Origin of the sequence: Flavobacterium sp. NRK1 (assembly GCF_024054175.1) — a bacterium.
Classification (GTDB): domain Bacteria; phylum Bacteroidota; class Bacteroidia; order Flavobacteriales; family Flavobacteriaceae; genus Flavobacterium.
Window position 1 is genome coordinate 2,735,166 of sequence record NZ_JAMXLA010000001.1, and the last position, 206,158, is coordinate 2,941,323.

Here is a 206,158-nt window from a genome sequence, read left to right on the forward strand (position 1 = left end):
GAAACGGAGAGTATGTGTACCAGCTTGATGAAGGCCCTACACAGACCAGCCCTGTATTTACCAATGTATCCCCAGGCCCTCACACGGTAAGGGTATATGATGTGAAGACCGAGTTCAGCTGTGGAGTACTTCCGATAGAAGGTGTTAGTGTTGTAGACTATCCTAACTTCTTTACCCCTAACGGTGACGGCTTCCACGATACGTGGAACATCATCGGGCTTCAGAACACAGGATCTGTAATTTACATCTTTGACCGCTACGGCAAGCTTATCAAACAGATCAGCCCTGACCTTGAGAGTGACGGATGGGACGGTACCTTCAACGGTACACCGCTTCCTGCCGATGACTACTGGTTCAGTGTAACCTACCCTGAGTTTGATGGCACCACAACGGTAACAAGGGAGTTTAAAGCGCATTTCTCACTTAAAAGATAAGAACCCACATACCGAAGGCAGTTTTTAGTTGAAAGCCCTGTTCGCTCTTAGAGCGGCAGGGCTTATTGGTATACTTGCGGTGGGGCATCAGTAAAGGTCTTAGTAGGGATCTGATTATACAACACATCTGGAATTATGTGTCTGTAAAAAGTATTTTACAAATAGCTATTAGGATAATAAAATTCTATAGGTAGCCCGATTGCCTTGTTTGTTTACATGAAGAAAGTAAGGCGTGGAACGAAGGTACCCTATAGATAAGTACCGTACCAATCCCGGAAACCTTAAATTTTGTAAATTAAGATCTAAGTCAGTGGTGGCCCTTAACCCTGATTAATGAAATGTTAGTATGAAGGAGTGGACGGAATACTATTAAGTAATTATTAAGTTTCCCAAATCCGCATTTTTGTAATTTTGTAAATCACTTACAGAGCATACTATGCAGACCAATCATGAGACCGCAGTCAAAGCAACTTATTTCAGTATCATCAGCAATATAGCTTTGGCAATTACTAAGGGTACCGCAGGTTATTTCGGAAATTCCTATGCATTAATAGCTGATGCTATCGAATCTACTGCTGATATCTTTTCCTCGTCCCTGGTATTGTTGGGATTGAAATACACCAACAGGCCGGCCGACAAAAATCATCCTTACGGACACGGACGAGCAGAACCGCTAGTTACCTTTATTGTAGTGGGCTTCTTAATTACTTCAGCCACAGTTATTGCATATGAAAGTATTCAAAATATAGGAACACCCCATAAAGGGCCGAAGGCATGGACACTACTGTTTTTAATTGCTCTTATCGCATGGAAGGAAATATCGTTCAGAAAAGTAATGAAGAAAGCGGTTGAGACCAAAAGCTCTTCCCTTAAAGCAGATGCCTGGCATCACCGAAGTGATGCTGTTACCTCTGTAGCCGCTTTTCTGGGAATAAGTATTGCTTTAATTTTTGGAGAAGGATATGAAAATGCCGATGACTGGGCCGCACTGTTCGCAGCGGGATTCATATTGTATAATTCCTATAAAATCTTCAGGCCGGCACTAGGGGAAATTATGGATGAAGACACGCACTACGAATTAGTGGCTGAAATCAGGCATGAATCCCTCAAGGTCGCTAGTGTTTTAGGTACAGAAAAGTGTCTCATCAGGAAAACCGGCATGCAATACCATGTTGATCTGCATATAATCGTAGACGGCAGTCTCACTGTTTATGAGGGACATAAAATATCTCATTTGCTAAAGGATGCCCTTGTAGAGAAAATGCCTGATTTGGGCAATGTGTTAATTCATGTAGAACCTGAAAGGCAAGATAATCAAAAAGAGAGCCATCACCGATCATAGCTGTATTGGATAATAAAGTGCGAAATAAAAATTCTTTATGGAATAGCTATGCTCGGTGGTCACTACAGGCTTTTTAAAGACCTGAAATGGAAGAAAAAATAATAGCTGCTAATTACATTGTAGTAAAATGCTGGTGATAAGAGCAGTCCGGCGCCCGAAGAAATCCTTAATAAAGTTCTCTGTGCACCCCTAGTCTAAAGTTTTAACGGCATAGCCCTGAAATCCCCTAAATTAACAAACACACCCCGCTGCTCGGTATAACCTTTCCGGAACAGCTGCCACAACAGGCTGCAGCCCATCTGCGCCAAAACCGAATTCACAAACAAGTCCTGTTTTTCGAGTGCCTCTGCAAGGGAGCAGCTTGGCGTATCATCATTGTTCGATTGGCGAAGCAGTTTCCCAAATTCCTCCGTTACAAACGGCAGGCTTTCCACAGTATCAAACTTCTCCGATTTCGGTTGCTTGATTTTTCTTATAGAGGAAAGGATAACCTGCCCTGTGTCTTTGCTGTTGCCAAAATCCATCCAATATCGGGGCGTATCGGCTCGGTGGGAGCTTAAATCCAAATCATTTAATACTTCGGCTATCACGAACCGTGCTGCTGCACTGTCCACGCAGGAAATATAAATCGCATTCCTTCCCGTTGCCATATCAACGGTAAAAGCCTTTTCAACGGCTCTCCACGCTGTGCCGAAAAAACGGTTGGTACGGGTAATGAGGGCGGTTGCTTTGGATAACCCGACTTCACACTCTGCAAATAACTGCCTGCCACGGTTGGCATCAGTGATAATATCATCATCCCACAGGCTGACCTGAAAGCCTGCGTGTCCCAATTGTTGCAGGCTGTGCGACATCCGTGCCAAGCCTGTCAGCACCTGCGAGCCTGTACCGCCTGCACCAATCAGGCATACGCTTATCGGGTTGGTCGGGTTCAATAGTTCGGGGGCTATAAAGTGGGCTTTTTTCGTTTCCATTACAATAGGTTTTTAAGGGTTATCGGAGTGGTTCTAAGGGTGTCGGTCGGGAATGGCTTTTCAGGGTCTGCCATCAGTTCTTTGTAAAGGTTAAACAGGTTTACGCCTACAGGGTTGTGTTCGTTGATGTGGTGGGAGAAATAACTCCCGAAAAAATACCCCTGCCATGCCGTAATGAATTCCTCCAAGGTGGCAGCCGATTTAATGGCAACATTTACCGTTCCCATACATACATTGCCTTTTTGGTAGAGGTTAAAAAACGGGGCGTGGAATAAAGGGGTTTCTGCTTTGGGCTTGGTCTTGCTTTTAAGCGCAAAGATTTGCAGTTCCTTTTTTGTGGCTTTCCAAACGAGCGCAGGCAGGGCAATCCTGCCGTTTTCCAAACCCAGGCTTTCGGCAAAGTAGAGTTTTTGGCGTTGGGGCTTGGTGTACCATATTACGCTGCCATTGTCGGACGGGTCAAGGTGCAGCACACTCGTAGGCAGTATGCCCTCGGGGCGCAGGAACGCCTTTCCCGCCTGCTCACGGGTGTCAAGGGCTTTGGCAAGGCTTTGTGCTTCCCGTACCGTTAACGGGTGCGGGTTTACGGGGCTGCCCGTTTCGTCCATATCGTAATACTCAATATAGGGTGCTGTAAAGCCGCTTGCGGTAAACACGACAAGGGCTGCTTTAGGTTGGTAGAGTTGTACGTTTGATGTCATAATCGTAATTATTTAAGAGATAACACAGTTCATTCAGGAGTGGGAACAAACGGCATTCGAAATCAAGGGTATCGTTGTCCTGCGACTGCCCGTCAAAGAAACGTTTTAATACAGGCTCTTGTTTTGAAAGGCTTTCATTAAAACAGGCGTTTACCGATTGTTGTACGTTTTCATACAGCCACCCATCGGTAGCTGCCACAAAGCCGACGTATTTTTCCATCGTAATGCATTCGTAATCATCGTAATCATCGTTTTCATAGTCGGGCAGGCAGGTTGTATCAGCGTGTTTGTGGAAGGAAGTTTCAGGATAGTCGTGCCACAGGGTGAAAAATTTTTGGGCTATGCGGTGGCATTCCCTGTCCAAATCATCACAGGGTGTAAAGGCTTTGAGCCATTCCCCGAAGTGGTCAAAGTGTATTGTATTCCAAATCCTGCGCAGCATGGTTTCCCCGTAATGCTGCGCAGCCCGTAACTGGCTTACATAGTCGTAATAGTCTTTATACTCCCAATCATCGGGGTCATTTTGTACCCATTCCGATACCATTTCGTAGTGCCAGTACAGGAAGCTGTCTTCGGTGTAGTACGGGATATTTACCGTATGAAACAGGTAGCTGAAAACACAAAGCAAGAGCCGTGCGCCTTTACGGTGTTTTTTGTCCTGCATTATATAATGCAGGGGCAGCACAGGGATATAAAACAGCGTGTTACCTGTGTAGCAGGTTTCTGTTGCCTGAATTACAAAGCTGCCATTATGCTCCAACAGTTCTAAGCCAATATGTTGGGAATACTTGTCGTTGAGCAGCCTGCCTGTTTCGTAGAGGGCAACCTCCCTGCCGTAGGGATAGGCAAACCCTTTGGTTTCTACAGTTTTTACCTTATAATGTTTACATAGCAATTTTAAGCTGCGGTAAAAATCATCCTTTTCTGTACCGCCTGCAATTGCCTGTCCCGTATAGTGGGGCAGGAAGCGGGTTTTTAGAAAACCATAGGCAGCAGCCCCGCAGGGGCTGACCTCGGGCGGTCGGCAAGTACTTCGGCGGTGTCTTTCCTGCGCTGCAAGCCCATCAGGAATTCGCCTGCGTTTTTGTGCAGCAGCTTTTGCCTTTTGTTTAGGGGCAGCCGTAACTGCCCCGTTAGTATACTTTGCATAGTTCATAGCATTAGGTTTTTACCATTATCCTTTAGTCCCCATAGTGGTTTCAAAACGGTACTGTACGGTATCGTTTGTAATTTCAGGGCCGACTGTCTTGGCAGTCGTTAGTGTCGGGTAGGTATTCGCATAGAAATTCATCACGGCTTCCACGCTCCATTTCGGGTCGGGGTCGGTAAGGGTAAACTCATTCCCCTTGTCTTTCATCAGGAATACCCTCGGCATCAATAAGGTCTGTAGCATCTTCTTTAGTTTTAGGTTCAACATTCGTTATAGCTGTAGCAGGCTGTCCTGCGTCAAACAGGTCGGGGCTGAATTGAGCCGACAGGCTTGACCTGCGGTTGCGCATTTCCTCGGATTTTTCAGGGAACTCCAAAGTTTTGGGAACTTTTAACCACGCTTCCCTGTATTTGCCTGCTGCTTCGAGTTTATCGACCTCCGCCATAATGCCCCTGTATTTCATTTCCTTGATTTCTTCGGGCGTGGTGGGCTTGTCTGATTTATCAGCTTTGTCCGCTTTTTCGGTTTTCTTCTTTTCCATTGCTGCATTTTTCCTGGCGGTTTCCTGCCCTTTAAGGTAGGCTTCCATATTCACGAGCAGTTTAGAAGTTTCAGTTAGCGGTGCGCTGACAGCATCAAAAAAGCCCTCACACAATTCCCTTGCGCTGCCTTTAAGTATCAGGGGTGGTATATGGTTTTTGGCTGCATCCCCACAGCCGTCATTTTGCAGCAGAATGGAGGTGGTCAGTTGCTCCCCGTCCTTTTTGACGGTAATGTTCAGGCAGCCCTCAAAAGGGATGGCTGCGATATGGGCAAAAAAATTGGTAACTGGCATAGCGTTTTATTTTTTGGGTTTACGTTTCGGTTCGGGGTTGCTCTCTATTACACGCCTGATCAGGTTCAGGGCGGTTGCGGTGTCAAAGGCATCGGCTGCGGTCATGGCAACGTGGTCAAGCCTTTCAAAATAGGGCAGTACTTTTTTTAGTGTTGTTACTGCCTTGCGTTCTGTGGTTTTTGCTAATATGCTCATAACTATAAATTTTATGCTGCACCGCTAAGCGGTGCAGCGGTTAACTATCAGTTGCATTGCAGGGCAACCGCCCCGTTTTTAGAGAAATCTCCGCACAGGTCAAAAGCTTTTTGCCCCCGTGCCTGTGCCGTACCGCCCAAACAAATGGATTTTAGTTTATCCTCACTCGTCTTAAAGCTGCGTACATTTTGGTAGTAGCCCGTCACGGCATTGTAGGCACCAAACAAAGTGCCTTTGGTGGTAACAAGGCTTTGCGTATCGTCTACCATAGCATATTCAAAGGCAGCATCACAGGCATTCTTGTACATCGTTGAAAGTTCCTCGGTAGCCCCTTTCTTTAAAAGGTTGTAGGTTTCTTTGTTCGGGCAAAGTGCCAACTGTATTAATTGCTTTACCTGTTTATCTTCAATACGCACGTTAGCCCACTCGTTGAAAATACCCTCTAACTGTAACGACAGTTTGTCGGCAACGCCCATTACTTTGTGCGCCTGTTCCAAACGTTCTTTTGCTCCTGCGGTGTGGCGTATGCGTACCACATTGGTGGCGGTTTTCAGGGCTGCATTAAGGGTGTTTTGGCAGACGATGCGCACGGGCGTAAAGGCTGCGGTTATTGACCCGCTACCATCGTGGGAGGTGGTTAGGAAAATGTACTTTTCGGTCACGTCATCCCCATTGCCCACACGGATATACCCAGGCAGCTTGGCGGTAATAAAAATGCGTTCCCCGTTGCCGAGTGCACCTGCGGTTTCATAGAGTACGCCCTCGCCACCGCCAACAATGGCATCGAAGAAAGCGAACGCATCCGTATTTTGTACAATTTGGTAATCCTTGCCTACCACGCCAAAAACGGCTTTGGTATCGGTTCGCATCGTGGCGTATTGGTCGGGTACGGGATAGGTATCGAAAAGCCCTGCGCCCCTCGCAAAAATTGGGGCTTTGGCTACCTCGTAGTCCAAGCCAGCAAAAGCTATGGCTTCACGGCTTGTCGGGTAGTTCTCTACTACCTGTCCAAGCCCGTGCCATGCGGGCTGCTTTACACTCATAAAGGCGTGTTGCCCTGTTGCTTCATTGAAATTTATATTATGTGCCATAATGTTAAAAATTAAAGGTTAAACGGTTTTAGAATGGGAGGTCATCGTCAGGGGCTGCACCATTAGGTACTACTTCGGCTTCGTACACGGGTGCTGCGCCTGCTGCGGTCTGGTTTACAGGCTGCCCTTTATCTGTGGCTGCCCCGCCACCGTGCAGGGTAATTTTGGAGGTGTGGAAGTTCAGCCCCGCCTTAGCGTTGCCTTCGCTGTCCACCCAAGCCCGTGCACTTACACGCCCTGCGAGTTCTACAATAGTTCCTTTGGTGAGGTACTGCGCTATGCCTGTGGCTATCCAGTAGGAACAGTCAAAGAATTCGGTCTGTGTGATACGTTCCCCGCTGCGCGCCTTATAGCTGTCACTGACCGCCACCGAGAAGTTCACTACCTGCCTGTTGTCGGACAGCGTACGCACCTGGGCATCCGCTGTCAGTCGTCCTGTAATTTCCATAATCAAAAGATGTTAAGTTTGACAAAATGTTCAATTGCTTTCCCCAATCCCGCATACATTTTCCAAAAGAAAAAACGGAAAAAAAGAAAGCCAGCCCAAAGCGGGCGGTAAGGGCGCGGCGTGCTATAAGTCCCGCAGGGTGGCCCGCGCGGCAGGCGGAGCCATTATGCGCACGGAGCAACCGCCGCCTGCTAGCTTAGCTGCCCTTTTTGGCCGTTTTCGCATTGGAAATGTTCGCTTAACAAAATCGTACACTGATGAACATATCAGTAGAAAAAAAAATGGGCTAATTCTAAAGGGCTATTTGATTTTTTCAGTTAATTCAAATGCTATTATACTTGCTGACCAATTAAGATTATAGCACAAAATGAGCAGGCTTAAAAGTATAGAAGAGGAGTTAACTGCAATAAATGTTACGGTATCCCAGGAACTCTGCAACAGTTTATGATGATTCGTATCCTGGATAAACTGCTTTAGCCGAAGTGGTAGCCAGGGGGCAAGCAGAAGACCACCATGGGGCCGCCGGATTCTTTCTTTCTCAAGCAGGATGGTAAATACTTTATGGCAGCGCATTCCACTAACAGCTATACGATTCCTTGTTGCTAAAGCATTTGATGCTAAAGCATGACATAGAGGTGTTTACGAGTATCTTGTGGCGCCTAAATGGCGCCGGGGGAAGAATGGGAGAAATAATTTCTGGGTACTATTGAAAGCAGCTGATTAGGGGAATAACCACTTTACAATATCCGGATAGGATATGGGCTATCACTGCTTCCAATCCGAAGACATACGATGCAGATACAGAGCGTGAATGGCGCTTTGCTGAAAGGAAATAGGAATGACGCGATCAGCCTAAAGGAGCAGTAGGAGTTAGGAGAATTACGATCTTTTTAGCAGGAATTCTTTATAGTTTACGTTTGCTATCAATGAGGAATAAGGTTTTCCTGTCCAATTGCCCATTATAATACTTTTCAAGAATATTTTTAAAAACGGGATTGGCACCATTGAAACGGCTAAAAAGTGTCATGCTTGATTGCAGTTTAAGATCGTCCGGATAGCCAAAGATGGCATTGGCATCAGCCCCTTCCAATTCCAGCAGCGCTTTACTGATCTCAACAAGCCTCTTACCCAACACAGGATGTTCCAGATAATGACGGGCTTCGTCTAAATCAGTAATCCCATAATACTCTGCGGTGGCACTATGTCCCAGCCCCTTAAGCTGAGGAAATATGAACCACATCCAATGGGACTGCTTTCTCCCTTGTTTGATTTCAGAAATTGCCTCCGCGTAAATGCCCTCCTGGGCTGATAAAAATCGTTCCAGTCCCATAGCCTCAATTTTAGTAAAAGACACTTTGCGCTTTCTCCAGCGCTTTTTCCATATCAATGCCTTTACCCAACGTCCCTTTAAAAAGGTCACCTTCGCTTTTTATTCGTGCAATGGCATTATTAATGGTAAAGTCTTTCATCTTCAAACCCTTCTTAACCTCTTCCCAATGCAGTGGCATGGATACGGTAGCCCCCGGCTTTGGACGAAGGGAGTAGGCGCAGGCGATGGTCGCACCGGGCCTGTTCTGTAGAAAGTCCAGATACATTTTACCCTCACGATCTTTTATCTTGCGCTCCAGCGAGGTGAATTCAGGAAGGTTATTGTGGACTATCGATACCAAAAGCCTTGCAAACATCTGTGACTGGTTATAATCATATTTGGCGCCCAGAGGGATGTAAATATGAATCCCGGTAGAGCCTGAGGTCTTCACATAGCTTGGCACATCGATGGCATCGAGTACCTTCTTGACTTCCTGTGCTGCCAGTATTACCTGCTCGAAAGTAGTCTTCTCTGCAGGGTCAAGGTCAATAACGCAATAATCGGGATTATCAGGATGCTGTATACGGCTGAACCATGGATTCATCTCAATACAGCCCAGCGATGCCATCCACAGCAATGTAGCCTTATTGTCACCGACAAGAAATTCCTTATCTTCATCATCACTTGTGGTGTAGGGGAACGTCTTTGCCCAGTCCGGCGCCTTTCTCTTGACATCCTTCTGATAAAAGCTCTTTCCATGGATACCGTTCGGGAACCGGTTCAGGGAGAGGGGACGGTCCTTAAGGTAGGGAAGGATGTAATCGGCAACCTGGAAATAATAGTTGAACATATCACGCTTGGTATATCCATCTTCAGGCCAGTATACCTTACTCAGGTTGGTGAACTTGAGGTTGTGGGCGTTTACGCTTTTTACCTGCGTTTCTTCCTTAGGGTTCAGCAGTGTCCTGGCACCCGCACGCTTCGGGGCTGATATAAGCGCCTTTTCACCTTTTGCCGGAGCTGGTGCCGCCGTAACTGATGAAGTATCGGCCGCGGTTTCCCTTACGACCTCTTTTGCCTTTTTATCAGAGCGCATTCCCTCGAACGAAGGGTGGCGGAAGACACCATCGCTGGTCACCTCGATAAAGCTTACTTCGCATACCAGTTCCGGCTTTAGCCATGTGGCTGTGGCTCGGGGCGGGTTAGGGCGGAAGCGGGAGGGCTTGTTGACATCAGGCTCTGCGCTAAAAGGTATCTTATCGGTAATAAGGGGCTTAAACAATTCCATCATCTCCTTTTGTTTCTTATCGGAGAACCCTGTGCCTACCTTCCCGACATATACGAATTTACCTTTGTCATAGACGCCTAAAAGGAGCGAGCTGAACTGTTTCGGGGAACCTTCATTCTTGGTAAAGCCTCCTATAACAACCTCCTGGCGCTGATTGACCTTGATCTTCAGCCATTTCTTAGACCGGCTGTCGATGGCATAGGTACTATCGGACTTCTTAGCCATGATGCCTTCCAGGCCCATTTTCCTTGCCGCCTTGAAAAATTCAAGGCCGCTGGCCTCGAATACCTGGCTCAGGCGGATATGGTCGTCATCGGTCGGCAGTATTTCCTTTAGGATAGCATGCCGCTCCGATAGGGGAAGGCCTGTAACGTCCTTGCCCTCATACCATAGTAAATCAAAGGCATAATAGACCAGCTCGCCATCAGCCTCGCTGCGCCAGTTCTGCAGGGCGCTGAAGTTGGCCTTGCCCTCCGGCCCTATAACGAGGATCTCCCCATCCAGCACGGCATTGATGCTCCACTTGTCCATTACCGCTGCAATAGGATAGTATTTTTCGGTAAAGGATTTGTTGTTGCGGGATGAGAGTTCGGATTTGCCCTTGTTTATGTAAGCAAGGGCGCGATAGCCATCCCACTTCACCTCGTATTGCCATCCCGGGTCATCGAAGGGCTCATTGACAAGGGTTGCCAGCATAGGCTTTACATCAGCGGGCATCCTGCTTTTCTTTCCTTTTTTCAGCAGGGCGTCAGGCTGGATCGCCGGTTTACCTTCGTCAGTGGAAGGAACTTTCTTTGAAAGGCTTTCCTGCTCTGATTCTTCTTTTTTCTGCCCATAGCTATTTTTGCTGGTCTTTGCCACCTGTTCCAGGGTTTTGCCTGAGAGGACCGATTTTTCCTTAAGGGTGATATCCTTGTCACTTGCGTACTTGTCCTCCAGCTTCATCAGCAGCCATCCATTCTCACCGCGGCCATGTGCCCTGACAAGCGCGAATGCCCCCTTGAGCTTTTTTCCCTTCAGGACGAATTTGATCTTGCCGCTGTGCAGCCCGGCACGCAATTCCTTATCCTGTTCTTTTTTTGCACCGGCATTGGATTCAAAAGGCTCATAATAGCCTTCATCCCAAACGATCACAGTACCCCCGCCATATTCTCCCTGAGGGATGATGCCTTCAAAATCCCTGTAATCATAGGGGTGGTCTTCAACCATCATTGCCAGGCGCTTCACCTCAGGATCCAGGGAAGGCCCTTTAGGTACTGCCCAGCTCTTGAGCACGCCATCCATTTCCAGGCGGAAATCATAATGAAGGTGGGAGGCCGCGTGCTTTTGTACTACGAACCTCAGTTTGTTTTCTGTGCTTTTTCCTCCAAAGGGCTCAGGTGTTTTACAGGCGTCACGCTTTTGTTTATATTTCTCTAATGCCATAGTGTTACTTCTTTACTGTACTTAAAGTTAGCTTAATAAATGCAGAACAGAATCCGATTTATCATAACTTTAGCTTCAAAACGACCTATATGACACTTGCCGGCCAAATCACGACACTTTTTATCCTGGCGATACCTATTGCCTGCATAGCATGGACTGTTACACACGAAGAGGTTTTCCGCGAACCCAGGGAGTACTGCGTCCGCTGCAGTAAAGATTCAAAGAAGCTGCTCAGGAGAAAATTTTTTTATCTCTTTACCTGTGAATACTGCTTTAGCCATTATGTGACGCTGGTTTTTCTGGCCTTATCACAGTTCCAACTGCTGCTAAACGGCTGGAGGGGCTATGTGATCGCGTGCTTTGCGCTAGTATATGTAGCCAATTTTTACATGAGTATCTTTGCGCTATTACGCCAGGCAATCAAAAAGGAAAAAGTGGAGATAGAGGTACTGGAGAAGGAAGGCGAACAGCCTAAAAACTGAATGTACCGCTTATGGATACCCCCAGCTATTTAGACTTCAATGCCGATGATTATCCCTGGAAAAAGGAGATTGATTACCGAAGCCATCCTGAACTGTATAGAGTAGGTAAAGGGGAGCAGGGCGTGCTGATATGTGAACCCTATAAATCTGAGATCGGTCAGTATTGGCGTTTCAGGGATACTGCCATTGCCAGGGAGAGCAGTGAAAAGATCTTTGACCTATTTTCAGGTTATCTCGAAAAGGGGGATTTTGTCGGTGCCGATATGGCGCGAAAATACCTGCAAATGGGATATACTAGGGCAAGGCGGTATGCCAATTATAAAGGCGGTAAGAAATATGATAAGGAAAAAGGCTATCTTCAGTTGGAAAGGGGAACAGGTGATCCCCGCAAAGCTGCTGCCGCGGCCCTGTTTTATCAGAAATGGAAACAGGCTGAAGCCAATGTTAAGTATGCTGACCTGAAGAAAGCGTGGAAATTGAAATACGGCTAATCACCTCTTCTAATTGAATGTAAGTGGATTTAAGCAACCCTTTCCCGGTTTTCCGCATCCTGTGCTGTGGAAAGGCGAAGCATATCCTGATAAAATTCCTTCAGATGCCACCACGCAGGGCATATCTCAATATTGCCTTTGTAATTTGCAATAGCGAGATAACAGCTGTTTAGCCCACGGCTTCCATCCCACCTGCTGCGGGGGAGGATTTTTCTTAAAATATCTTTTAATCTCATCGGGATTCATGCTGTAAATATAAGGGTGTATTTTGGAATAAAACTATGGCACAAACACATGCTGCCGCAACAGCTATCGATCGATGAACGGCAGCAATTGTTTAAGGAAATCATTAAATAAGTACTACGGCGATATTATTGAAAAGCGGAAACTGATTCTTCTCACCTGTTCAGAAATCTGCGACCTCTTAAAGGCTTTCAGCAGCACTTTGATGGCACCGGATCAAAAAGGCGAGCTGAAAACGTATGGCATCGGGCGCAGAGGTATTATAAAAAACAGGAAATAATAAATAGCCTGGTACTTTAAAGCCTTAGGATCTTCGTAGCTGCCGGAACGTAAGGTTGATCCTTGGCAGCATTTCTTTTGCCGACTTCGGTATATGGTGTTCCCAAAAGGTATTGGTCGTCCCATGCATCAGGAGCAATGTGCCGTGATGCAGTGGTATCTCCAGTTGCTGTATTGACTTATCAACCTTGTGCCGCAGCCGGAATGGCCTTGTCTGCCCAAAGGTTACCGAAGCGATATTGGGATTCTGCCCGATGAGGTGCTCCTTGTCCGAGTGCCAGGACACACTGTCGTTACCGTTGCGATACAGGTTAAGCAGCACAGCATTGAATTGCAGCCCTGTTTCCTTTTCAACCCTATCCCTTAGCACTTGCAATTCAGGTGTCCACGGTACTGCATTTTCCCCCGCCTCGTCGGTCATGCCATACCAGGCTACCATCCGTGGAGCGGTAACGATTTTATCATACATCGGCATCCGGTATTCCCGCCAGGGTGTATTACGCAGTAACGTTTCATAATAACTATCGGCTTCCGGTTTCGGAATAAAACCGTCATACTGCATTAGCCCCATATCCGGCAGGTCGTAATAGCGCCTGGGTGAGTTGCCTGAGGTAAACAATTCCGTATCATCAAATAGTGTCATCATAATCTGCTTTTCTTTCCTTCTCTTTCCTTGCTTTATCTTCGAGAGGTACTTCCGCCCGCAAAACTTTTCCGGGATATTTCTCCGCATAGCCCGTAATAAGCTGCATGATATAGCGGTTGCTGTGGTAGGGCGTTACATAGTCTTTTATCTGTAAAGCTGTAGTGATCCCCACATCCGATGGTATATAGCCCATACCGTAGAAATGCCCGTTTTCCACCCAGATACAGCTGCGTTCCTCACCAGAGCGCCCCTTGTCCACAATTCCGAAACTCAGCCTGCTATCAGCAATATAGTTCAGTGCCTGTTCGACTTTGCTGTTGTGCAGCTTTATATCGGGAAAGCCCTCATTGTCTTTTTTTAGGATAAAATCGCCTTCACCCTTAATCCCGTAGTGGCAGAACCGGGGGTCGATACCGAACTCCCCCGCCAGGGAAAGCAATAGGTTCACCCCCTCATAGAGGGAAAAGAAGTGTTCTTCGCAAACCTGTCCTTTGGCCAGTCTTCCGATGCCAAGGTACTTATACCCGCTACGCGCCTCGTAGTGGTACAGCCCGAACTTCGGCTCGAACTTTTTCAGTGCCCTGTTATGCTCCGGCCATAGCTTTTTGATCTCGCAGCATTCCAATAGCAGTGCCATAAACTCGGTGCCGCAGACCTCGTGGGAGATGGAGTGGATATCGCGCATAAAGTTCTGGCGCTGGGGTGTGATCTTATGCCCGGAAAAATGCTGTGCTACCCGTTTCTTGATATTCTTGGCCTTCCCGACATAGACCACTTTCCCCACCTGGTTATAGAAATAGTACACTCCGGGCTTTTCGGGCAGCTGCTCAACTTCGGACTGGGGCAGGTTTGGGGGCAGGTTCTGGTCGTGGGAATTACGCTTGATCATCCTGGCAATCTCGCCTTCCTCATCCCAAAGCAACAGGCGGGAGAGCAGTATGGCCGTGGCATCGGCATCCCCGCCGGCGCGGTGGGCGCGGGTAAGAGGTATATCCAGTGTGCGGCACAGGTTGCCAAGGCTGTAGGAAGGGAGTCCCGGCCGTACCTTACGGGCAGCGCGTACGGTACAAAGCTTCCGGGTGGTCCACTTCAGCCCGGCATGCTCCAGTTCATGCTTTACAAAGGAGTGGTCGAAATTCACGTTGTGCGCTACAAATATCCGGCCTTCCAGCAGCTCCAATACCTTTTCGGCTATGTCGTCAAAAATCGGCGCTCCGGCTACCATCCCGTTATTAATCCCGGTCAGGGCAAAAATCGGCAGGGGTATCTCCTTCTGAGGATTCACCAGGGTTTCCCAGCGGTCGATCACCTTTATCCCGTCATGGATAATGATGCAGATTTCCGTAATGCGGCTCCCTGAGGCATTACCGCCTGTGGTCTCGATATCAACTATGGCATACTCGTTCTTTCTCATCCTGCTTATCCTGTCGTTTTCTGATATGTTGCTGTATTCATCTTATGCCTTGGCAGGCCGATCTCCTGTTCCTGCGGATAGGGCGCACGATGGGTCATCGAAACATCCTCGCGTAATCGCGCTGCAGTTCGTGTACTTTCCTCTTCGGTTTCCCTGTAGCGCGGATCGGCAATGAAAGGCAGCTTCTCCATTTTGGATATGGTAATGGTAGGGAAGTGGTAATCCACCTCCACCGTACCGAGTAGCAGGTAACAGCCACCACCCTTAAAGGGGTACTGCTTCAGGCTGCCGGTAAAATGGGCGGTATCAAAGAATTCCCCGTTAGCATCGATCCATGTCCCGAAATACATCGCCCCCATTTTGGTGGGTACGTGCTTGCGCGAGACCAGGTAGGCCAGCATCCTTACCTGCCTTTTATGGTACTGTACCAAATCCCGTGCCATGACATCCCCACGGTAGCCGGTTTTCAAAAGGTTGAACGGGGTTACCGATACCGGGAACCCCAAAAGCTCAATTTCATCAAAAGCGTCCTCAAAAGGGGAGCGTTTGAGTTCGGGGAGCCTGTACTGCTGCACCGGTTCAGGAAGCAATTGGGGCTGGCGCTGTACCGGCTTAAAATGCATCATGATACGGCGGGCGGTAACGAGCAATTCGTTCTTGTTCTTTCCCGTGCAACGGAAGGCCCCGATATAGATCAAAAGCTGCAGGCCTTCAATCCCTATAGGCACCCTGTTGATGAAATCCTCCAGCGAACTATATTCTCCATTGTCACTACGTTCGGATACAATACAACGGGCAATTTCTCCCTGCAGCCCCTGCAGGTGCATAAAGCCCAGATAAATGTCTTTTCCGTAAAGGGTCGTCTCTACTTCGCTTTTGTTGATGCAGGGTGTATGGATAACAGCCCCTGACATCCTGGCCTCATGCACATAGACCTCGGTACGGTAGAAACCACCCTGGTTGTTGATGACCGCCACCATGAACTCAATGGGGTAGTGTACTTTCAGGTACAGGCTCTGGTAACTTTCCACGGCATAAGAAGCCGAATGCGCCTTACAGAAGGAATACCCTGCAAAGGACTCGATCTGGCGGTAAATCTCCGCGCTCAGCTCCTCAGGATGCCCTTTGGCGGCACAGGAGGCAAAAAAGTTGTCCTTTACTCTTTGTAATGCCGCTTTTGAACGCCCCTTGCCGCTCATGGCACGGCGCAGTATATCCCCGTCGGCAGCGGCCAGCCCCCCGTAATGCAGGGCAATCTTGATCACATCCTCCTGGTAGACCATAATGCCGTAGGTTTCCCCGAGCTGCTGCTCAAAGACCGGATGGAAGTACTCGAACCTGTCAGGATGGTTGTGACGGAAGATGTATTCCTTCATCATCCCACTCTGGGCTACTCCCGGGCGTATGATGGAAGAGGCCGCCACCAGCGTTTTATAGTTATCACACTTCAGCCTACGCAAGAGCCCCCGCATGGCCGGGCTTTCGATATAAAAGCAGCCGATGGTCTTTCCCTGGCCCAAATACGTATTGCATGCCTTTTCATCCTTGGAAAGTGAGGTATCGCGTATCTCCACGGTAATCCCGAGGTTCTTTTTGATCAGCCGTACCGATTCATCAATATGCCCTATACCCCTTTGGGAGAGAATATCGAACTTATCAAAACCGATATCCTCGGCCACATGCATATCGAACTGCACTATCGGAAAGCCTTTGGGTGGCAGCTCCAGCGCCGTAAAATCGGTAATGGGGTCTTCCGATATCAGTATCCCGCAGGAGTGCATCGAGCGCTGGTTGGGGTATTTCTCCAGCAGCATACCGTAGCGGTGTACCAGCTGTACCACCTCATTTTTATCATGCCGGTCCATGGATGTACCGGCCAAGTTATCCAGTTCCTCTTTGGGTAGCCCAAAGACCTTGCCGACTTCACGAAAGATGGATTTGTATTTGAACTCCACATTGGTCCCGCAGAAGGCGACATGGTCCGCCCCGTAACGTCGGAAGATATATTCCAGTATTATATCGCGCTCCTTCCAGGACCAGTCGATGTCAAAATCCGGCGGGCTTTTACGGTTCAGGTTCAAAAACCGTTCAAAATACAAATCCAGCTCGAGCGGGCAGATATCGGTAATGCCCAGGCAGTAGGCAATGATACTGTTGGCCCCGCTGCCGCGCCCGATGTGCAGAAAGCCCATGGAATTACTATAGCGGACAATATCCCAGGTAATCAGGAAATACCCGCTGAAGCCCAGTTCATCAATAACCTTCAGCTCTTTTTCCACGCGCAGCCGGGCAGCCTCATTACCACTCCCATACCGGCGCAGAAGTCCCTGCTCGGCCAAACTGGTAAGGAGTTTAAGATCCGTCTCCCGAGTTCCGGTATAGTGCTTTTTGTTGCGGGGCACCCCAAATTCATAGTGAAAATCACATTGCCCGATCAGGGCAAAGGTGTTCTCCAGCAATTTAGGATAGGAGCTAAAGCGCACCATAATCTCTTCGGATGGCAGCATCCGCTCATCCGGCCCGCAATAATCCGAAGGCGTAAGCTTACTGCCCAGGGTATTCAGGTCAATGGCCCGCAATATACGATGCAGGTTGTACTCAGTTTTGTCTCGGAAGGTTACCGGCTGCAGTACGACCATACTGTCTATCCTGTTTTTCCAACGCGGGTGTATCAATTGGGACAGTTCTGTGCTGCGCACCCCGATGTATTCGAACTCCCGCAGGGTATCGGGCGCCTTATCCATTGGATAGATGACCATTACCTTCTTAAAATCGGGAGCCAGAGCAGGCACGGGAGTACCTTCCAGATTGTGATTGGTACGGTGACGGTTGATCTCCGCTATACCCGCACGGCTTTTAGCCAGCGCGATATACAGTAACTGATTCCCTTCACGGAATTCCATTCCCACAAGGGGTTTGATATTCACTTCCCTGCAAAGCCTGTAAAACTCATAAATGCCTGTTACCGTATTAACATCGGTTAAAGCCATAGCCGTTACCCCCAGGCTTTTGCCAAGAGCGACCAGTTCGGTTACCGGGATGGTTCCGTAGCGCAACGAGTGAAAGGAATGACAATTCAGGTACATACTACTACTGGCAAATAAATTAATTAATTCATCTTAGGTTTAACAAACGCCCCGCTGCAACGCATCACGGCGTTGGCCCCGAAGCGGTTCTTGATCTTATCCATAGCCTGATACAGGGACATCATTTCCTGGGTATCCTCAAAGAGGTTGATCTGGTAGGAGCCCCTTACCAGCCTGCCGAAACGCACCCCCACAAGGCGCAGGCTCATGCGGCGCTGATAGAGCTTCTCAAAAGCCTCCAGTACGGCACGGGTCAGGGTATGGTCGGCCGAGGTATAGGCGAGGGTCACCTGACGGGTTTCGGTATCAAAATTGGAATAGCGGATCTTCACCGTCACATTGGAGGTCAGCCAGCCCTCGCTGCGCAGCTGGTAGGCCAGCTTTTCCACCATACCCGAGAGTACCGCGCGCAGGAACACCATATCGGTGGTATCCTGATGAAAGGTATCCTCGGTGGAAAGGGATTTACGCTCCCGGTAGGGTTCCACCGGGGTATTGTCGATACCGTTGGCCTTTTTCCAAAGCTCCAGCCCGTTGAGCCCGATCATTTCCTGCAGCACCTTTGCGGGCATTTCGGCAAGGGTGCCGATACTGCGGATACCGATACGGGAGAGCAGGGTAAAGGTGGCATTGCCCACCATGGGGATCTTCCGTATGGATAAAGGGTTCAGGAATGGTTGTACCATCGCCTGGGGTATTTCCAGGTTGCCCTTGGGCTTGCCTTCCCCGGTACCGATCTTGGAAACGGTCTTGTTGACCGACAGGGCAAAACTGATGGGCAGCCCCGTCTCACGGGTGACCAATGAGGAGAGTTCATGGGTCCATTTGTAGGAACCGTGAAATCGGTCCATACCGGTAATATCGAGGTAGAATTCATCGATGGAAGCCTTTTCCATCACGGGCGCCTTTTCCTCAATAATCTGGGAAACGGTATGGGAATAACGCGAGAAGAGTTCCATATCCCCCTTGACAATACGCGCCTCAGGGCAGAGGCGGAGTGCCATTTTTATCGGCATGGCCGAGTGCACGCCAAAGCGGCGGGCTTCATAGGAGCATGACGCCACCACACCGCGGTCACCGCCGCCCACAATCAGGGGAATACCCTCTAAATCACTGTTCTGCAGCCGCACACAGGAGACAAAAAAAGTATCGAGATCCATATGTACAATCGATCGCACCATAATTATTCATATTTGTACTGAACAAAATTAGGATAGATATTCTCAAAAATATTTATATTTGTTGCGATAAATAATCCCAAAAGCACTATGTCTTTATTTTCCGACAACATCAGGCATCTCAGGATGAAAAAAGAAGTTTCCCAGGCGATCGTGGCAGAAAACCTTGCCATAACGCGCGACAGGCTTGCCAAATACGAGGAAGGCAAGTCTCAGCCGCCCTTCGAGATACTTATCAAAATCTCGCACTATTACCATGTGAGCATTGACCTGATTTTGACAGCCGATATTCGAAAAATAGATATTGATGGTTTGATGCAGCTGGAGGACAATCGTATACTTTTACCGATAAAGGTAGACAGGGAAGGGGAGAACACTATTGAGATCATTCCCCATAAGGCCAGGGCCGGTTACCTGAACGGCTACAGCGACCCGGAGTTCATCGAAGGCCTGCAGCAGGTCTCCCTGCCGTTCCTAACCAATGGCAAGTTCCGTGCATTCCCAGTATCGGGGGATTCCATGCCGCCCCACAGGGACGGATCGTTTATCGTAGGAAGGTATGTGGAGAACCTGGGCGAGGTCCGGGACGGAAAGACCTATATCCTGCTGACCAAGGAGGACGGTATCGTCTACAAGCGGCTGAACAAAAATGGCAAAAACAGCCTTACGCTTATCTCGGATAATACGTTTTATGCACCTTACACTATCAAGCTTTCTGAGGTATTGGAAATCTGGGAATATGCCTGCAGCATTGCTACCAAAGAATACGAACCGGAAAACCTCGGCCCGCAGAGTATCCGCGAACTGCTCTACGGCATCCGTGAAGAAGTAAAAGCCCTGAAGCCCTACAGGCAATAATCAAACTGTTATCCAAATTAGCACTCCATGAACACGACCATCCGCCTGAGGATAAGGAAAGAACTTGACCCTGCCACCGAAAAGAAAATAATCCGGCTGAAGGGCGGCCTTATTGCCCGAAACTTTACCGACATCATTTATTTTGATGATGACGGGGAGGATTTTTATATCCATTATTTCACTACCGAGACCAGCCGGAAATCAGAGGTTTCGGAGTATATCACAGCCTGTATTGCCAACGCTATGCTTTCTGATGTGGTAATGGTTTTAGGGTAAAATAGATATTAAAGTCCTGTTAAGCTGTTGGTTTTTTACTATAAAGTACTGTAATTTTAAATAAAAAATTAAATTATTATGAGCGATAATAAAAACAAAAAAGGCGAACCGGACCGTTCAATGATCAATACCAGTGAGCCCTATGAAATGCAATACTGGAGAGAAAAATTCGGGGTTTCTTCCCAACAGCTAACCGGTGCGGTGCGCGCAGTTGGCAACAAAGCCGAAGCGGTATCGAAATACCTTAAAGACAAAAAAAGTAAATAGCCCTTAAACCAATCACCATGAGCAAAATGAAAAACCTTTTGGCAGGACTTGGTGGAGCTATTGCCCTGAACCTGCTGCACGAATCCTTAAAAAAACAACATCCCGATATGCCGCGCATTGATCTTTTAGGAGAGGAGGCGCTTCACAAGGGCCTGCAATGCTGTGGTTATACTATAGCGGATCCGGCTACGCTGTACAGGGCGACCCTTGCCGGAGATATTATCAGCAACACCGCTTATTATAGTATGATTGGAAGGGGTAATAACAGTAACCTATGGACAAAGGCTGTAACCTTAGGCCTGGCCGCCGGGGTGGGGGCCGTTACCCTGCCTGAGCCATTGGGGCTGGACCCGCAACCGGTAGCCCGTAATGCAAGGGTAAAGGCACTGACTGTTGGCTATTACCTTGCCGGTGCTCTGGTAACGGCAGGCCTTTTACAGGTATTCGGTAACGATAAGCCCTAAAGTTTCCTGTCCGGGCTTTCCAATGCCCGCAGGATATCCTCTTTAATGAGTTCCCAGTAATAGCCTTTGAGGCTTACCGGGTCAAAATCATCATCGGCGAGTGTCAAATCTTTAAAATTAGCAACAATACGTTCTCTGTCATGCGTGTAGGGATAGCGCTTTTCATGGAGCGCTATCATATGGGAAACCGTATACGAACCCAAAAGCTCGTGCAGGTCCCAGAAGTCTTTTTTCCTGCCGCCGCGCTGCACGATGTCTACCTTCATAGCGATGATCTCTTCGAGCGTGGCCATACGCAACCCCTGAGAATCAAGCATAGGTGTAATAAAAGGATCGGTATAATACAGGTCCAGTTTTACAGCATCGTCCTTATCAGTTCCGATAAGATAGGATTTTCCCATACCGATGGCCCTACCAAAGCCTTTGTCCAGATAGGGGAATGTGGATTCCAGGAACGCCTCTATCACTCCAAAATCGACCGAACCGTAGTCCGCATCGGTAAAAAGGTCGATGTCCACTGATATGCGATGCCCCAGTTGGAGGCTGAGTGCCGTTCCGCCTACCAGACGGAACTCCTTAAGCGCATCGGCCTGCATCAGCAGGAGCAGTGCCTCACGCAATGATCCGCTTACCGTATTCCAGTGTATCATACTGCCTTATCCCATTGGACTGCTGCTGCAGTGTTAGTATTATCCGTGAGTACCTTCCGGATTTTCTCCGGCCCGTAGAACCTGAGGATTTCCTTTTTCTCGGTAAGATTACCTCTTTCGAACACGCGAAGGATCACCGCGCGGGACTGCCTTATCCAGTCGATAGCCTCACTGTCGGTATCCCAGAAAAGGCTTTTGCGCAGCAGCTGCATATCCGGCCTGTTATTCTGCAACAGTTTCTTTTTCTCTTTTTCGATTTCATAGTGTGTCTGCAACAGGGCCAGGGTACCTTCTTCAATACCGAGTTGTCGGTCAATTTTGAGTGCGGCAGAAAGGGGCAGGCTCCTCTTTCCCTTGATAATCTGGTTGAACGACTGACGGGCAAGCCCTACCGATAAGGCAAAGGGGCGTTGGGCAAGGTTCTTCTTGTTGAGTTCCCGCTCCAGTATAATGCCCGGATGAATGCCCCGGTATTTTTCAAATCGCTTTTCCATAATACAAATGTAAGCATTTTTGCTTACAAATACAATTTTTTCCGTTGTTATGCTTCGTAGTGATAAAATAATTAATAAATTAAATGTATATATATAAACTATTTGCGGATGACCAGGTAGGAGAGGGCAGGGTCGGCTAATAAGCGTTCCATTTCCGATTGGATGATCTCCTGCACATCCTGCTTTACCTGCACATAGTTTCGTTGCACCATCACGGAATCTATTTTGCGTACCGGTTTAATCTCCTCATAACCCGCTTCCTCTTTTTTAATGGCCTCATGGTCGTTAAGTATCTCGCAATGAAAGGCCTTGAGTACAATTTTATTTAAAGGGTCATCGGCCACCATCCCTACAAATTCCCCGGAGCTGAGTGCTGCAATCTTTGAGGCCGGTATGGCTGCCTCCAATTGTTTGGAACGGCTGATGGAGGTATCGCTGCTATTGATGGACAGGCTTTCCCGGTCCTGCATGATCTTGCCAAAGCGCTCGGAGAGCTGCTTGGCCGTATCCCCGGTGACCTGCCCTGAGATGATATTCCCGGTAATGTTCATGATCACATCCGCCTGTTCGCGCCCATAGTCCTTTCTAAGCTGGCTGAAATCCTGTATCCCCAGGCAGGTCGCCACTTTATTACTCCGCGCGGTGGCAATCAGGCTGTCCATGTTATTAAGGTAGATGGTAGGAAACTCATCGAATACCAGGCTGCTTTTGAGTTTCCCTTTTTTATTGACCTGTTTTACCAGCCGTGTTACGTACAGGGAAAGCACCGCCCCGTAGATCTGTATCTTCTGCGGGTTATTGCCCATGCAGACAATCTTAGGATCTTCGGGATTGTTGATATCCAGCAAAAAATCATTACCGGACAGCACATAATACAGCTGTGGCGAGGATAGCCTGGCCAAGGCTATCTTAGCCGAGGCAATCTGGCCCTCCAGCTGCTCCATAACATCCGAAAGATACGCATTGACAAAGGGATTGATCAGCACCTCAATTTCCTTTTCGCTGCGCAGCAGGGTAAAAAGGCTGTCGTAGTCCACCTGCATCAGTTCGATGACATGGGGCAGGGTACAGAACTGCCCGTCCTTGTATTTGCGCAGGAACCAGATGACGGCGGTAAGGAAATTGATAGGTGATTCCACAAAGAAATCCCCCTGCTTCTTGATCCACTCCCTATTCAGCCCCATTAGTATGGTACGCGCCGATTCTGCTGCATCGGTAATGTCGGTCATAGAAGAAGGCTCCAGCGGATTGCAGCGGTGGGAGCGGCTCAGGTCATCAAAATTGATCACGTAAAACCGTGCGGGTACCGGGTATTTGTCCCTGTTCCTGAGCCAGGCATTATAAGCGATTCGCGAGAGATCGTCAAATTTAAAATCATATACGAACATCGTAAACCCCTTGGCGATATGCTGCGTGATCACATGGCGTATGACAAAGTAAGATTTGCCCGATCCGGGCGTCCCGAGCACCATCAGGGCGCGGAAGGGATTGATGATGTTGATCCAGCTTTCCCGTACCTTATCCTTAAGTCGGTAGCGGGCGGGAAGGTTAACCGAATATTCGTTTTCCAATAGCCGCTCTTCCTGCGGGAAGGTCTCGTTTAGGGCATTGAAGATATCCCTGCCATCCAGCCTGCGGGTGATGATGCGCGAGAGCCGTATGCCCCCCGATAATACCAGCAGAAAACCAAGGGTACAGAGCGCCATATATAACATTGCCTTAGCAACGATTCCCAAATTCAAAACCATCACCGCTACTGCACCGAAATACAGCCCCAACCCGATACCGATACGCCAAAGTGCCGGCCTGGCTTTCAGCTTCTCGTTCTTACGGCCTTTCGCCCCCAAAAGGGATATGCATATAAAGCCCAGGGCAATGAGTTTGGGCTTGTGAAACCACCCATATAATCCTGTAGCACAAATATTGCCCAGTATCCTGTCAGTGAATCCACTATGGAGCCCGAAGTGGCTGAAAAAACCATAACACTCATAATAAAAATGCAAAAAAAGCAGTACCAAACTGATCAGCCGGGTCATGTCCAGAATCTTCCGTAATGCCTGTTCATTCTCTCCTGTACCCATTTCTAAAGCCTTTAAAATTGATTCAAAGTTAAATGTACAAACCCAGCGCGGCAATCATAGGTAAATTTAACCTATGGCTTTATTACATAAGAAATAAAACTGTTGATCTAACGGGTAGGTATGCAGGTAAAGGTTAACTGTAAATCCCATTAAGGATTTTGAAAATAGAGTGTGTATTCAGGATCGAGAGTAAGCTGTACGGCAAATGGGGCAGAAGGCCGATTCCTATAATTATGATAATCTCAACTTCAAAAAAAGTACTATTAATTTCAAAAAGCATATGATCTTGCTTTTGTTGCTTGGCGGTAGTATATTTCGTAGTCTCTATTACTATATTTTGTGTTGAAAACAACGCCATTGAAAGACAATAGCGTTGTTTGTCTATTCATAGACGATGGGGATTGCAGCCGAATGCTTACTACCTATCCTTACTTTTTATCTAATTTATTATTGAAGGCAGAATAAAATCTTTAACGATAATATCAGTTTGTGAATGTCCGTAAGGTCTATTATATGCTTTCGACGTTATAATAATCACAAGCGGAAAGTCGTTAAAAATTATGAATTCATTTCCGCCATTTCCGGCACAATAAAAAGTATCATAATTTTTACCTTTGTATAAAACTGTTCTATTCCAAAACAAATAACCGTAAAATTGTTGATCTCTCCCGGGAATTTGAATCTGACGGGTTAAAGTTTTTCGCACCCATGAAGCCGGTACTATCTGTCTGCCATTCCATGTTCCTTTATTTTTATACAATTGTGCGTACTTGGCATATTCTAAAGATGTCATCTGTAAACTGCCCGCCGTGTTGACGACCTTTTGCGGAGTATACTGCCATTCGTATTTGGTGATACCCAAAGGTGCAAAAAGTTTTTTCTCGGCGTATATTTCAAGACCATCAGGAACTTTTTTATCTAAAATATCACCTAAAAGCACCACACCCGCAGTAAAATAATCCCATTGGCCGCCATTTGTTTTTAATTTATCCATTTCAAGGTCCAGGGTAAATTTCACCCAATTATCTGTAGGGTACATATTCTCTTCATTGCCCGGAGATTCACTGTATGCATCAGAACCATTGAATGCCGCACTCATGGTGAGTAAATCTCTTATTTTTACACTATCTTTTTTAACTTCATAGTTTTCAAAAGTTCTTAAGTTGTAAAATTTATTCAGTGTTTGGTTTTCATCTTTAATATACCCGTCATTTATCGCAATTCCCATTAGGGTTGATACAAAAGATTTTCCTGCAGATCGCGTATCATGCAATGTGTTTCTGTCAGCACCATTAAAATACTCTTCAATGAGCAACTTTCCATCATGAATTACCACTATGCTGGTGATTTCTTTTAAAGTGTAATTGGCTATTTGTGTATTAAGCTGCTCAATTTTCTTTTTGTCAAATGCCAGATTAGAAATTTCCCAACCACTGTTGGGTTTAATACCTTGAATTTTTATCTGTTCGGTATTTATTTCTTGCTTTTTAATTACGAGTTCAACAGTTCCGTTGGCAATAAGGTTACCAACCTCAACATCGCTGTTTGCACTTATCTTTATATAGGGGCGAATCTCTACCCTGAGCCTGTGGGTACCTGTCTTTAATGCTTTTTCACCTCCATTAAGTTTAAACCTGTCCCAAAGGTATATCGCCCACCAATCTTCACCTTTAGTACTGGTAAACGGAACCCTGAATGTAGTAGAGGTTTTTTTATTACCGCCTGAACCAAAATTACAGCCCGGGTCAATGTTCTCTTTATAAATAAATTTATCGTCGACATAAAATGCGAACTGCAGGTTACCTTTTTTAAGTAATTCTACGGGCGATAGAGTGGGTGCTAGCTGATGAAGATAGTTGATTACCGAGTTATCCATAAAAACCCTGATATTTAAATCCGAGCGTGGAGTCAAAGGGAAGGATTTAAGAAAATCAGAGGTCGTATATTCACCTAACGAAATATTACCATTCATAAATGTTACCTTGCCAATATTGGATTTATGCACAACGTTGGTTATGCCCTCTGTTGTTACGAGATCTTTCGTTTGCCCAGAGGAAACCTGGTAATAAAGAAGCACTAAAAGTGTAATTGTAATTGCTTTCATCGTTATCTAAATACTTTGCTTCAAAAGTATAGCCAAATAAATTATGAAAATAGAACAGGATTAACATCCGGAAATTATTTATCGAGAAAGAATTTTTCGATGCAAGGATGGGTTAATTCCGTTTACTGCCTTAAAACAACGCGTAAAATGGCTTTGGTCTGAAAAGCCGCACTCATGCGCTATTGCTGTCAAATCAAGCTTTTTTTCTGAGATAAGCTGCAATGCTTTTTCCACCTTTAATTTCCGGATGTATTCTCCAAGACCTGAATTGAAGTATTTTGAAAAATCCCTTGACAGGTGGACAGGGTGAATATTCAGCGATTGTGATAAATATTCTAAAGTAAGATTATCTGAAAACTGGTCGTTTAATATCATTTTTACTTCAGACACCCAAGCAGGTTTTTTAATGGATTTGATTTTATCATGTTGCTGCATTTGTGCCAAACTTTCGAGCAATAATACCTGTATTGATAGTGGGGTTGTACTATCATGAAGTTTGGTTTCCCAAAAGATTTTATACATTAAAAATTTCAAATTCAGACTATCCAAATAATTACTGCCTTCTAAATCAGCTGCGTTGAATTCAAGTTTGTGAAACCAATTTTTTTCTATCTCTATATGAAAACCTCTTGTCAATCCTTCTGGTTTGATATTATAATGAGGTTCCTCCCAGTTATGGAATAGTAAACTACCGGCAGAGCAATTATACGTCTCTTTTTTGTTGCCCTCAATCACGCTGCCTTCAAGTATAAAGGTAAAATAGGCATTTTCGTGATAATGCCAATCTACCTTATCATGCGTATAGACAGTATCAGTCAGGATAATTCCTTCTAAGTTAATGATCTTATTGGTCTGCCCGTAAAATTCTCCTCTCCTTGATTGTATCATTTAATTACGATTGCCTGTTAGAAGAAAGTTTTTTCGCTAGTTATTTCATTTAATGATAATAAATATAGTGCTAAATTATTTATTTAATTTTAGATATGGATCGGTATAATAATACAATTTTTTAAATTGAAAATAAATACTTTATTTTGAGACGATGGAAATTTCGCTAAGCGATTTGTGAAGTATATCTGAAAAGAAAGGCATTGGATTCCTATGGTATTTATGTCTTTCTTTTGGGCGACAAGGGTACGAGTTATCAACTCCAATTGCGCAAGCAATATTCAATATTGCATTAATGAAATTTTAATGTGCCATTAATGTACATCAGATATATGCTCGCAATTTGAAAATATCAGAAGCGACTAAATAGATTATTGCGAAAATAAATGGCAGATTTAGGGTGGTTTATAATTGAAAAAGATAAATCTAATGGGAGGATGAGGGATTCGAACTTTTGCGCCAAACCCAGCTTCATTGCTATGTTTTCTAAAGTTCATTTTGGCTGTGCCACGAACTTTCTACACTATTTTTAAATCGTCTTTAAACCTGCTTTTTTCACAGAGCTAATTTCTGCTGTAAAGATACATATTTTGCACATTAAATTTCAGGTTTTATATACTTACCTGTTAAACCTGTCAAGACCATTATAATTTTTCAATATTTGCTTTTATACGTTCCAATAAATCATCAAAATCAGGTTGACCATTATAGTACAATGAAGCAGTTGCAGTATAACGTTTTCTAAAAGCTTCCCTGATTTCAGGATTATTTAAAAGAAAGGCCTCATTTTCTATGATCGGGATTTCAAAGTCGGCTTTGGGAAAGCGGGTTTTCTTATGTTCAAAATATTCTGGTGTACCGATGAATTCCTGAACCTCTTTATTGGCTAACAAAGAATATACATCATAATACTGTCGCATCAGGTTCGGACGAACTTCAGCACCGTTTTGTTCCTGCCTATACTTCGTTGCAATCGTCTGTAATTTTTCAACAAAAGTATAACCAGGATGATAACAGGCGACATCAAATGCTCTATTGTCGAGGATAGAAACTTTTGGATTGTTTTCAGCCTTGTCGTATGCCCAAGAACTTATTGAGATTCTTGAATTAGGGGTTACCGTATCAAAGCCCGCTTCCAGCAAAATACCATCTTTTAAGCCTTTTACATAACCTGTTTTTGATTCATAGTATAACCTGATGCCGCCGCTACGATAATAAGACTCGTCATCAAAATCATAGTCCCGCTCTACAGAAATAATACCATCAATTTTAATATTATTTGCAAGCCAATCATAATATTCTTTCCGGGACTGAACACTTTTGTCTTTAATCTTCTTTGGATTCTCATCTACTACTAAATCAGTAGGTGGTTTGATGTGTATATCGATGTCCTCCGAAAACCTGTCTATTATTTTATACGCTTTTGATAATGATGTACCTCCTTTTAATTCAAAATCTAAACCTTGCTTTTGCAGCCCATAAAGCACGTGCATGATCCAGTAATCTTTTTCGATTAGCTGAAGCTGAATTCCTGTGTCTTTTTCTATAATTTCCAAAAGGCTTACAAAATCAGGATGTTCATGCAGATACTTCTTAGGCATAGCTTTGATTATGTTGTGTGTTTAGCATCGGTAGAAATAGCTTTTTAGCTTTCACACTACCATAGGCTTTCACGTTTTGGCGAAGTTTTTCCATATCTAATGTCTTAACCTTACTTTGAACTTTTGATAAAACCAGGTTAGTGTCTTCGGCAAGCGCATCAAGATTATTAACCAAATCCACAAGTAAAAATTCCTGAGTTACTTCTTTCGGAAAACGGGGTTTTATATGAAAGAAAAACTTTCGACCTCCCAATTCAAGTTCGCCATGTCGTTTCTTGTTATAAACAACCCTTTTGTTGTAAAGCTGAGTTGTACCAACTCCAAGCCTGTTATAGTCGTTCGGCGATGTGAGGAGAAATTTACTATCCTTTAGAAAACTACGAACCAAAACTTTCTCATCAGGGGGGACTATTCCAAAAGCTGTTTCTTTTGGGTAATAATATAGGCCTTGCGAAAGCTTTTGTAACGTTCCTTCACTTACAAGTTCAGTGAGGTGTCTATCAACCGAATTAGACCATTTTTCAAGATCATTCCGTCTATATACGTTCCCTCGCCTAAGATGTTTTTTGAGTTCTGTTGATTTTTTCATCGTGTTATTCTTTAAATAAAGATATTGCAAATCACATACCGATGCAAGAAATTTAAATTAAAAATTCATGCAAATATAGATATAATAACTTTATATCAGCATATGAGTCAGGCGGTTTTATAGGATTACACTTCAAAAATACTCTCTAAAAGAAACGCAACAGGTTACTTTACATCGATTAGCCCTGCACACCTACCATTCGTTTCATAGTATCAATAAAAGCTTGCTTAAAGGCATTGTCTTTTGCTATTAAGCGGTATAAATCCAATTCGTTTTTACGCTGTTTAGCCATTACATCATCAAATATTTTATAAAAGGCTAATTCTTGAGTGGAAGCATCTTTATTGTCTGCCACTTTTGTCTGAAAATCGGGATGAGCCATCATCATTTTACTTAGGGAAATAAATTTTACCCTCTGATCTTCAGGAGTAGCTTCCCAGCCCTGGAACCAGCGTTCGTTGAAACTTTTGACGATTAGATCCAAAGGGTCTTCTTCCTCGTCTTTGTCGTGTGCTCCACGCGGATTTGGATTTTGAGGGTCTAACAAGGTTTCCGAATCGTCCAAACTAATTGATGAATTTAGAGTTACACGTTCTAAACCATAAGTAGCTAAGTCTATAGTGTCTAATAAACCATCCATGTCAGCATCTGGATCAGCTACGATAAGTTTTGGTATTAAAAATTTTAAAAACCAGTACAGCTTTTCCCAAGAAAGTATTTCAAAAGATAAAATGGAAGCCATTTGCCCGTAAATTTTAACAAACTGCTTTGCTTTAATTTTAAAATCGGCTTTTTGGGCATCTTCTAATCCCAAATCGTGATTAAAACGTTGAGCAGCGGTATCTATGATTGGACTCAAAAGCTGGGCATCTGCCTTATCGAAATATTTTAGGACAAAATCCTCTACTTCATAGCTTTCGTAAACACCAACATCATCCAACGAAGCCTTGAGTTCGTGTAGGACGTTTACATCGGTAGCACCGCTTAGTGTTGTTGAAGTGTAAAAAGGGTCAAACGCGTCTTTAATTTCTTCTGTAGAATTGAAAAAATCTAATACAAATAAATCTTCCGTTCGTTTACCTAATTTATTAGCCGAACGATTTAGGCGTGATAATGCTTGAACCGCTAATACTCCTTGTAGTTTTTTGTCTACATACATTGCAGTGAGTTTGGGTTGGTCAAAGCCTGTAAGGTATTTATTGGCAACCACCAATAAGCGGTAATGATCCTCATCAAATTTATCTTTGGTATCTTTTTCGGCAAAACCATTTAGTCCATCTTCGGTGTATTCGATGCCGTTGATTTTTTTTGTGCCCGAAAATGCGATGACTACATCAAATGGATTGCCTTTAGCTTTAAGAATATCTTTGATGGCCAGATAATAGTTAATAGCTGATTCGATACTTTGTGTAACCACCATTGCTTTTGCTTTCGCTTTTAGCAATTTTTTACTTACTACATGTGTAGTAAAATGGTCGAGCATGATTTCAGCTTTGGTAGAAATGGTTCTGGGATCACGTTCAACAAAGGCTCTTAGTTTTTTTTGGGCTTTAGTAGTATCAAAAAGCGGATTGTCTTCAATAGATTTAGAAATTTCATAATAACTACGGTACGTAGTGTAATTGGCCAGCACATCTAAGATAAACCCCTCTTCAATGGCTTGTTTCATTGAATAAAGGTGAAATGGCTGATAACTACCATCAGTTTGTTTGCTTCCAAACTTTTCTAAGGTGCTGTTTTTCGGTGTAGCCGTAAATGCAAAATATGAGGCATTACCTCTCATCTTTCGCGATTGCATCGCAGCTAGTATTTTATCTTGAGCGTCTTCTGTATCTTCTTCTGAAGGCAGATTCCCCATAGCCTGATTCATTTTGTCAGATGTGGTTCCGCCTTGGCTGCTGTGCGCTTCATCAATGATGACCGCAAAATTCTTATCACTTAAATCGGAGATACCGTCAATGATAAAAGGAAATCGTTGCAGAGTTGTAATAATGATTTTTTTACCACTCTCTAAAGCTGTTTTTAAATCTCTAGAATTGAAAGTTGCGGCGATAATGTTTTTAACTTCTGAAAAGTCTTTGATATTGTCGCGCAGCTGTTTGTCTAAGATACGACGGTCGGTTACAACAATTACCGAATCAAATAAAGGATTTGCGATTCCTTTGCTTCCCTGCGTATTTTCATTTACCGGATAAGTTTCGATTAGTTGATATGCCAACCAAGTAATAGAATTGGATTTACCGGATCCTGCTGAATGCTGAATCAAATAGGTTTGTCCTGTTCCATTTATACTGACATGACGGACTAATTTGCGTACAACATCCATTTGATGATAACGCGGAAAATAAAGCGTTTTCTTGCTTAGAGGATCATTCTCTTTACCATCAAGACGTACAAAATGCTGTATAATATTAGCAATACTGTCTCGCGTAAATACTTCGTCCCATAAGTAGGCTGTCTTATGCCCAAATGGATTAGGTGGATTTCCTTTGCCGTTATTGTTACCTAAATTGAATGGAAGGAAAAAAGTATTAGCCCCATCGAGTTTAGTGGTCATGTAAGCTTCATCAGTATCTACTGCAAAGTGTACAATACATCGCCCAAAATTCAACAAAGGCTGGGTTATATCTCTTTTAAATTTGTATTGATTTATCCCATGGACTTTTGCATTCTGACCCGTCCAATGGTTTTTGAGTTCCATAGTAGCAAAAGGAATACCGTTGATGAAGAACACCATATCGATTTCCTCTAATGGGTTTGCATTTGAGTACCTCAATTGACGCGTTACAGAAAACTCGTTTTTTTCAAAGTTATCTTTGATTGCCTGGCTGCTACTTGCTAGAGGTGCCACATAGAACAACGTAAAATGTGCATCGTCTACTTCCAATCCTTTTTTAAGCAAACGAAGGACACCATATTTTTTAATCAAACGGTCAAAACGCTCCAGGATTTTTAACTTCCAGTCCGATTGTTTTTGCAGCTTCGCTAACTCTTCTGCTTGCGTACTTTCCAGAAAGTGCCAAAAACGTTCTTCATCCAATGCGTATTTTGCATTGAAATCAGAGGGATAACCTATATAATAACCTTTGCCCGAACGGTATACTTCTTTTCGTTCGTTGAGGCTCCCTTCTTGTTTAAGGTCTTCTAAAGAAGTTCCGGCAAGTATTTTTTCTATTGAGGCTTCTAATGCTAGTTCGTTGGTTTGGCTAGGCATAATTTAATTGTTTAATGGAGATAGAAAGAATTGCATACCTCTGAAATCACCAGAACGGTCGCCTGCATTTCTATCATATGTATGTTGTTTAATCTGATATACTAACAAGTAACCATTCTTTTCTATGTATTCAATTAATAAATCTGTTCTAAAGTATTCAAAATTTTGAGCATAATAATTTTCCTCAAATTCAAATGATTTATGTGCAAGAGTATTATTATTATCAAGTACCTGCAACCTTGTCACATCTGCTCTCAAATCTAATTGTTTTCCAATATTTATATTAGGTATAGTAGAACTTATTGTTGGAATAATTTTCGAATTACTTTCCCACAAATAATCTATTAATGTTGGCTCATACTCAAAAGAAATCCTTTTTTTCTTTATCTTTTTCACGAATTTATTTAAGTCTTCTTCCTTGTATTTTTCAGGATAATGGAATATATCCATTGGGGTAACCATGTGATCAATTTCCACATCCTCTTCGGTAGGCAAATCACTATGATTTAGAACAATAGGTGGTATATTGTCTGCCCAATATAATTCCCCAAAATAAACTTTTGATAGAGAACTATTTGAAGTAATAACATCTTCTCTCCAGTCATATTCTCTATTAAATATATTTTTAATATCCCCTAAGATAGTGTCTTTTTTAACAAAGAAAGAATTAATTAATAGAAATGATCTACTGTCGTAGGATTCAGTTTCTCGTTGATTAATAAACCCTGATAATAATGTAAAGTCTCCATTCTCTAGCAAATCAAAGACTGAATCATACATTGGTTTGTAAACCCAATCTTGAGTTCTATCTTTATGAGAAAATAAATCGGTATCAGTTAGTTTTACATTATAGATGAGAGGTTTCGGATTAGTAATTTCGATTTCAATATCACCTAATCTATCATATGATTTTTCAAACTCAGAATCATCTTCTCTCCAAACGTTTAACCTACCCTGATTTAGTAAATAACCTGCATAATCAAAAAACGAAATCCAAGAATATTTTTTTCCTAATCTATCAATTTTGTCTTCAACCCCATAAAGGGAATCCCCTCTCCTAAATTTAAGGTCTTCTTGGCTTAAGCCTTCTACATTTGAATGATATCCTAAATTGATGATGTGCTTGTAAATATGAGCAGTATTCGCTAACCTGTTTTCGTTATCTCGCTCCTCCAATCTTGGGATTGTATAATGAACAAAATCACCTCTTAGTGGATCAGGATTGTCGTCCATTGTCCAATGCAAGTAAATATCCCTGACTTTGTCTTCATCTTGCTCATCAACGTCAAACCAACTGTCTAATTCAAACCTGTAATTATTGAAATTGTCAAATTCGTCTTCGTTAACTGTAAAAACTCCCTTGAAAATTGCCAAATCAACTATATGTTTTATACAGTCAATTACAATGTAATTATAAACTGGGCTTTTAGGATTTTTACCAAACTGTAATTCGTAGATTTTACTAATATTATCCTTTAAAGTAGTTTGTATAAATTCAACATTGTTTTGATTTATTAAACATATACCATAACAGAGAGACATTAAACGCTCATATATATATGGCCTTTCAAAATTAGAGTACTCGATAACTTTTTCAAAAATCTGATTAGGGTGTCGTTCAAAAAAATTAAGTAAAACAACATATATTTTATCTCTTAATTGTCTAACTGTAGTTTCGAAATTCCAAATTAAAAAATCAATATATAGCTCTTTATTTAGTAATTGTTCAAATACAAGTATGTCTTCCACAATATCGGACGCTATACTATCTATTTCATAATAATTATCATATATAAATTTTGACCATGTGTATTCAAAAACACTGCTTTCTAGTAGTATTAGCTGTGATTTTATGAAATCGAAGTTCAAAGGTGAATCAAGATCGAAAAATGTGCTGTATAATCCATTTAGTAGTTCATTAATTTCTTCTTTAGTTTTTAATCCACCACTAAGTTTCTGTCTTAATACTGATGTTTTGGAATTTAATTTTTCAGTTTCCAATGTAATTAAAGTAAAATTCTTTACTGTTGGATTATCAATGTATTTTTCAAAAACAATTGAATTTTCATTTGATTCGATTAGTAGAAATTTTAAAATATCATCTTTTAATTGATGTAATAAATCATGATCACCAATAATACTATCCTTGAAAAAATCTGAGTTAATTACATTATCAATAGAACTATGTTTCCTTACTAATTCCTTGGCAAGTAAATACCCACCAACTTCTTGCTGTGTATGAACTATAACATCTTTGCCTTTATGATTTTCATCAAGATAAATTAAATATTCAGATAATATCTCATCACCTATTGTCCCCCCAATTTTGACAACATTCTGGTTTTGCATTAAGGAATAAAAACTCATTTTTGGAATATTTGCTTCCAAATTACCCAACATTGCATCAGAGCATCTATCAATTCCTTCTATAATTTGGTCAGATGTTCCTAAAGTAAGTTTTCTTTTTACATTGTCTGAAAGATTTGAAATGTATCTCTCAAAAACATCTTTAAAACCATTTAATCCAAAAACTGCTATTACTCCAATATCTTTTTGGGGGTTCAACATTTGACAATATAAATCAATTAATAAAGGAGTTTTAAAATAAAAAATATCCCCTTTAACTAATTGATCGTAACCAATATTATAATAATCAAAGTATTTTTTTATTACTGTTTCTAAATTATTGTCATTAAACCCCGTTAATTCAAAATTTGAATAAGGAATTTGATTGTTATCCCAAATTCTGGAAATATATGAAGTCCTTAAAGTTGAAACGAAATAAATAAATCTATAGTTTTTTAATATCTCTATAAAAGTATCTAAGCTCTTTTCCCAAATTTTGCTAAAGCCCTCGTTAGCATACGTGGTTTCATTTAATCCATCAAATATGATTACTACTCTCTTGTTTAGAACTTTTCCGTAATTATTGATTTTTTTTAAAACTTCTTCAATTGTATAATTGTTTGGCACGAGTAATTGTTCCATAAGAATTCTATTAAATTCATCTGGATTTCCATCAAATGATTTTGCTTTTACTATGATAACCGGGTGGTTTTCATTTTTTAATGATGTAGTTAGATATGCCGAAATATTTGATTTTCCCATCCCTGCTTTACCGTGGATTATTTTTAATGTATTAAAAAAATCACTATCTAAAGAATTCAAGGTTTGAATTTGATTTATAATTTCTGATTGCCTTCTAAAAACTATTGCGACTGGGTATATTTCAGATGGGATTTCCTTTATGAATTTTAAATCTTCTCCATATTCATCAATTCTTCTAACATCAAATCCAATACTATAGTCATGATCAAAAGTTATTTTAGGTAATGATGTTTCCTCACTTTTAGTTCCATTACCAAGTATGTTTTTTTGTTCTTGTATTTTTGCCTTAATTGAAGGAATTCTTTGTAGTAACAATTCTAATTGTTCATATTGTTTTGAATTTGCATTAATTGTAATATTTTCACCACGCAAAAAATCTTTTAACTCCTTATAAACTTTAGGGAAGTCATCTAACCAATCAGATAATATTCTAAGTTCATTTCGATATTGTGAAATTTGGGAGGAGTTAAATTTAATTTCGTTTAATAGCTCTTCTGCTTTTCCTCTATCCTGATCTACAAATAGGTCAGGATTAAACTTTACTTGAAGATCTTTTGTGTAGTGTTTATCATATAGTTTAGCAAACCAATTCTCTTTAATTTTGAAAGGTCTTCTGAAAATCTTATAGTTTTTAATTAAATTAATCTGAAACCAACCTGAAAAAATATTACTCATCCTTATCGTAGTAATTAGTTTGATTATTTACTTGAAACCAACCTGAAAAAATATTTTTAATAGATTTTCCTTTTGGTTTTTCAGGCATATTAATTTTTATTTCAGCATAAATACAAAATAATATAAGAGTTGTCAATACTAAAATTGCAATGTAATTTGGACCACCACCAAATACATCAACAACATAACCTGTTAGTAACTTCATAGTTTCACCCTGTTCGTTAGCTATTTTTGAGTAATCCGGACTTGCTTCATCGGGGATTTTGGGTTTGTTTAATTCCAGATATAATATTGACGATGCGCTTAAACCAATGACATAATGAAGCCATCTTTTTTTCATTAAGTACTGAAAAAATAAATCAACATATTTCATATTCCTACATTTTAAAAACTAACAAACTTTTACCTTACCTGTTACCACCGAATCTATCAAACTCATTTTATACTCTTTTAATTTTTCTATTTCCTGTTCTTTTATGGAAACCACTTCGTCAATTTTTGAAGATTGAGTTTCAATATGGGAAACAATTGCTTGTTGCTCGACTATTGTAGGATACGGTAAAAAAATATTCCCAATCCACTCAGCATTAGCTCGAGGCATCTTCGCACCGTATGTTGATGAATCAACAAAATTTATGAAATCATTACTTAATAATACTTTCTGATAAAAGTTATTAAAAGGTGAATAATAAACAATGAATTCAGTAGAGCATATTCCTTCAAATTTTGCCAAATATACTTTAGCAAGGTATGGTCTCAATTTCCCAAATAGTATATCTCCTTTTTCAAAATAATTTGATAGTCCTTCGACGTCAGATAAAGTTTCAATATATTTTCCACTTTGAGACTGAATGTTTTCCATGCCAACATATTTAAAATCGGAATTTTTGCTTAAAATTTTAGTGTTTCTGATTTTCAAGATATACTTCAACCTCTTAACTTCCCAATGCTCCGGAATTTCTCCTATCCATTCCACACGCGAGTCTTTGTATTTAACCTTCTTATCCAAACCTTTGGTTACCGCATCCCGAATAATAATTTGTTTGCGTTCTTTCAGTAAAGCGATTTGTTGCTCTTTAATAGCAATGGCCTGGTTTATTTTCGCGGTTTTTTCGTCTAAGAAGTTAGCAATAGCGGTTTGTTCTTCTAAAACTGGGACTGGCAAAAAAGAATATGATAATTCGGGATAGCTAATATTTTTCCCTTCCCTAATTCCAACAATACTAGTTTGTAATTCCGAAATAAAGGAAAAAGATTTAAATAGGTATTTGTAATAATTATCAGCTATCTTTCTTTTAGTTTTGAGTACAGTATACGCCGGACTAATTATCCCATCGTGATAACAGTATTCTAGGCCCCCTTCAAAAGATCTTAGACTAATAGCAAAATCTCCTTTTTTAATGAATTTAAAGGACTCTAAAGCACCGGACGGCATAACCATTCTGTTTTCTACCCAACTTCTTGGAACTACACCTTGATTTTGAGTTACAGACAACAATTCTTCGTTAGGTTTATTTTTTTCCGAATGATCTTTAAATAAGTGTTTCATCCTAATGCACTCCCAATGCTCCGGAATTTCTCCTAACCATTCTACTCCCGAATCTTTGTAGCCACTATAAGCTTTCATAATACATTTTTATTTTAGTAGCTATTAATTCCTTTCTTCTTCGCAGAAACTCTTCATAATTATGATGCTCTCCATCATTTAATAGTAGAGGTATATCATTTAATCGGAAATTTTCCAACAAGCTGCTTTGGTCGTCTATGGAACTAAAGTCGTTTTTCCCTGCATTTATTTGGTCAAAGACCAACTTCATATAATCAACCGGTGCTTTAGCTCCAATCTTAATATTGGTAGCCTGTTCAGTAAATACAAAATTGGCAACCTGGTTGTATTCTTTAGGCGCTTTTCCGAATTTGGTCAAATATTGTTTAGGATATAAATGATGTATGTCTCCTCGTTGAGTTATTAGACTATTAATCGTCATGCTTTTTGAAAGAAATGCCGTTGTATTAAAATAACATTGGGCTGATAGGTAAACATTAAAAGAATTGTTATTTGTGCTTGAGGATTCTAAATTATCTACTAAACCATATTTCCAATAGCCATCACTTAGATGTGTTTGCTCCATCAGACTTAGATAAGCTGCAATTCCTTTTTCGTTAATTTGTTTTATGTCATCATCTAAAACAGATTCTACCGAACCTGAATAACGTGCAGTGAGTAGAGAAAATACCAGCCAACGTTTGATGTATTTTTGTATTTCTGTTTCTGGCATACGAAGAAAACGGAGATGCAGATACAGAGCATAGGCAAAATTTAAGCTGTTTCTTGAAGCAATAAGTTTTGAATCAATAAACCCGGCAGATTGCACAATCATAATAAACCTCTGATAGTTGGTTTGGCTTACAAAAGCTAACAATCCTTCCTCTAAATCAGAAAAACTTTTTGTTGCAATTTCTTCTTCAAAATCTCTTGTAATAAAATTTCTACCAGAAAGTAACGCGACCAAATCACTAAATTTACCTCTTTGAAACTTATAAGTAAAAGCAACGCGTAACATGTCTACATAATCGGGTTTATAAAGATTGTCTTGTTCACGCGCCATCCATTTTATAGCATTGTAATAAGCGTGCTCTGAAAATATCTTATCGTTATCGACAATGTGTTTATTAAAATCTTTGTCAACGATTAATCTACAGAAGTAGTCAATCATTTTTCGCATACGGTTACCTCCATGTTCTTCGTCTGCAGCAATTTTACTCATCACAAAGTCGGCGTTGCTTAATACAACTCCTTTTTGATTGATACGAATAAAAATTTCAGTCACTGTATTAATATCAAGTGAATGGTCAAGTTCTATAATACCCACCATTTTATTTTTGATACGTTTCAGATTTTCTAATCTTTCTTCTATTAGTTCTTCGGTGACAGCTGGATTATCTTCGTTCGCTTTTAAATATTCACGTATCGCTCTGGAAATCGTTATTTCGTCATTAATAATAGGATTGATGGAATTAATCCATTTAGAATCATTTTCATGCACTTTGTTTAAAACGTCAAATTCTTCATCAATTGGATTAAAAGCGATTTTAATATTAATTTCTTTATAATTGTCATTTAAAACTCTTAGCCCAACAATTGCAGCGGTTAAAGCTGTAATACGTTGCTGACCGTCAATCAACACTTTTTTGTTTCTTGATACGGAACCATCCTTAAGTTTTACGGTTGGGTTTTGCCAGGTAATAATATAACCCACCGGGTAGCCCTTATACAAAGAATCTATCAAATCTCTTACTTTTGTGGCTTTCCATACAAATGGGCGTTGTATTTCAGGAATTGCAATTTCACCTGACTTGATCCATGATAACAATGTTTCCACAGGATGTTGTAATACACTATATTTTGCCATAGTTAAAAGTTTAATATTTCATGAATTAAACCATCGCTTTGTTTTTCAAGTTCTAAAATATCGGCAGTTACTTCTTCTAAAGAACGTAATGCCTTGTGCTGGTAGAAGTATTTATTAAATGAGATTTCGTAACCTATTTTGGTAGCTTCAAGGTTAATCCAGGCTTCGGCTACATGGGGTTGCACTTCTTTTAAGAAATATTCATAGATGTTTTCTTTAAGCGGTACGTTTTCAGTATCGCGTAAATCGCTGTCGGTCTCATAGGTAATAAATTCACCTTTTTTAGCAGTTGGGTAATAGCCATAATTTGGCAAGTCCTCTACAGCACAGTCTAATTGGTAAAGCAATTGATCAAGCTTTTCACCCGAAAATTTAATGGTAGATTTTATTACTTTCTCGGCGATCTCATCGTACCAGCTTACAACATTTAAAATTTGGTTTTTCTCTGTAGCACTTAGTTTAATTTTCTCTTTCTTTAAAACGTCATCAACCTCAGTCTTAAATATATTAAAATCATTGTACTCTTGGTCTCCCAGCTTATTAAGCAATACGGTAGCAGTTTCTAATATAGCTAATTGTTTGGTCCAGGTATCTTTCTTTAAAAGCGTTTCTTCCTGTTTTTTATTCAGCTCAAAACCTTCTTTTTCAGCCCAGTCTAAAATTTCTTTTTTGTTAGCTTTTAAATCCTCATATACTCTCTCACCATATTTAGTGTAGACTTGTTGCATTACGTCTTTTAGACCTTTATCAAAACGCAAATCGGCAATTCGTTCCGCTGTAAATTGGGCTTTTAAACGTTTCGGTCGTTCTATAGTAACTTTGTAATACCCAAAATCGGCATTATCAAATACTTTTGAAGCGATGCTATCTTCGGTAGTTCTTTCTACCGCAGCCAGCGCTGTGTAGTTTTTTACAATGTCAGTAATATGCTCTGGCGCTAGCTCACAGTTTTTGTTTCCTAAGTTCTTGCGCAGTTTCCGGTACATTTGTCCGGCATCTATAAGTTGCACTTTCCCTTTACGGTTAGCGGCTTTGTTATTTGATAAGATCCAGATATAGGTAGTAATACCGGTATTGTAAAACAAGTTGTTCGGCAACTGCACAATGGCTTCTAACCAATCGTTTTCAATAATATGTCGACGGATGTTACTTTCGCCACCTCCGGCATCACCTGTAAATAACGAACTTCCGTTATGAACAGAAGCTATACGAGAACCTAGGTTGTTCTTTGAAAGGGGTTTCATTTTGTTTACCATTTCCATTAAGAATAACAACTGCCCATCCGAAGAACGGGGAGTAGCATCAGCCTCTTCCTCAATGCCCCAATAGTTTTTTAATCTTACTTTAAAACGGGAATCAATAACCTCTTTTCCGTCTTTAATATATTTCTGCTCACTTGCCCATGACTTACCATAAGGCGGGTTAGACAGCATAAAATCGAAATACTGCCCGGCAAATTCATCGGTCGATAAAGTAGAGCCTACGCGGATGTTCTCAGGATTGTTTCCTTTAATCATCATATCTGATTTACAGATAGCGTAGGTTTCATCGTTAATCTCCTTTCCAAACAAATACACATCAGAATTAACGGCTTTAATTTCTCCGTCCGGATCTACAATGAAGTTTTGCGACTCGGTTAACATACCACCACTACCACAGGCCGGATCATAAATAGTCATCACCGGTGGTAAATTGTTTTTTATGGGATCGAAAATAATGTGCGTCATCAAGTCGATTACCTCACGTGGGGTAAAGTGTTCTCCGGCCTCTTCGTTGTTTTCTTCGTTGAACTTACGAATCAATTCTTCGAAAACATATCCCATTCCTAAGTTGGTCAGTGCCGGTAACTTTTTACCATTAGAATCTAATTTTTCGAAAGGCGTAAGGTTTATATCTGGAGAAGTAAATTTGCCCAGCACATCATATAACACATCTTTCCCAGCCATGTGGCGGATTTGGGATTTTAAATTAAACTTCTCAATGATTTCTTTTACATTAAAACTAAACCCATTCAGGTAGTCTTCGAAATTAGCTAATAACAGCTGCTGGCTATTCGTGGTAGTATTGTGTAATCTTTGTAAAGTCCACTCGCTGGAATTGTAAAACACATAACCCGTTACATCAGTAAAACCTTTGTCATCCCACTCGGTAAATCCTGCTTCATCACGCTGAAAGGCTAATTCTTCTAATACGGCTTCTTTAGTATGTTCCAATAAAGCATCCAAGCGACGCAAAACTATCATAGGTAAAATAACATCGCGATATTTACCTCGGTTGTAAACATCTCGCAAACAGTCGTCTGCAATTGACCAAATGAAAGAAACTAATTTATTGTGTACGGTATGATCCATTATCGTGTAAAATCTATTAAGATTCCAAATATAAGGTTTTGCGGATGATTAAATTATAGGTGTTTTTAGGGATGAAAGTTGTATTTTTAATAACACCGATTTATTATGTTTAGCAAGACTATCTCTTCTTAGTATTGTAGGTTTTACTTTTTTTGTAAAATTAAAAATGTAGAAATACCGAATTTCAACAAGACACTCCTTTTATAGCAAAGAGGTTTAACCTAATATTTTTTTAATTCTTATTCGTTCCTTTTTATTATCCTTCCCTGGTAAAATTTCAAATAGCACTTTTATTCCAACTTGGATTTGGGAAATTGACTGATAACTTGGATTTACCGAAAAATAATGTTCTCTTCCTTTACATTTTATGAAGCCAACTTTTCCGCGTTCGTTGTCGTGTAAAATTTTCACTATTTCGCCTTCAGCTTGGCCTGTTTGTGAATGCTGATTTTCAGAGTCATTTTTTTGCGGAATATTCAATATTTCTATATGTTCAGCAATGTCTTTACCGTCAAAATTTTTCATTGAATAAAACGCAACGCTTACTCCTTTTAGATTGTCTATTGATTTAAGTTTTTTTACTAATCCCTTTTTAAGAAAACCTATAACACTTCCGGTTGAATCTTTTATTCTACCACCTTTACCATTTGGATAAATTGAAATTACGATACCGTTGGATTTTTGTTTATTACCGTATCTCTCATTTTGCCAAAATATTCTTGCTCGTTTTATTACTTCACCGACAGGCAATATAGTTGTTTTGTCAATTTTATAATATGCAAACAACTTGTTGTATTCAGCTTTTTCATTCCATTCCTGTTCCTTTAAAATGGACGCAATGAGTTCTGCAAGTATTTTCCCCTCGCTTGCTCGATCAAGTTTAAAAAGAATACGTGCTTGAAGAAGATATAATCCAATTAAAAAATGGGGTTCATTTCCATGGAATGCGGAATCAACAGCATACTTCCATGCTTTCTCAAAATTTCCTTGTTCATAATATACTTCGGATATATCTCGATACAAAAACCACTTGTCGTTACCTGCTTTACTCTCTAAAAGTTCTTTAAATAATTCCTCACTTTTTTCATGATTTCCAAGTCCATCCTCCGACAGAGCTATTCTCATCTTAAACCATAAGTCATTATTATAATGAAACTTCTCTATTAGTTCAAGACCTTTATTACAATACTCTATGCAAGCTTCAAATTCTGTAAGTTTTAAGAGAGCCTTGGTTTTGAGTGCAAAAAATTTTTCGAGGTCGGACGACAATTCAACATCTCCCCGTTCCTGTGTTTCTATAATTTTAGGCTTATTAGACAAAATGTTGTAGTCTAATCCTGAAAGCAACTCATTAATTTTTTTAGCGTTAAAAATATTTTCTGCATGTGCATCGCACAGCTTTAATGTTGAAATTGTGGTGGGACAGGGAAAAGTGTCATCCCCTCTCAAATTCTTTTGAGGAGCAAGATTTGTAAGACCTTCAATGAGCTTTTCGTTTTCCAATATTTCAGTTCTGCTTTTCCCTTTTATACATCGATCAAAAATTAGCCATCCGTATAGGTTACCAACCTTATCGCCGGCGAACTTTTCGGCGAGCTCATTTGCCCAACCTAAATTTGGAGAATTTGCAGCTCTCATTGCTTTCATGGAATAGAAAGCATCCCAAGCATTAAATTGATCAGAATAGGTTTCCCAAAGTTCTAGATAAAGCTTCAAAGCCTCATCAGGATTTGTGCCTAGCATTGCCTTCGCTTTTGCTTCAAAGTCACGTTTAGTTTCCATCGATGAGCCATTTTTTAAGATTTTGTCCTAATTTTTCATTGGACTTTTCTAAAATATTGAATTGACTTATAAAGCCATCATTGCGATACCACACTCGGAACTTAGCCTTTGCTTCACCTGATATTGCTTTGAATATATCTTGATTATTATGAGTTTCAACTATGGTCAAATTAAATCCTTTTTCGGTTAGTATTCTTTTCCATTTTTCATAAACCTTTCCTCTGAAGTCGGTTGGGAAACTCGACTGTTTCTCACTTTTAATTTCACTTGCTGAATGAAATAATACATCTATACATTCGTTGATCTTAGTCTCATTTTCACCTTCGCTTCTCTCAATTCTAATTGATGAAACTACCCAATTGTCTTTAGCACCTTTGTTGTTGATCGCAATAGTTAAATGCTTATTTATACTTGTTGGAGTTGAAAAATTTACCTTAGTCAGGTAATCACCGCTTACATTCACAGATTCTAGAAGATATCCTAATGATTCTAGTAGTTTTGTTAATTCGCAGATACTACCTATAATATTGTAGTTTAATAATGTTTCTGGTATCTTTTCTACAAATCTTTCTTCTACTTTGTAATCCTTAAATGACAAATGTTTCTTTTTGGTATTTGATGTTTCAATATCAGTTACGGTCGTATCTTCGAAATGAACTTCAATTAATGGGTGAAGGATTTGAGGATTAGCAAGTCGCAAATTACCTGATGTTGTTGTAATGGCTGAATATAACCAGCGATAATATTCTGCATTACTAGTTCCCCTGTTTTCACCTTGATATGCATTAAGAATAGAATTTGTAAAAGTTGAACCAATACATTTGTGAACAGTAAGCGACCATCCGTAATTTGCGTGAACAGCATTGACAAAAGGGTCTGTCTGTGTAATGTTAGATAGTATTCTATTTTTGAATTTATTTTTGAATTTACTTTCTATTTTTTTTACTTCTCTTTGCTTTTGGTCCAATTTTGTTTTAACTTTTTCTCCGGATTCATATTTAGCCTTTAAATCTTTCTCTTCAGAAAGTAGAAATTTATATTCTTTGTCTTGTGTAAGCAGGATATGTTCGTATGAACCTTCAAAGGTATGCTCCTTCATTTTGGTTGCAACAAGCATATTTACAAAAACACGAAAAGCAATTTGTTCTTCTTTTGAAAGCTTGTCTTCACTTTGAAAATAATTGTTCAATAACCAAACTTCGGCCGTTAATTTGTTTTGAATGCTAAGGCATTTTACCTTAACCTTTGTAAAATTTAATAATATCGGTGATATACTTTGTCTAAGCGGAATAGTTTTGGTCAAAGACTGTCCAACTTCTTCAACGAGTAGAAACATGCCGTTGTATAATTTGGTTGGCTGTCCAAAGCCAGTTTCATCTGGTATGTTTATGTTATTATTTACTAATAGTAAATCATTCTTGGCTAATTCCTTTCCATTTTTAATACAATTGGTTTTGATCCAATGATTAATTTTCTTAGCATCTTTATTTGAATATACCATAACAGTATTAGTTGGCTCAGAGTCAAATGGAGCAGAAAACCATTCTGTTAAGTAATGAGGTATATCATCTTTGTTTATCTGCAGAAGGTCATCAGCTTTCCATGTATATTCAAGTTCATTAAATAGTTTATTCTCAATGCTAGTCGCAAGATGACTTCTTAAACCTACTTTTCCGTCAATCTCATTTAACAATGGTTGTTGTCTATAACAACTTATTTGTCCGTCGTGCAATTCTGCCAATGCCCTCAAATTAATTGCAGATTCAGTATCTTTACCATATGTCAATGAATATGGGTCGCCAACGCAAATAAGTTTTCTTTTAGTTGTGCCAAGACTCAAAAACTTTAACAAATCTTCAAGCAATCTTCCAGAACCAAACCGCAACAATTCCGATTGATGCAGGCTTCTTGACACCAAATGTGCTTCGTGCAATATGATTACTGCCGACTGATCTACTGAATCATCGGAACGAATAGGAATCACTTCTTGCAATTGTTCTTCGTACAGTTTATCTTGTTGCTCAACATTTTCGGTTTCAAGTGTCTTTGGAGCACCACCATAAATGGTATTGAACAAACTTTGAAGTTCAACCCCTAACCGTAAAGAACATTTCCTTCCAATACGGGCGGAGTGGATCCATGTTTCAGTTTGTGGAATATTGAAATCTAAAGCCTCCGATAAAATATATTGTACCCAACTATCTCGATCCTTAACTGACATAGACTCAAGAACTAAAATATTACTTGTATCAGTTCTTAGAAAATCAGAAATTGCCGCTTCTACATTTTCATCTATCTTGACTGTTCGTTCTACAAGTGATTTAGCCCTTGGAAACTCGATATGCTCTAACCATTCTTCTGCATTGAAAATCCTTGATAAAGCATCTGCTGTTTCTTTCGAAAAAGTATTGTCGCTGGAATAGTCATAAAGAAATGTTCCTAAGTCCGATTCCTGTGTTACTTTGTAAAACGGAATTTCTTTAGGAACACTATTTTCGATTACTAAAGGTCCAGAAAATATATTTAATGCACATGTCTTGTTTTCCTGTATCAGGTTCAATAGTTGAATTTCGGAACGGGCGATCTCTTTAAATGCTTCACGATAGGAATTAAGCTGTTTGAATGGATTGATGAATTTGTTGCCGGCTTTTACAAGAGTTCGCTTTTTGTCATCATCAGATTCAGTATACCATTGCGATATTTCAAAATTATCTTTATCACTAGGCAGTTTAAGTGTCCCACCATAAACTTTAAAGTCAATAATGATAAAACCGTGATTATAAAGTAGAATTGCATCAGCACGAAAGCGAGAATAAATATCATTAAATGGATTTCCAATTAAAAGACCAGTCCAGCCTTTCTGCTTGAATAGTATTTTCAATGAAGAAGCTACTCGGCGAAACTGTTCGTTTTCGTGAGTGTGGTTTGCTCTGTTATGTCTTACAATTAATGCCATATTTTTTTAGTGCGTTGTGTTAATTTGGCTTTTTTGATTCGCGTATGACTCACTTACGAATTGTCCAAACATCAAAACTTTAAATATGTGAGAGGCTTTTCTAATTGGCTTATTTCTATTCGTTCTTTCTGTCACTTGTCAGAGCTGCTGGTCACCATCGGATGAGATAAATTGTTATATTTTACTCAACGCTTAATCAACTAAATTAACAAAATTTTTAGTTATTGCCGTAGGTAAAAATACTTGATTTTATTTTTTAAAAAAATACCTAAAAACGAATGTATTTATATAATCCAAATCAATTATAAACCTCTACGCAGACGTCTCTTCTTTATAAACTCCTTGGCTACATACTCATAATCATTTTCAGCTTTCATCAATAAATCCAGAAACTTAGGCAGTTCATTAAAATGGAGCATGCTCTTATTTTCTTCAAGGATTTCAATTAATTCCTGTTTTGAGAAAGCTATTTTTTCACCTTCAGCGGTGGTTTTAATTTGGTTTGCATTGCACTTTTCCTGAAGTCCTTTTACGCTGTATTCCTTGCCAATACTGCTACCATTAAAAACACAATGATTTTTGTGGTCTACGAAGGTTATACCATACACTAATCCGTCCGTATTCTTTCTAATTACCGTATCAATACCTTCTTTTTCAATTGCTTTTATAAGTTGTGGCAGCATAATAATATTAGACCTGAAAAATGCTTGGTCAATAGCCCTTTTTATATGGATTTTATAATCTGGTCGTACAGTTTCATTCCGCTTAAATAGCGTTTCAAGCCGCTTTAAATTTGGATTTGCGTATAACCTGCTGGCCTTAATCGGCACACCAACCGGATTTCCTTTAGCATCAAGAATATGATAAAGCAATCCGTTATGTTTGGCGAGCCTTGAATTTTCCGTTCCTCTATCAGCGGTTATGTTATACAATTTTAGTACTGCATTTAACTCCGGCAGGCTGGTGTAACGGTAATTGTTTATCACATACATCAAGGTACTCTCAATAGCTTTTTTAGTTTCTGCTTTGCCGTATTGTACTTTGGCTGAAACAGGATCAGGTCTGTAGAATATTTTTTTATGGTCTTCGGCTTTCACCAGGTTAAAACGTTGCTCGATTTCCTTACGTGCCGGTTCTGACTTATCCTTACCGATATTGTTCATGGAGATACGCTTACCTGTAGCCTGGACGTTAATGGTAGCAATATGCAAATGAGGATGCCCTGCATCATGATGTTGGTAGATTAAGTAAGGCTGCTGACCAAAACCTATTTTACCCATATAAGTTTCTGCAATCTCCAATAGCTTTTCTTTGGGCAGGTTTGCTTCGCTCGGGTCAAAGTTCAGGGAGATGTGAACGGTGTTGCGTTTCACGTTTTCATTAAGCTGCACCTGGCGTTGCATGAGGTTCAATTTGATCGCATAGGATAGCCTGTCGGCATCCAGTGGGTAATTGTGCTGGCCGATGCATTGGGCTTTGCCTTCTTTGACCTTGTTTTCGTTGTAATTGAGCATCCCTCTTATTGAATGTCCGGTCTTGATTACCGCAACCATTTTTCTGCCAGTTTTTGAAGTTCGTTTTTTATTTCTTCCATCTTTCTTGTAACAGCATCACGTTGCATCATAATAAGTCCTAATGTTTCTGAAAAACGGGCATATTGAAAAGATGTATTAATCCTTTTCACCAGCTGGTTAAAATTGCTTCCAATAGCATTCAATTCAAAGTTCATCTCGCTCATTTTGACAATCAAATCATCGGTAGCGGCATCCCTTGTAACGGTAGTTATTGGCTTGTCAAAAAGACAACGCCTTACATAGTCGCTCAGTTTGTTGCAAGTAGTGTTTTTTAGTCGGTTCTCAAGGGTCGTAAATTCCTTGTCGGTCAAGCGCACATAGATGCGCTTTTTGCGGTTGTTGTTTTCAGTCTCCATAGTATCCTCTTCATTATCATTTCAGCTTTGCAAACATTGTAGCAGTCCACCGCCCACGACTTCGGAGTAAGGGCGCAAGATAGACCGTTGTCCGACAACGGGACATCTTGCCATTGCCGCAGACAAGGCAATCACCTCTAAATACATTTAACGCTATCAACGAAAATAAGCCGATACAGAAAATAAAACAATCATGGGCAAATTTTGATTATGTTAGTTCAATACCCTCTTTCTAAATTTGTTTTTTCAGATGTCTAATTAAAAACCAAAAACGTATGCTGACAACAAATGAAGTGGGGCAGGTATTTGATACCATCTTAAGCAGCCCCGGAATGAATGATGCGGTACGAATCGACATGCGCATTTCAAGAAAAAATGTATTACTAATGACGCATGTCATTGAGTATGGACTTACTGAAAAAGGGGAGGGCAGTACCAGTCTTTTTGCCACAGCTTCCAAGGAAGCCCGTCAGGAGCTCATAGACATTTCCAATGAATTCCTTGAGAAGGCCGCACTGAGCGAACTCAGCGAAAAACTAAAGGCCCTTGCCACCTCAAAATGACTTTAGAACAGCTGCATTAGGCAGCTGTTCTGTATTTTATAATTGCCTGTTTTTTACAATTTTTGGACAGCTTTCTGCAATTAATCTTTATCAGGGCGTGAGTAATTTAGTCGGACAGTTTAATGTATATGTAACCAAATTCAAAATAAGCATGATACCCTGCAGAAAACTAAGCCTTACCATAATCACTACCTTATATATTTTATTATTTGTATATGCAGCGGTTAGTAAACTGCTGGATTTTCAAGATTTCCGTATACAGTTAGGACAATCCCCACTGCTCAGTGCATTCGCAGGATGGCTCTGGTGGCTCGTACCGCTTCTGGAACTTACAATTTCGTTCCTGTTGGCAACCGGTCTTGCCAGGACAATTGCACTGTTTGCAGCTTACACTTTAATGGTGATGTTCACCGCCTATATTTATATAATGATTAACTACAGCTCCTATACACCCTGTTCTTGCGGAGGTGTCCTCGAAAAATTAAGCTGGAAGTCCCATCTTATATTCAACCTTTGTTTTACCGCCTTAGGTCTGGTTGGTATCGCTCTTATACCAAAATCCATAGAATCTAAATCAACCTTATGAAATCAAAAACTAAATTTATGGCCGTGCTGCTGTGTTCCCTATTCGCAATCGGATCAGTACTTTTTCTCTTCCAATGGTCCGAAACAATCATGCATGCGGACAATCCTTTTATCCGTCGTTATGTTATGGGATGCATGAAGCTTCATCAGATTGACCTTAAGTATAATTCCTATTACTTTGCCGGTTCTTCAAAAAATAAGGTCTTCCTGGGCAACAGTGTCGGTCCACTTCATGTTACAACTGTGGATTCGGCATTATTGAAAAAGTCCAGTTTCAAACTTGAGCCTGATCGTATGGATCTTCCCTTTACTTCACCCGTACTGTCTGTTAAACCTCCACATCTCTACTTTATTGACGGCGGTATTCCCGCTGTTTTTAAAGGCAGGCTGGACTCGCCAAAAGTTACACTATGCTGGAAGGGTACAAATCGTTTTTCCCAGCCACAGGTGCTAAATCAAAATACCCTGGCATGCAGGACTATCGATCCCGAGAGCAGGAACAGTGAACTGGCCTTGGTTCACTTCGGAGCCCGACCGCGATTCGAGGTACACCGAGACCTGCTGCAGAAACAGGTGGATGGGCTCTTTGATTCCGATGGCAGCCTAAATTTCAGCAGCCAATCGGCAAATGTGATTTATACTTATCTCTACCGTAACATATTTATTGTTGCTGATACCGCTCTGAAACTTCGCTACAGAGGAAGGACTATTGATACGACGACACATGCAAAAATAGAAGTTGCCCATCTTCCCGGCAGGGGTGAGTTGAAGCTATCCAGCCCTCCGAGGATTGTCAATCGTATGAGCGCCGTGGACCGTAACCTTTTATTTGTAGCTTCTTCCCTTATAGGAAGGTTTGAAGATCCGATGCTATGGAAGCAGGCTACTATAATTGATGTTTACGATACAGCAAATGACGACTATGTAGCGAGTTTTTATATTTATAATATTGATGGCAAAAGAGCCCGGGCCATAGCCGTGGACGAAGGCAGATTATATGCGCTGATCGGCACACAGCTTGTGTATTACCGGCTGGATGAGCTGATACGTAAACACTACCGGTCCCGTTAAATTTTACTGCAGTAGCAGGGGATGTCGAAAACCTGTAAATAGAGTAGACGCAATTATTAAATTATTAAATCATGAAAATTTTTTTAATGAAACAGATTATCCCGCTGGCTGCGTTCGGCGCAGCCGTGGCGGGTGCTTTTGGTACCGTAACAACTGAAGGTAAAGGTATGTTGCCTACACCGGTGGCGTCCTTTACAAAACTTAATCCTGCCGGTGCCTGTGGTTCCACTGAATATACCTGTGACCTGGATAATATCGGGCCTGTATGCCGTATCGGTGGAACGGGTGCACAGCTGTGGGGTAAAGATGCGAACGGTAATTGTCTTGTAGAGGTTCATATGGAGCCCAGATAGACTGTAGCCCATTACGAAAGAAGGCAGCTCCAGGGAGCTGCCTTTTTAATGTATTATCGGGGCCTGTTCGGTTTTATCCAAGATGGCTGCTGTTCATTTTTCAGGTAATAACCGAACCACTGTTCAACCTTTTCGGAAAGATCCTCTTGTTGTGCTGTGCCTGAAAGTGCGTGCCCCTGCTCAGGATAGACCAGGAGGATATGTTCTTTACCCACTCGCCTTAATGCCAGAAAAAATTCCATACTTTGGAAACGGTGCACCTGAGCGTCATTTTCTCCTGTCCAGGACAATAATGGAGTAGAGACCTTCTGCGCGTGATACACGGGTGAATTGGCTAAATAGCCGGGAAAATTATCAAAGAGGCTGCTACCCATCCGAAGTTGGCTGTATTCGTAGTGAAAGAAGTTTGGCTTCAGATAATTAGCAGAAGCATATAGGTAACTGCTCGGCAGGTCGGCTATGGCGGCACCAGCCACTGCAGCAGCAAACATGTCCGTTTGTGTAATTATAAAATCGGTTTCATAACCGCCAAAGGAGTGCCCGAGCAGGCCGACTGCCTTACTGTCCGCATATCCCAAATCGATTACATGCCGCGCTGCGGAGGTCACGCAATCGGCAGCTGAATACCCGGGACTTCCGATCTGATAAGCAATATCGGGCACCAGTACCAGATAGCCCTTGGTGGTAAAATTTGTGATATTGAATCCATTGCTGTTGCCGTACCCCGGATTAACGTAATCATGAACCCTACCAGACTGGTCTTCATAGATATAGACAATCATAGGGTAGCGGGTACCTTTCTTAAAACCGGCAGGATAGTACAGCGCTGCATCCATGGCTTTGCCTGTTGTATTACGGTACTCGATCAGCTCACTTTTGCCCCATAAAAAGTTGCAATGCTGGGGATTGCTCTTGAAAATATCCGTTTTCCTGGCCCCATCGGTGATAATCAATTTGGCAGGGGTATTGTAATCCTCCTCTGTGTATGCAATACAATTGCTCTCCTTCGCTTTTTGCATCCTGCCTATCCGGCGAGCTTTACTTATTTCAAAGAGGCATCCGGTTTTCAAACTGTATAAGCAGTATCCCGACCTTCCTCTTGAAGTGGTCCGCAACAAAAGTTCCCCGGCGCTTAACAGTGGGGCAGTGGCACCGTCGTAATTTCTTGTTATACCGGTTCCGTGACCATCATTTTCAACGCGATAGACCCTTTGCTGTTCCCTCCCGCGGGTAAGCCGTGCAACATGACGTAGTTTCGGGTCATACATCCACACATCGTAGCGGTCATAAAATAAAAAAGCCTTGTCGTCAGGCAGCCAACCGGCCATTCCCCAGGCTATCGGACCCGAGGTCAGGGCGGTATCGTCGCGCGTAAAATCCGTATTGATGGCGTCAGTAATAGTGCTTGTCGTGCCGCTATGGATATCGTAAAGCCACCAACGACCTTTCTGAAAGTAAGTGACATACCATGAACCCGGTGAGACCGTGATATTATTTCTTTCCGGGGAAAGTGCCGTGGTCATGATTTTTCTCTGCCCCGACTCTAAATTTAATATATAGTAGTCCCTTGGAGCAGTATATTTCCACTGCGGCTCATACTGCTCAGGATCGGACAGCAGTGCATAGCGACCTCCGCCGGCAAGCGCCACCTCAGAAAAAATAGTGTCGGTAACCCATTTAAAATCATTTTTTTCCGGCCGCCATACCGCAAGCCGCGAGAATTTAATACCACTGTCCGGCCTGCGCCGAACCGGATAAAGGTAGCTGTCTGCAGCATTCCATACCTGCACCTGTTTGGGATCATGGGCAGGGTTTTCTTTTGGAATAATACTGAAAAAAATGCGTTCTCCGTCCGGGGATACCTTCAGGCCTTGTCCCTTGGCTACCTGCCAGCCCTGCGGAAAGCCTGAGACTTCGTCGGGGTCAAAAGTGTCAAGGCGCCTCGTCTGTATATTGTACCGCTTCAGCTGCACCGAACCCCTGCCGTTTGCAGGCTGACAGGTAAAAGCCAGCGAACTTCCACCGGGTTGCCAGCTGATGTCATCATAGTCTGCCGGATTTCCCTCCGTAATACTATTTTCATAGCGATCGCTGCCAAGGTGTATGTACACCAATTTATTCTTTTTACCATCAGCCTTACTATATACTACACTATTCGATTCCCTATTGAAATTATAAGAAAATGCATCCCAGATTTTATGTACCCTGCCATTTCTAATATTTCTTATTCCCAAATAGTAACGATCACCTTCACTGGCGCTGTAAATCAAAAGGGCTGCCTTAGGGCTGTAGTCATATTTTACCACATCTGAAATTTCGAACCAGCCCTCGTCATGAAGGGAGGTTATCTTTAGCCTACCACCAGGGGAAAGGCAGCTAAAATAGTAGTTGCTAAGAAAACGGCCGTCCGATCCCCCTGGATAGGAGAGAAGTAAATTTTTTTTACTGTCTTTTACAAACAATGTGTCTCTTCCATTGGGATACTCCATGCTGAAAATTACATAACGCCCGTTATCGGATAAGGAACCAAGGCGAAGACTTCCCCAAAGTGCAAAGTCTTCTGTTTTCAGGATTTTTCCCGTTTCATGCTGCGCCAGTACAAAACAGGTTGCTGCCATCTCTATAAGTACAGCAAGCACTATTTTACAAATATATTTTCCAGATCTCATCATCAGTAACCGGGGTTTTGCGGTGCAAGATTCGGATTAAGGAGTAGCTCGGTCTCCGGCAATGGCAAGTTGGCATCTTCCGGATTCCAACCAGGCTTGGCAGCGCCGAGGACTTCATCGAGCCTGCCTGATCGTTTCAGGTCGTAAAACCGATGTCCTGCTTCGGCAAAAAGTTCGATGCGGCGCTCCCTGTAAATGGCCTCCAGCAGTGCATCCTTTGATACAGCATCCGAGGGCGGCAGCCCGGCCCTGTTGCGTATCCTGTCAAGATCTTCTTTTGCACCTACCAGTTCACCCTGCCTGGCCCTGGCTTCAGCCCGTATCAGGTAGAGCTCCGCCAATCGCAGCTGTACTGAATATTCGACACTGCTGGAAGTACTTGTCCTTTCCTTATACTTATAAGGGTAGTACCACGTCTGCCCGCCATCGCTAACTGATCCGACCCAATACTCTTTCCTGAGGTCACCCGGTTCAAAGGCATTCAGGAGTGACGCACTCAGGGCAACATCTGCAGGTGGGCCCGTGAGCAGGATAAAGGATGCCGCTTCGTTAGTGTTCCTCCCCGGCAGGGGCGGATAGTATTGCCAGATCGTAGCGGGGCTGTCCTTTTTAAAGACCTGGTCGATAGCTTCGACCCAAGTATAGAGAGCGGTAGCATTAATGACCTGTGAGGCCATATCTGAAGCCTCCGCCCAGTCCTTTTGGTATAGGTACATCCGCGCCATAATAGCCTGTATGGCAAAGCGGTTTGGGCGGGTACGGCCTGGGTCAGTGTATTCTGCAGGAACCCTTATGACAGCTGCCTGCAGGTCTTCAAGGGCTCTTGAGATAACCTGTGCCGCATCGGAGCGCCCTATGGCACTGTTTGCCTGATAATCGGTCGTGGTAACATAGGGTATGTTACCAAACGTTAAGGATAACTGGAAATGGAGATAACCCCTGATAAAAAGTGCCTCGCCGGCAATCCTGTCTTTTGCCTCCTTGGCTATGCTGCCGGAAGCTGACAGACCTTCCAGGATAGCATTGGCGGCATAGATCTGGTTGTATGCCTCTTTCCACCAGCTTGCCAAAACAGGATCGGCAGGCAAAAGGGCATTATTGTAGAAGTTTGCGGTAGAACTGACAGCGGGCCCGTAAAAAGCAAACTCATCAGCGTAGGCTCCCAGTTTCGTCGTTACTGACTGGCTGGTGCCGGTAAGCATCCCCCAGTCCCTCATACGAACATAAATATGCAGCAATGCCGCCTCTGCTGTGGCTGCATCTTCAAACACCGCATCCCTTGTCAGCTGGCCGGAAGGACGCTCCACTTCGGTAAAGTCATCACAAGCCGCTAATACTAACAATAATGCAGTACAACGGGTGATAAACAAAATTTTTTTTAGCAATTGTTTCATAGTATATGATTAAAAGGTTAGATTAACTCCACCGCTGATTACACGCAGGGGAGGAAGATAACCCGAAAAGCGAAATTCGGGGTCGGCGCCCTCGTAGGCCGTGAAGGTCAATAGATTTTGCGCCTCGATATGCAGCCTGCAGCCTACGCCTTTAAGAAACTTCCCGGGCAGTGTATAGGAAAGCGCGATATTTTTCAGGCGAATAAATGAGGCATCGTCCAGTATGGCATCACTACCAATATAGCGGTCATACGCACTGAGCACACCGGGATCGCTTCCAGCGGAAAAGCGTTGAAATGCAGCTTTATCGCCCGACTCTTGCCAACGGTTCAGCACACTTTCCGGCTGATTGGCCATTGTACCGGGAAGCCCTGAGTTATAATCAGCTGCGTAGTTGCGTTGGCGCACGAACTGGAACAGGAAATCCAGCTGCCAGTTTTTATACTTTAAATGGTTGGTAAGGCCTCCGAAAAAATCGGGGTTCAGATCAACTACCGCCCTGCGGTCTTCCGCAGCGGTAATCTGCCCGTCACCGTTAAAATCCCTGAAGGTATAAAGGCCTGTTTGCGGATCAACGCCAGTACATTGGTATACTTTGCGGATGTTTAGAGCCTGGCCTACCATGAGCTGGTTCCGATAGGTAGAACCGTCAAGGTCAGGGAAGGATAGCAGTTCATTGCGGGAAAATGCGATATTGAAATCGGTACGCCATGAAAAATTTTCTTTTTCGATGTTAACGGTGTTTAGGGAGAATTCTACACCCCGGTTTTCTACTTCTGCCTTCAGGTTGGCCTGTACCGAACTAAATCCTGTTGTTGCCGGCAGGGGTATTCCCACCAGCTGGCTTGAAGAGCGGTTGCGGTATCCTGCAACGGTCAGCATTATCCTGTCCCTTAAGAAACCCAGTTCAAGAGCGGCTTCGAGTTTACGGTTGGTCTCCCAGCTGAAATCAGGGTTGAGCAGCCTGTTGGGACCCAGGCCTATCGTTCCCCCGTAATTGGCTCCTGTGGCACCATAGGTGTCCATATACTGATAATCTCCTATCTGATCATTGCCACTGCTGCCATAGCTCCCACGCAGTTTCCCGAAACTCACTACGCTATTCTCACCCCAGAAACCTTCGTTGCTAAATAGCCATGCCGCTCCAACCGCACCAAAAGCCGCATACTGTTTGCCGGGGCCGAACCGGCTCGATCCGTCACGCCTGCCGGTCAGGTTAATGATGTACTTTTTATTCCAGTTATAGTTGATGCGCCCAAAGAACGCCTGGTAGCGGTAGTGGAGGTCGCTGTCCTGCAGCACGGCAATAATCCGTGCCGATGCTAGGTTATAGATGAGCGCATTGCTGCTAAATCCGGCAACTTCCTGCGATATCGTCCTGCCGCTTCTTTCCTGAAATGTAGCCCCGGCAAGCGCTTCAATTACACCCCGTCCTAAAGTATGGTTCCAGATGAGTTGCGGTTCGATAATCCATGACTGCCTCGCCGTGGTTGTCATTACCATCGTGGAAAAGTCGCTGGTCAGCTCATACACGGGATCGAACATGGTAGAGGGCTGTGTGCGTGTTTCCTGATAGCGCGTATCGGTATAACCAATACTTGCCTTTGCCGTTAACCCTGTTGTCAGTTCGTACGAAAGCACACCGTTGGCCAGCAGATCCCGAGTAGTGGAGCGCTGTTTGCCTTCGAGGGCACCCAGTGGATTGTCCCATGTACTGCCTTCATAGTTGAGGCTGCCGTCCGGATTATAGAGTTTCGGTGCATTGGGCGCCAGTGTCAGCGCTGTACTTGTGAGGTCCACTCCGGGCTGGTCATTTTTCTGTGCGGTGTAACCTGCCGAGAGGTTCATGTTAAATTTTTTATCGTCGGAGGTATGATTGATGTTCAGTCGGACGTTTGCTTTAGAGTAACCAAAATCACCCGGAAATACCGTTGTTTCTTTTCGCACTCCAGCAGTTGCCATAAACTGACTGTTCTCACTCCCGCCGGAGGCTGAAGCCTGAAGATCGGTGTATTCCATGGTTCCGCCCAAAAGTTCCTTCTGCCAGTCGGTATAGCGGTTGGGATCCCAGGTGCCATTGACATCATAGTCACCCTCACCGGGCTGGGTGCCGTCATTGGCAAAAGCCTCGCTACGCATGGCAAGGTACTGCGAAGTATCCATCAGGTCTGCGAAACGGGTCACACGCCCAAAACCTGTGGTGGCTCCTGCATTGTAGCGCGTTTTTCCCGCCCTGCCTTTTTTGGTGGTGATCAGCACTACACCATTGGCACCACGGGAACCGTATATTGCCGTAGCGTCAGCGTCCTTCAGCACTTCAATGCTTTCTATTTCGGAGGGGTTGAAACTGTTAAGCGGGCTTGCCGTATAGGGCTGTACCACATTACTGCGGGAATAACCCGTAGTCTCGGAGGCGTAGGGCACTCCATCAATTATGTAGAGCGGGCTGTTGCCATCGGTACGGATGCTGTTCTGACCGCGGATGCGAATATCAAAACTCCCTCCGGACACCCCGCTGGCCTGTACGATCTCAACGCCCGCCATGCGCCCCTGCATGGTAGCCAGCGCATTGGTAACCGGCTGGGTTTCGATATCTTTTGCCGTAATAGATGCGATGCTTCCGGTGCTTTCTTTTTTCTTCACGGAATAATAGCCCGCGTTAATGGTAAGCCCGCCGAGCTGGGCAACATCCTCCTTTAGGGTGACGTTTACAGTACTTTGCGTACCAACAGCCACTTCAACGGTTTTGAAGCCCGTAAAGGAAAAAACCAGCACATCACCGCTTGTGGCAGCAATAGAGAATTTACCTCCTGCATCTGAAATTGTGGATAGGGGCGTTCCCCTGACGGAAATTATTACTCCCGGCAGTGGCCCCGAAGCATCCGATACCGTTCCTTTAATGGCTTGCTGAAAAAATATGCTACCTATGGGTGAAGCATGTGCCCGGGCCAGGGCAGTGGTTGGCAGGGCAGCTAAAACTAATGAATAGAAAAGCACCCTTAGCCCTTTGTAATGAGAAATAAAATTCATAACATTGGTTAAGATTAAATGAAACTTGGGTTTTATTGGTCTGTAGCCCTCAGGTTAGTTTGCCGACGTCTGAGGGTTATTTTTATGTATGCCGGTAAAATACAACCCGGCCTTTCCTTAACTAACTCTGATAAAGGAATAATAAGAGAGGCCGGGACAATTTAACTATGAAAAAACTAAACCATACGCAAAACGGGTTAAAGGTTACACTACAACGTTTGCGAAAACCGCTAAAAAAATAAGAAGTGCGCTAAGAATACAAGCTGAGAGTGAAGTAATAACTCCTAAAAAGGAGGCGTGGGTTTAAACTCATCTTATTGCCATTGAGGTACTGGTATACCGTGCAACAATAAGTGAGCCCACGCCGTATGGCGTGAGCATTTGCACTTATCTTCCCGTTGCAAAAATTACCAGTTTTCAATGGCGGGATTCAAAGCGAATGCTTCTTATAATTATAGAAGTATCGCAAAATTAGTAAAAGGATACTGTTTTTCCAGTTTTCCGAATCAAATATATTAAAAATAATCGGTACGCCAAACCGTACCGATTATTTTTTCTACTTATTGTTAATTGCATTTGTGAAAAAAGAGTTAGAAGAAAATATTAAATTTAGAATTGCTGCAAGTTTACGTAAGCTTATCAATTGTGAAGACACTGAGCTTCTTTCTGATAGTTACAATAAAATTGCTTTAGCTATCGACATGCGTAAAGGAACAGTATCTGATACATTTAATGCAAACTCAAAACCTACTTCTTCCACATTATTAATGATAATTACTGCAATGGGCTACTCACTTTCAGACTTTGCAAAAATCTACGAATCAATAACAGAAATTGAAATAAGAGAATTCAAGAAAATCAGACAAAAGAAGTAGTTGTTACATTAAAGATGCGAAAGCATCTTTTTTTATGAATAAAGGAAAAATACTCACCCAAATAAAACAGGTATTTTTACTTATCTGTGTTATGTTCTTTTGACGTACTTTTTCAGAAAAATTATATAATATATGGATTTTTCAAAACAATATGATTTAGTTAATAATTCAGTAGTCCGTATCATATCTTTAATAAGTGATGGGGGGAAACCAAAAGCAGTAGGATCGGGGTCAGGAATACTAATAGGAGATGGTAGTTATATTTTGACTTGTTCTCATTGCATCATACAAGGAACTCAAACTGTGATATATTTAGAAGGAGATGAACATGGTCATGTTCCTGATGTTATATTTGATGATACAGATTTAGATATTACCTTATTAAAAACCAGAGTTATAATCGGCAAGGGTGCTAAGCTCAAAAATCTTGAAGACGTAAAAATTGGCTCCGAATGTTTTGTTTTAGGATACCCAGCATATAGTAACACAATTACTGCACTTGGAGCAAATATAGCAGGATATGAGTGGAAAAATAAAATTTTTAGTTTAAAGATTGATGCTTCTGTAAACCACGGCAATTCGGGCGGTCCCTTGTTTGATGCAGCTGGAAATTTAATTGGAATTGTTAATGCTAAAGCGGGTAAGATCGATACTTTGTTAAAACAGTTTCAAGATAGTAACACTAATAACATTGTGATGCAAATGAATGGGATGGATCACATTAAGGTTTTAAAGACTTTAGTAAATCAAATGTATAAAAATTTAAATTTAGGAATTGGTACTGCAATATCAATCGCCCAAATAGCTAAATTACATATGGAAGTTAGTGTATTAATGAGCCAATAAACAAATGTTTAGATATGAATGATCCTCTACATACAATTGCTATAAAATTAATTCGATAAATGACATCATCAAATGATGAAAAAATTAAAATGCATAAACATCTTTTTCTTGTTTAGCTAAATAACTAGTTATAGGTGTTTTAATAATTTTTTAAACTGGTATTTTTACTTAATTGAATGATTTATTTTTAATCTACATTACATGCTCAATAAAACAATCAAATAATTAAACAAGAAATTTTTTATTATGCTTACAATATACATAATCGCTGGTATACTAATTTTTATAATAGGATATAAATTCTATAAGAATGATCATACACTTTTAAAGGACACATCCTTTTTTGAAGCTGTTAGCTGCATAATTAGTTTTCTGGGAATAATACTAATTGTAGCAACTTTAAAGGAACAAATTATTCAAAATAATAGACAAGCTGAACAATGGCGCAATGAAATGCAGACGAATCAGGCTAATCGTTTCCAGGATTATTGTATACAAAGGTACGATGTCATTAAAAAAGATTTTAAAGAGTTAAGATTTGTCGACACGGACGGAAAAATTTACGAATCTATAGTAGCAGTCTCACATTTTGGTTCCTCGCAAAAATTACTTTTGGAGGAATCTAATAATATTATTTTACGACAATCAGTTTTTAATTTCGAAAATCAAAGCATTATAATTATGGTTGAGTTATTAGATTTACTGTTGTATGTTGGCGAACACATCAAAGAATATCCAAGGGAAGCTAAATTTATAGCAAAGACCATTAAAAATAATCTTAGCATATATAACGGCTTACTTATGAAATTAATATCAAATAATGTAAATATTGAATTGAGGGATCAAGCAAAATCCATTGCAGGAGGAATTGAAGATACATTGAAAATTATAGAAGGTTATCCAAATTAGAATAATAGTTATATTAGGCTGAATAAACTATTATTGTAAACCTTGAATTATAAACTTTACATAATATAGCAACTTGTTGAAAACTTCTTTATTCCTATCAATTAGAATACTTTCATATTATTTCTTGTATTTGTAAATTTACATTTGAGTTTATACACGTCAGTAATTTTGGATAGAAATTGAGACCCTAAATCGTTAGTAATTCATTATTAAATTTATTCCTAATTCTATTAATCATGAAGGAAATCAACTGTTTTAAATGTTCTACATCTATTTTGTCAACTGCTACTTTTTGTCATGAATGTGGTAATAAAGTTAAATGTCAATGTGGGACATTTATTGTTGAAGGAGCAAAGTTTTGCAGCGAATGTGGTATGAACTTAAGTGTAAACTTAAACGAATCAGGTTTAAACAGAAATACATTATCGTATCGCAGAAAAGGGGACGACATTGTTTGTGAAGTAAATGTGAGTGATGAAGTGGGAAAACAAGGTTTTCAAACTTTAATTCAAAGTATCACAGCACCGCAGAGCTATCAACTCTCCATTCCACAGAATGATGTCAAAGATATTGATTATCAAATTGATGATGATTCAAAGAATTTTGATAAATATCAAGGTGGCGTAACTGAACCTTTAGCATCAAAATCGAAAAATCAACAAGACACAGCTATTACTACATATCCTCATATCGAAGATATTTTAAGTAAAAGAAGTAACCTAAGCGAAATGGAATGGGTACTCATCTTCTGCTTTTATCAAAGCAATTATGGTAAAGATACTTTAGACAAAGAAGAGGTAAAAAGTGCATATTTTTCCAAAAGGAAAAGTGTTTCACGATCTAAAAACTTTAGTACTAATTGGAACGGTGTAAAAAAGGCTTTTTTGACAACAATAAGTGAAGGAGTTTACCGTATTGAATTTGATAAACTTGAAGAAGTATCAGATTTTGTGCTTGGAAAGAAATCAGGATTGTTTAAAGGTGCTTATGAAGGATCAAAGACTAAGAAGAAAAATAATGACGTTGAGAAGAAATCTACAGGTAAATCTAAATCATTGAGATCAGTAAAATCTACAAAGCAAATTCAATTGGAAGAAGTAGATGTAATCAAAACTTCTTCGAAGCCTTCATTACATGATTTTTATATATCGAAACAGCCTAAAAGCAATAGAGAAATTTTTGGTTTAGTTGCATATTACATTTGCGTTTACAATAAACAAGAATCATTTACTGTTGGCAATGTCGACTATGTATATAGAATTTTGAAATTAGGTAGAAAAAATAATCTTATCCAACAAATCAACAACGTAAAGAATGAAACTCAGTGGTTTGAAGGACAAGGGAGTGGGATCTGGAAATTAACAAGACTTGGGGAGGTTGAACTCGAAAAATTATTTGATCGATAATGATAGAGCTCAAAACGTTCGTAGATAAAATTGATAACTTTTATTCTATTGCGTCATCTAAACAGATAAAATACTTTGTATATTATTTGCAAGTAAATGAACATTTAGAGGCTGTGACCCCTAGAGATATAGCAAAATGTTTCGATTCATTACATATTAATCCTTATTCTAATATAGCGCAATACTTGAGAAGTTCCTCAAAAAAAAGCTCTAGTCAAGAGTTTTTGACTAAAAAAAAAGGATATATATTAATCGCAAGTTTACGTCAATTTATCGAAGCTGAAATTGGAAAAGAGATTGAAGTAGCAGCTTCAAATTCTTTGTATCCATTAGAGATTTTTGAAAACACTCCCAGTTATTTAGAAGCTTTTGCCCACGAAGCATCAATATGTTATGATTATAAATTATATAATTCATGTCTTTTTATGCTTCGAAAAATATCTGAAACATTAATAATTGAATTATTTGAAAGAAAGGGTTTACAAAATAAAATAAAAAATCCACGAGGAGATTACTTTCAACTTGCTGATTTGATTAAAACTACTGTTTCAGAAAATTCATGGAAATTGTCTAAAATAGTTAAGGAAAATCTACCAAAGATTAAGTTATTAGCAGATTCAAGTGTACATAGCAAGCGCTTTAAAGCTAGAAAAGCCGATATTGATACAATGAAAACTGATTTAAGAATTGTTTTTGAAGAGATAATTATTTTGATAGAATATCCTGGTAAATAATTGATTCAATTGATTTAATTTTCTGAACTTATTTCTTCAATTTATTCATACGCCTTTTTTCAATATATATAGTTACTATACAGGCGATAGTCCAAATTACAAGATTTCCAAGTATCTGTACTACACTAATTTTACTATCAAACCAGCCCAGCAAAGGAAAAATAAATGCCGTGCATAAAAACCAAGTAAAAAATATTACAATTGTTCTGCGTTTATAGCTTTCCATATTAAATATCAATAGTTTATTGTATAATTTTCGTAAGGTATCTAAATTTTGCAAGAAGAACAAAATTAACGCCATGAAAAGCGGTAGGAATTACATCCATTAAAAAGTACAGTCCAAACTTCACATGCAATATGCTACGATAACTGGCAATATTAAAATTTAACATAAAATTATGATAAAACATGTGGTTTTCCGTAAACAACTTTACAGGAATTTATATTAGATTTACTGAATAATAGCAGAATTTTATTACATAAGTTTTTAAAACAATTTAGTACACAATGTTTTACAAATTACCTTTATAGAAATCATAATTAAAAATTCAACTTCTAAAATTTACTTGAGGTCTATAAGTTGGATTCATGTTCATTACCATAGTTTTTAACGAGTTAATGTAACGTTATCAGTTTATGGTAATTAAAATATTTAGTCGCGATAAATTGCGGTCTTCTTTTGTTGGACCAAAGAAAAAATGGACAAAAGGAACGCTCAACCCATACGCGTTTAAGGGATATTTCAACCAAAGTTAATTATTAATATGAAAAAAGTTTTTTTAAGTGCTGGACTTATCCTAGCTTTAACTGCAACAAGTTTCGCTAAAAATTGTGAAACTATAGTGGATATCAAATCTTCGGACAAAAATACCTCAACAGATGAGGTGATGCCTTGTGTTTACAATATTTTGATCAAAAATTCAAGGGGTGAGGTAGTTAAAACTATTCCTTACAATGGGACTACTGCTAATTGGACAGATTGTTTTAATTGGGCAGCAAACAATGTTAAGATTTGGACCGCACAAATAGCTAATTCTCCAGGATATACTGCAGAACATGATCTATATTAATTGCTAATACAGTTCAATCAGGTGTGGTCTATTGACCGCACCTGTGTTTTAGGAAGTTAGCTTTTTATAAGTTTTATAGAAATGAATAAAATATGAAGTGAAAGAACTTCGCGCTTCGGTTGTACTGACCTTAACCAGCAAATTAAAATTATTCAAACGAAATTTAGTACACGGGAAATCTTATCTAAAATTAATGTGATTTTATTAGTGGGGTTGAATACTTTGGAGCCACTAATATTATTACGATTTAAATACAATTCCAATAATTAATACTAACGGTTGTGCGTCTATGTAGCCCATCTGTTTCTTATATCAAAAACAATTATGAAATTATTTTCTCTAATGCTGCTAAGTTTCTTTGGACTTAGCGCATTTTCACAACAGAATAATAACGCGGTTATAGATTATACAGAATACAATAATACTGAAAGTCCTAATACTTTAACTTCGACACTGTATATACAAAATTCTATTACAATTTTTCTTCCAAAATTTACCACACAAGTATTCAATAATCCGAAAGAGGAAGCGAATCGAACGAATCGGATAACTATGAATACGGATTACTTAAAAATAGATCATAGCAACAAGCAAGTGCTTTCTATTGAAGGTTTTCAAGCGGAGTATCTTCTTGTTAAAGATGAATATCCCAACCTTCAATGGAATGTATCTCAAGAAGAAAAAGTCATTGGTAAATATAAATGCATAAAAGCAACCACTAATTATCGCGGTAGGGATTGGGTAGCATGGTTTGCACCTGAAATCCCCCTTAACTATGGCCCTTGGAAGCTTTATGGTTTGCCGGGATTAATTGTTGAGGCATCTGATGCATCTAACAGATATGGTTGGCGAATTGAAAAAATAGAATTTAAAAATGACACGGTTTTTGAAAAGGATTTCAATACCTTAGTCAAGGTAAAAAGCAAAACCCCAATATCGAAAAAGAAACTGCTAGAAGATTTAGCTGAATATGATGCTAATCTTAATGCGCAAATGAAACAATTAATGCCGGATATGGGGGAGCCGGTAAATATAAGGACCGGTTATGAACTAAAATATGAATGGGAGACCAAGTAATTTTCCTTGCAAGTGTTCAAATTTTTAATTTTTTCTATTGTGTTTCTAATTTCTTTGGAAACAGAAGCACAATCGTATATTTCAGGTAAGGTTAGCGCGGAATCGGGAGAAATACTGCCGGGTGCCTCAGTGATGTTAAAAAGTGATGAAGATAAGCTTATTGCTTATACAATCTCCGGGGCGGATGGAAGTTATATTATTAATATCAAAGAATCAGGTGCTTATACTTTGGAAGCTATCTATCTGGGGTTTACAAAGCAAAAAAAAACACTAAAGATTTCGCAAGGTAATGTCAGCGTTAATTTTATATTGGAAGAATCCAAGCAAGTCCTAAGTGAAATTATTATAGAGCATGAACAGCCAGTAAAATTACGTGGCGATACATTGATTTATGATGCAAAAAAACTGTCAACTGGCCATGAATCAGTAGTGGAGGATTTATTGAAAAATATCCCTGGTCTTACGGTGTTAAATGATGGCAGGATTTTTTATGGAAAAACTGAAGTTGAAAAGGTAATGGTTGATGGTGATGATTTTTTCAGCAGGGGTTACTCGCTTCTAACCAAGAACATGCCAACACAACCTTTAGATAAAATTGAAATACTACAAGACTATTCCAACAATAAGCTATTAAAAGGAATTGAAGATTCAGGAAAGGTTGCCCTTAACCTTACTATTGATGAGCGATATAAAAATATATGGTTTGGTGACCTAGCTGTCGGATATGGTAACGATAACCGCTACAACATTAGAGGTAACCTGATGAATTTCAGTAAATTTTATAAACTATATCTCACTACCACCGGCAATAATGCCGGTTACGATAATGTTGGAAATATAAATGATATGATTTTTGATTCTAACGAGATGGAATCAATAGGAAGAGGCTACAGTACATCGACGGTAATGAGCCCAAACGTTGGTACGACATTTCTGGATCAGAAACGTTCATTGTTCAATAATGCCAAAATGGTTACGCTCAGTACAATCCTTCCGGTTACTACACAATTTAAGCTTCAAGTTAAAGGATATTTAGGTTCTGATGAACTTAAGGCATGGAATAGTTCATATTTCGCAGTAGAATTACCTGGAACGCACTTTAAAAATACTGAAACTGATGTCTCTGTAAACAAAATTAAAAAGGGGTATGTAAACCTCTTTGCAAATTACGATATATCCAAAACGATGATGCTCCAATCATCCTCAACTTTTAACAAGGGAACAAATGATTTCAGAAATGACCTTAATTTTAACACTATTACTACTCTCGAAGATCTTAATACCACGCATACTTATCTAGACCAGAAATTGACCTATACACAACAATGGAATAAGAATACTGCATTATTACTTAAAGGCAGGTTTTTAACCGATAAATTGCCTCAGCGATATCATATAAATGATTATCTACTTGGCGACTTATTTACAGTTGACAATATAACCGATGTTGGCAATGATGTAAGTAACAAAAGACAGTATTTTGGGTTTCAAGCTGACTTCAAGTTAAGACAAATAAATCAGGATCTTATAGCTTTTACAATTGGATATGACGACAACAGAGATTTCCTTAAAACAGCATTTAGGCTTTTCTCCGATTCCGGCACTGTACTTCCCGAGGATTATCAATCCAATTCACAACTCCATGTTGGAGATCTTTATGCTAGTAGTGCATATACTTGGAAATTAAGAAAGTTATCACTTACCGGTAATTTAAGTGCCCATCAATTTTTCAATAGATTTGAAAATATAAATAACATAATTAAAGCCCAAAATCCATTTTATATTAACTTAATGCTCGATGGGATATATGTAATAAATACAAAAAATACAATATTTGCTCATTACAATCACAGGGTACACAACAATACAGTATTACAAGTCAACGATGCCTATCTCTTATCATCCTCGCGAAGTTTTTCAAAAGGTCTTGGAGACTTTAATCAGCTCGAAAGTAGTTCGGTAGGTGCTGAATATACAACTAAACATTATCTTAACCGCTATAATTTTTCATGGGGTGTAGATTATTCAAAACAAAACGATGCAATCAGGTATCGTAACACCCTTGAGCAAAATAGTGCTCTTACAAATGCTTTTGCAATGAAAGGAGGTGACCGACTATATGGTAATTTCAGGTCCCACTATATAATAAAAAAATTAAAAGGCAGTATTATGCTTGATATTAAGGCCGGCAGGTCTATTTATTATAATATTGTAAACAATTCTGGCTTACGTAAAAATGCTGCTTATAATCAAAATTATACTTTAAGCTGGCGAAGTAATTTTAATGGCGCATTTGATTTTCATATTGGCACAGATTGGAGTTTTTCACAAACGAAATCCGAACAAACATTCCATAATACCACAAAAAACAGCTTTTTGGATTTGATGTATAAGCATGGAGATTATCTTACATTGAAAATTCGAACTGATCATTACAATTTTGGAGGTCAGGATAAATATAACAACTATTTTTTCAATGATATAGAAAGTAGTTATTTTTTTAAGGATAAAAAATATATAATAAGCCTTGATGCGAGAAACTTGTTTAATGTTAAAACTTTTACGTCTTACGCTATTTCAGACTATGGATATTCATCAACTTCATATCGTTTATTGCAGAGATATATTCTGTTTTCTTTCAAGGTTAGATTTTAAGGCAAAATTATTATTAACAGTGAATTTCAAAAATCATTTTTGTATATAAATCGACTGTAATTGTTGAGAATAGCACTATTTATAGCCTGGCAATTACTGTTTCATAATAGTCGCCTGTTGTTATTAAGCATACTAATCCTCTTTCTTCAATTTATTCATGCGTCTTTTTTCAACATATATAGTTACTATACAGGCAATAGCCCAAATTACAACATTTCCTAGTATCTGTACTACGCTAATTTTACTATCAAACCACCCCAGCAGCGAAAAAATAATTGCCGTGCATAAAAACCAATTAAAAAATATTACAATTGTTCTGCGTTTATAGCTTTCCATATTAAATATCAATAGTTTATTTTATAATTTTCGTAAGGTATCTAAATTTTGCAAGAAGAACAAAATTAACGCCATGAAAAGCAGTAGCAACAGGAAGTAATTAGGTTGTTAATGTAACACAGGTAAAAAAAAACCTCTCCGAACCACCAGAGAGGCTAAACCAACTAAGCTACCTTATCTAAAGATAGCAATCAACAATATTGCCTATTAAAAGGCGGTTGCGAATTTATACAAATAAGCGTTCGTTAGGAGGCAGTTTAACGGTATGGTAACAAATTATTTTCTCTTACGTAAGATGTAGTGGTAAATATTCTCGTCACCATCTGTAACGGTATAAGCTGTTGTAAAATCATAACCATTTTCGCTCATGAAATTAAGCGCGTCAATCATTGAATTGAATTCAACCACTTTACCATCGGCGTCCTTAAGCAGTGTTTCTTTACCAGAAGAAAACATCTTTGTATGCTGCCCAAAATCTAAGGCCACTTTTAGTTTGGTTGACATGAATTTTGAAGAGCCAACGATTTCGATATATTCAACATTTATATCTTTTAAAGGTATATCGTTAACCGTTTGTGCCTGAAAAGTTAGAGAAGCAAGTAGTAAAGCTGTTATAAAAAATTTCTTCATTTTAAATTAGTTGTGATTTGTAAAGTCACAAAACTAAATTAAACTATCAGAAAACAGCCATTTGTTACCCAGTATTTCTGCAAAAAAAAAGCCCCGACAACCACATCGGGACTTTTATAATCCACCCTCCTAAAAGGGTCAATAATTAATCAGTGCAAATATAATAATTAGGGAAGCTAAAAACAAGTTTTAATTCCTTATGCCAACGCTATCCATTTACTGCCCAGTAAATTTTAAGGATTGCATTGCTTTCTCTGTTTCATCCTGCTGCCACTCCTCTTACCATATTTCCTCCATGCTATCCGGCTACCTTTTCATTTCAGATTTATCATATTGCTCCACAAAATAACCTGGCGGCATTCCCGTTTTCTTCTTAAATTCCGTAACAAAGTGCTGCGCTGTGCTGAAACCTGCTTCCTGGGCCAAAGCTCCGTTGCCATATTTTCGGATCTGTGGCTCTGCTTTCAAACGGGCAATCAGGTAGTCTATCCTCAAATCATTTATGTAATGGGTGAAGTTCTTGCCCCGTCGGGCAGTGATCACCCGGGATAGGTATTTGCTGTTGGTCTCAAAAGCTTCGGCTAGTTTGGTTGCGGTAAGATCTTTTTTCAGGAAACCACGCTTGTCCTCAAATTCTTTCAGCTGCCTTGCAATATGGTTTACAATCACCGGATTGATATCCAGCGTCCCGGTAGGTGATTGCTTTTCGATAACTGTGGCAGGTTCGTTTTTTAATAATTCGTCGAACCGTTTGCGATACTGCTTTCGCAGCCTTTTGTGCCGGTAATATAAAACTGCCATACCGACAGCGAGAGCCAGTATCGCTGCCTTAAAGGCAAGGCTTAACCCTTCGCTGTGGTTAAGGCTGGCCTGAATTTGTTGCTTTTCCGATAGCAATTCCGTTGTGTCATATTCCTTATAGACTTTTTTAATCAGGTAGCGGAATTCCCTGCCTAACATACTGTCTGCCTGCAAGAGCCGATCGACATAGATGAGCTGCATGCCGGGCATCTCTTTTTGATGGTAGTATTTAATGAGGTACTCGTAACTACGCCTGAGGTCCGGCCGGAGGAAATTTTTGCGCGCAAAGATCGTATCCACTTTCCTGAAGTGGAGGGCAGCCAAATCGAAATTACCCAGTTCCCAGTAAGCTTTCCCCAAATTAAAGTGAACAATAGACTCGTTGGCATAATCCCCGTCTTTTTGTATCTCAGGCAGGGCAAAGGAAAGGTGCCTGACCGCGGTGCCGTAGTTACTTTTTTCCAGCTCAATAACACCCATCGCACTTTCCAGATAGGGCAGCAGGTCCCTAATGCCCAACTGCGCACTATGAGCCAGTGCAAGGCGGCAGGTTTCCTCCGCCTTTTCCAGATTCCCCACAAAAGTGTAACAGACCGTCAGGCAATGCAATGACTTAAGGTAGGGCAGGGATTCTTCTTTGCTGAAATAGGCAATGCATTCGTTGAAAAGTGCAATGGCCTCGTGGTAGTAGCCCAGATAGTATTTGATCTGTGCAATACTGTATTTTACCTTGTTCTTCAGGTAGTGGTCTTGGGTATTGACCAGGTAGCTATTGGCCTGTACATAATTATCCAATGCCATCCGGTGGCCGTTGCGCTTGTAGAATAGAATCCCACGTGTTAGGTAGGCGTCACCTATAAGGTCATTATCGCCGGACTGTTTTGCGGCAGTAATCAGGCTGTCCGCATACACCAGCCGCTGTGCTTCGGGGCATTCATGCAGCATTTCCCTGTAGGCAAAAACAATTTCAGTGGTGTTATTTTCTTTTTTTGCTTTCCTTAGGTACGCCTGCAGATACGGCCAGGATTTTTCTGTTCCCTGATAAAGGTCAATCTGCTGCAAAAGTGCCTCGTAAGAAATGGGCTCCGCTGAAGGCTGTACAGCGGCTAATGAAACAATCAAAACACAGATAATGGTTCCCGTAAATTTCATTTTCATAACATTTTTATATAGCTATACACTACAAAGGTGCATTTGATATAAATGGGAGACTGCTTTTCAAATGTACGTTATACTTTGTTAATAAAAACTTAACAATACGATAAAATTAGGCTGTGGAATTCCCGAATTGCACAGCCTGCTATACAGGAATGGCACAGCCAAACTGTTGTAGCCCTTGATGATGTAAAATAGATTTGTCCTGAATTCAAAGCGAAAGGGAATTAATTTCCTTGTTCCGCTCCCCGGGCGAATGGAACTGAATAACTGATTCAGGAACATTAAACGTTACATTATGAAGGTATTTGCTTCAATTACATTAGTACTACTATTGGCCAGTTGCAGCCCTGATGGCATTGCGCCTGCACAACAGCAATTCTCCGTATCCGGCCTTTCTTATAAAAACGGTGCCGGCTTACCGGCAAACCCGTCCAATCCCGAGGACTTTATCGGAACCCTCTATAGCGAACTGTTACAGGAGTATGAGCTTTTAAACACCAAACCTGCCACCTTGCCGCTATTGATACAACAGTGTGAGACCCTCGCATGGATCAATGCCGATTTCCTTGCCCTTGATGACTTTTCGGCGTATGACCCGATCAGCGTTTCCGATGTGCAGGTGTACCAGAATATCGATGCAGCCGACCTGCGTTCCCATCTTTCTTTCGGGTACAGCACAGCTGGCAAAGACCTGTATGTAGCACTTGCAGACGAACTGACGGTACTGAAAGCCAGTGACGGCACCTATCAGGAAGCCTGCCAGGCTATTATGGCGACCGAGGCATTGATTATTACCGCGCCCAACCTGACCGCTACTGAGCGCCATGCCATGCTTATGGCAACTTCTATCATGCGCAATGCGGTATATAACAACGGGCGAAAAAGGAAAAGGGACCGTGACTGGGAGTGGATGACCGGTCACTATGCCGCTGCGGCAAACGGCGCACTGGAATCATCGCCACAGGCCTTACTACTGTCCTTTGTGACTGATATTTACGACAACTGACTACTGCTCCCGGAGGTTCACTTCCGGGTTTTTATTAAAAATTACTGTGATGGTCCTGATTACATCGCTTGAGGATAACGGATTTCAGGTACGCCGCCTGCAATTGCGGGGCGATGCTTTTGTGCTGGCTTTTCTTTATGGGATGCAGTATTTCCGTTACCATATCATTGTGGTAACTGAAGGACAGCTTCACGTAAACAGCGGCACTCAGGGTTTAACAGCCGTGGCAATGGATGTCTGTATTGTACCGCCGGACAGCTACATGAAAGCTTCAGGCGGGAAGACGGTAATGGTCTGGCTGGTACGTTTTACCGAAACCTACCTGACACAAACGCTCTATGCTGCCCGCAACACTACGATTACAGCATTCCTGGAGCAGGAAGAGCTGTATAGCCTAATGGCCGATACGTTTCACTTCGAGATTATCTGCCAGCTCTTGCAGTTACTCGGGAAACACCAGCAGTCAGGCACACCCCATCACGCCGAAACCATAGTGACCCTTACCTTTAACCTGCTGCTGAACTGTTTGCTGGAGTTGCGGGCGCATACCGAATCCCGGTTCACGAATGCTGTCAGACGTAAGGAGCAATTAACCATCGCCTTTCTCCGCCTTGTGGAACAACAGGCCGGCATGCATCATGAGGTTGGCTATTATGCTGATGTAATGTGCATGACGCGTGGCAACCTAACCAAAACCGTCAGGCAGCTCACCGGAAAGAGCCCAAAGATATTGATTTCGGAAGCTCTTGTCCGTCTGGCGCAGGAACTGCTGGATAGTAGCGATGCACCCGTCTACGGCATTGCCGAGGCGCTTCATTTCAGTTCGTCCTCTGCCTTTGTCAACTTTTTCCGCCACCACAGCGGGCTAACCCCTGAAGCCTACCGTAACCGAAAGAACAGATAGCCATGAGTACCGCGCGCACCTATTCGCTGGAATGGCTGGATGCCCTGATCTCGGTCACCCTTAATCCCGCACGACAGTACCGTAAGGAACTGCGCGCGGAGGATATAGCCTTTTTGCTGGAGAATGTTTCCGTGGAAAGCCAGCAGGTGGAGCAGGAGCTTAACGATAAGGTATTTGCCCTTTTTAAAGACAACCAGGTACGCCACCTCGTCCAAAAATACCATACCGCCCTGACCCACCTTAAAGAACAGGCTATGGGCTATCTAAACAGGGCAGCTGCTGCCGGCCCGGACCCGTTCAGGGAACTGGAGGAGCGTATCGTGAGCTCCGTTAGTAACTTACTTACGTTTATTGAGCAGCGGTATTCCCATTACCTGTCGCCAGCTACTGAAGATTTGCCTGAAATGCCTGTAGTTCAATTAAAACCGTCCCATGACCGGATGAAAATATACTGCAACCTTTCCGGCGACCAGCTCGCCCTAATGTTGCGGGCTGCCGATGAGGCCCAAATCCTCAAAGCCCGCTCGATGAATGCCGTCTTCAAGGCTATCGTGCCGCACCTGGCCACTGCTCAGCGCAATGAACTTTCCGCCGACGCCATCCGCAGTAAGGCCTACAGTCCTGAGGAACCGGACCGGCAAGCATGTATAAGCGCTCTGGAAAACATGATACGGAAAATTAAGGACTACTGAGGAACAACTTGGGGCACAAGTGAAAGTTGTTCTTTTACAGGCCAATCCCAACATGTAATTTAGGTACTGTAAAATGAGTTTAGCGGTGTTGCCGCAATGAAGATGATGAATGTTGAACGAAAAAAACGATGCTTATGTTTACCGAATTTACATGGGCTGCCTACCTTAGGGTTACAGCCGCCGTACTGTTTCTCTACTACACCATCCTGCTGCTGAAATTTTACTTTCCGCAGATCAGGGCCGCTGCAGGTGCACCTTTCCATTCCATGGGCAATCCGGACTCGGCAGAACCCAACGCCACATCCGCCATTATGGAGAGCGGTGGTAACCTGACCCCAATAGGGGAATTCCAACAGACGGTTACCGATTATGAGATTATCGAGGAACTGGTCGACCGTGTCAAAAAGAGCCTTATAGAGTCCTTTGAAAATAAGGCAGACCAGCAGACCGTAACAAACGGCCTTAAAGCCATCGTAAACGATTATCCCGTCCTGGGCCAATCGACCTTCCGGCCTTCCATTAACGAGTTCATTGCCACGGAAAGCCAGCAGCACGGTTTCACCTTTATGAATGAAACGCTCGCCGAAACCCTTTGGCAGACAAAATAACCCAATAGCGAAGGCTATGCCCCTGTTCGTCCCGCAGCAGTAAGAGGAGGTGACAGAAAGAAGGGGATGGCAACGGCGGATGGCCTTCGCTTTTTTTTCCACTAAAAATCTTTTGTTATGAAAACATATATCAACAGGACACTACCGCTGTGTGTATTGCTTGTGGTGCTGGGATTCCCATATGCTTCTTTTGCACAGGACGGAGTCGCCGGTATCAACGAGGCCAACCAGCAGGTGAGGAGCTATTTTGATGCGGGCACTGACCTTATGTATGCCGTTGGCGCCATATTGGGGCTGATCGGCGCAGTTAAGGTCTATCAGAAATGGAACGCAGGTGATCCCGATACCGGGAAAGTAGCCGCCGCCTGGTTCGGCAGCTGTGTCTTTCTGGTCGTAGTGGCCACGGTTATCCAATCCTTTTTCGGGATCTGATCATGGGCAGCCTGTACAAAGTCAATAAGGGCATCAACCAGAGCATTGAATTCAAAGGGCTTAAGGCACAGTACATCTGGTACCTTGGCGGGGGCGTCATCCTTCTGATGATCGTGTTTGCTGCCCTCTTTATCGTTGGTGTTCCCTCACTTATCTGTGTGGGGATGATCGGGATACTGGGTGCCGTACTGGTCGTCAGGATCTATGCAATGAGCCGAAAGTACGGTGAGCATGGCATGATGAAAGCCCTGGCCCGGAAACAGCTTCCCAAAACGCTCAAATGCTACAGCCGTAAGGCCTTTATGCAACCATCCAAATAATATGTCATGGAGAAAACAATCGAACAGCTGCTGCCGCTTCTGGATGTGCGGCAGGGCATCATCATATCCAAACAGGGCGATGCTACCCTGGGGTTCCGTGTGGAACTGCCGGAGCTCTTTACCTTATCGGATCCGGAGTACGAGGCCTTCCACCAGGCATGGCTGAAAGCCTTCCGTGTATTGCCTAAGCATACCGTACTGTGCAAACAGGACCGGTTTATACACAGCGGGCATACCCCGGATTTTGCAAAGGAAAGTTTTCTGTACCGCAGCAGCGAGCGTTTTTTTAACGAGCGCCCGTTCTTGGACCACAGCTGTTACCTGTACCTGACCAAAAAACCGGCCGGCAGGAAAAATGCTACCTCGCTGTTTTCCAGCCTGACACGCCCTGCGCTGCTGCCCAAAGAGACCTTGGGGGCACAGGCCCTGCAGGATTTCAGGGATGCCTGCGGGCAGTTCCAAAGGATATTGCAGGACAGCGGCTTTGTCAGCATGTCTCCCTTAGGGGATACCGATATCTACAGCGAAGCCCACAGGGTGGGGCTTTTGGAACAGTACTGTACCCTGAGCGAGAGCAAGGGCGAATACCTCTATGGTGATGTCGCTTTTGATGAGGGCCTTTTGATCAACGGAAAATACGCCCAGTTGTATACCTTGGGGGAGGCTGCGAACCTGCCCTCACTATGTGGCCCAAGAATCACCTATGACCGCTATTCGACCGACCGTACGCCTTTCAGTGTGGGGTTTGCCTCACCGCTGGGGCAGCTGCTTTCGTGCAACCACCTGTACAGCCAGTACCTGTTCTTTGAGGACAGCGCCAAAACGCTGCAGCGCATGGAAAGCAAAAGGCTGCGCCTGCAATCCCTTTCGGCTTATAGCCGTGAGAACCTGATTGCCCGGGATGCCACCAATGATTTCCTGAACGAAGCTATCAGCAAACAACGGCTTCCGGTAAAGGCCCATTTCAATATATTGGTATGGACCGAGAGGAAAGAGGAACTGAACGATTTGAAGAACAAGGTGTCATCAGCCCTTGCCCAAATGGATGCCGCTGCCAAGCAGGAGACCGTGGGGGCGCCACAGATCTGGTGGGCGGGGCTGCCGGGCAACGCCGCGGACTTTCCCATGAACGACACCTTTGACAGCTTTGCCGAACAGGCCTCCTGTTTCCTGAACCTGGAAACCGGCTACCGCAGCTCTGCCAGCCCGATGGGTATCCGCCTGGGTGACCGCCTGACCGGACGCCCCGTGCATGTGGATATCAGTGATGAGCCCATGAAAATGGGTATCTGCACCAACCGCAACAAGTTCATACTCGGCCCTTCGGGCAGCGGAAAATCCTTTTTTACCAACCATATGGTACGCAGCTACTACGAGCAGGGCACCCATGTGGTGCTGGTGGATGTGGGGCACAGCTACAAGGGGCTTTGCGATATGGTGGGCGGGTACTACTTCACCTATGAGGAGCACAACCCCATCCGGTTCAATCCTTTTTATATCGGGGAAGGCGACCGCCTGGATACCGAGAAGAAGGAAAGCATCAAAACCCTGCTGCTGGCCTTGTGGAAAAAGGATACGGAGACTTTCCGCCGCAGCGAGTACGTGGCACTTTCCAATGCATTGCAGCTGTATTACGAGAAACTGGAGGCTAATACGGCGCTGTTCCCTGGATTTGACTCCTTTTACGAATTCCTGCGGGATGATTTTACCGCGGTACTGGAACAGGATAAGGTCAAGGAGCGCGACTTTGACATAGGGAATTTCCTGTACGTACTGCGCCCGTACTACCGGGGCGGCGAATTCGATTACCTGCTGAATGCTACGGCCAACCTGGAACTTTTGCAGGAACGCTTTATCGTATTTGAACTGGACAACATCAAGGACCATCCCATATTGTTTCCTGTGGTGACCATTATCATCATGGAGGTGTTTATCAGCAAGATGCGCAAGCTGAAAGGGATACGAAAAATGATCCTGATTGAGGAAGCGTGGAAAGCGATTGCCCGTGAAGGCATGGCCGAGTACATCAAGTACCTTTTTAAGACGGTACGTAAATTCTTCGGGGAGGCCATTGTGGTGACCCAGGAAGTGGAGGACATCATTTCCTCCCCCGTGGTCAAGCAGGCGATTATCAACAACAGCGATTGCAAGATCCTATTGGACCAGCGCAAATACCAGAACAAATTTGACCAGATACAGGAACTGCTGGGACTGACCGAAAAGGAAAAGGCACTGGTGCTTTCGGTCAATAAGGCGAACGATCCCGACAAACACTATAAAGAGGTATTTATCTCCCTTGGCGGGGTACTTTCCAAGGTGTACCGCACTGAGGTCTCCCCGGAGGAATATTATGCCTATACCACCGAGGAAAGCGAAAAGGTCAGGGTGCAGCAATACGCCGCCCGCTTTGGCGGGGATGTGCGTAGGGGTATCGCAGCCTTAGTGCAGGAACTACACGAGAATAAACCTAAATGAAACGCTATGAAAACAATTGGAAAAATAATGGTCTGCCTGCTGCTGCTCAGCAGTATCGAGGCACGCCCTGCGACTGCCGCGCCGCCCATTTTTGGGATTATCCGCGCCGCAGTGGTAAAAGCGATTAAGGCAATGGACCTAAAGATACAGAAACTGCAGAACAAAACCATCTGGCTGCAGAATGCTCAAAAGGAAATTGAGAATACCCTTTCGAAGGTAAAACTGGATGAGATCTCCGACTGGACCAAGAAGCAGAAGGAACTGTACCAGGACTATTACGACGAGCTCAAAGCGGTTAAGTCTATTATTACCCAGTACCAGCGCATTCGCGACATTACCGACAAACAGGCCCGCCTGCTCTCGGAATACCAGCGTGCCTGGCAGCTCTTCCAACAGGACGAGTATTTTACCGCGGACGAACTCGACTATATAGAGCAGGTGTATAGCGGCATCCTTGCCGAGAGCCTTTCCAATATGGAGCTGATCTTTTCGATTATCGAATCCTATACCACCAGCATGAGTGATGCCCAGCGCCTGGAACTCATCAATGAAGCGGCGGACCAGATTGACCGCAGCTACGACGACCTGAGACGCTTTAACGGGCAGAATGTGCTTCTGAGCCTGCAACGTGCCAAGACCTCGAAAGAAGTGGAGCAGTTGCGCAGGTTGTACGGCAGTGTACACTAAAACAATACCGCGATGAAAACACTATTGACCATAACAGCCCTGCTGTTGTCCTTTGTACTAGTTGCGCAGTCAAGCCGCGACCGGGTTATGCTGCAGCAGATCGCAGCCCTTAAGACCTACGGCAGCTACCTGAAAAAAGGCTACCGTATCGCCCGTGACGGGTTAAATTTTATCGGAGACCTGAAGGAAGGCGAGCTGAACCTGCACAGCTTGTTTTTTGATGGGCTGGATAACGTAAGCCCTTTTGTGCAGGACTATCCCAAAGCAGGTGCCATTATCACGCTGAATACCCGCATCACAGCGTTGCAGGAAAAACTGTCCGGCCAGCTCGACGGTGCCCTTTTCTATGGGAATGAGAAAGACTATATCCGAAGGGTCATCGCGCGCGTGTTGCAAGGTTGTGCCGATGACCTTGAGGAGCTGGAAGCTGTGCTGTCCCAAACCGGCTACACCGCTGATGATGCCGGGCGCATTGACCGTATTGACGCGCTTTATGCCAATACGGAAGACCGCTACCGCTTTGCCCGTGACTTTTACGATCAGTGCATGCTACTGGTAAACGCCAGGGCACGCGAAGCCCGAAACGTGCAACAAAGTGAACGCCTGTACAACCTAAATCCATAACTATGAAAGCACTTCGAAAACTACTGTTTGCAAGCTTAATGTTTTTAATTACCGTTCAGGGCAACGCCCAGGTACAGGAACTCAAGCAGCTCGCACTGAATATTGAAAAACTGGCACAGTTCAGGGCCATACTCAAAGACATGAAGGAAGGCTATGAGATACTCACCAAGGGGTACAACACCGTAAAGGACCTGACCGAGGGCAATTTCGACCTGCACAAGACCTTTTTGGATGCACTGCTGCAGGTCAGCCCTGCGGTACGCAATTACAAAAGGGTAGGGGAGATCATCGATTACCAGGTGGAGCTGGTCGGCAATTCGGGCCGCCAACGCAACAAGCTGCAGTCCAGCGGGCTTTTTGCCCCTGAGGAACTCGACTATTTCGCGCAGGTATACGACCGTATCTTTCGGGAGAGCCTGCGCGATCTGGAAGAGCTGACGGCGGTACTGACCGCTGGGGAGCTGCGCATGTCGGATGAGGAACGCCTTGCGGCCATCGACAGGATCTATCTGTCGGTACAGGACAAATGCCTTTTCGTAAGGGATTTCAATTCGCAGACCGGCATACTCGCCCTGCAACGCGGCAGGGAAGCCCATGATGTGGAAGCCCTTAGGTTATTGACCCAAACCAACCCTTAAACTGATTGTTATGGCTATTAAATATAAAAAAAAACTATGGGGCATGGCAGCAGTAATGCTGCTTCCCGCTGTAGGCTACAGCCAGTCCATGGCAGAGGAGATGAACGGCCTTCATGCCGTGCTGGACCAGTTGTACGACGAGATGATGCCCCTGTGCAGCGACCTTATCGGGATATCCCAGGGTATTGCCGGTTTTGCGGCCCTCTTCTATATCGCCTCACGGGTATGGCGGCACTTGGCCAATGCGGAGCCCATCGATTTCTATCCGCTGTTCCGTCCCTTTGTGATTGGTTTCTGCATTATTTCCTTTCCGCTGGTCATTGCCATTATCAACGGCATTATGAAACCCGCGGTCAGCGCTACCGATACCATGGTAGAAAATTCCAATGCCGCTATCGAAGAACTACTGCGCCAGAAGGAGGAAGCCATCAAGACTACGGATGCCTGGCAGATGTACGTGGGGGAAGACGGCAGTGGCGACCGGGAACGCTGGTACAAATATACCCACGAGGAGGATTCCGGATCCGGGGAAGGACTGATTGAGAGCATTGGCAACGACATCAAGTTTGCCATGGCCAAGGCTTCCTACAATTTCAGGAATTCGGTCAAGGAATGGATGAGCGAGGTATTACGCGTCCTTTTTGAGGCTGCGGCCCTTTGTATCGATACCCTGCGTACCTTCCAGCTGATTGTCCTGGCGATACTGGGACCACTGGTATTCGGACTGTCTGTCTTTGACGGATTCCAGCATACCCTGACCGTTTGGCTGGCCCGCTATATCAATGTCTTCCTGTGGCTGCCCGTAGCCAACATTTTTGGAGGTATTATCGGAAAGATACAGGAAAAGATGTTACAGGTCGACATCGCACAGGTCAATGAGTACGGGGATACCTTTTTCAGCAGGACCGATATTGCATACCTGGTCTTTATGATCATCGGTATCATCGGGTACTTTACCGTACCCTCAGTCGCTAATTACATTGTACACGCCGGCGGGGGCGGGGCTTTTGGACAGAAGGTAACCAGTATTTTCGGGGGTACCGCCACGGCCGCAGCACGTACCGCTTCCATGGGAGCCGGTATGGCAGCCGACGGGCTTGGGGATGCAGTAGGGAGGATGTCGGGGAGTTATTCCGGCCATGGCAGCAGCGGCCCCTATTTCGATAACGACAATTATATGAAAGATAAAGTAAAAGGCAAAGAATCATGATGTTTACAAAAATTGACAACCTTGAAACCGCTTTCCGCCATGTAAAAACCTTTACGATGGTCGTGGTGGTGGCCAGTGCCCTGGTGAGTGTCTTCGCCCTCTACCAGAGCTACACGACGGTACACCGCCTGCAGGACAAGATCTATGTGCTGGCCAATGGCAAGGCTATCGAAGCTTATGCCTCGGACCGCAGGGACAACATCGCGGTGGAAGCGCGCGACCACGTGCGCAATTTCCATCATTATTTCTTTACCCTTGACCCGGACGACAAGGTCATCCGTGAGAACGTGGCAAAGGCGCTGTACCTGGCCGACAACTCGGCAAAACGGGTGTATGACGACCTTAAGGAAGCCGGGTACTACTCCGGTATCATTTCGGGGAACATCAGCCAAGGCATCACCATAGACAGTATTGTGGTGAGCGTCGAGAACTATCCCTTTTACTTCCGCTGCTATGCCAAGCAGCAGATCGTAAGGCCGACCAGCATCCTTAAGCGCAACCTGATTACCGAGGGTAACCTGAGGAACGTATCGCGCAGCGACAACAACCCGCACGGTTTCCTGATCGAGCGATGGCGTACGCTCGACAATAAAGATATCGGAACCGAAAACCGCCATTAGCCATGATCGATAAAAATCAAAATAAAGTGTATAAGCCCAGCCTACCGCAGCACATTCACGCCTTGCGGCTCCGGACACAACTGGCATGGGTGGAATGGATGGAAGCCAAGGCAGCCCGCCTTTCCCGAAAAGGGCAGTACCTGGCCTTAAGCTTTTTTGTGGCCGTATCCGCAGGCTTTTGCATACTGATGCTCTTCGGAGGACTCGGCAATCTAATGGGTATTACTGCAAAACCGGATGCTGTCCGCAGTGTTGCCGCCCCGCGGATCAGCAGTCCCAAAGTGGCGTCTGATGATTCCGTGCTGGAGGAACGGCTAGCTGCGTTCCAGCATTACTGGGACAGCCTTTCAAGAACCGCATCCGGACGAAAGACCCGCGACAGTTTGCTGCAAGCCCGGCCCGGATTGCTGGACAGCATTCGCAGAGCCGAACAATTAATTGCAACTCAAAAACACGATTCCGATGAAAAACAATGAACCCGCACCGATGCGCAGGAAAAGAAAAATCCTTTGGCTCCTGCCGCTTTTACTGCTTCCCTTTACCACGCTCTTCTTTTGGGCCATGGGAGGGGGAACACCGACCACTGCCGAGGGACAGCCCAAACGCGGCTTTAACCTGAAGCTGCCTGCTGCCAACCTGGAAGATGAAGCATCCTTCGATAAGATGCAATATTACGACAAGGCCGCACAGGATTCCAGCAAGATCAATGACCTGAGGAAAAAAGACCCAAACTACTCGTATGACACGCTTAACGAAACGACCGATTCGGTTACCGGTAACGGCAGGCAGCGCAGCGGGCTGACCATAAGCAGTTTCCAAAGCCCTCAGGAGAAAAAAGTCTATGAACAGCTGGAAGCATTACAACGTGCTGTCAGCAGGCCACCTAAAGGCAAAATAGTACCACCTGCTGAACCTGCTGTTGAACAGCCTGCACACATTAACAGCCAGAGCAGGGCATTGGAAGAGATGTTGCAATCCATGGAAACGGCATCAGAACCAGACCCCGAACTGGCACAAATAGGAGGTATGCTGGAAAGTATACTCGACATACAGTATCCTGAGCGCGTACAACAGAAACTACGCGAACAGTCCAAAAGCAACAGGGGCAGGGTCTATGGCATTACCACACAACAGGACGAGGAGGTGGTATCCAGCATAGCATCACAACAGTCACATAAAATCACCTTTACACCCACCACTGTCCATACCGGTTTCTACGGCCTTGACGAAGTGACCACGGAAACCTTTCAGAATAATGCGGTATCGGCTGTCATTGCCGAGACACAGACCGTGGTCAACGGCGCTACGGTAAAAATGGAACTGGACCAGGAAATCTACATTAATGGTCAGGTGATCCCGAAAGGCACTTTTGTGGTAGGTACGGCTTCCCTGAAGGGGGAACGCCTTACCATCGAGATACAGAGCATCCGACACGGCAATTCCTTATTCCCCGTGGAGCTTGCCGTATACGACCTGGACGGGCTAAGCGGTATTTACATACCCGGAGCCATCAACAGGGATGTCGCCAAAACCTCGGCAGATCGCTCCATGCAGACCCTGGGTGTTACCACCCTGAAAGATTCCTGGAGTGCGCAGGCGGCAGGTGCCGGCATTGAAGCGGCTAAAGGACTGTTCAGCAAAAAAGTAAAGCTGGTAAAAGTAACCCTTAAAAAGGGCTACCGTATCCTGCTTAAAGATGAACAACAAGATAAGTAACCCTAATAATCAGACTATGAAGACAATGTTTATTTTAAGATGTGCGCTGATGCTGCTGCCTGTTTGCCTATGGGCACAGTACAGCGGTTCGGCCCTGCCGGTTAACAGGGAAATCGGCATCTCGGAACAACAGACCACCAGCCTATTGTTCCCGTACCGTATCCTGGGCGTGGACAGGGGCAGCAGGGACATACTGGCTCAAAAGCCCAAGGGCCTTGAGAATATTTTGCAGATCAAGGCGGTGCAGGAAGAGTTCCTGCAATCCAACCTGACGGTGGTCACCGCGGACGGGAAACTTTACAATTTCATGTTGTATTATGAACCCTGTCCCTACTACAGCGCTTACGACTTTACGGGCAAAGCCACGGGAGCCGTCGTGGCGGAGCAGACGGACAATGCCGCAATGCTTGATACCCTGGCTTCGAAAGCCTATCATGACCGGCATCGCATCCGCCTGAATGAAAACGACAATGGGATAACCCTGTCGGTCACCGGTATGTTTGTGGAAGACGAGTATTTCTTTTACAGGATTACCATTGAAAACGCTACCAATATCAGCTACACAATAGACCGGCTTCGCTTTCTGATCCGCGATCAGAAAAGGAGCAGGCGCACCGCCTCGCAGGATATTGAGATCACTCCCATTACGGTATGGGAGCCTACTGAAAAGGTACCTCCCAATACCCTGAAGACCTTTGTGGCGGTACTGCCCAAGTTCACCATACCGGATAAAAAAAACCTTTTTGTGGAACTGACCGAGGCATCGGGGGGCAGGCACCTGCAACTGAAACTACGCAACCGTAAGGCAACGCAGGTGGTACCACTGCCGACTTTTAACGAATAACTAAAATAATGTATTATGAACGAGCGAAATTATGATTACCTGAAAGACCAGGTAAAATACACCGGCTTCGGGGAGGCACTAGAGGGCGAACTGAAGCAGCAGATGGAAAAGCAGCAACCGACTTTCAGCCTGAAGCATGATGCTTTTTACGGCGAGGACAAGGTGAGTGCTGAACTGAGTTTCAGGAAATCGGAACAGACTGACCTTTATTTTTTCAACTCCTATAGGGTAAGCCTGCAGAAAGAAGGCAGGCCGGAATCCCTGGAGCAAACCTTTTATATCAATAAGGGCAACAACATTACCCTTAAGGAAGCATATAACCTGATGGAGGGCAGGGCAGTGAACAAAGACCTGACCAGCAGGGAAGGGGAAGTGTATAACGCGTGGGTTTCTTTGGACTTCAAAGATACCGATAACAACGGCAACTTCAGGCTGAACCACTACCACGAGAATTACGGCTATGACCTTGAGGCCGCAGTGGGCAAATATCCAATTAAGGAATTGGATAATCCGTCACATAAGGAAGACCTTATGAATTCCCTGAAAAAGGGCAACCTGCAGTCGGCTACCTTTATCAAGGATGGGCAGGAGATTAAGCAGTACCTGGAAGCCAACCCGCAGTTTAAGACGGTCAATGTCTATGATGCGGACAAAAACAGGCTGGACATGCGCCAGGGTAAATCGGAACAACAGTCCCAAAACGGAGAAACATCCAAACAGCAGAACACCCGGGCTAAAAAGTCCGCTGCTGAAGAAGACGGACCGGGTGAGAAGAACGAAAAAAAGCAACGTAAAAAACAATCGTTATAGTGATGGAAGCGGATAATCCACTGGCAGTATTTTTCCAGCGCAGCCATAATGACCGAAGGCTTGGTGCAACCCATATAAGCGTTTTTGCTGCGCTGGTACAATATGCTGCTGCCAGTGGCTTTTCAAATACTGTTATGGCCTATAGCTATGAGATTATGCCTATAGCCAAGATATCAGCACTTAAAACCTATAGCCGTTGTATGCATGATCTCAATGATTACGGCTATTTGAGGTATGAACCCTCAAAGAAAAAGAATAAGCCCAGCAGTATTTATTTTGCAAGCTGATATATTTAAAAGTACCCACTCAAACCTGTAAACCATCTTATTATTATGGATAATGGAGTAAGTAAGGAAGACCTGCAGCAGTTCGGCGCCTTGCTGATCAGTACTATACGCAAGATAATCGAAAGTGACACAGGTCCCGGGAAAGACCCTGGTCAGCCTGAATGGCTGAAAAGCAGGGCCGTACGAAGGATGCTTGACATCTCCCCCGGTACGCTACAGAACCTGAGGATCACGGGCAAGGTGCGTTTCAAGAAAGTTTTAGGCTCCTACTATTATAGCAGGTATGACCTTATGGGACTGTTCAATGAAAATCCGGACAAATGACTGTAGCAGAATTCACACGGTTCATTGCGACAGTAGAGAAGGACAGGAGGCTTACGGTATGGCATCTCTCATTACTTACGGCTGTACTCTTTCTTGCCCTGAAGCAGGGCAGGGCAGAAGCAGTTAAGGTCAGTCGCAGCCAGATTATGCGCCTAGCCCATATCGCTACCCTTCCGACCTATCACAAGTATTTTAAAAGCCTCCAGCAGTTAGGCTATATCGTGTATCGACCCTCCTATCATCCGGGCGTACGCAGTGAACTGGATATAAAAAAACAACCTTGTCGATAAGGTTGTTTTTTTATACCTGCATTATTGCCATAACACTCTAAGAGTTTGTGATTAAAGCCGGGTACCTGCCAGAATCAATTAGAAGGCTTGTAAACTAGTTGTACGACACCTGAACGGAATTGATGACTCCTTATTAATTCAAGTTTTTGGCGCTCCCGTAAGTTCTCAAACAGGGGTTTGCCAGTACCTAATGCTACCGGATGAACAGATATCATGTAGATGTCTATAAGGTTATTTTCTATAAAGGTATTGATTAGGCCAGCACCACCATATAGCCAAATATCATTACCCGGTTCCTGCTTAATCTTTTTAACATTGGCTGCAATATCATTGCTTACAAAAATTGTTGTATTGTCGTTTCGTTGCTCATGTGAAAATACGTATTTCTTTTTTGCATGTACCTCCCTCCACAATGCCTTATCAGCTTCATTGGAATAGTCTTGCGGATTATATTTTCCCCATGTATCGTAACTCACCCTTCCATAAAAAATGGTATCTATATTTGATACGAAATCCTCAAATTTCATGTCATCATCAAGGATACACCAATCTACTTCCCCGTTCGGCCCTTCAATAAACCCGTCTAATGTTACCGCTAAATTCAAGATTACTTTTCTCATATGCATTCTACAAATTTTGTTATTAGATATGCAAAAGTATGATGTTGCAAATGAATTTTTTTTGGAAATATGCGACAAAATCAGAGAAGTGAGGGTGTAAGCCCTGAAAACCTTTTTACGTCATTAGACAAATGCGCATGATCGTAATAACCGCACTCAAACGCAATTTCGGAAAGACTTTTTTCTTTGGAAGAGACGATATGTTTCATAGCATTCTGAAAGCGAATTATGTTGCTGTACTCTTTCGGGCTAAGGCCTATATTTACTGCGAACATCCGTTCAAGTTGGCGCACAGTTGTGCAATGCCGGCTTGCCAACTGGCTGATAGTATGTTGCCCTTTTGATAAACCTATATCATAAAGAACCTGTTGGAAATTTCCATCAATTTGTTTTGCCCGTTCAGTATAGAATTTATTGAAATACTGAACATTGTTTTTAAGAACAAGAGCGGTATCAAAAGATTGGCAGCGGTCAAATTCAATAGTCGAATTTACCAGTTCCTTTTGTGAGGCATATTTATATAAATAAGAAAAAATACCGGGCTTTAGACAAATCCCGACCAGATTTGTATCCTGATTTACAAAGCTTTCCTTGAAAGAAGTCATCGCTCCCACAACATATGTTTTACCGTGCTCCATTTTAGATGACCCATTATCAGTTAAGCAATTATCTCCGAGATTAATAACAATACCCGGACAGCCATCAGGAAATATACGTTCCCACTGATTGTCCGTTGTATCTCCTTTAAGTTGCCAGTAGGAGTGGATGTAGGGCTGCAATGCTGGTGTTGGTATTTTTTCGAGGTAGGTCATGTGGAGTAAGTTGTCTAGCAAAAATAAAGTAAAAATATTTAACTTAATATATTACCGTTCTAACCGCTGCTTTAGCCAGTGTACATTGTAGTAATAACCTTTGACTAATAAATTTAGGTTATTAGGTAGATTCAATTGTTTTAATCCAGACAGCTCTATGCTGTCCGGATATTATACTTTTCCTTTAATAGCCGTATCTCTTTTTCGAGCTTTCCCAATATGGCAATATCTGCCTGCGACATTTTAGCCACTTTCTTGTTGAGTCGCTTATCAAGGAGAGTCATTTCTCTCCCAATAGATGCCTGTTCTGTAATAGCATAGGCTTCCGTTTGTTTTACTGATGCATGCCCAAGCATTTCCTTTACTACATGGATCGGCACATTATTGTTTAATGTAACCGTGCTCCCAAAGGTCCTGCGTGCCATGTGTGTATTAAGCGTAAAAGGAAATCCGCAGAGGTTGGCTATTTCTTTTAGGTATTCATTCATCTTTTGGTTCGATGAAACAGGCAGGACTGTTCTCCGCTGAAGGCATAAAGGATGGTCTTTGTATTTGTCAATAATTCTTAAAGCTTGTGGCAATAGAGGTATATTAGTCTCTGAACCCGTTTTTTGGCGGGCAGAGATGATCCAGAGCTTCCCGTCAATACCTTTTTTTATTTCCGCCTTTTTCAGTTGATAAACATCAATGTAAGCAAGTCCTGTATAACATTGAAACACGAAAACATCACGTACCACATTCAGCCTGTCAGTTGTGAAGTATTGGTTCTCCAGCGCATACAGTTCCTGGCTCGAAAGCGGTTTCTTAATGACCTTAGTCTTACGGCCTTTGAAGTTCTTAAACGGATCCTTCAGTATTATTTCTTTGTCTATTGCGCGCAGTACGATTTTCTTGAAATTGGCAATATACTTTAACGACGTATTATTGCTGCAATTGCGCACTGTCCGAAGATAAAATTCAAAATCTTTAATGAAGGCAAGGTCAAGATCAGCGAATTCCATATCGACACGGTTGAACTTTATTCTGATGAACTCCCTTAAGTGGTTTATCGTAATCGTAAAACGGTCCAGCGTGCCTTCTGCATACCCTTTGCCTATCAGGGCAGCCATTTCCCGGTTATGAGATTCGAACTCTTCGAGGACCTTAACACGGGGTGTAAGCCTGCCAAGGATATAATCCATAATCTTCTCCGAAGTTACAGGCTTTCCGCTATACAGCAGTTCGGTCTTGCACTCATTCACTTTCATCAGCAATGAGTCCAGGAAAAAGTTTATTGCCTTAGCATCCTCTTTATTGCCTATTGCCCGTTCTGTCTTTTGGTCCCAGCGGCTTACTTCCCATTTTCTTTTAATCGACGTTTCCCTTGGAACGCCATCTACCGTGATCCTCAGGTAGATATTCCTGAGGCTGCCTGCATTGCGGGGTGTTTTCAAAAAGAAAGACAACCCAAAACTGTTCTCTAACATAATTCAACTTTTTAGATTAATAAATGTAGAAATACAGCGTCTTAAAATCAAGTCGTTAACCTGATTTACCTGTTGATATACAGGTGTTTGAGTACAATTCTGTGGCACATTTTTCTTAGAGGCAAATGTGCCACGATTTTGCCACAAAACTTTTGTGCCGTTTTATAAATTCTGATGAAGTGCAGGGAAATAAAAAAACCTGCAAATCATTGATTTTGCAGGTTTTACACGTTTTTTTACGGGTTTTTGAAAAACTTGGAAAAGCTTGATTTTCCTTATTTTAACCCATTTCGTGGGGAGAGCAGGATTCGAACCTGCGAAGGTTTCCCAACGGATTTACAGTCCGTCCTCGTTGGCCGCTTGAGTATCTCCCCATGCTCTTTTACGAGTCATGCATTGTTGTTTAATGCGGTGCAAATATAGAACTGTTTTTTAAGTAAACAAACATATTTGCTGGTAATTTTATAACTATTTTTTAAAGTGCTGTACACTAATAAAATAAAAAATCTCCCGAGGGAGATTTTAATTTTGTATAGAAAAACTGATACTTATTTTGCTAAAAGTTCAGCAACTTTTGTTTTAAGTTCTTCACCTCTTAAATCTTTTGCCACTATCTTTCCGTTTGCATCCAGTATGAAAGTAGCCGGTATAGATTGTACCCCATATTGAACTGCGATAGGTTCTTCCCAAAACTTAAGATTAGAAACATGGTTCCAGGTTAATTTATCGGCAGCAATAGCTTCTTTCCATTTGCCTTCTTCTTTATCAAGAGAAACACCAATAATATTTAATCCTTTAGGGTGAAGTTCATTATACATTGCAACTACATTAGGATTTTCCATGCGGCATGGCTTACACCATGAAGCCCAAAAATCTATAATTGTAACTTTGCCCATAGATTCTTTTAAAGAAAGTTTTTTGCCTTCAGGTGTAGCGGCAGTAAAATCCGGTGCTGTTGCGCCAATCTCTACATTTGCTTTTGCTACCGCAGGTGCATTTGCTTTTTCAATCATTTCACCAAGCTCTTTGCCTGCTTTTGTCTTCTTTACTTCAGGATCAAGAGCGTCATATCTCTTTTTCATATCAGCATAAGGAATTTTTTCCATAGAAAAAGCTTGTTTTAGTAGTAATACAGATATATAAGCTTTAGGATTTTTGTCAACAAAGTTTTTAGAAATTTCTTTCATTTCCTTACCTATAGCTTCATAGCCTTTATTAAGCTTATTCATAACAACAGTATCCTGTTTTTTATAAGCTTCCATCATTGCTGCCTGGTTTTCTTTTTGGAAAGCCAGTATTTTTTTTCTTGGAGCAGCTATTTTGTCATAATATTCACTAAGCTTTTCGTTGTTGTAGGTACCAGTTTTTTTTGATTTAAAAATTGAATCTTTATCTACTGCAATATCAATTTCTCCTTCTTCAAGAATAAATTCGGCTTTACCATTAACCCCGTCTACTTGTATAAAATGTAATTCAGGTTCAGTAACATTACCTTTAAATGCAAATTTTCCATTTTCAACTTTTGCGGTATCAACAGAGGCATATCCCATTGCACCCTGTTTTTCAAGGAAAACATTTTTACCGTTTAAAGAAGAATCTACTGTTCCGGTAATTTCAAACTGGTTGTCTGCCAGTTTATTGCAGGACACAACAAAAGCGGAAGCAACAGCAATTAAAAGAAATTTTTTCATATATTTTTTTGGTTTATTATTTTGTGTAAAAGTATTTAAAAATCAATTGCATACTCATAGCCTTATAGAATTTATTTTATTCTTACTATCAGGAGCATGTAGGTTGTATTGCGGTTGTTTTTACATTGGTATTTTTAATACCTCCAAAGCCTTTTTCAACATTAATCATGTTATGATAACCCCGTGATTTTAGTATAGAAGCCATAATTACTGAGCGGTATCCTCCTGCACAGTGAATATAAAATTCTTCTTCTTTCGGTACTTCGGCCAGTTGTTCATTTACAAAATCAAGAGGTATATTAACAGCATTTACAACATGACCATTGCCAAACTCACCTGGTTTTCTTGAGTCAACAATAATTTTTTCTTCTTTAGCCAATGCTTCTGCAAAACTTTCCGGAGATATTGATTGTATGCTGTCAGTTTCAAATCCTGCCTCTTTCCATGCTGCAATGCCCCCTTTAAGGTATCCCAGGCTAAAATCAAATCCTACACGTGCAAGTCTGGTAATGGTTTCAGTTTCTTTTCCTTCAGGGGTTACCAGTAAAAGAGGTTGGTTTACATCTCTGATAAGAGCACCTACCCAGGGCGCAAAATTCCCATGAAGTCCAATAAATACAGATCCGGGAATATGTTCTTTTACAAAATCATCTTCATGCCTTACATCAAGCACAATAGCGTCGGTTTCATTAGCTTTTGCCATAAATTCCTGTGCTGTAAAAACAGTTTGTCCTTTTTCTATAATAGTGTCAAGGCTTTGGTATCCCTGTATATTAAGCATAACATTTTGTGGAAAATAAGCAGGGGGGGCTCCCAATCCGTCAAGAAGTTCTTTAATAAATTCTTCTTTTGTCATATCTGCTCTGAGTGCATAATTCACTTTCTTCTGATTTCCCAGTGTATCAGTTGTTTCTTTACTCATGTTTTTACCACATGCGCTGCCTGCTCCATGACTTGGATATACAATTATATCATCAGCGAGAGGCATAATTTTATTGCGAAGCGAATCAAAAAGGTGAGAAGCAAGAATATCCTGTGTAAGATCTTTCGTTAACGCCTGAGCAAGATCCGGACGACCTACATCACCAATAAATAAAGTATCTCCGGTAATTATACCATGAGTTTTTCCTATTTCATCTATTAATAAATAGCAGGTGCTTTCCAGAGTGTGGCCGGGAGTATGTATAGCTCTGATAGTATAATTACCTACTTTAAATTCCTGCCCGTCATTTGCAATAACAGCTTCAAATTCCGGCCTGGCTGTTGGCCCATATACAATTTTGGCTCCTGTTTTTTTTGCAAGATCTATATGTCCGGAAACAAAATCGGCATGAAAATGCGTTTCAAAAATGTATTTTATTGCAGCATTGTCTTTCTGAGCCTTATCTATATAGGGCTGTACTTCCCTTAAAGGATCAAAAATTGCGGCTTCACCATTGCTCTCAAGGTAATAAGCTGCCTGTGCAATGCAGCCTGTATATATTTGTTCTATTTTCATAATAAGGATATTTAAGATATTAAGCCGGCTGTAATAAATAAACCAAAACTAGAAACCTATGATTTCTTTTGAAAGGATAAAGGCAGCCATAATCAGTACAAACCACCCAAATCCGCGTTTTAGCTGTTTTTCATTTACATACGTGTGCAGATAATTTCCTGCAAATATACCAAAAACAGAAATTACGGTAAAGGATAAAAGAAAATCCCATTGAATGTTTATAGTTTGCATGTCACCTGCAAATCCGGTGAGTGAATTTATAGCAATAATAAATAAAGATGTGCCAACAGCTTTTTTCATTGTAAGGCCTCCAAAAAATACAAGCATTGGTATAATAAGAAACCCGCCGCCTGCGCCTACAAGTCCCATAAAAAGTCCTACTACAGCAACTCCCGGTAAAGCATACAGATAGTTTATTTTTTTAGGTTCATCATTATCACAGGTAGTTTTTTGCGTAAGCATAGAAACAGATGCCATGAGCATTATAACGCCAAAAAGCATCATGATAAAAGTATCTTTACTTAAAGTATAAACTTCTGTTCCAATAATTTTCTCAGGTATATAAGGTAGTATATATCTGCGTGTAATGTAAACTACTATGAAAGAAGGCACTGCTATGATAAAGCCTGTTTTTATAGCTATATTTTTCTTGTAATAATTCTGAAAGCTTCCAAAAGCAGAAGTTGTGCCTACTGTAAAAAGAGAATAGGCTGTAGCTGTTACAGGGTTCACTCCCATAATATAAACTAATAATGGTACTGTAAGTATAGATCCGCCGCCACCCATAAGGCCTAAAATCAAACCTATTAAAAATGCTCCGGTATAAGCAATAATTATTTCCATTTTTTAGTTAAAACCTAAAATGAAAGCCTTAAGCCGAATATTATCCGCATGATTTTACATTATTTAGGTTAGGGTCTTGTATTTTACTGGTTATTAGTAAGTTGTCTTGTTGATATTATATTAATATTTACGATATACTCAGTTTGGTAGACTTTTTGCTATCTGATTTTATATCAAATGCAATTTTACGATTTAAATTTTGTAAAATTATTAATTCAAACGATTAAGTTATCACAAACTTCATATATATTTGTGATGCTTTTTTTAAAGCTAATGTAATTATAATTCAGTTGTAAGTTAAAATTTATGGCAACAGCAATAAAGCCCCGCGTGGGCATGTATGAAAACGTTAAAAACCAGTTTGAAAAGGCTGCAGCAGTTATGGGGCTGGATGAAAGCGTTAAAAAGATCTTATCTATAACTAATAATGAGATCGTGGTTCATTTTCCTGTAAAAATGGACAATGGTGCAGTAGAAGTATTTACCGGATACAGAGTACAGCATAACAATGCTCTTGGTCCTTATAAGGGAGGTTTAAGATACCATCCAACAGTAGATATTGATGCAGCCAGAGCTCTTGCTACCTGGATGACCTGGAAAACATCGTTGGCAGGCCTTCCTTATGGAGGAGGTAAAGGGGGGATTCAGATTGATCCTAAGCAATACTCTCAGGGAGAGCTTGAAAGAATTACAAGACGTTTTACTTTTGCTCTTGGAGATAATATTGGTCCTGAACATGATATACCTGCCCCGGATGTGAATACAAACGCACAGATGATGGCTTGGATAGCAGATACCTATATGTCTACAAAATCACCTGCTGAGCGTTCTAAAAATCAGCACGTTGTTACCGGTAAACCAGTAGGTTCGGGCGGGCTTGAAGGACGTGACAGGGCTACAGGTTTTGGTGTTGTTGTAACGCTTGAGTCTTGGGCTAAAGTAAAAGGAACTACTCTTGAAGGAAAAAAATATATTGTACAGGGGTTTGGTAATGTTGGCTACTGGGCTGCGCATTTTATGAATAAAAATGGAGCTATACTTGTTGGTGTTCAGGATGCTACTGGTACAATTTACAATCCTGAAGGTATAGATCCTGAAGCTTTATTAAGATATCAGAGTGATAATGCAACTATTACCGGTTATAAAGGAACCCAGAATTACAAATCTGATGAGTTTTTTGGAATAGAATGTGATATTATTATTCCGGCTGCTTTAGGAAATCAGATTACAGAAGAAAACGCAGCTAATATTAAAGCTAAAGTTATTGCCGAAGGTGCTAACGGACCTACAGATACTGAAGGCGAAGTAATATTACTGGCTAATGGTGTTGATATCATTCCGGATATCCTTTGTAATTCAGGCGGTGTGGTTGGTAGTTATTTTGAATGGCTGCAAAACCGTAACGGCGAGATATGGACAATGGATGATGTTATTATTAAACTTAGAAAAAAACTTGAAGAAGCTTTTAATAAAGTAATTACTTCTTCGGTTCAGTATAAAACAGACTGGAGAACTGCTGCATATATTGTAGCATTAACCAGAATTGAAATGGCTTACAAACAAAGAGGTATCTTTCCTTAATATACTCTTATATTATATTTCAAAAGGCGCTATATGGCGCCTTTTGTGTTTTTAAAATTATTATATTTGATATATTAAGTATCAGAGAGCTGCTAACCAGTAAATAGTTGTTGTATGAAAAAAGTTTTTTCAATAATAGTCTTTTCGGGTGTATTGTTTGCCCATGGCCAGCAAAAAGTTTTTTCTAATGAACTGGCAATAGCTAACAATAGTAGGGTAGAAGATAAGTTTAAACCATTGGATATAGATTTTGCTTACTTCTCAAAAAACTATAAAAAAGTTTTTGGTGAATATATTTTTATGCTTGACAGTAATAATTTTGGAGCAAGAAATGTATACGTAGGCTATGACAGCCGACTATATTATCAGGATAGATCTACGTTTATTATGGAATATCCGGGTCCTCATTCATCTAACTATAGCTGGAATGCTGATTATATTGGAGGGTTAATAGCAGGTGTTAAATTGTTATTCAGCAACGAAAAAGATTATACTAAAAATTATAGCGATTACCAGAAATAATAAAGGGCTTTTAAAAGCCCTTTTTTGTTGTTTTATCCTCCCATATACTCATCTCCGCCACCATTGTCCTGTTGTTCCCGCTGTTGTTTTTGCTTATCATTTTTGTTCATATTAAAACGATAGGTAAATGAAAGGGTAATCTGTCTTTGTCTCCACTGCATTTCGCTGTACGAGTTGGAAAGATTAGGTATATCGGTTTCATATTTCATTTTCCTTGAATTAAATATATCCTGTACATTTAATCCTATTGTAGCTCGCTCTTTAAGTATATCTTTGCTAATGGAGGTGTTAGCACTTGCTACACCAATTCTGCGACCCTGTGCCGTGTTTTGCGGAGCATTGTAATTTGCATTAAGCTGCCAGTCTATTTTTAAAGGCAGGCTTATTTTAGAATTTACCCTTGTTGACCAGCTATATGCGGTGTTATTGAAATTCTGAATTTCAGTGGTAGTATTGCCTAACTCATCGGGTGGGGTTATATAACTGAATTCTCCCTGCGTTTCATTTCTGTAAAAATTGAAATTACTGTTTATTCTCCACCATCTGAACGGGTTATAATTTACATTGAATTCAAACCCAAAGCGGTATTCTTTTCCTATATTTAATGGTGTTGTTTCTATAACAGGTGTACCGTTTACCTTAGTACCTGATGGTCTTTGTACAAACTGGAAAGGATCATTGGTAATATTCAGATAAGCAGAAGAGCTTAAAGTAATTTTATTCCATTTTTTAAGGAAACCAAGGTCTAACGAATTAGTTTTAGATGGATTTAAGTCAGGGTTACCACGGAAAATTTTAATGTTACTTTCAAGTCCTGAGAACGGATTTAAGAAGCGACCTCTTGGACGATTGATACGTCTGCTGTAGCTAATGCTTAAATTTGTGTTTTCATTAAATTCATAGGTTAAGAAAGCACTTGGGAAAAAGTTGTTATACCTTTTATTATTGTAATCACCTTTATTTAATAAATTGACATCTATATTTGAGTCTTCCCAACGAAGACCTAACAAATATGAAAACTTACCTACTTTAGATCCGAATTGTGAGTATAGCGCATTTACTTTCTCTTTATACTCTAAAAAGTTGCTGTAGTCACCATTGTTTACCCATATACCATTTTCATCCAGTATTTCTGCTCTTGCATCCGTTTCAATAGTTGCAAAGCTTCCACGATACCCTGCTTCAAATCTGCTTTTTTCGCCTATTGGTAAAACGTAATCTGCTTGCAGTAAAGAGCGGTTTTCTTTTTGGTTGTTCAGGGTTCTTTCATTACTGTTGGTAATGTCAGGAGTTCCCAATGTAATATCATCAATATTGGCATTGTCTTTATCCTTATCCATAGCTACAGATGCATCTATTTTTAGTTCGTGACCATCTTCATTAAATTTATGCACAAGGCTTGATGAATAATTTACATTTTGATCATCCGATGTTTGATAGTTATAACGGTAGCTTGTATCTATATAATCATGGTTAGCGTCAAAATTATCATAATATGTATTAGTAGGGTTATTACCTTTATTTCTTCTGAAAGATACAGAGTTGGTCCATGTAGTAGATTTGGTTAAAAACCAGTCCATACCAAAGTTTGCATTAAAACCCTTACGCAGGCGTACATTTGTCCTTCTTTCGTTTGTGTAATTTTTAGTACTGCCATCTTCATTTAAGTATTCATTATTTGTAAATGAATTACCAGGGTTTTCTCTGTAGTTATATCCAAGATTAGAGAACATATTAAACTGCTCGCTTCGGAAATTAAGATTGGCCATTACCCCATGATTGTCAGGGTTACCTGTAGTAGCAATTACAGATCCGTTAAAGCCATCTGCTTTACCTTTTTTAAGTATAATATTTACAATACCCCCGCCGCCTTCCGCATCATACCTTGCTGACGGGTTGGTTATAACTTCTACTTTATCTACAGAGTCTGCAGGTAAAAGCCTCAATACTTCCGCTACATTGCTTCCTGCAAGTGTAGAAGGCCTTCCGTCTATAAGTATAGTAACACTCTGGTTACCTCTTAGAGCTACATTACCGTCACCATCTACAGATAAGGATGGTACATTATCAAGTACATCGCTCACGGTTCCGCCTTTTACCATCATGTCGCTGCCCACATTATAGACTCTTTTGTCGAGCTTAATATCAACTGTAGTGCGTTCTGCGGTTATTTCTACTTCTTTAAGTAAAGTTGCATCAGGAGCGAGCACAATAACCCCCAGATTAGTATTTTCTGTAATCTGTTTATTTGTAATTACTGTGGGTTTAAAAGAGATATAATCAAATTTAATATTGTAAGTGCCCGCGGGTACTTCAAGGCTAAATTCTCCTTTGGCATCGGTTAATCCGCCATTTATGGTAACGTTATCAGGAGTTTGAATAACAACGTTTGCAAATTCAAGTGGTAATTTTGTGTCTTTTTCTATGAGTTTTCCACTCACTTTTACTTTGGCGCCCCCGGAACCTCCCTGGGCAAATGTGACAAAAGAACAGAATAGTAGTAAGATTAAAATTGATGATTGAAAATTCTTCATGTAATGTTAATTGGAACGGATATTTTTCAGGTATCCGGAATGATGTTTTTTGGTTATATTATTTCGTTTATCCTTTTAGCAGGGCGCGCTATAACGGCCTTATCGCCATTAACTACTATAGGACGCTCTATTAAATTAGGATGTTGCAGCATAATATCAATAACCTTGCCATCAGGCAAATCCCTGCCTTTATAATTTTTTACCCAAACCTCTTCTTTTTGTCTTACAAGTTCTATAGGTTTTATAATCAGTTTTTTAATTATTTCAGTAAGTTCTTCTCTGTTTAAAGGTTCATTTAAATATTTTACGGTTGTAAAAGGTTTATCCTGAAGTTCTAACAATTGAAGTCCTTCTCTTGACTTACTGCATCGTGGATTATGGTATATAGTAATCATTTTATTCTTTTTGCAAAGTACGTTATTATTAACCGAAATTTGAAGTAACTTAGTCCAAACAAAATCTTAAATTATATGTTTATTGAGCAGGCATACAGCAAAAAGTTCGATTTTATAAAATATCTTCCTATACCTATTGTTTTTCTGATGCTTATGCTGCTTAATTATGCCGCTGTAGTTTTAGTTGATATAGATGTAGATCAGCTTATACAGTCTGAAATTGCAAGAAAGGGAGCCAATCGCGTATTGTTCGAAACTATGCTGCCACTGGTTATTTTTTTAATAATATTATTGCTTTGGGTAAAATTTATAAATAAGCAAAGTATCAGAAGCCTTACTACTTCAAGGCTTAAAGTAGACTGGAAAAGAATATTCTTTTCATTTGGGCTATGGGCATTGCTCACTACAGCAATGACGGCTGCTGCTTACTTTATGAACCCTGAAAACTTTGAGATCAATTTTAAACCCGTACCCTTTGCTTATCTGGCAGCTATAGCTATTGTAATGATACCTATGCAAACCAGTTTTGAAGAATATCTTTTTAGGGGATATTTAATGCAGGGGATAGGAGTAGCTACAAAAAGCAGGCTTATACCTCTTATTATAACCTCCGTATTATTTGGGTTGATGCATATTGCAAATCCCGAAATAGAAAAATTAGGATATTTATTATTGCTGTATTATATAGGTACAGGTTTCTTTTTAGGAATAATTACATTAATGGATGAGGGTATGGAGCTGGCATTGGGTTTCCATGCGGCTAATAATCTTGTTACCGCTTTACTGGTAACTTCTGACTGGACTGCATTGCAGACAGACTCGGTATTAAAAGATAATTCTATACCTGAAGCAGGTTTTGATATTTTGCTGCCACTTATAATTATTTATCCGCTTCTTTTGATTATTTTTAGTAAAGTTTATAAATGGACTGACTGGAAGAATAAACTTACTGGCAGGGTAGTTCTTACATTGCCTGATCAGACAAATATTAATAAATTAGAACAAAGCCATGAATAACCCAGACTATCACTTTGTACATCCTCAATTTAAGCTGAACGGGTTTCATCTTTCTGAGGATGATTTGTGTCGTATTGCTTATAGTTTTATTAAAGAAGGAGAGCCTTTTGAAAGGGCAGTTGGTGATTTTTTACTCGATTGGTTTGACCAGAGAAATTATATAGAAATGCAGACATCCGGTACCACAGGAGCGCCTAAAATGATTCAGGTTGATAAGCAGGCTATGGTACATTCTGCAATGGCTACAGGTAATTTTTTTGATCTTCAGCCGGGTATAAGGGTATTACATTGTCTGCCTACACAATTTGTAGCAGGTAAAATGATGCTGGTAAGAGCTTTTATATTAGGATGGGATATGGATTTAGTTTCCCCTGCTTCTAATCCGCTGGAGCGTAATTACAATAGTTATGATTTTGCTGCTATGGTGCCGCTGCAGGCACAGCAGTCACTTGAAAAATTACAGCAGATAAAGAAAATAATTCTGGGAGGAGCAAAAGTCAGCGAATCTCTTTCTAAACAGTTATCGGTGCTTCCAATTGCCATATACGAAACTTATGGAATGACCGAAACAATTACTCATATAGCGGCTAAAAAAATAGGAGAAGAGGCTTTTACTACCCTTCCTGATGTAAGGATAAGTGAAGACGACAGGCATTGTTTAGTTATCGATCCGTATGTAATTTGTAACGAACCTGTTCTTACAAATGATGTGGTTGAAATAGTAGATGATAAACACTTTATTTGGCTGGGCAGGTATGATAATGTTATTAATAGCGGCGGGGTAAAATTATTTCCTGAGCAGATTGAGGAAAAATTATCATCTAAAATACAAAGGCGCTTTTTTGTAAAAGGTATGCCCGATGAAAAACTGGGGCAGAAACTTGTACTTGTTATAGAAGGTGAACCTATGGAAATTGATGATAAAATTTTCAGCAAACTGGGAAAATTCGAAAAGCCTAAGGATATTCTTTTTGTACCCCATTTTGCAGAAACTGTAAGCGGAAAGGTTATAAGAGATAAAACACTGGAAGAAGCTGTTTAAAGCTTCTCCAGTTTTACATAAAACTTACTTTTGTCCAGATTTACTTTATCAAGTCCTGATGCTTCTGTTTTTAAAGTTTTCCAGTTGTTGGTAGCTTTTAGACGCACCTCTTTATTATTAATTATCAGCCCTACGGGCATTACAAAGTGAGCAACATCAGTCTGCCATCGGTACTCAAGTTCGCTGCCATTTAATTTTACCTGAAGCTTTGGAATGTTTTCATAACGCAGGTACTGATTAAAAACAGGGGTAAGGTCCATACCTGTTTTTGCGTTAAAATATGATATTACTGTTTCAGTATCAATAATATCTTTTTTATACATAAGAGCATAATTCAGTATTAAATCCCACCACTTATCATCATTATTTACTACATGCCTCAATGTATTAAGCATTAATGCCCCTTTGTAATACATATCGTTAGAGCCTTCTTTATTAACCCCGAAAATGCCAATAACGGGCTTATTGTTAATTACACTATATTGCTGGCCTGTAATATACTGCATTGCTTTTTCGTAACCAAAACGGCATTCTACATACACAGTTTCACTATAAGTGGTAAAGCCTTCATGTATCCACATATCAGCTATATCTTTAGAAGTTATGCTGTTGCCAAACCATTCGTGCCCGGTTTCATGTATAATGATATAATCAAACTTTAAGCCTATGCCGGAAAGGCTAAGATCACCACCTAAATAGCCTTTTTTGTATTTGTTTCCATAAGCAACGGCGCTTTGATGTTCCATCCCCAGATAAGGTGTTTCTACAAGCTTATAGCCATCTTCAAAAAAGGGATATTTCCCAAATTTAGACTGAAAACATTCCATCATAGGTTTTACCTCTTCAAATTGCTTACGTGCTTTGTCTTCGTTTTTACGTAAAACATAATAATCAAGATCAAGTCCGTCCAGATTATCATGTATGTGTACATAGTCGGCAATGTTAAGGGTGATATTATAATTGTTTATGGGATTTTTTACTTCCCAATCCCATCTTGTATAACCATTTTTTAGATCTTCGCTTCCTGTTAGCCTACCGTTAGACACATCCATTAATCCATTTGGCACAGCAACTTTTATGGTTGCCCCTCTGTCAGGTTCATCGGTTTGATGGTCTTTAACAGGGTACCATAAACTTGCTCCTGTTCCCTGAACTGCAACACCTATCCAGGGTTTACCATCACTATCTTTTGTAAAAACAAAACCGCCATCCCAGGGAGCGTTTTTTGCAATAATTGGATAGCCGGAATAGTAAAATCGTAATATTTCTTCATTACCTTTTTTAAGAGGACTGGCAAATGTTATAAATACGGCATCGTTATCTCGTTTATAGCTTACTTTATTGTTACTAATAACAATACTGTCAATTTTCATATTCTCGAATAAGTCAAGTTGAATTTTAGAGGTGTTTTCAACAACTTTAAAAGTAATATCGTTATAGCCGCTAATAAATTTCTTATCCGGATCAACTTTAATGTTGAGGTCATAGCGCTGCACATCAAAACTGGTGCGTTCGGGTCTTAATCCGCCCTGAAGACTGTCACGCCTGGTATAGTTTTGTGCAATTGTATTCTGAAAATACAATAATAGGAATGCAGATAGTAAAACTGTTTTCATTTGACTAATGATTATTGCTATAAGTAACGAAAAGTAAGAAATTGTTACGAAATCATAACAATTTTTCCGCTGTCATTATTACAAATTCACGCTCAATTTCATTACCGCTATTACTCATAACTATTTCTGTTGCTGTAACAGCCGAAGTAATTTTAAGCCCTGTGCTTTCTATAAGGGCAGATACAGCGGAAATAGAATAATGAGTAAAACCATATTTAGCAAAAGGTATTTTTTGCATTGTAGTTTCTGGAATAAATCCAATTGCTAATTTGCCTCCAGGCTTGAGCACACGAGTAATCTCGGTTGCATATTCCTGAGGGTTCTGCCAGAAATAAATGGTGTTGACTGTAAAAATTTTATCAAATTTATTCGCCTTAAACTCAATTGTTTTACCATCAGTCAGATGAAAAGATACGTTTTTTAATCCGGAATTAAGTTTTTTAGCCTGGCTGATCATTGTTTTAGAAATGTCAATACCGGTATAGTTCAAATCAGGAATGATTTTGAAAAGTTCTGAAATATGTACCCCATTGCCAGGGCCTATTTCTAAAACAGCCTCTCCCTTTTTCAGGTTGAGGCTGTGAATAGTTTTATTGATGATATTATTGTTGGTAAAATTCATCATTTCGCCAACTTTAATTCCATCTTTCCCGCTTGGGCAATGTAATTGTTTTGCCAGCTCCTGTAATTCAGTTTCAGATAATTTCATACTACTAATTTACGTAAAAGCTGGACATTTATTATTGCCTGCCTGTCTTTGCAGTATTATGTTTGATCGTTTTTTTAGAAGACTTATTTTCCTTTGTATATAAGAATATTAATATCTGATTGAAACGATCAGCCCATGCTTTTTCAACATGTGCGGCCCCTTCAAATTTTTTAGTTTTCCAGTTTTTATCTGTATATCCTTTTGAGGCCATTATATTATCTACTGTTTTTTGATGTGGCTCATAATATTGATCTAGGGTTATTGTGCCATAGTCAAAGTATATGCGATGGTCTTTTGAAGAAGGAAGTTTTTCATATAGGTATTTTTTAAATGCTTCAGATGGCCCTGTATGATTACTGTCAAGTAATAAGGGCCAGTGGGTAGAAAGGCATGCAGCCTGCCCGAAAATTTCAGGGTACTCACAAATAGCGTATAATGATATTAAAGCTCCCATTGAGCTTCCGCAAATAGAAGTATTTTCTTTATCAGATTTCGTTCTGTATTGTTTATCAATATACGGTTTAAGCTCTTCAGTAATGAATTTAAGGTATTCATCGCCTAAAAAATCATTTCCTTTAATTTTAGACTGTTCTTTAGCTTTATTAAAAACTTCTATATCTGTTTTAGTAAAGTTTTTTGCAGCTTTTTCAGGAAAATACTCCATGTAGCGTTGGTTCGTACTCCATATAGCTACAATAATTACTGGTTCTACACGCTTAATGGCAATAAGTTTTGCAGCAGTATCATCTGCTTCCCATGCCATTTTATGCATGGAAGTTAAAGGATTAAAAACATTTTGCCCATCCTGCATATACAGTACAGGAAATGCTTGTTGAGGGTTTGAGGTGTACTCTGCAGGCAGCCATATTTCGATATTCCGCGCCTGAACGAATTTTGACTTAAAGCCGTCAATCTTTACAATTTTACCCTTAGGTTGGGCATAACAGCTAAAGACCGCCAGCAAAAGCAGCAGTTTAGTAGTTAATAGTTTCATTTAGTAGTTTAGTTTAAGTGCTTAAAGATAAGGTAAAAAATAATTTGCAATATTAATTTTACACTAAGTTGATATATTTATCACAGAGTTTTAGTGATAAATTGTGTTTTATAACAAAAAGAATAAGTATTCTATAATAACAAAGGCAATGCTAAACAGCATTGCCTTTGTTTAAAAATTATAAATGAGTAAAAATTATACCTGTATTACACCAAGATTGAATTTTTTCTCAATAGGAGCGTGGTTGGCAGCTTCAATACCCATCGATATCCATTTACGGGTATCAAGAGGGTCTATTATAGCATCCGTCCATAATCTTGATGCAGCATAATAAGGAGAAACCTGTGCATCATATCGGGCTTTTATTTTATCAAATAACTCAGCTTCCTTTTCGGGAGTGATTTCTTCACCTCTGGCTTTTAACGATGACGCTTCAATTTGCAGTAATACTTTTGCGGCCTGAGTGCCACCCATAACAGCAAGCTCTGCGCTTGGCCACGCAAAAATAAGCCTCGGATCATAGGCTTTACCGCACATAGCGTAATTTCCTGCACCATAAGAGTTGCCAATAACTACAGTGAATTTAGGTACTACAGAGTTACTTACGGCATTTACCATTTTAGCACCATCTTTTATAATACCCCCATGCTCTGATTTAGAACCTACCATAAACCCTGTAACATCCTGAAGAAATACCAAGGGGATTTTTTTCTGATTGCAGTTGGCAATAAAACGTGTTGCTTTATCGGCACTATCAGAATAGATAACACCACCAAACTGCATTTCACCTTTTTTAGATTTAACTACTTTACGCTGGTTTGCTACAATACCAACTGCCCATCCGTCTATTCTGGCATAACCTGTAATAATAGTTTGGCCATAGCCGGCTTTATATTCTTCAAAATCACTATTATCAACCAGTCGTGTAATAATTTCCATCATATCATACTGCTCAGTACGCAGTTTAGGTACAATGCCATATATATCTTCTTCAGGTAATGCAGGTTTTTCCGCTTTAACACGGTTAAATCCTGCTTTTTCATAATCACCAATTTTGTCAACTATATTTTTAATAGTATCTAAAGCATCTTTATCATCTTTAGCTTTATAATCTGTCACACCAGATATTTCACAATGTGTTGTAGCTCCTCCCAGCGTTTCATTGTCAATGGTTTCTCCAATAGCAGCCTTAACAAGGTAGCTGCCGGCAAGAAAAATACTTCCGGTTTTATCAACAATCAGGGCTTCGTCGCTCATAATAGGAAGATAGGCACCACCTGCAACACAGCTGCCCATAACTGCAGCTATCTGTGTAATACCCATACTGCTCATAATTGCATTGTTACGAAATATACGCCCGAAATGTTCTTTGTCAGGAAAAATCTCATCCTGTAGTGGAAGGTAAACTCCGGCACTGTCAACAAGATAAATAATAGGGAGGTTATTTTCCATGGCAATTTCCTGAGCGCGTAGGTTTTTCTTTCCCGTAATAGGAAACCACGCTCCGGCTTTAACAGTAGCATCATTAGCCACAACAATGCATTGTTTGCCTTTTATATATCCGATTTTTATAACAACTCCGCCTGAAGGGCAACCACCATGCTCTGCATACATTCCGTCACCAACAAAGGCGCCTATTTCAATGCTCTTACTGTCTTTATCTAAAAGGTACTCAATACGTTCGCGGGCGGTCATTTTACCTTCGGCGTGCAGTTTATCAATTCTTTTTTCGCCTCCTCCTAATTTTACTTTGCTAAGTTTTTGTTTTAATTCCGACAGCAATAGTTTATTATGATCTTCGTTCTTGTTGAAGGTGATATCCATTGTATGCTATATATTTGTAATTGAAATGTATTTTTAGTGGTGCTAAAATACGAAAACGTTTGATATTAAAAGAAATTATTGCGAATTCCTTTATTTTTGCTGTTTGCAATTTCTTTAAATTAATAACTCCATATTGATAATAAATTAATGATTTCTTAACATTGGAGAGGTACATTTGCGCCATAAAAAACCGAAAGTAAATGTCTATAAACAACATCTTCCAATTTCTTGTACCAAAAGATAAGAAATTTTTCCCACTTTTTGAGCAGGCAACCCAAAATCTGGTAATATTAGCAGAAACACTTCATGAGGCGGTTAATGCTCCTAAAGAGCAAAGGGAAGCATATTATACAAAAATAGAAGAGTTAGAAGCAATTATTGAAGAAATTGCCCACCAGACGAATCTTGAACTTAGCCGTAACTTTATTACACCTTTTGACAGGGAAGATATTTATGCTCTTATCACTGCTATAGATAATGTTGCTGATTACCTTTATGGGGCAGCTAACAGAATGAGACTATATCAGGTAGAGAAGATTACAAAGTCAATAAGAAAGATGACCGAGATTACGCTTGACGGATGTAAACTTATACAACAGGCTGTTGGAGATCTTAAGGATATGAAAAACCTTAAAGGTATTGCAGATGCCTGCAAAAAAATAAACAAGCTTGAAAATAAATCAGATAACGTATTTGATAAAGCTGTTGCTGATATTTTTGAGAATGAAACCGATGCTAAAAACATCATTAAATATAAAGAAGTATTGTCTGCTCTTGAATCTGCTGCAGATAAATGTAAGGGAGTTGCGAATGTACTGGAGTCTATCTCTGTAAAACATTCATAAACAAAACCCTCAAAATTATCTCTTATGATTTTACTTGGCGTAATTATAGTTTTAGCATTAATATTTGATTTTATCAACGGATTTCATGATGCTGCAAACTCAATAGCAACTATAGTAGCTACAAAAGTGCTTACACCTTTTCAGGCTGTTTTGTGGGCTGCTTTTTTTAACTTTCTTGCTTATTTTATTTCAAGATATTGGATAGGCGAATTCAAAATTGGTAACACTATCGCTAAAACGGTTAGCGAAGACTTTATAACCCTTGAAGTTATTCTTGCAGGACTTATAGCTGCAATTACCTGGAACCTTTTAACATGGAAACTGGGCATACCTTCATCTTCATCACATACACTTATTGGTGGTTTTATGGGTGCAGCATTGGCACATGCATTTACGGTGCCTGGTGCAGATCTTAGTACTGTAGTTAATTATGCTAAGGTTATTCCTATTATGTTATTTATATTTATGGCACCTTTAATAGGTATGGTTGTGGCTTATTTTTTAACCATTATCATACTAAACATTTGCCGTAAAGTAAACCCGTCTAAAGCTGATAAATGGTTTAAAAGACTGCAATTGGTTTCTTCTGCTCTGTTTAGCCTTGGCCATGGAGCAAATGATGCGCAAAAAGTTATGGGTATAATTGGAGCAGCTGTTATATTTTATCATACTAACATTGAGATTGATGTTAACTATACAACGGCAGCCGATCCGTTTAAATATTTTGTATCACACTGGGGATGGGTGCCACTTACCAGTTTCGCTATGATAGCACTTGGTACAATGAGTGGAGGATGGAAAATTGTTAAAACAATGGGTACTAAAATAACAAAGGTAACTTCACTGGAAGGTGTAGCTGCCGAAACAGCGGGTGCTATTACACTCTATACTGCTGAACATTTTGGTATTCCTGTTTCAACAACCCATACAATTACAGGTTCAATTATCGGGGTTGGTATTACTAAAAGGGTTTCGGCTGTACGTTGGGGAGTAACCATTAGTCTTCTTTGGGCATGGGTGCTAACTATACCTGTTTCAGCAGTTATAGCTGCCCTGATTTATTATGTCATTTCTATTTTTGGATAACTAACATTTTTTTAATAAAATTATCACAGGTATATAGGTATATTTGTTTATGAACATGACCTATATACCTGTTTTTTTACGTTTTGCACGTAAGTTTATCATTTTAATTTTCCTGTTTTTCAGTATAATATCCACCGCCCAGGTGGCTTCTTTATTTAATAACAGCAGGCCAAAGTCAATGGCACAACGCTGGGAACTGGATACACTGAACTCATCAGGTACTTTTGTAATCACTCCTTATAAACCTTTATATATCTTACCAGTTCGCTGGTCAAGCCAGCCTAATGGAATGCCGCATAGTGGTAATTCTGATCCCGGTTATAAGGTAGAAGATAACCTTAATCTTAACAATCTTGAAGCAAAATTTCAAATTAGCTTTAAAGTTAAGGTAGTGCAGGGAATATTTTGGGGACATGGAGATATTTGGGCTGCATATACCCAGAAATCGCACTGGCAGATATATAATAAAAGTCTCTCGCGCCCTTTTAGGGAAACAAATTACGAACCTGAAGTATTACTCAATTTTGCTACCAATTTTAAGTTTTTTGGTTTTGTAAACCGAATGGCAGGAATAAGCATTAACCATCAGTCTAATGGCAGGAATCTGCCTTTATCCAGAAGCTGGAACAGGGTAATATTACATACAGGTTTTGAAAGTGGTAACTGGCAGGTATATATTCGTCCGTGGTTTAGGCTGCCGGATCAGAATAATGAGGATGATAACCCAGATATTGTTGAATATATTGGAAGGGGAGATGCTACAGTTATTCATGCTATGGGCAAAAATGTATTATCTCTAACAGCAAGCAGTAATTTATCTTTAAATAGCCACTTTAAAGGTTATGCTGAGTTTTCCTGGTCCAGAAACCTGTCAGGTAACCTTCGAGGATATTTTCAGGTTACTCATGGTTACGGTGAAACTCTCATAGATTATAATAATAGGCAGACCACTATTGGGCTGGGAGTATCATTAGTAGAGTGGTTGTGATAACAAACTAAGTCTAAGCATTAAATTCTGCTACAGCTTCAATATCATTCACTTTGGTATATTTCAAAGGGAGTGAAACTATGAAAGTTGTTCCTTTGTCTTTACCGGGACTCATGGCGTAAATGTTACCACGGTGAAGTTCAATAAATGATTTTGATATAGAAAGCCCAAGACCGTTTGAAGTTTCTTTTCCTGTTGGTTTAGAACTTAGCTTTGCAAATTTGGTAAATAGCTTTTGTATATCATCAAAATTTAATCCCTGTCCTTCATCTTTTACTTCTATATGCATATAATTTCCTGCTTCTCTTGCCGACACTTTTATGGATGTGTTATGATAAGAGTATTTAATAGCATTGCTTAGTAAATTATGAAGCACGTCTGATATTTTAGATTTATCTCCCTCAAGAGGAGGCAGCGAATCATCACAGTGCAGTTCTATAGTTTGGTTTTTTCGGTTTGCTAATAACTCAAAGTTATTAAGCAGTCGTGTGAACAAATCTTTAAGGTTAATTTCTTCAATAGATAGTACAAGGTCTTTTTCTTCAAGTTCAGACTGCGTAAGAAGATTTGCCAGCCTTTTTTGTATCATACCGACAGAAGACTTTATCATGTCTGTCATCCGCGGAGCACTTGTAATGTCTTTTCTGATAATATCGTTGGCCAGATTTATAGAAGCGAGAGGATTTTTTATTTCATGGAGCGCTATATTCATCAGGTTTATCTGAGATTCTATAGATTTTCTGTAACGAAGCCTGCTCTCCAGTTTATCAATTATTATTTTTGACAGTGTTTTAAGCATGTCTAACTGTAAATCAGTTGCCTCTCTGGGTTTAAAATCTGCTACCACTAATACTCCTACATTATAACCTTCAGGAGATTTTAACGGTACAGCTGCAAAAAAGCGCAAACCGTTTTCTCCTTTTACAAACGGGCTGTTCATAAGTTCAGGTATCGCATTGGTATCATTAAATACTGTAGGGTTGTCCTGTAAAATAGCTATAGAAGAGAGCGTACCTTCTCTGTTAATCTCATTTACAGATAATGAGCTTAAATTAGACTTTACAAACGCAGTTTTTTCATCTATAAATGTAATAAAAGCACAAGGGCAGCTAAATACCTGAGATGCCATAAGTGCTATCTTATCGAAAGCATCTTCAGAATGTGTGCCCAATATCTGATAATCTCTAAGTTTTTCAACCCTAAGTTCGTCATTATTAGGTATGTAGTAAATTGGTCTTTTATGACTCATAGATGTAAGGAAGAGTTTTTTGAAAGGTATAAACCTACTTGAGATTGATGTGTGAAATTACGGATAAAGACTCCCAATTAAATGTTAAAACATAATGTTGTAACAAAATGAACATGATTTTATAAAATTAAAAAATAAATTATAAAAATAAGCCTCCTTTTAAAGGAGGCTTATTTAACTCTTTTATTCTTCTGTTCTTTGTCCCATCATCATAAGATAAGCTTTTAAAAATTCGTCTATATTACCATTCATAACACTGTCCACATCGCTGGTTTCATATTGTGTACGCACATCTTTAACCAGTTTATAGGGATGCATTACGTAATTACGTATTTGTGAGCCCCACTCAATTTTCATTTTGTTGGCTTCGATCTCATCACGTACCGCCTGACGTTTTTTAAGCTCAATTTCATATAACTGCGATTTAAGCAATTGCATGGCTTTGGTTTTATTATCAAGCTGAGAACGGGTTTCTGAGTTTTCAATAATAATTCCGGTAGGGTGGTGACGAAGTCTAACTGCCGTTTCTACCTTATTAACATTTTGTCCTCCTGCGCCGCTTGAACGCATAGTTTCCCATGAAATGTCTGAAGGGCTTATTTCAATCTCAATAGTATCGTCTGCAAGAGGATAAACATATACAGAAGCAAATGATGTATGGCGTTTTGCATTACTGTCAAAAGGAGAAATTCTTACCAGGCGGTGTACCCCGTTTTCACCTTTAAGGTACCCGAAAGAATAATCACCTTCAAATTCAAGTGTTACGGTTTTGATACCTGCAACCTCACCTTCCTGGTAATTAAGTTCTTTTACCTTGTAACCTTCTTTCTCACCCCACATGATATACATACGCATAAGCATTGAAGCCCAGTCACAGCTTTCTGTACCTCCGGCACCTGCAGTAATTTGCAGTACGGCACTCAGGGTATCGCCTTCATCAGACAGCATATTTTTGAATTCAAGGTTTTCTATATGTGCTACTGTAAGTGTGTACTGATTATCCAGTTCTTCTTCTGTAGCATCGCCTTCCTTGAAAAATTCATAAATTATCTGCAGCTCTTCAGCCATCGCATTGCCTTTTTCATAGTCTTCAACCCACTTTTTCTTCGTACGCAGGTTTTTTACAATGATTTCGGCTTCTTTTGCATTATTCCAAAAATCAGGTGCAAAAGTCTTTTCTTCTTCGTTGGTTATCTCAATTAACTTCCTGTCAATGTCAAAGATACCTCCTCAGCGCACCAAGGCGCTCCATAATACCTTTAATTTGTTCGGTATTTGTCATAAATAATGTAGTTTTGTATTACGCAAAAATAAGCTATCCTTTTCAATAATATGGAAATAAATTTAGTAAGTGACACGGTAACCCGTCCCGGACATGAAATGCTTCAGCAAATGTTCAGGGCTAAAGTGGGTGATGATGTTTATAAACAGGATCCTACCGTTGTAAAGCTTGAAGAAACCGTGGCCGATCTTTTTGGTATGGAAGCGGCATTATTTTTTCCATCGGGTACTATGGCAAATCAGACAGCTATAAAGCTGCATACTAATCCGGGTGATGAGCTTATTTGTGATAAATGGGCACATGTTTTTAATTATGAAGGAGGCGGTGTTGCGTTTAATAGCGGTGTTTCCAGCAGATTAATAGACGGGAAGAGAGGTATGATTACCGCTAATCAGGTATCTGAAGCTATAAATCCTCCGGATTTTTATCATAGCCCTTTAACTACACTGGTGTGTATAGAAAACACAACAAATAAAGGCGGTGGTGCCTGTTATGATTTGCAAACGCTTATGGAAATAGGAGAGGTGTGCAAAACAAATAAACTTAATTATCACCTGGACGGGGCCCGGTTATGGAATGCGCTGGTAGCGAAAAGGCAGCACCCAAAACAATTCGGAGAGTTATTTGATACTATCTCGGTTTGCTTGTCTAAGGGGTTAGGTGCACCTGTGGGTTCTTTGCTTGTTGGTAAAAAAGAACATATAAACAAAGCATTACGTATTAGAAAAGTTTTTGGGGGTGGAATGCGTCAGGCAGGATATTTGGCTGCTGCAGGTCTATACGCTTTGCAAAATAATGTAGGAAGACTTGAAGAAGATCACAGGCGGGCAAAACAGTTGGGTAACTTACTTCAACAAATGCCTTGGGTAGAAAAGGTAGAACCTGTAGAAACTAATATACTTATATTTTCGGTTAAACCCCAATACAGCGAAGCTGCCCTAATGGAAAAGCTAAAACAAAAAAGTATTTTTATAAGTTCTTTAGGTAAAGGTAAACTGCGTATTGTTACCCATCTTGATTATAAAGAGGTAATGCATAACTATGTTATAGAAACATTGCAGAAATTAAGTTTCTAAGCAGTTCAGTAAAAAGCAGTTCAGTAAAAAGCATAAAAGTTGCAGAGTAACAAAGTAAAGAACTTTGCCGCTTTGCAACTTTATCACTTTGCAACTTTATCACTTTGCAACTTCTATTTAAACATCCCGTCAAGTCCGGGAATATTTGGCATACCATCCTGAGCAACTGCTGCCAGTTCAGCTTCGTTTACAGCAGTGGCCTTTGCAATGGCTTTATTCATTACCAATACAAGATAATCTTCTAATTGCTCTTTGTCTTCAAGAAGGGCATCGTCTATTGTTATAGACCTTATATTTCGGTTTGCAGTAAGGGTAACTTTTAATAATCCGTCATTACTTTGCTCATCTACCAGCACGTTGTCAAGTCTTTTTTTTGTCTCTTCAATTTTTTGCTGGGTTTCTTTAAGTTTACCCATCATTCCCATTATATCTCCAAACATTTTTATAAAATTTATTATATTAATATATTGCAAAAGTATTAAATTGCAAAGTTATATGCTAACCCCAAAACAAATGAAAAAACACTTACTTTTAAGTTGTGTTTGTATTATTTTTGCGGCCAATGCGCAATCTAATAAAACTAAAATGACCGAAACCATTTCTCCGCCGCTTGCAGCCAGTAAACCTAAGCAATTAGAAAAACATGGTGATGTAAGGACGGATAACTACTACTGGCTTAACGAAAGGGAAAATCCTGAAGTTATAGATTACCTTACTAAAGAAAATGAATATTATAATGCCATGACTGTCGTTCAGAAACAGTTTCAGAAAGAGCTGTATGAAGAAATGAAAGGCAGGATTAAGGAAGACGATTCATCTGTTCCTTATTTTTATAATGGCTACTACTATATAACCCGCTACGAAAAAGGCAAAGGTTATCCTATCTACGCCCGTAAAAAAGGCAGTCTTGATGCTAAAGAAGAAATATTGTTTGACTGTAATGAAATGGCCGAAGGCCATGCCTATTTTAAGTTAGGCGGGCTGAATATTAGTGAAGATAATAAATGGGCTGCTTTTGCAGTAGATACAGTTTCCAGAAGGCAATATACAATACAGATAAAGAATCTTGTTACTAACGAAATACTTCCTTTTAAAATAGAAAACACAACAGGAGGTTCTACCTGGGCGGGTGATAATAAAACGTTGTTTTATACGCGTAAAGATGAAGTAACGCTTAGGTCTGACAAGGTTTATAAGCATAAGCTGGGTACCGATGTGAAAAATGATGTACTTGTATATCATGAAAAAGACGATACTTTCAGTACTTTTATTTACAAGGAAAAATCAAAAAAATATCTTGTAATTGGCTGCAGCAGTACACTGACAAATGAATTCAGGATACTTGATGCAAAAAAGCCGGATGGAGAGTTCATAATATTTCAGCCAAGAACCAGAGGGTTGGAATACAGCATTTCAAATTACGGCGATAACTGGTATATTGTTACCAATAAAGATAATGCTACCAACTTTAAGCTGATGGTTACACCTGAAAGCAAAACGGGAAAAGAAAGCTGGAAAGATCTTGTGCCTCACCGTAATGATGTTCTTCTGGAAGATATAGATATTTTTAAAAATTATCTTGTAATCTCTGAGAGAAGCAACGGACTTAACAAAATAAGAATTCGCCCATGGGATGGCAAAGGCGAATATTATCTGCCTTTTGACAGCGAAACATATACTGCAGAAACTTCTACAAACCCTGATTTTGATACAAACATACTCAGATATAGTTATCAATCACTTGCAGTACCTTCTTCTGTTGTAGATTTTAATATGAAAACCAAAGAAAAAACAGTTCTTAAAGAACAGGAGATTCTTGGTGGAAAATTTGACAAAAATAATTACATAGAGGAAAGGGTATGGGCAACTGCCACTGATGGTACAAAAGTACCTATATCAATGGTTTACCGCAAAGGCATTAAAAAAGACGGTAAAAATCCTTTACTATTATACGCTTACGGATCGTACGGGGCATCTATGGATGCTTACTTTTCATCAATAAGGCTCAGCCTGCTTGACAGGGGCTTTATATATGCCATTGCTCATATAAGAGGAGGGGAAGATCTGGGCCGTGAATGGTATGATAATGGAAAATTGCTTAAAAAGAAAAATACATTTACTGATTTCATAGACTGTTCTAAGTTTTTAATAGATCATAAATATACTTCACCTGAACATTTATATGCCGAGGGCGGCTCTGCCGGAGGGTTGCTTATGGGGGCTGTTATAAATATGGCGCCTCAGCTTTATCATGGTGTAATTGCACAGGTTCCTTTTGTAGATGTTGTTACAACTATGCTTGACGACAGTATTCCGCTTACAACCGGAGAATATGATGAATGGGGCAATCCTAATAAGAAAGAATATTATGATTATATGAAGTCATATTCGCCTTATGATAATGTTATAGCTCAAAAATATCCAAATTTATTGGTTACTACCGGACTTCATGACTCTCAGGTGCAATATTGGGAGCCGGCAAAATGGGTAGCTAAATTGAGGGTAATGAAGACTGATAATAATCTTTTGTTCCTGGATACCAATATGGAAGCGGGGCACGGAGGAGCTTCTGGACGTTTTGAAGCTTTAAAAGAAGTAGCTAAAGAATACAGTTTTTTATTAGATTTAGAAGGAATTAAAAAGTAATTAAAATTTTTTTGTTAGATTTGCAAGGTTTTGAGGTCAATAAACTTTGTAGCAGTTTACCTTACTAACTTATTTTTTATGAAAGAAGAGATAAAAGCCTATAATAATGTATTGGAATTAATTGGTAACACACCTCTAATTAAGCTCAATAAAGTTACTGAAGGATTAAAAGGAAATTTTTATGCAAAAGTAGAAGCTTTTAATCCGGGCCATTCCACCAAAGACAGGATAGCATTATACATCATTGAAGAAGCTGAGAAAAAGGGAATCCTTAAACCGGGAGATACCATTATCGAAACAACTTCGGGTAACACAGGCTTTAGCCTGGCTATGGTAAGCATTATTAAAGGCTATGACTGCGTACTTGCAGTGAGTTCAAAGTCTTCTAAAGATAAAATTGATATGCTTCGCGCAATGGGTGCTAAAGTATATGTTTGTCCGGCAAATGTTTCTGCAGATGATCCGCGCTCTTACTACAATGTTGCTAAAAGACTTCATGAAGAAATTAAAGGATCAGTTTATATCAATCAGTATTTTAATGATCTTAACGTAGATGCTCACTACAAAAGTACCGGTCCTGAAATATGGGAACAAACAAATGGTAAAATAACCCATCTTGTTGCCTGCAGCGGAACCGGAGGTACAATTTCAGGAGCAGCCCGTTTCCTTAAAGAAAAAAATCCTGCAATAAAAATATTAGGTGTAGATGCTTTCGGTTCGGTACTTAAAAAATACCATGAAACTAAAGAGTTTGACAGCGAAGAAATTTACCCTTACAGAATAGAAGGCTTAGGTAAAAACCTTATTCCGACTGCAACTGACTTTGATGTTATTGATAAATTTATCAAAGTGTCAGATGAAGACAGTGCACACGCAGCAAGACATATTGCTAAAACAGAAGGCCTATTTGTAGGTTATACAAGTGGAGCAGCTTTCCAGGCGATGAAACAATATTCTGAAGCCGGAGAATTTGATGAGAACAGTAATATTGTTCTTATTTTCCCTGATCACGGATCACGGTACATGAGTAAAGTATTTAGTGATGACTGGATGAACGAACAAGGCTTTTTTGACAGCATTAATATTGAAGAAGCGCAAAAAATTGAATTTATAAAGTAACATTATTTTACTTACACACATAAAAAAACTTCGGTATTTGCCGGAGTTTTTTGTTTATATAATTTTCCACTTATTAGTTGCAACCCATACTATCCATTTTAAGATAAGGCACTTTTTCTCCTACAACTTCATTTTTTATTTACAGCATCAACCAGTGCTTCTTCTTAATTTTCACCAGATCCTACAGCAAATTTGCTAAGAGTGCATTGCAGTCTTTTATTTCCGTTTGATATTGTATCAGTACTGATCTTGATTTTTCAGATGAATATAAAGTAATGTTGTTGTCAGGTACTCTATATTTCTACCTAAGCAATGTTTTTACGTAATTTGCAGTATAATAATTATAATTATTACTATGGTAGATTCCCAAGGCATATTTATATGATCTTGCAGCTATCATATAAATTATAAATAAACTCCGGAATTACTTCCGGAGCTTGTTTAACTAACTTGTTTGTGTGGAATAGATTGCTAATTTAAAGTGAAGAATTATTAAATACAATACCTAATAGTAGGTATTTAAAAGAACAAAAGCCCCATATGGGGCTAAGCATCAAAAAATCAGACTAAATTAATTTTTAGTGAAGCTTGCTGCTCCTAAATATTTTAAATCAGTTTGTTTCGGTTCTCCTGCAAAAGCGATGTTGCCGGTACCTATTATTTTACCTGTAATACTAACTATGCTGTTAACATTTATATTACCTGAACCCGATATATTAGCGATAACTTCATTTGATTCAAGATGTTTTGCCTTAATAATTCCTGAACCGATTACTTTGCAGGTAAGTTTTTCTGATGTTCCGTTTAAGTTAATAGTTCCTGAACCCAGTATCCATGCCTCAGCTTCGGTAGATGATAAACTTAGATCTATACTTCCGGGGCCATCTAAAGTTGCTTTTAGATATGGACTTTTTATAATGCCTTTGGATGTAACAGATCCACAACCAATAAGCGCTATATTTTCCAGTTGTGTATAAGGTATTTTTATCTTTACAGTATTCTTGCGGCTTGCTTTAATATATTGGTTGTTCTTTGTTGTAATATTTAAAGTACTATTATCTATATCTGTGGTAATTAGCGCTAAAATATTTTCATCGCCTTCAAGTGTAATTTGTCTGCTATTGCCTGAAATAAGTTTCACTTCAAAAGGCCCGATAATTTTAATTTTTTTAAATTCGGCTATATCACGCCTTTCAGTGATTATTTTACCATTTCCCTCAATAGTTGTTTTAAGTTCCTGTGCGGTTAAAGTCAGGGCATAAAATAACCCTGCTACAAGTAATGCGGCTTTTTTCATAATGGACCTGTTCGTTTTTTAATTCCGTTAGTTGCGGAAAAATTGATTGATGATTGATTTTAAAATCTGTGATGAGCAGATTTGCCTGATTAGGGCATGCTATTAAAAATTGATGATTGAACTCCCCGGCAGCTCCGGCTTTAATTTATAGACGCTTATTACTTAAAGAAGGTTGCATGTTTATTTAAATTTTTTTACAATCTACTTAAAACAATATTTCCAAACTCTGCCTTTATATAAATTCTGTTTTCACCTGAATTTAAATTGAAACCCTTATAATAAGAACTAAAATCTTTTTCTTTCTTTTCAGTAAATTTTAAGCCTGATGTACCGCTAAGATTTCCGTACTCCAGTTTATACTCAAAATCAAAAGGATAGGAATCATCATATTTTACAGCAACATTAGTGTAAGTAGAATTAATAGCAATGTTTTTAGTTGATTTCTCTACCCGTGCAATATTTATATCGCCATAATTTGTAGTTAAATTAAGCTGGCCACTAAGTGCAGCAATTCGGAATGATGAATATTCATTAGTGCCACTTACCTTATTGGCATTTATAATTTTTAAGTCACCGTAGTCAGTACGAAAATTAAGATCATTTATATCCGTTATATTCATATTGGTATACTCACCATTTATTTTAAGTATATTTCCCTTGGTAAGCATAAAATCAGAGTACGATGCTTTTACGTCACCCATCTTCATGTAATTTATTTTTGATTTACCGCAATATTCAATTCTTATAATATTGTTATTGCTGTTAAGTTCTTCGGCACTTAAATTACCATATTGGCATTTAATGTTACTATCTCCGTTAATAACACCAAGTTTAATAGCTCCATATTGATTATTAAGATTTATAGTTCCGTTTTTAGGTATTTTTATGGTGTAATTAATTTCCATATTAATATTTCTCCCCGAAAAATTACCAATAAGTGTTTTGGCTTTTATGAGTGTTTTAACCGCCTCAAACTCTATATCTATTGAGTTTAATCTTTTATCTACAATTTCTTCATTTTTAGCACTCACTCTGATAGTTACTTCTATAGATGTTTTATTTTCATCCCAGGTTGTAACATATATCTGTCCGTACTTGTTGCTAACGTCAAGCCCCGCATTAGAATTAACTATATAAGTTTTGCTTATTCTTCTTTCCTTAGTTATTTTCTCATCTTTTCCTGCTATTGCTGTTCCCGGGAGCAGCATTAGAAAAAGTATTATATTAAGACTGATTGCTTTCATAGTAAGTTTCTTTAATTTTTTTAATATTTTCAATCTTCACAAGTACATCTTCTAAAAAAGATATTCTGGTTTGCAGGTTTGTTATCATAGCGTGGATTAGCTGTCTGCTTTCGCCCTTATTAGCTAATTCATGCGTTATTTTTTCATAATCAGATTCAAGTTCCTGCATGTGAATAAGTGCATCCTGTACCAGTTTTTTAGTTTCAGGACTATTTTCCTGTTTTACTTTTTCCAGTTCAGTATTAATGATTGAAGCAAAATATACCTGTGTTTCCTCTGTTTTAGGAGAAAGGCTGGCAACTTTAGAATTTTTAGATGTTGGAGAAAATGTAAACAATAAGGTAACTATAACTGCAATTGCGGCTGCGGCAGGCATCGTAATCCAATATATAAGTCCCTTGCCTTTATTCTTTTTCTTTTCCAGTTTGTTTAGAAAACGGTCTTCATGCCCCACAAGAGGCTCTTCCGTATCCCATTGACCTTTGAAATGATTAAACATTTCATTGATGTTGTTGTTTTCAGTATTCATTTATTCTTTCAGTTTTTTCAGGAGGCTTTCCTTTGCTCTGCTTATTATCGTACGTGTATTGCCGGGAGTTATACCCATAATTTCACTAATTTCTTCCTGGTCATATCCTTCAATATACAAAAGCGTCAGTGCTATTCTGTAATTTTCCTTAAGCGATTGTATAACGCTTACTACCTTTTGTAATTTTAGTTGTTGAAAATCCAGTTTTTGTTCTTCTTCATTATCTTCAGTGTCAGGTACTTTATAAAGTAAATTTTCTAAAGGATCCAAAGCATTTTTATTTATTTTTTTATAGTTATCCAAACTGTGGTTTACCACAATTTTTTTTAGCCATGCACCAAAAGTAACTTCACCTTTAAAAGTATCCAGTTTTGTAAAAGCTTTTAAAAAAGATTCCTGCATTATATCTTCAGCCCAATGACTATCCTTTACTATCCGAAGGGCAGTATTATACATAGGCTTATAATATCTGTTATAAACCTCAAACTGTGCATTCCGGCTTCCCGTTTTGCATAGGTGCAGTAAAGAATTTATATCCTGGTTTGCGTTTGTCAACTTTTATCTGGCTGGTTTAATATAATGACGACGGGTAGCATTTAAATGTTACACTTTTGCATCACTTTTTTAAAATATTTCTATCTTTTTTATAAACTCATATTTTCAATTGTTTGTATATGAATTATTTATTGTATAAAAAAAGCGCCTTATAGGCGCTCTTAATATTTAAAATGCAATAAATTTATTCCTGCATTGTATGATAAACATTCATTACATCATCATCTTCTTCAATTTTTTCCAGTAGCTTTTCTACATCAGCAACCTGATCAGCACTAAGCTCTTTAGTAATTTGTGGGATTCTTTCAAATCCTGATGAAAGTATTTCTATATTTCTGTTCTCAAGCTCTTTTTGTATTGCTCCAAAACTTTCAAAAGGGGCATACATTACAATGCCGTCTTCATCTGCAAATATTTCTTCTACGCCAAAGTCTATCATTTCAAGTTCCAGTTCTTCAACATCCTGGCCTTCTGCCGGAATACGGAAATTACAGGTATGGTCAAACATAAACTCTACAGATCCCTGTGTACCCATAGTACCGTTACATTTATTAAAGTAGCTGCGTATGTTTGCTACTGTACGGTTATTATTATCTGTAGCAGTTTCTATTAGAATAGCAATTCCATGTGGTGCATAACCTTCAAATAAAACTTCTTTAAAGTTTGCAGTATCTTTATCCGATGCTTTTTTTATAGCCCTTTCAACGTTGTCTTTAGGCATATTGGCAGCTTTCGCATTTTGAATTACTGCTCTTAAACGTGCATTACTTTCAGGGTTTGGTCCGCCTTCTTTAACGGCCATTACTATATCTTTACCAATTCTTGTAAACGTTTTAGCCATTGCAGACCAACGTTTCATTTTTCTGGCTTTCCTAAATTCAAACGCTCTTCCCATAATTATTTTGTTAGCAGCACAAAAATAAACTTATTCCCTGTTTTTGCAAAATCAAAACAGGTCTTTATTTTTAATGTTTGTAGATGTGGTTTATATCGTTTAATATATTAATAGCTTCTTTTATATATATGTCTGATTTTGTAGTTTTAATTTTATAATCATTGGCATTCCTGCCGTACTCATCATGCTTTAGAATTTCTGTTGCATAAGTAGTATTTCTTATTGTAAAATCCTGTTCTTTTTCAGTAGCAGTATTTATTTCCTTCCATATGTCATCCATGCTGTGTGCATCGGTAAAAACACTATTAAATGTAACAGGTAAAGGAACTTTATTCACTGTGTACAGATCATTTATACGTTTGTTGATTGTATTAATTAAAGAAAAATCGGCACTGTTTTTAATTCTTTCTTTGCTGAGAGCTATAATATTTTTATTTTCAATATCCGGTAGTCTGTTAAAAACAAGTTTAATTTCTATACTGTCATTTTTTATTGCAGTTGGCATACTGCTTTCTCGTGGTAATAAATCATCAAAATATGTAGGTAGCTCTATATCAGGAATTATCCCGGTATACTGACTGCTTTTGCCGGTTACCCTGTAAAATTTATCAAGTGTAACTTTTACAAAATCTTCAGGATTTTTTTCATCATCATCAAGAGGCAGTATAGTTTGCATGGTAGCCTTACCTAAGGTAGTACTGCCTACAATAAGCGCACGGTTATAATCCTGCATAATACCCGCAAAAAATTCACTCGCAGAAGCAGAAAATCCATTAACTAAAATCACCATAGGCCCATTATACAGCATACCCCGGTTATAGTCTTTCACTATATTATAGGATTTGTTCTTGTCGGTAAGAATAGCAATAGGACCGAAGTTGATAAACATTCCTGCCATACGTATAACCTCATCCATTGAGCCGCCTCCATTAAACTGAAGATCTAAAACAAGGCCTTTTATATTATCTTTTTGAAGCCTCGCTACTTCTTTCGCTACGTCATCGGCACACCCATGGTCAGAATTATTATCAAAAGCAGTATAAAAGCTCGGTATTTTTATATAGCCTATAGATTCTTCATTGCCCACTATAAAGCTATACACACTATGGTCATCAGCTTTCATAATTGTTTTTTCGAGATTAACCGAATAGACTGTACCATCTTTTTTACGTAATGTAAGCTGTACCTGTTTATAGCTGTCAGAATATACTATATCAGTAATAGTTTCAATTGAAGTGCACGAAACAGTATATTCGGCATCGTTTGCTGCAAGTTTTATAACCTGATCACCTTTGTCTATCTTTTTGGCGCGATAAGCAGGTCCGCCGGGTACAAGTTCTTCAACAATTATTTCTTCGTTTTCATTTTGGCTTACATAAAGTCCAAGTGAATAATTTTCAGTAGAAATTGAAGATACAAAAGAAGCCCTCTCATTATAATTGAAATAGGTAGAATGAGGATCAAAATAGTTACAAAAGGTTGAAAAAAATAGATTATAAATGCTGTTTTCAAAGCCTTCTGCAGGAGATAATTCATTATCAATTCTGCAGAGATAACTTTCCAGTATTTTTTGTTTTGCTATTTTACCTAAACCTTCAAGATGTTGTTGAAGCGAATCTTTATTCCTGCTTATTTGAGCAACATCTTCAAGAATATCAAAGGTTATTTTTTTACGTAAAAAGCTCTTTATTTTTTGGGGATCGGTATGATATGGAAATGTTTTTTTAGAGAAGTATATAGTGTCCTTTGTTTCATAAGGCAAAGGTTCATTACTTATTTCTATAATAAAATCTCTGTTGCGCTGTAATGCCTTTTTATACGCTGTAATAAAATCGGTTAAAAAAGCACAGTCCTTATTAAGTATATAATTGTCTATTTTGTATTTATGAATGGCAAGTTCATTATATTCCTGCTCAAGAAAAAGATTTTTACTTTTATCCAGTTCTTCCATAACAGTATTAAAAACATAAACCGACAGACTGTCGTCTACCGGTTTAGGTTTAAAATGCCTTTTTTGAAGCAAATCGTTTATTTTAGAAAAAGTTACACACGCCTTTTCATGGTTTTGTGCCTGTACCATTACAGAAAACAATAAAGCCAGTGCAAAAATTTTTCTCATACATATTATTTTTTGTAGAAAGGCAGCTTCACCACCTTGGCAGGAATATCATTTTTCCTGATGCGGATGAAGATCTCGCTACCTTCCGGGGCAAATGCTGTTGGCACATAACCAAGCCCGATGCCTTTATTAAGCGATGGTGCCATAGTACCGGACGTTACAATTCCTATAACATTTCCATCTTTATCAGTTATTTCATAATCATGTCTTGGTATGCCTCTTTCAGTAAGTTCAAAAGCAACAAGTTTTTTTGTAACACCTTCTTCTTTTTGTTTTTTCAGCGCCTCAGAGTTCGTAAAATCTTTTGTAAACTTAGTTATCCATCCAAGTCCGGCCTCTAAAGGTGAGGTAGTATCATTAATATCATTTCCATAAAGGCAGAAGCCCATTTCTAAACGAAGTGTATCACGTGCGGCAAGGCCTATAGGTTTAATGCCAAATGAAGCACCTGCCTCAAATACTTTATTCCATATTTGCTCAATATCTTCATTTTTTGCATAAATTTCAAAACCTCCACTACCGGTATAACCTGTAGCTGAAATAATAACATGCTCAATACCTGCAAATTCTCCTACTTCAAAATGATAGTATTTAATAGCAGAAAGATCTATTGGCGTTAGTGCCTGCATAGCTTCTACTGCTTTAGGGCCCTGTATTGCAAGAAGTGAATAATCATCAGAAATGTTACGCATATCTACGTCCATGTCATTTTTAGATGAAATCCAGTTCCAGTCTTTTTCAATATTAGAAGCATTTACTACCAAAAGGTATTGTTCTTCTTTCACTTTATAAACAATAAGGTCATCTACAATACCACCATTATCGTTTGGCAGGCAGGAGTACTGTGCCCTGCCTATAGTAAGCTGCGATGCATCATTAGAAGTTACCTTTTGTATAAGGTCAAGTGCTTTAGGTCCGCTTAATAAAAATTCTCCCATATGAGAAACGTCAAAAACACCAACACCATTTCTAACGGTCTCGTGCTCTATGTTTACTCCTTCATACTGAACAGGCATATTATAACCTGCAAACGGTACCATTTTGGCTCCAAGCCCTTCGTGAATGTGCGTAAGCGCAGTATTTTTCATTTTATTTGTTTAAATGGATTGAAGGCGCAAAATTATTGAAATTTACAAATTATGCAGTGCATATTTGTAATAATTATTATTTATTTCACAATAAAAGGTAATCTTTTGATTTCTTATAACTTTTATACAGAACCTCAAAAGTAAGTAGTTAAATATTTGTTGCTGTTTTTTTACACCGCTTATAAATATGATAAATTTACATTGTATTATAAGTATGTTATACATATTCTGATTAAAAGTATTCTACTATGAAAATTTTTACTGCGCAGGAAATAAGACAAGCCGATGAAATTACTGTTTTAAGGCAGGATATAACTTCTCTGGATTTAATGGACAGGGCTGCTAATGAGGTTTTTTTGTGGATTAAATATAAATTTCCTGATAAAGAAACTGTATTTCATATTTTTTGCGGGCAGGGTAATAATGGGGGAGACGGACTTGTTGTAGCAAGGCAGTTGCATGAAGCAGGCTATTTAGTAATATTAGAAGTATTTGAGACCGGTAAGCCTGGTTCTGACTTTACAGTTAATCTTAATAAAATAAAAGATGCAGGATTAGCATATAACACAGGTGAGTCTTATAATTTTAAAAAAGGCAAGCTTGTTGTTATAGATGCTCTTTTTGGTATCGGACTTTCAAGAGAATTAAGTCAGGATATTAAAGAGGTGATTAGTAGAATAAATAGCCTTAAAGCTGTTGTAGTATCTATAGATGTTCCATCAGGATTATTTTTAGACAGGCCTACCAATTTTGCAGTAAACAGCGATATAGTGCTTACCTTTCAGTTTCCAAAGCTGGCTTTTTATCTTTCAGCAAACTGCAATTTTACAAAAGATATTGTAGTACTGGATATTGGCCTTGATACAGACTATATTAATACTACTAAAAGCAGTTATTATTTTACTGATGCTTTTGATGCTCATACGCGTTATAAGCCCTTACACCCGCATGCGCATAAGGGCACACAGGGCCATACATTAATAATAGGCGGCAGTTATGGAAAAATAGGTGCAGTATGCCTGTCTGCTAAGGCAGCATTAAAAAGTGGCAGCGGCCTGGTAACGGCGTATATACCCGAATGCGGCTACATAAGTCTTCAGAGTTCTTTGCCTGAAGCTATGGTGCTCACTTCCGGAAAAAATAATATTGAGAATATAAATTTTGAATTTAAGCCCTCGGCTATTGCAATAGGCATGGGGTTAGGGCAGGAGCAGGATATACAGAATGCGTTGGGTAATTTTTTTAAATTATATAATGCACCTATGGTTATAGATGCAGATGCACTTAATATTTTGTCTTACAATAAAGAATGGTTAAAACTTTTACCGGAAAACACCATACTTACACCTCACCCGAAAGAGCTTGAAAGGCTCATAGGAAAATGGGATGATGATTTTGACAAACTGGATAAAATAAAATCTTTTTCAAAACAATACAGGCTTATAATAGTAGCAAAAGATTCAACCACCATGATTATTAGTAATGATGATGTGTATATTAACTCTACGGGTAATGCCGGTCTGGCAACAGGCGGAAGCGGTGATGTACTTGCCGGAATTATAGCCGGATTACTTTCTCAGTCTTATAATCCGGTTGATGCGTCTATTTTTGGAGTGTATCTGCATGGGCTTTCTGCTGATATTGGTGTTAAGGAAATTTCCAGGCAGGCTTTTATTGCATCGGATATTATACATTATATTGGAGCTGCTTATTTAAAAATTGAGAAAGAAATCCATCAAAAATGAAAATTTACCAAAAATGTTGTTTTTTAATTATGGTTTATTGAATTTTGACCTTTCAAATTAACAACACTAATGGAAACAATACATTATATAAGTAGTGAACTCTTATCACTTGAAATTGTGCATGATATCATTTCTCAGGATAAGAAATTAGCCTTGTCTGAAGAGGCAAGGGTGAATATAGAAAAATGCAGGGCTTACCTTGATGAGAAGATGAAATCGCACAGCGATCCTATATATGGTATAAATACAGGATTCGGTTCACTTTATAATGTAAAAATATCTAACGAAAATCTTTCCCAGCTACAGGAGAATCTTGTAAAATCACATGCCTGCGGTACTGGAGAAGAAGTTCCCGAAGCTATTGTTAAAATTATGCTGCTTCTTAAAATACAATCCCTTAGTTATGGGCATTCGGGAGTACAGCTGGAAACGGTAGAAAGATTAATAGATTTTTTTAATAATGATATTTTTCCTGTTATATACAATCAGGGATCATTAGGGGCATCGGGAGATCTGGCTCCACTGGCACATTTATCCCTTCCGTTATTAGGTGAAGGAGAAGTTTATATGGACGGCTTCCGTCAGCCGGCAGGTAAAGTACTTGAAAAGATGGGCTGGAAACCTATTGTACTAAAATCTAAAGAAGGGCTTGCGCTGCTAAACGGTACGCAGTTTATGAGTGCTTATGGAGTATATGTGTTGCTTAAATCCATCAAATTATCTTATCTTGCCGATGTTATAGGTGCAATATCACTGGAAGGCTTTGACGGACGCATAGAGCCATTTAATGAGCTTATACACATGATTCGTCCGCATAAAGGGCAAATTGTAACAGCAAGACGCTTTAATGAACTTCTGGAAGACAGTCAAATTATTGCTCAGACTAAGCAACATGTTCAGGATCCGTATTCTTTCCGTTGCATACCTCAGGTTCACGGTGCAAGTAAAGACACTATTGATTATGTAAAGAAAGTTTTCCGTACAGAGATCAATTCGGTAACAGACAATCCTAATATATTTATTGAAGACGACCAGATTATTTCCGGTGGTAATTTTCACGGGCAGCCTTTAGCATTAACGCTTGATTTTTTAGGAATTGCCCTTTCCGAGCTTGGCAGTATCTCTGAACGCAGAACATATCAGCTTATATCGGGACTTCGTGGTTTACCCCCATTTCTTGTAAGCAATCCTGGGCTAAACTCCGGCTTTATGATTCCTCAATATACCGCGGCTAGTATTGCCAGCCAGAATAAGCAGCTGGCTACCCCTGCAAGTGTAGATAGTATTGTATCATCCAACGGACAGGAAGACCATGTTAGTATGGGATCTAATGCGGCAACTAAAGCTTTAAGAATAGTAGATAATCTTGAACGAATACTTGCTATTGAGCTTATGAACGCTTCTCAGGCTATAGAATTCAGAAGGCCATTAAGATCAAGTGAATTTCTGGAAATGTTCTTAAAATCATATAGGGAAGAAGTGCCTTTAGTAACAGAAGACAGGATACTGCATTATGATATTGAAAACACTATTTCCTTTCTTGGCAATTTACAAATAGACGAAACAGTATTTGAATAGTAAAAAAGCTCCCATGAAAATGGGAGCTTTTTAATTTATTTTTCAACTTTATCAAGCCATTTTTTTATTACTGCCTGTAAAGCCTCTTTCTTTTTAGTAAAGTCTTCCATACTCTTTATAGTAATCATGCGTCTTCCATCTGTATAATTTCCTTCAAGAATGCCAATAGTGTCCTCAATAACATCTCCCGTAGGAAATATTAGCAATATATGATCATCCTTTCGGATATTATAAACTACTATGTCTCTTCTATATTCTTTTGCATTAAATGCAGCCATTTCACCATTATAATAAAATGCTGGAGCATTCCATTTAATGTGTTCGGATATGAGATCATCTGTATTTAAAATAGTGTTTCGTATTGCCAGCATTACATCGCTAAGTGGGTGCCGAGAAGTTTTTATAAATTCAATAACCTCTTCAGCAGGGTTTAGTTTTTCCGGCATCATATATTTAGATTAAATTCATGTTTAAGCAACGAATACATAAAAGAATCTTCCATATTGCCATTTGCGTTATAATGTTCTCTTAAAATGCCTTCAAATTTAAAGTCGAAATGCTTTAAAACAGCTATTGAAGCAATATTGTCTTCAGATGTCAGTGCTTCAACACGATTAAGATTCATTTCATTAAAGCCATAACTTAATATAGCTTTCAATGCTTCTGTCATAAGGCCTTTTCTTTTATAGTTCTCATAGAATAATCCATATCCTAATTCTGCTCGGTTATGATTGGTTTGCCAAGTATGAAATCCGCAGCCGCCAATAATTTTATCAGTTTTTTTATCTATAAGCTGAAAATTAACAAAACTCCTATTAAAGGATGAAAGTCCTGAACGATATTTATTTTTTTCCTTTTCAAGAGATTGAAAATCTGACAGAGCTAAAAAATCAATTATATCGCTATCCTGCATGGTAGTAAAAACGTGATTCATTACCTCAGGGGTTATTTTTCTTAGTTTTAACCTGTTTGTAAGAAGATAATCAAAGCGCATTATTGGTGTTGTTCCTGTTGCTCCTGTTGCTCTTTTTTGCTTTCAACAACATATACTTCATCTACTCTTTTAAAATCAGGATTATTAGCAATAGTAATACTTTGTGTGTATGACTTATCCTGCGTTTTGATGATTTTTACAGTCATTGTACCTGTTTTAAGCACTTCTTTATTTCTTGCGGCTGTTGCTGCAGTAGGGGTGACCGTGTAAGTACAGTCATCTACCCAAACAATGTCAAAATCGTAGGCTTCTTCACTTTCTGCCATTTTTTCGGTTTGCTTATTTCCGTTTCTTGTAATAATACAAACCTGTTTGCTTTTAGGATCGGTTAGTTTAAAAGTACCATTTTTAAACTTTTTACAACTATCCTGGCTAAACCCTAAAGAGGCAACCAGAAAAAACAGTGATGATATAGTAATTTTTCGAATCATATTATGCCTTTTAATTGTTTGTTTTTAAAATAAGTATAATGCCGTTAATCCTATTAATGCAGGAACTGCCTGTATATATAATATACTTCTTTGTACTGTTAATGTTCCGTATGCACCGGCTATAAAAACACATCCTAAAAAGAAAGAAGCTACATTAATACTCCATACATCATTTGTTATAGACAGTGACCATATAAGCCCTGCTGCCAAAAAACCATTATACAGCCCCTGATTGGCAGCCATAGGTTTAGTGGCAGCAAAGAGTTCGGGAGGAAACTTTCTAAATACTTTTTTACCTCTTGTCATCCAGCCAAACATTTCCAGCCACATTATGTATAAATGTACTAATGCTATTATTGCAACAATTATTTGAGCTGTAATATTCATAAGGATATTTTTTTACGTTAATTTAAAGTTTTTTTCAATAGCTCTTATCATTTCACCTGCAATATCTTTATTTGTAGCACCTTCAATACCTTCAAGGCCCGGTGAAGAGTTTACCTCAAGCAATAAAGGCCCTTTTGATGAACGTATGATATCTACTCCGGCCACTTTAAGATTCATTGCTTTTGCAGCTTTTATAGCTATTCTTTTTTCCTCCGGTGTAGCTTTTATTACAGATGCCGTTCCGCCTAAATGTATATTTGCCCTAAATTCTCCCGGAAGTGCTTCACGCTGAATAGCAGCAACTACTTTACCATCTATTACAAAAAGGCGTAGGTCTTTTCCGTTAGCCTCTTTAATGAATTCCTGTACCAGTATGTTGGCATTAAGGCTTTTAAAAGCATTAATAACGCTCTCAGCAGCCTTTTTTGTCTCTGCCAATACAACACCTTTGCCCTGAGTACCTTCCAGAAGCTTTACAATAAGGGGAGGCCCGCCAACCATTTGTATCAGGTCGTTTGTGTCAAGCGGCGAACTTGCAAAACCTGTTGTTGGTATATCTACACCACTATTTAGTAGTAGCTGTAGTGAATATAGTTTATCCCTGGATTGGGTAATTGCCGATGATGAATTTAAACTGAAAACCTTTAGCGCTTCAAAATGGCGGGTAAGGGCACAGCCATAAAAAGTCATACTTGGGCGTATGCGCGGAATTACTGCGTCAAAATCATTCAATATCCTTCCACCGCGGTAATGTATTTCCGGGGTGTGGGCATCGAGTTTCATATAGCAATACTTCAGGTTTAGAAAGTGCATTTCGTGCCCTCTCATTTCTCCTGCCTCCATTATTCTCCTGTTACTGTAAAGATCAGGATTGCTGGCAAGAAGTCCTATACGAAGCCCTTTTTTGGTTTCCTCATTATTGTCATAGTATTCTTTTAGCTTTTCTATTGTCGGCTGGCCTAAAAGATATTTTTGTTCAGGATCTACCAATAAGCGCCCGCTCATCGCTTCACGGCCTAAAAGCATGCGGAAGCCCATTGAATCCCGATTAGTAAGTGTAAGCTCTACATCCCAATTAGTTTCGCCTATTTTTATACCTGTTTTTATAACATAGCGCTGTTCACGGTAACCGCTTGAGCTTTTTACCACACGTTTATCTACCAGGGGAGCCTGACAGTGTATGATTGTTTTTGAATTATTTTGTATAGGATTTATGTCAAATTTCACCCAATTTTCACCATCTTTTTGAAAAGGCGAAATGTTAATAGCGTGAAGCGCAGATGTTTTTGCACCAGAGTCTACACGTGCCTTTATGGCAGGTATTCCAAGCAGGGGAAATGCACACCATTCTTCACTACCTACAATTACTTTGTCCAGCATTTTAATAAGATTTGTTATCTAAATTACTACTTTTTTTAATTGTAAAAGATGTTACTGTCCTTTTTATGAAAATTTAATGAAATAGTAATGCCTGAAAAATTATAAATTACTGTAGGTTGTTTATTATCAGTTTTTTTCAATAAAATTGACTAATTATAAATTAGGTTGCCGACTTAAGGCAGAATATAAAAAATCCCCTAAAACTATATAGTCTTAGGGGATACTATTAAAACGAAAGATTATTTTTAACTGGCAGGATTTTCTGCTTTTTTAATGGTTACCGCAAGTTCAGTTCCATTAGCATCTAAATCCATAAAGATCTCGTCACCACTTGATATTTTCGAAGTAATGATCTCTTCTGCAAGCGTATCTTCAACATATTTCTGAATGGCTCTTTTAAGTGGCCTTGCACCATATTGTTTATCAAAACCTTTGTCAGCAATAAAATCTTTAGCTTTTTCAGATAATGAAATGTTATAGCCAAGATCTTTAATTCTTGCGTAAAGTTTATCAAGTTCAATATCAATGATAAGATCGATGTGCTCTTTCTCAAGAGGGTTGAACACGATAATATCATCTATCCTGTTTATAAATTCAGGTGCAAAAGTTTTCTTTAAAGCAGCTTCAATTACGCCTTTAGTATGTTCATCGGCCTGTGCTTTTTTAGCGGCGGTACCAAAACCAACGCCCTGACCGAAATCTTTAATCTGACGGGCTCCAACATTAGATGTCATAACGATGATAGTATTTTTAAAGTCTATTTTGCGACCTAAACTATCAGTTAAATAACCATCATCAAGCACCTGAAGCAGCATGTTGAATACATCCGGATGCGCTTTTTCAATTTCATCAAGAAGCACAACACAGTAAGGTTTTCTTCTTACTTTTTCAGTAAGCTGTCCGCCTTCTTCATAACCAACATATCCCGGAGGCGCACCTACAAGTCTTGAAATCGCAAATTTTTCCATGTATTCGCTCATATCGATACGCACAAGGGCATCTTCCGAATCAAATAACTCTTTTGCAATTACTTTGGCAAGCTGGGTTTTACCAACACCGGTTTGACCAAGGAAAATAAAAGAACCTATTGGTTTGTTAGGATCTTTAAGTCCTGCACGGTTACGCTGGATGGATTTAGCAATTTTTGCAACTGCTTCATCCTGGCCAATAACTTTACCTTTGATAAGTTCCGGCAGTTTAGCCAGTTTATTGCTTTCAGTTTGGGCAATACGGTTTACAGGTATACCTGTCATCATAGAAACCACATCGGCAACATTATCTTCAGTAACGGTTACACGGTTGTTTTTAGAATCTTCTTCCCATTGCTCCTGAGCAATAGCAAGGTCTTTCTCAATGCGTTTTTCATCATCACGAAGTTTTGCTGCTTCCTCGTATTTCTGCTTTTTAACTACAGAATTTTTAAGCTCGCGAACTTCTTCAAGTTGTCTTTCAAGATCAAGAATTTGCTTAGGAACATCAATATTTGTAATGTGCACGCGAGATCCTGCCTCGTCAAGAGCGTCAATAGCCTTGTCCGGAAGAAAACGCTCGCTCATATACCTGTCTGTAAGTTTAACACAGGCTTCAATAGCTTCCTGTGTGTAAATTACATTATGATGGTCTTCATACTTGTTCTTAATGTTGTTAAGTATTGTTATAGTTTCTTCTACAGATGTAGGTTCAACCATTACTTTTTGGAAACGGCGTTCCAATGCTCCGTCTTTTTCAATATATTGTCTGTACTCATCTAATGTAGTGGCACCAATACATTGAATTTCTCCTCTTGCAAGAGCAGGTTTAAACATATTGCTGGCATCCAGTGAGCCTGTAGCGCCGCCGGCACCTACAATAGTATGAATTTCGTCAATAAAAAGAATAATATCATCATTCTTTTCAAGTTCGTTCATAACAGCTTTCATACGTTCCTCAAACTGTCCGCGGTATTTAGTCCCTGCAACTAAGCTTGCAAGGTCAAGTGTAACAACGCGTTTGTTGAAAAGGATACGTGAAACTTTTTTCTGAATTATGCGTAGCGCAAGTCCTTCTGCAATTGCAGATTTACCTACACCAGGTTCACCTATAAGCAGCGGGTTATTCTTTTTCCTTCTGCTTAATATCTGCGAAACACGTTCAATTTCTTTTTCACGGCCCACTACAGGGTCAAGTTTTCCTTCTTCAGCAAGTTCTGTAAGGTCGCGGCCAAAATTATCAAGAACCGGGGTTTTTGATTTTTTATTGGCTTTAGCACCGGAAGAAGGGTTGTTGAAGTTGCTTTCGCGCATACTGTCATCTTGTCCTGCATCGTCATTATATGACTCTGCTTTAGGAAGGTTTTCCAGGTATTCTTCTTCGTTTGATGTCATACTGATAAATTGTTCTTTAACGGTTTCGTAATCAATTTTAAGTTTGTTAAGCAATTTTGTAGTAGGGTCATTTTCATTGCGTAAAATACACAACAGCAAATGAGCTGTGCTTATAGAGGTGCTCTGGAAAACCTTAGCCTCAAGAAACGTTGTTCTGAGTGCTCTTTCAGCCTGACGTGTTAAGTGAAGGTTTTTCTTCTCATTATTGCGCTCGGCATTAGGATTGGCGGGGCTTAATATCTCTACTTTTCTGCGTAAATGATCCAGGTCAACAGAAATGTTGTTTAAAATGGAAATAGCTTTACCATTTCCGTCTCTCAAAATTCCTAACATTAAATGCTCTGTACCAATGAAGTCGTGACCCAGGCGAAGAGCTTCCTCTTTGCTGTAGGTAATCACATCTTTGACTCTTGGTGAAAAATTATCATCCATAATGTTATTTTTGATACTGTAAATTTAACTATTTACATAAGATTTTACAAAAACCATACCTAATTAATGTGTTGACATGTGTTGAAAATGTCTGTCATGCTAAGTGACGAAAAAAAAGTGGGAAATAAAAGCGAAACGCCAAGAGTTTATTAACCATAGCGTATTAATCTTGTGTTAATAAAACGTGTAAATAATTCATTTTTATGGTTCAGAATCCTAATAAAAATATGTATATTGGCACGTTTTGTAATAACTATAATTTTTTAATATAACTACTTATGTCTGAAGGAGAAAAGTTAATTCCTATTAACATAGAAGACGAAATGAAATCAGCCTACATTGATTATTCAATGTCGGTAATCGTGTCAAGGGCGCTTCCAGATGTTAGAGATGGCTTGAAACCCGTACACCGAAGAGTACTTTATGGAATGTATGAATTAGGGGTATTATCAAACAGGGCTCATAAAAAATCTGCTAGAATAGTGGGTGAGGTACTGGGTAAATACCACCCTCACGGTGATACATCTGTATATGATGCCATGGTACGTATGGCTCAGGAATGGAGCCTTCGCTATCTTTTAGTGGACGGGCAGGGTAACTTCGGATCGGTAGATGGTGACAGTCCGGCAGCAATGCGTTATACAGAGGCAAGGATGCGTAAGATTTCTGAAGAAATTATGGCAGACCTTGACAAAGAAACAGTAGATTTTCAGTTAAACTTTGACGATACATTACAGGAGCCTACCGTAATGCCAACAAGGGTGCCTAACCTTTTAGTTAATGGTGCATCGGGTATTGCTGTTGGTATGGCTACAAATATGGCGCCCCATAATCTTACAGAGGTTATTGATGGTACGCTGGCGTATATAGATAATAATGATATTGAAATTGATGAGCTTATAACCTATGTTAAGGCTCCTGATTTCCCTACCGGAGGAATTATTTATGGTTATGAAGGTGTTCGTGAAGCCTTTAAAACCGGACGTGGACGTGTTGTTATTCGCGCTAAAACTAACTTTGAAGAAGTTGAAGGCAGGGAATGCATTGTTGTTACCGAGATTCCTTATCAGGTAAATAAAGCTGATATGATCAAGAAAACAGCTGATCTTGTTAACGAAAAGAAAATTGATGGTATTGCCAATATTCGTGATGAATCGGATAGGAACGGTATGCGTATAGTATATATACTTAAGCGTGATGCAGTTCCTAATGTTGTGCTTAATACCTTGTATAAATATACACAGCTTCAATCCTCTTTCAGTGTAAATAATATTGCTCTTGTAGCCGGAAGGCCGCAAATGCTTAACCTGAAAGATCTTATCCACTACTTTGTTGAACACAGGCATGATGTGGTTGTAAGAAGAACTCAGTATGAACTTCGTAAAGCTGAAGAACGTGCACACATATTAGAAGGGTTAATTATTGCTTCCGATAATATTGATGAGGTAATAGCCCTAATACGTGGCTCTAAAGACGGAGAAGAGGCAAGAGGTAAGTTAATGGAGCGCTTCAAACTTTCTGAAATTCAGGCGCGTGCTATTGTTGAAATGCGATTGAGGCAGCTTACTGGTCTTGAGCAGGACAAGCTTCGTGCAGAATACGAGGAAATAATGAAATTAATAGGCGAATTAAGAGCTTTGTTAGAAAGCAAAGAGTTAAGAATGCAGCTTATTAAAGAAGAACTTATTGAAATAAGAGATAAATATGGTGACGACCGTCGTTCTCAAATTGAATATTCCGGCGGTGATGTAAGTATTGAAGATCTTATAGCTGATGAAAATGTAGTTATAACTATATCCCATGCCGGCTATATTAAACGTACACCTCTTAGTGAATATAAAACACAGAACAGGGGAGGTGTAGGACAAAAAGGTGTAGCTACACGTGATCAGGATTTCCTTGAACATTTATTTGTTGCTACCAACCACCAATATATGCTTTTCTTTACCCAGAAGGGGAAATGTTTCTGGATGCGTGTTTATGAAATTCCGGAAGGAAATAAAACAAGTAAAGGACGTGCTATTCAAAACCTTATCAATATAGAAAATGACGATAAGGTAAAAGCATTCATTTGTACTCAGGATCTTAAAAACGAAGACTATATTAATAGCCATTATGTTATTATGGCAACTAAAAAAGGTATCGTTAAAAAAACACTTCTGGAACAATATTCACGTCCGAGATTGAATGGTATTGCTGCTATTACTATCAGGGAAGATGATGAATTATTAGAGGCAAAACTTACTACCGGTGAAAGCCAGGTTCTTCTTGCGGTTAAATCAGGTAAACTTGTACGTTTTGAAGAAGGCAAAACCCGTCCTATGGGACGTAGTGCTTCCGGCGTGCGTGGTATTACTCTTGCTGACGATAATGATGAGGTAATTGGTATGGTTTCTGTAAACGATATGGAAAGCGAAATACTTGTAGTGTCTGAAAACGGATATGGTAAACGTTCAAGCCTTGATGATTACAGAATTACAAACCGTGGAGGTAAAGGGGTTAAAACTCTTAATATAACCGATAAAACCGGCAGATTGGTTTCAATCAATAGTGTTACAGATGCAGATGACCTTATGATTATTAATAAATCAGGTTTAACAATCCGTATGATGGTATCAGACCTTAGGGTTATGGGGCGTGCTACTCAGGGAGTACGACTGATTAACATAAAAGGGAATGATTCTATTGCAGCCGTAACAAAAGTTATGCGTGAGGAGGATGCTGTTGAAGAAGGTATTGAAGAGCTTAATGCTGAAGAAGGAGAAAACGGTGTAACAGGCTATATTGCCGAAGGCGGAGAAGATGCTTCTGCTACTGATACTGAAGAACAACAAACAGAGGAATAATAAAATAATAATGACTATGAAAATTAAATATGCTATTGCAGCGTCTTTACTACTTTCCATAGGAGCTTATGCGCAAAAGGAAGAGTTAAAGGCATTAAAAAAAATTGATAATAAGGAAAGTCAGCTAACGGCTGATGATATTACTGAATTTAAAAGGCTTTTAACTGAAGTTGAGCCTAAAATGGCAAATGCAACAACGGAACAACAAGCTGAATATAATTACTACAAAGGAAATTATTCATTTGTCGAAATGATGATGAACCCTGCTAGCGCCAACTCTAATTTTTCTCAGGCAATAGATAGTTTTAATAAAGTTATAGAGCTTGAAAAAAACGGTAAGAAAAAATATACCGAAGAAATACAAAGAGATATACTGCCTGAAATGAAAACTGCAGCTGTAACTATGGCTCAGCAATTAGGTGAGAATAAAATGTATAAAGAGTCAGCCAGAGCTTATGCTGCAGCCTACAAGGTAGATCCTAAAGACCATATTTTGTTATATAATGCAGCAGCAGCTTCTGTTAATGCTCAGGATTGGGACAATGCTCTTAAATATTATCTTGAATTAGATAAGACCGGTTTTACTAATGAAGGAATAGTGTATACAGCAAAAAAGAAAGGAAACGGAAGTGTGGAAGGATTTCCAAATAAAGAAACGCGTGATATTGCTGTAAGAAGTGGTGAATATATTTTACCTAAAGATGAAAAATCACCTTCTATTAAAGGAGAGATTGTGAAAAACATCGCGCTTATCTATAATATGAAGGGAGACACAGAAAAAGCGAAAGCTGCTTTTGTTAATGCGAGAAAAGCTAACCCGGACGATACAGGCCTTATAATCAGTGAAGCCGAACTTTATCTAAAAACTAAAGATATGGCTAAATATAAAGAGCTTATTACCGAAGCTACTCAAAAATCTCCTAATGACGCGGTGTTATTTTTTAATCTGGGTGTGGTAAGTGCTGATACAGATACTGATGAGGCTATTAAATATTACAAAAAAGCACTGGAAATAAACCCTAATTATATTGATGCTTACATTAATTTAGGTATTCTTATGCTTAAAGATGAGAAGAAAATTGTAGATGAAATGAATAGTCTTGGAGCTAGTGCCAAAGATAATCAGCGTTATGATATTCTTAAAAACCAAAGGAATAGTCTTTATAATAAAGCACTTCCTTATTTTGAAAATGCTCATAAAATAGATCCTGATAACCAGGATGTAATTTCTTTACTTGCTAATGTTTATCAGGCTCTTGACAGACAGGCAGATTATAAAGCAATGAAAGCAAAACTTAAATAATTATTTAAGTTTTTTATAATAAAAATGCCCCAGTTTATAGGGGCATTTTTATTTAATATAGTAAAATATCTATCGTAGTTGAGCACCAGTTTCTTTTTCCAGGTTTACTCTTATTTTACCCATTATTTTATCTATTTGCTCGTCTGTAAGTGTTTTTGAGCTATCCTGAAGCACAAAGCTAACAGCATAAGACTTTTTACCTTCCGGAAGGTTTTGTCCTTCATAAACGTCAAACAGGCTAATGTCTTTAAGTAATGATTTTTCTGTTTGTCTTGCAACTTTATATATAGATTCAAAAGTTACATTTTGATCTATAAGCAGCGCAAGGTCCCTTCTTACTTCCGGGAATTTGGATATTTCAGTATACTTAATTTTTCCGCTTACCAGTTTTATAATTGCTCCCCAGTTAAAATCGGCAAAGAAAACATCCTGCTTAATATCAAAATGTTTAAGTAGAGCTTTTTTAATTGTACCAAACTCCGCAATTACATCATTACCAACAGTAATGGCAATTCCCTCTGCAAAAATATCATTAGTTACAGGCTGAGACTGTACTTTAGTAATACCAAGCCTTGTAAGTACTAAATTTACGTAGCCTTTAAACATAAAAAAGTCTGCTGGCTTTTGCTGGTAAGACCAGCTTTCGCTTAATCTGTTTCCTGTAACCGTAAGAGTTAAATGTTTATTTTCATCATAACCCGATGGCAGCTTATGATATGTTTTTCCGAATTCAAATAGTTTTAGATCTGACCTTTTTCGGTTGATATTAAATGATACTGCTTCAAGCGCACTGAATAACAATGATTGCCTCATTGCTGACAGATCACTGCTTAGCGGGTTTAGCATAAGCACATTGAATTCTTCCTTAAGGTTTTCAGATAGCTTCACATATTCCGGTGTGGTTAATGAATTAGCCATCATTTCATTAAAGCCAAGCGACACCATTTGTGCACCTATAATGTTCTGAAGTTTATAATCTTCATTACGTGCCGAGTTTGATATAGAAGCGTTAAGTTTTTGAGTAAATGATATATTGTTATATCCGTACACTCTTAAAATTTCTTCTATAACATCTATTTCTCGTGTAACATCTACACGATAGGCAGGTACTACAAGTCCAAGGCCTGCATCAGAGATATTATTGATTTTAATATCTAATGATACCAGTATTTTTTTTATATCTTCTTTAGATAATTCCTGTCCAATTACGCGCTTAACGTTATTAAAGTTAACTACAACAGGATTATCTTCAATTTTTTTAGGATAAATATCAATAGTGTCAGATGTTATTTCACCACCTGCAGTTTCCTGTATAAGAAGTGCAGCCCTTTTTAATGCATATTCTGTTATGGTAGGATCAATACCTCTTTCAAAACGGAACGAAGCATCAGTGCTTAGTCCATGACGTTTAGCCGTTTTTCTGATAGATACAGGATTAAAGTAAGCACTTTCTAAGAATATAGAAGATGTCTGTTCTGTTACTCCCGAATTTTTACCGCCAAAAACACCCGCAATGCACATAGGTCCTGTTTCATCACAAATCATTAAATCTTCTTCATGAAGTGTTCTTTCTATATCATCAAGTGTTATAAATTTAGTACCGGCTTCGGCAGTTTTTACAATCACTTTGTTGCCTCTTATTTTAGCAGCATCAAAAGCATGAAGTGGCTGTCCTAATTCATGAAGTACATAATTAGTAACGTCTACAATATTGTTTTTTGGAGCTATTCCTATAGCTTTAAGTCTGTTTTGAAGCCATGCCGGAGATGGTTTAACTGTAATGCCTGAAATAGTAACACCACAATATCTTGGAGCCAGTTTATTATCTTCAACTTTAACATCTATTTTGAGCGTACGCTTATCTACCCTGAAATTACTAACTGAAGGTGTAATAAGTTCAGGGTGTACATTTTTTTGTGAAAGTCCGGCACGAAGATCCCGGGCAACACCCCAGTGGCTCATTGCATCGGCACGATTAGGTGTTAGTCCTATTTCAAAGACTTCATCACTTTCTATATTAAATATTTTAGAAGCCGGTGTTCCCGGTTTAAGATCTTCATTAAGTACCATGATACCATCATGCCCCTGGCCAAGACCAAGTTCATCTTCGGCGCATATCATACCGTGACTTTCTTCTCCACGTATTTTTCCTTTTTTTATCTGGAAACCATTACCATCTTTATCATAAAGTGTTGTGCCAATAGTTGCAACAGGTACTTTTTGCCCAGCAGCCACATTAGGTGCCCCGCAAACTATTTGTACAGGTATGCCGTCACCCAAATCAACAGTTGTAATCCTTAATCTGTCGGCATTTGGATGCTGAATGCACGTTAGTACATGACCTATTACTACACCTTCAAGCCCGCCTTTAAGCGATTCAAACTTTTCTACACCTTCAACCTCAAGGCCAAGATCGGTAAGTAAAGCAGCTATTTCTTCAGATTTCCAGTCTAATTTTATAAATTGTTTTAACCAATTATAGGATATACGCATTGTTGTTTATTTTAAAAGCATGCAAAGATAAGGATTGTGGCTAAAAATCCCGATACTATTTAATGTGAATTTATGCGTTTAATAATTGATGGGCAGTATAAGTTATTCGTTATGATATAGTACAGTTAAATTCCTGTATGGAATGAAGGGTTATAATTGTATATGTTTTTTCTCTTCCTGTTAATATAAGGGAAAGTTAAACATACATAAATTCCTTACATTTGATATTTATAATATTCACTTCATGAAAAATATTTTTTTCACTATAACATTACTATTCACAATAGCATTACAAGCTCAATTAAAAAGTCCTGAAGAATTTTTACCAAGTTATGGCAAAACAGTAAGTTATTACCATCAGATTGAAGACTATTTTGAATATCTGGTGGAGAACTCCAATATGATCAGGCAAAATAAATATGGGCAAACTACACAGGAGCGTAATCTGAATGTTTATTATATATCTGCAACTGAAAACCTTCGTGAACTTGAAAATATACGCCTTACCAATCTAAACCAGATAGGTATGACTGATACTAAACCTGGTTCAGTTAATGAAAAAGCTATTGTGTGGTTAAGTTTCAATGTGCATGGTAACGAACCTGGTGCTACTGAAAGTGCTATGTCAGTAGCTTATGAGCTTATTAATCCTGAAAATAAAGTAACTAAAGAATGGCTGGAGAATACTATTGTAATACTGGATCCTTGCCTTAACCCTGATGGTTATTCACGTTACGGTAACTGGTTAAGAGATATTTCGGGTAAAAATACACACCCGGGTGTTTATGACAGGGAGCATATGGAACCATGGCCTGGCGGAAGGCAGAATCATTATGACTATGACCTTAATCGTGACTGGGCATGGCAGACACAAATCGAAACCCGGCAACGTATGGTTTTATATAATGAGTGGATGCCTATGGTGCATGTTGATGTTCATGAAATGGGATATAATGAGCCTTACTTTTTTCCTCCGGCAGCTGAACCAATGCATGATTTCATAATGCAGGCACAGCGTGATTTTCATAATACTATTGGTGAAATGACAGCTAAAAGATTTGATACCGAAGGTTGGAGTTATTATACCAGAGAGCGTTTTGATCTTTTTTATCCAAGTTATGGTGATACGTATCCAAGTTTTAACGGAGCAATTGGTATGACCTACGAACAGGGTGGCATTGGTGCCGGCCGTGCAGTTACAATGAAGAATGGCAGTCTGCTTACACTTCAGGACAGAATAGACCATCATACTGCTGCTGTACTTACTGCGGTAGAAACTGCATCCTGGAAAAAAGATAAATTAGTAAAGGATTTTAGAGAATATTTTAAAGACAGCCGAGAAAACCCTAAGGGTAAGTTTAAAACTTATGTTGTGAAAAATTCCGGTAAAACGGAACAGCTTGCCCGATTACTTAAAAGAAATAAAATACAGTATGCTTATGCAGCTGAATCTAAAAAAACATCAGGCTATCATTATCAGAGTGATAAAGACAAAGATTTTACGATAGAACCTAATGATCTTATAATTAAAGCCGACCAGCCAAAAGCCATTCTTACTCAGGTATTGTTTGAACCTTCACAAAGATTAACAGACAGCCTGTCATATGATATTACTGCATGGGCATTACCACATGCCTATGGTGTTGATAGCTACGCTTTAAAAAGGGAATTATCCATAGCTACCAGGCAGGAAATTTCGCGTAAGGGTAAGTTTGATTATGAAAAGGTATATGCATATTATATACCATGGAATGGAAGAGGGTCTGTAAAAACCTTAAGCTTATTATTAAAAAGTGGTGTTAAGGTCCGTTCTTCCAGGAAAGCATCGGCGTTCCGAGGTATAAAAGTTAGTCCGGGAGATCTTGTTGTTTTAAAAGGGGATAATCCGCAATTAAATGATTTTAAATATTCACTCGAAACATTACTTGACAAAAAGCAGGATTATGAGATAATTGAAAGTGGATTTTCATTATCGGGCGGTGATCTGGGCGGAGAAAACTATCCTTTGCTTGAAGCGCCAAAAGTATTATTGCTCTCCGGCAGCAGTATCAGCGCCACAGATTTTGGGCAGGCATGGTTTTATATGGATGAAATAGCTGATTATCCTGTAAGTATAGTTGATACGCAAAATTTAGGAAGGATAAATATGTCTGATTTTAATACGATACTATTACCTGATGGATGGTATGATCTTTCAGAAGCTTACAGAAAAAAAATAGATGATTTTATTGATAATGGAGGTAAGGTAATAGCAATAGCCGGTGCTCTTAATCTTTTTGAAGACAGGGCAGGTTACAACCTTACTAAATTTGCTACTAACGAGGCTAAAGAAGCAGAAAGCAGTGAGCGTGCGGAAGAAGAGCTTAAAGCACGATTTTATGATTATCAAAATGCAGAAAGACGCGCAATTTCTGCTTCGGTGCCCGGTGCAATTATAGAGAATCTGCTTGATAAAGGCCATCCGCTTTCTTATGGGCTGGGTGATACATATTTTAGTTTAAAAACTACTGATAGTCGCTATCAACTATTAAAAAATGCCTGGAATGTTGCTTATGTTCCTGCAGGCTATAAAAATTTTGGATTTATAGGTAAAAGCCTGAAAAAGAAACTTGTAAACACTGTCACTTTTGCTGTAGAACAAAAGGGCAGGGGATGTATAATTTACATGGTAGATAATCCGTTATTCAGAGGGTTTTGGGAGAATGGAAACCTGTTGTTTAGCAATGCTTTGTTTTTAGTAGACTAGTATTCCTAATTCTTTACAGATTTATAAATCATATTTGCAGTAAACAATGTAAATATGATAAAAATGAGTGTCCGTTTATACAGTTTGTTATTCAGTATTCTTTTTAGTGCTACAGCTTTTGCCCAGTTGAGTCCTCCCGGCATGGGAAATACGAAAACTGCATTTTGGTCTGCTATGGGTGTATCACAAAAGCTCAATGAAAATACTACATCTAAAACATATTTTGGTTCAGGTTATGTTAGTGGAAATAAAAATGATAATCCTTTTAATAATCCATCCATATTTGTTTTAAACGAAGAGTTATATCATAAACTGAATGATAACTGGAAGTACAGTTATGCAGTAAGTTACAGAAGGCAGCACGAGTATGATGAGAATTTTGAAATTCCTGCATCTGCCGGAATAAAACAGGAGTTTCGTCTATATGGAAGATTAGCTTACACTACTTATTTAGGTAGAACAAAATGGACTACCACATTTCGTCAGGAAATAAGAAAATTTTATGATGACAATTTTGCCCGTGTACCAGAAGATTTGCAATTGAGGTCACGATTAAAAACACAACTTTCCTTACCTTTAGGTGTTACTGCTGAAAGTAGTATAATGGGTAGTGCTGAAGCTCTGTTTTCTATTGCAAATGATAGTAACGAAGGCTGGGGGAGTCCTGATTATAAAGAAAGCCGTTTCTGTTTGTATTACTGCTATTCACCGGATAATTTGCCTGTTACTTTTGATATTGGCTATATGAATGACCTGATTGGTTATGGAGGTCATATTACTGATGCAAGCTATTTAGCTGTGGATATTATAATTAAAAACCCATTTTCGCATTCGTAAAGAAATCGCTGACTACCGATTATAAAGCATAATATGTACTAAAATATATTTTTTGAGGTTATATCAAAAAGAACAGATATGAAATATAACCTTTTTGTTTTATTGCTTGCCATTTTTACGGGGTGTGATACTGGTGATCCGGATACCAATTCGAATACCGAAAATCGTAATTTTAAGCAGGATATGCGTGATTTTGTTATAGGTATAAGCCAAAAAGGGAAAGCAGAGAAACTTGGTTTTATTGTTATTCCGCAAAATGGTATTGAGCTTGTAACAATAACAGGTGATAGCAATGATATACCTGACTTACATTATCTGTCTGCTATAGATGGCAATGGCCAGGAAGATTTTTTATACGGATATGATAATGATGATGTAACTTCTCCGGAGACCGTAACAGCCTATCTTAAAAAATTTCTTGACATTTCAAAAAATGCAGGAAATACAATTTTAGTTACTGATTATTGTTCTACACCGTTGAAGGTGTCAGATTCATATAATGGCAATCATTCATTTGGCTATGTTTCTTATGCGGCTCCTGAAAGAAGTTTAAATGTTATTCCAGCATCTGCACCACAAAATGTAAATGCACAGAATATAACAACTTTGCAGGATGCTAAAAACTTCCTATACCTTATAAATCCTGAAAACTTTAATACTAAGGCTGACTTTATAGCTGCAGTGACAGCTACTAATTATGATGCAATTATTATGGACTTGTTTCTTAATGATGTAGCTTTTAGTAGTGAAGAAATTAATCAATTACGTAATAAAGCCAATGGAGATAAACGGTTAGTTATTTGCTACATGTCTATAGGTGAGGCAGAAGATTACAGGTATTACTGGCAACAATCGTGGAACACTACTAAACCGGACTGGATTACTGCTGAAAACCCTGACTGGCCCGGTAACTATAAAGTAAAATACTGGAATGCCGACTGGCAAGGTCTTATTTATAAAAATTCTGATTCTTATTTAGATAAGATCACCAAAGCAGGTTTTGATGGGGTGTATCTAGATATTATTGATGCCTTTGAATATTTTGAGTAAAACTTACTTAAACCATTCAATATTTAAGTTTTTTACCTTATTAAATTCTTCAAATTGAGAATTATCCATGTAGCTTATTACGGAACTCTGACCTATAATACATTGATTAAATTTACCTTTTGTTTTATATTTCTTTGCCAACGCTTGTACCTTACTAAACAAAGTTTCATCGGTCCAGTCATCATTTACTTCTAAACTCCATTTATAGGAATCTCCATTAATATCAAAAGATACCCATGCTAGTTCTTCGTCGATATCGACAAAGTCTTTTATATTTTCAAATTTCAAATCACCGTGAGATAGTCTTTCAAGATTTTTTATAATACTTACATAAGCACCATGATCTTCTATATATTCGTAATCAAAATGCCAGCAATTGTCAGATACAAATGTTCCATCTTCAGTTTCATTTCCTAATTCAGTATATAAAAGTTTATAAGGCTGTCTGTTATATTCAATTGTTTCATGTAGTTGTAAAATATCTTTTTTACTTATTCCCGGATTTAATTTAATTCCAAGTTTTATTAAGTTATCTAGCTGAAGTTCAGGGCTTGGAATTCGTTTTACATTTTCTTTTAAAAATTTATATGCTTTAGGTCCGTATAGGACGGACGCTGTCAGTAGAAAGATTAATAGATATCTCATGTAAAATATAGTTAGTCTTCAAATATAAAAATTGTTTGAATATATGTTGCATAAATGTCATCTTGTCATATTTTAATGTCATTTTATGTCTTGGCATAAAGATTGACTAATGTATAACGTCCACATAAATAATAAGAATCAAAAACAAAATAATAAAAACAGGAAAAGATGAGTAAAATAATCGGAATTGACTTAGGAACAACAAACTCGTGTGTTGCCGTAATGGAAGGTAACGAACCGGTTGTTATTCCTAATGCTGAAGGAAAAAGAACAACCCCGTCAGTAATTGCATTTGTTGAAGGCGGTGAGATCAAGGTTGGTGATCCTGCTAAAAGACAGGCAGTGACCAATCCCACAAAAACCATCGCTTCTATTAAGCGTTTCATGGGTAATAAATACTCTGAAAGCTCTAAAGAAGCAGAAAACGTACCTTATAGCGTAGTAAAAGGTGACAATGATACACCTCGTGTAGATATCAACGGACGTCTTTACACTCCACAAGAGCTTTCTGCAATGACATTGCAGAAAATGAAAAAAACTGCTGAAGATTATCTTGGGCACACTGTAACCGAAGCGGTTATTACAGTTCCTGCATATTTTAACGATGCACAGCGCCAGGCAACTAAAGAAGCCGGTGAAATTGCAGGCCTTAAAGTTAGGAGGATCATAAACGAGCCTACTGCAGCTGCTCTTGCTTACGGACTTGACAAAGCAGGAAAAGATCAGAAAATTGCAGTGTATGACCTTGGTGGTGGTACATTTGATATTTCTATCCTTGAATTAGGGGACGGTGTATTTGAAGTACTATCTACTAATGGAGATACTCACCTTGGTGGTGACGACTTTGATCAGGTAGTTATTGACTGGCTGGCAAACGAATTTAATAGTGAAGAAGGTGTAGATCTTCGTAAAGACCCAATGGCATTACAGCGTTTAAAAGAAGCTGCTGAAAAAGCTAAAATTGAGCTTTCTTCTTCTACACAAACAGAAATAAACCTGCCATATGTAACAGCTACAGCTTCAGGACCTAAACACTTAGTGAAAACACTTACAAGAGCTAAATTTGAACAATTGGCAGACAGTCTTGTTAAACGTTCAATGGATCCTGTTGCAAAAGCATTAAAAGATGCAGGCCTTTCTAAATCTGATATTGATGAGGTTATCCTTGTAGGAGGTTCTACACGTATACCTAAAATTCAGGAAGAAGTTGAGAAATTCTTCGGTAAAAAACCTTCTAAAGGTGTTAACCCGGATGAGGTAGTAGCAATTGGTGCTGCTATTCAGGGAGGTGTACTTACAGGAGATGTTAAAGATGTATTGCTTCTTGACGTTACTCCACTTTCTTTAGGTATTGAAACTATGGGTGGTGTAATGACTAAACTTATTGAAGCTAATACAACTATCCCTACTAAAAAGTCTCAGGTATTCTCTACTGCTGCTGATAACCAGCCATCTGTTGAGATACACGTACTACAGGGAGAAAGGCCAATGGCTACTGACAATAAAACTATCGGCCGTTTCCACTTAGATGGTATTCCGCCAGCACAAAGAGGTGTGCCGCAAATTGAGGTAACATTTGATATTGATGCTAACGGTATCATTAAAGTATCTGCTACTGATAAAGGAACAGGTAAATCTCATGATATTCGTATTGAGGCTTCTTCAGGATTAACTCAGGAAGAAATCGAAAGAATGCGTAAAGAAGCAGAAGCTAATGCGGATGCTGATAAGGCTACAAGAGAAAAAGTTGAAAAACTTAATGAGGCTGATGGTATGATTTTCCAAACGGAAAAACAATTAGCAGAATTTGGAGATAAACTTTCTGATGGCAACAAACAAAATATTGAAGCTGCCCTTAACGAACTTAAAGCTGCTTACGAAGGTAAAGATGTTGCAACTATCCAGCCTGCTTTAGATAAGATCAACGAGGCATGGAAAAATGCATCTGAAGAAATGTATAAAGCTCAGACAGATGGCGCTCAGGGTGGTGCACAACAGGCACAACCGGAAGGTAGCAATGCTGAAGGCGGAGACAACGTTCAGGATGTAGACTTTGAAGAAGTTAAATAATCTTTCTTTTAGATAAAAGAAAATAGATTCTAGATAATAGAAAACGCCGCACAATTTGCGGCGTTTTTGTTTTTTATGAAATTTCGCTGTCATTTGAGCGAAGAACAGCGGAGTAGAAAAATCTCTGATGAATACTAATCTCCATAATCTTGAAGTGAAAATCATAAAGAGGGGAAATTTCATTAATTTGCAGCTAACAAATAACGAATCATCAGATAAACAAATCCATACTATTCAACAGTAAAGCCCAATCCTCTTATATAGCCTTCGTTCTGGAAATTATTTTTATATAAACAGTTTTCCAGATACTCGTTAAGAGCTTTCTGCACTTTAACTCTGTCAGGCATATTTTCCCGTATCTTCTCAAAAGAACTGCGGTCGCTTTCGGCATATTTAGTAATTAACGGGTAATCTTCTGGCTGTTTAAAGTTCATAATACCCCTTGTATTGTCCATTTTCTTATAAGGCCAAAAAGCCCAGTTAATTTTGTTTTTATCAAGAAGCTTGCGGAACTCCATTACCCATTCATCTGTATTTTCACCTGTTTCGCCAATATAAATGGGTACATTATGTTTATTGCTAAAATCCAGATACTTTTGAACTGATTCCTGATTAATATCAAACCAATATTTATGGAATTCATAAACTACATTATTATCTAATATACTTTCAAAAACACCAAAATCCCCTGCCCAAACAGATCCGTTTAAGAAAATTGTATGTTTTTTGTCAACCTTACGAATGTCTTTTACCATGCGTTCATATACCATAAAAAGCCTGTGGTTGTAATCTGGTATCTCTTTAGTGAAATAATGAGCGAAAGGCTCGTTAATTACGTCATAACCTATAACAACAGGGTCGTTTTTATAGCGTTCGGCAATCTTTACCCATATTTCACTCATTTCATCCTGAGCTGTTTTACTGTAGTATAACCATGGATAGCCATAACTATCATCTATATTGTCACCTGTCTGCCCACCCGGAGCGCAGTGCATATCTAAAAGTACATAAAGGTTTTCCTTACGGCACCATTCTATAACACGGTCAAAATACTCGAAACCTGCATTGCGTTTACCCATATACAAGTCATTTGTAAATAGCTTGTAATGAAAGGGCAGACGTATATGATTAGAGCCTGTACGTTTCAGGTATTTAATGTCGTCCTGAGTTATATAGTTGTCAAGATACTTGTTCCAAAAAGCAGCAAGGCTGTCAGGTCCTATCATTTCATGAAATAACTGGTCAATCTGTCGGGGAGAAGCTACCTTACCTGTTTTAAACATATATCCTTCAGGAACCAACCAGTTACCCAGATTAGTACCTTTTAAAATAATGGAATTTCCGTTGGAATCAAGGATTTGCGTACCCTGAATTTTTACGATATCTCCTTTGTAATTTTTGGTTGCTGTACTTTGCGATTTACAGGATGTAAATATGCCTGCAAAAGCTATTACCAGAAACAGTAATTTGGTTTTGTTTGTCATTTAGCGTGAATTAGAATGTTTATTTTGGAACGCTAAAGATAACAAATTTGAGGAAAGCTATTTATCTGAAGATATTACCTATAGAATGGAAGATGCGGCCGAAGAAAGTTTTACGAACTATAACATTTCCATATGTGTCGAACGAAATATTCTCTGAATTATAAAATTCAATATCGTCTAATAAAACTACTTCATATGTTTTACTGCTGGTTATGGTTATTTCCTTAGTCAACATTCCAATAAATGAAATTTCAATAATTTGACCCTCATTTGCTTCAATAGAAAATTTGCCGTTAAGGTCAGTTTGTATTCCTTGTTTTAATCCTTTAATTATCACATTGACTCCAGGTATAACCAAGCCGGTAGAATCCTTAACAATACCCTTGATAATTCTGTTTGACATAGTCATTACAATTGTATCTCCAATTATATCATCAGTTTTTATATCTGTTTGTTCAATGTTAACAGGAGTTTGTGCTGAAATGGACTGATTTCCAATGGTCAGAAAACTGACTATTGCTGCACTGGCAGCTATCCATAATGATGATTTCTCTTTGGGGATTATTAGGTTTCTATTAAGTTGATTGTTTCTGAATCTGCCACAGGCATTATCTATTTTTTTAATACAGTGGCAATCTCCTGTCCGATGAATTGGTAAAATCAAAAACTGTTTTCTGGCATGAAGCACAAAAACGGCCTTTGTCGGCAGGAGTCATTGCATCCCAGTTTTCATGGCATGGAGCAGGGATTGATATCTGGATTGGTTTTTTCATATATTATATAGATGCAATAATTGTTGTAAAGGTTGTGTTGAGACAACAATTATTTTTTACTTAATAATATATACAAAAATCAGTTAATAAACCCGCCCTCTTTTATATAATCTTCTTAATTACCCTAAGCTTGTGTGAATGCCTCTTTGTGTCAATATTATAAATACCTAAATGGTCAAGACGGTCTATCCTTACTTTACCGTGTCCGTGTATTATATGATTATCTTCCATAATAATACCTACATGAACTATTCTCCCTTCTTCATTATCAAAAAAGGCAAGATCTCCGGGTTCGCTTTCTTCAATAAAGCTAAGGGCTTCACCCTGAGTAGCCTGTTGTGAAGCATCCCGTAATAATGAATATCCGTTTAGCTTATAGACCATTTGAGTAAAACCGGAACAGTCTATACCAAAAGGTGTTTTACCTCCCCATAAATAAGGTGTATTGAGGTACATAAAGGCAGTTTGAAGCAATTGTTGTTTGCTGGTAATGCCAGATGTTTTTAGCCCCTCGAATATAAAATTTTCAGTATTAATAGAAGGATGATCTAAAAAAGTAAGTGAAGAACCAATTGGTACAGAAATCAGTTGGTTATCAGGTGTTGTAAGATATTCAATCAGGTCGGCATTTAAAACAAGCGGGGTACTACTAAGTGTAGTATAATCAGCTTCACTTATAAATCGGTATTGTTTATTATCTATCCAACCATTATAACCATCAAACGCCAGCTCAATACGTGACCAGTTTTCGGTTTGCTCCAAAATTTTAAAATGTTCTCCAAACAATACCTGCGTAGTCATTTCGCTTCTGTCGCTTGGTTCTAAACGGAGGGGCACAATGGCAAGATTACAAATACCAAACATCCTTTAGTGATTGATTTTTTATTGATTATTTTCTATTTCTATTAATCACAGACAACTATAAAAAAAGATAACGCTGCTCTCAGATACCACAAATATAGCAGTAAAATCTGAAGCAGCGTTATATGCTGAAAGCTGTTTTTAGTAAGTTAATAACAACTTTTAATAACCTATTTAATTAAGGACGCTCAATAACAATTGCAGAAGCACCACCACCACCATTACATATAGCTGCGGCTCCGGTTTTTGCATTGTTTTGCTCAAGTACATTTATAAGGGTAACTATAATTCTTGCGCCAGAACATCCAAGAGGATGTCCTAAAGATACAGCACCACCATTAACGTTAACTTTAGCTGCATCAAGGCCTAATATTTTAGAGTTGGCAATACCTACAACAGAGAATGCCTCGTTAAATTCGAAGAAATCTACGTTTTCTTTAGTTATACCTGCTTTATCTAACGCTTTTGGAAGTGCTTTAGCCGGAGTAGTAGTAAACCATTTAGGCTCCTGCTCAGCATCTGCATATCCTTTTATATATGCAAGAGGTTTAAGTCCAAGTTCGTTAGCTTTTTCTTCACTCATAATTACAAGCGCAGCAGCACCATCATTAATGGTAGAAGCATTGGCAGCAGTAACAGTACCATCTTTAGTGAATACCGCATTAAGCGAAGGTATTTTATCAAGCTTTACGTTTGTATATTCCTCATCTTTAGTAACCATTACAGGCTCACCTCTGCGTTGCGGAACAGCAACAGGAACAATTTCATTATCAAATTTTCCTGCATCCCAGGCAGCAGCAGAACGTTTGTAAGATTCTATAGCAAAATTATCCTGCTCTTCACGAGAAATTTTATATTCTGCAGCGGTAGCATCGGCACAAACACCCATAGCGTTGTTATCGTATGCATCTGTAAGTCCGTCTTTTTGTAATCCGTCAACCATTGTAGCAGGACCAAACTTAACACCAGTTCTCATTTGTACATAATGAGGTATAAGGCTCATGTTTTCCATACCACCGGCAACAATAACGTCAGCATCGCCAAGTTGTATAGCCTGTGCAGCCTGCATAACAGCTTTCATACCCGAAGCACAAACTTTATTTACTGTAGTAGCAATAACCGAATCCGGTAGTCCTGCAAAACGAGATGCCTGTCTTGCCGGAGCCTGTCCAACACCTGCCTGCACTACATTACCCATAATAACTTCATCTACGTGTTTTGGGTCTAAATTTATTTTTTCAAGTGCACCTTTTATAGCTGCAGCTCCAAGCTGTGAAGCTGTAACGGTAGATAATGCACCCATAAAGCTGCCAATTGGTGTACGTACAGCCGAAACGATTACTACTTTCTTATTCATAATGTATAACCTTATTATTTATTGAAGTTGCGAATTTAATGAATTTTGATACAGATAAAAACAAACTGTTTAAAAATTATTGTAAAAACACCTGTTTTTTTGAGTATTATCCTTTATTAATTTTGAAGCAGGAATATTTTAAAAAAGAAAAACCCACTCAAAGAGCGGGTTTAAATATTGCATATAACAATTGACTATTTATTTTCTGCCATTCGTTTTAGCATGGCCCATTGTTTTAAAGCTGTTCTTGCTTCAACAGCAGGATACCCAAGCATTACTTTTCCGGCAGGAATATCGCCTGTTACACCAGAACCTGCACCTACGGTTGCACCGTTACCTATAGTTGTATGGTCTTTTATAGAGGCACTTCCGCCAATAATAACACCATTCCCTAAAGTTACTGAACCTGCAAGTCCGCTGTTACCGGCCATAATACAAAATTTACCAAGAACACTATTGTGTCCTATTTGTACGAGGTTGTCTATTTTACAGCCATCACCTACAATCGTAGAACTGAATTTACCACGATCTACACATGAGTTAGCACCAATTTCTACACCATTGCCAATTACTACATTTCCAATTTGAGGAATTTTTGCTAACCCTTGCTGCGGGCATGGCCTAAAGCCGAAACCATCTGCACCAATTGTAGCATTGGGATGTATTATACAATATGAACCGATATGGCAACGCTCTCGTATTACTGCGCCAGACCATATAATGGTATTGTTACCGATGGTACTTTCGTCAAGTATTGTAGCGTTGGGGTAAACAGTAGTATTATTGCCAATTTTTACGTTAGGACCTACGTAACATCCTGCGCCAATTTTTGTGCCTTCACCTATAACTGCAGTTTCATGAATTACCGCTGTACCGTGAATTTCATTATCAAAAGCGGGTGGGGCAGGAGCAAATAATTCAAGTACTTTAGACATTGCCAAATCGGCATTGGCTACTTTTATAAAAGCCCTGTTATCTCCTGGTTCTATAGCAATATCTGTATTCACTACAGCAACCGATGCTTTAGAATCTGCCCACAATTTTTCATACTTTTTATTTCCGATAAAGGAAATCTGGTCATTATTTGCCAGTTCAAGCTGTTCGGGAGAAAAAATATTGTGGCTGGTAAAGCCTACAAGCTCTCCATTCAGCTTTTCGCTGATTTCCTTTACAGAATAAGATTTCATATTTTAGATATTGTTTGTTTTTTTTTAAAAAATAGAAAAAAATGCCTTTGATTAAGTGCAAATTTTTTATGTAATGCGGGTAAATATAGAAAGAAATTGATAGGGAGGATAAAAAAACTGATTTTTATAGAAATAATAGTAGTGTGATTTGGCTGATATAATTATTGTAAGTGCCGCTATTAACTAATAACGGAATATTTAAACTATTAGTATAAAGATAGGTACATAAAAAAACCACCTCGTATAGAGAGGTGGTTTTTTTATAATAGCGATTTTGATTAAAGTACTAATGTAGCAGATAAAGTAATTTCTGCTTTTAGCAATTTAGATACAGGACATATTTCTTTTGCTTTTTGAGCTGATGCCTGAAAATCCTGCTCCGTTATTCCAGGTACGGTAGCTTCAAGCTTTAAATGGATTTTGGTTATTGTTCCGTCTTCAAATGTTACCTGTGCTTCAGTATCTAAATTATCGGCAGTAAACCCTGCTTCATTTAAAAGAAAACTCAACTGCATAGTATAACATCCTGAATGAGCAGCAGCAATAAGTTCTTCCGGGTTTGTACCAACGCCATCTGCAAAACGTGTTTTAAATGATAGTTGTGCTTTATCCAGTGTTGTACTTTCGGTAGATATAGTTCCTTTGCCTTCCATACCTGTACCTTTCCAGTTTGCGTTTGCTTTTCTTGTGAATTTCATAATATTAAATTTTAAAAGTTATTATTTTTTGTGTTATTAAAATTAGTTTAAATTTTTAATTGCTTTTTATTTATTACCATTTTCATAAGTATTTTAGTTTATACTTTCCTAAAACTCCATTGTTTCATTTTGACAAGACAAAGATATTTTAATAGCTATATATAAATCAAATTAATAATTTTATACCTTTATAAAATAAATTAATAATGTATGACTTTACAGCAATTGCGCTACATAGTAGCTTTAGATGAGCACCGCCATTTTGCTAAGGCTGCGGAGCAATGTATGGTTACGCAACCCGGACTTACCATTCAGCTTAAAAATTTAGAAGGAGAAATAGGAATTAAAATATTTGACAGAACTAAAGTGCCTTTACGTCCTACATTATTGGGCACAGAGATAATAACACGTGCAAAAAAAGTGTTGTATGAAGCCGAGGCTATTCGTGGTTTTGTAGTTAACCAGAAGAACGATTTAAAAGGGAATGTTACATTAGGAGTTATAAGTACATTATCACCTTACTTAATACCGCAGTTTATTAAGGCTATGAAAAGCATAGTACCCGATATGCATTTTACGATTAAAGAAACCGGTACAGGACAGTTATTACACGGTTTACAAACAGGTGAAATAGATATTGCATTAATGGCTACACCTACGGGTATGCCCGGATTAAGAGAATATCCTGTTTTTAATGAACCCTTCGTAGCTTTTCTTCATGAGAACCATCCAATGTCTGAGGAGGAATATTATGAAATAAATCAGGGTGATAAACCATATTTATTATTATTACAGCAGGAGTATTGTTATAATGCACAAATGCTCGATATATGTGGTTTAACAGATAGGTATGATAAGGTTAATGAACAGTTTGATTATGATATTAATTCTATAGAAACGCTTAAAAATCTTGTACGTGCTGAATTGGGTTTTGCAATTATTCCGCAACTATCTGTTATTAATGAAAAAGAAAGCACGCTTTTTAAACCCTTTAAAGATCCAAAACCTGTAAGGGAGATAAGTTTGGTAACATCCGATACTTTTTCACGAAAATTACTTCTGGAAAAAATGAGCCAGACTATATGGAGCTGCCTGCCGGATTCTCTTAAACAGGACTATAAGTATAAAAAAATACAATGGAATGATTCGCCTTATTTTATAAATGCTACAGCAGGGTCTTTATAAAAGCTTAAATGTTCTTCATAAAAGCAGTAATACTGGTTACCCATTGTTCTTTATGGTTTACCAGGTAATTTTCATGCCCTGCTCCGTGAAAAATAACCAGCTTCTTTTTGCCCTTAATGTTTTTAAATACGGTGTGTGTTTCTTCACGGCTTACTCTATTATCTTTATTGCCATATAATAGTAGTGTAGGGCAATTAACAGCTGCAGCATATTCTTCAGGATTGTTATTAAATGCCCAAAAGCCATTTTGTATGCCGCCCCAAAACATGAGTAAGCCTGCCATAGGAAATGTAGGAGCTTTCATTATCCTGAATCTTGCACAAACTGTTTTGTACATTGAGCCAAAAGGACATTCAAGCAGTATGGATTTTGGAGACAAATTGTAATCTTTTATAGCTTTAAGAATGGCAGCAGATCCCATAGAAGTACCAAACAGATGTATATTGTTTTCTCCTTTTGTTTTTAAATAATCATAACATGTTTTTACCTGTTGTGCTTCAAAATAACCAATAGTAGTGGTGTTGCCTTCAGATCCTCCGGAGCCCATAAAATCTACAAGTAGGGTATTGTAGCCAAGTTTTAAAAATTCATCTGATTTATCCAACATGTCTGATTTTTTACCTCCATACCCATGAAATAATATTATGGTTCCTTTTGGGTTGGGTACTTTTATACTCCAGCATTCTATTGCAACGTTACTCTTTAATTTAATGTTTTGATAGGGTTGTGAAGGTTTTTTGGTATTTACAGGACGTGGATTATTTACACCAAAGAATAAGATGCCTGCCTTTTGTGATGCAGTAAGATTATTTGCATCAGTTCTTGATTGGATTTTATCTGAAAAATGCGTGAATTTATAAGAATGGAAAATTGCAATTATGTTCATTAGTACAAAAATTACAATGAACAATCTTACAATGTGTTTTATAATTTTTTTATTATTGTTTCTTTCCATTATAAATATTTGAATACGAATATAATGAATTCAATACTAAACTTAAAAATAGAAAAGCCCTGCTAAATTTCAGAAATTTTAATGTATTGTTATACTTTCAGAATCACTTTCATTTACTGATGCTATATTTCTTTTGCCTATAAGTAAAATTAATAATGCTATTATGGTGCTTCCGGCCATAATTGCTATCATTGGCACCATTGATGTTTTTACAAAAATACCCACAAGCATAGAGGCTACTGCTCCAAGCCCTAATTGTAGCGCACCCAATAGAGCAGAAGCACTCCCGGCATTTTCTGAAAAAGGTGCTAACGACAATCCGGCAGTGTTAGGGTTTGTGAGTCCAAGACACCCTAAATAAAGAAACAACATAGCTATTGTGCTATATAGTGTAAGCCAGTTATTTATAGCGGCAATTAAAAAGCATATACTTATAGTACTTTGCAGTAATAGTCCTGCTTTAACCAGTTGTGCGCTTTTATATTTTCTTAGCAATATTGAATTTAACTGACTCGTACCTATAAAGCTGACTGACATAAAGGCGAATATCCAGCCGTATGTTTCTCCCGACACTTTAAAAATATCCATAAATAGTAGGGGAGAACCAGCCACATAGGTAAACAGGCCTGAAAAGGCTATAGCACCGGATATGGCATACGTATAAAACTGAGGATGGCTAATTACACTTATAAATCCTTTAATTATGGGTTTTGGTTTAAGAGATATAGAAAAATCAGATTTTCTGGTATGTTCCAGCCCAAAACGTGAAGCTAATAATATACTGAAGCCCATTAAGGCAAGAATTATAAAAATAGTATGCCAGCCAAATCCGGCAATTACATAACTGCCTATTGTAGGAGCCAGCATAGGTGAAAGCCCCACGACCAGCATAAGTAGCGAAAACACTTTCGGGTTGTCTTCTACAGGGAAAAGATCGCGAACCATAGCCATTGCGGCTACAGATGCAGCACAGCTTCCCACAGCCTGTATAAATCGTAACAGGATAAAACTATCAATATCAGTAGCTGCTGAACAGCCTATTGACGCCAGTATATACACTGCAAGTCCTGCATATAACGGATTTTTCCTCCCGTAACGATCCAGTAGTGGGCCATATAGTAATTGCCCTGCAGCTATGCCAATAAAATAACTTGACAGCGATAAAGAAACTTTATTTACAGTTGTATGTAGATCTTCTGCAATGGCATTAAAGCCAGGCAGGTACATATCTATAGAAAATGGGCCAAGTGCAGTTAAAGATCCTAAAATTAATATAAGCGAAATATATTTTTTGCGTGTCATGGTGTAATAAAGAAGACAGTAGAAATTATATAATATTACTTCTAAAATAAGGAAAGCAAAAAACCCACTCTTAGTGAGTGGGTTTTGTTTCGTGATCGCGTCAGGATTCGAACCTGAGACCGCCTGCTTAGAAGGCAAAATTTTAACGCTTTTACGGGGTTAAAAAACAGCTACTTATACAGGTAATCAAAAAACAAAGTCCAACCGAAGTGCAAAACAAGCGGTTTAAAAGGTCTTTTTTAGCCTTATTTTCGAGGTAATTATTTTTTTTTTAAAATTAAAGCAAATATATAGCTTTTCTGCAAAAGAAAAGCCTCCCGGATACAGGAGGCCATTCCAACCAACAAAAAACCAAATTATGAAAAACTACTCTTTACTTTACTTATAAGATACAACACTATAACCAGGAGAATAAACCAAAAGAACCAGCTATAAAAATTAATATCCCGTTCAGATGTTTTACTATCGCTACTGCTTTGCTCTGTAGCTTTATTATTTACCTCTTTTTTTTCAGTTTCCTGCTTTTTTTCAGTAACTAACGTGTTAGATGTTATGTTTTGTTTTTTACGCTCTATACGGGCGTTTTTTAATATTGTTGTTTTACCTGTATGATCTATGATCTCCAAAGGCTTTGAACTATCTACAGGCGTTATTACAATATCATCAGTATTGGAAACTAAAACCTCATTCGATTGTATTTCTGTTACAGCTTCTTTTGTTTCTGTTTTGGCAGTTTCTGTAACTTTAGTGCTTTCCTGGTGCTGCCTGTTTACTTTACGCATACCACACGATATAAACAATAAGGCAATCACTATGTATATAATATATTTCATAACTATTCCCTTATTTCAAAATGCATCCAGTCATAATCTTTCTCTACACCTAAGCTCACAAACCCATGCTTGTAAAAAATATCGATCATAGGTTTATACTCCGGACGTGCAAAACGTGCTGTGCGCTTGCTTTCCTTAAGCTTATTGCGTAACGGATCTAAGTCTATAGCAATACCCCAGCTATGGCGCGACCAGTCAGAACCGCCACGCATAGCCCTGAAGTTAAAACAGCCCCCAAAAAGGTCTATACCCAGTTCTTTTATTTTTTCGTATCCGTAATACGCCAGCAGGTCGGTAAAGACTGCTTTAAACTTATCAGCTACCAGCCTGTGACAGCGCATAGTTTTTACAGTAGTGTTTAAGTCCCATGCCAGCCGCATAGGGTATGGCAGTTGTATTGACGTTAAATAGGTTCCGTGTTCATTTGGCGTGCCGTATTTAGCTATCGCCTGTTTCGTTGTTATCATAATTATCTTGTTTACCGTTAATTAATTCATTCAGGTCGCCCGTTTTTTCAAAATTATACAGGCGGTTCATTACAAAACCGGGAGGGAATTTCTTTTCCGAAAGCAGGTAGGCGTTTTTCAAAGCTTTACTGCCCGGATACAGCAGCGTAGATATTTGCAATGTTATTTTAAAAGTTTCCGCAAGTATATTATTGCCCGCAACATGCGAAATCACTTCAAGGAACGGGTACACCAGCAGGATAATACCCCACATTTCTATATTCTTTAAAAAGAATTTCTTCCAGTGAAAATCCTTTATCTTTTTATGGTAAGCATAACCAAAGACCATATTAATAAACATAGCCATTATAAGCCCTGTAAAAAACATTTCGTTATCCTGAAACCATAATCCGCATTTATCCAGCAGCCAGGCAACCATACCAAACGACATTACAAGTTTAACCAGGTAACCTATCTTTTCCCAGAATGTTGGCTTATCGGCCGACAACAGGATTATGGTATAAAATATTTTTCTGAACATCGTTAGTAAGCTTATAAATTGGCACCACATGACTTTTTATTTTTATTTCCGTAAACAAGCATTAACCAGCATAGCAGCGAACACAGGCAGCATAGCTTTGTATAAAGGTTGCCATACAGATCATAACTGATTAACGGCCTGATCTCATACAAAACATGGTTAGCAATAAGTCCCGCAACTATGCAGCGTATCAGCAGGCAGTATTTAAGCCGGACATACGGACTGAAAAACAGGGCTGCATATACAAGATAAACAACTGTGCCTGCGCCAAACTCCGCACCCAGCCACTGCATTGCACCATCACCCACAGTAAAGAAAGCGAGATACAGCAGTACTGCCATCTGCATCACAGGTACTACAGCTACTAACTTCATATATACAGCCCATCCCCTCATAATTATTTCGTTCTTTTAAGTACGCCCGGTACTATTACCGCTTTGTTTTCGTACTTCGTATTCAGGAAAGCAGTTACTTCTTCAAGCAGTTCCGGCTGATCATCATAGACCATGGTAAAGATTTTTGATTCCATCTGTATTTATTTTTAATTATAAACTCTTATTTCTATTAAAGATGCTCCATTTAGAACCCCATCAGCAGCAGAATTTGAAGAATTAAAAGTTCTTATCCCTAAATCATTAGTATTAATCCTTGAGACTTTAACTTGATTCCCCGAGATACTGGAATCCCCAAGATTAATGAACGCCCATGTTTTATTTAACACAAAAGCAGCGTTTAGTGTTCCGGTATATAAACCAGTGCTTGTATAAACCCAAGATATAGGACCGGACAATGTGTTTTCTAAAATTGTTACAGTCGGTGCTGACGTACCACTTTGTGTAATTAGAGCCGTATATACTTTATAAGGCCTTGAGTCAATAACGAGGTTGCCGGAACCAATTAAGCTATTTCCATTTATACTCTTAATATTTGTTCCACTGACAAGCGTTGCCTGTTTTGCGTCTAATACTGCTTGCGTTGCCGTACTTACAGGTTTACTCAAATCACTTGTGTTATCAACATTGGATAAGCCAACATCAGATTTAGTCAGATCAATATTACCGCTACCCAGTAGCGACTGCCCTTCTATAGTTTTAATATTAGTACCACTAACCAACGCAGCCTGTTTCGCATTCCAGTTAGCTATATCTGTAGTTGTAAAATCTGAACTACTCCATGTTCTTTTCCACCCGCCCGTTGAAAAAGCAGCACCGTTCTTTATATTATAATATATACCTCCGGAATCTGCATGAAATATTAACAGGCCATAGGTTGTGCTTCTAAAATAGGAAACTAAAACACCGCTTTCATTCACGGGCAAATTTGAAGCAGCATTCGAAACCCTTACCACAAGTGTTGTTGCTATAGCAAATACATCGCCTGTATATGCAGTATTATTTTGTACACCGGTTCCCCAGCCTGAGGTTTTGTAATCACCCCAGCTAAACGCAGCGTTCCAGTTTGGCGAATTAGCCAATGCTGACGTTATAGCATTCTGAGTCATAGATCCATCGGTATTACTTCCGGTGCCGGTATATAATTTACCGATACCCGCAAGAACTGACGTACCGATACCTGAAGGTACCTCAAATCTCGCCCAGTTAGAAGGTGTCTGCCCGGGTGAATTTACTTTTGAGTAGAAACTATCACCCACTCCGTAAAAACTTCCGTTTATTGCACCTTCTACCGATACAATATAAGAATCCCCGCGCCTTACAGCACCTCCTGAACCGGTACCCGTTGTAGGGTACGTACCACCGGAAGCATCCCAGTCACCCGCAAGGCGAACAATACCCGTAACAAGAGCATCTACATAATCTTTACGCGCAAGATGCTCTGCGCTTGTTGGCTGCTGTGTTGAAGATACATTACCATCAATATTTAGGTCACCGTCAACATCCTGACTTGTTTCCCCTGTTTTGTGTACTACGTTGTTGTCAAGGGCGTAAGGTGAACTGCCCGCCGCATCATCAGTAGTAATAACAAACATCTCATCGGTAAAATCGGCAGTACCGCCATCACCATACGTGCCGGGTGTACCCGTAAACAAAGCAAACATAAGCTTGCCATCTGCCGTAAAGCTGAAGTAATGCTGTATGATACCCGTATCGGTTTCCTCACCGCTGTCGCTGAAATCCCACAGGCTTTCATTTGCCACATCAACAAAAGTCTGCCCGTCCGGTACCGTGCCAAGCGGATCAATTACAGCGTCAGGGTCTGACGTTATATCTTCCGGTTGCAGGTTAAGCACCGATATCAGGTAAAAGTTAGACGATACCGTATTCGTACCGCCAACGCCATACGTACCGGGCTCCAGGAAAGCAGCAAAAACATATTTTTTGGACGGGCTGAACGTTCCGAATATAGGCCCGCCCGTTTCACCGGGTGTAAATACAGGCGCATCGGTTATAACAATGTATAACGGACAGTCTTTTTCACCCACAACCGTTGTACGGGCATCCATTTTCGTTTCGATAAGCGCAGCGTTTACTACAGAGCTTGTAAAACCCAGCGAAATAACCTTGCCTTTTTTAGCAATGAAATCATACAGTTCGGTAAAATTATCGTTTACCTTTTCAAAACCGACCCTCAGTGTATCTGCTGCCGGATCATTATCAAATGCGCCGTTATTTATTAATTCCTGTGCCATTGTTTTAGCTTTTACTTGTTTTTACAATTGTGCTGCTGCACTTTATCACCGTGTCCGAACATTTACCGCTTGGCGCCGTAACCGTTGTGGTATATCTTTTTGGCCGTGCAAAAATGATATGCACTTTATTGTTATTCATAGGTTATATCATTTAGGTTCTCAAATAGCGCCTCGCAGGCAGTAACCGTGGTTTTCCCTTCCGTAAGGTCCAGTTCCAGCCGTGTAGGAATAAACACCCTGCCCGCGCCGTTATATGCAAACCCCACAAGTTCCTGAGGCCATACCAGCGCCAGTGCCGTAGCATTCAGCGCAAAGCTTACATCAGGGCGAACCGCATGGCAGGCTTTAGCCAGTGTTTTTACATAGCTGTCGGCAGTACTGTCAGGTAACCCCGATATTTTCCACAGGTCACGGTTGCGCCTGTCTTCCTCAGGAAACAGCGAAAGCATAACAAATAGCTTATCACCCTCTTGAGGAACCGGCAGTTCTTTATAATCTTCAGGAATATACGGCTGTGTAAATCCGGGAGGAGGCGCTATATATCCGTTATACGCAGCTATAAGCGGTACGCCGGTAATTGTAGCTTTTTTATAATATATCGACGGATACTCTATTGCCGTTCCGTCTGCCTTTATCATAAACAGGTTGTAATTCTGCTGCACTTTAAACAGCACATCACGAGTAAACGTATCAATACCCCAGTAAGTAAGTGCCAGGTAAGCAGCAACGGTATAACTTACCGACCATTCATCAAGTATCGGGTTATACACATCATAATCTATCGATTGATAATGGGTATCATAAAACTGGTTAGCGTCTGTTACGGGTACTTCCCTGAACCTTGCGAAAGCATTCTTAGCAATACCAAAACTATTTTTTACAGAACTGTCAACGGTACACGTAAAAGCAATATCCATATCCAGCTCCTGCGTATAGCTTACAGGCCGCACAGCAGAAACACTCTCAATATCCGAGGCGCTTTTCACCAGGGCTATTTTTAAGGTTTCAAGTGTGGCAAGAAAAGCCGTGATACCGTAATCATCAACAAAATCACCTATAGGCGCAATAAACCTGAAATCGGTAAATCCGCTTTTAGGCACAACAAATTCATATTCCAGCTTAAAGGTTGCCGACAGATCAAGATTTGTATTTACAGTAGTGGTTTTAGTAAACTGCAACAGCTTATTTACATAGTTTCCCGGACGGTTAGACAGAAATTCAGTACCATCTATTGCAAGCATCCATATTACAAGCCTGTTATAATTATCACCTGAAAGCAGTTCGGCAAAAGCACCCGGATTCGGTTTTACGATATAATCAAAATCAACAGTTACATCAAGCTCTATTTTATACCTGCGCCCTGCGACTACGTACGGATGCAGCGTACACTCAAAATAATTAAGCAGCGCCGAAGCTTCATTGCTGTTATAATTACCGTCATCAATACCATAGTAAAAAAACGGTTTTTCACTATTACTCCAGTTAAAAAAGCTCCCGCTTATTTTAGCCCATGCCGCATTGATACGGGTTACATAACCATTGGTATAATCAGCAAAATCAGAATCATAACGATAACGGGTAGAGTAGTAATCCTTACCCCCAACAGAAGCAGGAAACAACCCTTCATCAGCTTTTGCATCAAAATTAACATTCACCGCTTTCCATGGCGTTAACGCCGAAAGCACCGGAACCTGCTCCATAAAAAGCGGCGCTATCACCTTATGCCCGCCGGTTATCGATTTACGGAACACTCCGTCCGGGTGATACACTTCAGTAATACTTATACGGCTCAGGAAGCCTTTACCCTCATTTCGGCGTGTAACACCTTCAATAAACCACTTACCGCGGTAGCTGCTTATCTGAAGCCCCTGCGCTTTTAGTACTTTTTCAAGTATATCATACAGGTTAGTATATTTGTTATCGCTAACAAAAGTGCTTAACCCTACGTTCATAGCTTCCCAGCGGTAATCAGGATCACTTACATTTACCAGCGTAGGGCGTATATACATTTCCTGTACAAGCCCCGTTTCCGCAAGTATAAGCCCAAAAAGCTCCGCCATATTATACGTCTGCCTGTAATACCAGGGCTTAAATGTTTTTGTCTTTAACGATGCCAGCATATCGCTGGCGGTAAATTCAATGAACGATACCCCGTTTTTCCATGGTTCGCTGTACAGGTCGGGCAGGAGGTAACCCTGCCATAAAAGGTCGGCCGTACCGTTAGCCCCAACATTGCGCACCTTTACCAGGTAACGCTTTTCATCACCCGTAAGCAGGTGCAGGAATTTAGCATCTGCCGCATCGGTAACCGCTATGGTAAAACGGAAGCTTGACGGCATCATCGGCTGGTACAGGTCTTCACCGCCGTCCCAGGTAAGCTTTAACTGCGAAGGCTGTGTGAGTTCCTCTATAAGCGGTCGGTCATTATCATACGTATCGATAATCTCTATTACCAGCCCGTCAATAGTAAAAGTACCCGTACCGCGCATTTCAGGATCCTGCGGATACACCGAAATATAATCAGGCTCAGGAACAATACCCTGCACCGTTATATAAGCATCGCCCGCAACATCTACGTACACCGATGTACCCGAAGCCGTATAAGTAACCCCCGCAACAGCGTTATTTGCCATAAGGTTATCACGCAGTGCCGCAGCCGCCGTATTTATAGTAGCGCCGGGCTCAACAACATCAGCACCCGCCGACGCGCCGAACGCCTTGCTTACAGCAAGCAGCACCGCATTATCCGCCTGTACCGTAAAAGCAAAGCCTTTTCCGGCAGTAGGGTAGCGCAGTAATTTTATTTCAATACGGTAAGCCATTATTTTATACGGTTATCACGTTTATCAGTCCTGTCAAGAACCAGTTTTAATTTTGTCCCGTCTATCTCAAAACCACCCATTAAGCGCACCACCATATCAGCAGGTGTTACAGCCGGATTTATCATACCTAACAATCGTTGCTGTTGCTTTTGGTTCAGTATCACCTCACCGCTGTTTACACGGGCCAGCAGTTTATCACCCGTAAACGAGTTACCGCCCACTATACCGCCCGTTTCAAACTTAGGTATAGCCGCAAAGGCCGCAAAAACACCCGCAAGCGCCTCCGCTATAAAGGCAGGTGTAGTTACCACAGAAGCAGGCCCCGTAGCAGCACCTGCAGCCGTAGCACCCGCTATAGACTGCGCTAACGACTGTGCCAGCATAGTTGAAATAATTTTTATAACCGTTTGCGAAAGCACTTTAAAAAAGCCCTGAATACCGTCATTAGCCAGCCCCAGGCTGTCAACAAAACGGTTGGCCATACTTGCAAAAGCATCTGCCACACCATTACCAAGTAATTCAGCAGCTATTTGCAACTCCGCTATTTTAGCCTTACTTTCATCTACAGCCGTAGCAATTACACCCTGCGCTTTGATTACAGCACCCGGATCGGTATTCAGCTTAATAGTAAAATCAAGCCCGTCAATAACACTTTGTATCCTTTTAAATTCAGGTTCACCTTCCGCATAGGCTTTCTGCAGTTCAATATATTTTTGTTTATCAGCTTCAAGCTGGTTGATCCTTTTTTTGGTTTCAGACAGTTCCAGCTTAGGGCCTGAACTAAACCCGGAAGGTATAACAGATGTCACAGGCGCACGTTTACCCTGTATCGCATCGATTAGTTTCTGATACTGCTCGATCTGCATTTGTAGCTTTTGATACGCAACAGAGGTCGTAACCGTTTCATTCTGTATTTTTTTAAGACCATCTATCTGTGATTCGTAATAGCTTATAGTGCCGGATTTTAAACCACCGCTTATAACGCCGTTTAATTTTGAGGTAGCCAGTGCCGATTTATCCTGTGAATCAGCAAATTTTTCATTAGCCACAATTATACCCTGAAGCCACTTTTGTAAATCTTCAAGCGACTTAACCTCAGTAATATAATTATTAACTAATGTCTGAGCATTTTTTGCCGCATAAGAAGCTGCATTTCCCGCTGATAAAAAAGCATTACCTAAGTTTTGCCACACTGATGGTTTTATTAAATCAGAGTTCCCCGCTCTTAGGTTAAGTAATTTATCTTCAGCTTCCTGAAATTTTTTAGACGCAGCTATATATAATGCCCTTCCTTTTAAACTTTTAACATACCTATCAATAGATTCTTTAGCTGCATTAGTATTAATAGTTTCTAATTTTAAGTTATTAAGATACTCAGGAGATAAAGCATTAAGCTTAGAAATAGCTTTCTGTCTATCTTCTTTACTTTTAGTTTCATCTTTCGCTATATCAAGATTTATTTTTAATTCAGCACTTTCCTTAGATATACTTTCATTAGCCCCGATCATCACTTTATCAAGCTCTTTCACTGCATTGGTAAGCGGTGTAAAGCGGGAAGTTGCTACTACAGCATAAGTTGCCAGTGCACCCAGCGCCACAGCCGCAGCCGTTAGCGGGTTAGCCGCCAGCGATGCCGCAGCCGTATATGCTGCCTGTGCCATACTTGCGTATGCTTTTGCCGCAGTACCCAAACCGTACACCAAAGGCCCTACAGCTGCAGCCGCCGCACCCACCACAACAATAAAGTTGCGCCATTGCGGGTCAAGCTCTTTAAGCCAGCCCACCATACCGTTTACCTGTTTTATAACCGCCGTAAGCGCAGGCAGTATAGCCTGCCCGAATTGTACCGCAAGTTCTTTAAGCCCTTCCTGCAGTACACGCATCTGGTTAGCAGCACCGCCTCCCGTACGGGCAAAATCACCCTGGGCATTAGTGGTCTGCTTCATAACATACGCGTAGCGAAGCTGTACTTTTTCAGCCTGCGTGAAGTCTTTTATATTTTTGGTAATACCCTGAGACAGCGCAAACTGCTGCAGGTTCGCTTCGGTCATTACAATACCGAGCATTTTAAGGCTTTCGGTTTCACCCGTAAACACACCGTTCAGGGCTGTTGTTGCCTGCGCGATACCGATATTCTTAAACGAAGCAAGGTCGCCTGCAAGCCCCACAAGGGAGGTTGACAGCCGTGCCGCTTCCTGCTCCGGTATTCCCATAGAGGTTGCCATATCGCCAAAAAGCGCAGCCATATCCAGCGCGCTGCCTTCCGCAATACCAAAGCTCTTAAGGGTTGTTTTCGCAAATGCCTCTACCTGTGCAGCACTGTCTTTAAAAGACACCTGTACTTTATTCTGGCTTTCGCTGAAATCGGATGCGAATTTAGCAGAAGCGCCTGCCGCCGCCACAAGTGGCGCGGTAACATATACCGAAAGGCTTTTACCCACGTCCTGCATGGCATTGCCCCATTTCTTGATCTCGCGTACCGAGTTTTGCAGTTCCGTGCTTAACGATTTAACATCGACACCGAATATAATATTGATACTGGCTAAGCTTGCCATAGTAAATTACAGTTTAAGGTTATCAGCAATCGGGTAGTTTATTTCTTTTAGCGTCTATACGCTCCCAGAAAGCACGGTTTACCGTGTTTACTTCCTGTTCTATCTGTTCCAGGCTTAAAACATCTGCCTGTGAATGTTCTTTTTCCCAAGGAAAAACCATTATCCCCTGAGGCGATAATTTTTTACCTGCCTGTTGGTAAGGCGCAAGTGAAGACCACATTATCTGACGGGCTATTTCCCAGTTGTTCTTATAGTCCGTTTCCTGCCGCAAACGGAACCCTTTGGCAATATTGGCAAACTCACGGGGTGTAAGCGAATAGAAATACAATAGCTGCAGCCCCATTTCACCGCAGGCCGTAGCCTCTATATCATCCCAGGTAAGCGGTGTTTCAGGTATCAGTTCACCTGCGCCGGCACTTCCTTTGACGCACCGTTGTTTAACGGTACCGATTTAAGGAACAGCCGTATTATTTCAGTAGTTTCCGAAGGGTTCTTAAATATAAATTCGGAACAGGCATCACCATCGGGAGCATCACTGCCAACAGCCGAAAGCCTTATAATATCCGAAAACACACCTATTACCGAAAACGGTATCTCAAAATCATATACCTGCCCTTCAACAGCACCCGAAGCATCAAGCGCACTTAACGCAGTTACAAGTGTATCGGCAGCAGTGCTGAATGTATTCATAACCGCCACAGGGCCGTCACAGCCCCACGCGCCGCCAAGCTTACGGAGCAGGGCATAATCAAATTTTAAAGTGATCTCACGTCCTTCTATTGTAATTGTCCTGGTATTCATAGTCTGTAATTTTGTTGGTTTTATTTTATAATTGCGTTACACTTACAGCAGCGGTAAAAGCAGAATAGTTATCCTGCGCATCTTTCACACGGCACTTCCAGTCGGCCGTTGTACCCGCAGCCAGCCCGCTTATAAGTACGGTACCGCCTGTACTGTCTTCGCTTACAGCAACAGTATGGTACAATACATCATCCTTATAAATTTCAAGCTCCGTAACACCCACATTATCATTAGGTGATTCGAGCACATACGTCAGTAAAAATTCATCGGCTGTAATATCCGATACCGATATCGATACTATCGGTTCCGGTGCTACAGCATCCACAGCCATAAAAGCAAGGTCGCCGTTACCCGTAAACGAGAACGACCCGGATGCGCTGTTTTCCGTTGCCGCAGTAATATCGGACTGATTGATGTACACTTTCCCGGTATACAAAAAATCGCCGTTTACCCCTGTGGTAAAACTAAGGTCAAGCTCCGTGTTAGCAAGCTGGAAGGCTACCAGGTCGGTAAAGCTGTGCTGCGTAGTATTGTCTGCCGCCTTATCCGCTACCAGCGCACTAAGCGACGCACTCCACTCATATACTGAAGGCACCTGTATCTTACCATTGGTATCTTTGGTGCTTACAGCTTCGAGCGTATTGGTAATAGATACGGAGCATTCCGTAGCGTGCCAAAGTGTTTTACCACCCAGCCCGATACGGACGTCCTTACCTTTATATATTACACCTGCCGCCATTACGAAACAACTGCCTGTGTTAAGTCGCCATTACCCGTAAACGAGAACGACCCGGATGCGCTGTTTTCCGTTGAAGCGGTAATATCTGCCTGGTTAATAAACACCTTACCGGAAAACACAAAGTCACCTGTAGTATCCGTGGTGAACTCAAAATCAAGCTCCGTATTCGCAAGCTGCAACGCCACAAGCTCCGTAAACCCGTACTGTGTGGTATTGTCCGCCCCCTTATCTGCTACCAGCGCACTAAGCGACGCACTCCACTCGTAATTGGAAGGTATCTGTACCTTACCGTTAGTGTCTTTTGTAGCTATCGATTCCAGTGTCGTGGTTATCGATATACTACTTTCAGTTGCGTGGAAAAGTGTTTTACCACCGAGCGATATACGCACCATTTTCCCTTTATAAATCTGACCTGCTGCCATAACTAATCTATATTAATATTAATATTCACTACCATTGTATCATATTCCTTAGAATACCCTGTTTCTATATCCTGCACATCGTAAACACCCGAAGCATCAAGCACCGCCTCAATAGCATCGGTAAACTCCACAAGCTCCGTATAACCGTTGCCGTCATAATACACCGAAAGCAGTCCGTTGTACCCGCGCCCGTCTTTTGTTTTTGGTACAGAACCCACCGAGTAGATAAGGAACGGCTTTTGCGTACCCTCAGGAGCCACTACAGGAAATATCCTGCACGCATCACCATCACCAAGCGCATCGGTAATAAAGGACTGATCCTCTAAAAAAGCTACAAGCGCAATTAATTTATCTTTCATTTGCTTAACCGGTCAATAGATTTCTGAATGTATTTTACCACGCTCTTTTCGGTTTCGGCCGTTACAGCTCCTTTTGTTTCTGTATAGGTTTTTTTCATGAACGGGTTCGCTTTTGTTGTACTTGTAACACCTGACGCATTATGTTTTTTTGCTTTCACAGAAGCAGAATGCTTACGCTTAAAGCCACCCCTGTAGATATTGTGTCCGTACTCTACAAAATGCCCGTAAAACCCGTCAAAATTCCCTTTGGCACGAGGCCCTACATACACCACCGGATTACCATTAGTACGTTTTCCGGTTATCACTCCGATAGATTTTTTTAAAGCACCGGGCTGTATTACTTTTTTTGTACGGTTACCGCCCTGGTAATGCGCTTTTTTACTTTCCGGAGCGTTGCGCCGTGCTGCTTTAACCGTACCCTGCGCCACTTTACGCAGTATCTTAACCATTTCGGATTTTTTCTGCCTGTCATCCGCAAGCTGCATCAGTTTCTGCTGCAGTTCCTTAAATCCTGTTACTTCAATTAACGGCTTACTCATTTGCTCTTACAATTAATTTTAAGTGTGTCCTGCCGATCGCTGCAACGGCATCAATAAAGAACTTAACCCCGTTATGCATCAGGTGCATTTTCCGGCCTTCGGATGCTATAGTAACATGCCTGCGTATTATATACGCCCGGTTAACCACACTAATAAGCTTTCCTTCTTCTTCAAGGCTTCCGCCTGTATCGGTCATTTTTGCACGGGCATTAGCCACAAGCACATCAACTTCCTTACGCTCTTTAAGCTCGTTAACCACATAATCAGTCCTGTAAACCGATATGTACTGATCCAGTTCGCCTGCAAAGGGTACTTTATCCATAACCTAAAATTTAGAGCGGTAAGGCCGCATTAAACTAAGCCACGCCGTGTCGGCAGTTCCGGTACCGCGATCCTCACGCCTCATATAGAGGTCACCGATACGCAGCAGTATTGCCGATTTTACCGTATCAGGGCAGGCCGTAGCCAGTGTAACCACAACCGCCGCATCACCCGGATAATCAAGCGCAGGAAGGTCACCTTTAAAAGTGATGCAAACCGTGCTGTTATCTGTCTTATCAAGCTGGTAGTTGTCAGCAGGAAGGTCGGTATAATCCGTTTCACCGCTCAGGTATTGCACCGATACCACCGAAGCAACCGCAAAACATTCAACCGATACCACGTCAAAACCGTCAAGTTCATACACACGTTGACGGAACAGGTACCGCCCGCAATAACCTTCCGCTTCTTCCGTAGCAGCCTGAATGTAGCTCTGTATAAGCACATCGTCATGCGTAAAATCAGCCTCTATGTTCAGGTGCTGTTTTGCCAGTTCAAGTGTTACTGCTGCACCTGTTACGGCGCTGTTTTCAGAAGAAGTTACCATGTGTTTTACGATTTTTCAGCGCCTGCAGCACCTTTGTCTGCCGTGTTTTCAGATTCCTGCTTTTTTCCTGCCTGCGCAGCCGCTTCTTTTTCCTGGTCATTAGTAACCACAGTAAGCCCTCTCAGTTTATTAAGTTCTGCCAAAGCGTTCGCATGAGATTCATCAATTAAACCCTGTACCTGTTCTGCAGTAGCGTCCGCAGGTACTTCTATACCAAAACCGCCTGCTTTAAGGATAAGTCCTGCAAGCACAGCCGCTTTATTGTTTTTTTCTTCAGCTTTACCAAACTGGCCAGCCGCTACTGCATCACCGTTACTGATAAGTTCCAGTGCCTGTTTTTCTTCTATTTCAAGCACCTGTCCTTTATCGTAGGGTAATTTATATTTACCGGAAAGAGAACATAGAGCCGTAACAGCTACCAGCTTTGCGGATACATCTTTCGGTGTTGTTTGTTTCTTTGCCATGATAGTTTTAGATTTAAAAGAACGCCTGCAGCATTACTGCAGGCATATCTTCAATTATGCAGAAATGAAAGCGTTTTTAGCAAAAGCCTTAGGATTTGCAATAGCCACATCGGCATGCGTGTTAAGGGTTAACCTTACACTATCCGCTACATCTTCAGAGTACGGGTTAACTTTAATGTTAACTGCACCCCATTGTCCTATATACAATTGTGCCCAGTCACCGTATACAATTGGATATACCGCAGTACCACTTGCATCAAGCGTAGGCACTAACGATGTCGAGATGAATTTATCACCGTCAATAGTACCGTTTTCTAAAAGGAAACGGCCTGACCCTGAATCTTTGGTAATTGTTTTAAGCGCCGCTTTTACTTTAGGATGGATAAGATAACCAAGCATCATCTCAGTCGCATCATCTTCCTCGATCAAAGCCTGAAGCTCAACAATACGCGCCCACGTAGCAGCACCTGCCGCAGCCTGAGTAGAAACATTCACACCACTTACAGATAATAAACCTGTTGGAGCGGTACCGCCTGCACCGTTTATAGCAGCACTTTGTAAGAGGTTTACAAAACCACGGCGTATTCCGTTCATGATCATTGCCTGCGCATCTACAGAAGACTGCATTAAAAGCCTGTTAGTTATCGATACAGCACCTGCCGCACGTTTAGGGTTTAATTTCGGGCCTGCAATTGTTTTTTTCTGTGTTGACACAGAAGCACCTTCAGCAAGGAATTCCATTGTGAAGTCAGCACCTACAACCAAAGGCACATCACCCCCTGTTAAACCTGTCAGGAAGGTAGCACCAAGGTCCTCAAGGAAAAGCCTCGGGCGAAGCGGATCAACAATACGAGGCGCGTTATCCTGTACAAGCGCACCACCATAAGCGCCGCTATCCTGTGAAACAGTCTGCTGTGAAGCCCTCATATATGACATAGGAAGCGAGAAAACAGAAGAACTGAAGTCCTCATCACTGCCTACCTTAGCAGCGCGGCTTTCTGCAACACCTATTTCATGTACTTCTTTTTCTATACCATCCAGTGAACTTCTTGACTCCGGGTTAACAGATCTTAAAGCTTTAGTGATAGAAAAACGCTGGTAGATCTTTTCCTTTTCTTTATCCTCACCATCACCTCCGCCAAGCAAAGAAGGCGCTTTTGCAGCATCCCTGCGCTCATTTTCTTCAAATTTCTCAGCACGGACAATTTCTTCATCCATGTCGTCGATCTGCTTTTGCAGCTCATCGAATTCCTTTTTTTCATCTGCCGACATAGCCCTGTTTTCTGTTTTTAACAGGTCGGCGATCTTACGCTGCGAGGCTACTAACGTTGAGCGCTCCAGCTTTAACTCACTACTTTTTTTCATTGTACTTAATTATTTGCATTTATTAAAACCAGAGCTTCATGATACGTAAGCCCTTTATCTTTGTCAGCATTGCGTTTTTCCGCTGCCGCATCTTTTTTCTTTTGTTCCAGCCACATATCATGACTGCGCTTATCTACAGTAGTATCCTGGTAAGCAGGGTAGGTAACAGGCGAAACATCATACAATATCTCTACTTTTACAACTTCTCTTAAATCAAGCTGCCCTTCCTGTTCGCGCCATACTGTTTCCTTAGGGCGAAAACCGAAAGAAGACTGCGAAACATCACCGCTCGCAATAGCATCAGCAAGGTCTTTTGCAAAACTCCTGTCAGGTGTAGTGTAGCGGTATTTAAGCCCTATTTCATCAACCCAAACCTCCAGCGTACCCTTACCTTCTTTACATCTGGCCAGCACCTGGTTAGGGTCATGATTGAACAGGCAGCGTATATCGTCGTTAAGCACTTCATCAAACGCACCCGGAAGTATCACCTCACGGAACAACCCGTTTATTACCGCCTCGATATTGAATTTTGCCGCATAGCCTTCTATCACGTCTGCTGCCGCCACCGAATCGGTAGCCGCACGCTTTTCAATAGTCATATCCGCTACCGCATAACGGCGCACAGCACCGTCAATACCACTTATATAATCTTCTTTAACCATTGCCGTTATTTTTTAGTTCCTGATCGATCTGATCCTGTGTTTTTGTATTTACCGGGATGCGAAGGTCTTTACCGCCATCCATAGCATTATATTCCTCAAGCCCCCTTACTTCATTCGCCGTATACACACCACTATTAACCATTTTACTGTAATATTCGCCACGGCTTTTCATATCGGCGCGCAGCAGTACATTCATGTTACCGCGAACATAAAAACCTTCCTTACGCTCTTTAAGAGTGAAAAGCTTTTTACTTTCCTCTTTTTCCACCATAGTAACTAAAGGCTGCATACTATCCACCATATAATCAAGTGACTGCTGCTCAATATTATTATTGGTACTGGACTGCATTGACTTTATTTTATGCAGCGGTATATTAAACCAGCGCGCTATCTCTTCTATACTGAAACGCCCTGATTCAATGATCTGTGCTTCCTGAGGGGTAAGCATAATAGGTTTGAACTTAAGCCCGTCATCAAGCACCACGATACGGTCAGGTGATTTTTCCTGCATAGCCGAATTCCAGGCAGCTTTTATTTTATCTTTAGCGTCAGTTAATATTTTATCTGACTCGATAACCCCCTGACGCACGCCTTTGTTAAGGAAATTCACATAACTGAACTCCTGCACTTCCAGTGCCAGGTTAAGGCTCATGCAGCCGTATGTAATTGCTGAAATACCCACAATACCATCAAGTGTCATTCCCTTATAATGAAGCACCTCTGAAGACAGCAGCACTTTACCGCCCTTAACATGGTAAGAAACCTTACCTGAAACAGAAAGCTTAATATCTTCTACATCATCCCACGGGATATATTGCAGGTACATGGTACCGTTATAATTGCTAACGATCTGAAAAAGACAGTTACCGCGAAGTTTAACAGAAGTACCGATAAGCTTACGCCAGTGATAGGAATTTAAAAAACCATCTTCACCGTCAGGGTCCTGATTAAGAAGCCAGTCCACCGGATGATCGTTACGGCGTTCGCGTCCGCTATCTATCTTTTTATACACCCCAAAAGGAATGATACCAAGACTGTCGGAAAGCATATCAACTGCATTATATACAGCAGACAGACGCATTGATTTTTTATAATTTACAGTATTCAGCTTACCGTTTTTAGTCCCGGTAATATCCCAGAAATCAAAACTTTTAGATACGCCTGCCACATCAGCAGAACGGCTGACAGCAAACATATCGGTTAAAGCGCGGTTTAGTAAATTCATTCCTCATACTGATTATGAGGATAAAAGTAGTTGCAGTAAAAAACGTAGCGGTGTACAATTTTCCCGTTTTTTTTGATTTTTTTTTGAAGTAGGGTAGAGGCATAAAAAAACCCGCTCAATGGCGGGAGTTTTTTAAATTGGATTTTTAAGCCTGAAATTTGCTGCTAATCTTTTAGAAGCAGGAAACAATTTTAAGTATTGGCTTAGCGTTAGTTTTTCCATACCGTTTATTTTTAAGCTTTCACATTTGGGTTAGTAACCTGTGTGCATAAATCATGACCAAACAATCTAATCGCGTCACGCCTATTATATTCATCATTGTTTAGGCGCATAGCACATGATTTACAATAATGTTTTTGCGTGCTATGATTGTACCATGTAGCGTTTGTGTTGTCGCATCGTGTTATATTACACACGTCATTTAAATCTCCTTTTGCCATAATTATATTGTTTGGTTATTTTACTACGTTAAGGGTGTTTCTAATTGATTTAATCTGTAGTGTTACTGCAAACGATTTTTCAAAATTTTCAGCACATTTTTCAATCTGCAAATCACACATTTGTCTTGCGTAAATATTCATTGCTTCTTCAATAATAGATTCAACAAAAACTCTGACACAATCGCCTGTTTTGTATTTTAGCAATAGTTCTTTAAAGTTGCTGCTAAACTCTGATTTTAATTTAACTGCTTCATCTAAGCATTCTTCTAAGCTTTTCATTTTATTCTGTTTTAATTGGTTGGTTTAATCGAAGTGATTCTTTTTTAGCCATATTTAAGGCTGTTTTAAAGTCTATGCCTTGTACTCCGCATTCATGAAAAAATTGGCATATTGCCTCAAATTCTTCTGCTGTTAACGCTGTTGCCATACTTCAGTTTTTAATTGGTTGGTTTAACCATATATAATATACTCCTTGTATCTTCCTTTTTCCTTAGCGATTTTTATAATTGTCTTGTTTAATTCTGATGTGCTTTCGCTCGAAAGTTTTTTATCAATAGTATTATTACAATCCTCCACATCGTTACATTCCCAAATATGACCTGTAGCGTAACCGTGATGCACCTCCCCAACCGCTTTAACCGCTTGGTCTGTACTCCTAACACGTAAACACATCCTGCATTTACCTTTTTTTGCTTTTTTACTTAATCCATCTGATGCCATACTTCAATTTTTAATTGGTTCTACCTTGAAAATGATTAGTCTTTGTCTTTAAAATAATCAGGATTACAGCCTTTAATTATTTCTATAGCGTCTTCGTAAAAGCGGGTTCCCTTAGCTAATGTCAATAGTGAAAAACAAAGAATGTCTATTTTTACAGATTTTCGGTAAAAAGCATCCCCTACACATTGGGCTATTTTTTCGGCTTTTGTAGTTCCCATAACTGTTAATCGATATTAGAAATTATTGTGTTTTTTATTTGAAGCCTTTTTACTTCAAATGCGGATTTTTGTATAAAGTGCCAGTTTATTTGATATGTATGTAAAAATCTATCAGGATAACACCAATAATAACCGAAGTGTCCCTCTGTTTGAAGTTGATATTGATCCGTTACACAATCATACCCTATTACATTTTTTTCTGTTGGCTCTCCAAATTCAAATACAACTACTTTTTTACCTATTAGATCATGCCTCATAACTGTATGATTAAAGGTTGTTCGTAAATAATTTTATCAACAATGTCTGTAGCAGAAGTAATAGGTATCATTCCGTATTTCTTTTCTAAAATGGATAAACCTTTTTTACAGAACTTCTCTATTTCTTCTATTAGTTCGTCAATCTCTTGTTCTGAAAGTCCTGAATCGTCTAATGCGAATCCATCAAAAGCAAGACCTGATGTAAAAACTAATGCTTTAGCTGTATCTTTAAAGAATATGCTTGCCATAACTGTACATATTAATTAGGTTCTTCTATTAACCTTGTCTATTATATCATCCACTTCTTCATCTTTGAGTTCGGCCGTTGAATCATACCCAACTTTTTTAGCATAACTTAAAACAGCTAATACTTGTGCCTTAGTCATGGGTTTTCCTCTATGGATAAATGTTCTCCAACTCTTGTCTATGGCAGCAAGAGCACCATTAATATCTGCATGCATAATTTTATAGTTTAATTGGTTCTTCTTCTTTTACTGGCTGTTCCGGTTGCTGTGGTGCTTCAGGCTGTTCCGGTTCCTGATCGGCAACCTTAACCAGCCTGATTATAAACTGGCCTTTAACCACAAGCCTGATCTCATTACCCCATACTATCCAGTCGTTGATCTCGATCATAGTACCATCCGGGAAATATATCCTCAGGTAGCAGTCAATCTTTACAAAAGTGCTATAGTTATTACTGGCAAGGTCGATGCTGTAAACATATCCCGGCACATCTATAACCACGCTTACAGGGGTAATCTCAATAGTTCCGGGTAAGTAATTGGTTTGCCCTTCAACAGATATATACCTGCCTGTCATGTATTCCGGTACCGCATCATGATTTTTATGTACTGTTTCTTTAACAGCAGGACCCCGGTTAAACTCATCCGGAGAGCACGACATAAATAGCAAGGCAAATAAGAGTGTGATCGTTGTTTTCATAAATTTATTTTTTGTTTTTACTTTCTTTTGCATATTCCCTGAGATAGAAAATTCCTGCTATCAGTACTAAAAACACCAGGATCACAACCAAGCTGTATCTAAGCCAGTTTTTTGCTATAAAATCCAGCTCAAGCAGTGTACTCAATCCAAAGGCAATAAGGAAGACTATTATTATTGTTATTATATACCGCATAATTATTTTTTCTTATAATGATAATACCTCGATCTTCTATAGCTCTCAAAATCTGAAAAACGGTACTGTCCCCATATTTCAAAATACTGATCATTTACAGCATTAAATGCTTCCTCATTAGTACGGGAATGCTTAACCATATTAAAGACTGCTGTAAAAAAACCGTCCAGCGTACCCAATTGCCGCATTATTTCATTTTGGCGCTGCAGCTCGCCAACCTTTTTTTCAAGCATTATTTCTATTGGTTCTTTTTGGTCTGCCATGATATCTGTGTTTGTTTATTTTATTAGTTAACATTCAAAAGGCACATCGTCCCTGTTATAGATACTTTCATTAGTATCTTCAGGCTCTGAAAGCGAACCCCCAAGCGCATTTATAATTGCAGGTATCCCATCGATACGCCTGCCGTTGGTGTTACTTTTACCTTTATGCACTTTAATATTCTCATTAGCATCGCTGATTATCTGACACCCGGCAAGCATCCACGCCAGTACAGGGTTACCATCGTGCCATAACTTACCCTCATAAACAAGTTTTTCAAATTGTTTTGTAGGTTTGGATAACTTCGTAATAGATTGGCTGAAATAAGAAACATTAATACCTGAATCCATAAGGTTAGTGGTTATATTAGCGGCGTTCCACTCATCTATCTCTATCCTTATTGTTTTGTGCAAGGTATGGTTTACCTGTATATAGTCGTAAACAATGTTATAATCTACCACTTCGCCTTCAGTAGCCACTATATACCCTTTATCCGCCCAGAAGCGATACGGTACACGGTCAACTTTACTACGTTTATCTATTCCTATTTTAGGACAGAAGAAAAACACCTTTACATACCTATCACCATCATCATCAGGCTCACTCACCAGGGCATAAGCGGTAATATCTGTAGTTGAAGACAGGTCAAGTCCGCCGTAGCACCCGTATTTTTGGAATTTTTCAAGAACCTGCGCATCAGTCATTTTCCTGTCTTTATTATGCCGGTAGCTTTGGCGCATCCAGGTATCACTCATTATCCATACCGTAGGTGCATCTACCCACATATTAAGGTGTTTTGTCTTGAAATTCGGAATTTTAGACGGTTGCAGCTTCGCTTTTTCATATTCCTCACGGATACGATCAATATTAAGGCCCTGATCAAGAAGCGGGTTAGCTTTTATCCACACATTTTCATCTTCCCAATCATCTTCCTCGTCAATATCATGTATCATAATAAAAATATGATCCATTTCAGCGCGGCCTTCCAGCACTTCAACCACACTATCCTCATATCTTTTACAAGCGCTTTGTATATTTGTACCGGCAGTTGTAATATGCCATATAAGGGGCTGTGTACGTTGTACTGCCGAACTTTCAAGATTTTCCTTTACACTGTCATCCTTATGGGCATGGTATTCATCAATTATCGATAAATGCGCATTAATACCATCCTGTGTCTGACTATCACCGCCTAATGGCTTCATTACCGATCCGGTAGGATGAAAACCAATAATGCGCTGTTGCGAGTAAAAACCCATTTTTTTAAGCGCCCTATTTGCAACCGGACTTTCTACAAATTGTTTCGCCTGGTTCCAGCATATACGGGCCTGATCCTCTTTTGTAGCGCCGACATATACCTCGGCCTCCATTTCCATCTCTACAGAAAGCATATACAGTCCAAGCCCCGCCATTTCTGCCGATTTTCCGTTTTTCTTTGCACGCTTATCGTAAATAGTACGTATTCGCCTGAGGTCGGTATCAGGATCAGGAACCGCACCCATTTGTTTTTTCCACGCAAAAACATTATACATGGTGAATTGCTGGAAAGGCGCTAAATGAAACGCCTTTCCCGCCATTTTCCCTTTAGTGTGGTTTAAGCACAAAGGGAAAAAATCAATAATACTCATTCCTGCAGCATGATCCAGGTAAAAGCCTGATTCCGGAGCTTCATCTATCCACCTGAAAAACCGCTGTACCGCCAGCTTAATAAGCCTGCCCGTAACAATACTCCCATCCAGTACACCATAAGCGTACTGAAAAGGAACGGAAGCGAGCATTTCAGGAGTTGGTTTCATACAGTAGCGTTAAAAAAGAGTGATATTTCCAATCTCTAAAGCTCTTTTTAAAGCATATTGCATCACATCGTGCATAGATTTTATAGGATCAGCTTTACCTTTTCCAATAAAATCATGATACCACTGATATTGATCTTTTATCCATTTTGGAAAAAAATATTTACCCCAAACATCTATTTCACAATAAGAATCTAATTCCGAGTCAAAAACTTCTAATTCAGTTCCACAGGACACGCTTTCATAAACATCAATTTGATATATATTTACCAATACATTAACTCCAACAGATTTTATATGATAAGAAACTAAAAAAGCTGTAGTCTCATCGTTATCAGATATATAGTATTCTCCTTTAATTTTTTCCATTTTTTATAGTATATTATTTAGCAGTTTTAAGCGTACTGAAAAGGGACAGAAGCAAGTATTTCAGGGGTTGGTTTCATGGTTTAAAATAATTGTAATTGCTGTACTTGATTAATTTTTAAAGGATAAAAAGTTATTTGAGGTGAATCCATAACATAAACTTTGCCCTCATGTTTAAACATCCTTCCTATATAACCTCTTTCTCTTGTGCCATCCAGTACAGCTAATGAATGTTCATTATTAAATAATGGCGCGATGCTACCCTTATAATACTCCTTTAATACTGCAATATTTCCCCAACAACATATCCAACCAGCAGCACCACTCGACATAGTTCCTGTTATAACTATATCACCTAAAGATATGCGGGTTATTTTTTTTACTTTATCATTAGATAATTCCATACATGATGAAGATTTACATAACTTCGTTAGCAATTCAGGTGTAACATATTCATTCATCACTTAGCATTTTTAGCATTTAATAATTGCTGGAAAAGGTCAAGCTGTCCGGTATCTTCAGCAGCTTTAATATCTTTTTCACTTTTAGGGTCAAGTCCAAACTGCTTACTGCATTTAAGCATACCATCAAAAGCATTATCACGCAGGGTAACTTCAGGGCTAATATTTCGCGCCCCGGTTGAAAATTTTTGTATAAAGCCTTTACCCATTTCAATATCATTAAGGGCGGTAATTTGTTTACAGGCGTATATCCACTGTGCATAGTAAACAGAGTAACTTTCAAGAAGGCCTAAAAAATGCGGTTTTAACCGTTCGGCTTTTGCAAGCAGGTTACCCATATTTTTATAAGCCTTTTTCTCAAGCTTATTCAAATGCGCAGGCGGAGCAGGCGCTTCCATAAGTGTATCTTTTCCCTGCCCAATATGTACTGTTCTCATATTTCCGTTATCCATAACTAAAAAATTTACATTTACTACAACTTATCACCTAACCCCCCCCTTAAAAATATCTCCCGAGTAAAATTTAAGCTGAACAGCGATGTACGCACAATCTCAGCTTTAGAGATTTTACCCCATACCCCCTGCATGTGCTTCACGACCTGACTTAGCATTGTGATGTTTCTTACATAGAGGAAACAAATACTGTTTATCATACGGGTCTAACCCTTTTGATATTAGAACCTTAGCAGTAGGCTCATGATCTACTACAGTAGCTCTTGTAACTACTCCTTCAGCTTTACAATCATTACACAATGGCTTTTCTTCCAGCACCTGCAGGCGAAGCTTTCGCCACTTCCTGCCATTGTAGTCAAAGTCTGTACTGTGACGCTCACGCTCGAACGGCTTGTGTTCCTTTACCCATGGGCGTACTATTTTCTTAGGTTTCATTGGCATAATCAAAAAGGTGTATCATCTGTGTTAGTCTTATCTTCAATACTCCAGTTAGTAGGCTTAGCATTACCAAATGCATCACTAGGTTGCATGTTAGGTAGCGGAGCATTTTTTTGTATTTTATTTACGCGTTCGGTTTCTTCTTCTTCCTGATATAAATTATAATCTTCAACATCCATAAACTTTGTCTTATCACCAACCCAACATATACCGGCAGTAAAAGGAGCACCACCTCTATATTTAGCGAATATTATTTCAGTGTTAGCTCCTATGCTTTCAATGTCAGGATCAACTTCATAACCGTAATAATCAGCTCTATATATAAATTCTACTATATCAGCATCCTGCTCTATCGCGCCGCTCTCACGCAAATCAGACAGCAAAGGCCTTCTTGAAGAACCCCTGGACTCAACAGCCCTTGAAAGTTGAGATAATACAATAACCGGTATAGATAATTCCTTTGCTAATAGTTTCATCTTACGGGATATAGATGATATTTCCTGTTCTCTGTTACCACTTTTAGATGAATCACCAGCTAATTGCAAATAATCAATAATTAAAAGCTTAATATCTTCTTTTCGTTTCCATGATCTTGCAGTAGCTATTATATCACGAACGTCAGATGAAGCACTATCATCAATTAGTATCGGATAGTTTTTCATTCTATGCTTATGCTTTGAAAAAGTTGTAAAATACTCAGCTTTCTCAAAGCCTTTTTTTGTTATCTGAGACAAATGAAAGTTAGTATCTATTGCCACAGTTCTTGATACCAGTTGATATGCACTCATTTCAAGAGAAATAAAACCTATAGCGTCACCTTTTTTCGCATTTTCAATAACAGTCTTTAAAACATAAGCAGTTTTACCCATACCTGGACGCGCCGCTACAACTATTAATTCACCTGGCTGGTAACCGCTTGTTTGAAGATTTAATTTTTTATAACCTGTATGAACTCCGGTTAATTCTTCTTCAGATTGATGTGTAAGAAACTCTATTCTCTTTTCAATGATATCAAGCATTTGAGCATAGGTATTCGACTTTCTGCCGGAAAAAGATATTTCGCTTATATCATCAACAACCTCACTCATTTGCTGAAGAAGCTCAAGGCTATCCTTATCATCATCGTAGGCAATACTCAGTAATTTTGAAGATTCGAGTATCACCCTGCGCTTTATATAAAACTGCAGTAATATCCTGCTATGAAATTCAATATGAGCAGAAGAAGATATTTTTTGAGATAAGCTGATTATATAATAATCACCCCCGGCAACTTCAAGCTTACCCATAGTTTTTAACCTTTGCGATACGGTTAAAATATCTACACCAGAACCTGAATCGTACAGTTCAGAAATAGCTTCAAAAATAACTTTGTGCTTTTCATCATAAAAAACATCAGCAGTTTTTAAGATAAGCAAACACTCATCACAGCCTTTTGAATCTATCATCATTGCGCCTAAAACAGCCATTTCCACATCAATAGCCTGCGGAGGAACCTTCCCTTTTAACAAATCAATAACAACAGGATCCTGCTTTTTATATTTCAATTGATATTCGTTTTTTAGCGCTGTCATACAATATTTTTTCTATAAGTTTGTTTAGCATCACTATCACCCTGCAAATTCCTTTGCACGGCTTTATTCATGTTCTCTATCCAGTTCCTGGCATACTTGCCAAGCCGTGCAAATAAAATATCACCTTCCCAGTTCAAACCCTCAATTACAACCGTATCGGTAAAATCGGCGGCGAACTTTTGAAAATCGTTTCCGATTTTCGATTTATACTGCATCATTACCATTTCAAATTTTGTAGGAAATTCAGCTTCTAAAAACGCGAGAGCGCCTCTCTCTTTATTAATTGTATTATTATATGTAATATTCTCATATATAGAGGTGACTTTTTTGTCACTAGCTATTGATTTTTTTGTCACTACCTCGTGACTTTTTTGCGTATACCTAGTGATTTTTTTGTCAATAGTAATTTTGCGTTTATTTCCTACATTTTTTAAAATCTCAACATCAATATACCCGGCATCGCGAAGCTGTGAAATCCACCTCGAAATAGTCTTACTATCCACATTATACAATTCAGCAAAATAATCGTTAGCAGCAGTACAGGTACCCGTGCTGTTACATAAAGCCGTTATCTCGCCATACAGCAGTTTTGCGTTAGGCACAAGGCTGGCATCATAGCGCACCGATGAAGGTATAACAGCGTAATATCCTGGTGTTTCCATAACTACGCCGATTTTTTTATTTCAATAGCATTTAACATATCCTGCATCTGGTAAACATCCTTAACAAAAGCTCTTCTATCGGTCTGAATAATATACCTGCAGTTCATATAATATACTTCCTGAACGTAAAACAAACGTCCTTCAAAAACAATTTCAACACCTTCCAGCGCTTTTAGTTTTACTGAAAAATCATTATCAGGGAAATATTTATCCGAATGTTTCGGAATGTATTTTTTTACCACAGGCGCAGTCATTATCAACTCTTTAACCCTCATTTTTTTTACTGCAGGTAATTTTATTTTATCAGCAACAGGTTTTCTGTTACTCCGTTCCATTTTTTTTACACCCATAAGCTGCGCCCTGGCTCTTAATGTATGCGGATGCCTGTTCAGCTTCTTAGCCATAACATTAGTATCGCCATAAGCGTAATATCTTCGCACATACCTGTCATGCAGTTCAGGCCATAAATTATACCTTGATATTTTTTTCTTTTCAAGACCAAGCCTGTATGACCTCATAGTTACAGCATAAAGAGATCGCTGCAGGGTTTTGGCTAACAGCTTTGTACTATGAAAAGGGTAATACCTTCGTAAATACCTGTCATGCAACGGCATCCATACTTTTTTCCCCATAATCTTCTATAAAATTTAAAATCCGGTGTATCTTATCCCTGAAACCCTCACTTTCACCATACAATATTTTCATCCGCTCCACTATGGTAGGCACAAAATGAAAGTTGGTATTATAGGCAACTGCAATACCGCGCTGCCAGCCGTCATAATAATGCATCAGTATAAAAACCGCCACAAACTTGGGTGTCCCGTCATGCGGCCCGATAATATCATACTGCCTGCATTCATATTCATGCATCACTGCCGTATGCAGCCCTGCAATAACCATAGTATTAGTATGTGTTTTCATAGGCATGGTTATAATTCCCCCACAGGCACAGCGCTCACATGCCGTACCTGATCGGGAGGAAAAGTATTATTGCTGGAATATCCTAAGCTCAGGATACAGCTTTTTGATTAACTCTAATTGTTCATCAATTATCGCCCTGGTCTCAATATCAATTATCTCTTTTAAGTCAGGTGAAATAAGCTCACACGAAAAGTCTTTAGGGTTTATTTCTATTTCAACCACAACCGATCTTGGTGCAGTACCCACAAAAATTGGCAGGTTTAAAATAAACGAGTCGGGGATATTACTCTCAATAACCTTTTGAGCAATAGATTCCTTAGCATCACCACGTCGGTTATCGGCCGTTTCAAACTGCTTTTCAGTCTTAACCCTCACATCCTGCAACTCGCTAACAAGTCTCATAGCGATGTTTTTATCCTGAAAAAAGTGGCGGTTCATTTTTATAAACCGTGCCAGCGAATGGTTATCATACGCCTGTGCCTGGTTTATTTTCCATTTAGATAGTTCCGGGTGCAGCTTAAGCACACCCTCTACAGTATCACCAACCCCTAAACGGTCATTGTAACGCAGTTTTAAGAAAAGCGATTCATACGAATACACTACAAAACTATCCGGTATATTTTCAGGATCTATACCTGCTTTTTTAAGATATTCCTCCACAGCATTTATTGCCATGCCGGTTATAGTATATCCATTGTACTCTAACTGTGGTAATGCTTCGCCACGACGGATAATAATTTCTTTAGTACCGCCTTCCGAGTCAGTAATAATTTCATTTTCAGATAATACTTCAGACATTAGTTTGCTTTTTTAAATGTGTTATCAACTATACTGTATTGTTTTTCCTCAGGAAGCAAAGAGCGTTCAAACAATAAAACACCCTCTTTACTGTAAATACCCATACGCTGCTCGTGCTCATCTTTTATTAAAAAGACTTCACCGGTTACTTCTTCACTACGCGTCCTGATACACTGCAGCGAACCCTTTATATGCTCTTTTATAGGTTTTACCGTAGCGTTATAAATTTCTTTTGCAGACTTTAACACCTGCTCAGCAGCATCTATCTCAATAAGATTCTGACTAAGTACGTTTTGCATTTCCTGCAATTCACCTTCTTCCAGTTCTCGTGTGTATGTATATTTAGGGTCTACCTTATAGGCATTTTCCCTGATATACTTTACACGCTCATCAATTGGAATATCCTGTAAAATCCTTTGGTCCATATATTCAGTTTTAATTATTTAAACTTCTCATTAAGCCTGTCAATAGTTTCCTGCAGCCGCTTTACCGATTCCGCATCGTCGCGGTACGTTTTCCTTCGCTCGCGCCACTTCGAGTACTCAAGCAACACAATAAGCACGGCAAACATTACAATTGCCAGCATTACACCCCACAGCACTATCCACAGCCATGCATCAGCAGTAAAATCAGCCAGCGGTTTCATACAGTTAGCATTCTTTATACAGATCAGCAAACTGAGTACCCGCGTACTCCGCCAGCGCTCTCGATTTAAAGCAAAGGCGCGAGCTGACAAATGAGTGCGAGTCACCGTGACCGTAGCCGTTGTACGAGAAGCCGGAACCCGACGAACCGCCCATATCGAACCACGGATAGTACTTATACTCATCATCATTACCCCAATCCGGTACCCATCCGTCATTCAGCGCCTTAGCAATGATCATAAGCTTGATATTCGCTATTGCAGGCTTTAAAAATTCGGACATCACTTCAGGAAGCGTAATATTGATCTCAGCAGGAATACCCAGTTTTTCACAGGCATCCTCAAACGTTTTAATTGTTTCCATAATATATTTGTTGGTTTTAATAATTAAACTCCAATACCTCCAGACTGCAATACAGCATGCCTTTTCGGATATCTTTTATTAGCGATATACATATAGCCATAATGAAAAAACTCATTACCTTTTAAATACGCTTTTAACATACGCTGATAAAAACTCCTTTCAGCTTTATCTTTAAAGTTATCCGTCTTACCTAAAAATTGTCTCTTTTTCGGTTTATCCGAGAAAGCTTCTTTTTTGTTAATCTGATCCATATTGATTATTTTAATTAATTACTTTTTAAACACCGTTACCCATATGCTTTTTACAAGCAGTACCAGGCAGCCCAGCGCACACAACAGCCCTGTACCATACAGCAGCAACCATAACACTGTTATCACGTTTTCAAAAAACTGTATCATAAGCTGTCATTTATAAGTTTACCGCACCCGCACCATTCAAAACGCCCACGCGAACCAGCCACATTGCAGACCGCCACGCACCGCGGCTTAAAGAGGTTATCCGGTTTCCCGAAAATAGCCCGCATCTGCAGGGCAGTTATACCTTCCATATCCGCAGTAACCCTGCCTACGCGGCAGTGCTGGCCGTAGCGTGCATGCATACGGACCTTATACAGTTCATTATCGGCATGCGACAGTTGTACCATGCGTTCCAGTTCGGCAGTGGTCTTAAATTCTTTACCCATAGCTATTCGGTATATCCAAGCCTGCGCAGGGCACTTGTCATTATCATGCGCACGCCTTTAGCAGTTTCATACGTTTCCAAAGGTTTTATTTTACCATTCTCAATCCAGCGCTGCAGGCTCTGTTTAGAGCTTACAGGCAGCAGTTCAAGGCTAAGCACTTCTTTATAGGTAAGCGCATTACGCTTAAGCAGCTTGGCCCGAAGCGCATTCAGGCGGTGCTGCTTTACATTTTCAAGTTCATCACCGCGCACTATCACAAGCCCCTCGGCTTTAAGGTGCGCCATAAATTCCTGTATATCGATTAGCTGTGCCTGCATACTATTCCGATTTAAGTTGTTCAAGTACCGTTTCAACATCCCTGTTTACACTGTCATCTTTCACCCGACCAAGCCAGAAATTACCAAGCTGGTTCCAGCTGTCAACATCATTATATTTTGGAAGCTTTTCCGATATAATGCGTATAAAGCTCTGCCTGGTCTTAAAACCAAGACCCCTGTATTCATTAAGCAGCCATACAGCCTTACCCCATGAAGCCATTTCATTATCTACAGGCGATATGCAAATATTATTTTTCATACATTTACTGGTTTTTGTGGCATGGCACACTCTTTGAAAACTACATAGGCTTTGTTAGAGTGGCACGGCATGACAAATATAGAAAATAATACGAACAAACCAAACAAAATTGTGGAAAATAATACGAATTTAAGCAATAGATTGATGCAATTTATTGAATATAAAGGAATTAGCATTAACAAGTTTTCTGATAAAATAGGAACTTCAAACAGCTATTTTAATAAAGTATTCAAAAATAATACGTCAATAGGGTCAGATAAAATAGAGAAAATACTACGAACCTACCCCGAACTTTCACCTTCATGGTTATTTTTAGAAAAAGGAGATATGATAATTTCAGAAGGCAATTATGATATCAATAATGAAATAAAAATCATCAGCGAGCCTGAAAATTTTTACCATAATGCCGACAAGCTTGCCGATTATATTATTGAGAACACAGAAGACCTGCTGAAAAATAAAAAATTCAATACATGGTACGACAATATATTCCTTAAGGGTCGCATTGAAGGCCTTAAGGAATATATCAGGAATAATTTTGAAAAGGTTAGTAAATAATGTTTTGGGAAGAAAACGAAATAAATAGCAACAGCTGGCTTATTTCGTCCAAAAGCATACGGCGCTCACATTCCAGCGCAATAAGCCTTACATCATAACATAAGGTTTGTTGATCCATAATAGCAGGTTGGTTAATAGGTGGAAGTTTACAACGCTGTAAATGTTAAATTATTACAAATATTTTTAGTAAGTTTGATAAACCAATTTTTACCAACAATGAAAAAAATCAACCCGTTATACAAACTATCTGCCGGACTATTTTTAGTAGCAATTATAATAATTTCAATAAAAAACTTAACTAATAAAGAAAACATTGCAACATATAGAAAGGAATCTGATACAAACAATACAAAAGTATTTTTTTATATTTCAGGATGTGTATTTTTAGGACTTGTAGCCAGGCAAATTCAAAAAAGCAGGATCAATAATATAGCTAAAAATACTACTCAAAGCATTAGCATAAAAAAGAATAACACCTCTGAAAGCAAGAATAAAAAAACAGGCGATTTACGACGTGAAGTTAAGAGTTACGATATTAAAGGGTTAGAATATAGAAACATAAAAGATAGTGATAGAGGCTTTTTCTATGGCTATATTTCTCACATCGCTCATGAAAAAGACAAAAATGCAATACAGATAATTAATTCCGATAATAAATTAATAGGCTATTTACCAAAAGGTAAAAGCAAATTAGTTAAACACTTATACGAATGGCATAACGGAACTTTACCTTGCTGGGGAAACATTACTAACGATTACTATTTCAGAGGCTCTTATGTAAGTTTTCCATTAGGTTCACCCGCCAACGAAATTAATAAATATGTTCAAATACTTGAAATAGATAAAACTAATACTATTTTAAAAAATAAAAAAAGTATATCGCCTGATGAAGTTTTTACAATATTTGATAATTATTTAAAAGCACATGAGATATATCTAACATTAGAAAACAAACTAATATTAATTGATTCCCCTTACAATTTAATTGCAGGGTTCACAAAAAGGCTTGAAGAAAATAAGGATTGGAACCGCCTTATAAAACTTGAAAACTACATGCATATAATAAATCATATGCCGAAAACCACAAAACCAGCCACTTTACGCAGAATCGAAATAGCAAAGTCAGAGCTCGCCAAAATCTAACCAATTACCTTAAACAGCGCAGCATCGCGCACCGCTTCCGGGTAACGGTCTTTATAGTAGGTATCCACACCGTCGCGCTCATGGCCCATAAGCTCGCGCAGCAGGTCTTCTTCTATAAATAGCTGTTTGGCTATATTCCCAAAGGTATGGCGCGCCATTTTTATACCCAGGTTGCCGCCGGCACCTTCCAGTGCTATGCCGTGCCGTTTTTGTATCAGTACCAGCTTGCGCCCCATAGCCCGCCGAAAGGTTTTATACCCCTCATTATCCTTGCGCCACGGGAATAAATATTCACCCGGTTCGGCATATTTATCAATTATTGCCTGTGCTTTCGGGTGCAGCTTCAAATCTACCATAGTAGCCGAATTTCCTTTTACACGGTTAAAATACACGCGCCCGTTCTTAATATCGCTATGCTTCAGATAGTACACATTTATCAGGTCGGCACCGCCCAGGTAAAACTGCAGCAGCCAAAGGTCCGTCCAGCGGTGCATACTCTCATAGTCGTGTACCAGGTTTTCAATCTGCCGCACCGTATCGGCACCGGCAATCTTCTTGCGCGTCTGCGAACCCCGCACGGTAAGCCCCTTAAAAACACCCTCAAACGGCTTTTTATCGTCCATGCCGTAGGTTTTCACCGCTTTATTATATAAAGCCCGCAGCGTACGCAGGTAATGGCTTACAGTCGATTTTTTATTACCTATGGCAAACTTATGATCGCGGAACTCCATCAGCAGGCGGTAATCAATATCTGCCAGGCGCACTCCGCTCCTGAAATTTTCCAGCTGCGAGAGCCCCTCCTTATATACCCGGATATTGCCGCGTTTTTTATTGGCATTTACGTAATCCTTAGCCTTTTCAAACTTTTCAGCCGCCGATTCCATAGATGCAATAAGCCCGTCGCAGAACTCCTTAAATGTTTCCACACTGCTTTGCTGTTTAAAAAGCAGGCGGTACACTTTTTCAATATCCGTTTCACGGCTTTTTACCAGTTTGTCGGCAGCGATCTTAATTTTGGAAATAATAGGGTAGAGGATATCATAATCAGGATGCCTGCGCGAAATAATACCTTCATCGGCAATAAAGTGTTCTTTTTTACAACGGCCAACCTGGTATTTTTTCTTTTTCCCCTGGTGCGATATAACAAACGAAAGCGGATAACCCTCGGCAGTATCCTTTTCGCCTGTCAGCAGTTTAAGATTCACAGTCATACAAGTCCAATTTTTCAGGTAACCCTTTTTTAAAGTCCATACAAAGTACAAAAATGTATCAAAAGTTACCATTTTGTATCGGTAAATGTATAAAAAAGATTGTAATGTGTGAAGTGTATAAACAACAAAACCCCTGTAATAAGGGGTTTTAGTGTTGTGATCGCGTCAGGATTCGAACCTGAGACCGCCTGCTTAGAAGGCAGGTGCTCTATCCAGCTGAGCTACGCGACCCTGATCGTCGATCAAATTCAGTATTTTTTTGTCGGGGTGGCAGGATTCGAACCTGCGACCTCCTGGTCCCAAACCAGGCGCGATGACCGGGCTACGCTACACCCCGAAAAGAAGCGGAGAGACAGGGATTCGAACCCTGGCGACGTTTGCACGCCGACAGATTAGCAATCTGCTCCGTTACCACTCCGGCACCTCTCCTCTTTAAACCGCTCAAAAGTTTTACCCTTTTTGCGGTTGCAAATGTAGCAGTTGATTCTATTATCTGCAACTATTTTTAAAGGTTTTTTTGATTTTTTTGTAACGTTAACTTAAAGTCTTTAACAGTCAATACTATAGTGTCCGATATTTTTTAAAAAATTATTGAATGCACTTAAGGTTATTTATAAAATATCCTTCAGGAAAATATTTTTTTTTCATTGTTTCGCTGTCCAGTTCTTTTTTAACCGGGTAATCTACGGTATCATTTACATACTTAACCCTTATAAATGATATTGCATTTTGTTCCAGTTCTCCAAGAGAACCTTTTGTAAAAAGAAAAGTTCCGGTTAATATTCTTAAGTTATTTTTTTCATTTTCATCATAAACCAATCCGGAACACTGATCTTCCGTTGCGCTTATAAGTGTAATAATTTTACCGTTTGTAAGCTGTATATAGATTTTTGAAGCTCTGTCTAAACAATATACTTTTGGAAATTCTTTACTTTTTGCAAGCAGCTGAAAATTAAGGATGGGTACTCCTTCACTATTTGTGAGTGAAAAAAACATAAACTGAGATGTTCCTCCAAATACTTTTTCATACATAAGGTATTCTTTGGTAGATTTTAGTTCTTTTCCGTCTTCACTGCTCACAACAGTATATTCACAATCATTTTTTTGGGCATGGGTAAAAAATGTGGTACTAAGTAATAATAAAATAAAAAATTTCTTCATGGTATAGAATAGTATTGGACGCCAAATATAATCAAAATGTACTGGCAGATGCTTTTAAGGAAAGTATTAGCCTTCAAATAATCAATATTTCACTATAAAATAACTTTAGAGCAAATAAGTACTATTTTTTCATTTTTTATATTAGTAGTGAAAAAAGCATAAATGTTGCCACCATCTTTAATTTTCCATTTTTTGCGAAGGTCTTCAACTGTAAGCGGAAAGTTACGGGTTGTAATATTCATTTTTTTTGCTTCAAGCTGCTTCATTTCTGTTTTTTGATAGGGCAAAATAGTATCAATCACAAAACTTCGGCCTTCAAAGGGTATTAGTTTGTCTGAAGTATATAATTGGGAATGTTTTTGCAGCTTGGTAATTTTATAATGATGCGCTACAGCATCAAAAGCTCCTGATTTCATTATGGCGCTATTGGGCTCATATACATATTTTTTGGGCAGCGAATAAGGTGCTTCCTCCGTCGGTTCATAAGATGTGGTAAAGATATCTTCACCATCTTTAGTAAGATTTACAGCAGTAAGCATAGGTATGCCGTTAAAACCTTTATTTAATATCCAGAGCAATTCTTTTACTTCATTATTTACGGCTACTACATGAATAGCTTTAACAGAATGTAATTCGGATAAGCCGGCACTTATATCTAATATAGGAGCAGTCTTAATCAAAATATTATCGGAATAATTAAAATAGTTCTCAAGTAATTCAGGCACATTAGGCAGACAGTCCTTTAACATGAAAACCTTGCCTTTAGCATCATTCCGCCTGGCAGGGTCTATATAAATCCAGTCGTATTGTTTATTTGAATTGGTAAGAATGTCAAAACTGTCACCGGATATGCATTCAATATTTTCTGCATTTAATATTTTAAAATTATGTTTTGCAATTGCAGAAAGCTCCGGATTAATCTCGCAATGCGTCACTATTGTTATTTTTTTTGAGAAATAATAATCATCAATACCAAAGCCACCGGTAAGATCAATTAGACTTTTGCCTGGAACAAGCCCTGATTTGTATTTTGCTGCAATCTCAGATGAGGTTTGTTCCACAGATATTTTTGAAGGATAAATAATATTTTCGGCAGAATACCAAGTAGGGAGCTTATCCTTTGCTTTTTCACGCGCTGCAATTTGTCCGAGTAAATCGGTCCAGTCAATATCAGGGAAAGGATTTTTTTGCAGTGCCAGTTGGGTAACAGGCCTGCCTGTATTATCTATAATAAACTGCTGAATTTTTGGCAATAAAAGTTTCTCGAAAAGCAAATTTATATGTCTTTAGTAAGTAGTTTAACAACAATATTTTGTGGAAAAAACTCTTTAGCAACTACTTTAATAGCTGTATAAAGCGGTATGGCAATTATCATTCCCAGTATACCGAACAAAAATCCGCTGGCTAAAATTACTATAAATATTTCAAGTGGGTGCGAATTGACGCTATTAGAAAAAATCAGTGGAGAGGTAACATTATTATCTATAACCTGAGCAACGCAGTATCCTATGAATACGTACAACGTGGTAGATAGCATATCTCCTTGTGCTTCAGGGCCAATGTTACCCAATAATGTCATTATTACTACCAAAGCTGTAGCAATTAAAGGGCCTATATAAGGAATGATGTTAAGCAGAGCCGTTATAAATGCAATTATAAACGCGTTTTCTACACCAAAAATAAGCAATACTGTGAGGTATAATATAAATAGTACAGTCATTTGTAATATTAAGCCAATGAAATAACGACTCAATAAATGATTTATCTTATGGAAAGAGTTTAATATTTTATCTTCATGCTCGTCTGGCAGTATTTTTTTTGTACCAGACAAAAAAAGCTTTCTGTCTTTTAAGAAAAAGAACGTTATGAATAGTACTGATGCCAGTCCAATACCAAATCCGCTTAATACATTTATTAGTGAATTTATAAAATTGGGTATAAAACTAAAGTCTAACTGAGAGGTCAAATCAGCCTGTTTCATCAGTTTTTGTCCATCAATGTTGTGGCCTGAAAGGTAGCTGTTTACATGATTAAGCATTTGTGTAAAATCCTGCTGAAGCTTATCTGTATCAAGTAATGAAATATTTTCACTTTGGGAGATAATTAAAGGCACAAAAAGCATTATAAAACCAGCCAGAAGGCATACAAAAAATAATAATGTTACTATAACAGCCAGAACATGCGGGAATTTTAACTTGTGTTTTAAAAAGTTAATTATAGGGCTTGCTATCATGCTTAAGATTAAAGCAATAAAAAGATAGAGAATTACTGTTTGTATCTGATATAGAAAGTATAGCAGTATACAGCATCCTACAGTTATTGCTAAAGCTCTTAAAAGCCCATTAGCAATAGTTTTAGAGGTGACCATATGTTGATTGTTTTATACTCCGAAAGTATGAAAAAATTAACAAACTGAATATGCTTTAATATAACATTGTGAGTTGTAAATAGAGGAAATATTAGTTGTTAAAAGCATAGTTAACTATATTGGCGCCCATTTTAAGAGCCTTTTCCCGCACTTCCTTAGGGTCGTTATGTACTTCAGGGTCTTCCCAGCCATCACCAAGATCTGTTTCTACGGTATAAAGCAAAACAAGCCTGCCTTCTATAAAAATTCCCCATGCCTGTGGCGCTTTATTATCGTGCTCGTGTATTTTTGGCATACCCTGCGGAAAAGCAAAAGGACCTTTAAAAATTTCATGGCTTGCAGGTACTGCTACCAGTTGTTTATCAGGAAAAATTTTCGCGATTTCCTTACGTATGTATTTATCCATGCCGTAGTTATCATCTATATGAATAAAACCTCCTGAAGTAAGATAATTTCTTAGGTTAATAACATCATTATCGCTAAAAACTACATTCCCATGCCCTGTCATGTGTATAAAAGGATATGAAAAAATATCAGGGCTGCCGGCTTCAACAGTAGCTATTTTGGTGTTTATTTTAGTATTTATATTCTGGTTACAGAATTTGGCAAGATTAGGTACAGATGTAGGATTGCCATACCAGTCGCCTCCACCGGAATATTTAAGTACTGCAATTTCCTGCGCTATAAGCATAACGGGAGAAAGTAGTAATATATAAAGCAGTTTTTTCATGTATAATGATTGTGTGTAAATATAACAAAAGCAGGCTGAGCGACAAAGCTTAAATTTTGTGCTATATCTATCAATAAATACGGGATGCTTACTTCCTCAAAATTTTTTCCATTGCCTTTCCTTTTGCCAGTTCATCTACAAGTTTATCTAAATAGCGGATTTGCTGCATAAGTTTATCTTCAATGTCTTCTACGCGATAACCACAAATAACTCCTGTAATTTTTGATGCATTTGGGTTGATTTGAGGTGCATTACTAAAGAAGTCCTGAAAATTTGTATTGTTGTCTAATATGTCTTGTAATTCTTTTGCATTATAACCTGTAAGCCAGAAAATAATTTCATCTACTTCTGCTTTTGCACGTCCCTTTTTCTCTGCTTTAGAAATATAATGCGGATAAACTCCTGCAAACGACGTTTTTAAAATTCTTTCGTAATTTCTATCGTTCATTTCACCTTTATTAGCTGGTATAATTAAATTATTCAATAGTACTGTAAACTATTCTTCATTTACAAATGCCACGCTGTGTGCTGCCACAACAGCTGCAGTTTCTGTACGTAGGCGTGTATTACCCAAAGATACAGGAATATAATTTTGCTGCAATGCTAATGTAATTTCTTTAGTAGAAAAATCGCCTTCAGGACCTATTAAAATAGTAACTTCTTTTTTAGGTGCAACAGCATTTTTCAGCAAACGTTTTTCGGTTTCTTCGCAATGTGCTATAAAAAGCTGCCCTCGTTGCCCGGCTTTTACAAAACTATTAAAAGCTACAGGCTCATTAAGCTTTGGCATATAATATTGCAGTGACTGTTTCATTGCGCTTTGGATTATCTTCTCAAAGCGGTCAGCTTTAAAAATCGTTCTTTCACTGTGATCACAAATAATAGGAGTTATTTCTGTAATTCCAATTTCGGTAGCTTTTTCAAGAAACCACTCGTAACGGTCGTTCATTTTTGTTGGAGCTACCGCAAGATGAAGTGAATAGGGAGCAGGCTCATGAAATTTTTCTCCTTTAATTTTTACTTCACATTTTTTGTCGTTGGCAAAAATAATTTCTGACGTAAATAAATACCCCGTCCCGTTAGAAATATGTATTATATCGCCTTCCTTTTTACGTAAAACTTTTACAATATGCCTGCTTTCTTCTTTATCAAAAGTAAAGTTAGTAGCAAATGGCTGTATTTCAGAATTGTAGAATAACTGCATGTTATAGTTCTATTCTTGCTTTAGAGGTTACAGAAGCATCATTAAACTGATGTTCCAGGTATTTATGGTAACCTACAATACCAATCATGGCTGCATTATCGGTTGTATATTCAAACTTAGGGATAAAGGTTTTCCAGCCGTATTTTTTTTCTGTCTCCTTTAGTGTGCTACGAATTCCGCTGTTTGCAGAAACACCTCCGCCAATGGCTACTTGCTTAATCCCGGTTTCTTTTACAGCTATTTTAATCTTATCCATAAGAATATTAACAATTGTGTATTGAATTGATGCACAAATATCATTCATGTTTTCACTTATGAAGTCAGGATTTGTGGTTACATTTTTTTGTATAAAGTATAATATCTGAGTTTTTAGTCCGCTAAAACTAAAATCCATTCCGGGCACTTTTGGTTTTGTAAAAGCGAAAGCCTTCGGATTTCCTAACTGGGCATATTTGTCTATTAATGGTCCGCCAGGGTAAGGTAATCCTAATATTTTAGCACTTTTATCAAAAGCTTCTCCAACAGCATCATCAGTAGTTTCTCCAATAACTTCCATGTCAAAAAAGCTATTCACTTTTACAATCTGGGTATGCCCGCCACTTATGGTCATAGCAAGAAATGGAAATTCAGGTTTATCATATCCTTCCTCATCTATAAAATGAGCTAGTATATGAGCCTGCATGTGGTTAACAGCTATAAGGGGTACATTTAATGCCAATGCCATAGATTTTGCAAAAGAGCTGCCTACCAATAGCGATCCCATTAGCCCCGGGCCTTGTGTAAAAGCTACAGCATTAAGCTGTTCTCTTTTAATATTTGCTTTTTTAAGCGCTACATCTATAACAGGAACAATGTTTTGCTGGTGAGCACGCGAAGCAAGTTCAGGTACTACACCACCATATTCTTTATGTATTGCCTGCCTTGCAACAACATTAGAGAGTACTTTGTCGTTTTCAAGTATAGCGGCAGCAGTGTCATCACATGAACTTTCAATAGATAATATATATGTAGGTTTTTCCGGCATAATTTTAGGCACAAAATTTGGTATTATAAAAAAGGCTTAAAGCTAATTTAACAAGTATTAAAAATCCCTACTTTTGTTGATTATTTGCCATAGCAGCCAGTGTACAAATTTAAAACAATTAGCAGTATCAAAAAATTTAAAAAAATACTTATTAGGACGATAGTTGGTATTATCGTGTTTTTGCTGCTAATGGGTATTGCACTTTCATTACCTTTTGTGCAAACCCACATAGGCCACTATGCTACAAATAAACTTAATGAAGACTTTGGAACAAATATACAAATAGAAAAAATTGCTATTTCGGTTTTTGGTGGCGTAAAGCTTAAAGGAGTTTTAATACTTGACCATCATAAAGATACACTTATTTCTGCGGAAAGGCTTCAGACCAATATACTCAATGTAAGAGGAGTATTAAACAGCAAGTTGAGGTTTGGCACCATTAGAGCCCAGAAACTAAACTTCCATATGAAAACATACAAAGGAGAGAAAACATCTAACCTTGATGTTTTTGTGAAATCTTTTGATAATGGAAAACCCGGAAGCGGTAAATTCAGGCTTAGAACCAATGATCTTACAGTTCGTGACGGAAGATTTCGGCTTACTAATGAAAACGCTGTTACAGCCAGGGTTCTTGACTTTAAAAAGCTAAATGGTGAACTGAAAGATTTTTATATTAAAGCCAGCGACGTTTCTGCAGACATAAGAAAGCTTTCCTTACTTGACCATAGAGGGCTTTTTGTAGAAAATCTTAAGGCTAAATTCAGTTATACCAAAACTAATATTAAACTCGATGAACTGGAGTTGGTAACTACACAGTCGGCATTAAAAGGCAATGTTAAGCTGACCTATACAATTGCCGACATGAAAGATTTTGTAAACCGGGTTAAATTTGATTTTAAGATTGAAAGAGCAACGGTTTCTTCTAATGAGCTTAACTATTTTTACAACGAGTTTGGTAAAGACCGCAAGTTTTACCTTTCTACTACACTTGAGGGGCCTTTAAATAATTTTATTCTTCATGATTTAAAGTTACTGGATAATAAAGATTCTGAAATTATAGGTTCTGTAAACTTCAGGCATTTGTTTGACAAGCAGGGTCCCGGATTTTATATGAATGGTAATTTTGACAGAATTACTTCAAATTACAGCAACTTAAGAAATATGATGCCCCGGATTCTTGGCAAAAGTTTACCTGCTGTACTGGATAAATTTGGACGTGTTGATCTTGTTGGAGATGTTGTGCTTACTAAAACAGACCTTACTACCAATTTATATATAATGTCTGAGCTTGGAGAAGCTACAGCAGATATATCTGTTAATGATTATAATAAACCTGATACAGCCACATATCTGGGTACTATAGACTTGGACGGATTTAATCTGGGAGGCATGATCGGGAATAAAATGTTTGGGCTGGCAACCATGCATGTTGATGTTGACGGACAAGGATTCAATCAAAAGTCGCTTAATACAATCGTTAAAGGAAATATTACAGGATTTGCGGCTAATAATTACAATTATAAAAACATTAAAGTTGACGGTCAGTTTAAATGGCCATATTTTAATGGGAGTATAGATAGTAACGACCCTAACCTGAGAATGTCTTTTGATGGTTTATTAGACATGAGCAAAAACAGGAAAAACTATGATTTTCATGCTCAGATAGATTATGCTGATCTTCATATGCTGAATTTTATGAAGAAAGATACACTATCTATATTTAAAGGCGATATTGTAGCTAATGCCAGTGGTAATAGTATTAATACCCTCGCAGGAAATGTGCATGTAACTAATCTTTCATACCAAAACAGCAGAAATAGTTACTTTTTTGATGATTTTACCGTTGAAGCATCTTATGATGAAGATAATATAAGAACAGTCAGTTTTAACTCGAAAGATATAATTGAGGGCAGGGTAAAGGGTATTTATGATATTAATGAACTACCTAAACTTGTTGAAAATGCACTCGGCAGCCTTTACACTAATTACTCACCTTATAAAGTTAAGAAAGGGCAGTTTTTAGATTTTAATTTTATTATATATAATAAAATTGTTGAAATAATTAACCCAAATATAGTTGTTGGAGAAAATACTACACTTAAGGGGCGTATAAATTCTGATAAAGAAGAATTTGTCCTTTCCTTCGATTCGCCTAATATCTCTGTATTTGATAATGTTTTCAGTACCATAGAGGTTGATGTAAATAATAAGAATCCATTATATAATGCCTATGTAAATATAGACAGTATACGATTTAAAAAGTATAAAATATCTGATTTCAGGGTTATAAATGTTACCCAGAATGATACACTTTACCTGCGCTCAGAATTTAAAGGAGGCTCTAATGCAAAAGATTTTTTCAATTTAAACCTGTACCATACAATAGGTGAAGATAATAAATCTGTAGTGGGCTTTAAAAAGTCTGAAATGAGCTTTAAGGATAATATGTGGTATATTAATGAGGAGAGCGATACAGATAATAAAATAGTATTTAATAAAAAGCTTACTGATTTTACCATTAATAAACTGATCATGTCGCATAATGGGCAGAAAGTTGAACTTAAGGGTATGCTTAAAAATAAAGATTATAAAGACCTTAAATTAAGCTTTAATGATGTTGACTTAGATAAAATAACACCTTCACTGGACAGTTTAAGTTTTGGAGGAAGGCTTAACGGAGAAATAAGTCTTAAACAGAATAAAGAAGAGTTTCAGCCGGCATCGTCTATAATTGTAGATTCACTTAAAATAAATAAGTTTAATATGGGCGACCTTGCCCTGCAGGTTACAGGAGACAAGTCGTTCAGGAAATTTAACCTTAATGCATCTCTTTCCAAATATGATAACGAAAACTTTTATGCAAATGGTGCTATAGAATTAATAGATAAACAAACACTTCTTTCGATAGATGCCACACTAAAAGATTTAGATATAAGCCCTTTGGAAATTTTCCTTAAAAATATTTTTCCGCAAATAAGGGGTAAGGCATCGGGTAGGGCTGCTATTGTAGGGAACGCAAAAAAACCGGAGATTGATGGTATTATTTATCTTAACGATGCCGGATTAAAAGTAGGCTACCTGAATACAGATTATGATTTTGAGCCTAATTCTATGGTAGATCTTACAGAAGAAGCTATTACATTCAGAAATATTGAACTTATAGATACTAAATACAAAACTAAAGGAAGATTAAACGGAACTATAAGGCATAAATTATTCAAAGACTGGTCGATGGATAATGTAAAAATTGAATCGGACAGGTTTTTAGCTCTTGATACTGAAGATTCTGACGAAGCAATGTATTACGGAACTGCTTTTATAAAAGGTAAAGCTGAAATTAATGGGCCGGTTTCATCTTTATTTATTAAAGTTGATGCTTCTTCTGCAAAAGGAACTGATATAAAGATACCAATAAATAATGCGGGTGTTACAACCAACAATGCTGCTTTTATACACTTTTTAACTCCAAAAGAGAAAGAGAATAAGTTAAAAGGGATAGCGCTGCAGGATGTAACGAAAACCTTTAAAGGTTTAGAAATGCGATTTGACCTTGATATTAATGATGAGGCAAAAGTTGAGGTTATTATTGATAAAAATACAGGACATAGCCTAAGTGCAGTAGGAGATGGTTTACTGTTGCTGGAGATAAATACTCTTGGTAAGTTTAACATGAGTGGGGATTATGTAGTACGTAAAGGGACTTATAATTTTAAATATGGTGGGCTTATAGATAAAAAATTCACTGTTAAACAGGGTGGAAATATAGTTTGGGAAGGCGATCCTATGCGTGCCAGGCTTAATCTTGAAGCTGTTTACTCTCTAAGAGCGAATCCTTCAGCATTGTTAGAAACATCTTCTTTTAACAGGCCTATACCTGTAGAAGTAGGAATTATACTTACCGGTAATTTGACAAATCCCGAGCCCGACTTTCAAATTAACTTTCCGGGTGTGACTTCTGTAGTAAAATCAGATTTAGAATACAAGTTAAGTGATATGACAATCAGGCAAAATCAGGCATTGTCTTTATTATCTACAGGCTCTTTTGTTAGTCCAAACAGTATGAATGCAGGTACTGCTGTAGCCGGGAATCTTTTTGAAAAGGCTAGCAGCCTGGTTAATGGTGTTTTTGCTGATGAAGACAGTAAACTTAATATAGGATTAAATTACGTTCAGGCAGACAAGAATCCGTATGTAGAAACCAACTCTCAGGTTGGGCTTACAGTATCGTCTCAAATTAATGACAGGATTACTGTAAATGGGCAGGTAGGGGTGCCGGTAGGGGGTGTAAATCAGTCTCAGATTGTTGGTAATGTTCAGTTAGAAATACGTCTAAACGACGAGAATACACTTAAAGGAAGAGTTTTTAACCGTGAAAACGATATTACATTTTTAGGAGAGGGAATTGGTTATACACAGGGTATAGGATTAACTTATTCGGTAGATTTTGATACAATTCATGAATTATGGAGAAAGATATTCAGCGCTCCTGAGAAAAAGGAAAATGATGACAATTCGAGTTCTGATATTCCTGACTCTGAACTTTCACCTGAATATATTAAATTTATGGAAAGCAGAAATAGGAAAAAAACAAATACTAAACAAAAACCTCCTGAAAGGATACCTGAAACCGATTAATTCATAATTAATAAGGGAAAAAATTTTACTTTTAAATAAAAAGCAGGTGTTTTAAAGAGAAAACATCTGCTTTTTAAGTTTATTTAAGATAGTTTTAAGAAAAACTTATTAACGAAAACGTTTGAAATTTTGCATAATTGATAATAGAACGCAAAATCAAATAAATAAATGATATTAAATTATTAATTTTACAATCAAATACTAAAAAATGTCAGTTAATATAAAAAAAATAGGCGTGCTTACATCGGGTGGAGATTCACCTGGAATGAATGCCGCTATCAGAGCTGTTGTGCGTACATGTGCTTTTCATAATATTGAATGCGCCGGTATATACAGAGGCTATCAGGGAATGATAGAGGGCGATTTTAAAGAAATGGGGCCACGTAGCGTAAATAATATAATTAACAAAGGAGGCACAATACTTAAGTCGGCAAGGTCTAAAGAATTCATGACACCTGAGGGCCGTGCAAAAGCTCACGAAAATTTAAAGAAAAGCGGTATAGATGCCTTAGTGGTAATAGGCGGTAACGGCAGCTTTACAGGAGGGCTTATTTTTAATCAGGAATATGGTTTTCCTATTATTGGTATTCCGGGTACTATTGATAATGATATTTATGGAACCAGCCATACACTTGGTTATGATACTGCTCTTAACACGGTAGTTGAGGTTATAGATAAAATCAGAGATACTGCAAGTTCACATAACAGGCTTTTCTTTATCGAGGTTATGGGGCGTGATGCGGGACATATTGCATTAAATGCAGGTATAGGTGCCGGTGCCGAAGAGATTCTTATCCCTGAAGAAGATATGGGACTTGACAGGCTGCTTGATTCATTGCGTAAGAGTAAGGCGTCGGGCAAGTCTTCCAGTATTGTAGTTATCGCTGAAGGTGATAAAATTGGTAAAAATGCATTTGAACTTAAAGATTATGTAGAAGAGAATATGCCTGAGTATGATGTTCGGGTATCTATATTAGGCCATATGCAGCGTGGTGGTTCGCCATCCTGCTTTGACAGGGTACTGGCAAGCAGACTTGGCGTTAAGGCTGTAGAAAGCCTTTTAGAAGGTAAATCTAATTACATGGCAGGCCTTGTAAAAGATGAGATAGTGCTCACTCCGCTGGAGCAGGCCGTTAAAGGCAAATCACAAGTGGACAAAGAATTAATAAGAGTATCAGACATTGTTTCGATATAATTAACAACAACAAAAAACATCTATTCAAAATGACAAAAGTTAAATTAGGAATAAACGGTTTCGGCAGAATTGGTCGAATTGTGTTCCGCGAAACCTTCAACAGAGATAATGTTGAAGTTGTAGCAATCAATGACCTTCTTGACGTAGACCATTTGGCCTATCTATTAAAATATGATTCAGTGCACGGCCGTTTTGCAGGAACTGTAGAAGTTAAAGACGGACAGCTTTATGTAAACGGTAAACACATTAGAGTAACAGCAGAAAGAGATCCTAAAGTCCTTAAGTGGGATGAAGCGAGTGTAGATGTGGTTGCAGAATGTACAGGTATATTTACAACACTTGAAACCGCTCAGCAACACATAACAGGAGGTGCTAAAAAAGTTATCATTTCTGCACCATCTGCAGATGCTCCAATGTTTGTAATGGGAGTTAACCATGACAAAGCTACTGCTGCAGATACTGTTGTTTCTAATGCTTCATGTACAACAAACTGCCTTGCACCGCTTGCAAAAGTTATTAATGATAATTTTGGTATTGTAGAAGGATTAATGACAACTGTTCACGCTACTACTTCTACTCAAATGACAACAGACGGACCTTCAAAAAAAGACTGGAGAGGCGGACGTGCTGCAAGCGTAAATATTATTCCATCATCTACGGGTGCTGCTAAAGCGGTAGGAAAAGTAATTCCGGATTTAAACGGAAAACTAACAGGAATGTCTTTCCGAGTTCCTACAGTTGATGTATCTGTAGTTGACCTTACAGTAAAAGTAGCTAAAGAAACTTCTTATGAAGAAATAATGAGTGTTCTTAAAAATGCTTCTGAAACAAGCCTTAAAGGTATTCTTGGTTTTACAGAAGATGATGTAGTTTCTCAGGATTTTATTTCTGATTCAAGAACAAGCATTGTTGATGCTAAAGCAGGAATCGGACTTAACTCCACTTTCTTTAAGCTTGTATCATGGTATGATAATGAGTATGGCTATTCAAGTAAACTTATAGATTTATCGGTGCACATTGCATCTTTATAATATTTTTATAACTTCGTCCCGCCTTTAAATATTAAGGGCGGGACTTTGTCTTTTTATATAAACGGCTTAATATTGTCTTAACCCAAATATAATATGCGGGAGCTATTATATATATAAACAAGGCAAAACTTAACCCAAAACTTACTCAGAGAAAATGAAATTATTAGTAGACAGTGGAGCTACAAAAGCCGATTGGATTGCGCTGGATGAAAATGGTGACAGGCTTTTTAACTCACAAACTTTAGGCTTAAGCCCCGAAGTAATTAACAGGGAAGAAGCCTTAGAGCGTCTTGAAGCCCGTTTTGATATATACAATAACAGAAATGAGGTTACTGCACTTTATTTTTATGGTGCAGGATGTGGTACAGACAGAATGAAAAACTTTATGAAAGGTATATTTCAGGAGTTTTTCCCTAATGCAGAAATTAGTGTAAAAGAAGATACTTACGCGGCGGCTTATGCTACAAATCCTAATAACGATAAAGCAATTATATGTATTTTAGGTACAGGGTCTAACTGCAGCTATTTTGATGGTGAAGAATTACATCAAAAAGTACAGTCTTTAGGCTACATTGCTATGGATGACTGCAGTGGAAACCGTTTTGGACGCGATCTTATCCGGGCATATTATTTTAATAAGATGCCTGCTGATCTGGCTAAAGAATTTGAATCTGAATATAATCTTGATCCGGATGTAATTAAGCATAATCTTTATAAAGAGCCTAATCCAAATGCATATCTTGCTACGTTTGCTAAATTTCTTATTCAGCATAAAGATAATGCTTTTATAAAAGGGCTTATTACTGACGCTATGCAGGTATTTGTAGATAATTATATTACACAATATGAAAACTCGCATGAAGTGCCGGTTCATTTTGTAGGTTCAATTGCATTTTATCTTAAAGCAGAGCTTGCAGAAGTTCTCGCTAAAAACGGATTAAAACTTGGTAATGTATTAAGGCGACCTATTGATGGCCTTATAGAATACCACGAATTAAATAAATAATATATGGAAATTGCCATCATTGCCCATGACGGCATGAAAGCCGAAATGGTTCAGTTTCTTAATAAGCATAAAGATATCCTGATAAAAGAAGGTATTAAGCTCATTGCAACCGGTACTACCGGCAGCAAGGCTGAGAAAGCCGGTTTTAAGGTAAAAAAAATGCTTTCAGGGCCATTAGGGGGTGATGCACAAATTGCCGGCAGGGTAGCAGAAGGGAAAACTAAAATGGTATTCTTTTTTAAAGATCCTTTATCCAGCCACGCTCACGAAGCTGATATTAATATGCTGCTCAGGGTTTGTGATGTGCACAATGTGCCACTGGCCACAAACCCTGCGTCAGCAGAGTTATTTTTGCTCGCTATAGCACAGCAATCATAGAAATTTCTACATTAACATTTTTAGGCAGTTTTGCCACCTGAACCGTTTCTCTTGCAGGGGCGGTTTTTTCGTTAAAATAGGCGCCGTAAATGCTGTTTATTTTTGCAAAATCATTCATGTCGCTAATGAAGATAGTAGATTTGATAACATTTTCAAAAGTCATTTCTGCTGCATCCAGAACTGCTTTCATGTTTTCCATAACCTGTTTTGTTTCTGTCTCAATATCACCTGTTACAAGTTCTCCCGTTTCAGGATGAAGTGCTATCTGTCCTGAAGTATAAAGAGTGTTGCCTGATAATACAGCCTGACTATACGGACCGATAGGTGCAGGAGCCTTATCGGTAAAGATTATTTTTTTCATTGATATATTAATATTGATTGTTTACTGTAATTGCCTGTCCGGTACCTGGCGTTTATCCCATTTAATATCGCTAAGAACAGAAGATTTAATACCAATGAAGAAGCCCCAATAAGTATTGTCGCCAAACGGAACCCAGTTAAAGTTCATCCTCCAGCTTAAGAGGTCTCTTTCAAAGCGTAATTGTGTAAATGTTACACCGTTTTGCACAAAATCATAACCAGAAGAGAATCCCATTTTCCATCGCGGAGTAATATCAAAATCTCCTGATACCATTATAGAGTTTCCTGTTATTTTGTTTTGCCTGTTATTGTTAGAATAAGTTAGAGAGTAGGCAAGGCTTAAATTCCAGGGCAATTTGGCATTAAAAAAACCTCCTTTAGCTTTATCAGTAGTATCTACCGTATCTTCTTCCTCATCAAACATACTTTTGCTGCTATCGTTAAGATTATTAGCCTGACCGAAAAGATTATCTTCACGGCCACCATTACGGGCCGTCTGATTGTTTTTATCTTTTTTATCTCCCTGGCCATCAGTGCTGCTTATGGAGTAGCCTAATGATATGTTGGCACTTGTCATTCTGAAAAGACTACCACCATTATCAATATTATAGGTGTCAATTCTTTGTCCGGAATTGTTTATAGCATAGGGATCTAATGTTGCTGCAAAATTTACATTCATTTTATCTTTAAGGAGTGTTGTCCCTGCTGTTACCCTTAGCGGAGCCCATGCTAATGAGTCAGCTGCCATGTCGTAGCTGGTGGTAAAGTTAAGGTTATTAAGCAGCATTACTTTTTTGGGTTTCGCTTCAGGATCATCTTCATCATCATTTCTTACTTTGGCTTCGATGGTATTATTTACAGCGATACCTACAACATTAGAATACGTTTTGCCGGGAGCCCCAAATAGACCACCTTCAAATATTGTATAGTCTCTGTAGTTCCCACTGGCATCAATCCGGTAAGTATCCCAATATCTGTCAAAACTTGGCGTATATGTATATGATAGGGAAGGGCGCATTACGTGGCGGATTGCCTGTATTTTTTTAGTTTCGCCAAAAGTATAAGTACCATAAACTGTTGTACCGATACTGGATGAAAAATTATACGTTCTGAATGCTTCAAAACCTTTTACGTTCTGAATAAGTGTATCTTTGTTAATTTCTTCGTTATATTCTCTTCTTATAGTATTTAATACCCATGTTTCCTGATAAGTTGAACTGGCAGAAACACTAAAATGTTTAAATAACTTGAAGTTGGTGCTTAAAGGTATTGTATGCTGCATCCCGGTTTTGGCATCTCTAAACATTTCCGGTTTAAAGAATAGAGAATCCGTCGTCTGAATTCTGTTTTCTCCCTTAACATTATATTGCAAATTAATATTTTTGATTATACCCTTTTTTGGGGCATCTGCGGGAGCGAATGGAAATATTCTGTCTACACTGGCCTGTAGTGTAGGCAGTGTCATATTAATAGTCTGGGTATTTGTATTTTGATTATGCGTGGCGCTTAAAGATACATTTACCTGTGGTACACTCTGAAATGTTTTTGAATACGATACAGATGAATATAATGTATTATTTAATGAAGAACCTACGTTGTCAAGACTTAATGAATTTCGGTAATATTTACTGGAACCTAAATTTACGCTGGCAGAAAACCTTGAGTTAGGATTGGCTTTTGAATCCTGGTTGTGAGTCCATTGTATATTGTAGTTTTTAGTCCTTGAATAATCAGGTAATCCACGTTCACTGTTTATTATGTTTTCGTATCTTATATAAACATTACCGCTATATTTATACCTGTTGGCATAACTGGATTGAAACCGGAGCCCGTAACTGCCGTTTGTATAATAATCTCCCGTAACTGCGAGGTCATAATAATCTCCCAGGGCAAAATAGTACCCCCCATTTTGTAAATAGTAGCCCTGTCGGTTATTGTCTCCAAAAGTAGGTACTAAAAAGCCTGATTCGGCTTTATCACTCATAGGAAAAAAAGCAAACGGCAATGCTAATGGTGTAGGTACATCTGCAATCCACATGTTTGTAAGGCCAACAACTACTTTTTTTCCGGGTACAAACTTTATCTTATCAGTATAAAAATAGTATTCAGGATTATTAATGTCTTTAGAAGTTGTAAAACGTGCACCTTTGATATAGTAAACAGAGTCGTTTTCTCTTTTGGTTATTTCTCCTTTTATCCTGAATTCTCCCTGATCAGATCTTGAGTTCCATATCCTGGCTTTTTTTGTTTTTGTGTTAAAGTGTATAGAGTCAGCCTCTACAACATTATTTCCCTGTTTAAAATAAGGATATTGTGAGTAATTGCCTAATGAGTCTTTTATCCTGCCGGCAAAAATCTCATTAGTATCATATCTCATAATAATTTTGCCCGATTTAAGTTCTATATCTTTATAGTTTAATGTGGCTTTATTGTAGAGTTCAAGTTCTTTTTTCTCCTGATCTATTT

At 39.3% G+C, this 206,158-nt stretch carries 198 protein-coding genes and 4 tRNA genes; 64 read left to right on the forward strand and 138 right to left on the reverse strand.

The window, feature by feature from the left end; all coding sequences use genetic code 11:
* Positions 1–434 (forward strand): T9SS type B sorting domain-containing protein (locus NHE85_RS12550; protein WP_252812402.1); only part of this gene is annotated, 434 nt, incomplete at its 5' end.
* A 436-nt stretch (positions 435–870) separates the two neighbouring features.
* Positions 871–1,776, forward strand: a complete 906-nt coding sequence (locus NHE85_RS12555; protein WP_252812404.1) for a cation diffusion facilitator family transporter — start codon at positions 871–873, stop codon at positions 1,774–1,776.
* Positions 1,777–1,970: 194 nt separating this feature from the next.
* On the opposite strand, the gene NHE85_RS12560 is transcribed toward NHE85_RS12555, so the two are convergent.
* The 10 genes from NHE85_RS12560 to ligD form a co-directional block, all read right to left on the reverse strand.
* A complete protein-coding gene (locus NHE85_RS12560; protein ID WP_252812405.1) occupies positions 1,971–2,750 on the reverse strand; it encodes a PRTRC system ThiF family protein in 780 nt (259 codons plus the stop codon).
* Complete coding sequence (locus NHE85_RS12565; protein WP_252812407.1) at positions 2,750–3,451, reverse strand: prokaryotic E2 ligase family D protein; 702 nt, start codon at positions 3,449–3,451, stop codon at positions 2,750–2,752. Before NHE85_RS12565 ends, NHE85_RS12560 begins: the two co-directional genes overlap by 1 nt.
* The gene (locus tag NHE85_RS12570) at positions 3,420–4,607 is read right to left on the reverse strand and encodes a hypothetical protein (protein ID WP_252812408.1); all 1,188 of its coding nucleotides are present in this window, start codon (positions 4,605–4,607) and stop codon (positions 3,420–3,422) included. The genes NHE85_RS12565 and NHE85_RS12570 overlap by 32 nt, the downstream gene beginning before the upstream one ends.
* Positions 4,608–4,625: 18 nt before the next feature.
* Positions 4,626–4,844 carry a PRTRC system protein C gene (locus tag NHE85_RS12575; protein ID WP_252812410.1) on the reverse strand — a complete coding sequence of 73 codons (219 nt, stop codon included), beginning with the start codon at positions 4,842–4,844 and terminating at the stop codon, positions 4,626–4,628.
* On the reverse strand, positions 4,789–5,436 hold the full coding sequence (locus NHE85_RS12580; RefSeq protein WP_252812411.1) for a prtrc system protein e: 648 nt from the start codon (positions 5,434–5,436) through the stop codon (positions 4,789–4,791). Before NHE85_RS12580 ends, NHE85_RS12575 begins: the two co-directional genes overlap by 56 nt.
* A gap of 6 nt (positions 5,437–5,442) precedes the next feature.
* Complete coding sequence (locus NHE85_RS12585) at positions 5,443–5,631, reverse strand: hypothetical protein (protein WP_252812413.1); 189 nt, start codon at positions 5,629–5,631, stop codon at positions 5,443–5,445.
* A gap of 47 nt (positions 5,632–5,678) precedes the next feature.
* Complete coding sequence (locus tag NHE85_RS12590) at positions 5,679–6,722, reverse strand: DUF932 domain-containing protein (RefSeq protein WP_252812415.1); 1,044 nt, start codon at positions 6,720–6,722, stop codon at positions 5,679–5,681.
* A gap of 28 nt (positions 6,723–6,750) precedes the next feature.
* A complete protein-coding gene (locus NHE85_RS12595; RefSeq protein ID WP_252812417.1) occupies positions 6,751–7,170 on the reverse strand; it encodes a single-stranded DNA-binding protein in 420 nt (139 codons plus the stop codon).
* Between the two features lie 904 nt (positions 7,171–8,074).
* Positions 8,075–8,500: a DUF1810 domain-containing protein gene (locus NHE85_RS12600; RefSeq protein WP_252812419.1), complete on the reverse strand. Its 426-nt coding sequence runs from the start codon at positions 8,498–8,500 to the stop codon at positions 8,075–8,077.
* A gap of 10 nt (positions 8,501–8,510) precedes the next feature.
* Positions 8,511–11,192: a DNA ligase D gene (gene ligD / locus NHE85_RS12605; RefSeq protein WP_252812420.1), complete on the reverse strand. Its 2,682-nt coding sequence runs from the start codon at positions 11,190–11,192 to the stop codon at positions 8,511–8,513.
* 89 nt (positions 11,193–11,281) lie between these two features.
* Between ligD and NHE85_RS12610 the strand changes: the two genes are divergently transcribed.
* Complete coding sequence (locus tag NHE85_RS12610) at positions 11,282–11,674, forward strand: hypothetical protein (protein ID WP_252812422.1); 393 nt, start codon at positions 11,282–11,284, stop codon at positions 11,672–11,674.
* Between the two features lie 11 nt (positions 11,675–11,685).
* A complete protein-coding gene (locus NHE85_RS12615; protein WP_252812424.1) occupies positions 11,686–12,165 on the forward strand; it encodes a DUF4385 domain-containing protein in 480 nt (159 codons plus the stop codon).
* A gap of 29 nt (positions 12,166–12,194) precedes the next feature.
* On the opposite strand, the gene NHE85_RS12620 is transcribed toward NHE85_RS12615, so the two are convergent.
* The 5 genes from NHE85_RS12620 to dinB form a co-directional block, all read right to left on the reverse strand.
* Positions 12,195–12,401 carry a hypothetical protein gene (locus NHE85_RS12620; protein ID WP_252812426.1) on the reverse strand — a complete coding sequence of 69 codons (207 nt, stop codon included), beginning with the start codon at positions 12,399–12,401 and terminating at the stop codon, positions 12,195–12,197.
* 311 nt (positions 12,402–12,712) lie between these two features.
* Complete coding sequence (locus tag NHE85_RS12625) at positions 12,713–13,333, reverse strand: alpha-ketoglutarate-dependent dioxygenase AlkB (RefSeq protein WP_308219359.1); 621 nt, start codon at positions 13,331–13,333, stop codon at positions 12,713–12,715.
* On the reverse strand, positions 13,317–14,747 hold the full coding sequence (locus NHE85_RS12630) for an exonuclease domain-containing protein (protein ID WP_252812428.1): 1,431 nt from the start codon (positions 14,745–14,747) through the stop codon (positions 13,317–13,319). The genes NHE85_RS12625 and NHE85_RS12630 overlap by 17 nt, the downstream gene beginning before the upstream one ends.
* Before the next feature lie 5 nt (positions 14,748–14,752).
* Positions 14,753–17,833, reverse strand: a complete 3,081-nt coding sequence (locus NHE85_RS12635; protein WP_252812430.1) for a DNA polymerase III subunit alpha — start codon at positions 17,831–17,833, stop codon at positions 14,753–14,755.
* 23 nt (positions 17,834–17,856) lie between these two features.
* The gene (gene dinB, locus NHE85_RS12640) at positions 17,857–19,014 is read right to left on the reverse strand and encodes a DNA polymerase IV (RefSeq protein ID WP_252812439.1); all 1,158 of its coding nucleotides are present in this window, start codon (positions 19,012–19,014) and stop codon (positions 17,857–17,859) included.
* Between the two features lie 87 nt (positions 19,015–19,101).
* Between dinB and NHE85_RS12645 the strand changes: the two genes are divergently transcribed.
* From NHE85_RS12645 to NHE85_RS12660, 4 genes are all read left to right on the forward strand, one after another.
* Positions 19,102–19,869: a LexA family transcriptional regulator gene (locus NHE85_RS12645; protein ID WP_252812441.1), complete on the forward strand. Its 768-nt coding sequence runs from the start codon at positions 19,102–19,104 to the stop codon at positions 19,867–19,869.
* A gap of 27 nt (positions 19,870–19,896) precedes the next feature.
* Positions 19,897–20,145 carry a hypothetical protein gene (locus NHE85_RS12650; RefSeq protein WP_252812442.1) on the forward strand — a complete coding sequence of 83 codons (249 nt, stop codon included), beginning with the start codon at positions 19,897–19,899 and terminating at the stop codon, positions 20,143–20,145.
* 78 nt (positions 20,146–20,223) lie between these two features.
* Entirely contained in the window at positions 20,224–20,412 is a 189-nt protein-coding gene (locus NHE85_RS12655) for a DUF3606 domain-containing protein (RefSeq protein WP_252812444.1), read from the forward strand.
* A 17-nt stretch (positions 20,413–20,429) separates the two neighbouring features.
* On the forward strand, positions 20,430–20,876 hold the full coding sequence (locus NHE85_RS12660; RefSeq protein ID WP_252812446.1) for a hypothetical protein: 447 nt from the start codon (positions 20,430–20,432) through the stop codon (positions 20,874–20,876).
* Here NHE85_RS12660 and NHE85_RS12665 read toward each other — a convergent pair.
* From NHE85_RS12665 to NHE85_RS12745, 17 genes are all read right to left on the reverse strand, one after another.
* Complete coding sequence (locus NHE85_RS12665; RefSeq protein ID WP_252812448.1) at positions 20,873–21,526, reverse strand: nucleotidyl transferase AbiEii/AbiGii toxin family protein; 654 nt, start codon at positions 21,524–21,526, stop codon at positions 20,873–20,875. The two genes, NHE85_RS12660 and NHE85_RS12665, sit on opposite strands and share 4 nt — an antisense overlap.
* On the reverse strand, positions 21,523–22,020 hold the full coding sequence (locus tag NHE85_RS12670) for a plasmid maintenance system antidote protein (RefSeq protein WP_252812450.1): 498 nt from the start codon (positions 22,018–22,020) through the stop codon (positions 21,523–21,525). The genes NHE85_RS12665 and NHE85_RS12670 overlap by 4 nt, the downstream gene beginning before the upstream one ends.
* Positions 22,021–22,118: 98 nt before the next feature.
* On the reverse strand, positions 22,119–24,101 hold the full coding sequence (mobC, locus tag NHE85_RS12675) for a conjugal transfer protein MobC (protein ID WP_252812452.1): 1,983 nt from the start codon (positions 24,099–24,101) through the stop codon (positions 22,119–22,121).
* Between the two features lie 439 nt (positions 24,102–24,540).
* Positions 24,541–26,205 (reverse strand): serine hydrolase, encoded by a 1,665-nt coding sequence (locus tag NHE85_RS12680; protein WP_252812453.1) that lies wholly within the window; start codon positions 26,203–26,205, stop codon positions 24,541–24,543.
* A gap of 78 nt (positions 26,206–26,283) precedes the next feature.
* The gene (locus tag NHE85_RS12685) at positions 26,284–27,093 is read right to left on the reverse strand and encodes an AraC family transcriptional regulator (RefSeq protein ID WP_252812455.1); all 810 of its coding nucleotides are present in this window, start codon (positions 27,091–27,093) and stop codon (positions 26,284–26,286) included.
* A gap of 644 nt (positions 27,094–27,737) precedes the next feature.
* Positions 27,738–28,694 (reverse strand): nucleotidyl transferase AbiEii/AbiGii toxin family protein, encoded by a 957-nt coding sequence (locus NHE85_RS12690; protein ID WP_252812457.1) that lies wholly within the window; start codon positions 28,692–28,694, stop codon positions 27,738–27,740.
* Positions 28,687–29,283 (reverse strand): DUF6088 family protein, encoded by a 597-nt coding sequence (locus NHE85_RS12695; RefSeq protein WP_252812459.1) that lies wholly within the window; start codon positions 29,281–29,283, stop codon positions 28,687–28,689. The genes NHE85_RS12690 and NHE85_RS12695 overlap by 8 nt, the downstream gene beginning before the upstream one ends.
* Before the next feature lie 178 nt (positions 29,284–29,461).
* A complete protein-coding gene (locus NHE85_RS12700; RefSeq protein ID WP_252812461.1) occupies positions 29,462–32,497 on the reverse strand; it encodes a type I restriction endonuclease subunit R in 3,036 nt (1,011 codons plus the stop codon).
* Between the two features lie 3 nt (positions 32,498–32,500).
* Positions 32,501–36,280, reverse strand: a complete 3,780-nt coding sequence (locus tag NHE85_RS12705) for an ATP-binding protein (protein WP_252812463.1) — start codon at positions 36,278–36,280, stop codon at positions 32,501–32,503.
* A complete protein-coding gene (locus tag NHE85_RS12710) occupies positions 36,273–36,653 on the reverse strand; it encodes a hypothetical protein (RefSeq protein ID WP_252812465.1) in 381 nt (126 codons plus the stop codon). The genes NHE85_RS12705 and NHE85_RS12710 overlap by 8 nt, the downstream gene beginning before the upstream one ends.
* Before the next feature lie 18 nt (positions 36,654–36,671).
* On the reverse strand, positions 36,672–37,907 hold the full coding sequence (locus tag NHE85_RS12715; protein ID WP_252812467.1) for a restriction endonuclease subunit S: 1,236 nt from the start codon (positions 37,905–37,907) through the stop codon (positions 36,672–36,674).
* The gene (locus NHE85_RS12720; RefSeq protein WP_252812468.1) at positions 37,894–39,693 is read right to left on the reverse strand and encodes a DUF262 domain-containing protein; all 1,800 of its coding nucleotides are present in this window, start codon (positions 39,691–39,693) and stop codon (positions 37,894–37,896) included. Before NHE85_RS12720 ends, NHE85_RS12715 begins: the two co-directional genes overlap by 14 nt.
* Positions 39,694–39,695: 2 nt before the next feature.
* Positions 39,696–42,044, reverse strand: a complete 2,349-nt coding sequence (locus NHE85_RS12725) for a class I SAM-dependent DNA methyltransferase (RefSeq protein WP_252812470.1) — start codon at positions 42,042–42,044, stop codon at positions 39,696–39,698.
* 216 nt (positions 42,045–42,260) lie between these two features.
* A complete protein-coding gene (locus NHE85_RS12730) occupies positions 42,261–43,826 on the reverse strand; it encodes a tetratricopeptide repeat protein (RefSeq protein WP_252812472.1) in 1,566 nt (521 codons plus the stop codon).
* A complete protein-coding gene (locus NHE85_RS12735; RefSeq protein ID WP_252812474.1) occupies positions 43,816–46,782 on the reverse strand; it encodes a hypothetical protein in 2,967 nt (988 codons plus the stop codon). The genes NHE85_RS12730 and NHE85_RS12735 overlap by 11 nt, the downstream gene beginning before the upstream one ends.
* 302 nt (positions 46,783–47,084) lie before the next feature.
* Positions 47,085–48,335, reverse strand: a complete 1,251-nt coding sequence (locus NHE85_RS12740) for a relaxase/mobilization nuclease domain-containing protein (protein ID WP_252812475.1) — start codon at positions 48,333–48,335, stop codon at positions 47,085–47,087.
* Complete coding sequence (locus tag NHE85_RS12745) at positions 48,323–48,673, reverse strand: plasmid mobilization relaxosome protein MobC (protein ID WP_252812477.1); 351 nt, start codon at positions 48,671–48,673, stop codon at positions 48,323–48,325. The genes NHE85_RS12740 and NHE85_RS12745 overlap by 13 nt, the downstream gene beginning before the upstream one ends.
* Positions 48,674–48,987: 314 nt before the next feature.
* Here NHE85_RS12745 and NHE85_RS12750 point away from each other — a divergent pair, with 314 nt between their 5' ends.
* The 4 genes from NHE85_RS12750 (at position 48,988) to NHE85_RS12765 (ending at position 51,284) form a co-directional block, all read left to right on the forward strand.
* The gene (locus tag NHE85_RS12750; protein ID WP_252812478.1) at positions 48,988–49,275 is read left to right on the forward strand and encodes a hypothetical protein; all 288 of its coding nucleotides are present in this window, start codon (positions 48,988–48,990) and stop codon (positions 49,273–49,275) included.
* A complete protein-coding gene (locus NHE85_RS12755; RefSeq protein WP_252812480.1) occupies positions 49,259–49,861 on the forward strand; it encodes a DoxX family protein in 603 nt (200 codons plus the stop codon). Before NHE85_RS12750 ends, NHE85_RS12755 begins: the two co-directional genes overlap by 17 nt.
* Positions 49,858–50,931, forward strand: coding sequence for a hypothetical protein (locus NHE85_RS12760; RefSeq protein WP_252812482.1), 1,074 nt, complete (start codon positions 49,858–49,860; stop codon positions 50,929–50,931). The genes NHE85_RS12755 and NHE85_RS12760 overlap by 4 nt, the downstream gene beginning before the upstream one ends.
* 71 nt (positions 50,932–51,002) lie before the next feature.
* Positions 51,003–51,284, forward strand: a complete 282-nt coding sequence (locus NHE85_RS12765; RefSeq protein ID WP_252812483.1) for a hypothetical protein — start codon at positions 51,003–51,005, stop codon at positions 51,282–51,284.
* Positions 51,285–51,337: 53 nt separating this feature from the next.
* On the opposite strand, the gene NHE85_RS12770 is transcribed toward NHE85_RS12765, so the two are convergent.
* Genes NHE85_RS12770 through NHE85_RS12780 form a run of 3 tightly spaced genes read right to left on the reverse strand, consistent with a single transcriptional unit; the run spans position 51,338 to position 58,377 of the window.
* Entirely contained in the window at positions 51,338–53,956 is a 2,619-nt protein-coding gene (locus tag NHE85_RS12770) for a prolyl oligopeptidase family serine peptidase (protein WP_252812485.1), read from the reverse strand.
* Entirely contained in the window at positions 53,956–55,347 is a 1,392-nt protein-coding gene (locus tag NHE85_RS12775) for a RagB/SusD family nutrient uptake outer membrane protein (protein ID WP_252812488.1), read from the reverse strand. The genes NHE85_RS12770 and NHE85_RS12775 overlap by 1 nt, the downstream gene beginning before the upstream one ends.
* Positions 55,348–55,356: 9 nt before the next feature.
* Positions 55,357–58,377: a TonB-dependent receptor gene (locus tag NHE85_RS12780; RefSeq protein ID WP_252812490.1), complete on the reverse strand. Its 3,021-nt coding sequence runs from the start codon at positions 58,375–58,377 to the stop codon at positions 55,357–55,359.
* Positions 58,378–58,955: 578 nt separating this feature from the next.
* On the opposite strand from NHE85_RS12780, the gene NHE85_RS12785 reads away from it, so the two are divergent.
* From NHE85_RS12785 to NHE85_RS12820, 8 genes are all read left to right on the forward strand, one after another.
* A complete protein-coding gene (locus NHE85_RS12785) occupies positions 58,956–59,252 on the forward strand; it encodes a hypothetical protein (protein ID WP_252812492.1) in 297 nt (98 codons plus the stop codon).
* A 132-nt stretch (positions 59,253–59,384) separates the two neighbouring features.
* Positions 59,385–60,098, forward strand: coding sequence for a serine protease (locus NHE85_RS12790; protein WP_252812494.1), 714 nt, complete (start codon positions 59,385–59,387; stop codon positions 60,096–60,098).
* Positions 60,099–60,344: 246 nt separating this feature from the next.
* The gene (locus NHE85_RS12795) at positions 60,345–61,007 is read left to right on the forward strand and encodes a hypothetical protein (protein WP_252812495.1); all 663 of its coding nucleotides are present in this window, start codon (positions 60,345–60,347) and stop codon (positions 61,005–61,007) included.
* Between the two features lie 236 nt (positions 61,008–61,243).
* Positions 61,244–62,413, forward strand: a complete 1,170-nt coding sequence (locus NHE85_RS12800; protein WP_252812497.1) for a zinc ribbon domain-containing protein — start codon at positions 61,244–61,246, stop codon at positions 62,411–62,413.
* Positions 62,413–63,147 (forward strand): hypothetical protein, encoded by a 735-nt coding sequence (locus NHE85_RS12805; protein ID WP_252812499.1) that lies wholly within the window; start codon positions 62,413–62,415, stop codon positions 63,145–63,147. Before NHE85_RS12800 ends, NHE85_RS12805 begins: the two co-directional genes overlap by 1 nt.
* A gap of 764 nt (positions 63,148–63,911) precedes the next feature.
* Positions 63,912–64,217, forward strand: coding sequence for a hypothetical protein (locus NHE85_RS12810; protein WP_252812502.1), 306 nt, complete (start codon positions 63,912–63,914; stop codon positions 64,215–64,217).
* A gap of 324 nt (positions 64,218–64,541) precedes the next feature.
* Positions 64,542–65,294 (forward strand): GLPGLI family protein, encoded by a 753-nt coding sequence (locus NHE85_RS12815; protein WP_252812504.1) that lies wholly within the window; start codon positions 64,542–64,544, stop codon positions 65,292–65,294.
* Between the two features lie 54 nt (positions 65,295–65,348).
* Positions 65,349–67,949 (forward strand): carboxypeptidase-like regulatory domain-containing protein, encoded by a 2,601-nt coding sequence (locus NHE85_RS12820; protein ID WP_252812506.1) that lies wholly within the window; start codon positions 65,349–65,351, stop codon positions 67,947–67,949.
* 612 nt (positions 67,950–68,561) lie between these two features.
* Here the strand turns inward: NHE85_RS12820 and NHE85_RS12825 are convergent.
* Both NHE85_RS12825 and NHE85_RS12830 read right to left on the reverse strand, forming a co-directional pair.
* Positions 68,562–68,915: a hypothetical protein gene (locus NHE85_RS12825; RefSeq protein WP_252812508.1), complete on the reverse strand. Its 354-nt coding sequence runs from the start codon at positions 68,913–68,915 to the stop codon at positions 68,562–68,564.
* A 306-nt stretch (positions 68,916–69,221) separates the two neighbouring features.
* Positions 69,222–70,868, reverse strand: a complete 1,647-nt coding sequence (locus tag NHE85_RS12830) for an AraC family transcriptional regulator (RefSeq protein ID WP_252812510.1) — start codon at positions 70,866–70,868, stop codon at positions 69,222–69,224.
* 301 nt (positions 70,869–71,169) lie between these two features.
* Here NHE85_RS12830 and NHE85_RS12835 point away from each other — a divergent pair, with 301 nt between their 5' ends.
* The 18 genes from NHE85_RS12835 (at position 71,170) to NHE85_RS12920 (ending at position 85,071) form a co-directional block, all read left to right on the forward strand.
* Positions 71,170–71,880, forward strand: coding sequence for a hypothetical protein (locus NHE85_RS12835; protein ID WP_252812512.1), 711 nt, complete (start codon positions 71,170–71,172; stop codon positions 71,878–71,880).
* 49 nt (positions 71,881–71,929) lie between these two features.
* Entirely contained in the window at positions 71,930–72,784 is an 855-nt protein-coding gene (locus NHE85_RS12840; RefSeq protein ID WP_252812529.1) for an AraC family transcriptional regulator, read from the forward strand.
* 2 nt (positions 72,785–72,786) lie between these two features.
* A complete protein-coding gene (locus tag NHE85_RS12845) occupies positions 72,787–73,476 on the forward strand; it encodes a hypothetical protein (protein ID WP_252812531.1) in 690 nt (229 codons plus the stop codon).
* A gap of 134 nt (positions 73,477–73,610) precedes the next feature.
* Complete coding sequence (locus tag NHE85_RS12850) at positions 73,611–74,084, forward strand: hypothetical protein (protein ID WP_252812538.1); 474 nt, start codon at positions 73,611–73,613, stop codon at positions 74,082–74,084.
* 117 nt (positions 74,085–74,201) lie between these two features.
* The gene (locus NHE85_RS12855; RefSeq protein ID WP_252812543.1) at positions 74,202–74,516 is read left to right on the forward strand and encodes a DUF4134 domain-containing protein; all 315 of its coding nucleotides are present in this window, start codon (positions 74,202–74,204) and stop codon (positions 74,514–74,516) included.
* A 2-nt stretch (positions 74,517–74,518) separates the two neighbouring features.
* Complete coding sequence (locus NHE85_RS12860; protein ID WP_254004414.1) at positions 74,519–74,836, forward strand: DUF4133 domain-containing protein; 318 nt, start codon at positions 74,519–74,521, stop codon at positions 74,834–74,836.
* A gap of 6 nt (positions 74,837–74,842) precedes the next feature.
* Positions 74,843–77,311 carry a TraG family conjugative transposon ATPase gene (locus tag NHE85_RS12865; protein WP_252812544.1) on the forward strand — a complete coding sequence of 823 codons (2,469 nt, stop codon included), beginning with the start codon at positions 74,843–74,845 and terminating at the stop codon, positions 77,309–77,311.
* Between the two features lie 6 nt (positions 77,312–77,317).
* Positions 77,318–77,998 carry a conjugal transfer protein TraI gene (locus NHE85_RS12870; RefSeq protein ID WP_252812545.1) on the forward strand — a complete coding sequence of 227 codons (681 nt, stop codon included), beginning with the start codon at positions 77,318–77,320 and terminating at the stop codon, positions 77,996–77,998.
* Between the two features lie 12 nt (positions 77,999–78,010).
* Positions 78,011–78,622: a hypothetical protein gene (locus tag NHE85_RS12875; RefSeq protein ID WP_252812546.1), complete on the forward strand. Its 612-nt coding sequence runs from the start codon at positions 78,011–78,013 to the stop codon at positions 78,620–78,622.
* A gap of 2 nt (positions 78,623–78,624) precedes the next feature.
* On the forward strand, positions 78,625–79,260 hold the full coding sequence (locus NHE85_RS12880) for a TerB family tellurite resistance protein (RefSeq protein WP_252812547.1): 636 nt from the start codon (positions 78,625–78,627) through the stop codon (positions 79,258–79,260).
* Positions 79,261–79,270: 10 nt separating this feature from the next.
* Positions 79,271–80,470, forward strand: coding sequence for a conjugative transposon protein TraJ (gene traJ / locus NHE85_RS12885; protein ID WP_252812548.1), 1,200 nt, complete (start codon positions 79,271–79,273; stop codon positions 80,468–80,470).
* The gene (gene traK / locus NHE85_RS12890) at positions 80,467–81,090 is read left to right on the forward strand and encodes a conjugative transposon protein TraK (protein ID WP_252812549.1); all 624 of its coding nucleotides are present in this window, start codon (positions 80,467–80,469) and stop codon (positions 81,088–81,090) included. Before traJ ends, traK begins: the two co-directional genes overlap by 4 nt.
* Positions 81,091–81,092: 2 nt before the next feature.
* Positions 81,093–81,566 (forward strand): hypothetical protein, encoded by a 474-nt coding sequence (locus NHE85_RS12895; protein WP_252812550.1) that lies wholly within the window; start codon positions 81,093–81,095, stop codon positions 81,564–81,566.
* Positions 81,553–82,806 (forward strand): conjugative transposon protein TraM, encoded by a 1,254-nt coding sequence (gene traM / locus NHE85_RS12900; protein WP_252812551.1) that lies wholly within the window; start codon positions 81,553–81,555, stop codon positions 82,804–82,806. Before NHE85_RS12895 ends, traM begins: the two co-directional genes overlap by 14 nt.
* A 16-nt stretch (positions 82,807–82,822) precedes the next feature.
* The gene (gene traN, locus NHE85_RS12905) at positions 82,823–83,650 is read left to right on the forward strand and encodes a conjugative transposon protein TraN (RefSeq protein WP_252812552.1); all 828 of its coding nucleotides are present in this window, start codon (positions 82,823–82,825) and stop codon (positions 83,648–83,650) included.
* Between the two features lie 15 nt (positions 83,651–83,665).
* Entirely contained in the window at positions 83,666–84,460 is a 795-nt protein-coding gene (locus tag NHE85_RS12910) for a hypothetical protein (protein WP_252812553.1), read from the forward strand.
* A 2-nt stretch (positions 84,461–84,462) separates the two neighbouring features.
* Positions 84,463–84,747, forward strand: coding sequence for a hypothetical protein (locus NHE85_RS12915; protein WP_252812554.1), 285 nt, complete (start codon positions 84,463–84,465; stop codon positions 84,745–84,747).
* Between the two features lie 45 nt (positions 84,748–84,792).
* Positions 84,793–85,071 carry a helix-turn-helix domain-containing protein gene (locus tag NHE85_RS12920; protein WP_252812555.1) on the forward strand — a complete coding sequence of 93 codons (279 nt, stop codon included), beginning with the start codon at positions 84,793–84,795 and terminating at the stop codon, positions 85,069–85,071.
* 364 nt (positions 85,072–85,435) lie between these two features.
* Here the strand turns inward: NHE85_RS12920 and NHE85_RS12925 are convergent, their stop codons facing one another.
* From NHE85_RS12925 to NHE85_RS12955, 7 genes are all read right to left on the reverse strand, one after another.
* Positions 85,436–85,981, reverse strand: a complete 546-nt coding sequence (locus NHE85_RS12925) for a dihydrofolate reductase family protein (RefSeq protein ID WP_252812556.1) — start codon at positions 85,979–85,981, stop codon at positions 85,436–85,438.
* A gap of 80 nt (positions 85,982–86,061) precedes the next feature.
* Positions 86,062–86,793 (reverse strand): helix-turn-helix domain-containing protein, encoded by a 732-nt coding sequence (locus NHE85_RS12930; protein ID WP_252812557.1) that lies wholly within the window; start codon positions 86,791–86,793, stop codon positions 86,062–86,064.
* Between the two features lie 155 nt (positions 86,794–86,948).
* Positions 86,949–88,259, reverse strand: coding sequence for a site-specific integrase (locus tag NHE85_RS12935; protein ID WP_252812558.1), 1,311 nt, complete (start codon positions 88,257–88,259; stop codon positions 86,949–86,951).
* Between the two features lie 293 nt (positions 88,260–88,552).
* A tRNA-Tyr gene (locus NHE85_RS12940) sits at positions 88,553–88,633 on the reverse strand.
* Positions 88,634–88,807: 174 nt separating this feature from the next.
* A complete protein-coding gene (locus NHE85_RS12945; protein ID WP_252812559.1) occupies positions 88,808–89,950 on the reverse strand; it encodes a TlpA disulfide reductase family protein in 1,143 nt (380 codons plus the stop codon).
* Between the two features lie 88 nt (positions 89,951–90,038).
* The gene (locus NHE85_RS12950; RefSeq protein WP_252812560.1) at positions 90,039–91,448 is read right to left on the reverse strand and encodes a rhodanese-like domain-containing protein; all 1,410 of its coding nucleotides are present in this window, start codon (positions 91,446–91,448) and stop codon (positions 90,039–90,041) included.
* A 48-nt stretch (positions 91,449–91,496) separates the two neighbouring features.
* Positions 91,497–92,291: a sulfite exporter TauE/SafE family protein gene (locus tag NHE85_RS12955; protein ID WP_252812561.1), complete on the reverse strand. Its 795-nt coding sequence runs from the start codon at positions 92,289–92,291 to the stop codon at positions 91,497–91,499.
* Between the two features lie 306 nt (positions 92,292–92,597).
* Here NHE85_RS12955 and NHE85_RS12960 point away from each other — a divergent pair, with 306 nt between their 5' ends.
* Positions 92,598–93,872: a Glu/Leu/Phe/Val dehydrogenase gene (locus NHE85_RS12960; RefSeq protein WP_252812562.1), complete on the forward strand. Its 1,275-nt coding sequence runs from the start codon at positions 92,598–92,600 to the stop codon at positions 93,870–93,872.
* 114 nt (positions 93,873–93,986) lie between these two features.
* On the forward strand, positions 93,987–94,394 hold the full coding sequence (locus NHE85_RS12965) for a hypothetical protein (protein WP_252812563.1): 408 nt from the start codon (positions 93,987–93,989) through the stop codon (positions 94,392–94,394).
* Positions 94,395–94,426: 32 nt separating this feature from the next.
* Here the strand turns inward: NHE85_RS12965 and NHE85_RS12970 are convergent, their stop codons facing one another.
* Both NHE85_RS12970 and arsC read right to left on the reverse strand, forming a co-directional pair.
* Positions 94,427–96,928 carry an outer membrane beta-barrel family protein gene (locus NHE85_RS12970; RefSeq protein ID WP_252812564.1) on the reverse strand — a complete coding sequence of 834 codons (2,502 nt, stop codon included), beginning with the start codon at positions 96,926–96,928 and terminating at the stop codon, positions 94,427–94,429.
* Between the two features lie 53 nt (positions 96,929–96,981).
* Positions 96,982–97,323, reverse strand: a complete 342-nt coding sequence (arsC, locus tag NHE85_RS12975; RefSeq protein WP_252812565.1) for an arsenate reductase (glutaredoxin) — start codon at positions 97,321–97,323, stop codon at positions 96,982–96,984.
* A gap of 75 nt (positions 97,324–97,398) precedes the next feature.
* On the opposite strand from arsC, the gene NHE85_RS12980 reads away from it, so the two are divergent.
* Positions 97,399–98,340: a CPBP family intramembrane glutamic endopeptidase gene (locus tag NHE85_RS12980; RefSeq protein ID WP_252812566.1), complete on the forward strand. Its 942-nt coding sequence runs from the start codon at positions 97,399–97,401 to the stop codon at positions 98,338–98,340.
* Positions 98,333–99,382, forward strand: coding sequence for an AMP-binding protein (locus NHE85_RS12985; protein WP_252812567.1), 1,050 nt, complete (start codon positions 98,333–98,335; stop codon positions 99,380–99,382). The genes NHE85_RS12980 and NHE85_RS12985 overlap by 8 nt, the downstream gene beginning before the upstream one ends.
* Here NHE85_RS12985 and NHE85_RS12990 read toward each other — a convergent pair.
* From NHE85_RS12990 to NHE85_RS13005, 4 genes are all read right to left on the reverse strand, one after another.
* Entirely contained in the window at positions 99,379–100,998 is a 1,620-nt protein-coding gene (locus NHE85_RS12990; protein ID WP_252812568.1) for a M1 family metallopeptidase, read from the reverse strand. The genes NHE85_RS12985 and NHE85_RS12990 overlap by 4 nt on opposite strands.
* A gap of 52 nt (positions 100,999–101,050) precedes the next feature.
* Positions 101,051–101,707, reverse strand: a complete 657-nt coding sequence (locus NHE85_RS12995) for a class I SAM-dependent methyltransferase (protein ID WP_252812569.1) — start codon at positions 101,705–101,707, stop codon at positions 101,051–101,053.
* A gap of 31 nt (positions 101,708–101,738) precedes the next feature.
* A complete protein-coding gene (locus tag NHE85_RS13000; protein WP_252812570.1) occupies positions 101,739–102,701 on the reverse strand; it encodes an alpha/beta hydrolase in 963 nt (320 codons plus the stop codon).
* A 195-nt stretch (positions 102,702–102,896) separates the two neighbouring features.
* Complete coding sequence (locus tag NHE85_RS13005; protein WP_252812571.1) at positions 102,897–104,525, reverse strand: acyl-CoA carboxylase subunit beta; 1,629 nt, start codon at positions 104,523–104,525, stop codon at positions 102,897–102,899.
* A 200-nt stretch (positions 104,526–104,725) separates the two neighbouring features.
* On the opposite strand from NHE85_RS13005, the gene NHE85_RS13010 reads away from it, so the two are divergent.
* The 3 genes from NHE85_RS13010 to NHE85_RS13020 are packed head-to-tail and all read left to right on the forward strand — an operon-like array spanning position 104,726 to position 107,444.
* Entirely contained in the window at positions 104,726–105,370 is a 645-nt protein-coding gene (locus NHE85_RS13010; RefSeq protein ID WP_252812572.1) for a DUF47 domain-containing protein, read from the forward strand.
* Between the two features lie 24 nt (positions 105,371–105,394).
* On the forward strand, positions 105,395–106,456 hold the full coding sequence (locus tag NHE85_RS13015) for an inorganic phosphate transporter (RefSeq protein ID WP_252812573.1): 1,062 nt from the start codon (positions 105,395–105,397) through the stop codon (positions 106,454–106,456).
* A gap of 49 nt (positions 106,457–106,505) precedes the next feature.
* Positions 106,506–107,444, forward strand: a complete 939-nt coding sequence (locus NHE85_RS13020; protein WP_252812574.1) for a phospholipase A — start codon at positions 106,506–106,508, stop codon at positions 107,442–107,444.
* Positions 107,445–107,457: 13 nt separating this feature from the next.
* Here the strand turns inward: NHE85_RS13020 and NHE85_RS13025 are convergent, their stop codons facing one another.
* Positions 107,458–108,693, reverse strand: a complete 1,236-nt coding sequence (locus NHE85_RS13025; RefSeq protein WP_252812575.1) for a GAF domain-containing sensor histidine kinase — start codon at positions 108,691–108,693, stop codon at positions 107,458–107,460.
* Between the two features lie 183 nt (positions 108,694–108,876).
* Positions 108,877–109,975 (reverse strand): peptide chain release factor 2 gene (gene prfB, locus NHE85_RS13030; protein ID WP_252812576.1). Its coding sequence is split into 2 segments (ribosomal slippage): positions 108,877–109,911 and positions 109,913–109,975, totalling 1,098 coding nucleotides; the frame shifts between segments, so codons are not numbered across the junction.
* A 50-nt stretch (positions 109,976–110,025) separates the two neighbouring features.
* Here prfB and NHE85_RS13035 point away from each other — a divergent pair.
* Positions 110,026–111,051, forward strand: a complete 1,026-nt coding sequence (locus tag NHE85_RS13035) for a low specificity L-threonine aldolase (RefSeq protein ID WP_252812577.1) — start codon at positions 110,026–110,028, stop codon at positions 111,049–111,051.
* Between the two features lie 113 nt (positions 111,052–111,164).
* On the opposite strand, the gene NHE85_RS13040 is transcribed toward NHE85_RS13035, so the two are convergent.
* Entirely contained in the window at positions 111,165–111,491 is a 327-nt protein-coding gene (locus NHE85_RS13040; RefSeq protein WP_252812578.1) for a YbaB/EbfC family nucleoid-associated protein, read from the reverse strand.
* Positions 111,492–111,564: 73 nt separating this feature from the next.
* Between NHE85_RS13040 and NHE85_RS13045 the strand changes: the two genes are divergently transcribed.
* Together NHE85_RS13045 and NHE85_RS13050 are read left to right on the forward strand one after the other, a co-directional pair.
* Positions 111,565–113,697 carry a S9 family peptidase gene (locus tag NHE85_RS13045; RefSeq protein WP_252812579.1) on the forward strand — a complete coding sequence of 711 codons (2,133 nt, stop codon included), beginning with the start codon at positions 111,565–111,567 and terminating at the stop codon, positions 113,695–113,697.
* Between the two features lie 78 nt (positions 113,698–113,775).
* Positions 113,776–114,816, forward strand: a complete 1,041-nt coding sequence (locus tag NHE85_RS13050; RefSeq protein ID WP_252812580.1) for a PLP-dependent cysteine synthase family protein — start codon at positions 113,776–113,778, stop codon at positions 114,814–114,816.
* A gap of 571 nt (positions 114,817–115,387) precedes the next feature.
* On the opposite strand, the gene NHE85_RS13055 is transcribed toward NHE85_RS13050, so the two are convergent.
* The 7 genes from NHE85_RS13055 to gcvT form a co-directional block, all read right to left on the reverse strand.
* Complete coding sequence (locus NHE85_RS13055; RefSeq protein ID WP_252812581.1) at positions 115,388–116,113, reverse strand: head GIN domain-containing protein; 726 nt, start codon at positions 116,111–116,113, stop codon at positions 115,388–115,390.
* 194 nt (positions 116,114–116,307) lie between these two features.
* Positions 116,308–117,357, reverse strand: coding sequence for a hypothetical protein (locus tag NHE85_RS13060; protein WP_252812582.1), 1,050 nt, complete (start codon positions 117,355–117,357; stop codon positions 116,308–116,310).
* Positions 117,338–117,886 carry a hypothetical protein gene (locus NHE85_RS13065; protein ID WP_252812583.1) on the reverse strand — a complete coding sequence of 183 codons (549 nt, stop codon included), beginning with the start codon at positions 117,884–117,886 and terminating at the stop codon, positions 117,338–117,340. Before NHE85_RS13065 ends, NHE85_RS13060 begins: the two co-directional genes overlap by 20 nt.
* A complete protein-coding gene (locus tag NHE85_RS13070) occupies positions 117,887–118,441 on the reverse strand; it encodes an RNA polymerase sigma factor (protein WP_252812584.1) in 555 nt (184 codons plus the stop codon). It abuts the gene before it with no gap.
* 184 nt (positions 118,442–118,625) lie between these two features.
* Positions 118,626–119,336: a YebC/PmpR family DNA-binding transcriptional regulator gene (locus NHE85_RS13075; protein WP_252812585.1), complete on the reverse strand. Its 711-nt coding sequence runs from the start codon at positions 119,334–119,336 to the stop codon at positions 118,626–118,628.
* Positions 119,337–119,406: 70 nt separating this feature from the next.
* Positions 119,407–121,455, reverse strand: coding sequence for a S41 family peptidase (locus NHE85_RS13080; protein ID WP_252812586.1), 2,049 nt, complete (start codon positions 121,453–121,455; stop codon positions 119,407–119,409).
* A 5-nt stretch (positions 121,456–121,460) separates the two neighbouring features.
* Positions 121,461–122,543 carry a glycine cleavage system aminomethyltransferase GcvT gene (gcvT, locus tag NHE85_RS13085; RefSeq protein WP_252812587.1) on the reverse strand — a complete coding sequence of 361 codons (1,083 nt, stop codon included), beginning with the start codon at positions 122,541–122,543 and terminating at the stop codon, positions 121,461–121,463.
* A gap of 248 nt (positions 122,544–122,791) precedes the next feature.
* Here gcvT and NHE85_RS13090 point away from each other — a divergent pair, with 248 nt between their 5' ends.
* The gene (locus tag NHE85_RS13090) at positions 122,792–124,288 is read left to right on the forward strand and encodes an NAD(P)H-hydrate dehydratase (protein ID WP_252812588.1); all 1,497 of its coding nucleotides are present in this window, start codon (positions 122,792–122,794) and stop codon (positions 124,286–124,288) included.
* A gap of 69 nt (positions 124,289–124,357) precedes the next feature.
* Positions 124,358–125,866 (forward strand): histidine ammonia-lyase, encoded by a 1,509-nt coding sequence (gene hutH, locus NHE85_RS13095; protein WP_252812589.1) that lies wholly within the window; start codon positions 124,358–124,360, stop codon positions 125,864–125,866.
* A 35-nt stretch (positions 125,867–125,901) separates the two neighbouring features.
* Here hutH and NHE85_RS13100 read toward each other — a convergent pair whose 3' ends face one another.
* The 6 genes from NHE85_RS13100 to NHE85_RS13125 form a co-directional block, all read right to left on the reverse strand.
* Complete coding sequence (locus NHE85_RS13100; RefSeq protein WP_252812590.1) at positions 125,902–126,315, reverse strand: DUF1801 domain-containing protein; 414 nt, start codon at positions 126,313–126,315, stop codon at positions 125,902–125,904.
* Positions 126,312–126,860 carry a GNAT family N-acetyltransferase gene (locus NHE85_RS13105; protein WP_256474578.1) on the reverse strand — a complete coding sequence of 183 codons (549 nt, stop codon included), beginning with the start codon at positions 126,858–126,860 and terminating at the stop codon, positions 126,312–126,314. Before NHE85_RS13105 ends, NHE85_RS13100 begins: the two co-directional genes overlap by 4 nt.
* Complete coding sequence (locus tag NHE85_RS13110) at positions 126,860–127,291, reverse strand: hypothetical protein (RefSeq protein WP_252812592.1); 432 nt, start codon at positions 127,289–127,291, stop codon at positions 126,860–126,862. Before NHE85_RS13110 ends, NHE85_RS13105 begins: the two co-directional genes overlap by 1 nt.
* 24 nt (positions 127,292–127,315) lie before the next feature.
* The gene (locus tag NHE85_RS13115; protein ID WP_252812593.1) at positions 127,316–127,678 is read right to left on the reverse strand and encodes a DUF1304 domain-containing protein; all 363 of its coding nucleotides are present in this window, start codon (positions 127,676–127,678) and stop codon (positions 127,316–127,318) included.
* Between the two features lie 12 nt (positions 127,679–127,690).
* The gene (gene rimK, locus NHE85_RS13120) at positions 127,691–129,058 is read right to left on the reverse strand and encodes a 30S ribosomal protein S6--L-glutamate ligase (protein WP_252812594.1); all 1,368 of its coding nucleotides are present in this window, start codon (positions 129,056–129,058) and stop codon (positions 127,691–127,693) included.
* Positions 129,059–129,303: 245 nt separating this feature from the next.
* Positions 129,304–131,853, reverse strand: a complete 2,550-nt coding sequence (locus NHE85_RS13125) for an ATP-dependent Clp protease ATP-binding subunit (RefSeq protein WP_252812595.1) — start codon at positions 131,851–131,853, stop codon at positions 129,304–129,306.
* 278 nt (positions 131,854–132,131) lie between these two features.
* Here NHE85_RS13125 and gyrA point away from each other — a divergent pair, with 278 nt between their 5' ends.
* A complete protein-coding gene (gene gyrA, locus NHE85_RS13130; RefSeq protein ID WP_252812596.1) occupies positions 132,132–134,699 on the forward strand; it encodes a DNA gyrase subunit A in 2,568 nt (855 codons plus the stop codon).
* A gap of 16 nt (positions 134,700–134,715) precedes the next feature.
* A complete protein-coding gene (locus tag NHE85_RS13135) occupies positions 134,716–136,002 on the forward strand; it encodes a tetratricopeptide repeat protein (protein WP_252812597.1) in 1,287 nt (428 codons plus the stop codon).
* Positions 136,003–136,071: 69 nt separating this feature from the next.
* On the opposite strand, the gene pheT is transcribed toward NHE85_RS13135, so the two are convergent.
* Positions 136,072–138,495 (reverse strand): phenylalanine--tRNA ligase subunit beta, encoded by a 2,424-nt coding sequence (gene pheT, locus NHE85_RS13140; protein ID WP_252812598.1) that lies wholly within the window; start codon positions 138,493–138,495, stop codon positions 136,072–136,074.
* A gap of 244 nt (positions 138,496–138,739) precedes the next feature.
* Between pheT and NHE85_RS13145 the strand changes: the two genes are divergently transcribed.
* From NHE85_RS13145 to NHE85_RS13155, 3 genes are all read left to right on the forward strand, one after another.
* The gene (locus NHE85_RS13145; RefSeq protein ID WP_252812599.1) at positions 138,740–141,241 is read left to right on the forward strand and encodes a M14 family zinc carboxypeptidase; all 2,502 of its coding nucleotides are present in this window, start codon (positions 138,740–138,742) and stop codon (positions 141,239–141,241) included.
* 63 nt (positions 141,242–141,304) lie between these two features.
* Positions 141,305–142,078, forward strand: coding sequence for a DUF2490 domain-containing protein (locus tag NHE85_RS13150; RefSeq protein WP_252812600.1), 774 nt, complete (start codon positions 141,305–141,307; stop codon positions 142,076–142,078).
* Between the two features lie 78 nt (positions 142,079–142,156).
* Positions 142,157–143,128 carry an endo alpha-1,4 polygalactosaminidase gene (locus NHE85_RS13155; RefSeq protein WP_252812601.1) on the forward strand — a complete coding sequence of 324 codons (972 nt, stop codon included), beginning with the start codon at positions 142,157–142,159 and terminating at the stop codon, positions 143,126–143,128.
* Between the two features lie 3 nt (positions 143,129–143,131).
* On the opposite strand, the gene NHE85_RS13160 is transcribed toward NHE85_RS13155, so the two are convergent.
* A complete protein-coding gene (locus NHE85_RS13160; RefSeq protein WP_252812602.1) occupies positions 143,132–143,773 on the reverse strand; it encodes a hypothetical protein in 642 nt (213 codons plus the stop codon).
* Between the two features lie 168 nt (positions 143,774–143,941).
* On the opposite strand from NHE85_RS13160, the gene dnaK reads away from it, so the two are divergent.
* Positions 143,942–145,843, forward strand: coding sequence for a molecular chaperone DnaK (gene dnaK, locus NHE85_RS13165; protein ID WP_252812603.1), 1,902 nt, complete (start codon positions 143,942–143,944; stop codon positions 145,841–145,843).
* Positions 145,844–146,073: 230 nt separating this feature from the next.
* On the opposite strand, the gene NHE85_RS13170 is transcribed toward dnaK, so the two are convergent.
* The 7 genes from NHE85_RS13170 to NHE85_RS13200 form a co-directional block, all read right to left on the reverse strand.
* Entirely contained in the window at positions 146,074–147,327 is a 1,254-nt protein-coding gene (locus NHE85_RS13170) for a glycoside hydrolase family 5 protein (RefSeq protein ID WP_252812604.1), read from the reverse strand.
* A 61-nt stretch (positions 147,328–147,388) separates the two neighbouring features.
* Positions 147,389–147,991 (reverse strand): carboxypeptidase-like regulatory domain-containing protein, encoded by a 603-nt coding sequence (locus tag NHE85_RS13175; RefSeq protein ID WP_252812605.1) that lies wholly within the window; start codon positions 147,989–147,991, stop codon positions 147,389–147,391.
* On the reverse strand, positions 147,948–148,100 hold the full coding sequence (locus NHE85_RS13180; RefSeq protein WP_252812606.1) for a hypothetical protein: 153 nt from the start codon (positions 148,098–148,100) through the stop codon (positions 147,948–147,950). The genes NHE85_RS13175 and NHE85_RS13180 overlap by 44 nt, the downstream gene beginning before the upstream one ends.
* 102 nt (positions 148,101–148,202) lie before the next feature.
* Entirely contained in the window at positions 148,203–148,964 is a 762-nt protein-coding gene (locus NHE85_RS13185; protein ID WP_252812607.1) for a C40 family peptidase, read from the reverse strand.
* A 175-nt stretch (positions 148,965–149,139) separates the two neighbouring features.
* The gene (locus NHE85_RS13190; protein ID WP_252812608.1) at positions 149,140–150,318 is read right to left on the reverse strand and encodes an acetyl-CoA C-acyltransferase; all 1,179 of its coding nucleotides are present in this window, start codon (positions 150,316–150,318) and stop codon (positions 149,140–149,142) included.
* A gap of 194 nt (positions 150,319–150,512) precedes the next feature.
* Positions 150,513–151,505 (reverse strand): UDP-3-O-(3-hydroxymyristoyl)glucosamine N-acyltransferase, encoded by a 993-nt coding sequence (gene lpxD, locus NHE85_RS13195; protein WP_252812609.1) that lies wholly within the window; start codon positions 151,503–151,505, stop codon positions 150,513–150,515.
* 278 nt (positions 151,506–151,783) lie between these two features.
* The gene (locus tag NHE85_RS13200; RefSeq protein ID WP_252812610.1) at positions 151,784–152,203 is read right to left on the reverse strand and encodes an OsmC family protein; all 420 of its coding nucleotides are present in this window, start codon (positions 152,201–152,203) and stop codon (positions 151,784–151,786) included.
* Between the two features lie 210 nt (positions 152,204–152,413).
* Between NHE85_RS13200 and NHE85_RS13205 the strand changes: the two genes are divergently transcribed.
* Complete coding sequence (locus tag NHE85_RS13205) at positions 152,414–153,388, forward strand: hydrogen peroxide-inducible genes activator (RefSeq protein WP_252812611.1); 975 nt, start codon at positions 152,414–152,416, stop codon at positions 153,386–153,388.
* Positions 153,389–153,392: 4 nt separating this feature from the next.
* On the opposite strand, the gene NHE85_RS13210 is transcribed toward NHE85_RS13205, so the two are convergent.
* The 49 genes from NHE85_RS13210 to NHE85_RS13440 all read right to left on the reverse strand — a co-directional run bounded on the left by NHE85_RS13210 (position 153,393) and on the right by NHE85_RS13440 (position 185,688).
* On the reverse strand, positions 153,393–154,274 hold the full coding sequence (locus NHE85_RS13210; protein WP_252812612.1) for an alpha/beta hydrolase: 882 nt from the start codon (positions 154,272–154,274) through the stop codon (positions 153,393–153,395).
* 147 nt (positions 154,275–154,421) lie between these two features.
* The gene (locus NHE85_RS13215) at positions 154,422–155,645 is read right to left on the reverse strand and encodes a multidrug effflux MFS transporter (RefSeq protein WP_252812613.1); all 1,224 of its coding nucleotides are present in this window, start codon (positions 155,643–155,645) and stop codon (positions 154,422–154,424) included.
* A gap of 356 nt (positions 155,646–156,001) precedes the next feature.
* Entirely contained in the window at positions 156,002–156,478 is a 477-nt protein-coding gene (locus NHE85_RS13220; RefSeq protein ID WP_252812614.1) for a hypothetical protein, read from the reverse strand.
* Between the two features lie 2 nt (positions 156,479–156,480).
* Positions 156,481–156,945: a M15 family metallopeptidase gene (locus NHE85_RS13225; protein WP_252812615.1), complete on the reverse strand. Its 465-nt coding sequence runs from the start codon at positions 156,943–156,945 to the stop codon at positions 156,481–156,483.
* Positions 156,917–157,465, reverse strand: coding sequence for a hypothetical protein (locus NHE85_RS13230; protein ID WP_252812616.1), 549 nt, complete (start codon positions 157,463–157,465; stop codon positions 156,917–156,919). Before NHE85_RS13230 ends, NHE85_RS13225 begins: the two co-directional genes overlap by 29 nt.
* Before the next feature lie 11 nt (positions 157,466–157,476).
* Positions 157,477–157,860 carry a hypothetical protein gene (locus NHE85_RS13235; protein WP_252812617.1) on the reverse strand — a complete coding sequence of 128 codons (384 nt, stop codon included), beginning with the start codon at positions 157,858–157,860 and terminating at the stop codon, positions 157,477–157,479.
* Positions 157,861–157,862: 2 nt separating this feature from the next.
* Positions 157,863–157,994, reverse strand: coding sequence for a hypothetical protein (locus tag NHE85_RS16755; RefSeq protein ID WP_256474579.1), 132 nt, complete (start codon positions 157,992–157,994; stop codon positions 157,863–157,865).
* Positions 157,995–158,006: 12 nt separating this feature from the next.
* Positions 158,007–160,112, reverse strand: a complete 2,106-nt coding sequence (locus NHE85_RS13240; RefSeq protein ID WP_252812618.1) for a hypothetical protein — start codon at positions 160,110–160,112, stop codon at positions 158,007–158,009.
* A gap of 131 nt (positions 160,113–160,243) precedes the next feature.
* Entirely contained in the window at positions 160,244–162,934 is a 2,691-nt protein-coding gene (locus tag NHE85_RS13245) for a hypothetical protein (protein ID WP_252812619.1), read from the reverse strand.
* Complete coding sequence (locus NHE85_RS13250) at positions 162,934–165,489, reverse strand: hypothetical protein (RefSeq protein ID WP_252812620.1); 2,556 nt, start codon at positions 165,487–165,489, stop codon at positions 162,934–162,936. Before NHE85_RS13250 ends, NHE85_RS13245 begins: the two co-directional genes overlap by 1 nt.
* Positions 165,490–165,511: 22 nt before the next feature.
* Positions 165,512–165,832: a hypothetical protein gene (locus NHE85_RS13255; RefSeq protein WP_252812621.1), complete on the reverse strand. Its 321-nt coding sequence runs from the start codon at positions 165,830–165,832 to the stop codon at positions 165,512–165,514.
* A 53-nt stretch (positions 165,833–165,885) separates the two neighbouring features.
* A complete protein-coding gene (locus NHE85_RS13260; protein WP_252812622.1) occupies positions 165,886–166,290 on the reverse strand; it encodes a hypothetical protein in 405 nt (134 codons plus the stop codon).
* 25 nt (positions 166,291–166,315) lie between these two features.
* Positions 166,316–167,029, reverse strand: coding sequence for a phage tail tube protein (locus NHE85_RS13265; protein WP_252812623.1), 714 nt, complete (start codon positions 167,027–167,029; stop codon positions 166,316–166,318).
* Positions 167,029–167,451 (reverse strand): phage tail tube protein, encoded by a 423-nt coding sequence (locus tag NHE85_RS13270; protein ID WP_252812624.1) that lies wholly within the window; start codon positions 167,449–167,451, stop codon positions 167,029–167,031. Before NHE85_RS13270 ends, NHE85_RS13265 begins: the two co-directional genes overlap by 1 nt.
* Before the next feature lie 2 nt (positions 167,452–167,453).
* Positions 167,454–167,810: a hypothetical protein gene (locus NHE85_RS13275; protein WP_252812625.1), complete on the reverse strand. Its 357-nt coding sequence runs from the start codon at positions 167,808–167,810 to the stop codon at positions 167,454–167,456.
* Positions 167,807–168,349 carry an HK97-gp10 family putative phage morphogenesis protein gene (locus tag NHE85_RS13280; protein ID WP_252812626.1) on the reverse strand — a complete coding sequence of 181 codons (543 nt, stop codon included), beginning with the start codon at positions 168,347–168,349 and terminating at the stop codon, positions 167,807–167,809. Before NHE85_RS13280 ends, NHE85_RS13275 begins: the two co-directional genes overlap by 4 nt.
* The gene (locus tag NHE85_RS13285) at positions 168,342–168,671 is read right to left on the reverse strand and encodes a hypothetical protein (protein ID WP_252812627.1); all 330 of its coding nucleotides are present in this window, start codon (positions 168,669–168,671) and stop codon (positions 168,342–168,344) included. The genes NHE85_RS13280 and NHE85_RS13285 overlap by 8 nt, the downstream gene beginning before the upstream one ends.
* Positions 168,672–168,674: 3 nt before the next feature.
* Positions 168,675–169,214 (reverse strand): head-tail connector protein, encoded by a 540-nt coding sequence (locus NHE85_RS13290; RefSeq protein ID WP_252812628.1) that lies wholly within the window; start codon positions 169,212–169,214, stop codon positions 168,675–168,677.
* Positions 169,215–169,219: 5 nt separating this feature from the next.
* Positions 169,220–169,678 (reverse strand): hypothetical protein, encoded by a 459-nt coding sequence (locus NHE85_RS13295; protein ID WP_252812629.1) that lies wholly within the window; start codon positions 169,676–169,678, stop codon positions 169,220–169,222.
* Positions 169,679–169,732: 54 nt separating this feature from the next.
* Positions 169,733–171,043 (reverse strand): phage major capsid protein, encoded by a 1,311-nt coding sequence (locus NHE85_RS13300; RefSeq protein ID WP_252812630.1) that lies wholly within the window; start codon positions 171,041–171,043, stop codon positions 169,733–169,735.
* 5 nt (positions 171,044–171,048) lie between these two features.
* Positions 171,049–171,705: an HK97 family phage prohead protease gene (locus NHE85_RS13305; protein WP_252812631.1), complete on the reverse strand. Its 657-nt coding sequence runs from the start codon at positions 171,703–171,705 to the stop codon at positions 171,049–171,051.
* On the reverse strand, positions 171,698–172,930 hold the full coding sequence (locus NHE85_RS13310; protein WP_252812632.1) for a phage portal protein: 1,233 nt from the start codon (positions 172,928–172,930) through the stop codon (positions 171,698–171,700). Before NHE85_RS13310 ends, NHE85_RS13305 begins: the two co-directional genes overlap by 8 nt.
* A gap of 455 nt (positions 172,931–173,385) precedes the next feature.
* Positions 173,386–173,649, reverse strand: coding sequence for a hypothetical protein (locus NHE85_RS13315; RefSeq protein ID WP_252812633.1), 264 nt, complete (start codon positions 173,647–173,649; stop codon positions 173,386–173,388).
* A gap of 1 nt (position 173,650) precedes the next feature.
* Positions 173,651–173,797, reverse strand: coding sequence for a hypothetical protein (locus NHE85_RS13320; protein WP_252812634.1), 147 nt, complete (start codon positions 173,795–173,797; stop codon positions 173,651–173,653).
* A gap of 23 nt (positions 173,798–173,820) precedes the next feature.
* The gene (locus tag NHE85_RS13325; protein ID WP_252812635.1) at positions 173,821–174,090 is read right to left on the reverse strand and encodes a hypothetical protein; all 270 of its coding nucleotides are present in this window, start codon (positions 174,088–174,090) and stop codon (positions 173,821–173,823) included.
* A 35-nt stretch (positions 174,091–174,125) separates the two neighbouring features.
* The gene (locus tag NHE85_RS13330) at positions 174,126–174,308 is read right to left on the reverse strand and encodes a hypothetical protein (protein WP_252812636.1); all 183 of its coding nucleotides are present in this window, start codon (positions 174,306–174,308) and stop codon (positions 174,126–174,128) included.
* A gap of 5 nt (positions 174,309–174,313) precedes the next feature.
* Positions 174,314–174,565 carry a hypothetical protein gene (locus NHE85_RS13335; protein ID WP_252812637.1) on the reverse strand — a complete coding sequence of 84 codons (252 nt, stop codon included), beginning with the start codon at positions 174,563–174,565 and terminating at the stop codon, positions 174,314–174,316.
* Complete coding sequence (locus NHE85_RS13340; RefSeq protein WP_252812638.1) at positions 174,562–174,813, reverse strand: hypothetical protein; 252 nt, start codon at positions 174,811–174,813, stop codon at positions 174,562–174,564. The genes NHE85_RS13335 and NHE85_RS13340 overlap by 4 nt, the downstream gene beginning before the upstream one ends.
* A 15-nt stretch (positions 174,814–174,828) precedes the next feature.
* Positions 174,829–175,026 carry a hypothetical protein gene (locus NHE85_RS13345; RefSeq protein ID WP_252812639.1) on the reverse strand — a complete coding sequence of 66 codons (198 nt, stop codon included), beginning with the start codon at positions 175,024–175,026 and terminating at the stop codon, positions 174,829–174,831.
* Positions 175,027–175,030: 4 nt separating this feature from the next.
* On the reverse strand, positions 175,031–175,507 hold the full coding sequence (locus NHE85_RS13350) for a hypothetical protein (protein ID WP_252812640.1): 477 nt from the start codon (positions 175,505–175,507) through the stop codon (positions 175,031–175,033).
* Between the two features lie 195 nt (positions 175,508–175,702).
* Positions 175,703–175,963: a hypothetical protein gene (locus NHE85_RS13355; RefSeq protein ID WP_252812641.1), complete on the reverse strand. Its 261-nt coding sequence runs from the start codon at positions 175,961–175,963 to the stop codon at positions 175,703–175,705.
* A 27-nt stretch (positions 175,964–175,990) separates the two neighbouring features.
* Entirely contained in the window at positions 175,991–177,757 is a 1,767-nt protein-coding gene (locus NHE85_RS13360; RefSeq protein WP_252812642.1) for a terminase large subunit, read from the reverse strand.
* A 9-nt stretch (positions 177,758–177,766) separates the two neighbouring features.
* Positions 177,767–178,123: a hypothetical protein gene (locus NHE85_RS13365; RefSeq protein ID WP_252812643.1), complete on the reverse strand. Its 357-nt coding sequence runs from the start codon at positions 178,121–178,123 to the stop codon at positions 177,767–177,769.
* A gap of 80 nt (positions 178,124–178,203) precedes the next feature.
* Positions 178,204–178,524 (reverse strand): hypothetical protein, encoded by a 321-nt coding sequence (locus tag NHE85_RS13370; protein ID WP_252812644.1) that lies wholly within the window; start codon positions 178,522–178,524, stop codon positions 178,204–178,206.
* A gap of 56 nt (positions 178,525–178,580) precedes the next feature.
* Entirely contained in the window at positions 178,581–179,033 is a 453-nt protein-coding gene (locus tag NHE85_RS13375) for a P27 family phage terminase small subunit (protein WP_252812645.1), read from the reverse strand.
* A 114-nt stretch (positions 179,034–179,147) separates the two neighbouring features.
* Positions 179,148–179,468, reverse strand: a complete 321-nt coding sequence (locus NHE85_RS13380) for an HNH endonuclease signature motif containing protein (RefSeq protein WP_252812646.1) — start codon at positions 179,466–179,468, stop codon at positions 179,148–179,150.
* 8 nt (positions 179,469–179,476) lie between these two features.
* The gene (locus NHE85_RS13385) at positions 179,477–181,042 is read right to left on the reverse strand and encodes a replicative DNA helicase (protein ID WP_252812647.1); all 1,566 of its coding nucleotides are present in this window, start codon (positions 181,040–181,042) and stop codon (positions 179,477–179,479) included.
* Entirely contained in the window at positions 181,039–181,704 is a 666-nt protein-coding gene (locus NHE85_RS13390) for a helix-turn-helix domain-containing protein (protein WP_252812648.1), read from the reverse strand. The genes NHE85_RS13385 and NHE85_RS13390 overlap by 4 nt, the downstream gene beginning before the upstream one ends.
* Before the next feature lie 2 nt (positions 181,705–181,706).
* Entirely contained in the window at positions 181,707–182,336 is a 630-nt protein-coding gene (locus tag NHE85_RS13395) for a hypothetical protein (protein WP_252812649.1), read from the reverse strand.
* Positions 182,305–182,625 (reverse strand): hypothetical protein, encoded by a 321-nt coding sequence (locus tag NHE85_RS13400; RefSeq protein WP_252812650.1) that lies wholly within the window; start codon positions 182,623–182,625, stop codon positions 182,305–182,307. Before NHE85_RS13400 ends, NHE85_RS13395 begins: the two co-directional genes overlap by 32 nt.
* Before the next feature lie 66 nt (positions 182,626–182,691).
* Entirely contained in the window at positions 182,692–183,423 is a 732-nt protein-coding gene (locus NHE85_RS13405; protein WP_252812651.1) for a YfdQ family protein, read from the reverse strand.
* The gene (locus NHE85_RS13410; protein ID WP_252812652.1) at positions 183,423–183,848 is read right to left on the reverse strand and encodes a hypothetical protein; all 426 of its coding nucleotides are present in this window, start codon (positions 183,846–183,848) and stop codon (positions 183,423–183,425) included. Before NHE85_RS13410 ends, NHE85_RS13405 begins: the two co-directional genes overlap by 1 nt.
* Before the next feature lie 14 nt (positions 183,849–183,862).
* On the reverse strand, positions 183,863–184,069 hold the full coding sequence (locus NHE85_RS13415; protein WP_252812653.1) for a hypothetical protein: 207 nt from the start codon (positions 184,067–184,069) through the stop codon (positions 183,863–183,865).
* A gap of 4 nt (positions 184,070–184,073) precedes the next feature.
* Positions 184,074–184,430 carry a hypothetical protein gene (locus NHE85_RS13420; RefSeq protein ID WP_252812654.1) on the reverse strand — a complete coding sequence of 119 codons (357 nt, stop codon included), beginning with the start codon at positions 184,428–184,430 and terminating at the stop codon, positions 184,074–184,076.
* A 23-nt stretch (positions 184,431–184,453) separates the two neighbouring features.
* Positions 184,454–184,681, reverse strand: coding sequence for a hypothetical protein (locus NHE85_RS13425; protein ID WP_252812655.1), 228 nt, complete (start codon positions 184,679–184,681; stop codon positions 184,454–184,456).
* 18 nt (positions 184,682–184,699) lie between these two features.
* The gene (locus NHE85_RS16760; RefSeq protein WP_256474580.1) at positions 184,700–184,828 is read right to left on the reverse strand and encodes a hypothetical protein; all 129 of its coding nucleotides are present in this window, start codon (positions 184,826–184,828) and stop codon (positions 184,700–184,702) included.
* Positions 184,825–185,073 carry a hypothetical protein gene (locus tag NHE85_RS13430; protein ID WP_252812656.1) on the reverse strand — a complete coding sequence of 83 codons (249 nt, stop codon included), beginning with the start codon at positions 185,071–185,073 and terminating at the stop codon, positions 184,825–184,827. Before NHE85_RS13430 ends, NHE85_RS16760 begins: the two co-directional genes overlap by 4 nt.
* Positions 185,074–185,114: 41 nt before the next feature.
* The gene (locus NHE85_RS13435; protein ID WP_252812657.1) at positions 185,115–185,429 is read right to left on the reverse strand and encodes a hypothetical protein; all 315 of its coding nucleotides are present in this window, start codon (positions 185,427–185,429) and stop codon (positions 185,115–185,117) included.
* Position 185,430: 1 nt separating this feature from the next.
* Positions 185,431–185,688 (reverse strand): hypothetical protein, encoded by a 258-nt coding sequence (locus NHE85_RS13440; RefSeq protein WP_252812658.1) that lies wholly within the window; start codon positions 185,686–185,688, stop codon positions 185,431–185,433.
* A 111-nt stretch (positions 185,689–185,799) separates the two neighbouring features.
* Here NHE85_RS13440 and NHE85_RS13445 point away from each other — a divergent pair, with 111 nt between their 5' ends.
* Entirely contained in the window at positions 185,800–186,246 is a 447-nt protein-coding gene (locus NHE85_RS13445; RefSeq protein WP_252812659.1) for a helix-turn-helix transcriptional regulator, read from the forward strand.
* On the opposite strand, the gene NHE85_RS16765 is transcribed toward NHE85_RS13445, so the two are convergent.
* Positions 186,236–186,364: a hypothetical protein gene (locus NHE85_RS16765; RefSeq protein WP_256474581.1), complete on the reverse strand. Its 129-nt coding sequence runs from the start codon at positions 186,362–186,364 to the stop codon at positions 186,236–186,238. The genes NHE85_RS13445 and NHE85_RS16765 overlap by 11 nt on opposite strands.
* Positions 186,365–186,462: 98 nt before the next feature.
* Here NHE85_RS16765 and NHE85_RS13450 point away from each other — a divergent pair, with 98 nt between their 5' ends.
* On the forward strand, positions 186,463–187,389 hold the full coding sequence (locus tag NHE85_RS13450; protein WP_252812660.1) for a hypothetical protein: 927 nt from the start codon (positions 186,463–186,465) through the stop codon (positions 187,387–187,389).
* Here NHE85_RS13450 and NHE85_RS13455 read toward each other — a convergent pair.
* From NHE85_RS13455 to tsaD, 11 genes are all read right to left on the reverse strand, one after another.
* Complete coding sequence (locus NHE85_RS13455; protein WP_252812661.1) at positions 187,386–188,600, reverse strand: phage integrase SAM-like domain-containing protein; 1,215 nt, start codon at positions 188,598–188,600, stop codon at positions 187,386–187,388. The two genes, NHE85_RS13450 and NHE85_RS13455, sit on opposite strands and share 4 nt — an antisense overlap.
* Positions 188,601–188,757: 157 nt before the next feature.
* Positions 188,758–188,831, reverse strand: a tRNA-Arg gene (locus NHE85_RS13460).
* Positions 188,832–188,862: 31 nt separating this feature from the next.
* A tRNA-Pro gene (locus tag NHE85_RS13465) sits at positions 188,863–188,937 on the reverse strand.
* A gap of 8 nt (positions 188,938–188,945) precedes the next feature.
* A tRNA-Ser gene (locus tag NHE85_RS13470) sits at positions 188,946–189,029 on the reverse strand.
* Positions 189,030–189,188: 159 nt separating this feature from the next.
* The gene (locus tag NHE85_RS13475) at positions 189,189–189,761 is read right to left on the reverse strand and encodes a hypothetical protein (protein WP_252812662.1); all 573 of its coding nucleotides are present in this window, start codon (positions 189,759–189,761) and stop codon (positions 189,189–189,191) included.
* A gap of 92 nt (positions 189,762–189,853) precedes the next feature.
* Positions 189,854–191,035: a class I SAM-dependent methyltransferase gene (locus NHE85_RS13480; RefSeq protein WP_252812663.1), complete on the reverse strand. Its 1,182-nt coding sequence runs from the start codon at positions 191,033–191,035 to the stop codon at positions 189,854–189,856.
* Between the two features lie 2 nt (positions 191,036–191,037).
* Positions 191,038–192,129 carry an AI-2E family transporter gene (locus NHE85_RS13485; RefSeq protein ID WP_252812664.1) on the reverse strand — a complete coding sequence of 364 codons (1,092 nt, stop codon included), beginning with the start codon at positions 192,127–192,129 and terminating at the stop codon, positions 191,038–191,040.
* Positions 192,130–192,220: 91 nt separating this feature from the next.
* Entirely contained in the window at positions 192,221–192,859 is a 639-nt protein-coding gene (locus NHE85_RS13490) for a DUF4159 domain-containing protein (protein WP_252812665.1), read from the reverse strand.
* Positions 192,860–192,947: 88 nt separating this feature from the next.
* A complete protein-coding gene (locus NHE85_RS13495) occupies positions 192,948–193,307 on the reverse strand; it encodes a DUF2200 domain-containing protein (protein WP_252812666.1) in 360 nt (119 codons plus the stop codon).
* 48 nt (positions 193,308–193,355) lie between these two features.
* A complete protein-coding gene (locus tag NHE85_RS13500) occupies positions 193,356–194,063 on the reverse strand; it encodes a 16S rRNA (uracil(1498)-N(3))-methyltransferase (RefSeq protein WP_252812667.1) in 708 nt (235 codons plus the stop codon).
* 1 nt (position 194,064) lies between these two features.
* Positions 194,065–195,087, reverse strand: coding sequence for a tRNA (adenosine(37)-N6)-threonylcarbamoyltransferase complex transferase subunit TsaD (gene tsaD, locus NHE85_RS13505; protein ID WP_252812668.1), 1,023 nt, complete (start codon positions 195,085–195,087; stop codon positions 194,065–194,067).
* Positions 195,088–195,261: 174 nt separating this feature from the next.
* Here tsaD and NHE85_RS13510 point away from each other — a divergent pair, with 174 nt between their 5' ends.
* From NHE85_RS13510 to NHE85_RS13530, 5 genes are all read left to right on the forward strand, one after another.
* Positions 195,262–199,722: a translocation/assembly module TamB gene (locus NHE85_RS13510; RefSeq protein WP_252812669.1), complete on the forward strand. Its 4,461-nt coding sequence runs from the start codon at positions 195,262–195,264 to the stop codon at positions 199,720–199,722.
* Between the two features lie 208 nt (positions 199,723–199,930).
* The gene (pfkA, locus tag NHE85_RS13515; RefSeq protein WP_252812670.1) at positions 199,931–200,917 is read left to right on the forward strand and encodes a 6-phosphofructokinase; all 987 of its coding nucleotides are present in this window, start codon (positions 199,931–199,933) and stop codon (positions 200,915–200,917) included.
* Positions 200,918–200,946: 29 nt separating this feature from the next.
* Complete coding sequence (gene gap, locus NHE85_RS13520; RefSeq protein WP_252812671.1) at positions 200,947–201,948, forward strand: type I glyceraldehyde-3-phosphate dehydrogenase; 1,002 nt, start codon at positions 200,947–200,949, stop codon at positions 201,946–201,948.
* A gap of 154 nt (positions 201,949–202,102) precedes the next feature.
* Entirely contained in the window at positions 202,103–202,954 is an 852-nt protein-coding gene (locus NHE85_RS13525; RefSeq protein WP_252812672.1) for an N-acetylglucosamine kinase, read from the forward strand.
* A gap of 3 nt (positions 202,955–202,957) precedes the next feature.
* Entirely contained in the window at positions 202,958–203,332 is a 375-nt protein-coding gene (locus NHE85_RS13530) for a methylglyoxal synthase (protein ID WP_252812673.1), read from the forward strand.
* On the opposite strand, the gene NHE85_RS13535 is transcribed toward NHE85_RS13530, so the two are convergent.
* Both NHE85_RS13535 and NHE85_RS13540 read right to left on the reverse strand, forming a co-directional pair.
* The gene (locus NHE85_RS13535) at positions 203,313–203,693 is read right to left on the reverse strand and encodes a RidA family protein (RefSeq protein WP_252812674.1); all 381 of its coding nucleotides are present in this window, start codon (positions 203,691–203,693) and stop codon (positions 203,313–203,315) included. The genes NHE85_RS13530 and NHE85_RS13535 overlap by 20 nt on opposite strands.
* A gap of 21 nt (positions 203,694–203,714) precedes the next feature.
* Positions 203,715–206,158, reverse strand: a 2,444-nt coding sequence (locus NHE85_RS13540; protein WP_252812675.1) for a putative LPS assembly protein LptD, incomplete at its 5' end; no start/stop codon positions are given.

Bases quoted from the DNA above. Each gene is read 5' to 3' on its own strand.
- NHE85_RS12555 (WP_252812404.1), top strand. From the start codon at position 871: ATGCAGACCAATCATGAGACCGCAGTCAAAGCAACTTATTTCAGTATC.
- NHE85_RS12560 (WP_252812405.1), bottom strand. From the start codon at position 2,750: ATGGAAACGAAAAAAGCCCACTTTATAGCCCCCGAACTATTGAACCCG.
- NHE85_RS12565 (WP_252812407.1), bottom strand. From the start codon at position 3,451: ATGACATCAAACGTACAACTCTACCAACCTAAAGCAGCCCTTGTCGTG.
- NHE85_RS12570 (WP_252812408.1), bottom strand. From the start codon at position 4,607: ATGAACTATGCAAAGTATACTAACGGGGCAGTTACGGCTGCCCCTAAA.
- NHE85_RS12575 (WP_252812410.1), bottom strand. From the start codon at position 4,844: ATGCTACAGACCTTATTGATGCCGAGGGTATTCCTGATGAAAGACAAG.
- NHE85_RS12580 (WP_252812411.1), bottom strand. From the start codon at position 5,436: ATGCCAGTTACCAATTTTTTTGCCCATATCGCAGCCATCCCTTTTGAG.
- NHE85_RS12585 (WP_252812413.1), bottom strand. From the start codon at position 5,631: ATGAGCATATTAGCAAAAACCACAGAACGCAAGGCAGTAACAACACTA.
- NHE85_RS12590 (WP_252812415.1), bottom strand. From the start codon at position 6,722: ATGGCACATAATATAAATTTCAATGAAGCAACAGGGCAACACGCCTTT.
- NHE85_RS12595 (WP_252812417.1), bottom strand. From the start codon at position 7,170: ATGGAAATTACAGGACGACTGACAGCGGATGCCCAGGTGCGTACGCTG.
- NHE85_RS12600 (WP_252812419.1), bottom strand. From the start codon at position 8,500: ATGGGACTGGAACGATTTTTATCAGCCCAGGAGGGCATTTACGCGGAG.
- ligD (WP_252812420.1), bottom strand. From the start codon at position 11,192: ATGGCATTAGAGAAATATAAACAAAAGCGTGACGCCTGTAAAACACCT.
- NHE85_RS12610 (WP_252812422.1), top strand. From the start codon at position 11,282: ATGACACTTGCCGGCCAAATCACGACACTTTTTATCCTGGCGATACCT.
- NHE85_RS12615 (WP_252812424.1), top strand. From the start codon at position 11,686: ATGGATACCCCCAGCTATTTAGACTTCAATGCCGATGATTATCCCTGG.
- NHE85_RS12620 (WP_252812426.1), bottom strand. From the start codon at position 12,401: ATGAGATTAAAAGATATTTTAAGAAAAATCCTCCCCCGCAGCAGGTGG.
- NHE85_RS12625 (WP_308219359.1), bottom strand. From the start codon at position 13,333: ATGATGACACTATTTGATGATACGGAATTGTTTACCTCAGGCAACTCA.
- NHE85_RS12630 (WP_252812428.1), bottom strand. From the start codon at position 14,747: ATGAGAAAGAACGAGTATGCCATAGTTGATATCGAGACCACAGGCGGT.
- NHE85_RS12635 (WP_252812430.1), bottom strand. From the start codon at position 17,833: ATGTACCTGAATTGTCATTCCTTTCACTCGTTGCGCTACGGAACCATC.
- dinB (WP_252812439.1), bottom strand. From the start codon at position 19,014: ATGGTGCGATCGATTGTACATATGGATCTCGATACTTTTTTTGTCTCC.
- NHE85_RS12645 (WP_252812441.1), top strand. From the start codon at position 19,102: ATGTCTTTATTTTCCGACAACATCAGGCATCTCAGGATGAAAAAAGAA.
- NHE85_RS12650 (WP_252812442.1), top strand. From the start codon at position 19,897: ATGAACACGACCATCCGCCTGAGGATAAGGAAAGAACTTGACCCTGCC.
- NHE85_RS12655 (WP_252812444.1), top strand. From the start codon at position 20,224: ATGAGCGATAATAAAAACAAAAAAGGCGAACCGGACCGTTCAATGATC.
- NHE85_RS12660 (WP_252812446.1), top strand. From the start codon at position 20,430: ATGAGCAAAATGAAAAACCTTTTGGCAGGACTTGGTGGAGCTATTGCC.
- NHE85_RS12665 (WP_252812448.1), bottom strand. From the start codon at position 21,526: ATGATACACTGGAATACGGTAAGCGGATCATTGCGTGAGGCACTGCTC.
- NHE85_RS12670 (WP_252812450.1), bottom strand. From the start codon at position 22,020: ATGGAAAAGCGATTTGAAAAATACCGGGGCATTCATCCGGGCATTATA.
- mobC (WP_252812452.1), bottom strand. From the start codon at position 24,101: ATGGGTACAGGAGAGAATGAACAGGCATTACGGAAGATTCTGGACATG.
- NHE85_RS12680 (WP_252812453.1), bottom strand. From the start codon at position 26,205: ATGAAAGCAATTACAATTACACTTTTAGTGCTTCTTTATTACCAGGTT.
- NHE85_RS12685 (WP_252812455.1), bottom strand. From the start codon at position 27,093: ATGATACAATCAAGGAGAGGAGAATTTTACGGGCAGACCAATAAGATC.
- NHE85_RS12690 (WP_252812457.1), bottom strand. From the start codon at position 28,694: ATGCCTAAGAAGTATCTGCATGAACATCCTGATTTTGTAAGCCTTTTG.
- NHE85_RS12695 (WP_252812459.1), bottom strand. From the start codon at position 29,283: ATGAAAAAATCAACAGAACTCAAAAAACATCTTAGGCGAGGGAACGTA.
- NHE85_RS12700 (WP_252812461.1), bottom strand. From the start codon at position 32,497: ATGCCTAGCCAAACCAACGAACTAGCATTAGAAGCCTCAATAGAAAAA.
- NHE85_RS12705 (WP_252812463.1), bottom strand. From the start codon at position 36,280: ATGAGTAATATTTTTTCAGGTTGGTTTCAGATTAATTTAATTAAAAAC.
- NHE85_RS12710 (WP_252812465.1), bottom strand. From the start codon at position 36,653: ATGAAATATGTTGATTTATTTTTTCAGTACTTAATGAAAAAAAGATGG.
- NHE85_RS12715 (WP_252812467.1), bottom strand. From the start codon at position 37,907: ATGAAAGCTTATAGTGGCTACAAAGATTCGGGAGTAGAATGGTTAGGA.
- NHE85_RS12720 (WP_252812468.1), bottom strand. From the start codon at position 39,693: ATGGCAAAATATAGTGTATTACAACATCCTGTGGAAACATTGTTATCA.
- NHE85_RS12725 (WP_252812470.1), bottom strand. From the start codon at position 42,044: ATGGATCATACCGTACACAATAAATTAGTTTCTTTCATTTGGTCAATT.
- NHE85_RS12730 (WP_252812472.1), bottom strand. From the start codon at position 43,826: ATGGAAACTAAACGTGACTTTGAAGCAAAAGCGAAGGCAATGCTAGGC.
- NHE85_RS12735 (WP_252812474.1), bottom strand. From the start codon at position 46,782: ATGGCATTAATTGTAAGACATAACAGAGCAAACCACACTCACGAAAAC.
- NHE85_RS12740 (WP_252812475.1), bottom strand. From the start codon at position 48,335: ATGGTTGCGGTAATCAAGACCGGACATTCAATAAGAGGGATGCTCAAT.
- NHE85_RS12750 (WP_252812478.1), top strand. From the start codon at position 48,988: ATGCTGACAACAAATGAAGTGGGGCAGGTATTTGATACCATCTTAAGC.
- NHE85_RS12760 (WP_252812482.1), top strand. From the start codon at position 49,858: ATGAAATCAAAAACTAAATTTATGGCCGTGCTGCTGTGTTCCCTATTC.
- NHE85_RS12765 (WP_252812483.1), top strand. From the start codon at position 51,003: ATGAAAATTTTTTTAATGAAACAGATTATCCCGCTGGCTGCGTTCGGC.
- NHE85_RS12770 (WP_252812485.1), bottom strand. From the start codon at position 53,956: ATGATGAGATCTGGAAAATATATTTGTAAAATAGTGCTTGCTGTACTT.
- NHE85_RS12775 (WP_252812488.1), bottom strand. From the start codon at position 55,347: ATGAAACAATTGCTAAAAAAAATTTTGTTTATCACCCGTTGTACTGCA.
- NHE85_RS12780 (WP_252812490.1), bottom strand. From the start codon at position 58,377: ATGAATTTTATTTCTCATTACAAAGGGCTAAGGGTGCTTTTCTATTCA.
- NHE85_RS12790 (WP_252812494.1), top strand. From the start codon at position 59,385: ATGGATTTTTCAAAACAATATGATTTAGTTAATAATTCAGTAGTCCGT.
- NHE85_RS12795 (WP_252812495.1), top strand. From the start codon at position 60,345: ATGCTTACAATATACATAATCGCTGGTATACTAATTTTTATAATAGGA.
- NHE85_RS12800 (WP_252812497.1), top strand. From the start codon at position 61,244: ATGAAGGAAATCAACTGTTTTAAATGTTCTACATCTATTTTGTCAACT.
- NHE85_RS12805 (WP_252812499.1), top strand. From the start codon at position 62,413: ATGATAGAGCTCAAAACGTTCGTAGATAAAATTGATAACTTTTATTCT.
- NHE85_RS12810 (WP_252812502.1), top strand. From the start codon at position 63,912: ATGAAAAAAGTTTTTTTAAGTGCTGGACTTATCCTAGCTTTAACTGCA.
- NHE85_RS12815 (WP_252812504.1), top strand. From the start codon at position 64,542: ATGAAATTATTTTCTCTAATGCTGCTAAGTTTCTTTGGACTTAGCGCA.
- NHE85_RS12825 (WP_252812508.1), bottom strand. From the start codon at position 68,915: ATGAAGAAATTTTTTATAACAGCTTTACTACTTGCTTCTCTAACTTTT.
- NHE85_RS12830 (WP_252812510.1), bottom strand. From the start codon at position 70,868: ATGAAATTTACGGGAACCATTATCTGTGTTTTGATTGTTTCATTAGCC.
- NHE85_RS12835 (WP_252812512.1), top strand. From the start codon at position 71,170: ATGAAGGTATTTGCTTCAATTACATTAGTACTACTATTGGCCAGTTGC.
- NHE85_RS12840 (WP_252812529.1), top strand. From the start codon at position 71,930: ATGGTCCTGATTACATCGCTTGAGGATAACGGATTTCAGGTACGCCGC.
- NHE85_RS12845 (WP_252812531.1), top strand. From the start codon at position 72,787: ATGAGTACCGCGCGCACCTATTCGCTGGAATGGCTGGATGCCCTGATC.
- NHE85_RS12850 (WP_252812538.1), top strand. From the start codon at position 73,611: ATGTTTACCGAATTTACATGGGCTGCCTACCTTAGGGTTACAGCCGCC.
- NHE85_RS12855 (WP_252812543.1), top strand. From the start codon at position 74,202: ATGAAAACATATATCAACAGGACACTACCGCTGTGTGTATTGCTTGTG.
- NHE85_RS12860 (WP_254004414.1), top strand. From the start codon at position 74,519: ATGGGCAGCCTGTACAAAGTCAATAAGGGCATCAACCAGAGCATTGAA.
- NHE85_RS12865 (WP_252812544.1), top strand. From the start codon at position 74,843: ATGGAGAAAACAATCGAACAGCTGCTGCCGCTTCTGGATGTGCGGCAG.
- NHE85_RS12870 (WP_252812545.1), top strand. From the start codon at position 77,318: ATGAAAACAATTGGAAAAATAATGGTCTGCCTGCTGCTGCTCAGCAGT.
- NHE85_RS12875 (WP_252812546.1), top strand. From the start codon at position 78,011: ATGAAAACACTATTGACCATAACAGCCCTGCTGTTGTCCTTTGTACTA.
- NHE85_RS12880 (WP_252812547.1), top strand. From the start codon at position 78,625: ATGAAAGCACTTCGAAAACTACTGTTTGCAAGCTTAATGTTTTTAATT.
- traJ (WP_252812548.1), top strand. From the start codon at position 79,271: ATGGCTATTAAATATAAAAAAAAACTATGGGGCATGGCAGCAGTAATG.
- traK (WP_252812549.1), top strand. From the start codon at position 80,467: ATGATGTTTACAAAAATTGACAACCTTGAAACCGCTTTCCGCCATGTA.
- NHE85_RS12895 (WP_252812550.1), top strand. From the start codon at position 81,093: ATGATCGATAAAAATCAAAATAAAGTGTATAAGCCCAGCCTACCGCAG.
- traM (WP_252812551.1), top strand. From the start codon at position 81,553: ATGAAAAACAATGAACCCGCACCGATGCGCAGGAAAAGAAAAATCCTT.
- traN (WP_252812552.1), top strand. From the start codon at position 82,823: ATGAAGACAATGTTTATTTTAAGATGTGCGCTGATGCTGCTGCCTGTT.
- NHE85_RS12910 (WP_252812553.1), top strand. From the start codon at position 83,666: ATGAACGAGCGAAATTATGATTACCTGAAAGACCAGGTAAAATACACC.
- NHE85_RS12915 (WP_252812554.1), top strand. From the start codon at position 84,463: ATGGAAGCGGATAATCCACTGGCAGTATTTTTCCAGCGCAGCCATAAT.
- NHE85_RS12920 (WP_252812555.1), top strand. From the start codon at position 84,793: ATGGATAATGGAGTAAGTAAGGAAGACCTGCAGCAGTTCGGCGCCTTG.
- NHE85_RS12925 (WP_252812556.1), bottom strand. From the start codon at position 85,981: ATGAGAAAAGTAATCTTGAATTTAGCGGTAACATTAGACGGGTTTATT.
- NHE85_RS12930 (WP_252812557.1), bottom strand. From the start codon at position 86,793: ATGACCTACCTCGAAAAAATACCAACACCAGCATTGCAGCCCTACATC.
- NHE85_RS12935 (WP_252812558.1), bottom strand. From the start codon at position 88,259: ATGTTAGAGAACAGTTTTGGGTTGTCTTTCTTTTTGAAAACACCCCGC.
- NHE85_RS12945 (WP_252812559.1), bottom strand. From the start codon at position 89,950: ATGAAAAAATTTCTTTTAATTGCTGTTGCTTCCGCTTTTGTTGTGTCC.
- NHE85_RS12950 (WP_252812560.1), bottom strand. From the start codon at position 91,448: ATGAAAATAGAACAAATATATACAGGCTGCATTGCACAGGCAGCTTAT.
- NHE85_RS12955 (WP_252812561.1), bottom strand. From the start codon at position 92,291: ATGGAAATAATTATTGCTTATACCGGAGCATTTTTAATAGGTTTGATT.
- NHE85_RS12960 (WP_252812562.1), top strand. From the start codon at position 92,598: ATGGCAACAGCAATAAAGCCCCGCGTGGGCATGTATGAAAACGTTAAA.
- NHE85_RS12965 (WP_252812563.1), top strand. From the start codon at position 93,987: ATGAAAAAAGTTTTTTCAATAATAGTCTTTTCGGGTGTATTGTTTGCC.
- NHE85_RS12970 (WP_252812564.1), bottom strand. From the start codon at position 96,928: ATGAAGAATTTTCAATCATCAATTTTAATCTTACTACTATTCTGTTCT.
- arsC (WP_252812565.1), bottom strand. From the start codon at position 97,323: ATGATTACTATATACCATAATCCACGATGCAGTAAGTCAAGAGAAGGA.
- NHE85_RS12980 (WP_252812566.1), top strand. From the start codon at position 97,399: ATGTTTATTGAGCAGGCATACAGCAAAAAGTTCGATTTTATAAAATAT.
- NHE85_RS12985 (WP_252812567.1), top strand. From the start codon at position 98,333: ATGAATAACCCAGACTATCACTTTGTACATCCTCAATTTAAGCTGAAC.
- NHE85_RS12990 (WP_252812568.1), bottom strand. From the start codon at position 100,998: ATGAAAACAGTTTTACTATCTGCATTCCTATTATTGTATTTTCAGAAT.
- NHE85_RS12995 (WP_252812569.1), bottom strand. From the start codon at position 101,707: ATGAAATTATCTGAAACTGAATTACAGGAGCTGGCAAAACAATTACAT.
- NHE85_RS13000 (WP_252812570.1), bottom strand. From the start codon at position 102,701: ATGAAACTATTAACTACTAAACTGCTGCTTTTGCTGGCGGTCTTTAGC.
- NHE85_RS13005 (WP_252812571.1), bottom strand. From the start codon at position 104,525: ATGGATATCACCTTCAACAAGAACGAAGATCATAATAAACTATTGCTG.
- NHE85_RS13010 (WP_252812572.1), top strand. From the start codon at position 104,726: ATGTCTATAAACAACATCTTCCAATTTCTTGTACCAAAAGATAAGAAA.
- NHE85_RS13015 (WP_252812573.1), top strand. From the start codon at position 105,395: ATGATTTTACTTGGCGTAATTATAGTTTTAGCATTAATATTTGATTTT.
- NHE85_RS13020 (WP_252812574.1), top strand. From the start codon at position 106,506: ATGAACATGACCTATATACCTGTTTTTTTACGTTTTGCACGTAAGTTT.
- NHE85_RS13025 (WP_252812575.1), bottom strand. From the start codon at position 108,693: ATGAGTCATAAAAGACCAATTTACTACATACCTAATAATGACGAACTT.
- NHE85_RS13035 (WP_252812577.1), top strand. From the start codon at position 110,026: ATGGAAATAAATTTAGTAAGTGACACGGTAACCCGTCCCGGACATGAA.
- NHE85_RS13040 (WP_252812578.1), bottom strand. From the start codon at position 111,491: ATGTTTGGAGATATAATGGGAATGATGGGTAAACTTAAAGAAACCCAG.
- NHE85_RS13045 (WP_252812579.1), top strand. From the start codon at position 111,565: ATGAAAAAACACTTACTTTTAAGTTGTGTTTGTATTATTTTTGCGGCC.
- NHE85_RS13050 (WP_252812580.1), top strand. From the start codon at position 113,776: ATGAAAGAAGAGATAAAAGCCTATAATAATGTATTGGAATTAATTGGT.
- NHE85_RS13055 (WP_252812581.1), bottom strand. From the start codon at position 116,113: ATGAAAAAAGCCGCATTACTTGTAGCAGGGTTATTTTATGCCCTGACT.
- NHE85_RS13060 (WP_252812582.1), bottom strand. From the start codon at position 117,357: ATGAAAGCAATCAGTCTTAATATAATACTTTTTCTAATGCTGCTCCCG.
- NHE85_RS13065 (WP_252812583.1), bottom strand. From the start codon at position 117,886: ATGAATACTGAAAACAACAACATCAATGAAATGTTTAATCATTTCAAA.
- NHE85_RS13075 (WP_252812585.1), bottom strand. From the start codon at position 119,336: ATGGGAAGAGCGTTTGAATTTAGGAAAGCCAGAAAAATGAAACGTTGG.
- NHE85_RS13080 (WP_252812586.1), bottom strand. From the start codon at position 121,455: ATGAGAAAAATTTTTGCACTGGCTTTATTGTTTTCTGTAATGGTACAG.
- gcvT (WP_252812587.1), bottom strand. From the start codon at position 122,543: ATGAAAAATACTGCGCTTACGCACATTCACGAAGGGCTTGGAGCCAAA.
- NHE85_RS13090 (WP_252812588.1), top strand. From the start codon at position 122,792: ATGAAAATTTTTACTGCGCAGGAAATAAGACAAGCCGATGAAATTACT.
- hutH (WP_252812589.1), top strand. From the start codon at position 124,358: ATGGAAACAATACATTATATAAGTAGTGAACTCTTATCACTTGAAATT.
- NHE85_RS13100 (WP_252812590.1), bottom strand. From the start codon at position 126,315: ATGATGCCGGAAAAACTAAACCCTGCTGAAGAGGTTATTGAATTTATA.
- NHE85_RS13105 (WP_256474578.1), bottom strand. From the start codon at position 126,860: ATGCGCTTTGATTATCTTCTTACAAACAGGTTAAAACTAAGAAAAATA.
- NHE85_RS13110 (WP_252812592.1), bottom strand. From the start codon at position 127,291: ATGATTCGAAAAATTACTATATCATCACTGTTTTTTCTGGTTGCCTCT.
- NHE85_RS13115 (WP_252812593.1), bottom strand. From the start codon at position 127,678: ATGAATATTACAGCTCAAATAATTGTTGCAATAATAGCATTAGTACAT.
- rimK (WP_252812594.1), bottom strand. From the start codon at position 129,058: ATGCTGGACAAAGTAATTGTAGGTAGTGAAGAATGGTGTGCATTTCCC.
- NHE85_RS13125 (WP_252812595.1), bottom strand. From the start codon at position 131,853: ATGGATGATAATTTTTCACCAAGAGTCAAAGATGTGATTACCTACAGC.
- gyrA (WP_252812596.1), top strand. From the start codon at position 132,132: ATGTCTGAAGGAGAAAAGTTAATTCCTATTAACATAGAAGACGAAATG.
- NHE85_RS13135 (WP_252812597.1), top strand. From the start codon at position 134,716: ATGAAAATTAAATATGCTATTGCAGCGTCTTTACTACTTTCCATAGGA.
- pheT (WP_252812598.1), bottom strand. From the start codon at position 138,495: ATGCGTATATCCTATAATTGGTTAAAACAATTTATAAAATTAGACTGG.
- NHE85_RS13145 (WP_252812599.1), top strand. From the start codon at position 138,740: ATGAAAAATATTTTTTTCACTATAACATTACTATTCACAATAGCATTA.
- NHE85_RS13150 (WP_252812600.1), top strand. From the start codon at position 141,305: ATGAGTGTCCGTTTATACAGTTTGTTATTCAGTATTCTTTTTAGTGCT.
- NHE85_RS13155 (WP_252812601.1), top strand. From the start codon at position 142,157: ATGAAATATAACCTTTTTGTTTTATTGCTTGCCATTTTTACGGGGTGT.
- NHE85_RS13160 (WP_252812602.1), bottom strand. From the start codon at position 143,773: ATGAGATATCTATTAATCTTTCTACTGACAGCGTCCGTCCTATACGGA.
- dnaK (WP_252812603.1), top strand. From the start codon at position 143,942: ATGAGTAAAATAATCGGAATTGACTTAGGAACAACAAACTCGTGTGTT.
- NHE85_RS13170 (WP_252812604.1), bottom strand. From the start codon at position 147,327: ATGACAAACAAAACCAAATTACTGTTTCTGGTAATAGCTTTTGCAGGC.
- NHE85_RS13180 (WP_252812606.1), bottom strand. From the start codon at position 148,100: ATGAAAAAACCAATCCAGATATCAATCCCTGCTCCATGCCATGAAAAC.
- NHE85_RS13185 (WP_252812607.1), bottom strand. From the start codon at position 148,964: ATGTTTGGTATTTGTAATCTTGCCATTGTGCCCCTCCGTTTAGAACCA.
- NHE85_RS13190 (WP_252812608.1), bottom strand. From the start codon at position 150,318: ATGAATAAGAAAGTAGTAATCGTTTCGGCTGTACGTACACCAATTGGC.
- lpxD (WP_252812609.1), bottom strand. From the start codon at position 151,505: ATGAAATCTTATTCTGTAAAGGAAATCAGCGAAAAGCTGAATGGAGAG.
- NHE85_RS13200 (WP_252812610.1), bottom strand. From the start codon at position 152,203: ATGAAATTCACAAGAAAAGCAAACGCAAACTGGAAAGGTACAGGTATG.
- NHE85_RS13205 (WP_252812611.1), top strand. From the start codon at position 152,414: ATGACTTTACAGCAATTGCGCTACATAGTAGCTTTAGATGAGCACCGC.
- NHE85_RS13210 (WP_252812612.1), bottom strand. From the start codon at position 154,274: ATGAACATAATTGCAATTTTCCATTCTTATAAATTCACGCATTTTTCA.
- NHE85_RS13215 (WP_252812613.1), bottom strand. From the start codon at position 155,645: ATGACACGCAAAAAATATATTTCGCTTATATTAATTTTAGGATCTTTA.
- NHE85_RS13220 (WP_252812614.1), bottom strand. From the start codon at position 156,478: ATGAAATATATTATATACATAGTGATTGCCTTATTGTTTATATCGTGT.
- NHE85_RS13225 (WP_252812615.1), bottom strand. From the start codon at position 156,945: ATGATAACAACGAAACAGGCGATAGCTAAATACGGCACGCCAAATGAA.
- NHE85_RS13230 (WP_252812616.1), bottom strand. From the start codon at position 157,465: ATGTTCAGAAAAATATTTTATACCATAATCCTGTTGTCGGCCGATAAG.
- NHE85_RS13235 (WP_252812617.1), bottom strand. From the start codon at position 157,860: ATGAGGGGATGGGCTGTATATATGAAGTTAGTAGCTGTAGTACCTGTG.
- NHE85_RS16755 (WP_256474579.1), bottom strand. From the start codon at position 157,994: ATGGAATCAAAAATCTTTACCATGGTCTATGATGATCAGCCGGAACTG.
- NHE85_RS13240 (WP_252812618.1), bottom strand. From the start codon at position 160,112: ATGGCACAGGAATTAATAAATAACGGCGCATTTGATAATGATCCGGCA.
- NHE85_RS13245 (WP_252812619.1), bottom strand. From the start codon at position 162,934: ATGGCTTACCGTATTGAAATAAAATTACTGCGCTACCCTACTGCCGGA.
- NHE85_RS13250 (WP_252812620.1), bottom strand. From the start codon at position 165,489: ATGGCAAGCTTAGCCAGTATCAATATTATATTCGGTGTCGATGTTAAA.
- NHE85_RS13255 (WP_252812621.1), bottom strand. From the start codon at position 165,832: ATGGGGCTGCAGCTATTGTATTTCTATTCGCTTACACCCCGTGAGTTT.
- NHE85_RS13260 (WP_252812622.1), bottom strand. From the start codon at position 166,290: ATGAATACCAGGACAATTACAATAGAAGGACGTGAGATCACTTTAAAA.
- NHE85_RS13265 (WP_252812623.1), bottom strand. From the start codon at position 167,029: ATGGCGGCAGGTGTAATATATAAAGGTAAGGACGTCCGTATCGGGCTG.
- NHE85_RS13270 (WP_252812624.1), bottom strand. From the start codon at position 167,451: ATGGCAGCAGGTCAGATTTATAAAGGGAAAATGGTGCGTATATCGCTC.
- NHE85_RS13275 (WP_252812625.1), bottom strand. From the start codon at position 167,810: ATGAAAGATAAATTAATTGCGCTTGTAGCTTTTTTAGAGGATCAGTCC.
- NHE85_RS13280 (WP_252812626.1), bottom strand. From the start codon at position 168,349: ATGAGTAAGCCGTTAATTGAAGTAACAGGATTTAAGGAACTGCAGCAG.
- NHE85_RS13285 (WP_252812627.1), bottom strand. From the start codon at position 168,671: ATGGATAAAGTACCCTTTGCAGGCGAACTGGATCAGTACATATCGGTT.
- NHE85_RS13290 (WP_252812628.1), bottom strand. From the start codon at position 169,214: ATGGTAACTTCTTCTGAAAACAGCGCCGTAACAGGTGCAGCAGTAACA.
- NHE85_RS13295 (WP_252812629.1), bottom strand. From the start codon at position 169,678: ATGGCAAAGAAACAAACAACACCGAAAGATGTATCCGCAAAGCTGGTA.
- NHE85_RS13300 (WP_252812630.1), bottom strand. From the start codon at position 171,043: ATGAAAAAAAGTAGTGAGTTAAAGCTGGAGCGCTCAACGTTAGTAGCC.
- NHE85_RS13305 (WP_252812631.1), bottom strand. From the start codon at position 171,705: ATGGTTAAAGAAGATTATATAAGTGGTATTGACGGTGCTGTGCGCCGT.
- NHE85_RS13310 (WP_252812632.1), bottom strand. From the start codon at position 172,930: ATGAATTTACTAAACCGCGCTTTAACCGATATGTTTGCTGTCAGCCGT.
- NHE85_RS13315 (WP_252812633.1), bottom strand. From the start codon at position 173,649: ATGAAAAGCTTAGAAGAATGCTTAGATGAAGCAGTTAAATTAAAATCA.
- NHE85_RS13320 (WP_252812634.1), bottom strand. From the start codon at position 173,797: ATGGCAACAGCGTTAACAGCAGAAGAATTTGAGGCAATATGCCAATTT.
- NHE85_RS13325 (WP_252812635.1), bottom strand. From the start codon at position 174,090: ATGGCATCAGATGGATTAAGTAAAAAAGCAAAAAAAGGTAAATGCAGG.
- NHE85_RS13330 (WP_252812636.1), bottom strand. From the start codon at position 174,308: ATGGGAACTACAAAAGCCGAAAAAATAGCCCAATGTGTAGGGGATGCT.
- NHE85_RS13335 (WP_252812637.1), bottom strand. From the start codon at position 174,565: ATGAGGCATGATCTAATAGGTAAAAAAGTAGTTGTATTTGAATTTGGA.
- NHE85_RS13340 (WP_252812638.1), bottom strand. From the start codon at position 174,813: ATGGCAAGCATATTCTTTAAAGATACAGCTAAAGCATTAGTTTTTACA.
- NHE85_RS13345 (WP_252812639.1), bottom strand. From the start codon at position 175,026: ATGCATGCAGATATTAATGGTGCTCTTGCTGCCATAGACAAGAGTTGG.
- NHE85_RS13350 (WP_252812640.1), bottom strand. From the start codon at position 175,507: ATGAAAACAACGATCACACTCTTATTTGCCTTGCTATTTATGTCGTGC.
- NHE85_RS13355 (WP_252812641.1), bottom strand. From the start codon at position 175,963: ATGGCAGACCAAAAAGAACCAATAGAAATAATGCTTGAAAAAAAGGTT.
- NHE85_RS13360 (WP_252812642.1), bottom strand. From the start codon at position 177,757: ATGAAACCAACTCCTGAAATGCTCGCTTCCGTTCCTTTTCAGTACGCT.
- NHE85_RS13365 (WP_252812643.1), bottom strand. From the start codon at position 178,123: ATGGAAAAAATTAAAGGAGAATACTATATATCTGATAACGATGAGACT.
- NHE85_RS13370 (WP_252812644.1), bottom strand. From the start codon at position 178,524: ATGGAATTATCTAATGATAAAGTAAAAAAAATAACCCGCATATCTTTA.
- NHE85_RS13375 (WP_252812645.1), bottom strand. From the start codon at position 179,033: ATGGATAACGGAAATATGAGAACAGTACATATTGGGCAGGGAAAAGAT.
- NHE85_RS13380 (WP_252812646.1), bottom strand. From the start codon at position 179,468: ATGAAACCTAAGAAAATAGTACGCCCATGGGTAAAGGAACACAAGCCG.
- NHE85_RS13385 (WP_252812647.1), bottom strand. From the start codon at position 181,042: ATGACAGCGCTAAAAAACGAATATCAATTGAAATATAAAAAGCAGGAT.
- NHE85_RS13390 (WP_252812648.1), bottom strand. From the start codon at position 181,704: ATGGAAACACCAGGATATTACGCTGTTATACCTTCATCGGTGCGCTAT.
- NHE85_RS13395 (WP_252812649.1), bottom strand. From the start codon at position 182,336: ATGGGGAAAAAAGTATGGATGCCGTTGCATGACAGGTATTTACGAAGG.
- NHE85_RS13400 (WP_252812650.1), bottom strand. From the start codon at position 182,625: ATGAAAACACATACTAATACTATGGTTATTGCAGGGCTGCATACGGCA.
- NHE85_RS13405 (WP_252812651.1), bottom strand. From the start codon at position 183,423: ATGTCTGAAGTATTATCTGAAAATGAAATTATTACTGACTCGGAAGGC.
- NHE85_RS13410 (WP_252812652.1), bottom strand. From the start codon at position 183,848: ATGGACCAAAGGATTTTACAGGATATTCCAATTGATGAGCGTGTAAAG.
- NHE85_RS13415 (WP_252812653.1), bottom strand. From the start codon at position 184,069: ATGAAACCGCTGGCTGATTTTACTGCTGATGCATGGCTGTGGATAGTG.
- NHE85_RS13420 (WP_252812654.1), bottom strand. From the start codon at position 184,430: ATGGAAACAATTAAAACGTTTGAGGATGCCTGTGAAAAACTGGGTATT.
- NHE85_RS13425 (WP_252812655.1), bottom strand. From the start codon at position 184,681: ATGGATCAGATTAACAAAAAAGAAGCTTTCTCGGATAAACCGAAAAAG.
- NHE85_RS16760 (WP_256474580.1), bottom strand. From the start codon at position 184,828: ATGATACAGTTTTTTGAAAACGTGATAACAGTGTTATGGTTGCTGCTG.
- NHE85_RS13430 (WP_252812656.1), bottom strand. From the start codon at position 185,073: ATGGTACAACTGTCGCATGCCGATAATGAACTGTATAAGGTCCGTATG.
- NHE85_RS13435 (WP_252812657.1), bottom strand. From the start codon at position 185,429: ATGCAGGCACAGCTAATCGATATACAGGAATTTATGGCGCACCTTAAA.
- NHE85_RS13440 (WP_252812658.1), bottom strand. From the start codon at position 185,688: ATGAAAAATAATATTTGCATATCGCCTGTAGATAATGAAATGGCTTCA.
- NHE85_RS16765 (WP_256474581.1), bottom strand. From the start codon at position 186,364: ATGGATCAACAAACCTTATGTTATGATGTAAGGCTTATTGCGCTGGAA.
- NHE85_RS13450 (WP_252812660.1), top strand. From the start codon at position 186,463: ATGAAAAAAATCAACCCGTTATACAAACTATCTGCCGGACTATTTTTA.
- NHE85_RS13455 (WP_252812661.1), bottom strand. From the start codon at position 188,600: ATGACTGTGAATCTTAAACTGCTGACAGGCGAAAAGGATACTGCCGAG.
- NHE85_RS13475 (WP_252812662.1), bottom strand. From the start codon at position 189,761: ATGAAGAAATTTTTTATTTTATTATTACTTAGTACCACATTTTTTACC.
- NHE85_RS13485 (WP_252812664.1), bottom strand. From the start codon at position 192,129: ATGGTCACCTCTAAAACTATTGCTAATGGGCTTTTAAGAGCTTTAGCA.
- NHE85_RS13490 (WP_252812665.1), bottom strand. From the start codon at position 192,859: ATGAAAAAACTGCTTTATATATTACTACTTTCTCCCGTTATGCTTATA.
- NHE85_RS13495 (WP_252812666.1), bottom strand. From the start codon at position 193,307: ATGAACGATAGAAATTACGAAAGAATTTTAAAAACGTCGTTTGCAGGA.
- NHE85_RS13500 (WP_252812667.1), bottom strand. From the start codon at position 194,063: ATGCAGTTATTCTACAATTCTGAAATACAGCCATTTGCTACTAACTTT.
- tsaD (WP_252812668.1), bottom strand. From the start codon at position 195,087: ATGCCGGAAAAACCTACATATATATTATCTATTGAAAGTTCATGTGAT.
- pfkA (WP_252812670.1), top strand. From the start codon at position 199,931: ATGTCAGTTAATATAAAAAAAATAGGCGTGCTTACATCGGGTGGAGAT.
- gap (WP_252812671.1), top strand. From the start codon at position 200,947: ATGACAAAAGTTAAATTAGGAATAAACGGTTTCGGCAGAATTGGTCGA.
- NHE85_RS13525 (WP_252812672.1), top strand. From the start codon at position 202,103: ATGAAATTATTAGTAGACAGTGGAGCTACAAAAGCCGATTGGATTGCG.
- NHE85_RS13530 (WP_252812673.1), top strand. From the start codon at position 202,958: ATGGAAATTGCCATCATTGCCCATGACGGCATGAAAGCCGAAATGGTT.
- NHE85_RS13535 (WP_252812674.1), bottom strand. From the start codon at position 203,693: ATGAAAAAAATAATCTTTACCGATAAGGCTCCTGCACCTATCGGTCCG.